This window comes from Cellulomonas sp. Leaf334, from assembly GCF_001424195.1.
Classification (GTDB): domain Bacteria; phylum Actinomycetota; class Actinomycetes; order Actinomycetales; family Cellulomonadaceae; genus Cellulomonas.
Window position 1 is genome coordinate 1 of sequence record NZ_LMOO01000005.1, and the last position, 230,686, is coordinate 230,686.

The window sequence follows — 230,686 nt, forward strand, 5'->3', positions numbered from 1 at the left end:
CCGACGTCGTCCCCCACCTCGAACCCCACGACGCCGCCGTCCGGCTCGTGGCCCTCGGCCTCGGGTGAGAAGAAGGTGTCCTCGACGATCAACGTCTCGGGCACGCTCGACGGTGGGTACGTGCGGTACTACGGGATCTCCTCGGGTGACCAGGACGAGTCGCAGCCGCCGATCTTCCAGCTCTCCGACGGGGCGACCCTGAAGAACGTCATCATCGGCACCGGTGCCGGTGACGGTGTGCACTGCACCGGGACCTGCACGCTGGAGAACGTCTGGTGGGAGGACGTGGGCGAGGACGCCGCCACGCTGAAGGGCTCGTCGAGCTCGCAGGTCATGACCATCAACGGCGGCGGCGCCAAGGGCGCGTCCGACAAGGTCTTCCAGCACAACGGCCCCGGCAAGTTCGTCATCAAGNCGTCGAGCTCGCAGGTCATGACCATCAACGGCGGCGGCGCCAAGGGCGCGTCCGACAAGGTCTTCCAGCACAACGGCCCCGGCAAGTTCGTCATCAAGGGCTTCACCGTGACGGACTTCGGCAAGCTGTACCGCTCGTGCGGGAACTGCTCCAAGCAGTACGCCCGCACCGTCGTCATCGACAACATCAAGGTGACCGCCCCGGGCAAGTCCCTGGTCGGGATCAACNTACCGCTCGTGCGGGAACTGCTCCAAGCAGTACGCCCGCACCGTCGTCATCGACAACATCAAGGTGACCGCCCCGGGCAAGTCCCTGGTCGGGATCAACTCCAACCTCGGTGACAAGGCCACGATCACGAACGTGTCGATCTACAACGACTCGTCCAAGAAGATCGTGATCTGCGAGGAGTACAAGGGCGTGACCTCGGGCGAGCCGTCGAAGATCGGCTCCGGACCGTCGTCCGCGTGCGGGTACTCGACCTCCTCGATCACCTACAAGTGACGTCCCGACGCCACTGCTGAACGACCCGGCCCGCCGCATCCCCTCACCGGGGTGCGGCGGGCCGTTCCACGTCCGCGGCACGGCGGGCCGCAAACGCCACCGCCGGTCTGGACGCCTGCCCTACAGTTCACGCGTGCGTGAGGACGAGAGCACGTTCCAGGTCGACCTGCGCGGCATCGTCGACCTCCTGAGCCACCACCTGTACTCCGGCCCCCGCGTGTACGTGCGCGAGCTGATGCAGAACGCCGTCGACGCCGTCACGGTGCGCGGGACCACGGACGACCGGCCGGCCCTGCTGCTGGTCCCCACGGACGCCGCGGCCGACGGCAGGCTGCACGCGATGGACTCGGGCGTGGGGCTCGACGAGGACGACGTGCGGACGTTCCTGGCGACCATCGGCCGCTCGAGCAAGCGTGACGAGCTGGGCCTGGCGCGCTCGGACCTGCTCGGGCAGTTCGGCATCGGGCTGCTCAGCTGCTTCATGGTCAGCGAGGACATCGAGGTGGTGACCCGACGGGCCGACGGGCCGTGGGTCCGGTGGGTCGGGCAGGCGGACGGCACGTACGCGCTGGCGACGCTGCCGGACGGTCTCGACGCCGACGACGAGCGGGCGTCCTGGCTGGCCGCCGGGCCGGGAACCTGCGTGACGCTGACCCCCCGGCGCGGGACCGAGCACCTGCTCGACGGCGTGTCCGTCGTCGACCTGGCCCGGCACTTCGGCTCGTACCTGCCGCACCGGGTCGTCGTGCGGACGGGCGAGGGGGACGTGGAGGCCAGCCTGCAGACCCCGCCCTGGCGGATCGAGGACCCTGAGCGTCGCCGGGCCGCGTGCGTGGAGCTCGCGTCGGCCGAGCTCGGCGGCGAGCCGTTCCACGTGCTGCCGATCCGGGTCCCGCAGGCCGGGCTCGACGGGGTCGCCGTGATCGGGGGGCACCGGGCGGCGAGCGCCAGCCCGGGGCGGCACCGCGTCCACCTCAAGGGCATGCTCCTGTCCGACCAGGTGGCCGACCTGGTCCCGGAGTGGGCGTTCTTCGTCCGGTGCGCGGTGGACTCGCAGCTCCTGCGGCCGACGGCCAACCGGGAAGCCCTCTTCGACGACGACCTGCTGGAGCAGACACGAGCGGAGATCGGCGCCCAGGTGCGGGCGTGGCTGGTGCGGATGGCGTCGACGCAGCCCGAGCGGATGCAGCGTTTCCTCACGATCCACCAGGTGGCCGTCAAGGCGATGGCGCTGCAGGACGACGAGCTGCTCCGGATCCTCCTGCCGCTCCTGCCGTTCGAGACCAACCAGGGTCGGTGCACGCTGCCGGAGCTGCTGCGGACCACCGACGTGGTCCGCGTGGCCGCGACGATCGACGACTTCCGTCAGGTCGGTGCCGTCCTGGCCGCACAGGGCGTCGCAGTCGTGAACGGCGGGTACACGTTCGACCTGGACCTGGTGCGTCGGCTTGTCGACGTCGAGCCGACCGCCGTCGTCGAGGTCGTCGCCCTGGGGGACATCGACGGTCACGTCCGGCTCGTGCCGGACGAGCGGCTGCGGGAGGTCGAGGTCGCACTCGCCGACGTGCGGGCCGTGCTCGACGGCGTCCAGGTGGACGTCGAGCTGCGGGCGTTCGCGCCGGCGTCGGTGCCCGCGCTCCTGCTCGACGAGGGGGACCGGCGCGACCGGCGCGAGGTGCGCGCCGCCGCCGCGGAGGCCGACGACGTGTGGAGCGCGCTGCTCGGTGCGTTCGACGACGGCGGCAGCGACCGGCCGAGACTCCTGCTGAACGACACCAGCCCCACCGTGCGCCGGGTCCTCGTCCTGCGGGACGCCGCGCTGCGGCAGGTCGCCGCCGAGTCCCTGTACGGGCGGGCCCTGCTCGCCGGCGGCCGACGGCTCCGCCCCGTCGACACCGCCCTGATCGACCGCTCGTTCAACGCCCTGCTCGACCGCGCGGTCGACGAACCCGGAGGGACCCTCGCGTGACCGTGACCCGAGCCGAGGTGCAGCAGCTGCTGGACCTGGTGACCCTCACCCCGCGGTTCGAGAGGACCGCCGCCGCGGAGGACCTCGTCCGCGCCGCCGACGCGTCCGCCGACGACGAGATGCGGTTCCGCGCCCGGCTCGAGCTCGTCGAGTCGTTCTTCTACGCGACCGCGAAGCACCGCATGTTCGCGCCGTTCGCGTACCTCGTCCGGTGCTACGACGCCGAGCCGGACTGGCTCACGGACGACGACCGCTACCGGGTGCTGTGGCTGCACAAGTGGATGGTGGTCGACCTCCTGGACCACCCGGAGATCTCGCTGGAGCAGCTGGAGTCGGTCCTCGACGGGATGCGCAACCGGTACGTCGCCGCAGGTGAAGGCCTCGCCCCGGTGCTCAGCTGTGCGTACGTGCTGCACGCGCACGTGCACGGCGCTGCCGCGTCGGAGGCGCAGTACCTGCAGTGGCGACGGGCGCCGCGGACCCGGCTGTCCGACTGCGAGGGTTGCGAGCCGGACCAGCGCATCTCCCACCTGGCCGAGCTGGGCCGTCACCAGGACGTGGTCGACGAGCTCGGTCCCGTGGTGCGCGGCGAGGTCGGGTGCTCCGAGCAGCCCCAGCGCGCCGTCGCCATGGCGCTCGCGTCGATCATCGAGCTCGGCGACGTCGAGACTGCCGCCGCGTCGCACCGCACCGCGTACCGCGCGAGCCGCCGCAACCCCGGGGAGACCGCCGCCGTCGCCCGCCATCTCGAGGTCCTGGCGCGCACCGGCAACGTCTGCCGCGGTCTGGACGTGCTCGCGGAACAGCTCGACGCCCTGGACCGACCGTCGTCGCCCATGACGGGGATGCAGCTCGCCGCCGCCGCGACGCGGCTGCTGCGCACGGTGGTGGACGCCGGGGACGGCGAGCGGCTGGTCCGGGGGCGCGGCCGGGAGCCCGAGCGCGCGGTCGACGTCCTCGCCCGCGTCGAGTCGCAGGCCTTCACGACGGCCCGCCGGTTCGACGAGCGCAACGGGACGACGACCGTCGGCGACCGGGTCCGGGGCTGGATCGAGGCGCCCGACCTGCCCGCCCTGCCGCTCGGCTCGACGCACCCGGAACGCACGACGACCCCGCCGCTCGACCTGCCGCGGGTCCCGGCGCACCCGGCCCTCCAGGAGGACGTCGACCTCGACGCCCTGGACGTCGCCGGGCTGGCCGGCCTCGCCGCCCTGGCGCAGCGGGTGGCGCACCGTCCGACGTGGGACCGGCTGGCCGCGCACTGGGCGACGCGCCGGGAGGCGGAGACGGCCGTCGGGCGTGCCCGGGCGGACCTCGACGCGTTCTGCGCGGCGAGCGCGATCGACCCCGAACCGGCGTTCACGCAGAGTGCCGTGCAGCTGTACCGGGAGCTCGGGGACGAGGCGGAGGCCGTGCTCGTCGAGCTCCTGGGTGACCTGCGCGCCGGGGTGCCGATCGACCCGGAGCCGGTGCTGAGGACGGTGGACGCCACCGGGACGAGCGGCCAGCGTGCCCTGGTCCGCTCCCGACTGGCCGCCGATGCGCCCGACGACCTCGCCGAGCGGCTGCGCACCGAGGCCCTGGACCTGCTGGCCGCCACCGGTGAGCTGACCCCGCACGACCGCGGCCTCGTCGCGCGGCTCCGCCTGGCGACCGCACCGGACGGCCCGGTCCTGGATCTGCTCGAGGACGACGAGGAGCCGGACGTGCGGGTCCAGGTGCTCGGCGGGCGGGCGGGCGCCCGGGCGAACGCCGGTGACCTGCCCGGCACCTTCGCCCTGCTCGACGACGCCGCGGCGGTCGCGCGCCGGGCCGGTGCACCGGCCCTCGCCCTCCACGTCGAGGCAGCGCGCGTCCGGGCGTTCGTCGCGGCGGGCGAGCACGAGCGCGCGGAGGCCCACGCCATGTCCGTCGCCGCGGCCGCTCTGGACGAGGACCTCGCCGACGTCGCCATCGACTGCCGCACCCTCGTCGCGCACGTCATGGCGCGACGCGGCCGTGAGGTCGAGGCGGTCGAGCTGGCCGAGTCGACCCTCGGGATCGTCCCCCGCGACGGTGCCGTGCCGCGCCGGCAGCGCCAGCACCGCACCGAGCAACGGCTCACCCTGCTGGACCTCGCGTCGCGACTCTCGTCGGCGATGGAGGAGTCGGACCGTGCCGAGGCCCTCGCCCGCGAGGCGGTCGAGCTCGCCACCGGCGCCGACGGGACCCCCGCGCTCGCGTGCCACGCGCTGCACCGCCTCGCGGGTCTGCGGGAGTCGGTGGACGCGGTCGAGGCGACCCGGGTGTACGCCGCCGCGCTCGACGCCGCGGAGGCCAGCGGGCTGGACGCCGCGGCGCTCGTGATCCGTCGCGACCGCATCTGGGCCCGGTTCGACGCCGACGGGCTGGACGCCGCGCTCGCGGACCTGCAGGGTGCTCGCACCGCCAACGACGTCGCGCAGGCCCGGGTCCTCGCCGACCCGTCGTCCGCGGGAGACCTGGCCTCGTGGGACTTCCCGTGGGAGGACGCCACGCTCCGCGCCCTGTCCGCGCAGCTGCTGGAGCACGCGGGCGAGCACCAGCGCGCCCTCGACGCGCTCGACGGCCTGCCCGAGGCGTGGGAGGCGCTCGGGGACGGGGCCCGCGCCCTCGACGGCGAGAGCCTGCGTGGCGTCGCGCTGCTCGAGGTCGGCCGCGACGCGGAGGGGCTCGCGCTGCTGGACGACGTCGCCGTGCGTGCCCGCGCCGCCGGTGCGACGCAGGTGAGCAGGAGCGCGGCCGGTTCGGCGGCGATGTGGCTCGACCAGGCGGGCCGCCCGGAGGAGGCGCAGGCGTTCTGGGAGCGGCACTTCGGCGACGACGGCTGATCGACCGGCCGCGGCGTGTGCGACGGGTGCGTGTCAGTGGTCGGTTGCACCCTGGTCCCATGATCACTCTCTCGTGCTCGTGCGGTTCCGCGGGGACCACCCGTCGTCACCCCATGCGCGGCCTGTCCGCCGACGAGCGGGCGACGCTGATCCGGGACGCGTTCTCGGTGAGCGGGGGCTTCCTCGCGCTCGAGGTCGACGCGTCCTGGCACCCGGGTTCCGTGGAGCCCACCGAGTCGTGCGTGGTGCTCGCGGACCTGGACTCCCTCGACGCGTCGGCCGGGCTCGACGCCGACGGCGCCACGGCGATCCGCGACCTGCTGGAGATCGGGCACGTGGCCGGTCAGCCGCTGCCCGCACCCGTCGAGGTCGGGTCGGTGCGCTTCCGCGTCGGACCGGCGGACGAGTTCGGACCCGCGATGTCCTACCTCGTCACCGACGGCACCGAGACCGTGCTCGAGGCGACGGTTCCCGTCCCGCACGACGACCTGCTCCCCGCGCTCGTCGCGGTCCACCGCAGCCGCGGGGTGACCGGTCTCACGAGCCTCGACGTGCTGGCCGCACGGCTGGGGCTGGCGACGGCGCTCTCGCGTCTCGGGCAGGAGCGCGCCGCGGTGGCGTGACGCGCTTCTCAGCCGGATCGTGCCCTGTGCGCGGCCTGGTTCCGACATCCTGGGCGAGGGGTCTGACGGAGGAGCGCGCATGCTGGTCACAGTTGTCGGGGCGGGAATCGGCGGCCTGGCGGTGGCCGTCGGCCTCCATCGCCGCGGGCACGACGTCACGGTGCTGGAACGGAGCCCGGACCTGTCGGCGCCGGGTGCGGGCATCTCCCTCTTCCGCAACGGGCTGACGGCGTTGCGCGTCCTCGGCCTGGAGGACGACGTCCGGGCGATCGCGGCGCCGGTCGGCGTCGGGACCAGCACCGGTCAGCGGCAGCCCTCGGGCCGGTGGCTGGTGCGGGTGCCGGCGGGCACGGTCGACGACCTGGCCGTGGTGCACCGCCACGACCTGCAGCGCGTGCTGCTCGACGCGCTGCCGGAGGGGGTCGTGCGGACGGGGGTCGAGGTGACGGAGGTCGAGCACGCGCGCGGCACCGTCGTCGACGCGTCCGGGGCGCGGACGTCGGCGGACCTGGTCGTCGGTGCCGACGGGCTGCGCAGCGCGGTCCGCGGCACGTTCGCCCGGGGAGCCGGGCTCCGGTACGCCGGGTACTCGGCGTGGCGGGGCGTCACCGACGGACCGGTCGATGTCCTGGGCACTGCCGGCGAGACGTGGGGGCGCGGCGAGCGGTTCGGGTACGTGCCGCTGCGGGACGGCCGGGTGTACTGGTTCGCGGTCGCGACCCTCCCCGCGGGGAGGGTGTTCGCCGACGAGCACGCCGAGGTCGTGCGCCGGTTCGGCCGATGGCACGCACCGATCCCCGCCCTGGTGGCGGGGACCGGGGCGGTCCTGCGGCACGACATCCACGACCTCGACCGCCGGCTGCCGACGTTCGTGCAGGGCCGGGTTGCGCTGCTCGGCGACGCGGCGCACGCCATGACCCCGGACGTCGGGCAGGGTGGCGGGCAGGCCCTCGAGGACGCCGCGACGCTGGCGGTCCTCGCCGACCGCGACGATCTTCGGTCCGCGCTGCAGGAGTACGACCGGCTGCGTCGCCGGCGCACCCAGTCGATGGCGGGCCGGGCGCGCAGCGTCGGTCGCGTGGCCCAGCTGCGCTGGGGACCGGCGGCCGCCACCCGTGACGTGCTGCTGCGCGTGCTCCCGGACGCGGCATCGGCGCGCGCTGCGACGGCGATGGTGCGCTGGGAGGCACCGCAGTAGGTCGTCAGAGGCTCGCGCGCGCCTCCGCGACGAGCTCCAGCGACGCCCGCACGACGGCGAGCCGGGTGGCGACGTCCGCGTCCGTCGGCCGGACGCCGACCTTCACGCCGACGCGGGGCACGTCACCGGCGACCTTGAGGGTCTCGGTGATCTCGGCGAGGCCCATGAGCGAGTCCGCGGAGGCCGCGAGGGCCGCGTGGTCGTCGGAACGCGGGGGGATGTGCATGTCGGACCACGGCGGGTTCCAGGGCGTCTCGGCCCCGGTGGCGCCGGAGAGCACGAGCATGCGCAGCAGGCCGGCCTCGGCGACCGCCTGCGTGTGCTCGACGGCGGTGGTGGTGCTGCGGCCCTCGATCACGGAGCGGCCCCAGTTGACGCACATGCCGAGCACGTCGGCGGACAGGCCCTTCGAGCGGACGACGGCGAGCTCGTCCTCGAGCGTCCAGAACCCCTTCGCGGGGGTGAGCCCGGGCACGTAGGCGTCGCAGTGCTCGACCAGGAGCTCGGCGCCGGCGAGGTCCCAGCCGAGGATCTCGTCGAGCGAGCGGGAGAACGCCTCGACGGAGCCGGCGCGCGGTCCGGGTGCGCTGTGCACCTCGATCGCGCTGACCCGTCGGCGGCCGTCGGCCTGCGCGAGGGTGACGGCCAGGTCGCGGGCGCGGGCGACATCGGCGAGCGCGTGCGCCCGTTGGTCCTCGTCGAGGGAGCCGAGGCCGTAGGTCGGTGCGGAGCCGAGGCGGGGCATCATCGTCGGCACCAGCGAGACGACGACGTCCCACTCGGGCCGCAGGTTCCTGGCCACCCAGGCGGGTTCGAGGCTGCGGGTGCCCTCCACGGGCAGGGCGTGCTCGAGGCCGCCGATCCCCAGGTCGACCAGGCCGGCGAAGAACTCGTCCTCCTCCGCGGGGTCCTCGGGTGCGGCGATGTAGCCCGAGAGCAGCAGGTGGCGAAGCGACGGCATGGATCCTCCGGATAGTCGGCGATGACTTGACGGGCAGACCGAGACTATCTACCTTTTCCGCTGTACGGAACCGAGTTCCATTTCCAGACAGTCACCGACGCCTGTCCCCGACGACGACGAAGTCTCGGCACGTAGCACCTCCCCGCTCTCCTCTGTATCCACCCCCCGCTGCTCGACCAGCGCGCTCACCTGCGTGAGCCGACGAAGGAGTCATCCCATGATGCGAAGCAAGGTCGTGTCGTTCACCGCACTGCTCGGGGCCGCGGCCCTCACGCTCGCCGCCTGCAGCAGCGCTGCCGAGCCCGGTGCATCGGAGACGGGCGGGGACGAGCCGGTCGAGACGACCACCTTCAAGGTGGCCTTCAACCAGCAGCCGAACCACCCGCAGTACATCGCGCTCGACGCCATGGGCGACCGGATCAAGGAGCGCACCAACGGCGCCTACGACCTCGAGGTGTTCCCCAACGAGACCCTCGGCGCCCAGAAGGAGACCATCGAGCTCGTGCAGGGCGGCACCATCGAGTTCGCGATGGTCGCGGCGCCGCTGCTGGAGAACTACAACCCCGACTTCGTCGTCTTCAACCTGCCGTTCACGTTCGACTCGCAGGACCACCAGCGCGAGACGACGAACGACCCCGAGATCGTCTCCGAGCTGTACGCCTCGCTCGACGACCAGAACCTGCGCGTCCTGGGCTCGTTCCACGGCGGCGTCCGCTCGATGTACAACTCGATCAAGCCGATCGAGACGCCCGCGGACATGGAGGGCATGAAGATCCGCGTCATCGAGTCCGAGACCAACATCGAGATGATGAAGCTCATGGGCGCGACGGGCACCCCGATGGGCATGGGCGACGTCTACACGGCCATCCAGTCGGGCGTCATCGACGGCGCCGAGAACAACGAGCTGACCTACGCGAACGTCAAGCACTCCGAGGTCGCGCCGTACTACAGCTACACCAAGCACCTCATGCTGCCCGACTACCTCATCAGCAACCCCGCCGTCATGGACGGGCTGCCCGAGGACGTGCAGGAGATCTTCGCCGAGGAGATCGCCGCCGCCGTCGAGGAGGAGGGCACCCTCTGGAAGACCGAGATCGAGGTCTCCAAGGAGAAGGCCATCGCGGACGGCGCCAAGTTCAACGAGGTCGACGCGGACGCGTTCGCGGACGCCATCGCCCCGCTGACGCAGTCGAAGCTCACGAACGACTTCGTCAAGGACATCCACGCCAAGGTCCGGGCAGCCGCGGAGTGAGTGAGCACCCGCTGAGCTCCGAGAGCGCCGCGCGGCCGTCGATCCTCGCGAGGTTCAAGAACCTCCTCGACGTCGTCCTGCGCGCGACCTGCGTGACCCTCTTCGCGCTCCTGGTCGTCCTGGTGACGTGGCAGGTCTTCACGCGCCTGGTCCTGTCGAACCCGAGCATCTGGTCGGAGGAGGCAGCCAGGTACGTGTTCATCTGGCTGAGCCTCATCGGGATCTCGATCGCGACGGGCGAGAAGGCCGACGTGGCGATCGACTACTTCGTGCAGAAGGCGCCGCTCGCGGCTCAGCGGGTGCTCGAGATCGTCGCGTACCTCACCACGCTCACGTTCGCGCTGCTCGTCATGGTCTGGGGCGGCTGGCTCAACGCCGCCCAGAACATGCACCAGCTCAATCCGGTGCTGCCGATCACGGCGGGCGTCCTGTACCTCGCGGTGCCGGTCTCCGGGGTCCTGCTCACCTTCTACCTGGTCTACCACCTGATCAGGACGCTCTCCCCGGGTTACACCGGGGTCGAGCACATCGCCGCAGAGGACGGGGTGGAGCTGTGACCGACGTCGCGCTCGTGAGCGCAGTCATGCTCGGCGGGATGGTCGTCCTGATGATCATCGGGGCACCGATCAGCATCAGCATCGGCCTCCCGTCGGCCATCTCGATGATCCTCGTGCTCGGGCTGGAGAACGGGGCCACCACCTCGGCGCAGCGGATGTTCACGGGCGTCAACTCGTTCGCCCTCCTGGCCATCCCGTTCTTCGTCCTCGCCGGCGGCATCATGAACAACGGCGGGATCGCGACCAGGCTCATCAACCTGGCGAAGGTGCTGGTCGGCAGGACGCCGGCGCCGCTCGCCCAGACCAACGTCCTGGCCAACATGCTGTTCGGCTCGGTCAGCGGGTCCGCGATCGCGGCGGCGGCGGCCGTCGGCACGACCATGGCCCCGATGCAGGCGCGGGAGGGCTACGACAAGGGCTTCACCGCCGCGACGAACGTCGCCTCCGCACCCAGCGGGATGGTGATCCCGCCCAGCAACCTGCTGATCATCTACGCACTGGCCAGCGGCGGGACCTCCGTCGGGGCGCTGTTCATGGCCGGCTACATCCCGGGCATCCTCTGGGGCGTCGCCTGCATGGTCGTCGTCTGGTTCTACGCCCGCAAGCACCCCGAGCTCCGGGCTCCGGTGCGGGCGACGGCCTCCGAGCTGGGGCGCACGTTCGTCCAGGCGCTGCCGTCGCTGACCCTCGTCGTCGTCGTGATCGGCGGCATCATCGCCGGGTTCTTCACCGCGACGGAGGCCTCCGCGATCGCGGTCGTCTACGCCCTGCTGCTGGCGTTCCTCTACCGGGCGATCACGATCAAGGACCTGCCGCACATCCTGTACGCCGCGGCCCGCACCAGCTCCGTGGTGATCTTCCTGATCGGCGTCTCGTCGATCATGTCGTTCGTCATGAGCTTCACCAAGATCCCGCAGCTCATCGCGGAGACGCTGCTCGGGTTCACCGACAGCAAGATCGTCGTCCTGCTGATCATGATGATCGTCCTGCTCATCATCGGGATCCCGCTCGACGCGACACCGGCCATCCTGATCTTCACGCCGATCTTCCTGCCGATCGCCATGCAGTACGGGATCGACCCCGTGCACTTCGGGATCATGATGACGTTCAACCTCTGCATCGCGGTGATCTCGCCACCCTCGGCCCCGGTGCTGTTCGTGGGCGCCCAGGTGGCCGGCGTCAAGGTCGAGTCCGTCATCTCACGGCTCATGCCGTTCTTCCTCGCGCTCGTCGCCGTGCTCCTCCTGGTGACCTTCGTGCCCGCCCTGTCCCTCTGGCTGCCCGGCCTCTTCGGCCTCCTGTAGTCGACCCCTTCCGAAAGGCACCCCATGCAGCAGATGGCACAGCGCTATGCAACAAGCCCCGAGCACGTGCCCGGGATGGACACCGACGAGCTGCGTCGCCGGTACCTCGTCGAGAACCTCTTCGTCGACGACGAGGTCGCGTCCGTCTACACCCACCACGACCGGGTCGTCCTGCTCGGCGCGAGCCCGGTCACCGGCCCGATCTCGTTGCCGACCTTCCCCGAGATCCGCTCCGAGTTCTTCTTCGAGCACCGCGAGGGCGGGATCGTCAACGTCGGCGGCGCCGGGACGGTCACCGTCGACGGCACCTCGTACGAGCTCGGCCACGGCGCCTGCCTGTACATCGGCCGCGGAGCGGTCGACGTGGTGCTGTCGTCGTCGGACCCCGCCGAGGCGGCCCGCTTCTACCTGGTGTCGGCACCCGCCCACACCGCCTTCCCGACGACCCTGGTCGAGGCCGGCGGCGGGGTGGTGCGGGAGCTCGGCGACGCGCTCACCTCCAACCGGCGCACCCTGAACCAGTACATCCACGAGAACGGGGTGCGCAGCTGCCAGGTCGTCATGGGCGTCACCACGCTGCACCCCGGCAGCATGTGGAACACGATGCCCGCGCACACGCACGACCGGCGCACCGAGGCCTACCTCTATTTCGACATGCCGGACGAGGCGAGGATCATTCATCTCATGGGGGAGCCGACTCAGACCCGTCACCTCGTCGTCGCGGACCGGCAGGCGATCATCTCGCCCAGCTGGTCCGTGCACTCCGGGGTGGGCTCCGCCAGCTACAGCTTCGTGTGGGCGATGGCGGGCGAGAACCAGTCCTTCGACGACATGGATGGCTTCGCCATCGCGGACATGCGCTGAGGCGGCAGGATGACGACCATGGCCACGGAACAGACGGAACGTCGGGCAGCCGCACCTGCCACCACCGCCTCGTCGGCCAGCGCGAGCGAGAAGACCCTCCTCGTCCTCGAGGCCGTCCTCGACCACCCGCGTTTCAGTGACGTGGTCGAGGCGACCGGTCTGGCCAAGGCCACGGCGCACCGCATCCTCGCCACCCTCGCCGAGTCCGGGTTCATCACCGTCTCGCCGGAGGGCACGTACCTGCCGGGGCCGAAGATCCTGTCTCTCGCCGGCCGGGCGCTGCAGCGGATCGACATCTCCGCGATCGCGCAGCCGTTCGTCGACGACCTCGTCGACGTCGTGCACTGCACGGTCCACGTCGGCGCGGTCAACGGCGACGAGATCGTCTACCTGATCCGCAGCGACTCCGACAAGCCGTACCAGATGCCCTCGCGCGTCGGCCACGCCCTCCCGCTGCACACGTCGGGGATCGGCAAGGTCGTCCTGGGCGGCTTCACGGACGAGGCGCTGGAACGGCTGGTCGCCCGCGCCGGGCTGACCCAGCGGACGGAGCACACGATCACGACGCTCGAGCGGTTGCGCGCGGAGGTCGAGGACATCCGACGCCTCGGCTACGCGCTCGACCGGGAGGAGAACGTGCCCGGCGTCGTGTGCGTCGCGGCGCCGATCCGGGACCACACGGGCACCATCCGGTACGGCCTCAGCATCTCGACGCTCACCCTCGAGCACACCTTGGAGCAGGTCGAGGCGATGTCCCCGTTGGCGATCGAGACGGCGGACAAGATCTCGGCGGCCCTCGGCTACCGCGCCTGATCCTCCCGCACGACCCGCACGGCCTTCGCCGTGCGGTGGACGAGCACGCCCGCACCCACCAGAGAGCACCGACCCATGACCCTCGCCACCCCGCCCGTCGCCTACCTCGAGAGCCTGTTCAGCCTCGAGGGGAAGCTCGCCGTCGTCACCGGCGCGAGCCGGGGCATCGGGCTGGCCATCGCGCAGTCGCTCGCGTCGGCCGGCGCGGACATCATCGCCGTGAGCCACGCGATGCCCTCCGGCGACAGTCCCGCGCGCGCTGCCGTCGAGGCGCTCGGGCGGTCCTTCACGCCGCTCGCCGCGGACCTGTCCGACAGTGCCCGCGTGACTGCGCTGGCCGCCGAGCTCGCGTCGCACCCCGTCGACATCCTGGTGAACAACGCCGGGACCATCCGCCGGACACCCGCGGCCGAGCACTCCGACGAGGACTTCGACCACGTCCTGGAAGTCAACCTGCGCGCCACCTTCACGCTGTCCCGGGAGGTCGGCCGCGGCATGCTCGAGCGCGGCAGCGGCAAGATCGTGAACACCGCGTCGATGCTGAGCTTCCAGGGCGGGATCAACGTGCCCGGGTACGCCGCGTCCAAGTCGGCCGTCGCCGGGCTGACCAAGGCGCTCGCGAACGAGTGGGCCGACCGCGGGGTCAACGTCAACGCCGTCGCTCCCGGGTACGTCTCCACCGCGAACACCCACGACCTGCGGCAGGACGTCGAGCGCAGCGACGCCATCCTCGCCCGCATCCCCGCCGCCCGCTGGGCCGAGCCGACCGACATCGCCGGTGCGGTCCTGTTCCTGTGCTCCCGCGCCGCCGACTACATCCACGGTGCCGTGCTCCCCGTCGACGGCGGGTGGCTCGCCCGCTGAACGGTCCACGCGATTCGCTGCGGAACCGCGGAAAAATGCGGGTCTCCGCGCCTGTGACGCGCCTCAGATGCAATCTTGACTCGCGCACTATCGGAGTGATAGGGGGGTCAATACAATCTGACTACGGTGACAAACTGGCAAGACAGGGCTTGTAGATGCCCTGGTCCGGACACTACAGTCGCTCTCGTTCGCCCCCCAGGCAGTAGGAACCAGTGGGACCGGGAGACAATGTTGTCACACACAATATTAGATTCTGAGTTCGCCGTGGAATCCTCGGACGACGCATTCGTAGGATACACAGAATCATTTCTTCGCGCCTATACCGATGACGAAATTCCCGGGCCGACGAACCCGGTCCGCCTCACCGTCGAGGCCGACGGGACGCCGGCGCCGGACGCGCTGGCCCCGGTGCCGGTGCACCGGAGCAAGCACTCCTACTGGTCGCTCTCCGGCGACCTCCTCGAGACATCTCCGCGGACGGTGCGCTTCGCCGGACGTGGCGTCGCCGTGACGTCGGAGGCGGCCGACCGGTGGCGCGTGGCTGCGCAGCCCTGGGCGAAGCCCTCGGTCGTCGGAGAGGCCGTCTTCCACGTCCAGCGCTCGGTCGCGCTCTACCGCCGTGACAGCGCGACCGGCCCGCTGCTCCACGCGAGCGGGGTGCTGGGACGCGACGGGCGGGCGGTCCTGTTCACCGGGTCCGTCTCCGCAGGCAAGACCACCCTGCTGACCGAGGCCGTCGTCACCTACGGCGCGGTCCCGCTCACCAACGACCGTGCGTGGCTCCGCATCGACGCCGACGTCACCGTGCAGAGCTGGCCCTCCTACGCGAGCTTCTGCGAGGGGACGCTGATCACGTACCCGGTGCTCCGGGGCGCCGCGGAGCGCTTCGAGAGCGAGCGGGACAACCCGCTGCGCACGACTGCGCACCCCGAGCCCCTGAGGTACGCGTTCGACAAGGACACCAAACGCATCTACCCGATGTCCTGGTTCACCGACGCCACGAACACCCGGTTCGTCCCGTCGGCAACGCTCGGCACGCTGGTGCTGAGCCGGCTGGAGGTCGCGCGCGGTGCCTCCGAGCTGCGGGAGCTCGACCTCACGCACGACGTGGACCGGCGGATGCTTGTCGACGTCCTGCAGGACGAGAGCTTCGACTCGCACGAGCCGTCGTTCCTGCCCTGGCACGGGCTCCCGATGCCGGTCCTGTGCTGGCCCCCCGAGAAGGTCGCCGACGCGCTGCGCGACGCCGGGGTGCGGGTGGTCGTCCTGCGGGCGGACCCGACCGAGCTGAGCGTCCTGGCGGACCTGCTGTGACGGCTGTGTCGTCGAAGGACGTCTCCGTCGCCCACCCCCCGCGGCTCGTCCGTGTGCACGCCGCGACCGAGCCGCCGATGCTGAACCCGCTGCGTCGCGCGGCCAAGAGCCTGGCCACGAGCGTCGTGTCCTCCTGCCTGCTCCAGTCGCTCAACGCCGTCGACGCGCGCGGCAGGTACACACCGCAGTTGCTCGCCGAGCCTCCCGCCCCGGACGACGCCGGCCGGCGGATCGCCTACCGACTCCGGGCGGACGCGCGCTGGCACGACGGGCGGCCGGTGTCGGTGCGCGACGTCGCCTTCACCCACAGCGTGATGATGGACCCGGACAGCGACATCCCGGAGCGCGACGGCTACGACCTGATCGAGCGGATCGAGACGGTCGACGACCGGTCGTTCGTTCTGCACCTGTCCGAGGCGTACCCGTCGTACCTCGACCTGTTCACCTCGAGCACCGGATCCATCCTGCCGGAGCACCTGCTGGGCGGGCGGCCTTTCACCTCGTCCTGGGACGTCGAGGTCAGACCGTCGTCCGGGCCGTTCCGGCTCTCCACATGGAGCCGGGGCGAGCGACTCGAGGTCACGGCGGTGGACCGGGACCGCGCTGCCGCGACGGGCATCGCCGGACTCACGTTCCGGTTCGGCGCGGACGCGGCACAGCAGATCGACGACCTGATCGAGGGCCGTGCCGACGTCGCGTCCCCCGACCTGGACACGAGCACGCTGGCCCGGGTCCAGGACTCCGGGCTGAGCTGGGGCGTGGGCCCGGGCGAGCAGTGGGAGCAGCTGTCGTTCCAGCATCGCAACCGGTGGCTCTCGCGCCGTAGCCTGCGCGAGGCGATTGCGTGGAGCATCGACAGGGACGCGCTCGCAGCGATGGTGCCCGGCACCGCTGAGGACGGCACCCGGCTGGACAGCCTCGTCCGCCGACCGCACCACCCCGACTACCGGCCGGCGTTCGCGCGGTTCCACCGCGACCCCCGACGCGCTCACGATGCCGCGTGGCGCGCCGGCCTCGACTGGTCGCGCGGCAGGCTCATCGGTGAAGGCGGCGAGCCCGTCGTGCTCCGGCTGCTGCTCGCGGACTCGAGCCGACTGCGGATCGAGCAGGCCGAGCTCATCGCCGGCTGGCTGGACGAGCTCGGCGTCGACGTCCGGCTCGACGTCACGAGCGGGCGGGACCTCCTGCACAAGCTGGCGTCCGCCGACTACGACCTCGCCCTCTTCGGCTACGCGGGGAACCCGGACCCGGTCGGCCACAACACCCTGTGGATGGCGGACCCCGCGGGCGGGCCCCCCGGGGTGGCCGTCCACGGACAGAACTACGCCGGGTACACGAGCGCCACGGTCACGGACCTGCTGCGTCAGACGACGCTCGAACCGGACCAGCGCCGACGTTCGCAGCTGTTCGCCGCGGCCGACGAGGTCATGGCACAGGACCTGCCGAGCCTGCCGCTGTTCGTCTTCCCGTCGTTCGTCGCGTGGCGCCCGCACCTCGAGGGACCGACGCCCTACCCGTACCAGGCCGGCCCCCTCTGGAACGTCGCGGAGTGGACGCTCCGCGATCTCCCCGAGCGCGCCTCGGGGGTCCACACAGCCGAGCAAAGGTGGTGAGACAGATGGCATTGATTCGAATCGCGGTTCGCCTCAACAAGGCCCAGCCCAAGAAGTCGAGCACCAAGTGAGTCGTGACCCGGGGTGTCCCGATCTCGTGACGGGCCACTCCGGGTCACCCCACCCCCAGCACCGCCCGAAGGAGGTCATGATGGCGACCGCATCGATCACGGCCGGAGTGTTCTGCGACCCGGTCGCGGGTCAGGACTACGTGTACGTCGCCGAGCTTCCCGCCATCGCATCCGCGGACCCCGGCAGCATCCGCGACTCCCTGCGCAGGGCGGTGGCGGAGCACGGTCCCGGACAGCCGCTCCTCGTCCGCGCGGACGCGGGCACCACGCTCCCCGGGGCGTGGGAGCCGTTCATGACCTTCGTGCGGTTCCGTCGCCTGCCGGCCGACCAGGTCGGCCCCGCCGACGAGCCCCCACAGCCTGCGGTGACGATCGGCCCGGTGGATGTCCAGGCCGACATCGAGGCCCGCGACGCTGTTCTCGGCTGGCTCGAGCTCGCCCTCCGTCGCGGCTACGACGAGGAGGGGATCGCGGCAGACGTGGCACGACGATGGGCGCACGAGATCGCCGCCGACACGGACGCCGAGTCCATCGTGGCGCGGGTCGACGGTCGGCCCGTGGGCCACCTGACGTACCGGACGGCCGAGGACGACGTGACCGGCGAGCGGTACATCGAGCTGGTGGACGTCCTGGTCGACGGGCCTGATCGGTCCTGGCGCACCTGGGTCGAGCGCGCACTCGTCCGGTCGGCCGACGCGACGGCCGGCGCGCTCGGCCGATCACTCGTCGGCAACGTGGTCCACGCGGCGGGAGACGAGGGCGCGGAGCGTGCGCGCACCGTGATCCGGGGCCTCACCGGCTCCGGCTGGGACGTCCTGTACACCGTCTGGCTCTCGCAGGAGGAGTGGGCATGAGGATCACCGCGGACCAGGTGGAGGCCGCCCTCGGGCTCGACCCCGAGGACGGGCCCTACCTGAACCTGCGCAAGGCCGACGCGGTACACCACAGCGTCGGCAACCTGATGCTCTCGCTGTGGGAGCAGGCCGGTGCACCGCTCAGCCCCGCCGCGACGGCGACCCTGGCACGGCAGCGGGCCCGCGTCGCCCGGTACGACGAGTGCGAGAGCCGCATCCGCGCGGCGGGGATCGACTTCCGGGTGGTCAAGGGCCGGACGATCGGTGACCTGTACCCCGCCGGCGTGCTGCGGGCGCAGACCGACCTCGATCTCGTGGTCGGCTCCGTGGACGACCTGTGGACCGCCGCGCTGCTGCTCGTCGACGACCTGGGCTTCGACTCGGTCGACCTCACGGTCGTCGAGGGAACGGAACGGGAGCTGTACGTCGCGCTGAGCGCCCCCGCCGAGGACGAGTACTACGACAAGCCGCTGTCGGTCGAGCTGTCGACCGTCCTGTACTACGGCGACTCCGACACCGTCCCGTTGCGTCGCGGCGTGCCCGCCGACCAGGTCGTCGCCAACGTCCTCGCGCTGTCCGAGGAACGGTTCCAGCGGCCGTTCCATGTCCGCGACGTGCTCGACCTCGGCGTGCTCTGCGACCAGCTGACGCCCGAGCGTCGGGCGAGCCTGCTCGCCGCGGTCGAGTCGTACCGGCTCGCGCCCGAGCTGGTGGAGCTCGTCGAGCTCGCCCGGGCCCACGGGATCGCAGCAACGCTCGACGACGAGCTCGTGGACCTGCGGGACGCGGCCGAGCGGGAAGCCGCTCGGCGCCGGACCACGGCGGCTCGCGGCGACGAGGGGCTCGGGCTCAGCTTCGGCATCCTCGTCCCCGGATCCCGCCTACGGTCCGGGTGGTCGGTCGAGCGGAGCCAGATGGCAGGCACCGACGTCCTCGTCACACCACTCGGGACCTTCGTGCTCACCAGCAACGCCGTGCTGTCGCCCGAGACGTTCGACGCCGTTCAGGCCGCCGTCGCGCAGCTCGTCGCCGACGAGCTCGACGCAGGAGGGTCGGCGACGTGACGGACGCGCTCGCGATCGAGGCCACCGACCTGACCCGGACGTTCGTCACGGGCAAGGGCCGTGCCCGTCGCACGCGTACAGCACTGGACGCGGTCGGTCTCCGGGTCGAGCAGGGCTCTGTGCACGGCCTGCTCGGCCCGAACGGGGCAGGGAAGTCCACGTTCGCCAAGATCCTCACCACGATCCTGCTCCCGACGTCCGGGACGGCCACCGTTCTCGGGCACGACGTCGTCCGGGAAGCCGCGCAGGTGCGCCGCTGCGTCGCGCTCGTGCTCGGCGGCGACCGGGGCCTCTACCCGCGGCTCAGCCCCGCGCAGAACCTGGAGTTCTGGGCGGCGGCCTACGGCATGGGCAGGACCAGGCCCACCCGCGACGCCGTCGGGGCCGTGCTGGGTCAGGTCGGGCTCGGTGACGTCGACTACGCCGTCGAACGGTTCAGCAGGGGCATGAAGCAGCGTCTGCACCTGGCCCGGGCGCTCCTGGTGAACCCTCGCATCCTCGTGCTCGACGAACCGACGATGGGCATGGACCCCGCCGCGGCCCACGCCTTCCGTGCGCTCGTGCAGGACGTGAACCGGCGGGGTGTCACCGTGCTGATGACGACCCACGACATGCGCGAGGCCGAAGCTGTGTGTGACCGGGTCACGCTGATCGACGGGGGCCACATCCGGTTCAGCGACACCCCGGCCGAGCTCCGGTCGCGGGCGCGCGGGGAAGCGCGCGTCGAGGTCTACGACTTCGCCGGCAGGGCGCCGGAGGACGTCGCGGCAGAGGTCGCACGGCGTCCGTCGGTCGACGCGGAGCTCCGCACCGACGGTGTCCTGTCGGTCGCGGTCCGCGACGGCGGGTCGATCGGTGACCTGCTCCAGTACCTCGTCGCCGCCGGGCTCCACGACTTCGCGGTGATGCGTCCGACCCTCGAGGACGTCTACCTCCAAGCGGTCGGGGATCGAGGCATGCATGTCGGCTAGAGGTGCCTTGGCGGGCCTGATCGGCAGCGCGCGGCTCGAGGCGGTGATCCTCCGGCGCTCCCCGGTCGACGTCCTGTTCCTGATCACCGTCCCGCTGCAGACGATGGGCGTGATCGCGGTGCTCCGGTACGCCGGGCGACCGGACCTGGAGTTCACGGCGGTCCTCGCGCCGGCACTCATGGCCCTGTGGCAGAACGCGCTGTTCGTCTGCGGCGAGCTCGTCACCAAGGACCGCGACAACCAGCGGCTGGAGCTGCTCGTGTCGTCGCCGATGTCCTTCTACGGCTACCTGTGCGGTCGCGTCGGCGCGGTGACCGCCTTCTCGCTCGTGGTGTTCGCCGAGGCGATCGCGTTCGGCTGGCTCGCCTTCGGCGTCGCACCGTCCTTCTCCCAGCTCGGCCCGGCGGCGGTGACCCTCGTCGTGACCGCCCTGGCGACCGTCGCGACGTCGATCCTGCTGTCGATCGTCTTCGTGAACACCAGAAACCCGCACACGTACCAGAACGCCCTCGGCTACCCGATGTTCATCCTCGGCGGTGTCCTGGTCCCCGTCTCGATCTACCCGGAGTGGCTCGAGATCGCCTCGCGGTTCGTCTACCTCTCGTGGGCGTCCGACCTGTTCCGCGACACGCTCGGTGCCGGAACGGCGGAGGACTGGGCCCCACGCTGCGCCGTGATCCTCGGGCTCGGTCTGGTCACCGCGCTGCTCGGCGGCGTCCTCGTGCGACGCACCCTGCGGCATGCCCGACAGGAGGGTCGCCTTGCGCTCACCTGACACGATCGAGCGCGCGGTCGTCCGGCCCCTGCCGGTGCTCCGCGCCGCGATGGGCACCGGACGCGCGGACCTCGCAGCGCGGTACACGTGGTGGACCTGGGGCCTCGGCTGGGTGCTGAGGGGTGCGTTGGAGGTCAGCTTCTTCGCGTTCCTCGGCATCCTGCTCGAACGGCCGGACATCACCCGTGATCTGCTGATCGGTCGAGGGATCTTCCTGGGCGCCCTCGAGATGATGCTCGTCGTCCAGACGGTCGGCTGGGAGCGGCAGGGCGGCACGCTCCCCCTGCTGATGATGGCGCCGACGCGGGTCTGGCCGGCGTTCGTCGGCCGGGCGTGCCAGTGGGTCCCGAGCGCCATCATCACGCCGCTCGTGGTCCTCCTGGTGGTCGGTCCCGTGTTCGGGCTGTCGTTCACCGGCCCGCAGGTGGCCGGCCTCGCCGGTGCGGTCGTCGTGACCAGCCTGGCGTCCCTGGGCTTCTCCCTCGTCGTCGCGGCGGTCGTGCTGCGGGCGCCCGACACGCGCAATCTCGTCTCCAGCGTGGTCCAGGTCGCCGTCGCGCTGCTCTGCGGGGTGTTCGTCCCCATCAGCTACTGGCCCGCAGCGGTCCAGGCCGTCGCCCAGGTGGTCCCGCTGACGCACACGATCGAGGCGGTCCGCAGATCCATGGTCGGCGAGGGCACCTGGGCGGAGGTCGTCGCGGCGTCGTCGGGACCCCTGCTCGTCGCCGCCGGACTGGGCGCCGTGTGGCTCGTCCTCGGCTGTCTCCTCATCGAGCGGTACGCGCACGCCGGGCGCGACGACGGCCGGATCGACCTCGACGAATGACCTGCGACCACCACCCATGTCCCCGACCCCGAAGGAGGCTTCCATGATCGTCCGGAGCGTGTCCCACGACGTCAGACGAGCGAGTCTGCGTGAACGCCTCGAGCTCGAGGGTTTCGTCCGGCTCCTCGAGGCTCACGACCCGCTCTCGGCGATGGTCGGGGAGAACGCGACGGCGGTCCTGCCCGAGGTCGGGCACGTCGAGTTCGACGGCTTCTGGTCGAGCTCGCTGACGGACTCGGCGCGGCGCGGGCTCCCGGACATCGAGCTGGTCGGCATGCGGAGCCGGCTCCAGGGCATCGCGGAGATGTTCGCTGTCACGTCGAAGCCGCTGCTGATGGACGGTGACACCGGTGGTCGCGTCGAGCACTTCGAGTACACCGTGCGCGACCTGGAACGCGCCGGGGTGTCGGGTGTCGTCATCGAGGACAAGACGGGGCTGAAGCAGAACTCGCTGCTCGGCACCAGCGTGCCGCAGCTCCTGGAGACGGTCGAGGCCTTCTCGGAGAAGATCGCGCGGGGGAAGGCGGCCCAGTCCCGGCCGGAGTTCATGATCGTGGCACGCATCGAGAGCCTCATCCTCGGCATGCCCATGGACGACGCCCTGCACCGGGCGAGCGCGTACGTCAGCGCCGGGGCCGACGCGGTCATGATCCACAGCCGGCAGAGCTCGCCCCGCGAGGTCCTCGCGTTCGCCGCACTCTTCCGTGCGGCGCACCCGACGGTGCCGCTGGTCGCGGTCCCGACCACGTACAACACGATCCGCGCCGAGGACCTGCGTGCCGCCGGGTTCAACGTCGTCATCTATGCCAACCACATGCTGAGGGCGTCGTTGCGCGCGATGGACGCCGTCGCCCGCAAGATCCTGAACCACGACAGGACCCTCGAGGTCGAGCCAGCGTGCGCGGACCTGAAGGACCTCCTGACGGTCGAGGTCGAGTCCGGCAGGGCCGTCGGGGCATGACGGACCGTCGTCGCGAGCTCGTGCTCGGCGCGTACCTCTCGTACGCGGCGGGCCACCACGCGGCAGCGTGGCGTCACCCGAACGCCGTGCCGGAGGGTGCGTCGCAGCTGGCGCACTTCGCGCGCCTCGCGAGCACCGCGGAGCGGGGGCTGTTCGACTTCCTGTTCCTGGCGGACACCCCGTCCGTCTTCAACGACGACCGGGCCGGTTACGGCGGGCGGGTCGTGGGGCTCGAGCCGCTGACCCTGCTCGCCGCGCTCGCGGCGACGACGACCGACCTCGGCCTCGTCGCCACCGCCTCGACGAGCTACACGGAGCCCTACAACCTCGCCCGGCAGATGGCGACGCTCGACCACCTCAGCAGCGGACGGGCGGGGTGGAACCTGGTCACCTCCTCGAAGGGTGCGGCGGCCTTGAACTTCGGGCTCGAGTCGCAGGCTGACCACGGTCTGCGGTACGAGCGGGCCGCCGAGTACCTGGACGTCGTGACCCGGCTGTGGGACAGCTGGGAGGACGACGCGATCGTCCGCGACAAGGCGGCCGGGATGTACTACCGGCCCGACAGGCGACACCCGGCGGCGTTCCGCGGGACGCACGTGAGCGTGGCCGGCGAGCTCAACGTCGCCCGGCCGCCGCAGGGCCATCCGGTCGTCGTCCAGTCCGGGTCGTCCGAGGCCGGGCTCCGGCTGGCGGCGAGCGGGGCCGACCTCGTGTTCACGGCTCAGGGGTCGCTGGCCGACGCGACGGCCTTCGCCGACGGGCTGCGGGCCCGTACCGCACGACTGCGCCCCGGCGCCCGGCCCCCGCTCGTCCTGCCGGGGATCTCCCCCTATGCGGCGGCGACCCGGGCGAAGGCCTCCGCCCGGCTCGCCGAGCTCGAGGCGCTCATCCACCCGGAGCTCGGGGTCAGCATGCTCGGCGACCTGCTCGGGGGGATGGACCTGCGGGGCTACGACGTCGACGGTCCGCTCCCGGACCTCCCGCCGTCCAACGGCAACCAGAGCAGGCGCAGGCTGATAGAGCGCATGGCGCACGACGAGGGCCTGACGATCCGCCAGCTGTACTTGCGGCTGACCGTCTCCCGTGGCCACCTGACCGTCGTCGGAACCTACGACGAGGTGGCCGACACGATGGCCGAGTGGTTCGACGCGGGAGCGGCCGACGGCTTCAACGTCATGCCACCGCTGCTCCCGGACTGCCTCGACGACTTCGTGGAGCACGTCGTACCCCGGCTCCAGGACAGGGGCCTGACGAAGCGTGCCTACCGCCCGGGGACGCTGCGGCAGAAGCTCGGCCTCCTCCGTCCCACCAATCGCCACACGAGCGCGAGGGCGCTCGTGGGACCACCGACCGACCGATCGCCCGGACCGGTCACGACCACGTCAGGAGACGACATGCGCAACGACCTCATCCTCGAGGACACGACCCTGCGGGACGGCGAGCAGGCGCCCGGCGTCGCCTTCTCGGCCGACACCAAGGTCGCGATCTTCGATGCCCTCGTGGACGCGGGGGTCCGCTGGATCGAGGCGGGCATCCCGGCCATGGGCGGCCAGGACGTCGCCGCGATGAAGCGCATGCTCGAGCGGCGCGACGAGGTGAACCTGGTCGGGTGGAATCGGGGTGTGCTCGACGACCTGAGGTACACGATGTCGCTCGGGTTCCGGGTGGTGCACCTGGGCCTGCCGACGTCCTCGCTGCACCTGCAGCACAGTGTCAAGAAGGACCGCGCGTGGCTGCTGTCGACGGCGCAGGACATGGTCAAGTTCGCGAAGGACCAGGGATGTTTCGTGTCCATCAGCGCGGAGGACATGGGGCGCACGGAGATCGGGTTCCTGCAGGAGTACGCAGTCGCCGTGCGCGATGCCGGCGCCGACCGGCTGCGACTCTCGGACACGGTGGGGATCCTCGACCCCGAGGGCTATGCGGCCCGCGTCCGCGCGGTGGTCGAGGCGTCGGACATCGATCTGCAGACCCACTGCCACAACGACTTCGGTCTCGCTGTGGCGAACACCCTCGCAGGGCTCCGGGCGGGTGCGCGCTACTTCCACGTGACGGTCAACGCCGTCGGCGAGCGGGCTGGGATGCCGGACCTCGCCCAGACGGTCCTCGCGCTGCGGCAGTTCCACGACGTGGACCTCGGCATCGACCTGACGGCGCTCGGTGCGGTCTCCCGGCTCGTCGCGGATGCCAGCGGCCACCAGATCGCACCCTGGCAGCCGATCGTCGGGTCGAACGTGTTCGCCCACGAGTCGGGAATCCACACCAACGGGATGCTGAGCGAGTCGAGCACCTTCGAGCCGTTCCCGCCGGAGCTCGTGGGCGGCGAGCGTCTTCTCCTGATCGGCAAGCACTCGGGACGCGCCATGATCAGGCACACGCTGGACGAGGTCGGGGTCGACGTCGACCCGTCGGTGATGGACGAGCTTCTCGTCGAGGTTCGTGAGCTGGCGATCCGGAACCGGAGCACAGTGAGCACGCCCGAGCTGGTCGACCTCTACGAGTCGGTCTGCGCGCGCGTGCGGGTCGCGGTCTGAGATGGCACCCCGTCCCACGCCGTTGGTGAACCGGATCGTCGCGGAACGTGCCGGCCGAGCCACCGTCGATGTCGGTGAGCTGCTGTTCGTCGACGTCGACCGCGTCTACGTCCAGGACGGCAACTCGCCGACGATCGCCCGGCTCTACCGCCAGCACGGCCTGTCGACCGTGTTCGACCCGGAGCGCGTCGCGTTCGTCTTCGACCACACGGTCCTCGTCCCCAACCGCGAGATGGCCGACCGCATCGGCGAGGCGGAACGGTTCGCGCGAGAGCTCGGGGTCCAGGTCTTCGGTCGCGGCGCGGGGATCAGCCACCTTGTCGCGCTCGAGGAGGGCTGGTACGTCCCGGGGAACGTGGTTCTCGGCTCCGACTCCCACACGTGCGTCGGCGGAGCGCTCCAGTCGCTGGCCCTGGGGATGGGCGCCACGGACATCGCGGCCGCCATGGTGACCGGCCGGACGTGGCTCAAGGTGCCCGACACCGTGTGGCTGCACGTGTCTGGGACGCCGCACGCGTCCGTGCGACCCAAGGACGTCCTCCTCGAGGTGCTGCGCCGCTTCGGGATGGACGCCTTCCTGTACAGGTCCGTGCAGTGGACGGGTCCGTGGGTGGAGTCGCTGAGCGAGGACTCCGCGGCGTCGGTGGCGAGCATGGGCGTCGAGATGGGAGCGAAGTGCGTCTTCCTGCCGCCGCGTCCGGGCTCCCCTGAGGGCCTGGTCCCGACCGCGGCCGGTCCCGGTGACCGCGTCCTCGAGCTGGACGTGTCGACGTTGTCGCCGATGGTCTCGTTGCCGCACTCGCCGCACGGCTCCGTCCCCGTCGACGAGCTCGGAGGGCGGCCCGTCGACTACGTGTTCGTCGGCACGTGCACGAACGGGCGGCTCGAGGACATCGCCGAGATCGCCGGCCTGGTCGAGGGGCACCGCGTGGCGCCGTCGGTGCACTTCGTGGTCACGCCCGGGTCGCGCCAGACCTACCTCGACGCGATCTCGGCGGGGTACGTCGCCACCCTCGTCGAGGCCGGCGCGATCGTGACCCCGCCAGGCTGCGGGGCGTGCGTGGGGACCCAGGGGTCCGTGCCGGCGTCGGGCAGCACCGTCCTGACGACGATGAACCGGAACTTCAAGGGCCGGATGGGCAACCCGGACGCCGGCATCCACCTGTCGTCGCCCCTCGTGGCAGCGACCGCGGCCCTCCTGGGACGGTTCCCGACGAGGGAGGACCTGCCCGGATGAGCATCTACCGCGTCGTGCCCGTCTCCGGGGTGATCTCGACCGACGACATCATCCCCGCCCGGTACAAGCACATGTACACCGACCCCGACGAGCTGGCACCGCACGTGTTCGAGCACCGGTTCCCGGGTCTGGCGGCGCAGTTCGAGACCGGCGACGCCGTGGTCGGGGACTCGACGTTCGGCATCGGCAGCTCGCGCGAGCAGGCGGTCTCCGCGTTGCTCGGTTGCGGTGTCCGGCTCGTCGTCGCCCCGTCGTTCGGCCGGATCTTCTACCGCAACTGTTGGAACCTTGGCCTGCCCGCGATCGAGCTGGAGACCGCCTCGCTCGTCACCGCCGGCCAGCTCGACGTGAGTCTGCAGACGGGGACGGTTGTCGTGGGTGACGAAGTTGTGCGCTTCGCCTCGCCCGCGCCGCTGATGATCGACATGGTGGGAGCAGGCGGGCTCCTGGCGATGGTGCTCCGGGACCGAGGTGCACCGGCAGGAACTGACGGAAGGATGCAGGCATGACGACGAAGCAGAAGTTCGACGACCTGGCGACCGACTACCACGCGAGCCGTCCCCGCTACCCTGCCGCGCTGCTGGCGCAGATCGTCGAGCACCTGCCGGCGCGGTCGCCGCTGACGGTCGTCGACGCCGGCGCCGGCACGGGGATCGCTCTCGAAGGGCTGATCCCGCTGCTCGGCGACGCGCACCGTTATCTCGCGGTCGACGTGTCCGCCGGGATGGTCGACGCCGGTCGGGCGGCGTTCCCGACGGTCGACTGGGCGGTCGGCACCGCGGAGCCGTACCTCGAGGGCCTCGACCACCGCGTCGAGCTGGTCATCGCCGCGCAGGCCTACCAGTGGATGGAGCGCGAGCGTTTCGTGCGCGCCAGCCTGGATGCCCTGACGTCCGACGGTGTGCTCGCGATCGTCCAGAACAACCGTGACCACGACGGCAGCGAGTTCCTGGGTGCCTACGAGGACCTCCTCGAGACGTTCAGCCCGGGGTACTCGCGCGCGTACCGCGACTTCGACGTCGCCGCGGAGCTGGCGGCGCAGGTGGAGCCCCGCGGTGGTCGGGTGGAGACCTCGGTGGTCGGCTGGACGCGTCCGATGGGTGTTCAGGAGTTCGTGCAGATGTCGTCGTCGTCCACCCAGGTGCAGCGTGCGGTCGCGGCGGAGGGCCCCGGGTTCCTGGATCGCGTCGCCGAGCTGTCGGCGGAGCACGCGCAGGGCGGCCAGCTCGCGCTGCTCTACCGCTCCGAGCTGTACCTGGGGTTGCGCGCCGGCTGACCGGCCCGTGGAACATCAGGGCTGCGTCGGCGCGTGCCGGTCCAGGAACCTGTAGACCTCCGTGGTGTCCACGCCGGGGAACACCCCCACCGGCAGCGCAGCCAGGAGGGACGCGTGCGGGCGGGCGCTCGGCCAGGACTTGTCGGACCAGCGCTCGGCGAGCTCGGTCGGGGGCTGGCGGCAGCACATCGGGTCGGGGCACCTCGACGCCGCACGCTCGGTGGTCTCGCGGCCGCGGAACCAGCGGACGTGCGCGAACGGCACGCCGACGGAGACGGAGAACGCGCCCTGTGACGACGGCTGCACGCGGCTCGTGCACCAGTACGTGCCCGACGACGTGTCGGTGTACTGGTAGTACGGCGTGAACCGGTCGGGCAGCGTGAAGACCACGCGCGCGGTCCACTGCCGGCAGACGGGCTGCCCCTCGATGGCGCCCAGCGGGTCGGCGGGAAACTTCACGCCGTCGTTCTCGTACGCCTTATGCAGGGTGCCGCCCTCGTGGACCTTCATGAAGTGCACGGGGATGCCCAGGTGGCGCGTCGCCAGGTTGGTGAACCGGTGGGCGGCCGTCTCGTAGGGCACGGCGAAGGCGTCGCGCAGGTCCTCCACCGACAGCCGGCGCTCGGCCTTCGCCTCCTGGAGGAACGGCACGGCGCCGTCCTCGGGCAGCATCATCGCGGCAGCCAGGTAGTTGGCCTCGACGCGCTGACGCAGGAAGTCGCCGTAGTCCTTCGGCTCGGCGTGGCCGAGCACGTGGCTGGCGATGGCCTGGAGCAGGGGTGAGCGGGCGTCGCTGGTGCCGGGGTTGCCCTGGGGGAGGTAGATGCGGCCGTGCGCGAGGTCGGTGACCGACCGGGTGGAGTGCGGCAGGTCGGGCACGTAGTGCAGGCCGAAGCCCAGGTGCGCGGCGATGTCCGCGGTCGCGCGCTGGGACAGGGGACCGCCGGGGTGGTCGATCGCGGTGAGCAGCGTGCGGGCGTGCGCCTCCAGCTCCGGGAAGTAGTTGTCCTGTGCGCGCATCCGGATCCGGAGCTCGGCATTGGCGCGACGGGCCTCCTCCGGGGTGGCGGCGTTCTCCATGAGGAGGCGCTGGATCTCGGCCTGCAGGCGGACCAGGGCCTCGAGCGCGTCGGCGGGCAGGGACCGGCCGACCTTCACGGGTGAGACGCCCAGCGACGCGAAAAGGGGTCCCCGCTGCGCTCGCTCGAGCTCGACCTCCAGCGCGGCCCGGCGCGTCGGCGGTTCGGTGCGCAGCAGCTCGGACAGCGGGACGTCGAGCGCCTCCGCCACCTGCGCGAGCAGCGACAGCTTGGGCTCGCGGTGACCGTTCTCCAGCATCGACACCTGCGAGGGCGCGCGACCGATCGCCGCACCGAGGTCGTCGAGCGTCATGTTCCGGCCCGTGCGCAGGTGCCGGATCCGTCGTCCCAGCACCAGCGTGTCCAGGCCGCCGTTGGCCGTCGTCGTCATGCCGTCCACCATCGCCCGAGCCTGCGCTTCTGTCCAGGAGAAGGATTGCCGATCTTCTGCGGACTTTGCGTGAGAAGAACTGCCGAACACCGAGGAACGTGGAGGTCAGGCCGAAGGGCCGAGAAGAACGCCCCAATGACGGAGGACACGATGAGCACGTACAGGCACGGCGACCAGACCGAGACCGCGGCCGAGCTCGCGGCGAGCTGGGACCTCGACGCGCGGTGGGCCGGCATCCGCCGCACCCACACCGCCGAGGACGTCGTCGCCCTCCGGGGGTCGGTCCGCGAGGAGAGCACCCTCGCGCAGCGCGGCGCCGAGCGGCTCTGGCAGCTCCTGCACTCCCGCACCCTGGTGCCGGCGCTGGGTGCGCTGACCGGCAACCAGGCCGTGCAGCAGGTCCGCGCCGGGCTCGAGGCGATCTACCTGTCCGGGTGGCAGGTGGCCGCCGACGCCAACCTGTCCGGCCAGACCTACCCCGACCAGTCGCTCTACCCGGTGAACTCGGTGCCCGCGGTGGTCCGTCGGATCAACAACGCCCTCCTGCGCGCCGACCAGATCGAGTTCGCGGAGACGGGCCGACGCACCCGCGAGTGGCTGGCGCCGATCGTCGCCGACGCCGAGGCCGGCTTCGGAGGCCCGCTGAACGCCTACGAGCTCATGCACTCGATGATCAGCGCCGGCGCGGCGGGCGTGCACTGGGAGGACCAGCTCGCGGCCGAGAAGAAGTGCGGCCACCTGGGCGGCAAGGTGCTCGTCCCGACGTCGCAGCACGTCCGGACGCTGTCCGCGGCACGGCTCGCGGCCGACGTCGCGGGGGTGCCTTCCGTGATCGTCGCGCGGACCGACGCCCTCGGAGCAGACCTGCTCACGAGTGACATCGACCCCCGCGACGAGCCGTTCCTCACCGGCGAGCGGACCGCCGAGGGCTACTACCGGGTGCGCCCAGGGCTCGACCCCGTCGTCGCGCGTGCCGAGGCGTACGCGCCGCACTCCGACCTCATCTGGGTGGAGACGTCGACCCCCGACGTCGCCGCCGCGATCGAGTTCGCCGAGCGTCTGCATGACCGGTTCCCCGGCAAGCTCCTGGCCTACAACTGCTCGCCGTCGTTCCACTGGCGCTCACAGCTGGACGACCTGCAGATCGCGCGCTTCCAGCGGGAGCTCGCCGGTCACGGGTACGTCTTCCAGTTCATCACCCTCGCCGGGTTCCACGCCCTCAACCACTCGATGTTCGACCTCGCCCGCGGCTACGCCGAGCGCGGCATGAGCGCGTACGTCGAGCTGCAGGAGGCCGAGATCGCCTCCGAGTCCGACGGCTACACGGCCACGCGCCACCAGCGCGAGGTCGGCACCGGCTACTTCGACCGCGTCGCCACCGCGATCAGTCCCGACAGCGCCACCCTCGCGCTCGCCGGCTCGACCGAGACCGCCCAGTTCACCCACTGACCCTGCGGCGGCGCCGCATCAGAACCAGGAGCACCTCTCATGACCATCACCAGTGCACCCCCGACCACCCGACCTCGTCTGGAGCTGACCGGACCCGACGTCCCGGGGACGGACCAGATCCTCACGTCCGAGGCCATCGACTTCCTCACCGACCTGCACGTCCGGTTCTCCGGCCGGCGCCACGACCTGCTGCTGGGCCGCCAGCACCGCCGGACCCGGTTCTCCAACGGCGCCGACCCCGACTTCCAGCCGCTGACCGCAGGCATCCGGGCGGACCCGAGCTGGCGCGTCGCCGGTCCCGGACCCGGCCTGGAGGACCGTCGCGTCGAGATCACCGGCCCCACCGACCGCAAGATGACGATTAACGCGCTCAACTCCGGCGCGAAGGTCTGGCTCGCGGACATGGAGGACGCCACCAGCCCGACCTGGACCAACGTCGTCGGCGGGCAGCACTCGCTGTTCGACGCCATCCGCGGTCAGATCGACTTCACCTCGCCCGAGGGCAAGGAGTACACGGTCGGGTCGGTCACCCCGACGATCGTGTTCCGGCCGCGCGGCTGGCACCTGACCGAGAAGCACCTGGAGTTCACCGACCGCGCCGGCCAGAACTGCGCGGCGTCCGCGAGCCTCGTCGACGCCGGGCTGTACCTCTTCCACAACGCCCGCGCCCTCATCGACTCCGGTCGCGGACCGTACCTCTACCTGCCCAAGCTGGAAGGTCACCTGGAGGCACGCCTCTGGGACGAGGTCTTCCGGTTCACCGAGACCTACCTGGGCCTGCGGTACGGGACGATCCGCGCGACCGTCCTCATCGAGACCATCACGGCCGCGTTCGAGATGGAGGAGATCCTCTACGAGCTGCGCGACCACTGCGCCGGGCTGAACGCCGGCCGCTGGGACTACATCTTCAGCGTCATCAAGAACTTCCGCGCTCGCGGACCCCGGTTCGTCCTGCCGGACCGCAGCAGCGTCACGATGACCGTGCCGTTCATGAGGGCGTACACCGAGCTGCTCGTCGCCACCTGCCACAAGCGGGGCGCGCAGGCCATCGGCGGCATGAGCGCGTTCATCCCCGACCGTCGGGACCCGGAGGTCACCTCCGCCGCGCTCGCGCAGGTCAGGGCGGACAAGCAGCGGGAGGCCGGGCAGGGGTACGACGGCACGTGGGTGGCTCACCCCGACCTGGTGCCCGTCGCCCGGGAGGTCTTCGACGAGGCGCTCGGCGACCGCGTCGACCAGCGTCACCGGCTGCGTGAGGACGTGCACGTGACCGCCGCGGACCTGCTCGACATCCCGTCGGCCGGCGGCGGCGAGCCCGGGGCCGTCACCGACGGCGGCCTGCGCGGCAACGTCTCGGTGGGCGTCCGGTACCTCGAGGCGTGGCTGCGGGGCATCGGCGCGGTGGCCATCGACCACCTCATGGAGGACGCCGCCACGGCCGAGATCTCACGGTCGCAGGTGTGGCAGTGGGTGCACCAGGGGGTCGTCACCGCCGAGGGCACCCGCATCGACGCCGCCCGGGTCGAGCAGGTGCTCAAGGAGGTGCTGGCCGACCTGCCGCGCACCGCCGACGACCGGTACGACGACGCGGCCGACCTGTTCCGGCAGGTCGCCCTGGCGGAGGACTTCCCGACGTTCCTCACCGTCCCGGCGTACACGCAGTTCCTGGTCGCGCGCGTCTGACCGCACTCGAGGACGACGTGGCCCGGGTCGCCGTCCGGCCCGGGCCACGTCGCGGGCGCAGCCGGGTGCTCGATCCGGCCGCACCTGCGACAGAAGTGACCCCTGAGGCGCGGACGCGCACCAGATGATCACTCCTGTCACAGCTGCGGCTGGGTCGGACACGGACCGACGCCGTCGGAGGATGGGCGAGAGATGTCCGACGAAGCCTCGTCGGCTGTGCGGACCGTGCGCCAGGATGTCCGGATGGTTGACGACGTACGCCCCGTCCTGGTCACCGGCGGAACCGGCACTCTCGGCCGTGCCCTCGTGCACACCCTCCTCGACGCCGGTCGACCGGTCCGTGTGCTCAGCCGGCGAGAACGCTCACCGGCCGCACCGGCCGAGGCGCAGTGGGTGGTCGGCGACCTGCTCGCCGGCGACGGGCTGCCCGAGGCGGTGACCGGGGTGAGCGCGGTCGTGCACTGCGCGTCCGACCCCCGCAAGCCCGACGACGACCTCGACGCCGCGGTGCAGCTGCTCCTCGCCGCGCGGGCAGCGGCCGCCCCGCACCTCGTCTACGTCTCGATCGTCGGCGTCGACCGCGTCCCGTACGCGTACTACAAGGCGAAGCACCGGGTCGAGGAGATCGTCGAGGACGGCGGCGTGCCGTGGACGATCCTGCGCGCCACGCAGTTCCACGACTTCGTCGCGACCATGCTCGACTACCTCTCGCGCGGGCCGGTCGCGCTGGCCCCGGCGGGGATGAGCGACCAGCCCGTCGACGTCCGCGAGGTCGCGTCCCGGCTCGTCCAGCTCGTCGACGCGGGTCCGTCGGGTCGCGTCGAGGACCTCGGCGGACCCCAGGTGCTCACCGTGACCGAGCTCATGCGCACGTACCTCGCGGCGCGAGGTCGGCGCCGGCCGGTGTGGACCGTGCCGTTCCCCGGTCCGCTGAGCGGGTTCCGGCACGGCCACCACCTGACCCCCGGGCACGCGACCGGGCGCCTGACGTTCGCGGAGTGGGCGCAGACCCGGTCGCACTGACCGGACCGGGAGGGTCAGCCGACCTGCCAGCTCCAGCTGCCTGCCGCGTCCGTGACCTGCACGATCACGGTCGTCGGTACGCCCGATGCGTCGACGGCGACGCACTGGAACGAGGTCGCCGCCCCGGTGACGACCGTGTCGGGGCACTGCACCGACACCGCCACCCCCGCCTGCTCGGCCACCCCGGCGGCGATCTCGATCTCCATCGCGGACGTGTCGAGGGTCGCGGCCGACGGGACCTGCGCCTCCTCCAACGCGCCGCGGACCGCGAAGGCGACGAGGAGGCTGCTGATCACGAGGCCGACGATCGACAGACCCAGCGCCCAGCGAGCCCGGCCCCGGCCCCTGGGCGCCCAGCCGGCGGACTCGAGCCTCGTCGCGCGCTTCAGCCCGACGATCGCCAGCACGATCCCCGCGATGCCGGCGATCGGCACGCCGAGCATGGCGAGGACCGAGACGACGAGGGCCACCCGTGCGGGGGTGTTCTTGCCGTCGCCCAGGTTCGCGGCCGTGTTGACCAGGTAGTGGTCCTCGACGGGCTGGATCCAGCCGGTGCTCGTGGCGGCCGGTGCTGCGGACCCGAACCGCGGGTCGGGCGCCGAGTATCCGTAGCCCCCCGCCGCGGTCGCCGCGGGCAGGCCGGTGAACCCGGGTTCCGGGGTGAGCTGGGTCGGGACCGCAGGTGCAGCTGGCGGTGGCGCCTGCACGTGCTCGGTCCAGCCGGCGCCGTCGAACCAGCGCTCACCGCCCGAGCCGGCCGGGTCGGTGTACCAGCCCGCTGGGGGGTTCCCTGTCGTGGGCGCGGTCACGGGTGCTCCAGTCGTCGTGCCGTTCTTCGGTCCTCACCCCATCGGCACCTCGGCGCACGACCTTGACCGCGCCCCCGGTCGGTCGGAAAACCCCTTGGCGCTCCGCGCGGACCGGACGTACGGTCGTCGGACACGGGAAGGAGGTGGTCCAGGACATGTTCTATTCCAGGACGCGTGAGGTGACTGTCCGCTAGTCGCCCGAAAGTACTCGGACGGATTGCACACACGATCCGCCCGCAGGCCCACCCGGACCGGCGAGCGAATCCATGGCAGTCACCGCAGCCCGTGGGAGCCGCGACCTCGTCCTTCGCGGCAGGGCCTCCTCGGAGGTCCGGCCCACGGGCTGTTGCCTGCCCATCTCGTGGCAGGGTGGAGCAGTGGCCCTCAAGAACCCTGCTCAGATCAACCAGATGCGCCCCGCCGGGAAGTTCGTCGCCGGCGTGCTGTCCTCCTTGCGTGACGTCGCCCGCGAGGGGATGACGCTCAAGCAGCTGGACACCCACGCGCACCAGATGATCGATGCGGCCGGTGCGCACTCCGTCTACCTGGGCTACCACCCGTCGTTCGGCGCGATGCCGTACCCGGGCGTGCTGTGCACCTCCGTGAACGACGCGGCCCTGCACGGTCTGCCGTCGGACCACGTGCTCGTCGACGGCGACGTGCTGAGCATCGACTTCGCCGCGCAGGTGCAGGGCTGGGTGGCCGACTCGGCGCTCACGTTCCAGATCGGGACGCAGGACCCCACCGTCCAGAAGCTCATCGAGACCACCGAGCGTGCCCTGGCCGCCGGCATCGCCGCCGCCCGTCCGGGCGCCCGGATGGGAGACGTCTCGTCGGCCATCGGCACCGTCGGCCGCGCGGGCGGGTACGGGATCAACGCCGACTTCGGGGGTCACGGCGTCGGCCGGACCATGCACGAGGACCCGCACGTCCCCAACCTCGGCCGTCCCGGCACCGGGCTGAAGCTGAAGACGGGCCTGGTCATCGCGATCGAGCCCTGGTTCATGGCGGGCGGCGACGGCTACACGATCGACGACGACGGCTGGACCATCCGCACCGCCGACGGCTCGCTGGCAGCGCACGCGGAGCACACCGTCGCGATCACCCCGGACGGCCCGCTCGTCCTGACAGCCCGCGACTGACCCCACCGCAACGTCCGAGGAAGTGGTCGCCGGAGCAGCCACATCCTCGGACGTCCGCACTCGATGAGGTCCCAGCGCGCACGAGTGCGGACGCTGCGTGACTCCTCGCCAGGATGTCCGCGCTCGTGCGGGTTCCAGGGCTGACGAGTGCGGACGTTGGTTGTTCTTGACGGCGGACTTAGATTGGCTCGATCCGGCAATGCCGTCGGATCACGCACGGAAAGAGGGCCTCTGATGTCCGCGCTCGTCGACACCGCTCCGCTCATCGGCCACGTCGTCGGGGGGCAGGTGACGACGCCCGAGGGGTCGCGGACGCAGGACGTGTTCGATCCGGCGACCGGGCAGGTGACTGGACGGGTCCTTCTCGCGGAGCAGGCGGACGTGGATGCCGCGGTCGCGGCGGCCGTCGTGGCCGCGGAGAGCTGGTCGCAGGAGCCCGTCGCCAAGCGGACCGCCGTGCTGTTCGCACTGCGGGAGCAGATCGTCCAGCACACCGACGAGCTCGCGGCGATCATCACGGCCGAGCACGGCAAGGTGCTGGCGGACAGCCACGGGGAGATCGCCCGCGGCCTGGAGGTCATCGAGTACGCGTGCGGGATGCCGCAGCTGCTCAAGGGCGAGTACACCGACCAGGCGGCCACGGGCGTCGACGTGTTCTCGTTCCGGGAGCCGCTGGGGGTCGTCGCCGGGATCACCCCGTTCAACTTCCCCGCGATGGTGCCGCTGTGGATGGCGCCGATGGCGATCGCGACGGGCAACGCGTTCGTCCTGAAGCCGTCGGAGCGTGACCCGTCGGCAAGCCTGTTCCTGGCCCGCATGTGGAAGGCCGCCGGGCTTCCCGACGGGGTGTTCTCCGTGGTGCAGGGAGACCGGGTGGCCGTCGACGCGCTCCTCACCCACCCCGACATCGCGGCCGTGTCGTTCGTCGGGTCGACGCCGATCGCGCAGCACGTGCACGCGACGGCGACCGCGCACGGCAAGCGGGTGCAGGCCCTCGGCGGCGCGAAGAACCACGCGGTCGTGCTCGCCGACGCGGACCTGGACCTCGCCGCGACGCACCTGACCGGTGCGGCGTTCGGGGCAGCCGGGGAGCGCTGCATGGCGATCTCCGTGGCGGTGGTCGTCGACGACGTCGCCGACGCCCTGCTGGAACGCCTCACCGCCGCGGCGCAGAAGGTCCGCGTCGCACCGGGGAACGACCCGGACTCCGACATGGGCCCGGTCATCACGCGCGCGTCGCAGCTGCGCATCGAGGAGATCGTCACGGACGCCGTCGACAGCGGCGCGTCGGCACCGGTCGACGGTCGCGGTCACACGGTGACCGGTCACGAGGACGGGTTCTTCGTCGGCCCCACCATCCTCGACGGCGTCACGACGGACATGCGCGCGTACGCCGAGGAGATCTTCGGTCCGGTGCTCGTCGTGATCCGGGCGGCGGACCTCGCGGAGGCGATCGCCCTGGTCAACGAGAACCCGTACGGCAACGGCACGGCGATCTTCACGGCCTCCGGCGACGCGGCACGCACGTTCCAGCGTGCCGTGAACGTCGGCATGATCGGCATCAACGTGCCGATCCCCGTGCCCGTCGGGTGGCACTCGTTCGGCGGCTGGAAGAACTCGCTGTTCGGCGAGAGCCACATCTACGGCCCGGAGTCGGTGCGCTTCTACACGCGCGGCAAGGTCGTCACGAGCCGCTGGCCGAGCAGCCCGGCGTCGGCAAAGTTCCACTTCGGCCGCACGACGTCCCACTGACGCAACGTCCGCACTCCTAGGGGTTGAACCCCACAGGAGTGCGGACGTTGATCGGAGGGCGGTGCTTGCGTCCGCACTCGTGGGCGCTGGAACCCGTGGGAGTGCGGACGTTGCGTGCCGCCAGGTCAGGGGACGCGGACGACGATCTTGCCGCGGGTGTGACCCGTCGCGCTCGCGTCGTGGGCGGCGGCTGCGTCGGCCAGGTCGAAGACCTCGGCGACGTCCACCGTCAGCGTGCCGGCGTCGAGCAGGGCCGTGAGGGCGTCGAGGTCCGCCGTGTCGGGGCGGACCCACACGTAGTGGCCGCCCAGCTCGTCGCGGGCGGCGGCGTCGACGATCGACGCGACGGTGCCGCCGTCGGCGAGGAGGGCCTTCGACGTCGCGACGAGGTCGTCCCCGCCGAAGTCGAGGATCACGTCGACACCCTCGGGGGCGAGGGCACGCACGCGGTCGACCAGCCCGTCGCCGTACTCGACCGGCTCCGCACCGAGCCCGCGCAGGTACTCGTGGTTCCGCGCCGATGCGGTGCCGATGACGCGGGCGCCGAGCGTGCGGGCGATCTGCACGGCGAACGCCCCGACGCCGCCGGCTGCGGCGTGCACGAGGACGGTCTGCCCGTCCGTGACACCTGCGCGCAGGATCGTCTGGTACGCGGTGAGACCGGCCAGCGGCACCGCGGCGGCCTCCTCGAACGACAGTGAGGCGGGCTTGCGCGCGAGGGTCCGCACGGGCGCGGCGACGAACTCGGCGAACGTGCCGCCCTGCACCCAGTCGCGACGGACGTACCCGTAGACCTCGTCGCCCACCTGGAGCTCGGGGGTGTCCAGGCCGACGCGCTCGACGACACCGGCCACGTCCCAGCCCGGCACGACGGGGAAGGTCACGTCCATGACGGCGTCGAGGTACCCGGCGCGGACCTTCCAGTCGACGGGGTTGACCGAGGCGGCGCGCACGCGGACCAGCACGCTGTCGGGGCCGACCTTCGGGGTGGGCTGCTCGGTGAGCTCGAGGACGTCGGAGCCGCCGTAGCGGTTGTAGGTGATTGCTCGCATACCTGGCGACAACCAGGCGACCGCGCGTGTTGTTTCCCGTCGTGGCAAACGTCACCTCGCCGCCGACCGCCGTTCATCTGGCTGCCGGAATTCGGACATCCGTCCTGGTCACCCTCGGTGCACACCGACCGAAGGGCCCCTCGATGCCGTACGCACGCCGCACCGTCGCTGCGCTGACCTGCACCGCTCTCCTCTGCGCGGGGCTCGGAGCGACCGCTGCCCAGGCGCACCGGCCGGGTCCGCCCACGAGCGAGACGTTCCACCGGCTCGCCACCTACCCCGTGTACCTGAACCGCCCGGCGGGCACCGCGGTCGCGGACCCGACCGTCGCCGAGATCTCGGCGGTGAGCGAGGACGGCCGGACGTTCATCCACACCGACGCGCTCGCGGGCCGGATCGGCTTCGTCGACATCACGAACCCGGCGAAGCCGCAGGGGCGCGGCACGCTCGACCTGGCGGACCTCGGAGTCGGCGCGCAGGCGGTGCCGACGTCGGTCGCGGTGGTCGGAAGCCACGTGCTGGTGGTCGTCGACACGTCGGAGAGCTTCACGAACCCGTCCGGGCTGCTCGCGGTCGTCGACCTGGCGACGCACGCGCTGGTCCGCACCCTCGACCTCGGGGGCCAGCCGGACTCCATCGCCCTCACACCGGACAAGTCGCACGCCGCGATCGCCATCGAGAACCAGCGCGACGAGGAGGTGAACGACGGCGACCTGCCGCAGCTCCCCGCCGGGTTCCTCCAGCTGGTCGACCTTCCCGGCACCGACCCCGCGACGTGGACCACCCGGGCGGTGCCGCTCACCGCGGAGGCCCTCGCCGGGCTCGACACCCCGCAGGACCCTGAACCCGAGTACGTCGCCGTCGACCCGACGGGCTCCACGGTCGCGGTCACGCTCCAGGAGAACAACGGCGTCGCGCTCGTCGACATCGCGTCGGGCACGGTGACCGGCGCGTTCAGCACCGGGTCCGTCGCGGTCACGGGCATCGACACCGCGAAGGACGGCGTGATCGACCAGACGGGCTCGATCCCGGCGACGCCTCGTGAGCCGGACGCGATCGCGTGGCTCGACGCCACCCACGTCGCGACCGCCAACGAGGGCGACTGGAAGGGCGGCACGCGCGGCTGGTCGGTGTTCGACGTGACCACGGGTGCGGTCGTGTGGGACGCGGGTGCGGAGCTGGAGCGGCTCGCGGTCCGCACCGGTCTGCACAACGAGGACCGTGCGGCCAAGAAGGGTGTCGAGGTCGAGGGGCTCGCGGTCGCGACGCTCGGCGGGCAGCGGTACGCGTTCGTCGGCTCGGAGCGGTCGAACTTCGTCGCGGTGTACGACGTGGACGACGCCGCGCGTCCGCGGTTCGTGCAGGTGCTCGCCACGACGAACGGCCCGGAGGGCATCCTGCCGGTGCCGTCGCGCGACCTGCTGCTGGTCTCCAGCGAGACCGACGACGCGTCGGTCCTGGTCCGCTCGTCGGTGAGCGTCTTCGGGCGCGGCAAGGCGTTCGCGAGGACGGCGGGCACCCAGCGGTTCCCGAGCGTGGTCTCGGCCGACGACGCCGCGGGCAACCCGATCGGCTGGGGTGCGCTCGGTGCGCTGAGCGCGGACCCGACCGACCGCAAGCACCTGTGGGCCGCGACCGACGCGGCGTACAGCACGGCCCGTCTGCTGCGGCTCGACGTGTCCCGCACGCCGGCCGTCATCGACCGCGACGTCGTCGTGACGCAGGGGGGCACGCCGGCGTCGCTGGACATCGAGGGCGTCTCCGCCCGCCGGAAGGGCGGCTTCTGGCTCGGTTCCGAGGGGGCGACGGGAGCGGGCAACGCGCTGGTCCGCACGGACGCGAGGGGGGCGATCCAGCAGACGGTGCAGCTGCCCGCGGACGTCGCGGCCGGCCTCGGGAAGTGGGGTATCGAGGGTGTCGCCGTGAGCGAGGACCGGAAGGGCGAGCACGTGTGGGTCGCACTGCAGCGCCCGTTGACTGGCGAGGGGACCCGCGCGCGGATCGGCCGCTACGACGTCACGACCGGTGCGTGGGCGTGGTTCGGGTACCCGCTGGGCACCACCACGACGCCGGGCGACTGGCTGGGGTTGTCGGAGATCACGGTCGTCGACCACGACACCCTGGCCGTGATCGAGCGCGACAAGCTGAACGGGCCGGACGCCAAGGTCAAGGCCGTCTACACGGTCCAGGTCCCGACCAGGGACCCGGCGCCCGGGACGGTCGGCACGCTGACGAAGACCCTGGTCCGTGACCTCGTCCCCGACCTGCGCGCGACGAACGGGTGGACGCAGGAGAAGCTCGAGGGCCTGACGATCGGGAAGGACGGTCAGGTCTACGCGGTGACCGACAACGACGGGCTCAAGGACGCCACGGGCGAGACGGTCCTGCTGCGGCTGGGCGACGCGTCGAAGGTGTTCAAGGCACCACGCCGGTGACCCGGGCAGGCGATCATGGCGGGGTGTCCACTCCCTACTCCGTCATGGTCGTCTGCACCGGCAACATCTGCCGCTCCCCGATGGCCGAGATCGTGCTCCGTGAGCGGTTCGCCGCCGCGGGTCTGGCCGACCAGGTCGTCGTCGACTCCACGGGCGTCAGCGCCGAGGAGCACGGCAACCCGGTGGACCGCCGGGCCCGTACGGTGCTGCAGCGCCACGGCTACCCGACCGGTGACGGCCACCGGGCACGCCAGGTCGCGGCCGACGACCGGCGCGACCTGGTCCTCGCGATGACGAACGCCCACGCCCGCGCCCTGCGCGGCCTCGACCCGGTGCTGTTCCGGTCCTTCGACCCGGATGCGGTCGGCAGCCTCGACGTCGCGGACCCCTGGTACGGCGGGGCGCAGGACTTCGAGGACTGCCTCGCACAGATCGAGGCGGCCGCCGACGGCATCGTCGACCACGTGCGCAACGATCTGGGGAATGCGCGGCTGCGGCAGAACAGTTGACCGAGGCATGTCCCTCGACGAGACCCCGCTGACCACCCTGCACGGCGACCCCACGACGTTCGGCGAGTACGCGGACAAGGTGAAGCTCGTCGTCAACGTCGCCTCCCGGTGCGGCCTGGCGCCGCAGTACGGGAAGCTCGAGGAGCTCCAGAGGACGTACGGCGACCGCGGCTTCACGGTCCTCGGCTTCCCGAGCAACCAGTTCCTGCAGGAGCTCGGCTCCGAGGAGGCCATCGCGGAGTACTGCTCGACGACGTGGGGCGTGACGTTCCCGATGTTCGAGAAGACCAAGGTCAACGGCCGGTCGCAGCACCCGCTCTACGCGGAGCTGACCAAGACGCCCGACGCGTCCGGCAAGGCCGGGCGGGTCACGTGGAACTTCGAGAAGTTCGTCGTCACCCCCGACGGGTCGGTGCACCGCTTCCGCCCGCAGACCGAGCCGGACGCCCCCGAGATCGTCGAGGTCATCGAGAAGGCACTGCCCGCCTAGAGCCAGCGGTTGCGCCGGAAGGCGCGGTGGAGGACGACGCAGATGCCGCCGATGCCCGCGAGCACGATCCAGAAGCCGAACGGCGAGTGCATGGCCGGCAGGAAGTCGAAGTTCATGCCGTAGAGCCCGGCGATCGCGGTCGGCACCAACGCGATGGCCGCCCACGCCGAGATCTTGCGCATGTCGGAGTTCTGCTGGACCGTCACGCGGTTCTGCTCGACCGTCACCTGCGCGAGGTCGGCCTGCATGACGTTGGTCAGCAGGGCGTCGGCGGCCTCGATGTGCTCCGAGGCGCGCAGCGCGTGGTCCTGCACGTCGCGGAAGTACGGCCGCGCGTAGGCAGGGATGCACGGCACCTCCTCCTCCGCGAGGCGCGTCAGCGGACCCACCAGGGGCACCACGGCACGACGGAACTGCTGGACCTCTCGCTTGAGCTTGTAGATGCGCTCGGCGTGGTCGTGGCCGGGGTCGTCGCCGAACACCTGGTCCTCGATCTCGTCGAGGTCCTCGTCGATCGACGCGGTCACGTCGAGGTACTGGTCGACGGACCGGTCCAGGATCCCGTGCAGCACCGCGGGCGGTCCGTGCAGGAGCATCTCCGGGTCCGCCTCGAGCGCCGCCCGGACCTGTGCGGGAATCGTCGTGTCCCCGTGCCGCACCACGATGACGAACCGGTCGCCCAGGAAGATGGCCAGCTCGCTGACCTCCACCACCTCGACGTGGTCCACGTAGTGCACAGGCTTCACGACGGCGAACGTCACGGCGCCGTACCGCTCCAGCTTGGGCCGCTGGTGCGCGCGGATCGCGTCCTCGATGGCGAGCTCCGGGAGCTCGAACCCCTCCGCGATCGCGTCGAACTCGTCGGCGGTCGGCTCGACCAGCCCGATCCAGATGAACCCGCCCTCCTTCTCGGCCTCACGCAACGCCAGGCGGGGGTCGTCGAGCCGGTGACGGCGCCGGCCGTCGGAGTAGAGCGCGCAGTCGACGATCACAGGTCGAAGGCTAGACCGGGCGGGTCACCGCGCGACACGGCAGACCGGCTCCGACGCGACACCCGTGCGTCACGATGTCCCCATGAAGGTTGCCGCGCGCGCTCACGTCCCCCCGTTCGCCGTGATGGAGATCCTCGCCGCCGCCAACGCACGCCGTGCCGCGGGCGAGGACGTCCTCAACCTGTGCGCGGGCGAGCCGTCGACGGGGGCGTCCGAGGTCGTGCGGCAGCGCGCGATCGACCTGCTCACGAGTGGCGGCGGTCTCGGCTACACCGAGGCGCTCGGCGTCCCGGCGCTGCGGTCGGCGATCGCGCAGCACTACCGCGACCGGTACGACGTCGCGCTCGACCCGCGCCGGGTCGCCGTCACCACCGGCTCCTCCGGGGCGTTCGTCCTCGCGTTCCTCGCGGCCTTCGACGTGGGCGACCGCGTGGCGCTCGCGGTTCCCGGCTACCCCGCGTACGCGAACATCCTGTCCGCGCTCGGGTGCGAGGTCGTGATCGTCCCGTGCGGCCCCGAGACCCGCTACCAGCCGACCGTCGCGCAGCTCGCCGCGCTCGACCCGCCGGTGGAAGGTCTCGTCATCGCCAGCCCGGCCAACCCGACCGGCACGATGATCGACCCTGACGAGCTCGCCGCGCTCGCGGCCTGGTGCGGGAGCACCGGCGTCCGGCTGGTCAGCGACGAGATCTACCACGGCATCACCTACGGCTCCGAGGCGACCGCGACCGCCGCGCACTACCTCGACAGCGGCGCCGTCGTCGTGAACTCGTTCTCCAAGTACTGGGCGATGACCGGGTGGCGGCTCGGCTGGCTGGTCCTCCCGGACGACCTGCTCTCCGTCGTCGACGCGCTCGCCGGCAACGTCGCCCTGTGCCCGCCCGCGCTCGCCCAGCACGCCGGGGTCGCCGCGTTCAGCCCCGACGGGTACGCGGCCGCTCGGCAGAACGTCGAGCGCTACGCCGCCGCCCGCGAGCACCTGCTCGCCCGGCTGCCCGAGCTCGGCTGGTCGCGGATCGCCCCGGCCGACGGCGCGTTCTACCTGTACGGCGACATCTCCGCCAGCGGTCTCGACTCGATCACGTGGTGCGCACGGCTCCTCGACGAGGCCGGCGTGGCCCTGACCCCGGGCACCGACTTCGACCCGGTGGACGGACATCACTGGGTCCGCCTCTCGTTCGCGTCGTCGGTCGCGGTGGTCCGCGAGGCGGTCGACCGCATCGTCGCGTGGCAGAACGGCCTCGCGACCGAGTCCAACCCGGTATGAGTGACGTCCTGACCCGCAGGGCGACACCCAGGTCGGGCTCGTCCGTCGGCTGATCGTCGGGTGTCTGTCGGGTTGGGCGATGGAGGTCATCACGGCCTCCGGCGGGACGTAGGTTGGTCGCGTGCCGCTGCCTGCCCTGGTCCCACCCGGACCGCCGCTGACCCCCGCGCAGGTCGAGCGCGGGTCGCGGCACCTGCTGCTCGCGGAGATCGGCGTCGACGGGCAGCGCCGGCTGCGCAACGCGCGCGTCCTCGTCGTCGGAGCAGGTGGCCTCGGCGCTCCGGTGATCCAGTACCTCGCGGCGGCGGGCGTCGGGACGCTCGGGATCGTCGACGACGACGTGGTCGACGTCAGCAACCTGCAGCGCCAGGTGATCCACGGGACCGCCGACGTGGGTCGCGCGAAGGTCGACAGTGCCCGCGAGACGGTCGCGGCGCTCGACCCGGACATCCGCGTCGTGGCCCACGGCACGCGGCTGACCAGCGAGAACGTCGACGAGATCCTGGGCGGCTACGACGTCGTGGTCGACGGGACCGACAACTTCCCCACCCGCTACCTGGTCAACGACGCGTGCGTGCGCCTGGGCCTGCCGGAGGTCTGGGGGTCGGTGCTGCGGTTCGACGCGCAGACCACCGTCTTCTGGGGCCGGGCCGGGGTGCAGCTGCGCGACCTGTTCCCCACGCCGCCGCGCGACGACGAGGTCCCGTCCTGCGCGGAGGCCGGCGTGCTCGGTGCACTGTGCGGTCAGGTCGGCTCCGTCATGGCCACCGAGGTGGTCAAGCTCCTCACCGGCACCGGCGAGCCGCTGCTCGGCCGTGTGCTCGTCGTCGACGCCCTGCGCGGCCGGTGGACCGAGGTCCCCCTGGTCGGCCGCCCGACAAGAAACCCGACCCTGGAGGCCCCGCCCATGTCCGACGTCCCCGTCGTCACCGCCACCGACCTGGTCCGCCGGCTCGCCGCCCGCGAGGCAGGCACCGACGAGTTCCTGCTCATCGACGTCCGCGAGCCGGCCGAGTACGCCCAGGCCTCGATCCCCGGTGCGATCCTCGTGCCGCTGGGCTCGGTGTTCGACGGCTCGGCACTGGCGGACCTGCCGCGCGACCAGGAGATCGTCGTGCACTGCCAGGTGGGCGCCCGCTCGCTGACCGCCGCGAAGATCCTGCGCGGGGCAGGGTTCGACGCGTCGAACGTCGACGGCGGGATCCTGGCCTGGCTGGACGCGCGCTGACCGTGCGCTCCCTGACGGACCACCGCGCCGCCGCCCTCGCCCTGGCCAGTCCGCTCCCCACGGTCGAGGTGCCGCTCGACGACGCCGACGGGCTCGTCCTCGCCGACGACCTGCGGACCGACGAACCGCTGCCACGCTGGGACAACTCCGCGATGGACGGGTACGCGGTCCGGCACGCCGACGTCTCCGTGCTGCCCGTGACGCTGCGGGTGGTCGCGGACCTGCCGGCCGGGTCCGCCGACGAGCCCGTCGTGGTCGCCGGGTCGGCCGCGCGGATCATGACCGGGGCGCCGGTCCCCGCGGGCGCGGACACGATCGTCCCCGTCGAGCTGACCGACGCCGGCACGGTGACCGTCCTGGTCCGGGACGCCCCGGCGCCGGGCACGCACCTCCGCCGCGCAGGCGAGGACGCCGTCCCCGGAGACGTGGTCGTCGCCGCGGGAACCCTCCTCGGACCCGCCGCCATCGCCGCGGTCGCCTCCCTCGGCCACGCAGGAGTCCGGGTGCACCGCCGGCCACGGGTCGCGGTCGTCTCCACCGGCGACGAGCTCGTACCGCCCGGGTCGCCGCTGCGCCGCGGCCAGATCCCCGACTCCAACTCCTGGCTGCTCGCCGCGGCTGTCCGCGAAGCCGGTGGCGAGGCGGTGCGGATCGGCCCGGTGCCCGACGACGTGGACGCGCTCCGCGACCTGCTGACCGGCCTCGACGTCGACGCGATCGTCACGTCCGGCGGCGTCAGCGTCGGCGCGTACGACGTGGTCAAGGCCGCCCTCGTCGACCAGCCCGACGTCGAGTTCGTCGCCGTCGCGGTCCAGCCCGGCAAGCCGCAGGGCCTGGGCCGGCTTCCCGACGGCACCCCGATCTACACGCTGCCGGGCAACCCGGTGAGCTCGTTCGCGTCGTTCGAGATGTTCGTCCGCCCTGCCCTGCTGCGCATGCGCGGCCTGGCCGACGTCGAACGCCGGACGGTCGTCGCCGTCGCCGACGACGCCTGGACGACGCCGCCCGGCCGCGCACAGCTCATGCCGGTCCGCTGGGTCGGACCCGACCGCGTCGTCCGTGCCACCGCGCGCGGCTCCGGCTCCCACCTCGTCGCCCGTCTCGCGCTCGCCGAAGGGCTCGCCGTCATCCCCGCCGAGATCACGCAGGTCGCCGCCGGCGACCACCTCACCGTCCTGAGAGTGAGCCCATGACCTTCACCCACCTCGACGCAGCCGGGCACGCCCGCATGGTCGACGTCACCGCCAAGCAGCCCACCGTCCGCGCCGCCACCGCCAGCGGACGCGTCGAGTGCGGGCCCGCGGTGGTCGCGGCCCTGCGCGACGGAGCCGTCCCGAAGGGCGACGTCCTGGCGGTCGCCCGCATCGCCGGGATCGCCGCCGCCAAGGCCACCCCGTCGCTCCTCCCGCTCGCGCACGTCATCGGCGTGCACGGCGTCGTCGTCGACCTCGACATCACCGACACCGGCGTCACCATCACCGCCACCGTCCGCACCGCCGACCGCACCGGCGTCGAGATGGAGGCGCTCACCGCCGTCTCGGTCGCCGCGCTGGCGGTCGTCGACATGGTCAAGGGCCTCGACAAGTCCGTCCGCATCGCCGGCGTGCAGCTGGAGGCGAAGTCCGGCGGCCGCTCGGGCGACTGGCGGCGGGACGCGTGACCGGACCGGGTGGCGACGCGGTGCGTCGCGAGTTCGACGCGGTCGTGCTCGCCGGTGGTCGTGCTCGTCGGCTCGGCGGCGCGAGCAAGCCCGACGTCGAGGTCGGCGGTACCGCCCTGCTCGACCACGCGCTCGCCGCCGTCGCCGGCGCATCCCACGTGGTCGTCGTCGGACCGCCCCAGGTGGCGCGGCCAGGGATCGGGACGGTGCTGGAGGACCCGCCGGACGGCGGACCCGTCGCCGGCCTGGCGGCAGGGCTCGACGCGCTCCCCGCCGACGGCCCGGACCTCGTCGTGGTCCTCGCGTGCGACGTCCCCGGCGCGGGCCGGGTCCTGCCCACCCTGCTCGCCACCGCCGATGCACCCGTCGTGGACGGCGCCCGCATGGTCGGCGCCGGCGGTCGAGCGCAGCACCTGGTCGCCGTGTACCGGCGCACGTCTCTGCGCGAGGCGCTCGACCGGCTCCCGGCCGTGCACGGCGCCGCGATGCACAGGCTCGTCGACGGCCTGCGGCTCGTCGACGTCGTCGACGACGAGGGCGCGACCGCCGACGCCGACACCTGGGAGGACGTGCAGTCCCTCGACGCCGCGCTCAGTGACAGGATCGACCCATGACCGACGACCCCCGCCGCGCCCCTGGCGCAGACCTGCCGGAGTGGATCGACCAGATCACGACCGCGCTCGGCGTCGAGCGGGAGCTCGTCGACATCGACCGGCTGCTCCAGGTGTCCGCCGACGTCGCCCACCAGGTGGCCCGCCCTGCCGTCCCGGTGACGATGTTCGTCGCCGGTCTGGCTGCCGCGAGCTCCAACCCGTCCGACGTCCTCGCCTGGATCGAGGCGCGCGCGGCCGCGTGGACCGCCGAGCAGTGATCACGGTCCGCTACTTCGCCGCCGCTGCGGAGGCTGCCGGGGTCGACACCGAGCAGCTGCCCGCGGGTTCGGCCGCGCAGGTCCGCACCGCGATGGTCGCCGCGCACGGCGCCGCGCTGGACCGGGTGCTCGGCCGGTGCTCCCTGCTCGCCGACGGAACGCGCGTCGACGGCGACGACCCGGTGCCCGCCGGGGCGACCCTGGACGTGCTGCCCCCGTTCGCGGGGGGCTGAGTCAGCCGCCGATCGCGCTCATCGGGCGGTCCGGCTGCAGGAAGCTCGGGTCGTCGATGTCGTGACCGGCCTTCTTGCCCGCCAGGCAGCGCCGGTACGCATCAGCCAGGGCGGTGTCGACGTCGGCCGGGGTCCGCTCGTGCCGTGCGGGGGCCGATGAGCCGATGCGGAGCGCCTGGGCGGGGCCGACCCCGATCTCGGCAGGCGGCTCTGCGGTTCCCCGCAGCAGGTCCCGCACGTTCGTCTCCGTCTGGGAGAACAGGCACGCGCGCAGCTGACCGTCGGCGGTGAGTCGCAGCCGGTCGCAGGCGCCGCAGAACGGCTGGGTGACCGACGCGATGACGCCGACGGTCGCAGGGCCGCCGTCGACGGTCCAGAGCTCGGCGGGCGCGGCGCCACGGCCGGGGACCTCCTCGAGCCGGAACGACGCGCGCAGCCGCGAGAGGATCTCCGCCTGCGTCACCATCTGCTTGCGGTCCCAGGTGTGGCCGGCGTCCAGAGGCATCTGCTCGATGAACCGCATCTGGTAGCCCCGGTCGACGGCGAACCGCGTCAGCGCGACGACCTCGTCGTCGTTGACGCCGCGCATGGCGACGGCGTTGATCTTCACGGGGTGCAGCCCGGCGGCGTCGGCGGCGGCGATCCCGGCGAGGGTCTCGACGAGCTTGTCGCGTCGCGTCAGCTCCAGGAACTTCGCGCGGTCGAGCGTGTCCAGGCTGATGTTCACACGGGACAGCCCGGCGTCCTTGAGGTCCGACGCGAGCCCCGGGAGGCGCAGCGCGTTCGTCGTCAGGGACACCTCGGGGCTCCCGCCGGGTCCGCTCAGGGCGGTGAGCCGACGGACGACGTCCACGATGTCGACGCGCAGGAGCGGCTCGCCGCCGGTCAGCCGGATCTCGGTGATGCCGAGCGAGACGCCGACGCGCGCGACGTGCACGATCTCCTCGGTGCTGAGCATGGTCGAGCGCGCGAGCCACGGCACGCCGTCGGCGGGCATGCAGTACGTGCAGCGCAGCGAGCACCGGTCGGTCAGCGAGATCCGCAGGTCGCGGTGCACGCGCCCGAACCGGTCGACCAGCTGCTCACTCATCACAGACCCACCCATACGTGCGAACCGTCCTCGAGGACCTCACGCTTCCACACCGGCAGCTCGGCCTTGACCGTCTCGACGAGAGCGCGGCACACGTCGAACGCCTCGGCCCGGTGCGCGGTGGACACAGCGGCGACGATCGCAGCCTCTCCGACGGCGAGGTGCCCGGTGCGGTGGCTGACGGCGATCCCGATGACGTCCTCCGACGCGGCAGCGGCCGACGCGAGGCGTTCGAGCACAGCTTGCGCGTCCGGGTGCGCGGTGTAGTCCAGCCCCACCACACGTCCCTCGACCGAGGGGTCGTGGTCCCGGACCAGCCCGACGAAGGTGGCGACCGCCCCGGCCCGCGGATCATTCACATGTTCCACGTGAAACTGCAGGTCGAGGGCTTGTTCGACGACGCGCGCAATCATCGGTGATCCCCTCCGGACACCTGGTCGAGCACGTGCCCGACGAGCGGGAGCAGCACGTCGAGACCGTCGCGGACGCCCCCGGGCGAGCCCGGCAGGTTGACGACGAGCGTGCCGGTCTCGGTCACCCCGGCGAGACCGCGCGAGAGGACGGCCGTCGGGACGGTCGCGGCACCCTCGCGCCGGAGCAGCTCCGCGATCCCGGGCAGGTGCCGGTCGATCACGGGGAGCGTGCCCTCGGGGGTCCGGTCGCGCGGGCCGACGCCGGTCCCTCCGGACGTGACCACCAGCCGGGCGCCGGCGTCGAGAGCCGCTCGGAGCGCCGACTCCACCGACCCCGACCCGTCCGGCACGACCACGACGTCCGACACCGTGAACCCCGCGGCGACCAGCTTCTCGGCCGCGGCGGGACCGGAGCGGTCCTCGCGCTCGCCGGCTGCGGACCGGTCGGACACGACGACGACCGCGGCCAGGAGAGGCGGTGACGTCTGCACCCGGCCAATGTACGCACGGCCGACGCGCGACGACCGGGCGGCCTGCACGCTGGACAGCGGGGACGCGCGGACACGGCCTGCGCCCTGGACATCGCCGGGTACGCTGGCCCCACAACTTCACACGCTGCTCGAACCGCGGCGGGAGAGCTCCCGCGCAACGTGCGGGACGCCGAAGGAGCAACCCTCCCCGGGAATCTCTCAGGCCCCTGTACCGCCACGGCGAGGCAACTCTGGAAAGCGGACCGGCTCCCTCCAGGAGCAGGTCCCACCGACGGTGCAAGCCGGCGCGCCCCGACAGGCGGACCGGCAAAACTCTCAGGTCGCGCGTACCCATCCGCGTAATGACAGAGCGGGGAGCCCACCCACCGTCCCGGCACGTCCGGACGACCCCAGCGGAGCAGCCCGTGACCACCGATCTGAGCCAGTTGCACGACGCCGTCGTGAGCGGCGTCCCTGCCATCCACCTGGACACGTCGTCCGACGCCGTGCCGTTCACCAGCGTCGAGCACACCCCTGCCGCGGAGGTCTTCGCGGACCGGCACATCGGGCCGCGGGGCGGCGAGACGGCGCACATGCTGTCGGTCGTCGGGTATCCGGACCTCGACGCGCTCGTCGACGCGGCCGTTCCCGCGAGCATCCGCACGGGCCGACCGCTGGACCTGCCCGCCGCGCGATCCGAGGAGGAGGTGCTCGCGGCGCTGCGCACCATCGCGGGCCGCAACCGCGTGATGACGCAGATGATCGGCCAGGGCTACTCCGACACGATCACGCCGGCGGTCATCCGTCGCAACGTCCTCGAGTCGCCCGCCTGGTACACCGCGTACACGCCCTACCAGCCGGAGATCGCGCAGGGCCGACTGGAGGCGCTGCTCAACTTCCAGACGATGGTCACCGACCTCACGGGCCTGGACCTGGCCAACGCGTCGCTCCTCGACGAGGCGACCGCGGTCGCCGAGGCCGTCGCGCTCATGTGGCGTGCGGCCCGCGGCAAGGCCGGCACCGTGGTGCTCGACGCGGACCTGTTCGGCCAGTCGCTGGCTGTCACGCTCGGTCGCGCGGAGGCGATCGGTCTGCCGGTCGTGGTCGCGGACCTCACCGCCGGTCTGCCCGAGATCGAGGGCGACCTCATCGGACTCGTCGTGCAGCAGGTCGGTGCGTCGGGTCGCGTCCGTGACCTGCGGGACGTCATCGCGCAGACCAAGGAGCGCGGCGGGCTCGTCACGGTCGCGGCGGACCTGCTCGCCCTCACGCTGCTGACCTCCCCCGGCGAGCTCGGTGCCGACGTCTCGGTCGGCTCCGCGCAGCGCTTCGGTGTCCCGCTGTTCGGTGGCGGGCCGCACGCGGCGTTCATGGCGGTCCGCTCCGGACTGGAGCGGATGCTGCCCGGCCGGCTGGTGGGCGTCTCGATCGACGCCGACGGGGCCCGCGCCTACCGGCTCGCGCTGCAGACCCGTGAGCAGCACATCCGTCGCGAGAAGGCGACGAGCAACATCTGCACCGCGCAGGCCCTGCTGGCGATCGTGGCGTCGATGTACGCGGTCTACCACGGTCCCGACGGCCTGCGGGCCATCGGCGAGCGGGTGCACGCGCACGCCGCCGGTCTGGCCGAGCTGCTGACCGGCATCGGGGTCACGGTCGAGCACGACACGTTCTTCGACACGGTGCGCACGGTCGTCCCCGGCACGGCCCGTGAGGTCGTCGCGCAGGCCGCCGCCGCGGGTGTGAACCTCTGGGCGCCCGACGACGACCACGTGCAGATCGCGACCGACGAGCGCACGAGCGCGGACCACCTGCTGCGGATCGTGCTGGCGTTCGCGGCGGCGGGGGTCACGACTCTCGACGCCGACGACGACGGCACGTACGCGTTCGGGTTCTCCGGCCTGGGCGACGGCAACGCGCTCCCGGACGCCCTCCGCCGGACGAGCACCTACCTCCAGCACCCTGTGTTCCACCTGCACCGGTCCGAGACCGCGATGCTGCGCTACCTGCGTCGGCTGTCGGACAAGGACCTGGCGCTGGACCGCACGATGATCCCGCTGGGCTCGTGCACCATGAAGCTCAACGCGACGGCGGAGATGGAGCCCATCTCCTGGCCGGAGTTCGCCACCATCCACCCGTACGCCCCCACCGACCAGACCCTCGGCTACGCGGAGCTGGTCACCGAGCTGCAGGACTGGCTGGCGGAGATCACCGGGTACGCCGCGGTGTCGGTCCAGCCGAACGCGGGAAGCCAGGGCGAGCTGGCGGGGCTGCTGGCCATCCACGGGTACCACGCGTCGCGCGGCGACACGCGTGACGTCTGCCTGATCCCGGCGTCCGCGCACGGCACCAACGCGGCCTCGGCGGCGCTCGCGGGGATGCGCGTCGTGGTCGTCGCGACGGCCGCCGACGGCTCGATCGACCTCGACGACCTGCGCGCGAAGCTGGACAAGCACGGCCCCGAGGTCGCCGCGATCATGATCACGTACCCGTCGACGCACGGGGTCTACGAGGAGGGTGTCCGCACCGTCTGCGACCTTGTACACGAGGCCGGTGGGCAGGTGTACATCGACGGCGCCAACCTCAACGCGCTCGTCGGCCTGGCGCGCCCGGGCGAGCTGGGCGGCGACGTGAGCCACCTGAACCTGCACAAGACCTTCTGCATCCCGCACGGCGGCGGAGGTCCGGGCGTCGGACCGGTCGCGGTCGCCGCGCACCTGGCCCCGTTCCTCCCGGGCGACCCGACACCGGCGACCACGGCGCAGAACACGGTGGCTCCGGTCAGCGCAGCGCCCTGGGGCTCGGCGGGCATCCTCCCGATCTCGTGGGCCTACGTCGCGCTCATGGGACCCGACGGCCTGAGGACCGCCACGGAGACCGCCGTCCTCGCGGCGAACTACCTGGCCACGCGCCTGTCCGGCCACTACCCCGTCCTCTACACGGGACCCAACGGGCTGGTCGCGCACGAGTGCATCCTCGACCTGCGGGACATCACCAAGGAGACCGGGGTGACCGCGGAGGACGTCGCCAAGCGCCTCATGGACTACGGCTTCCACGCACCGACCCTCTCGTTCCCGGTGGCCGGCACGCTCATGGTGGAGCCGACCGAGAGCGAGGACCTGGCGGAGCTCGACCGGTTCGTCGACGCCCTGGTGGCCATCCGCGGCGAGATCGACGCCGTCGAAGCGGGTCGCTGGGCCGTCGCGGACTCGCCGCTGCGCAACGCCCCGCACACCGCGGCGTCGGTCAGCACCGACACGTGGGAGCAGGCCTACCCGCGCGAGCTCGCCGCGTTCCCCGTGGCCGCGCTGCGCGAGGGCAAGTACTGGCCGCCGGTCCGCCGGATCGACGGGGCGTACGGCGACCGCAACCTGGTCTGCTCCTGCCCGCCCATCGAGTCCTACGCCGAGTGAAGGAAGCCAAGGAAATGACCGGCAGTGCTGACGACATCCTGTCCCCGCTCCACGACGAGCACGTCGCCCTCGGAGCAGCGCTCACGTCCTTCGCCGGCTGGCAGATGCCTCTGCGCTACACCTCCGACATCGCCGAGCACACCGCGGTCCGCACGGCCGCAGGGCTGTTCGACCTCTCCCACATGGGCGAGATCGGGGTGACCGGACCGGACGCCGGCCGGTTCCTCGACTACGCCCTCGTCGGCAACCTGTCCGGCCTGCGTGTGCTGGGTGCGCGCTACACGATGATCTGCGCCGAGGACGGCGGCGTCGTCGACGACCTGATCGTCTACCGGGACACGGACGACACGTTCCTCGTCGTCGCCAACGCGTCCAACCACGACACGGTGCTCGCCGCGTTCGCCGAGCGGGCCGTGGGGTTCGACGTGACCGTCGAGGACCGCTCGCCGCAGACCGCCCTCGTCGCCGTGCAGGGGCCGCGCGCCCTGGAGATCCTGCGGGCCACCGACGGACTCGCCGAGGCCGGGCACGACGCCGAGACGCTGAAGTACTACGCGGCGATTCCGATGACGTTCGAGGGCAACCCTGTCTTCGTCGCGCGCACCGGCTACACCGGCGAGGACGGGTTCGAGTTCTTCCTCGACGCCGCGCTCGCCCCCGCCCTGTGGCGGGCGTTCCTCGCCGCCGGTGAGCCGTTCGGTCTGGTTCCCGCGGGCCTGTCCGCGCGGGACAGCCTCCGCCTCGAGGCCGGCATGCCGCTCTACGGCAACGAGCTCGACCGCACGACCACCCCCCACGACGCCGGGCTCGGTCGCGTGGTGAAGCTGGACAAGGTCGACGACGAGGGCGACCCGCTCCCGTTCGTCGGCCGCACCGCCCTGGAAGGGCGTGCCCAGTCGGAGCCTGCCCGGGTGCTCGTCGGGCTCGAAGGTCTCGGCCGACGGGCCGCGCGGCACGGCTACCCGGTGCTCATGTCCAGCGCCCAGGACGCCCCGAGGATCGGCACGGTCACCTCCGGTGCGCCCTCGCCGACCCTCGGACACCCCGTCGCGATGGCCTACGTGACCCCCGAGGTGAGCGCTCCCGGCACCGAGCTCGCGGTTGACGTGCGCGGACGCGCCGAGCCCGTCCGGGTGGTTGCTCTTCCCTTCTACCGCCGACACCGGTAGACCAAGCCCTAGAAGAAGTCGACAGGAGCCTCACTCATGACGGAGCTGCCCACCCACCTGCACTACACGGTCGAGCACGAATGGCTGGATGACGGCGCTCCCGCGACCGTCGGCATCACCGGGATCGCGGCTGACGCGCTCGGCGACATCGTCTACCTCGAGCTCCCCGCCGTCGGTGAGGAGATCATCGCCGGCGCGGTCGTCGGCGAGATCGAGTCGACCAAGTCGGTATCGGAGCTGTACTCCCCGGTGTCCGGCACGGTCGTCGAGATCAACCAGGCTGCCGTCGAGGACCCCTCGGTGGTCAACTCCGACCCGTACGGACAGGGTTGGCTGCTGAAGGTCGACGTGGCATCGACCGGTCCGCTGCTCACCGCAGCCGAGTACTCCGCGCAGAACGCCGGCTGAACCACGGCGGCACTGCTCTCGTAGTCCTCGTGTGAGGTGCACCACGCGTTCTGGTCAGCCGTCCGGGTGAAAACCCGCAACTGATCACACGTTCGGCGTATCTGCCGGGGCGACCGGCATTCATTGTGGGTGGCAAGCGCGATCGGGCGCATGGCGGGGGGGAACCCGCGCATGAGGAGATTGCTGGAAGTGGCGTCATGGCTCACGACCAGCCCTCTCTCATCCGGTACGCAGCCCAGAGCGTGGCCCGGACCCCCCGGATCCACGCAGCACACCGGAGGACATCATGAGCATGTTGGAGACGAGCAGGACTGTCGGGCTCACGAACGACGCACTGACGCGCCGCGAGCGGGTCGTGCTGGCGGAGCTCGCCGAGGACGTCACGCTGGAGGAGATCGCGACGCGACTCTTCGTGACGAGGAACACCGTGAAGTCGCAGGTCCGCAGCGTCTACCGCAAGATCGGCGCCTCGACGCGCGCCGAGGCGGTCGCGTGGGCCATCGAGCACGGGATCCGCTGAGCGGGGTCCGACGGCTCCAGAAGGTGGGCCGTCCGCGGAGACGCAGGTCCGTGGCACGCGGGCCTGGCAGACTCACCGCATGAGCTCACCCGTACTCGTCGTGGCCGCAGCCATCGTCGACGACCTGGACGACCCGCGCGAGCTCCTTGCTGCGCGGCGGGCGGTCCCGGCGCGTCTGGCCGGCCGGTGGGAGTTCCCGGGTGGGAAGGTCGACGGCGACGAGTCCCCCGAGGATGCCCTGCACCGCGAGATCCGCGAGGAGCTCGGCGTGCGGGTCGGTCTCGGCGACGAGGTCGTCGGGCCTGACGGCGGTGTGTGGCGGCTGTCCGACGACTACGTGATGCGCATCTGGCTGGCGGAGGTCGTCGAGGGCACGCCGGAGCCGCTCGTCGAGCACGACGAGCTGCGGTGGCTTGCACCGCACCAGTGGCACGACGTGCCCTGGCTGGATGCGGACGTCCGCATCGTCGACCGGCTGGCGAGCCTGTCGGTCCGCCTCAGCTGATCCGCTCCTTCGAGCACCCCGGCCTCTCCGGTGCGGGGTGCTGCTGCGTCACCAGCGGTGGTTGCCGTTCTTCATGCACGTCTGCCCGGTCCCGCGGCAGTAGCTGCACTCCCCGGACCAGCGCTTGCGGCCGGCTCCGTCGCAGCGCTCGCAGACCTGCACCGCCGAGCTGCACTCATCGCACTTCACCACGTCGATCTCCCATGACTTCGTTGTACAGGCGTGGGCCTTTTCGTGGGCTCCGTACGGTGTGATCGGCACGCGCCCTGGGTGGACATGAGCCCTCGGGCGGCGTGTCTTGGTCACGAAAAGGTTGCGACGTGCTCCAGGGCGCAGGCGAGACGACCCACGGCGTCGGTCAGGGTCGCCGTCGACGCGGCCAGGTTGAGGCGCACGAAGCCGGTTCCCTCGGCCCCGAAGGTGGGACCGGGGTTGAGCGCGAGCCGGCCGCGCTGCAGGGCGAGGCGCGCCGGGTCCGCGCCCGTGCGGACCGACTCGAGCGCGCGCAGGTCGATCCAGGCGAAGTACGTCGCCTCCGGCGGTGACCAGGCGGCGGTCGGCACCTGCTCGGCGAGCAGGTCCGCGAACAGCTGCTGGTTCTGCCGCAGGCCGTCGAGGACCTCGTCCAGCCAGGCGCCGCACTCCTCGTAGGCAGTGCGCTGGGCGAGGGCACCGAGGTGCGTGACGCCGTTGCCGACGACGTCGGGGAGTCGGGCGAGGTCGGCCACCGCGTCGGGCCCGGGCACGGCGACCGCTGCCCGCAGACCCGCCAGGTTGAACGCCTTGGACGCCGAGTGCAGGGCGATCGCGGCGGGGATCACCGTCGTCGTCGGCACGAACCGGGCGTCGGGGACGAGCACGAGCGGCGCGTGGATCTCGTCGGCGACCACCCGGACGCCGTGGCGGGTGGCCAGCTCGCCGACCGCACGCAGCTCGTCGGCGGTGTGCAGCGTGCCCGTGGGGTTGTGCGGGTGGCAGAGCAGGTACGCGCCGCGGCGGCCCGTGGCGGTGGCCTCGCCGAACGCCCGGTCGAGGGACTCCAGGTCGAGCCGCTCGCCCGGACCCAGCGGGGCGGTGAGCAGCCGGCGGTCCGCGTGTGCGACGAACGCCGCGAACGGCGGGTACACCGGCGGGCTGATGACGACGGCGTCGCCCGGGTCGGTGACCAGCCGCAGGAGCTCGACCGCGCCCAGCATCACGTCGGGGACCAGGCGCGTCGCGGCGACGTCCACCGTCCAGTCCCACCGGTCGGCCGCGAACCCCGCCATCGCCTCGGCGTAGGCGCTGCCGGCCGGGTACCCGGTGTCGCCCAGCCGCATCGCGTCGGTGACGGCCCGGACCACCGGCTCCGGCTGCGGCACGTCCATCTCCGCGACGAACAGCGGCAGCACGTCCGGCGGGTAGTGCCGCCACTTCTCGCTGGTCCGTCGGCGCAGCTGGTCGAGGGGCACGGTGTCGAAGATCGTCACGCGACCGACCCTAGGACGGACGGGGCTGCGGGACACCTGCGTCGACGACCGTCACCCGTCCGACCCCTGGACGCACGACAGCCCCGGGCGCCTGAGGCGTCCGGGGCTGTCGGGGTGGATCAGAGGGTGGCGCGGACCGTCCGGGTCGCGGCGAGGATGTGCTCCAGCGACGGGGCGACCTCCTCGTAGCGACGGGTCTTCAGGCCGCAGTCCGGGTTGACCCAGAGCTGGTCGACCGCGATGGCCTTGACGGCCTCGGTGAGCAGCTCCTCGACCTCGGCCTCGCTGGGGACGCGCGGCGAGTGGATGTCGTAGACGCCCGGGCCGATTCCGCGCGGGTAGCCGGCCGCCGAGATGTCGCCGAGGATCTCCATCTTCGAGCGAGCAGCCTCGATCGACGTCACGTCGGCGTCGAGACCGTCGATCGCGCCGATGATCTCGCCGAACTCCGAGTAGCACAGGTGCGTGTGGATCTGCGTGTCGGGGCGGACCCCGGCGGTCGACAGGCGGAACGAGCGGACCGACCAGTCGAGGTAGGCAGCGTGGTCCTCGACCCGCAGCGGGAGGAGCTCGCGCAGGGCGGGCTCGTCCACCTGGATCACGGCGATGCCGGCGGCCTCGAGGTCGGCGATCTCGTCGCGCAGGGCGAGGCCGACCTGGTTGGCGGTGTCGCCGAGCGGCTGGTCGTCGCGGACGAACGACCACGCGAGGATCGTCACCGGGCCGGTGAGCATGCCCTTGACGGGCTTCTCGGTGAGCGACTGCGTGTACGCGGACCACTCGACCGTGATCGGCTTCGGCCGCGAGACGTCGCCCCACAGGATCGAGGGACGCGTGCAGCGCGAGCCGTAGGACTGGACCCAGCCGTTCTGCGTCACGGCGAACCCGTCGAGGTTCTCCGCGAAGTACTGGACCATGTCGTTGCGCTCGGGCTCGCCGTGCACCAGCACGTCGAAGCCGATCGACTCCTGCAGCTCGACGACGCGGCGGATCTCCGCCTTCATCTCCTCGTCGTACTGCGCCTCCGTCAGCTCACCCTTGCCGAACGCCGCGCGGGCGGTGCGGATCTCGGTGGTCTGCGGGAACGAGCCGATGGAGGTCGTCGGCAGGGGAGGCAGGTTGAGCCGGGCCGCCTGGGCGACCTTGCGCTCGTCGAACGGGCCGCGGTTGAAGGCGGCCTCGTCGAGCGCGGCCACACGGTCGCGGACCTCGGGGTTGACGACGCCGGGCGCCGTCCGGCGGGAGTTGACCGCGTCGGTGGCGGCGAGCAGCTGCTCGTGGATCGCCTCGCGACCCTCGGTCAGACCCTCGGCCAGCGTGACGACCTCGACGACCTTCTCGTCGGCGAACGCGAGCCAGGACTTCAGCGTCTCGTCCAGGTTCGGCTCGTCGGTCGTCGTGTGCGGGACGTGGAACAGCGACGTCGAGGTGCCGACGGTGACCGCGGCGGCGCCGAGACCCTCGAGCTGCTCCAGGATCGCCAGCTTGGCGTCCAGGTCGGCACGCCAGATGTTGTGGCCGTCGATGACACCGGCGACCAGCGTCTTGGTGTCCAGGCCCGGGACCGACTCGGCGGGCGCGTGACCGCGGACCAGGTCGATCGCGATGGCGTCGACGTCCGTGGCGGCGAGCACCGGGAACGCCGCGCCGAGGTCGCCGTAGGGAGCCGCGACCAGGATGGCCGGCCGGGTGGGGCGGGTCAGCTCGGTGGCCAGCGCGCGGTACGCCTCGATCACGGAGGCGAGCAGCTGCTCGGCCGGCACGGCGACCGAGTCGGACACGAGGGCCGGCTCCTCGAGCTGGACCCAGGTGGCTCCCGCGGCGGCGAGGTCCGTGAGCAGCTCGGCGTACACGGGCAGCAGGTCCGCGAGACGGTCGATGGGCGCGAAGCCCTCCGGGGCGTCCTCGGTGGCCTTCGCCAGGGCCAGGTACGTGACGGGGCCGACGATGACCGGACGCGTCACGACGCCGTCCGCGAGGGCTTCCGTGAACTCCCGCACCGGGCGGTCGCTGGCGTAGCGGAAGGTGGTCTCGGGGCCGATCTCGGGCACCAGGTAGTGGTAGTTGGTGTCGAACCACTTGGTCATCTCGAGCGGCAGGTCGTCGCCGCGGCCGCGGGCCACGGTGGAGTACCCGGCCAGGTCGAGCGCACCGTCGGCGCCGACGACGTCCGCGAACCGGGCCGGCACGGCGCCGACCACGGCCGTCGCGTCGAGCACGTGGTCGTAGAAGGAGAACGCACTCGGGATGGCCGGCACGTCGGTGGCCAGGCCGAGCTCGGCCAGACGCGTGCGGGTGCGCCTGCGCAGGTCGGCGGCGGTCGCCTCGACCTCGTCGGCCGACGTGCGACCGGCCCAGAACGCCTCGAGGGCCTTCTTCAGCTCGCGGCGCGGGCCGATGCGGGGGTAGCCGAGCACGGAGCTGGCGGGGAACTTCGGGCTGTTCTCGGTCATGTGGTTCAGTCCCTCGTGGATCGTGCGGGAGCCGAGTCCTGCGGCCAGCTGGCCAGGTCGGGAGCTGTCCGAGCTCCGCCGTCGAGGTGTGCACCCTCGAGCAGGTCAAGTGCGGCATGGTGCTGGTTGTACGTGTACAGGTGGACGCCGGGTGCGCCGCCGTCCAGGACGCCGTTGACCAGGTCGACGCTCGCCCGGATGCCCCGGCGATGACGGTCGAGCTCGTCGTCGGCGGATCCGAGCAGGTCGAGCAGGTCCTGCGGCACCGGGACACCGGTCAGCTCCTGCATGCGCAGCAGCCGGGCCGGGTCGGTGGTCGGGATGATGCCCGGGATGATCGGGATGGTGACGCCGGCCTCCCGGGCCTCCGCCACGATACCGAGGTAGTCCTCCGCGTCGTAGAACACCTGCGTGATGGCGAAGTCGGCGCCGGCCTCCTGCTTGGCCAGCAGCGAGGCGACGTCCTGCGCACGCGTGCCGCCGGTGGCGTGGTTGCCGCGCGGGAACGCCGCCACCGCGACCGACAGCGGACGCACCCGCGCCCGGACCGCCTGCGAGGGGCTGTCCGCGCACCGCTGCGCCTCGATCTCCCGCAGGAGCTCGACGAGCTCGCCCGCGGTCTGGAGACCGTCGGGGTGCGCCTCCCAGTCGCTCTGGTCGGTGGGCGGGTCGCCGCGCAGGGCGAGGAACGACCGCAGACCTTCGTCGAGGAACTCCCCGACGATGGTGGTGATCTCCTCGCGGGACGTCCCGACGCAGGTCAGGTGGGCGATCGGGTTGAGCGACGTCTCCCGCAGCAGCCGGCGGACGAGCGCGCGCGTCGTCACCCGCGTCTTGCCCGAGGCGCCGTAGGTGACGGAGACGAAGTCCGGCTTGACGGTCTCGAGCTGCTGGATGGTTGCCCAGAGACGAGGTGCCGCGTCGGGGTTGCGGGGCGGGAAGAGCTCGAAGGAGATGGTCGGCCGGTCGTTGGCCGCCACCGCGCGACGGCTGGGCGAGGCGTGCGTTCCGGGCGTGCGGGGCTGCACGGCGGCGGCGCTCACGGCGCGACCGACCGGGTCGTCTGGCACCGGTGCGGTGCGGTGACACGTGGCCTGCGGGACATTGCTCACTCCATCGCCCCTGGCGGAAGCACCCACACCCTCGCGAGGAGGGGGGTTGCTGCGGCGTCGTCGAGCCAGGTCTCTCGGCCGCTCTGGATGGTAGGCGTGATGGTAGACCGCAGATCACATGCTGGGCAACGCCGCTCGACAGATGAGACGCGAGAGTCCGTGGAGTGTCAGGGCACTCGACCGCGCGCAGCACAAAGCCTGGGGGCCCGCAACGGCGGGCGCGTCCGTGCCGTCGTCAGTGCGGACGGCGAGGGGCGAGGGTGCTCGTGTGCATGCGGCTGCGCTGTGACGGGACGTCGAACCAGGAGTTCGGGGAGCCGGCCGGGACGGACAGGAGCCCGTGCTGCACCGCCTCGAGGATCTCGGCATCGGGGACGACGTCGTCCGCCAGCGCCTCGGCCGCCGCGCGCGCGGCATCACGCCGAACGTCGGGGTCGGGCTTGTCCGTCATGCCGGGCACTGTAGTCCCGCACCACGCACGCTGCCGAGTGCTCGGCGCCGACATCACCCGGCGGGAGTAATACCGGTCCAGTGATCCCGGTCGTCACGAGACCGCTCGGTGCGCGTCCGCGGTCGGCACTCCCCCGCGGACCACAGGGCACGTGGACAGGTGGTCGTCGACGACACCGCAGGCCTGCATCGCGGCGTACGCCGTCACGGGGCCGACGAACCGGAAGCCCAGCACCTTGAGCTCCCTGGCGAGCGCCCGGCTCTCCGGCGTCTGCGCCGGCACGTCCGCCCAGGTGGCCGGACGCACGTGCGCGGACCGGTCGGGGGCGTGCGACCAGAGCACCTGGTCGAGCGTGCGACCCGACGCGTGCAGGGCCCGCAGCGCGCGTCCGTTGGCGATCGTCGCCTCGATCTTGGCGCGGTTCCGCACGATGCCGGCGTCGGCCATCAGACGGGCCACGTCCTCGTCGCCGAACGCGGCGACGACCTCCGGGTCGAAGTCCGCGAACGCGGTCCGGAACGCGGGTCTCTTGCGCAGGATGGTGATCCACGCGAGACCGGACTGGAACGCCTCGAGCGCGAACCGCTCGTACAGGGCGTTCTCCTCGTGGACGGGCCTGCCCCACTCCTCGTCGTGGTACTGCTCGTAGACGGGGTTGCCGTCACCGAAGCAGCGGCCGGTGCGAAGGACGTCGGGCGAGGTCATGGACCGAGTCTGCCGCGGGCCACCGACACGCCGGACCGCGGCTGGGGATCGCGAGGGCTGTGGGCGGCTCAGGAGGCGAGCGCGATGAGGCGCTCGATCCCGTCGAGGATCAGCACGGTCCCGAAGTCCAGCTCGCTGCCGTCCGGGGGCGCGTCGTCCGGGAACGAGAACGCTCCGGCGGCGGCTGCCCGACGCAGGGCCGGGTGCTCGTCCGGTGAGGCCAGCACCGTGATCAGGTCGCCCAGGTCAGGGGGCGGAACCCCGTCCGCGGCCGTGGTCCGTCCGGCGCCGCTGAGCTCCTCGCCGATCCGCAGCTGGTCCAGCGTGTGCGAGGCGAGCAGTCCGATCGCGCCCACCTTCTCGTGCTCGGACAGGGGCGTGCCGTCGAGCGCGGAGAGCATCGCCTCCATCCAGGCCAGCCGGCCGGGCCCCACGGCGTGCAGGACCTCGGACGCGCGGGCGAGCCACGGGTGCGCCTCGAGGATCGGCTGCTGGACCGCGAGGAGGAGCTCGAGACGCTCGCGCCAGCCCCCGACCTCGGGCCCCACCACCGGGGGGCGACCGGACGCCCGGTCGGACATGAGGCTGAGCACCTCGTCCTTCGACGAGACGTAGCGGTACAAGGACATCGTCGTGAACCCGAGCGACTCGGCCAGCCGGGCCATCGACACCGTCTCGATGCCCTCCGTGTCGGCCAGGGCGATGCCCGCGTCGGCGATCTGCTCGAGCGTGAGGCCGGGCCGGGGTCCGGGCCGGCCGGGGGCCGGGGTACGCCAGAGCACGGCGATGCCGGGCGGGAGGTCGACGGGGACAGGGTCCGTGCCGGCCACACGCACCGCGTGCCGCCGCGCCTTCTCCGCCTCGCGGGCAGCCTGCTGTTGGGCCAGGGCGGCGGCACGCTGCGCCTTCTCCGCCTCGCGCAGCTGACGGGCCGCCTCGCGCACGGCATGCTGCGCCGCGCGCTCCTGCTCCTTGCGCCGCTGCTCGGCCTGCTTGACGGCGTCCTGCTCGGCCTTGAGCCGGTCACGCTCGCGCTGCTCGGCCTGCTTGACGGCGTCCTGCTCGGCCTTGAGCCGGTCACGCTCGCGCCGCTCGATCTCCTTCTGGGCGTCGCGGTCGGCCTTCTCGAGGTCGCGGCGGCGGCGCTCGGCCTCCTTGGCCTCGGCGCGTTCCGCCTTCTCGCGGTCGCGCCGCAGCAGCTCGGCCTCGCGGCGTGCCTCGGCAGCCTCGCGGGCGGCCTCACGTGCCTCGTCGTCGTCCACGGCACCTCCTTGACCCGTGATCCTATAAGTGTGTATGAAGTACACACACAGTTTACGACGTACACAGAAGGAGAACGCGATGACCGCACCCGTCGTCGTCGCCAGGGGACTGCGCAAGTCCTACGGCGACCTGACCGTGCTCGACGGCGTCGACCTCGAGGTCGGCTCGGGCGAGGTGCTCGCCCTCCTCGGTCCCAACGGCGCCGGCAAGACCACGACCGTGCGCATCCTGTCGACGCTCCTGCTCCCCGACGGAGGCACGGCACACGTCGCCGGCAAGGACGTCGTACGGCAGCCCGCGGACGTCCGCGCGGCCATCAGCCTCACCGGGCAGTTCGCCGCCGTCGACGACCTGCTCACGGGCGTCGAGAACCTGCACCTCATGGCCCGGCTGGCTCACCTGGGCCGCGCCGAGGTCCGCACCCGCAGCGCCGAGCTGCTGGAGCTCTTCGACCTCACCGACGCCGGTCGGCGCGTGGTGAAGACCTACTCCGGCGGCATGCGGCGTCGGCTCGACCTGGCGGTGGGGCTGCTGGCCCGGCCGCAGGTGGTCTTCCTCGACGAGCCGACGACGGGGCTCGACCCCCGCAGCCGCAACGACCTGTGGGACGTCATCCGCTCGGTCGTGGCCGCGGGCACGACGGTGCTGCTCACCACGCAGTACCTCGAGGAGGCCGACCAGCTGGCCGACCGCGTCGCGGTCATCGACCACGGGCGGGTGATCGCGGACGGCACCGCGCGCGAGCTCAAGAGCGCGGTCGGGTCCGCCCACGTCGAGCTCCGGCTCAAGGACGGCACCGACGAGCGCATCAGCACGGACGGCTCGGTGCCGGACGTCCGGCGGATCCTCGCCGACATCGAGCGCCGCGGCGTCGACGTCGACACCTGGGAGGTCCGCTCCCCCACGCTCGACGACGTCTTCCTGACCCTCACGGGCCGCCCCACCGAACCCGTCCTCGCCGCCTCCCGGGAGTCCTGATGACCACGCTCACCCCTGCCCTCGGCTGGACCGCCCACGACACGGGAGCCCTCATCGAGCGGTGCTTGCGGCGTTCGCTGCGGCAGCTCGACACCGTCCTGATGGCGGTGATCCTGCCGGTGGTGCTCCTCCTGCTGTTCGTCTACGTGTTCGGCGGTGCCATCCAGACCGGCGGGGACTACGTGAACTGGGTGGTTCCCGGGATCGTCCTGCTGACGGCGGGCTACGGCTCGGCCACGACCGCGGTCGACGTCGCCAGCGACATGACCGGCGGCATCATCGACCGGTTCCGGTCCCTGCCGATCCGCCCGACCGGGGTCCTCACCGGGCACGTCGTGGCCAGCATGGCCCGCAACGCGGTGTCGACGGCCCTGGTGTTCGGCATCGCGATCCTCATCGGGTTCGACGCCGCGGCGTCGCCCGCCCAGTGGCTCGGGGCGATCGGCCTGATCGCCCTGTTCGTCCTCGCGCTCACGTGGGTGGCCGTCGCCATCGGGATCGTCGCGTCCGGGCCGGAGGCGGCGAGCGGGTTCACGTTCGCCATCCTGTTCCTGCCCTATGTGTCCAGCGCGTTCGTGCCGCCGGAGTCGATGCCGGCGGTGCTGGAGGTCCTGGCGACGTACAACCCGATCACCCCCATCACCGACACGCTCCGCGGGCTGCTGCTCGGCACCCCGATCGGGGACTCGTGGGTCGCGGCGGTGCTGTGGTGCCTCGGGATCTTCGTCGTGGCGCGGCTGGTGGCGGCGCGGCTGTTCCGGCGCCGTCGCTGAGCGGGGTCCGACGGGGCTGTGCGGTCAGGTCCGCGCAGCCCCGTCGTGCGTCACTCCCGGCCGGAGAACGAGCCCGCGAGGCCGTCGATCCGCGCCAGGGCGTCGTCGTCGTCACCCGGGGCCACGGCCCACAGCAGCAGGTCACCGTTGACCGCCGTCTCGGTGGTCAGGTCCGTCTGCGCGCCGTAGCCGCGGAGCCGCTCCTGGGCCGCGACGGCGTCGTCGTAGTCGGCGAACAGGTACACCGAGACGTGCGCCTGCTCGTCCGGCCAGTCGAGGCCCAGGGCGTCCGCGGCGCCGACGTCCTCGGCCGACGGCACGGGGTCCGTCTCCCGGACGGCCGGGTCGTCGGTCAGGCGCAGGAGCGCCAGGATGCGGTCGCGCTCCTCGGCGATGCCGGTCATGCGGTCTCCTCGGTCGTCGGGGTCACTTGGCGGGCAGCCCTGCCGTGGCCTTGGTCCAGTCGCCCTTCTTGACGTTGCCCTTGAACGTCGTCCAGGCCGTCCCCAGCTCCGCCTCGCTCAAGGTGCTGGCCTTCGCGAGGTGCGCTTCCTTGAACTTGGTCTCCAGCAGGTTGAGCTTGCCCTCGAAGTAGATCTGCGCGAGCACGGTCTCCTGGTCGGTCTTCGACGCGCCGAGGATCCGGACCATCTCCCGCACGAACGCCACCTGGCTGGGGTAGTTGGTCCGCTCGGGTCCGCCGTTCTTCGCCGGCTCGGCCTTCTGGTTGGTCAGGATGCGCGTGAAGTACTCGGTGATCCCCTCGTTGAGGTCGAAGCCGAACGTGTTCAGGACGTCGTCCGGCGCGTACCGGTGCATGCTCTCGTGGATCGCGGTGCTCGGGGTGCCACGGTCGGCGTGCAGGATCGCGGGCCCGTCCTCGTTCTTCGTCGACGCGTATGCGTTCGTCGACTTCTGCTCCGCCTCCGAGTCCGTCGGGAACTCGACGCCGTAGACGATGGCCCAGTCCTCCGGCGAGATGCTCGCGATGTAGCCCTCGCCCTTCTTGCCCGCGCCCACCGCTGCCTCGATGAACGGTTTGAGGTGCGGGTAGTCCTCGATGTTCGTCTTGATGAACTCGTCGGCCTCGGCGCCGGTCAGGTGGTGCTTCGTCTTCTTCGTCGAGTCGAGCTTGTCGGTCTTCTTGACGTTGGTGTCGACTGCGGCCAGCAGCGACATGTAGTACAGGTCGCCGAGGTGCGTCCGGCCCTTCGCCATCGCGTCCGGGTCGGTCGAGATCGCCTGCTTCTCCGCGCCGCTGAACGCGTTGATGATCACGCGCAGGGCGTCCATCCGCTTCTTGGCCTCACCCTTGTTCGGGGGGGCCGTCTGCGGGTCGCAGGCCGCCACGAACCGCTCCTTGGCGGGCGCCTGCACCGGGGGCGTGACGACCTCGGGGGTGGCTTCCACGGGTGCTGTCGTCGTCGGGGCGACCACGTCCGTCGTCGGGGTCGTCTCCGTCGGCGCGACGACGTCGGTCGAGGGTGCGGTGTCCTCGACCGTCGGGGTGTCGACGACCGGGGTGGTCACCTCCGGCGTCGTCGTCGGCTCCTCGACCGTCGTCACGACGGGGTCCGTGACGACCGGCGTCGTGACCGGCGTCGTGACCGGCGTCGTGACCGGCGTCGTCACCGCCGTCGTGACCGGCTTCGGGATCTTCGTGATCGACGGGACGGGCACCTTCGGCTCGACGGGCGTCGTCACCTTGGCCGTCGGTGTCGTGACCGGGGACGGCACGGGCGTCTTCGTCGCGAGCTTCTTGGTCTTCTTCTTCTTCTTGCCGCCGAGCAGCGCCTTGAACGGGTTCCACCGCCGCACCGTCCCGGCGCGCTCGGCCTGCCGGCGCAGCGGGGCCAGCGCCTCGGCCGGTCCCGACGGCTCGGCCTGCTCGACGGACGACGTCGCCCCGGCGACCCGTGCGGTCTGGCGCTGCAGGCGGCGCACGGCGCTGTCGGCCATCGAGTCGGCGGCGGCCTCGGCGGGGTCGTTCGCGCTGCCGATGACCGGCCCCTGAGCGGAGCCGCCGCCGCCGCCCTGGGCGACGTGGGCGAGCTCGTGAGCGAGCAGGTGGTCGCCGCCGGACGTCCCCGGCGCGTACGTGCCCCGCGTGAAGTACACGTCCGACCCGGCGGTGAACGCGGTCGCCTGCACGGAGCGCGCGATCGTGTCCGCCTCGCCGTCGTCGTGGATCCGCACCCCGCCGAAGTCGACCCCCATCGCCGCGCCCATGCGCTCGGCGTGCTCCGGCTCCAGCGGGCGGCCCCCACCCTGTCGACGCTTCAGGGCGGTGCCGATCTCGGGTGCGACGGTCGTGCCGCCGAGCGGGTCGTCACCGGTGGACCGGCGCCGGACGCCCGTCGCGAGGCCCTCCACGGCCACCGGGGTGACGGCGTCGGGCACTGCGCGCGTGACCTGCGGATCCACGCGCTCCCGTACCCTCTCGAGCGTCGTCCGGTCATGTTCAGCAGGCATGGCTGGCCTCCTTCCGTGTCACTGTGCGACTTCAGGCAAGAACGCGTGCTCGGGGACGCGACGACCGAGCTTGTGGTGCTCCGCGACGGTCGCCGCGAGGACGTGCCGCATCCCGACCAGCTCTCCGGCGGCCACGGCGTCGTACGCGGCGGCGAGCACGATGTTGCGGATGTCCCCGCCGGCGAGCTCGACCTCCTGCGCCAGGTGCGCGACCTGCACCGGGTCCGCCGGGTCCGTGGTGACCCGCGCGAGGTGCCGCTCCCAGAGGCGCTGCCGGGTGGGCACGTCCGGGTCGGGGAAGTGCACGATGAAGCTCATCCGCCGGCTGAACGCCGGGTCCAGGTTGCCGCGCAGGTTCGTGGCCAGGACGGTGACCCCGTCGAAGCTCTCCATGCGCTGCAGGAGGTACGCGACCTCCTGGTTGGCGTACCGGTCGTGCGCGTCCTTCACGTCCGAGCGCTTCCCGAACAGGGCGTCCGCCTCGTCGAAGAAGAGCAGCACGTTGAGGCTCTCCGCCTCGTGGAAGACCCGTTCGAGGTTCTTCTCCGTCTCGCCGATGTACTTGTCGACGATCGAGGCGAGGTCGACCCGGAACAGGTCGAGCCCGAGCTCGGCGGCGACGACGTGCGCGGCGAGCGTCTTGCCGGTGCCCGGACTGCCGCTGAACAGCGCCGCGATGCCCGTCCCCTTGCCGCCCACGTCGACGAGGCGACCGTCCGCGAGGACCTCGTCGCGGTGCGCCGCCCAGGACACGAACCGGTGCAGGGGCCGCGAGACGTGGTCGGGCAGCACCAGGTCGGCGAAGGTCGGAGGGTGGGTGGGCACGAGCGCCGGACCCGACGTGATCGAGCCGCCGACGCGCCGGGCGGCCGCACGGGCGGAGTCGGCGGAGATCTCGGTCCCGGTGACGTCCGCGAGCGTCGTCGCGTACCGGGCGGCATCGGCGATGACCTCGGGGGCGAGCCGGAACGTCGCCAGCCGGTGGTCGGCGATCCCGGCGCCGAGCTCCCGGTCCCAGACCAGCGCCCGGTCCTCGGTCGTCACCGCGGGGGCCTCGAGCACGAGGGGGTGGTACGCCAGCCAGAGCGGCTGCCACGGCCGGTCGCCGACGGCGAGCACCGGCACGACGGACTCGGCCAAGGCCGTGAACAGGGTGGCCGGGTCCTCCTCCGCGAGTCGCTCCGCGTGCACGAGCACCAGCCCGGCGCCCTGCAGCGCGGCCTCGCGTGCCGTCACCGCCAGCACGTGCCGGAGGTCGGCGGAGGGTGCCACCCGCGCGAGGTCGAGGGCGAGGCACCCGATACCGGCTGCGGACAGGGCGGCTGCGGCGAGCGACAGCCCTCCGGACCCGAGGGGCGAGCGGATCCAGACCAGGGGCTCGCCCGCCGTGACGGCCGCGGCGAGGAGGCCGTCCACGTCCAGGCGGTCCACGGGCACGGGCAGGACGAGCGCGGGCGTCAGGAGCGGGTCGGGCTCGTCGACGCCGAGCAGGTGGGCCAGGACGCGGTCCGGCACCCACAGCTCGCGGCTCAGCCACAGCGCGGGCGCTGGTGCCACCTCCAGCAGCCCGTGGCGACGCGTGGTCCCTGTGGGTCCCAGGTACGTGGGCCCGGCGCCGGACAGCGTCGGCAGTGACGCGAGCTCCAGGGCGAGGCCGATGGTGGCGCGTGCCGGCGACGGCCCGCCGCGCAGCAGACCGAACGCCAGCGCGAGGTTGGCGTCGAGGTCCGGCGCGGCGGCGATCGTCAGGAGCTCGGCGTCCTGCTCGTCGAGGCCGAACACGTCCGCGAGACCGGTGAGGGGGTCGTCGTGCGACGAGCCCGGGTCGGCGTGCTCGTCACGCAGGACCGCGAGGACGTCGTCGAGACGAGCCCGGAGGTCGGCGTCGAGACCCTGCCGGCGATCGCCCGCGACGCACACCTGCTTCACCAGCGCGGCCAGACGCTCGCGCATGCCCTGCCCCCTGTCGATGCGCCGACGCGACGCCGTGCCCCGTCGGCGGTCGTCATGTCGACTGTCACATATCGGGCACCCGTTGTGCTAGGCCCGAGCGGGTGAGGTCAGAGCCTTCTTGATGCGGGTGGGCGACACCGGGACCGGCGTGCCCAGCTGCTGGGCGAACAGGCTGACGCGCAGCTCCTCGAGCATCCAGCGCACGGCCCTGACCTCGGGGTCCGCCGGGCGCTGGGCGACGGCCTCGTCGTAGAGCGCCTCGACGTCCTGCACCTGCCACGCCAGGTCCGCGTCGCGCTGCGGGTTGTCGGCCGCCTTGACGAGTCGGTGCCGCGCGGCCTTCAGGTAGCGGGTCAGGTGCGGGAGGCGGTCGGCGCCGGTCTCGCCGACGAAACCGTCGTGCACGAGTCGGGCGGCCTGGGAGCGGACGTCCTGGGCGGTGGCCAGCAGCGCGAGGCTGGACCGGGCGCGGATCTCCGCGTCGAGCTCACGCCACGCGGTCAGCACCGCGACGAGGTCCGTGACGACCGCGAACACGGTGTCCTCGAGGCGCTCCCGGACCTCCGCCCGCAGCGCCGTGTAGGCGTCGAGCGTCCGGATGCTCGTCGCCGGTGACGTGATGAGGGAGTCGATCGCAGCCAGCTGCACGTCGCGGACCAGCGCGTCCGTGCTCGGATACGGGCTGGCGGCGAGCGTGAGGGCCTGGGTCCCCGTCCATCGGGTCGTGATGCGCCCCGTCGCCAGACCAGCGTCGAGCAGCAGCAGCCGACGCAGCCCGCGTCGCGACGCCCCCGGGACGGCGGACTCGTCGGCCAGCGCGCGGACGGCGACGGTGTCCTTCTCCTCGACCAGCGACGGGTACGCGCGGACCTTGCCGACCTCGACGACCTCCGGCAGCTCCGGCAGGTCACGGGGCCAGGTGGTGAGGCCGGCACGTTCGACGTCGACCGCCCGCGCCGGCGCGGGCGAGCCGGACGGGAGCGCAGGCGTCTTCGGTCCGGGGACCGCCGGCGCGCTCGGCGAGGCCGGTGCCGTCTTCCGGGCCTCCTCCATCGCCGCGCGCACCGCGGTGCGGACGGCGTCGTCGACGGCCTGCTGGGTCTGGGCGGCGAGGCGGCGCTGGAGGACGAGCAGGTCCTTGCCCTCGTCCACCACTCCCCCGCGGTCGCCGACCACCCGGAACGTCATCCGCAGGTGCGGCGGCAGGCGGTCGTCGTCGAACGCGTCGTCGGGCACGTCCACGTCGCGCAGGTCGCGGACGGCCCGTCGGAAGACCTCGCGGAACGACGGCGCGGCGTCGCCGGCGCGGACCGTGTCCTCCCAGTCGGCGGTGTGCTCGGTCATCCAGGCCTCGACACCGCGGGCGACGTCGGGCGCGGGGACCAGCTGCACGCGCACAGGCTTGGGCAGCGAGCGGATCGTGGCGGTCACCAGCTCCTCGCGCAGGCCGGGCACCATCCAGCCGAACCCGTCGGGCGTGAGCCGCGCGAGCGTCGAGATCGGGATGTGTACAGTCACGCCGTCTGCTTCTGTACCAGGTTCGAACTGGTAGGTGAGCGGCAGGCGCAGGTCACCCTGCGGCCAGCGCGACGGGAACGCCGACTCGTCGATCGCGCCTGCCTCGCCCACGAGCAGCTCGCGCGTGAACGTGAGGAGGTCGGGGTGCTCGCGGCGGGCGGACTTCCACCACTGGTCGAAGTGCCGGCTGGAGACGACGTCGTCCGGGACGCGTTCGTCGTAGAACGCGAAGAGCGTGTCGTCGTCGACGACCAGGTCACGACGCCGGGCCCGCGCCTCCAGGCCCTCCGCCTCGGCGAGCAGCCGCCGGTTCTCGTGGAAGAACGCGTGGTGGGTGGTCCACTCGCCCTGCACGAGGGCGTGGCGGACGAACAGCTCGCGTGCGTGCTCGGGGTCGACCTTGGCGTACAGGACGCGGCGCTGGTTGACGATCGGGACGCCGTACAGCAGGACCTTCTCGAAGGCCGTCGCGGCACCCTGCTTGGTTGACCACGCCGGTTCGGAGTAGGTGCGTCTCACCAGGTGAGCGCCTACTTCCTCGGCCCACTCGGGCTGGATACGTGCCACGTCGCGACCCCAGAGCCGGGACGTCTCGACGAGCTCGGCGGCCATGACCCAGGCGGGCGGCTTCCGGGCCAGCCCCGAGCCCGGGAAGATCGCGAAGCGCGCACCACGGGCGCCGAGGTACTCGTTGCGGCCCCGCCGATCCGGTCGGCCCGGCGTCTTCCCCCGCGTGGAGACCTCGGTCGCCTCCTGCATCCCGATCTGGGACAGCAGCCCGGCGAGGATCGCGACGTGGATGCGGTCACCGTCCCACTCGAGCTGGAGGCCGTCGGACTCCGGGGTGCTGCGCGGGGCGTTGACCACGATCCCGAGCGGCTTCGCGAGCTCGCGCAGCTGCGTGACGACGTCCTGCCACTCGCGGATGCGCAGGTAGTTGAGGTGCTCGGACCGGCACATCCGCCGGAACGCCGACCCCGACAGGTCGCGCTGCTGGTCGCGCAGGTAGTGCCAGAGGTTCAGGTAGGCGAGCAGGTCAGACGTGGGATCGGCGAACCGCGAGTGGGAGAGGTCGGCCTTCTCGCGCTCGTCGACCGGGCGCTCGCGCGGGTCCTGGATGGACAGGGCGGCGGCGATGATCATGACCTCGCGCGCCACCGACCGGCGGCCGCCCTCGACGATCATCCGCGCCAGCCGCGGGTCCATCGGCAGCTGCGCGAGGGCCCGTCCCGTGTCGGTCAGCCGGCCGTCCCCCAGTGCTCCGAGCTCGGTGAGGAGCTGGACGCCGTCGCGGACCGCACGCGTGTCCGGCGGGTCGACGAACGGGAAGTCGCCGATGTCCTCGGGTGTCGTCGCGACCCCCACCGCGATCATCTGCAGGATCACGGATGCGAGCGATGTACGAAGGATCTCCGGCTCGGTGTACAACGGCCGCGCATCGAAGTCGTCCTCCGAGTACAGCCGGATCGCGATGCCGTCCGCGACCCGACCGCAGCGACCAGACCGCTGGTTCGCGGACGCCTGCGAGATGGGCTCGATCGGCAGCCGCTGGACCTTCGTCGCCTTCGAGTAGCGCGAGATGCGCGCGGTGCCCGGGTCGATCACGTACCGGATGCCGGGCACGGTCAGCGACGTCTCCGCGACGTTGGTGGACAGGACCACGCGCCGGTTCTGGTGCCGCTCGAACACCCGGTGCTGCTCCGCAGCGGACAGCCGGCTGTACAGGGGGAGCAGCTCGACCGCGCCCGGCGTGCGGGGGTCGGAGACTCGCGGCCCGAGCGAGCCGCGCAAGGCGTCCTCGGCGTCGCGGATCTCCCGCTCGCCCGACAGGAACACGAGGATGTCCCCGGGGCCCTCGGCGCAGAGCTCGTCGACGGCCTCGCAGATCGCCGTCATCGGGTCACGGTCCTCGGCGCCGCGCTTCCTGACCGGCGCACCCTCCTCGACGTCCGGCGACAGCGGCCGGTAGCGGATCTCGACCGGGTACGTGCGCCCGGTGACCTCGACCACCGGGGCGGGCTCGCCGTCCGCCGACGCGAAGTGCCGGGCGAACCGGTCGGAGTCGATGGTCGCCGACGTGATGACGACCTTGAGGTCCGGGCGCTGGGGGAGCAGCCGCGTGAGGTACCCGAGGATGAAGTCGATGTTGAGCGACCGCTCGTGCGCCTCGTCGATGATGAGCGTGTCGTAGGCCTGCAGCATCGGGTCCCGCTGGATCTGCGCCAGCAGGATGCCGTCCGTCATGACCTTGACCAACGTCGACTCGCTCGACTCGTCGGTGAACCGGACCTGGTACCCGACGATCCCGCCGAGCGGCGCGTCGCCGACGAGCTCCTCGTTGATGCGCTCCGCGACGCTGCGGGCGGCGATCCGACGGGGTTGCGTGTGTCCGATCTGGCCCGCACGCCCACGGCCCAGCTCCAGGGCGATCTTCGGGATCTGCGTGGTCTTGCCGGAGCCGGTCTCACCCGCGACGACGACGACCTGGTGGTCGCGCAGCGCGTCGCTGATCTCCGAGCGCCGCGCGCTGACGGGCAGCTGCTCCGGGTAGACGATCGGCGGGAGGTCGACGGCCTGGCGGAGCTCGGCGGCACGCGCGCGGCGCGCGGCGGCGCGGGCGGGGTCGTCGCGGCCCGACGAGCGCCGGCCCGACGAACGCGTGTCGGACGACTGCCGATCCGTTGCCGGTCGCTTCGCGGTCGTCGGCTGCTCCGCACCCGCTGTCGGCTTGCGACGACCTCGCCCCCGGCGTCTCGGGGGTCGCCCCGCACCGGACCCGGGCGGGTCGACGGGGGAGGGGGGCGGCGTGCTCACGACGTCCCAGTCTCCCAGGTGCGGGCCAGTCATTAGTGGAGCCCGCTCCTTCATTCGTCGTCGGCGAACGCGCGGTACGGCCCGACCGGTGCGGCGGACGCGCCCCACTCGTCGTCGGCCCAGGCCGCGGCGCTGCCGAGGAGCCCCGCGACGGCGGGCAGCGTGGACCGGAGGCGGACCGATCCCCAGCGCCAGCGCGTGGTCAGCAGCTGCCGGTAGCTCGGCGACGGGACGCCCTCGGGGCCGACGCGCGGGCGGTTCTCGTCGGCGCCGAACAGGAGCCAGCCGGTCATCGCGAGGATCCACGCCGCGGACGCCAGGTCGACCGACCGGGTCCAGGCCGGCTCGCGGACGACGTCGGGCAGGTGGGTGCCCAACGTCGTGGTGAAGCGGTCGAGCAGCTGGTCGGTGAAGCCCGGCGGCGGGTCGAAGACGCACCAGCACGTCGAGAACGGCATCGCCGCATAGGCCGCGTCGTAGGCGGGATGGTGCACGGTCGCACCCTCGAGGTCGACGAAGCGCCAGCCGTCAGGAGTGCGGATCGCGTTGTCGGGGCAGGTGTCGGTGGGGGACACGACGTCCGACGCAGGGTCGCGGTGGTCGAGGGTCGAGAGGAGGTCGAGCTCCGCGTCGAGCACCGGGTCGGCGGGCAGGCCGAGGACGTCGTCGAGAAGCATGCGGGCACCGGTCCGCGCCGCGGCGGAGGGCTCGTCGGCCGGGAGATCGACCTCGAACGCCCTGCCGCGCGACCGCCCCAGGGTGTCCGCGAGCGCGTCGACCCACTCGACAGCACCTGCCCAGGCGGCCGCGGGGTCGGCACCGAGCAGCAGGTCCGCGAGCGTGGGGCCGGTGCCCAGGTCGCTCAGGACGAGAAGTCCGTGCTCGCGGTCCGCGGCGAGCAGGTCGGGGGTGTGGTCGAGCGCCTCCAGCCCGGCGACCTCGCGGACGAACGCGGCGACGGTCCCGTCCGGGTACTTCTTGACGACGACCGAGCCCGTCGGCGTCGTGCAGCGCAGCACCAGGGAGCGGGTCGAGCCGCCGAGCGGTCGCGGGTCGGTCACCGGCACGCCGAGCGCGGCGGTGGCGAGGAGGCAGATCTCGTCGGCGGGCGTCACGGGAGGTCCACCGTGAGGGTGCCGGTCGCGAGGCGCACGGTCATCGCGACTGCTCCAGGGCGATGAGCCCCGCGACGACCGGCCCGACGACCACGAGGTAGATGATCCCGAGGAACAGCGCGTGCAGGAACGTGAAGCCCACCGCGTTGCCCACCGCGCCGGGCGACCGCAGGTGGTCCACCACCTTGCCGACGAGCGACCGGGGGTGCCGGACGTCCCAGCTGTTCAGGCGGACCGACCGACCGAGGTACATGCCGAACGAGACCAGCACCAGGATGGCGACGACGATCAGCCGGGCGTCGAGGCTCTGCAGCGGTGCCGCCTCGTCGCCGTGCACCTGGACCACCCAGACCAGCTGTGCCGCGAAGACGTTCAGGACCGTGTTCAGCACCCCCGACATCGCGAGCGAGATCACGAGCACGACGTCGAACCACATGGGCACGCCGTCCTCGTCGCGCCGGTGGCTGAGGTTGAGCTCGGTAATGAGGTACCCGGCGTTCGGCAGCAGCAGCAGCCACACGAGCCCGACGACGACGAGCAGGCCCACGACGACCGGCGTCGGGACGACGTAGCGGGACAGGACCACGACAGCGAGCCCGCCGACCAGGACCACCAGCGGCGCGACCGAGAGCGCGAGGTTCAGCAGCATCGGGCGGTACAGCGTCGTGTGGAAGACGCGGCTGCGGGCGACGACGAGCGAGAGCGCCAGGGCGTTCATCAGGGCGACGCCCAGGATCGGGCTGGCCAGCATGCACGTCCTCTCGTCGGGTCGTCGCCCAGCATGTCGCAGGGACGCCCGTGCGGCAGCGCGGCGGGTGAAGACGTGCGAGCCGTGGAGCGGTGCCGCCTGCGAGGCCTCGACCCCGTCCTACAGTGACCGGATGAGCGACACAGCCGCTGCACCGACCGAGGGGGAGCGTCGTGCGCTCTCCGGGCTCGAGACGTCAGGCATTGCGTTCCAGGTGACGCGGCACGGGCGGGTCGGGTCGTTGGCGGAGGCCGCCGAGGCGCGGGGGATCGACCCCGCCGGCATCGTGAAGACGATCGTGGTGCGCCGCGGCGACGACGACTTCCTGTTCGTGCTGGTGCCGGGCGACCGGACCATCTCGTGGCCCAAGCTGCGTGCCCTGCTCGGGGTGTCGCGCCTGTCGATGCCCGACGCGGCCACCGCGAAGGACGTCACCGGGTACGAGCGCGGCACGATCACGCCGTTCGGCTCGCTCGTGGCGTGGCCCGTCGTCGCCGACTCGCGCATCCGGACGCGACCGGTGTCGATCGGCGGCGGCGCGCACGGGGTCGCTGCGACCGTCGACGGTGCCGAGCTGGTGAAGGCGCTCGACGCGACGGTGTCGGACGTGACGGAGCCGGAGGGCACATCGTCCGGCTGAGCGTGCGGTCGGACGACGCGCCCTTGGGCTACTTCGTCACGAACGTCGTCGGGCGGACCGTCAGGATGACGCGCTTCGGGGCGTCGGTGATCTCGTAGTCCTGGCCGTAGCGCGTCTGGAGCGACTTGTAGAAGCTGGCGACCTCGTCGTCGGGGGTCGTCTCGACGACGGCGCCGCGGACCTCGAGCGAGCGGTACGGGTTCTCGGGGTCGTGGATCGAGATGGCGACGCGCGGCTCGTTCTGGAGGTTCTTGAACTTCTGGCGCGTGGACGTGTGCGTGAACCGCAGGACCTCGCCGTCCCACACGAACCACATGACGCTGCTGTGCGGCGAGCCGTCCGGCGCGACCGTGGCGAGGTGGGCGAAGAGGGGACGGTCCAGCAGGTCGGCGTGGCTGGCGGGGAGCTCGGTGTGGGCCATCGGACGAGGCTAGCCCGGCACTCCCACGGGAACCTCCGGAGGTCCAGATCCGTTCCCTGATGTCGTAGGTGCCCCACCGCCAGGAGCGGTAGCGTCGACCCGCCGGAAGGCAGATCCGGTCACGGGGGCGAGAGCTGAGGAGAGTTCGAGTGATCGATCGCGCGCCCGCTGCCGGAACCATCCGAGTCGACGCCCAGGACACGAAGACGGTCATCAGCCTCGTCGGGGAGATCGACGCCGCACTGCGCGACGAGGCCGGTGCGTGCATGGGGGTCGCGCTGGTCAGCGGGCTCCCGGTGGTCATCGACTCGACGCTGGCGACGTTCATCGACTCGTCAGGTATCGCGTTCGTGCTCCAGCTGCACCTCGCGGCGTCGGCGGAGCAGATCCCTGTGTCGCTCCTGGACCCGCACCGCGTGCTCCGGGACATGCTGGAGATGGTCGGCCTGTCCGGCGAGGTGCCCGCGGCGACGGTCTGACGCCACCCCGGGGGAGGTCGCCGGGTGTGTCGGTGGGCTGGTCTACGTTCGCCGCATGCGGTTGTTGCACACGTCGGACTGGCACCTGGGCCGGTCGCTGCACGGGGTCGACCTGATCGACCACCAGGCGGCGTACCTGGATCACCTGGTCGACGTCGTGCGCGCCGAGCAGGTCGACGCGGTGGTCGTCGCGGGGGACGTGTACGACCGCGCGATCCCGCCCGTCGAGGCCGTGACGCTGCTGTCGGAGACGCTCGCGCGGCTGGCCGAGCACACGACGGTCGTGGTCACGTCGGGCAACCACGACTCCGCGACGCGGCTGGGCTTCGGGTCGGCGCTGATGCGGGACCGGGTCCGGCTCCGGACGCGGGTCGCGGGCCTCGCGGAGCCGGTGGTGCTTCCCGACGACGAGGGCGACGTGCTGGTGTACGGCATCCCGTACCTCGACCCCGACTTCGCGCGCGTCGAGCTGGCGGACGGTCCGGAGCTGCTGGCCCGGTCGCACCAGGCGGTGGCCGCCGCGGCGATGCGACGGGTCCGCGACGACCTCGCCGCGCGCCAGGGGTCGACCCGGCCGCGTTCGGTGGTGGCCGCGCACGCGTTCGTCATCGGTGGCGCCCCGACGGACTCCGAGCGGGACATCCGCGTCGGCGGCGTCGACCAGGTGCCGGCCGGGGTGTTCGCAGGGGCGGACTACGTGGCGCTCGGCCACCTGCACGGCCCGCAGACGGTCTCGGGGGTCGACGGCACGGTCCTGCGCTACAGCGGGTCACCGCTGGCGTACTCGTTCTCCGAGCAGCACCACGCCAAGTCGACGGTCCTGGTGGACCTGTCCGGCGGTCGGGTGCGCACGTCGCTGGTCGCCGCGCCCGTGCCGCGTCGGCTCGCCGACGTGACGGGCACGCTGGACGACCTGCTCGGTGCGGCGGGCGCCCCGCACACCGACGCGTGGACCCGGGTCACCGTCACGGACACGCACCGCCCGGACGACCTGTACCGCCGCGTCAAGCAGCGGTTCCCGCACGCGCTCGTCGTGCACCACCGCGCGGCCCAGTCGGCGCAGTCCTCGCGCGCGACGGCCGTCACCTCCGCGCACGACCCCCTGGATGTCACCGCAGACTTCCTCGCGCACGTCACCGGGCACGGCCCGACGCCCGCCGAGGCGGACGTGCTGCGGCGCGCGTACGAGGACGTCACCGCGATGGAGCGGAGCGCCTGATGCACCTGCGCACCCTCACGCTCCAGGCCATCGGGCCGTTCGCGGGCCGGCACACCGTCGACTTCGACGCGCTCGGCCAGGCCGGGCTGTTCCTGCTCGAAGGACCGACGGGCTCCGGCAAGTCGACGCTCATCGACGCGATCGTGTTCGCCCTCTACGGGAAGGTCGCGTCGAGCGAGGCGTCGGAGGACCGGCTGCGCTCGGCGTACGCGGCCGACGACACGGAGAGCATGGTCGACCTGGTCTTCGAGGTGCCCGCCGGCATCTACCGCGTGCGGCGCACCCCTGCGTACCAGCGGGCCAAGCGGCGGGGCAGCGGCACCACGACCGCGAACGCGTCGGTGAAGGCGTGGCGGCTGCCCGCGGGGGCGGACCTCGACCCGGCGACCCTCGACGCCGTCGGCGTGCCGCTCGGCAACCGGCTGGACGAGGTCGGTGCCGAGATCGAGAAGGCCGTGGGCCTGAGCCGCACGCAGTTCGTCCAGACGATCGTGCTGCCGCAGGGCGAGTTCGCACACTTCCTGCGCGCCAAGCCCGAGGAGCGGGGCAGGCTGCTGCAGAAGATCTTCGGCACCGAGGTGTACGAGCGGCTCGCGCAGCGCCTGGCGGAGCTGCGGCGCGAGAGCGACCGGGCGAGCGCGGCGGCACGGACGGCGCTGTCGTCCGGCACGTCGCAGCTCGTGGGAGCCGCACGGCTCTCCGACGAGGAGGCCGAGGACGTCCGGGTGGCTGTCGACGCCGCGGTGACGCGCAGCGACGGGCTCGTGGCCGCGGTGCGGTCGGTGGTCGGCGAGCGGACCGACGCGCTCGACGGGTGGGCGGCCGGTGCGCGCGCGGCGGCGGTCGCGGCGGACGCGGTGCGCCGGGCTGCGCGCACGCATCTCGACGAGGCGACGGCCACGCACGCCCTGCTGCGGCGCCGTGACGGGCTGCGGGCCGAGCGCGCCGCCCTGGAGGCCGCGGCGGACGTGAACGCCGAGGCGCTGCTCCAGCTCACGGCGGCGCGCGCGGCGCAGTCCGTCCGACCGCTGCTGCTCGGGGCGGATCGTGCGGGCACGATGCTCGACGCGTCCCGCAAGACGTTGACCGCCGCGCTGGACGGCGCCCCCGACGACATCGCGACCCCACCGGACGGCACCGAGCTGCGGACCCACGTGCAGGCCACCGGGCGCTCCGCCGCGGAGGCCGCGGGTGCTCTGGCCCGGCTCGTGGATGTCGAGGCCGGGCTCGAGTCGCGTCGTCGTGCGGTGCGCCAGACGCGCCACGCGGTCGACGACCTCATCGCCGCGATCGCGACGGACGACCAGTGGCTCGCCACGCGGCCGACCGCTCGGGCCGCCCTGACCACCGAGCTGGAGGCTGCCCGGACGCTCGCCGGGGCGACCGGCGAGCGCGAGTCGGCGCTGGCGACGTCGACGGAGATCGTTGCTGCGCACACGGCGCTGGCCGTGGCGGAGCAGACCCTCGCGGAGGCCTCCGCCGTCCGGAACGCCGCCGGGTCCGCCGCGATGGTCGCGCTCGAGACCGAGCGGGACCTGCGCGCCGCGCGGGTCGCGGACCTGGCCGGCGAGCTCGCGTCCCGGCTCGACGACGGCGACGCGTGCCCGGTGTGCGGCTCCTCGGAGCACCCCGCCAAGGCTGTGCTCGGCGCCGACCACGTGTCCGCCGAGCAGGTCGAGCTGGCCGAGGCCGAGCGGGTGACCGCCGAGCGGGCGCTGCACGCGGCCGCCGAGAGGTGCAGCGTCCTGGAGGAGCGCGCCGGCGCACTGCGTGCTCGCGTCGGCGACGGGACCGCGCGGGACGCGTCCGAGCGGTGCGACGAGGCGCGCGCGGCGCTCGCCCAGTCGCGGGCCGCGCAGGCTGACGTCGCCCGACTGGTGCCGACGCTCGACGCCTTCGACGTGCAGACCCGCAGCCGGGAGAGCGAGCGCGCGACCGCCGTCGCGCGGCTCGCGGGGGAGCGGGCGACGTTGGAGGTCACGCTGCTGGACCTCGACGCCGCCGAGGCCGAGGTCGTCACCGGCCGCGGTGACCACCCGACGGTCGCCGCCCGGCACTCGGAGCAGCTCGAACGGGTCGCGGCGTCGGCGACGGTGCTCGACGCGCTCGCGGAGCAGGACGCCGCACAGGACGAGCTCGACCGTCGGCAGGCCGAGCTGGCAGCCGGGCTGGACGAGCACGGCTTCGCCTCCGCCGCGGAAGCGCGCGCGGCGGCGGTCGACGCGGCGGTGCTCGCGGAGCTCGACCACACCGTGACGGCGTACGCCACCCGGCTCGACCGGGCGACCGCGGGGCTGGCCGAGCCGGCCGTCGCGGCGCTCGCCGACGACCTGGTGGTCGACCTCGACGCGGCGACGACCGCGGAGGCCACCGCGCGCGAGGAGGCCGAGCGGACGGCCGGCGAGGCGCGTGTCGCCGAGGAACGTTCCGCCGCAGCCGCCGTCGCGGGCGACGCGGTGGTCACGTCCGCGACCGCGCTCGCCGACGCGCTCGGGACCGCGGGTCCGGTCAGCCGGCTCGCGGACCTGACCGGGGGCGGGGGCGACAACGCACGGAACCTGTCCCTGGCCACGTTCGTGCTGATGCGCCGGTTCGAGGACGTGGTCGCCGCCGCCAACGAGCGCCTGCTCGTGATGTCGGACGGTCGGTTCGAGCTGGTCCGCAGCGACGAGAAGGAGGACGTGCGCGCGCGGAACACCGGCCTGGCCATGCGCGTCATCGACCACCGCACCGAGCATGCGCGCGACCCCCGGACCCTGTCCGGCGGAGAGACGTTCTACGTGTCCCTGTGCCTGGCGCTCGGCATGGCCGACGTCGTGACCGCCGAAGCGGGCGGGATCGACCTCGGCACCCTGTTCGTCGACGAGGGTTTCGGGTCGCTGGACCCGCACACGCTCGACGCGGTGCTCGCCGAGCTCGGGCGCCTGCGCGCCGGCGGCCGGGTCGTCGGGGTGGTGTCGCACGTCGAGGCGCTGAAGCAGTCGATCGCGGACCGGATCGAGATCCGCCCGACGGCCGAGGGTCCGAGCACGCTCACGGTGCGGGCGGGCTGACCGCCCGCACGCTCACCAGGCCCAGCCGCGGGAGGCGAGCTCGACCTCCTCGCGGAAGCGCTCGGCGGGGTCGCCCTTCGCAGCGGGCTGGACCTCGACGCCGGCGAGGTGGCACGCCTCGACCAGCAGCTGGTCGTAGGCCAGCTGGGACGCGATGATCCGCTCGGCGCGCGCGAAGGTGCGCGGGTCCAGCTCGAGGGAGCGGACGTGGTCGGCGACGACGCTGAGGCGCTCCTGCACGCGCAGGGTGGTGAACGGGTCGCACTCGGGGGCCCGGGGCGGGCGGATCCGCTCCGCCAGGCGCTCCAGCCGGGCGGCCAGGAACGTGCGCCATCGCGGCGGCTCGTCGGGCGACGGGAACAGCTGCCAGATAGCACCGAAGACGAGCGCCGGGACGAACATCACAGCGGCCAGCATGATCCAGCTCATCGTGCGTCCTTCATCGAGCGCGTACGGCCCAGATTAAGTCGCAAGTGTGACGTGCGCCACAATATTCCTGCCGGATCGCGCGAGCGTCAGGACCGGGTCCCTCCGGCGACCGTCTGACCGCGATGGCACGCCCTGCACGGCGGCCCGCTCGAGAGAGCGACCTACCTCGTCGCGACCTCGGGCGTCACCAGGGCGCCCGGATGTGTCGGAACCTCCGCTGCGGCAACCCGGTCCCGGGAGGCGTGCGCAGCCGCGACGACGCTCTCGGCCTCCTCGAGCGCGGTGCGGGCCCACGAGCGGCGCACGAGGACGAGCAGGACGGCGGCGACGACGATGACCCCGGCCATCACGGCCCCCATGGTCACGGCGGTCGGGGTGCCGTTGATGCTGGTCAGCGGCGCGATGATCGCGCCCAGCCCGAACTGCAGGGCCCCGAGCAGGGCCGCGGCGGACCCGGCGCGGTGCGGGTTGGAGGCCAGCGCGATGGCGGGGGCGGAGGGCAGCACGAAGCCGGCGGTGCCCAGCGTGAGGACGAGGAGGACGGTCACCGGCCAGAACGGCGCGCCGAGGAGGGTCGTCGCGAAGAGGGAGAGCCCGAGGACGACGCCGACGGCGACGGCGCCGGAGAGGATCTGCTCGGGGCGGAAGCGGCCGACGAGGGCGCCGTTGACCTGCGACCCGGCGGTGATCGCGACCGCCCCGGCGGCGAACACCCAGCCGAACTGCTGCGGGGTGAGGCCGTAGCCCTCCTGGAACACGAACGTCGAGGACGCGACGTAGGTGAACATGGCCGACAGGTAGAACGCGGACATGAGCGCGAGGCCGAGGAACGGCAGGTCGGTCAGCAGGTCGCGGTAGGTGCGCAGCGCAGCGCCGGTGCCGCCCGTGCGCCGCAGCCCGACCGGAAGCGACTCGCGCAGCGCGAACGACGCCACGACGAACAGCACGACGCCGGTGGCGGCGAGGAACACGAAGATCAGCCGCCAGGAGCCGACGAGGAGCAGCTGCGCGCCGATGGTGGGCGCGATGATCGGGGCCACGCCGACCACGAGCATCAGCCGTGCCATCACCTTGGAGACGGCGAGCCCCTCGAACGTGTCGCGGACGACGGCCAGCGACAGGACCATCCCCGCGGCTGCGGTGAAGCCCTGCACGAAGCGGAGCGCGGTGAACGCGGTGATGTCCTGCGCGAGCACCAGCCCGACGGACGCCAGCACGTAGACGACGAGCGAGCCGAGGAGCGGGCGGCGGCGGCCGTACGCGTCGGACACGGACCCGATGAGGAGCTGACCGAGGGCGAGGCCCGCGAGCGACGCCGCGATGGTCAGCTGGACCGCGGCCGCGGTGGTGTTCAGGTCGACGGCGATCTCGGGGAACGCGGCGAGGTAGGTGTCGAACGTGAACGGGCCCAGGGCGGTGAGCGCCGAGAGCAGGAGGACGAATCCGACGCTCACGCGCGTCGCGGGGGTGCGGGCCATGACAGTGCCAAGCCGGCGAGGCGCGCACAACTTCCCAGAAGGTCCAACCCGTGGGACGGAGGTGGTCAGGTCTGTCGGTGGTGGCGTCGATACTTCGGCCGTGAGAACCCGCGTGCACGTGTGCGTGCCCCTGCCTGTGGCCCTCGTCCTCGGACTGTCCGTGCTGCTCACGGGGTGCGACGAGGAGGCGCTCCTCGGGAGCGCCCCCGCCGTCACGGCAGAGGCTCTCCCCGTCGACGCCCCGCCGCAGAGTGCGCTCGCGACCGCCACGCTGCTCCCCGTGAAGGGCCGCGCACCGAAGACCGGCTACGACCGTGACCTGTACGGCCACGCGTGGAAGGACGTGGACCGCAACGGCTGCGACACCCGCAACGACATCCTGCGCCGGGACCTCACGGAGCAGGTGCTCAAGGACGGCACGAACGGCTGCGTGGTGCTGGCGGGCACGCTGGCCGACCCGTACTCGGGGCTGCCCATCGCGTTCGTCCGCGGGCAGGCCACGTCGTCGGACGTGCAGATCGACCACGTCGTCGCCCTGTCGGACAGCTGGCAGAAGGGTGCCCAGCAGTGGGACACCCCGACGCGGGAGGCGTTCGCCAACGACCCGCTGAACCTGCTCGCCGCGGACGGCCCGCTGAACCAGCAGAAGGGCGACGGCGACACCGCGACGTGGCTGCCGCCGAACGACGCCTTCCGGTGCGCGTACGTCGCCCGCCAGGTCGGCGTGAAGTACACGTACGGGCTGTGGGTGACCCAGGCGGAGCGGGACGCCATGGTCCGCGTCCTGTCGACGTGCCCGACGCAGCCGCTGCCGGCCGGCGCGCTGCAGCCGGCGCAGCCCGTCGCCGCTCCGTAGGTCGCCTCAGGCGTGCCGGCCGCTACGCCATCCGGGTTTGTCCGTTGCGTCCGAACGGGTGGGTTGGTCGCGTCACCCGCCCGAAGTGCCTCGGTGGTGTGCCGCGGCTCGCTATGGTCCGCCGACCCGCCTCGCCACTCGACAGAACGGCCGTCATGCGCCTGCTGCATCCTCGTTCCCGCCACCTCGCCCTGCTGGTCGTCGCCACGGTGGGGCTCCTGTCCGCCGTCCCGCCCGCGTCGGGGGCCGAACCGGTCGTCCGGTGCGACGGCCGCGTCGCGACGATCGTGGGGACCGACGGTCCCGACAGGCTCGTCGGGACGAACAAGGCCGACGTCATCGTCGCGGGTGCCGGTGACGACGTCGTGACCGGCGGGAACGGCGAGGACGTCGTGTGCGGTGGTCCGGGCGCCGACACGCTGAGCGGCGGCAACGGCGGCGACCGGCTGTTCGGCGAGGACGGCGACGACAGGCTCACCGGCGACAACGGTGACGACACGCTCCACGCCGGCGCAGGGACCGACCGGGCCGACGGCAGCAACGGGCGCGACCGGTGCGAGGCGTCCGAGACCACGACGTCGTGCGAGGTCGTCGTCGCTCCGGTCGCGGCGCTGAGCCCGTCGCTCGCGGTCCTCGACGGCTGCGCGCCGGGGCTCAGCGTCGACGGGGTGTCGACCCCGGACGTCGTGACGAACGGCCGCACGGTCGGATACGACGTCACGGTGCGCAACGACCCGACCGGGACGTGCCGGGCGTCGGGCGCGGCCGTGACGACGGTGAGCGGCACCTTCCACGTCGACTCCTCGCTGGCGTCTCTCGTGTCGCTCGACGACACGGCGATGTGGCTCGAGGTGCCGGGCGAGACGTCCGCCACCCGGACGGTCCTCCCTGCGGCTGCCGGTCTCGCGACCGACGGCTCGACCACGGTGGCCGGCTGCCCCGGCGGTGTCGCCGAAGGCTGTGCCGCGACGGTCGGCGCCACCGTCGGCTACGTCTCCTATCCCGGCGGCAGCGAGCTCACCGTCCCCGCAGGTGGAGCACTGGACGTGCCCTTCCGCTTCTTCCCGCGGCTCGACGCCGCCGACCTCGTGACGATCGACGCCGCTGCAGGTCACGTCACCGTCGCGTTCGCAGCCCGGGCGAGCACCGGGGAGCTGCTCGTCGTCCGGAGCCCCGGGACCTTCGCGGAGCCGGTCGCCACGGGCGACATCACGGTGACCGCGACGCTGCCGACGGGCACCGTCTCCGCGACCGTGCCCGAGGTGGTCGCAGGGGACCAGGTGACCACGGAGGGCCTGTTCTCGTTCGTCGTCGAGCCGACGCACCCGGACCGGGTCGCGGTCGACCTCACCGCCTCCGCGGCCGGGGTCACGTCCCCGTCCGTGACGGTCGAGACGCTCGTCGTCGCGGACACCACGGACAGGTCCCCGCTGCAGCCCGCGGTGTGGCCGTCGAGCGCGGCCGTCGGGGCCGGCACGACGTTCACGGTCAGCGTCTCGCCCGTGGGCGAGCTCGCTGGTCCCGTCACGGTCGGGTGGCCGGACGGCAACGCCGTCGCTGTCGACGACGGAACAGGTGGCGACTCCGTCGCCGACGACGGTGTCTGGAGTGCGAGGTTCGCATGGACGCCGGGCTCGGAGGGCACGGCCACCATCTCGGCGACCGGCACCGTCGACGGAGCGCTCGTCTCGGGGAGCGTGGCTCTGCCCGTGCGACCCGCAGGTTTCCCGACCGGACCCGAGCACCTGGCCGCCCTGAACGTCGTGTCGTCGGGCGCGTCCTCGTTCCTCGCGGACCGGCTCGTGCTGATCACCGCGGACGACGCGGACCCGAGCGCGGTGCGGGCGGTCGCCGAGGCCGTCGGGGGTGAGCTCGTCGGTGTCGTCGGCCCCGGGGCATGGCAGCTCGCGATCCCCGCGGTCGCGGACCGGGCCGGGCTCGACGCGGTGTTCGCGGCGGTGTCCGCCTTCCCGGTCGTCCTCGGCGCCGAGCCGTCGTTCGTCGGCGAGCTGGACGACGTGGTCCAGCCGGACGACCCGTGGTTCGCCCTTCAGGACGGGGTCCAGATCCACCGGCTCGACGACGCCTGGGCCCTGCAGCGCGGGACGCAGCGCACGACCTTGGTGGCCGTCATCGACAGCGGGGTGAACCTGGACCATCCCGACCTGGCCGGGAAGATCTCCTCGAACGGCATCGACATCCGTGACGGTGATGACAACCCCAACGACGACACGTGCCTGCACGGCACGCACGTCGCCGGGATCGTGGGCGCGAAGGCGGACAACGCCGAGGGCGTGGCCGGGGTCAACTGGGGTGCACGCATCCTGCCGGTGAAGGTCTTCCACCCCGGCGCGGACTGCGGCCAGTTCCGCTACGACGACATCGCCGCGGGCATCGACTACGCCGTGTCCCAGGGTGCCGCGGTGCTCAACATGAGCCTGTCCGGCCCGGACCGCAGCGAGGTCGTGGCGCAGGCGCTCGACCGCGCGCTCGAGGCCAACAGGGTCGCGGTCGCCACCGCCGGCAACACTGGGAAAGAGGAGCGTCGTTACCCGTCCGGGTTCGGGCGCAGCGAGCGGTACACCTCGTTCCTGGGGTTCAACGAGCGCACCTACGACATCGACATCCTGTCCGTGGCGAACGTCGACGACCACCGGAACCGGGCCGCGTCGTCGACGTTCGGCCCGTGGGTCGACGTCGCCGGCCCGGGCCAGAACGTCATGTCCACGACGGGGGACCTGACCCAGTACGAGACGAAGTCGGGCACCTCGATGGCTGCCCCGTTCATCGCGGGCCTGGCGTCGCTCATCCGGTCGGAGGACCCGACGGCGACCCCCGCGGACGTCCGGTCGAGGCTCGTGCTCACCGGGTTCGACCGTGACCCGAGCATCGGTCGCGTGGTGGATGCCTATGGCGCGGTCGTCAACGGCGGGTTCGAGTCGGGCCTGCGCCCGTGGCGGACCACCGGCACCGTGTCGTCGGTCTCCCGGCTGGGGTCGATCAAGCCGATCGTCGGCAAGAAGATGCTGTCGCTGTCGACCGGTCCGGCCGGTCCGGCCGTGCGGGCCAGCGTGACGCGCCGCGTGTCCGTCCCCGCCGACGCGCTGCGCCGGAACCAGCTGCGCGTCGCGATGTACTACAACTTCGTCTCGGAGGAGTATCCGGAGTACGTGCAGCAGGGGTTCAACGACACGTTCACGGTGGAGCTGGTGCTCCCCGACGGCTCGCGCGAACGCCTGGTGGACGAGTCCGTGGACACGACCGCGTGGACACCCGTCTCCGGGGTCGACTTCCCCTACGGGGACACGACGTCCGGGCAGTCGGGCTGGCGCTACGTGAGCGTGCTGCTGGACCCGGCCAGGCTGCGGGGTGCGACGACGTTCGAGATCGTGGTGCAGGACCAGGGTGACGACGTCTACGACTCCGTGGCGCTCATCGACGGGGTGGAGGTGTCGTGACAGGGCGGAGGGCCGTGACGGCGGTGCTCGCCGCGGTGGCGACGGCCGCGCTCGCGGCGTGCGGCCCCTCGGGCACGTCGCTGCCGTTCGCGGTGGCGGCGTCGACCGTCGACTACTCGGGAGACGAGGCGAGGGTCGTCGCCCAGCAGGCGGACGTCGAGGAGGAGTGGCTGGAGCTCGACGGGCAGTCGTGGCCCGAGCTCGGCGACGGACGGGTGCGGCTGATGGTCGTGCCGGGGACGCAGTACCGGGACCCCGACGTGACCGACGTGCGCGTGGTCGACGGCGCGTGGGTGGTGGACCTGACCGCGTACGACGCTGCGGAGTGCACTGGCGTGGACGTGGTGATGAGCAGTGCGTTCCTGGTCGACGTGGAGGCCGCCGCCCCTCCGTCGTCGGTGAGCCAGCAGGTCGACGTGCAGGGTGGCTGCGGCTGACGGTGCAGGCAGCGGAGCCGGTCGTCGCCCCCTAGGTTGAGTCCCGTGAGCGGACGCGGAGTGGTCGTCGGGGTGCTGGTCACGGGTGTCGTCCTCGTGGCGGGCGTGTTCGTCGCGGACCGGGTGGCGGAGTCGTCGGCCGAGCGGCAGGTGGTGACGGCGATCGAGGAGAACCTCGACGTCGTCGGCACCCCGACCGTCGAGCTCGGGGGCTTCCCGTTCCTCACCCAGCTGCTGGCGGGCTCGATCGAGAACGTCACCGGCACGGTCGACGGGGTCACGCTCGAGGGCATCGACGCCACCGACGTGATCTTCGACGGGCACGACGTCAGCACGTCGGAGCCGTACACGGTCGGTACCGCGACGATCTCCGCGACGCTGCCGACGGCGTCGATCGAGCAGGTCGTCGCCGACCGCTCGGACCTCGAGATCGCGGTCGCGGTCGACGGGGGCGCGCTGACGGCGTCGGGCGAGGTGCTGGGGCTGCGCCTCGCCGCGAACCTGGTGCCGCGGGTCGAGGACGGGAAGCTGCTCGTCTCGGTCGAGAACGTGCAGATCGCGGGGCTGACGGTGTCCGTCGACGACCTGCCGAACGCGATCGGCGACCGGTTGACCGATGTCGAGATCCCCGTCGAGGGCCTCCCGGACGGGTTGGTCCTGTCCGACGCGACGGTCGTCGCGGACGGGGTGCGCATCACCGCCGACGGGACCGACGTCGTCCTGCCCACCGAGGCGGCCCCGGCTGGGTAGGGTCCGTCCTGCCCACCCGCTCGGGTGGACGACGACGGACGAAGGACCCCGCCCGTGGACTGGATCGGCGACGCCTGGCAGGACATCACCACGCCCCAACCGGTGCCGTCGAGCACCGCGGTGCTGCTCACCGCGGCGGGGGTGCTGCTGGTCCTGCTGGTCCCGGCCGCGTGGCACGTCGCGAGGCACGGCCTGACGATCGTGCACGAGGCCGCGCACGCCGCGGTCGCGGTGCTCGTCGGGCGCCGGCTGTCCGGCATCCGGGTGCACTCCGACACGTCGGGCCTGACCGTCTCGGTGGGCAAGCCGCGTGGTCCGGGCATGGTCGCGACCGTCGCCGCGGGGTACACCGGCCCGGCGTTGCTCGGCCTCGGCGCGGCCTGGCTGCTGTCCCGCGGGTACGCCGTCGCGCTGCTGTGGATCCTGCTCGTCGTCCTGGTGCTCGTGCTGGTGCAGATCCGCAACTGGTACGGCCTGTGGGCGGTCCTCGTGACGGGCGCGCTGCTGGTCGCGGTGACGGTGTGGGGATCGGCGACCGTGCAGAGCGTCGCCGCCTACGCGATGACCTGGTTCTTGCTGCTGGGTGCGCCGCGCGCGGTGCTGGAGATGCAGTCGGAGCGCCGTCGGGGCCGACGCCGCGGCGTGCAGGACACGTCCGACGCGGGCCTGCTCGGCCGGCTGACGCACACGCCGGGTGCCCTCTGGGTCGGCATCCTGCTGCTCGTCTGCCTGGGCGCGCTCGCGCTGGGCGCGGTGTGGCTGATCGGCCTGCAGGTCTGACGTGCTGCTCCGGGGCGGTGTGTTGGCGGACGGCACCCGGGCCGACGTCCGGGTGGACGGCGACCGCATCGGGCACGTCGGACCCGACCTGCCCGTCGACGGCTCCGACGTGGTCGACGCCGACGGACTCCTCGTTCTGCCGGGGTTCGTCGACGCCCACTCGCACGCCGACGCGGGCGTCCTCGACCCTGACGTGCAAGCGGCACTGACCCACCAGGGCGTGACCACCGTGGTGCTCGGCCAGGACGGCGTCTCGTTCGCACCGTCGCCGCCGGGATCGGGTGCGACCGCGTACGCGGAGCGGTACTTCGCGGCGATCAACGGCTCGCACCCGGCGTTCCGCGGCGGGTCCGTCGCAGACCTGCTGTCCACCTACGACCGTGCGGCCACGGTCCACACCGCGTACCTGGTCCCGCACGGCACCCTCCGGTACGCGGTGATGGGGGCCGACGACCGCCCGGCCCGGCCCGACGAGGTCGCGGGGATGGTGCGGCTGCTCGAGCAGGGGCTCGACGACGGCGCGCGCGGGATGTCGACCGGGCTCGAGTACGCACCGGCGTCGTCCGCGGACCGCGCGGAGTTCGTCGCGCTGTGCGAGGTCCTGGCCCGCCGCGACCGGCCGCACGTGTCCCACATGCGCGGCTACGAGGACCGCGCCCCGGCCGCGCTCGCGGAGCTGCTCGACCTGGCCCGCGCGACCGGCGTCGGCACCCACGTCTCGCACTTCCACGGCCCGGCCGAGCGGCTCGGGCCGCTGGTCGACGACGCGCTCGCCGAGGGCCTGGACCTCACGTTCGACTCGTACCCGTACCTGCGTGGCGCGACGATCCTGGCGCTCGCCGCCCTCCCCGACTGGCTCCCGCTGGCCGACGCCGACCGCACGCTCGCCCTCCTGGCCGACCCCGCGGTCCGGTCCCGGCTGCCCGCGCGCGACGAGGTCTGGCCCCGCGTGACGCTCTCCTGGGTCCCGGGTGCGTCGTGGGCCGAGGGGCTGCCGCTGCTGGAGTACGCCGCCCGGGTCGAGATGACACCCGCCGACGCGGCCCTCCACCTGCTCGTGACGACGAACCTGCAGGTCGGTTGCGTGTTCGAGCAGCCACCCACCAACTCCGACGACTCCCTGCGGACCCTCCTGCGCCACCCGGCGCACTGCGCCGGCTCCGACGGCATCTTCCGCGGCGGACACCCGCACCCCCGCGGCTGGGGGACGTTCGCGCGGCTCCTCGGCCGGCACGTGCGCGAGCTCGGTGACTGGGACTGGCCGACGGCCGTGCAGCACCTGTCGACCACCGCAGCACGGCGGTTCGGGCTGCACGACCGGGGCACGGTCGCGCCCGGCCACCGCGCGGACCTGGTGCTGGTGGACCCGGCGACCGTCACCGACCACGCCACCTACGACGACCCGCGGCGGACGGCCACGGGTGTGCACGCCGTGCTCGTCGACGGCGTCCCCGCCCTGCGGGACGGGCGGCTCACCGGCGCCCTCCCCGGTCGCGCGGTGCGCTGAGGAAGACTGGTCCCGGCACCGCTCACCACCGGAGAGGCAGTCCCATGACCCGCGAGAAGATCAGCACGCCCGACGCGCCGCAGCCCGCCGGCAACTACTCCCAGGGGATCCGGCTGGGGAACCTGGTGTGGACGGCGGGCTTCGGACCTCAGGACCCCGTCACGGGGGAGATCCCGGAGTCCGTGGCGGACCAGACCCGGCGGGTGCTGAGGAACGTCGAGGCGACGCTGGCGGAGGCGGGGCTCGATCTCGGCGACGTGGTCAAGACGACGGTCCACCTGTCCGACCTGGCGGACTTCGCCGAGTTCGACGCGGCGTACGGGGAGTTCTTCCCGTACCCGAAGCCGGCGCGGACGACGGTCGGGTCACAGCTCGCGGGGATCAAGGTGGAGATCGACGTGGTGGCGGGCCGTCTGACGGTCGACGACTAGCGCAGCGAGTACCGCATGATCGGCCGCTCGGGCGAGCGTCGGGCCACCTCGACGAATCCTGCGGCCGCGAACGTCGTCGCGTAGCCGGTGCTCGTCGCGCTGGGGGAGACGCTGTCGTCGAGCGGGTACACCTCCACCGGGCGCGTGCGCGGTGCTCGGCCGGGACGACCGTCGCCGTGTCGGTCGGAGCTCGGCCCGAGGCGTCTCGCAAGCCCCCGCCGGTACGTGGTCAGAACCAGGTGGTGACGACGTCCACGACGCGCTGACCGGCGTCGATCACGGGGATCGCCCGCCACTTGTCGAACGCCGTGCACGGGTGGGAGATACCGAGCTCCAGCAGGTCGCCGACGACCAGCGCCGTGCCGAGAGGGTCGTTTCCCTCGAGATACGCGTGCTGGTCGTTGGTGCGGGTCACGTCCCAGCCCACGACGGCCACGGGCTCCTGGCCGGCCCGGTGCCGCCGCAGCACGACCGGCAGGCCGGAGTCGTACGGCACGTCCCGCTTGCCGGCGCCGACGATCGCGAGGCCGTCCTCCGGGGTCGACACGACCTGCGCCCAGACCCGCAGCGCCGGGTAGAGGTGACCGGCGACCCGGGTGAACGGCGTCGACGCCGCGTAGGTGCCGTGGTCGTGCGTGAGGTACGCGCCCGACCGCAGGATCGTCGTGCTGGGCACCCCGTTGACGTCGGGCCCGCCCAGGACGTCAGCGACCACGTCGAAGTACGCGGACCCGCCGGCGGAGAGCACGACCTCGTCTCTCAGCAGTCCCGCGTCGACGAGCATCTCCGCGACGGCACGGACCTCTTCGAGGTACTTCCGGGCGGCTTCGACGTCGGCGAGCGCACCCTCGTAGGCGCTGACCCCGACCAGGTCCACGCCCGGAGCCTGCGCCGCATGCTGTGCCACCTCGAGCGCCTGGTCGCCGGAGCGGACTCCGGACCGGCCGGCGTCGTACCCGACCTCGAGCAGCACCCGCACGCGCCCTCCGTCGACGGCCGCCGCCGCGACGTCGACCGCGGCGACGGAGTCGACGTGGAACAGGATGTCGGTCGACGGCTCGGCCGCCAGCGTCTGCGCGATCCAGCGGAGCACCGTCGGGTCCAGCACCTCGTTGGCGACGAGCACCCGGCGCACCCCGAAGGAGTGCGCCGCGAGCAGCTGGTTGCCGGTGGCCACGGTGATGCCCCACGCCCCGGCGTCGAGCTGGGCGGCGAACAGCTCCGGCGACATCGTCGTCTTGCCGTGCGGCGCGAACGCCAGCCCGCGCTCGGCGGTGAACGCCGCGAGCTGCGCGATGTTGTGCACGACCGCGTCGGCGTCCAGGGTCAGCACCGGGAAGGTCAGCGACCCGTCCGTGAGCGTGTGACCTGCAGCGACGAACTCCGACCGCGTCACCGGGGTGGGAGACCAGAAGCCCTTGGTGGTCGGGCCGAGGAGCAGGGGCGGGAAGCGCAGCGTCATGGTGGCCTCACCGTAGCGACGACGCACCCGTTCAGCTCCCGGTTCAGGGCATCACGTTCCGCGGTGGTGACCCACAGGCCGTACGCCGCCTTCACGCGGACCTGCCGCAGGGCGTAGACGCAGCGGTACCCGCGCTGCGGCGGCAACCACGTGGCGGCGTCGCCCGCGCCCTTCTCCTGGTTGGCGGGACCGTCGACGGCGAGCAGGTTGGCGGGGTCGTTGGCGAACGCCGCGCGCTGGTTCGCGGTCCACGCCTGGGCACCTTTCTGCCAGGCGTCGGACAGTGCGACGACGTGGTCGACCTGCACCTCGGCCGACCCGGGTCCGCGCGCGAACGGGATCGGGACCCCCGTGTACGGGTCGTCGAGCGTGCCGCTCAGCACCACGCAGTCCTCGACGACGGTCGCCACCAGGTCCCGGCGCAGGATGTCGTTGCGGGTGTCGCAGCCGTTGCGGTCCACGTCCGCCCACGCCTGTCCGAACCGCCCCCGTGCTCGGTGCCCGGCCGCGGACCGTCAGCGAGCCGAGCGCCGCCCGCCCGGCGGCGAGGTCCTCGGCGGTCACCGCGTACCGGGCGGCGTCGCGCGACTGCGACCACGCGGGCGCTCCGGCGCCGACGGCGACGCAGACGACGAGCGCGACGAGCCACGGTCCGGCGTTCCTGCCCATGCCGTCAGCGTCGTGCGTCGCCCCTCGTGTCCGAGGGGCGTATGTGCACAGCCGGGGCTGTGGGCGCCTCGACCTGCCCTACAGCACCGCCCGGAGCAGCAGTGCCGCGGCCGCGACACCGGCGATCGTGCGCACGTGGTTGCCCGCGTTCCACTCGCTCACCCACGCCGGCCAGCGGGCTGCGGCGTCCGGGCTCGCGGGGTCGAGCGCCGCCAGCTCGATGTTGCGGGGGACGTTGTAGGCGGCGGTCACGACGATCGCGCCGACCAGGTAGACGGCCGCGCCGGCCAGCAGCCAGGGCGACCGGTCGACGACGCCCGCGACGACCAGCGCGACGCTGGCGAGCATCGCGCCGAACATCAGGAGCATCAGCGGCGGCCGCAGGGCGGTGACGTTGATCGACTGCATCGCGGCCATGCCCTGCGCGGGCGGGAGGCGGCGCAGGGCGGGCATCACGAACGTCGAGAAGGCGAAGAACACACCGCCGACCGTCGCGGACGCGATCGCGGTCGCGACGGTGAGCACGACGAGCGGCGTGCTCATCGGGTCGAGGTCCGCACCGGGAGGTGATCGTGGCATGTCATGTGTCCACGATCCCGACAGCGCCCTTGGACTGTCTATGTCCAGAAGTCGTCACCACATGACTGTTCGTCCACGCGCTGAGCTTGACTTCGAGTGCACTCCAAGGCGCACCATCGACGCATGAGCGTCATCGACACCGTCGCCGGGTCGGCCGTCACCAGCCTCAGCATCGCCGAGGCGGCCGAGGCCACCGGCCTCACCACGCACACCCTGCGCTACTACGAGCGCGACGGCCTGCTGCTCGACGCGGTCGACCGGGCGTCGTCGGGCCACCGCCGCTACTCCGAGGACGACGTCGGCTGGATCCGGATGATCACGCGGCTGCGCTCCACGGGCATGCCGATCCGGGAGGTCCGCCAGTACGCCGACCTGGTCCGGGCGGGTGACGGCAACGAGGCCGAGCGGCTCCAGCTCCTCGTCGCCCACCGCGACCGCGTACGGAAGCAGCTCGCCGAGGTCGCCACCCACCTGGAGGCCATCGAGTACAAGATCGGCCTGTACGAGCGCAGCACCTGCACGCTGACCTGACAGGACCTCCGCAGACCTGCCCGTACGGTCGTCCCGTGCTCTCCGACGACCTCGGGACGTCCTCGTCCGACCAGGTGCTCCCCACCGCCGGCGAGCCGGAGAAGGCGTCGCGACGGCGGACGTCGCGGGTCGTCGCCGGGCTCGTGGCGGTCGGCCTCGTCGTGCTGGGCGTCGCGGTGTCGCGCGTGGAGCACCCCGCCGCGGACCCCGTCGGCGATGCGCTCTACGCCGCGTTCGTCTTCACGCTCCTGGTCGTCGTCGCCCCCCGCGCGAGGTCGGCGACGCTCGCGCTCCTCACCGTCGCCTTCTGCGCCGTGATCGAGCTCGCGCAGCTCACCGGCGTGCCCGCGGCGATCGTCGACGCGGTCCCCGTCGCCCGGTACGCGCTCGGCACCACGTTCGTCGCCGTGGACCTGCTCGCGTACGCGGTGGGTGCCGGGGTCGCGCTCGTCGTGCGACGCTGACACCCGGACCGACGCACCGGGGGACAGATGGATCCGTCGTACAGCCTGGCCGTGCGGTTGACCTGCGAGTTCATCGGCACCGCGATCCTCATCATCCTGGGCAACGGCACGGTCGCGAACGTGCACCTCAAGGGGTCCAAGGGGTACCGCGGCGGGTGGTCGCTGATCGCGATGGGGTACGGGTTCGGGGTGATGATCCCGGCGATCATGTTCGGCGGGATCAGCGGCAACCTCATCAACCCGGCGTTCACGCTCGGGCTGGCGACGTGGGGGCTGTTCCCGTGGTCGGAGGTCGCGCCGTACATCGTGGCGCAGCTGCTGGGGGCGATCGCCGGGCAGGTCGCGATCGTCGTGACGCACAAGCCGTACTACGACCAGACGACGGATCCGGAAGACATCCTGGCGACGTTCGCGACGATCAACTCCGCGCGCTCGCGGCTCAACGGCTTCCTCATCGAGCTGCTCGGGTCCGTCGTGCTGTTCTCCTGCGCGCTGGCGATCATCAACTCGCCGCTGACCGAGGACGAGCCGGCCGTCGCGCACCTGGCTCTCGGCTTCCTGGTCTGGGGGCTCGTCGCCGGTCTGGGTGGTCCGACGGGTCCGGCGCTCAACCCGGCGCGTGACCTGGGCCCGCGGATGGTGCACGCGGTGCTGCCGCTGCGGCACAAGGGGTCGTCGCAGTGGGACTACGCGTGGGTGCCCGTGGCGGCGCCCGTGCTGGGCGGGATCATCGGCGTCGGCGGCTGGTACCTGCTGCTCGGCTGACGGCTCGGCAGGACACGACGGGCCATGACCGGCATGCTCGTTGCCGGGGGTGGCGACCAATGGCGGGTAGCACCAGCATCTTCCGACGGAAGTCGGTCGAGGACTCACTCGAGGAGTCCCTGGATCCGGAGCGGGCGCTCAAACGGACACTGACCACGTGGGACCTCATCGTCCTGGGCGTGGCGGTGGCCGTCGGCGCGGGCATCTTCTCGGTGGGCGCGACGGCGGCGGCGAACTACGCGGGACCGGCGGTGATCGTCTCGTTCCTCATCGCCTCGGTCGTCTGCGGGCTGGCCATCATGTGCTACGCCGAGTTCGCCTCGACGCTGCCGGTCGCCGGGTCCGCGTACACGTTCTCGTACGCGTCGATGGGGGAGTTCGTCGCGTGGATCATCGGGTGGGACCTGATCCTGGAGATGCTGCTGGGGTCGGCGGTGATCGCGAAGTTCTGGGGCGTGTACCTGTCCGACGCGTTCGGCCTGTTCGGCATCGACATCCCGACGACGTTGGTCCTCGGCGGTGTGGACGTCGAGTGGGGTCCGGTCGTCATCGTCGGCATCTTCACCGCGCTGCTGGCCCTGGGCACCAAGCTGAGCACGCGCGTGAACAGCGTGTTCACCATCATCAAGGTCGCGATCACGATCTTCGTCATCGTGGTCGGCTTCTTCTACGTGAACACCGCGAACTTCTCGCCGTTCGTGCCGCCGTCGCAGCCGGCCCCGGAGCGCACGTCGCTGGAGCAGCCGGTGTTCGCGTTCCTGTTCGGCCTGGAACCCACGGCGTACGGCGTCATCGGCGTGCTGTCCGGCGCCGCGCTCGTGTTCTTCGCGTTCATCGGGTTCGACGTCGTCGCGACCACCGCCGAGGAGACCAAGAACCCGCAGCGGACGGTGCCGCGCGGCATCCTGGGCGGGCTCGCGATCGTGACCGTGCTGTACGTCCTGGTGACGATCGTGGTCACGGGGATGGTGTCCTACACCGAGCTCGCGGAGGCGGACACCCCGTCGCTGACGACGGCGTTCGTGCTCGTCGGGGCTGACTGGGCGGGCAAGGTGATCTCCGTCGGGATCCTGGTCGGCCTGACGTCGGTGCTCATGGTGCTGCTGCTGGGCCTGACGCGCATCGTGTTCGCCATGAGCCGTGACGGGCTGCTTCCGCGGGGCGCGTCGCGGACCTCCCCGAGGTACGGCACGCCGGTCCGGCTGCAGATCGGCGTCGGCATCGTCGTCGCGCTGATCGCCGGGCTGTCCGAGGTCGAGCTGCTCGAGGAGATGATCAACATCGGGACGCTCTCGGCGTTCGTGCTGGTCAGCTTCGGCATCCCGATCCTGCGCCGCACCCGGCCCGATCTGAAGCGCGGGTTCAAGGTGCCGTGGTCACCGGCGCTGCCGATCATCGCGGGCGTCGCGTGCCTGTGGCTCATGGCGAACCTCACGACGCTCACCTGGCTGCGGTTCCTGGCGTGGCTGGCCGCCGGCGTCGTCATCTACTTCGTCTACTCGTACCGGCACTCGGTCGCGGCGAACCCGCACCACGACGCGAGGACGGGCGCGAAGCTCTAGACGGGTTCGAGGACGAGCACCGGGATCAGCCGGTCCGTCTTCGTCTGGTACCCCGCGTACGCGGGCCACACCTCGTTCGCGCGTGCCCACCACTCGTCCCGCTCGGCACCGGAGACCTCGCGCGCCAGGTAGTCCTTCTTCACGGCACCGTCCTGCAGCTCGACGTGCGGGTGCTCGACGAGGTTGCGGTACCAGGCGGGGTTCTCGGGCGTCCCACCCTTCGACGCGACGACCGCGTACCGGCCGTCGTGCTCGACGCGCATGAGGGCCGTCTTGCGGAGCTTGCCGGTCGTCGCGCCCACGGAGGTCAGGACGATGACCGGCTTGCCCTGGAGCGTGTTGGCCTTCTGGCCGTCGGTGCGCTCGAACGTCTCGGCCTGCTTGCGGGCCCACGCCGACGTGCTGGGCTCGTACTCACCGGTCAGGGGCACCGCTACTGCTTCTTCTGCTCGTCCAGGTACGTCTTGGCCTTCTCGACGACGCTGTCGATCTGGGCGTCCTGGCTGTCGCTCGTCTTCGACTTGACCGCCTCGGCCGCCTTCTCGATCGCGTCCTTGGCCTGCTCCTCGTGGCCGCTGACCGCTGCCTTCGCCTGGTTGACCAGATCCTCGATGCCCATGGTGGCGTCCTCCCTCGTGATGACGTCTCAGTCTGCGTCGTGGTCGCCGGGCGTGCCCGGCGAACGGGGCATCGCGGCCGCGGCGACCACCGTCGCCACCGCGACGACCGCCACCGCGACGAACGCCACCGTCACCGCGTCCCCGAACCGTTCCGGGTCCTGCGCCGGGGTGTCCCCGTGCATCAGGCCGTTCACCAGCGCCCCGAGCGCCGCGACCCCGACCGCGCTGCCCATGGACCGGGAGAACAGGTTGGCGCCCGTGACCACCCCGCGCTCGCTCCAGCCGACGCTCGACTGTGCGGCGATGAGGCTCGGCGACGCGACCAGCCCGAGCCCCGCACCGATGACGAAGCACGCGAGCCCCACCGCGAGCACCGACGGGTGCGCCGACGCGACGACCAGGCCGACCGCGCCGGCCACCACGACGGCGGACCCGATGATCGCCGTCGTGCGGAACCCGAACCGCAGGTACAGCCGCCCCGACTGCGACGCGGAGATGGGCCAGCCGATGGTCAGGGTGGCCAGCGTGAGACCGGAGACCAGGGGCGAGACCCCGAGGAGCGCCTCGAGGAACGTCGGCACGTACGACGTCAGGCCGATGAGGATGACGCCGACGCCGACCGACACGAGCGACGCCGCGAGCAGCAGTCGCCGCGAGAACACCCACAGCGGCAGCACGGGCTCGTCGGCCCGCTGCTCGACGCGGACGAACGCCACCAGCAGCAGGGCGCCGACGGTGAACGCGCCGACGCTCGGCACCGACAGCCACGCCCACGCGTTGCCGCCCTCCAGCAGCGCGAGGATCAGCAGGGTCATGCCGGTGGTGAGCAGCACGCCGCCCGCCCAGTCGATGCGGTGGCGTTGCCGGTCGACGGTCTCGTGCAGGTGCCGGACCAGGAGCCATGCCGCCGCCAGGCACAGCGGGATGTTGACGAAGAAGATCCAGTTCCAGGACAGGAACTCCGCGAACACGCCGCCGAGGGTCGGACCGACGACCGCCGAGATGCCCCACACGCTCGCGATGTACCCCTGCGCCTTGGCCCGCTCCGCGACCGTGTAGATGTCACCCGCGATGGTGATCGCCATCGGCTGCACGGCCCCCGCACCCAGCCCTTGCACCGCCCGGAACGCGATCAGCGCGGGCATGCTCCACGCGAACCCGCACAGGATCGAGCCCAGCAGGAACAGCCCGATGCCGAGCAGGATCACGGGCTTGCGGCCGACGGTGTCCGCGAGCTTGGAGTAGATCGGCACGCTCACCGCCTGCGTCAGCAGGTAGATCGAGAACAGCCAGGGGAAGCTGGTGAAGCCCCCGAGGTCCGCGACGATCGTCGGGATCGCCGTCGCCAGGATCGTCGCGTCGATGGCGACCAGGCCGGTGGTGACCATGATCGCGACGAGGATCGGGCCGCGCTCGGAGCGGAAGCCGACATCGGTGCTCAGGGGTCCTCCTCGCTGGTGCTTCGGGGTCGACCCTAGGCTGGCGGACGTGACGCGCGAGTATGCGATGACCGGGTTCACCGTCCGTGAGCACCGGGTCGAGGTGCCCGTCGACTGGTCGGCGCCCGACCGGTTCGGCTCGATCGAGGTGTTCGCCCGCGAGCTGGTGGACCCGGAGAAGGCGTCCGACGACCTGCCGCTGCTGCTGTTCCTGCAGGGTGGCCCCGGCGGTCAGGGACCGCGTCCGCTGGGCGGCGGCTGGGTCGCGGCCGCGCTGGAGAAGTACCGCGTGATCCTCCTCGACCAGCGCGGGACCGGCCGGTCGTCGCCGGTCGACGGGCGCGTGATCAGCCGCGTCGACGACCCCGCCGGCTACCTCGCGTGCTTCCGCGGCGACGCGATCGTCGCCGACGCCGAGCACCTCCGCGCCACCGTCTTCGGGGGCCGGCAGTGGGCGACCCTGGGCCAGTCGTACGGCGGCTTCCTCACGCTGACCTACCTGTCGCGGCACCCGGAGGCACTGACCCGGTGCTTCGTCACGGGCGGGCTGCCACCCGCCACGGTCGACGCCGAGGCCGTCTACGCGGCGACGTTCCCGCGGCAGGCCGCCCGCAACCGCGAGCTCGCGCGCCTGCACCCGGCGGACGTGCCGCTGCTGGGTGCCGTCGCGGACCTCCTGTCCGACCGTCCCGTCACCCTGCCCACCGGCGAGCCGTTCACCGTCGAGCGGCTCCAGCAGCTCGGGCAGGGGCTGGGGATGAGCACGGGGATCGACGAGGTCCACTGGCTGCTCGACACGGCACTGACCCCCGCCGGTGCGCTGTCCGACGCGTTCCTCGGGTCCGTGGTCAGCGCGACCGGGTTCGACAGCAACCCCTTGTATGCGGTCCTCCAGGAGGTCATCTACCACCAGGGCCACCGCGAGCCGGGCTGGGCCGCCCAGCGCGAGCGCGACCAGTGGCCGACGTTCGACCCCGACGCCCGCCCGCTGCAGCTCACCGGCGAGACGATCTTCCCCTGGATGTACGAGCAGCACGCCGCGCTGCGACCGTTCCGAGCCGCCGCCGAGGCGCTGGCGGCTCGAACGGAGTGGCCTGCGCTCTACGACCTCGACCGGCTGGCCGCCAACGAGGTGCCCGTCGCGGCCGTGCAGTACTACGACGACCCGTACGTCGACCTGGACCTCGCCCTGGCGACGCCGGTCGGCAACCTGGACGTCTGGATCACCAACGAGCACCTGCACGACGGCCTCCGCGCAGCGGGCGACACGATCCTCCCGCGCCTGTTCGACCTGGCGGCCGGGAAGGCCCGCGTCACAGGGCGGTGATCACGGCGTCGGCTCGTGGCCGGGGCGGCCGTGGGTGCGGTTCTCCTCCTTGAGCCGGGCCTCGTAGACGTGGCGGCGGCCCGCCATGAGCTCGTCGCGGACCCGCTTCTCCGCTGCCTCGAACACCCGGTAGTACTCGGCGTCGTACTCCTCGACCACCTGGAACGTCCACCGGCCGGGCAGCACGTTGCGACCGACGAGCTCGGCGCGGAGCTCGTCGGCGAGGTCCGGGTGGCCGGCCTCCGCGAGCTGGTCCAGGGCCTCTGCCAGCTCGTTGTCCGCGCGGCCGGTGAGCCGGTGGAACGCGTAGAGCATCCCGCGCGCGTGCTCGACCACCTCGAACGCGGCGGTCAACGCACCGACGGCGTCGACGACCGCCTCGGAGGTACCGGGTGGCGGTCGGTGGTCGTCATCACGCTCGTCGTCCATGACTCGATGCTCGCCGCGCCCTCGACCTCGCGCACGTCGACACCACCGACTCCCGCGGCGGCGAACCTGCCATGGGTGTCGTCACCGATGACCGGGACAGCGCTCATGGCTGGTTCGCCGGCGATCCTGGCGACGAACAGGGAGGTCAGGGGCGGCGGCCCGGGCCGCCGCCTCCGGTGGGGCCGCCGCCCATCCCGGCGATCGCCTCGCCGGCTGTCGCCGTCGTCGCGACCGTCGTGCCGGTGGTGTCGCCGGCCGTTGCCAGGCCGCCGACCGTGTCTCCGGTGACCGTGCCGCCCGTCGCGGCCGAGTACGTCTGACCCGTGACGACGTCCGCCGACGCGTAGACCAGCGACGAGAAGTCCTTGCTCGACTCGAACGCGGCGAGCTCCGTCCCGTCGGCGTCGAGGACGTGGACGACGGTCCCGACGGTCTGTGTCGAGCTGAACGTGAACGCGACGAACGACTGCGCGGAGTCGGCGCCGGGGGTCATCGCCATGCCGGACGAGCCCGCCGCCAGGAGCGTGCCGCCGGAGACGTCGAACGTGCCGTCCACGTCGAGCGCACCGTTGCCGTCGTTCGTCGGGCCGCTGACGACGGCCGTGCCGCCGGTCATGGTGAGGAACCCGTTGGCGTCGAGACCGTCCCCGCCGGAGTCGACGACCAGCGTGCCGCCGGTGATGGTGAGCCCCACGTCGGTCGACGCCGCGCTGCCGCCGGGCGCCTGCTGCGCGGCACCGGGTGCCGCCTCCGTCGTCGCGTCCGGGTCGGAGGCGTTCACGCCGTCATCGCTGGCGACGACGCTGACGTCACCTCCGGCGACCGTGATGAGCCCGGCCTCCAGACCTTCGACGGAGGTCGTGATGTCGACGGTGCCGGCGCTGATCTGGAGCGCCTGGTCGCCGTGCACGCCGTCGTCGCCCGCGGCGATCGTCACCGACCCGGCCGCGATGCTGACGACGCCGTCGGAGCCGATGCCGTCGTCGGCCGCGTCGACGAGGAGCGCCCCGCCGCCGACCACCACGGACACCGTGCCGGAGACGCCCTTGGGGGAGGCGTCGGCGGCGACCGTGGCCCGGTGCCCACCGCCCGCGACGATGCCCACGGTGCCGTCGGCGAGGATCGCGTCGGTCTGCGCGGCGATGCCGTCGTCCCCGGCGGTGATGTCGACGGAACCGTCGATGATCTCGACGTAGCCGAGGGTCGCGTCCTCGTCGTTGTCGGACTTCAGACCGTCGCCGCCGGCCGTGACGTCGAGGGTGCCGCCGGTGACGACGAGGTAGTCCTTGCCTCGGATCCCGTCGTCGACGGCGTCGACCGTGATCGTGCCGCCCGCGATGACCAGGCCGTCCTTTGCGGCGATCCCGTCGTTCGCGTTGCCTTCGACGGTCAGCGACCCGTCGCCGGTGATCGTCAGGTCCGCGCTGCTGAACAGGGCCGCGCCCGCCTCGTCGGTGTCGGCGTACGCGGTGGTGTCCGACAGGACGTTCTCGCCCTCCAGGTGGACGACCACCTGGTCGGCGTCGAGGACCTGGAGCGGGCTCGTGGTCGAGCTCGCCAGGGACGCGCCGTCGAGGATCAGGTGGACGACGCCATCGTCGGACGTGCTCACGACGACCGAGCCGTCGGTGAGCGTGCCGCTGAGCCGGTAGGTGCCGGCCGCGGTGATCGTGACGGTGCTGCCGTCGACGGTCAGGCCGTCGGCGCCGGTGGGTGCGTCGAGGTCGATGGCGACCTCGTCGTCCGAGGCGGTCAGGTCGACGTCGTCGGGCGCCGTGTTGGCGGCCATCGCCTGGTCGACCGTGACGTCGGCGTCGGACGTCGTCGTGACCGTGGTGGCGGTGTCGGGAGAAGCCGCGTCGGCCGTCGCCGAGCAGCCGGCCAGCAGGGCCGCGACGAGGGCGGCGGGGACGAGGATCGTCGCGTTGAGACGTCGCATGAGGGTGCTCCTTCAAAGGGTGACGTGCCGGTCGAGGACGCGGCGCCACGGGTGGTGGGGGAGGTCGGTGTGCAGGGCGGCCATGCCGGTGCCGTACTTGGAGATACGCACCGGGCGGTGGCCGTGCCGCCACAGGAGGCGGTCGGTGGAGGAGGGGGTCGAGCCCGTCTTCGTCTCGATGACCACGCGGTCCGGCAGCGCCCGGGACGCTCCGGTGAGAGCCGACGTCCACACCAGGCCGGTGTCGATCGTCGTGCGGCTCGAGGTGGCCGGCAGGAACAGGGTCGTGCGGCGGTAGGTGCTGACCAGGGTCTTGTCGACGGCTACCCCGCTGTCCAGGACGTCGTCGGCGAACCGGCGGCCCGTGTCGGTCAGCGTGTCGCGGTCGTCCGGGTCGTACGGCAGGCGTGTCTTGACGGTGCTGCCGCGCGGGCCGCGGGTCTTGACCTCGACCCAGCACAGCGCCGAGTCGACGTAGGTGCGGGTGCGGATCTTGAACCGCCGACGCCGCCGGTGCGCCGCGCCGAGGTAGCTGAGCAGGTCGGGGGTGTCGAAGTAGACGGACTCGTACGCGAAGTCGCGCGCACCGTCGATCTCGAGGACCCGCGCGCCGGGCTCGATGCCGCGGAGCAGGACCGCGAGCTTCTCCGCCGGGATCACGTACTTGCGGTCGATGCGGGTCTGCAGCGAGGCGCGCTCGGTCAGCTCGACCAGGTCGATGGGCATCATGCCGCGACCAGCGTCCGGGTGTGGGTGAGCTCGTACCGGACGTCGACGCAGGTGGTGTCGTTCACGAGGTCGACGCGCTGCACGATCGCCGTGTGCACCGTCGCGCCCAGGAGGCGTTCCAGGTGCGCGACGAGCGCGGTCTCGTCGGTGATCGCCGAGTCCAGCACCATCGTCTGCTGCCGGTACCGCCGCAGCATCCGCGGGTGGTCCACGACGGCCATGACCGCGACGATCAGCACCATCAACGCGGCGTTCACGGCGGACGGCGTGGTGGACAGCCCGCCGAGCAGCCCGAGCGCCAACGCCGAGAAGTAGTACGCCACCTCGTGCTGCGTCAGCTCCGTGGACCGCAGCCGGATGATCGACAGCACCCCGAACAGCCCCAGCCCGAGGCCCGCACCGACCGTGCTGCCGGCGAGCGCCGTCGCGACGGCCAGGACGCCGACGTTCACACCGAGGTACGCGACGACGAGATCGCGCCTGCGGTGCCGGGGGAAGTAGACGCCGAACGCGAGGACGCTGATGGCGACGAGGTCGAGCGCGAGGAGCGCGTACTGAGACATGAGAACCCTCCTAGTGGGACGGGTTCCATTCAGCAGTGCGTCGCTGGACGGTCGCTGTGCGCCGGCTGAGGCCGCGGAGTGGATCCGCGCGTCGGACGGGTGTGGGAGGGTGCTCCCGGTCGAGTGCGAGCCGCCACCGACCTGACCCGACCTGACCCTGAGCGGCCACCCCTGAGGAGAGTCATCTTGCGCGTGTCTCGTCGTCTGCTCGCGGTGCCCGCTGCCGTCGTCCTCGCCTGGTCGCTGACCGCGTGCGGCGGGGCAGCTCCCGAGGAGCCCGCCGGGCTCACGGCCAGCCCGTCCGCCACCGAGGAAGCGGTCGTCGAGCCCGCCGGCTTCGTGCTGACCACCGACACCGTCGACGAGCTCACCGGCTTCATGGTGGCCGCGCAGACGTACGACATCTCGATGCTCAGCGAGGCCGGCGGTTCCTCGGTGACCGCCGCGGGGCAGGCACGTGTCACCGATGCGGGCACCGAGATGACCATGACGACCGGCAGCCCCGACCTTCCCGCCGAGGTCGAGATCCGGCTCGTCGGCGGCCAGCTGTACGTCAACCTGGGGGAGCTCACCGGCGGCCTGTTCTGGCAGATCGACGCCTCGGACACCAGCAACCCGATGGCCGCCGCCATGGCGCAGTCGACGTCGAAGTCGAGCGTCGCCGACAGCCTCGCCGCACTCGTGCCCGCCATCGTCTCCGTGGAGCCCTCCGGCTCCGAGGAGCAGATTGACGGCGTCAGCACGCAGCCGTACGACATGGTCGTCGACACCAGCAAGCTGTCCGGTCCGGCAGCCGACGACTTCGTCGCCGAGGCCGCCGCCGCGGGCGTCGAGATCCCCGCGCAGATCACCTACCGGTACTGGGTCGGCTCCGACAAGCTGCCCCGCAAGGTCTCCGTCGACCTCCTCGGCTCGCACACCGAGATCATGATGAGCAACTGGGGTGGCCCCGTGACCATCGAGGCTCCGCCGGCCGACCAGATCACCGCCGCGCCGACCATGTGACGGTCAGCGGGCCGCCAGCCGCGCGGCCGTGCGAGCCGCCTTCGACGTGCCCGCGAACTCGCGCAGCCACGGCTGGAGGTCCGGCGGTGTCGGGCGCCCGGCGCGCAGGAGCTCGTCCTCCAGCACCGCGAGGACCGCGTGCATGCCGGTGGTCGTCCGGTCCGTGTGCGGCAGCGAGGCAGTCAGCGTGTCGACGACGAACGTCGACGCCTGCGGCGAGATCGAGGCGAGGTCGGCCCACGACGAGGCCAGACGCGTGAGGGTCGCGACGACACCCAGGGTCGTCACCCCCTCCGCCAGCTGGACCCAGGTCAGTCGACCCGACCCGACGAGACGCGCCACGGCGTCGACGGCGTGCACCCGGTCGACCGGTCGCTCTGCGGACAGCCCTGCGGCGAGAGTCACCCCGGCCAGGTGCCCGAGCCGTCCGGGATGGTCGCCGAGGGCCGCCAGCACGCGACCGGCGTCGTGCTCGATCTCGCCACCGACCGCGGCATCGAGCACCGGGCCTGCCAGGGACGCGAGGAGGTGCTCGGCGTCCGCCGGCCAGATGGTCGCGATCCACCCGACCAGCTCGCCCAGCGCGTCGGTCCGCCACTCGCGCTTCTCGCGCCTGACGCCTGTGGGTTCGTCGACCACGAGCCGCGCGACCGGTTCGACCACCTCGATGGACCACGACCGTTCCACGTAGGTCTGGGAGGTGTTCCCGAACGACTGGTAGGTCCTGCTCCGGGCCGCCGTCGTGACGCGGAGGTCGAGCGGGTGGGCGCGGCCCGCGCCGGTGATACCCGCCTCCAGCAGGACCGGGTCGATCTCGGTGGTCGACCGGGACCGCGCGGCCGCCACCCACCACGCACGGGTGCTGGTCCGGGGTCTGCCCGCGGACTCTGCCCCGAGCGCGTGGCGGACGACGTGATCCAGGTCCGGCGGGACGCCGGCACCCGCGGCCCACCGGACGACCGCTTCACCGCGACCCTCGGGATGCACGCGCAGCAGGGCACCGACGAGGTCGAACGTCGTCACCTGGTCGGGTGCGGCGAGCAGCCGGTCGACCAGGGCACCGGGGTCGATCCAGCCTGTCGCGTGCTCGGGTGCGGCGAGCAGAGCGCGGGCCGGACGGCGACCGGCGGCGATGTCCGCGACCTCGTCGAGTCGGCCGACGAGGAAGCGGACCGGGAGAGTGTGGGTGGTGGTCTCGTCGTCCCACGACACCGGCAGGGCGGCGACGTCGTCGCCGAGCGACCGCAGGATCAGGCGGGCCACCTGACCGCGCAGCCAGGCCGTCGTCGTCCCCTCGCGAGGCGCGGACCGGGCGATCTTCGTGGCCCGTGCGCGCAGCGGCTCGAGCGGGCGCGGGTCGCCGGTGCTGGCCAGCCCGGCCAGGACCATCTCGATCCCGGGGATGTCGTCGGCGTCCTCGAGCAGGCCGGCGAGCCTCTCGGTGAGGTCGCTCCCCTCGAGCGCGACGAGAGGCGGAATCTCCGCGGCATCGACCGGCAGTGACGCCTGCGCTCCCGCCGCCGACCGTGGGACCGGAGTCGTCACCTGCACGGCGACACTCGGCGCGAGCAGGTCCCGCGCCTCGTCGACGACGTCGCCCGCACCGGCCTGCTGCAGCAGGATCGCCGCCGCACGCTGCACGTCCGCGTGCGGGTGGGTCAGGGCCGCGGACGCCGCGGGTACGACATCGGCGCCCCGGGCGTGCAGCCTCGTCAGCAGGGCGACCGCCGCGACGGCCGTGCCCTTGACCGGCGACACGACGGCGGCCGACAGCGCCCTAGCGGTCGGGTCGGCGTCGAGGGTCCCGGCTGTCGCCAGCCTGGTGAGCTCCTTGACGGCGAGCGTGACGGTGGGCTTCACGTCGCTGCGCAGGAGGGACCGCAGCGCGCCCTGGCGGACGGCGGCCTCGTCGTCGCTCGGTGTCAGGGCGACCCAGAGGCGGCTGAACCAGCCCGCGCGGAACGCGCCGAAGTCACGGTCCAGGGCGGCGAGGCAACCGTCGAGGACCCGGTCGCGGTCCAGGTCGCCGGAGTCGATGAGCACCCGCACGGTCGTCGCCCACGAGACGTCCTCGGACGTGTACTTGTCGATCGCGGCGAGGCTGACCTCGCCGCCGCCCTCGACCTCGAAGATGCGCCAGATGGTCGTCGACAACAGCTCCGGGTCGGCGCGCAGCGGCGTCGTCGGCGGATCGCCGCCGAGGCCGCCGACCAGTGCGAGCGCGTAGGTGTCGTCGTGCGGCGGACTGACCAGCCCGCGGCGTTCGAGGATGCGGACCGTGGTGAAGTCGCCTCCGCGGTGGCTGAACCGGCCCGCCTCGTCGAGCCGGGCAGCCACCAGACCCCCGAGCCATCTCGGCGCTTCGACGGCAGGGTCGTCCGGTCGCTCACCGGCCGCCGCGGCCGCGAGGGCGTCGAGGACACCACGCCACAGGAACAGGTCCCGGTAGGACGGACGCTCCTCCTGCCGACGCATCTCGGCCAGCTGTCGCTCGCCGTGCTCGTGGAGCAGCCCGACGATCACCTCGGTCGGCACGTCCACCAGCTCGTCGTAGGTCGTCGTCGTCCGCACGCTCCGATCCTGGTGCACGGACGTGCCCTAGGGTCGGCCTTTGTGGCGTCGGTCGAGCAGGTCTACCGGTATGCGCGGCCGTCGTCGGTCGGCGTCCTCGACGGGCTGCCCGACGTGCACCTGGCGACCAGCGGCGGCTCCGCCGAACCGAACCCGTACTTCTTCGACGGCACCCTGGGCCACGCCGAGCAGATGGCGGTCGCCCTGCTCGTGGTCGCCCGGGTCGCGCGGACCCGGTTCTACGTCCCGCCCGGCATGCTCGCCGCGGTCCTGCGCGCCGCCGACCCGGTGGTCACCAGCAACGGCGACCGCCTGCGGTTCGAGAGCTTCTCGGCATGCTGCGGGGTGCACGTCCGGCTCGATGCGCTGCCCGGTTCCCTCGGTGGTCCGGCCCTGGCGACGGGGACGACGAACGTCGACGTCAACCCGCCGATGCGCCAGGCGCTCGCGGGCGTGTCCGGTGACGACGCCCTGCACCTGTCCGTCGGCGAGGACCTCACGGTGACGACCGCCGCCGGCTCCGTGACCGAGGAGAGGGTGCCGCTGCCCGAGCGCTGGTTGAAGGGCTTCGCGGAGGTGCAGGTGGCGGGCTCGACGATGGTGCCCGTGCTGGAGGTCGGCGCGGTGGAGGCCCGTCGGTTCGTGCAGGGCCTGCCGCGCAACGGGTCCGGCGCGCTGTGGGCGGAGCCGACCGGACGCGGGCTCCGGCTGGCCAGCCGCCCGTCGGCGGCAGGGGTGCCGGTCGCCGGCGCGCACCGGCTGCGGGTCCTCGAACCCCTCCTCCGGTTCGCGACGAGCCTGCGCGCCTACGCCCCCGCGGTGATCGGCCCGGCACCGAGCATCTGGGAGCTCTCCCTGCACGACGCTCGCGTCTCGGTGACGCTCAGCCCCGAGGTCAGTCGCGGGTTCTCCGGGGAAGGGGGAGTGCTCCGCGACCTGGCCGACCCGTCCTCCGGCGCCGACGCGGACCTCGTCGCCGCGCTGCTCGCGTTCGAGCCGCGCATCGACGTCCTCTCCCTGGCGTCGTCGTCGGCGCTCCCCGCTGAACGAGTCCTGCGCGCTCTCGGTCGCCTCGGAGCCGCCGGCCGCGTCGGCTACGACGCGCACGATGCCTCCTACTTCCACCGCGAGCTGCCCTACGACCCGGCGGTGCTCCAGGGCATGCACCCGCGGCTCGCCGACGCCCGCGCACTGGTCGAGGCCGGCGCGGTCGTCGTCGACGGTGACGTCGCACGGGTGCGCAGCGGGGACACCGAGTACGTCGTGCGGACCACCGCGACGGGCACGCGGTGCACCTGCCCCTGGTACGGCAAGCACCAGGAGTCGCGGGGGCCGTGCAAGCACGTGCTCGCGGTGGAGCTCGTCGCTGAATGAGGAGCGCTGCGAAATGCATGCAGCACAGATAGAATGCAGTCATGACGGTCATCACGGTGCGGGACGTGCCCGACGAGGTACGTGACGAGCTCGCCGCCCGGGCTGCACGCGGCGGCATGTCCATGCAGGAGTTCCTGCGCGCCCACCTGATCGATCTCACCGGGCGGCCCAGCGCCTCCGACGCACTCGCACACGTCCGATCCCGGGCCCGTGCCTACCCGCGCCTCTCGTACGCCGACCTCGTCGACGAGCTCCGGGCCGACCGTCGGTGACGGTGACCGTCGTCCTGGACGCCTCGGCCGCGCTCGCACTCCTGATCGACCCCGGGCCCGCCGGTGAGCAGGTCGCGGCGCGACTGGACGGTGCCTCCGTCGTCGCGCCCGACCTGCTCCCGTACGAGGTGACGAACGTCCTGCGCAGGCACCGGAACACCGGCCGGCTCTCGGAGGCCGAGGCGCAGCTCGCTCTCGACGGGCTTCGTTCCTTGTCCGTCGAGCTGTGGCCGCACGCGGTGCTCGCGGACCGGGTGTGGTCCCTCGGCGGGAACCTCTCGGCCTACGACGCGGCGTACGTCGCCCTCGCGGAGCGGTTGGACGCTGTCCTCCTGACGGCCGACGCGCGGATCGCCGGGGCACCGGGCGTCACGTGCGCCATCGAGGACGTCGCCCTCGACCGCTGACCCTCAGTCGCCCAGCGCCCAGCCGTGCGGCTCCGCCAACCGGTGTGCCGAGTCCGGTCCCCAGGTCCCGACGGCGTACGGCTCGGGCGACGGGCGGGCGTTGCCGAGCAGCGGGGCGAACGCGGTCCACGCGGCCTCGAGGCCGGTGGCCGTCGTGAACAGGGTGCGGTCGCCGACCAGCACGTCCTCCAGCAGCCCGGCGTAGGGCGGCAGCGACTCGCCGGGCTCGACGTCCGACAGGGCGAGGTCGGCCGTCCCGGTGGCCAGCTCGAGGAAGGCACCGGGTCGCTTGACGGTGGTCGTGACCTTCAGCTCGCCGGAGCCCGCCAGCGAGATGGCCACGCGGTTGGGGCCGACGGGGGAGCCGAACAGCTCCTCAGGCGTCCGCAGCACCAACGTCACCTGCTGCGCCGACGCCGCCATCCGCTTGCCGGTGCGCAGCAGGAACGGCACGCCCTCCCACCGCGGCGTGTCCACCCACAGCCGCGCCGCGACGAACGTGTCGGTCGTCGAGCCGTCGGGCACGTCCGCGATGTCGCGGTACCCCGCGAACTGCCCGAGCACCACGTCGTGCGTCGGGTCGAGCGGGCGGAAGTGCGCGATGACGTCCTCGCGGGCCGTGCCGAGGTTCGCGGCGTCGAGCCGGTGCGGGGGTTCCATCGCCACCTCGGCGGCCACCTGGAACAGGTGGGTGACCAGCATGTCGAGCGCCGCACCGGTCGCGTCGTAGAACTCCGCGCGCTGCGCCACGTCGAGGGTCTCCGGTACGTCGATCTGCACCTGGGCCACGTGCTCCCGGTTCCAGATGCCGCCGAACAGCTCGTTGGCGAAGCGCAGGACGTGCAGGTTCTGCGTCGCCTCCTTGCCCAGGAAGTGGTCGATCCGGAACACCTGCTCCTCGTCGAACGCGTCGTGCACGATCGCGTCGAGCTCCCGGAACGTCTCCAGCGAGGTGCCGTACGGCTTCTCGTAGACGATGCGGATGCCGTCGGTCAGGCCGGCCTTCTTCAGTGCACGCGTGATCGGCGCGAAGGATGACGGCGGCACCGCGAGGTAGTGGATGACGGTGACGTCCCCACCCAGCTTCTCGCGCAGCCGTTCCAGCTCGCCGGGCAGCTCGTCGGCGCTGTCGTCCTCGCTGACGTCCCCGCAGTAGGCGGTGTGCTCCGTCAGCTCCGGGACGCCCGCCGCGGCCTCGTCGTCGCCGAACTCCTCGACGGCCGCGCGCAGCAGCTCGTCGAAGTCGTGCGAGCTGATCGGCGTGCGACCCGTGCCGAGGAGCGCCCAGCGTTCCGGCAGCAGCCCTCGCCTCTGCAGCGTGGCCAGCGCCGGGAGCACCATGCGCTTCGCGAGATCACCGCGGGCGCCGTGCAGGACGAAGATCAACGGTTCGGTGGGCGCCATCGGGCGGGGTCCTCACGACGGTGACAGGCGGAACCTCGACCGTACGTTCGCCTGCCGCCGAGCGCGCGGCGGGGCTAGGCGCCCTGCTGCTCCGGAGGCTCCATGATGTCCAGCAACGCGGCGTCGTCGTTGAGGTCGACGCCCGCCAGCAGCCCGCCTCGACCGCGGCTCGGTCGTCGCGGCGATCGACGCACCGTTGATCGTCCCGAACGCCACCGGTTCCCGGGTTCCCGAGCAGCTCATCACGCGGGAGTTCGGCCGGTACAACGCCGGGGCCTATCCCTCCAACCGCTCGCGCCCGCTCTTCGACCCTCCGCGTGGTGAGACGCTCTGCCGGCGGTTCGGCTGGGACCCCGACCCCGCAACCCCGCCCGGCCGCAAGCGGTCGGTGGCGATCGAGGTGTATCCGCACCCTGCGATGGTCGTGCTGTTCGCGCTGGCCACCGTCCTGCCGTACAAGGCGAAGCGTGGACGCACCCTCGACAGCCTTCGGGTCGCGTTCGTCTCTCTGCTCGACCACATGGAGCACGTGTGCGACGACCCTCTGCAGCTCACCTCGTCCGCTCGGTGGGCGACGATCCGCAGCGCGGTCGCCACGGCAGGACGCGCGCGCCGAGTGACCTAGCTGCGGAGTTCCAGGCAGCGGTCCCGAACCTGACGAGGCGCGACGCTGAACGCCTCGTCGAGATCGCCCGACGCCGCGCCCGCGTGACGTTCTAGCCCACCGGCGTCGGCACCCACATCACGCGTGCCACCCGGTCGAGGATCGCGTCCAGCACCGCCCCGCGGTCGAACTGCAGGGCGTGCAGGCGGGCACGGGTCTCCCAGTCGGCACGCTCGTCAGGGGACAGGGCGAGGACGCGATCGAGGGCCGACGCGATCGCGGCCGGGTCCTCGACGGGGACGATGAGCGCGGTGTCGCCCACGGCCTCGCCGATGCCCCCGGTGTCCGTGGTGATGACGGGTCCGCCGCCGGCCAGCATCTTCTCGACGAGCGCGATCCCGAACGTCTCGACGAACTCCGGCCGCGGCTTGCTCGGCAGCACGTACGCCGCAGAGCCGGCCATGAGGTGGGCCTTCTCGTCGTCGTCGACGTCGTCGAAGAACACGATGCGGTCGGCGGCACTCGACGACGCGGCGAGCTCCTGCAGGCGCGACGCGTCGGGACCGTTGCCGGCGATGACGAGCCGGAGGTCGTCGCTGCCGCGGCTCGTCGCGAAGCCGGCGATGAGGTCGTCGACACCCTTGGCGTGCGCGAGGCGGGAGAGGAACAGGACGTAGCCGTCAGCGGTCAGACCGCGGGCGTCGAGCACCCGCGACGTCTCGGCGGCGTCGAGGTCCAGGTACGAGCCGACGTCGATCGCCGGGTAGGAGACCGAGACGCGCTCGCGGCACTGGGCGGCGAACGTGGTGCCGTGCTTGGCGTCGATGGCGGCGGCCTCGGCGATGATCAGCTCGCGTGTGTAGTCGCTGACCGCGAGGCACACGTCGTGCTCCAGGTAGCTGGACAGCACGTGCGCCGCGGCACCGAACTCGTCCTTCTCGACGCAGGCGCGCACCACGTTGGTGACGTCGGAGCCGACGGCCTCCGCGACGGTCGTGACGTTCACCGGCAGACCGGTCCGCCGGGCGACGTGCACCGCGTCGGCCACGGCCAGCGAGTGCGGGCTCAGGTACAGCGACATCGCGACCGTCGGGACACCGTCGGTGAACAGCTCCACGAGGCGGCCGACGATGCCCGCGAGCCAGCGTCCGTCGGGAACCTTGTAGTCGCCGACCGGTTCGGGGCGCTCCACGGTGATGCCCGGCGAGTAGGGCATGACCCCGTCGAGCGGCTTCAGCGGCAGGCCCGTCGCCTGCAGCCGGTCGATGGGCCACGTGACGATGCGGACGTCGTCGAAACCCCGCAGCAGGGCGGCCTCCGCGAGGTTGCGGGCCTCGCCCGAGTGGCCGCAGATGACCGGGTCGGCGCGGACGACGATGACGAGACGGCGGTTCGGGAACACGGCGACTCCTGGGGTCAGCGCCGCAGCGCGGCGGTCGGGGGGTGGGTGCTGACGGACGGGGGCCGGACGGTCGTGCCCCAGTCGCTCGGCGTGGGGCCGAGCTCCAGGTGCAGGCGTCCGCCGCGATGGAGCTCCGTGCCCGTCAGCCACGTGCGGTCGAGCCGTTCACCGTCGAGGTGGACGGACTGTACATACTGCGTGGCTCCGTCGGGGGTCGGTTCGACGAACCCGGTGGTCTCGATCGTGAGGTTGCGGTCGCCGACGTCGATGCTCGACTCCCGCCACGCGGGTGCACTGATGAGGAACAGGTTCTGCCCCGCCACCGGGAACAGCCCCAGCGACGCCCACACGAACCACGACGACAGCCCGCCGGAGTCGTCGTTGCCCGGCAGCCCGCCGCGCCCGGTGCCGAACTGGTTCTGCACGATCGCCTGCACCACCTCCGCGGTCCGGTCGGGTCGGCCTGCGTAGTGGTACGACCAGGGTGCCTCCATGTCGGGCTCGTTGTTGAGCCCTTCGAAGCGGTTCAGCGCGTACCCCGCGGCCATCTCCTCGATGGCCGGCCGCAGCCCCGGCTGGGTGACGGGCGGGGCGTCGAACCCGAAGAACTGGTCGAGCTGTGCGACGAACGCGTCGTCACCGCCCGAGAGCTTGATGCGCGCCGCCATGTCGTGCAGCAGCCGGAACGAGTAGTTCCAGCGCCCGCCCTCGTAGTAGGTGGAGTCCTGCAGCAGGCCTGTCTCCTCGTCGAACGCGTTGATCCACCGCGCCGCCAGGGGCGTGAACTGCTCGACCAGCGCCGGGTCTCCCACGTGCGCGGCGATCTGCGAGGTGCACCAGTACCCGAACGCCAGGTCCAGCGTGTGGCTGATCGGATGCACCTTGCCGCGCAGCAGGAAGTCCTCGCCGTACGTCCGGCGCAGGTCGTTGTGCATGTGCACCAGCGCCCAGTCCCAGTCCATCCCCGGCAGCCCGAGCTGGCACAGGTCCGCGAGGAACGTGTGCGCCAGCGCCGACGCCTGCCGGCTGAACTGGTCCGCACCGCGAGCCATCCGGTACCCGATCGGGAGGTTCCCCTCCTCCTCCGAGATGTACAGCAACGCGTTCGCCAGCTCGACGGCCTTGTCCGGCAGGAGCGTCGTCAGCAGCGGCAGCTGCGTCCGGTAGATGTCCCACATCGTCGCGAGGTCGAACGCGAACGGCCCGTCCGCCGGCCAGAACGGCGACTCGTCCGGCGCCAGGCACGGCTTGATCAGCGAGTGGTACAGCGCCGTCGAGAAGACCGTCTGCTCGTCCTTCGACGGGGTGTCCACCCGAATCTTGCCGAGGGCCTCCTGCCAGGTTGCTGCGGTCGCCGCCCGGCGTTCAGCGAAGCTCGACGGACCCGGCCCGCACTCCCGCTCCAGGTTCTCCCGCGCCTGGTCCACCCCCCGCAACGAGAACCCGAACCGCAGCTCCACGACCTGGCCCGGCTCCGACGGTCCCGCCCACATCAACCCGAACGGGCGCAGCGTCGTCGGCCGGATCCGGTCGAAGTCTAGCCGCGTCCCACCCGGCATGAGCCGACGGTCGTACCAGAGCAGCTGCCGCCAGCGCGGGTCGTCACACTCCACGTGGATCGCCAACGGAGCACCCTCGACGACGATCTCGCCCTGCGCGATCCCCGGGCTGATCGAGTGCAGGTGCGCCCGCAGCGGCACCGTCCGCCCGTGCGGGATCGACAGCCCACCGAGCGAGAAGTCGACGACCAGGCGTGCGTCCCGATGAGCGGGGAACGTGTACCGGTGCACGGCGCTCTTCGGTCCGACCGTGATCTCCGCCCGGATCCCGCTGTCGAGGGTCGCCGAGTAGTAGCCCGGCTCCGCGGTCTCGTCGACGACGTCCCACAGCTGACCCAGATCGTCCAGCGGCTGCAGCATCGGCGTCACGCGGAAGTAGTTGTAGTACTTGCGGATCGCACCCGTCCCCGACTGCTGGAAGTGCGTGAAGCCGCTCGCCACCTGCCGGTCGTGCAGCTCCGTCGGCAGACCCTCCGTGCCCAGGTCGTAGCGGCCGTAACCCGTCGGGTACGCACCGCTGTACGCGCACGCGCTGACCATGCCCAGCGGGTACGTCGCCCCCGGGTGTGTGTTGCCGACCTGCGGCTTCGGCCACCACCACGTCTGCGCGATGCCGTGCTGCGGCGGCAGGCTGGTCGCCTCCGTGCCGATGAACGGGTCGACGCGTTCGAACATCCGCCGCTCCTCGCGCTCGTCGTCGGGGACGCCAGGGTCGCGTGCGGGCGACGCCTGCGTCTCTGCCTCGTTGAGGGGACGGTACGGGGGGAGTGTTGCGGGGGCGTTTCGGGGTGCTGGGGAGCATCAAGGTCGGCGACGTCGGGCCCGATGACTGAGGTCGGAGGTGTCATGGCTCTCAGCCGGTGGCGATGGTGGCGTCGCGCAGACGTGGAGGTGCGTCGCGGTTCCCTGATCTCAGCACCCGCGCACCAGGTCTGGGAGCTGGTCGGTGACGCCACGCTGTTCGCGCGAACCGCGGGCCCCGAGCACCTGTGGACCTTCGTGGTCCCGGGCACCCCGGCCGGGTTCGTCGGCGAACGACGAGTCACCCTCACCCGAGTCCGCGACGACCAGGTCGCTGCGACCCTGGTGGAGCGCATCGACATGGTGCACGGCCGGCAGGTGGCCACCCGCAACCTGATCAACGGCATGGAGCTGACCACGGTCGTCGAGGAGCGCGGCCCGTCCAGCTGCCAGCTGACCTACGTGCTCCGCACCGCGCCGGCGGACGAGTCGCTCGCCGCCGCGAGCCTCGACGCGCGGCTGGCACGAGTGTCCGCCTACGTCGCGGGTGAGCCGCCGCCGTCCGGGCGACCCGAGGTGCCCCTGCCTGACCCCGTCGATGTCCAGATGGGCCAGGTGGTCGTCGTCGGGACCGTCTCCGCGCCTCCCGCCGAGGTCTGGGCCACCGTCCGCACCGCTGGAGGGGCGCTCGCCGAGCTCGCCCGACCCGAGGCAGCGACCGTGGTGACGGTGCCCGGGACGCCCGCGGGTGAGGTCGGCGAGCGGATCTGCATCGTCGCCTTCGACCCACCGTTCGTGCAGGTCCTCGAAGTCGTCGCGCAGGACGTCGGCCGATCCGTGACCGTCCGGTACCTGACCGCGCCGACAACAGCTGCGCGGACCGTCGCCCTGATGCCGAGCGCCCTGGGCACGCAGGTCGCCATCACCATCGACTTCGTCGCGCCGGGCGCCGAGCTCGCAGACCATGAGCGACGAATGAGGCGCGTGGCCGAGACGTTCCTGCGGTGCTATCAGAGCTGAACCGTGCCGAACGCTGCCAGCGCCATGCCAGCAGGTCCCGATCCGGTCGGATGCCGCGAGAGACGTCGATGACCGGTATGTCGCGACCGTCGATGCGAAAGCTCAGGAACTCGTGGCGGTGGAGGGATCCGACCTCGAGCGCAAGGTCCTGTCGGGCGGACAGACGTCGACGCTGCGATGATCGGAAGAAAGGTCGCTGCCCGTTCTGCCTGGCGCATTCGGCGACGTCGCGAACGTTCGGGGGACGCACGTGGCCGAGACGAAGCCTGCTCCCCAGCCCGTAGCCGTCCCCCGCAGCGCCTGGCACGCGCTCGTCGTCCTCATGGCCGGCATGTTCATGGCCCTGCTGGACACGACGATCGTCAACGTCGCGCTGCCGACGATCCAGGTCAGCCTCGACGCGTCCGAGGCGACGCTGAGCTGGATCATCAGCGGCTACGCCCTCGCGTTCGGGATCGCGCTGATCCCCGCCGGTCGGATCGGCGACCGGATCGGGCACAAGTGGGTGTTCTTCACGGGCCTGCTGCTGTTCACGGTCGCGAGCCTGTTCTGCGGGCTGGCGCAGAACAGCATGCAGCTGATCGTCGCGCGGGTGGTGCAGGGGTTGGCGGGTGGCATGTTCGTGCCGGCCGTCACCGCGTTCATCCAGCTGCTGTTCCCGGGGCAGGTGCGGGGCAAGGCGTTCGCGATCATGGGATCGGTCATCGGGGTGTCGACCGCGCTGGGGCCGATCCTCGGGGGGTTGATCATCGAGGCGTTCGGCGACGAGAACGGCTGGCGGCTCGTCTTCTGGGTCAACCTCCCGATCGGGGTGATCGCATTGATCGCAGCCGCGAAGATCCTGCCTGCCGGTTCGGAGGGAACTGCCAAGGCCGGGTACGACCTCGTCGGGCTGGTGCTGCTCACGGCCGGGCTGATCGCGTTGCTGGTGCCGCTGATCGAGGGGCAGGACAAGGGCTGGCCGGCGTGGACGTTCGTGACGCTCGCGGCGGGGGTGCTGCTCATCGTGGCGTTCGCGTGGTGGGAGAAACGCATCGAGGACGACAACCCGATGGTCCCGCCGCACCTGTTCTCCCATCCCGCATTCACGGGTGGCACGATCCTTGCACTCGTCTACTTCGCCGCGTTCACCAGCATCTTCTTCACCATCTCGTTGCTGTGGCAGGCGGGGCTCGGCCACACGGCGCTCGAGTCCGGCATCGTGGCGGTGCCGTTCGCGCTCGGAAGCATCATCGGCGCCTCGCAGAGCAACCGGCTGTCGAAGCGGCTCGGGCGGACGGTGCTGGTCGTCGGGACGGCGATGGTCGCGGTCGGCCTCGTCTCGACGTGGCTCGTCCTGCGGTTCGTCGATGCGTCGGACCTCGTGCACTGGGACCTGCTCGTGCCGCTGCTCGTCGCCGGCATCGGCAGCGGGCTGTTCATCGCGCCGAACGCGCAGTTCATCGTCGCGACCGTCAGCCGTGCGGAGGCGGGTGCTGCCAGCGGCGTGATCAGCGTGATGCAGCGCGTCGGGTCGGCCATCGGGATCGCGGTCATCGGCAGCGTCCTGTTCGGCACCCTGCACATCACCAGCAGGGACCCGGCGCTGGTCGCGCAGGCGTTCGTCGACGCCGCCGCGCACGCCATGGCGGTGAGCGCGGTGCTCGCCGTCGTCAGCTTCGCGCTGGTGTTCGTGCTGCCGAAGCAGGTGGACGCGCGCAGCGGCCCGCCGCCGGAGTGATCGCTACTCGGGCGCGCTCCAGGCTTGGAGCAGTTGTTCGGGGCCGAATGTCTCCAGGTCGGGCACGGTGGATCCGTTGCGGGCGATGGCGAACAGCGGAGTCTCCGACGTGGCCCCGGGCATCTGCGCGCGGTGCGCGATGAGCTCGTCGCGGTCGCGACGGTCGAACGCTGCTTCCTCGTGCCACGTGATCGACCCGACGGCGCGGATCTGCTTCGCGACCGGCGCTCGGTCGGCTATGACTACGTCGATCTCCGGCACGTTGGTCCGAGTCCAGTACGCACCCACTGCTCCGCCACCGCCGGGCTGCTCGGCGAGAGGCAGACGGTCCAGCGCCTCGCGCAGCACTGGCTCGATGGCGCGGCCGCGCCAGGTCGACCATCCCTCCTGGATGCGCGCGAGGACCCGGTCACCTCGACCGCGCTCGATCTCCGGGAGCGACTGGACCAGGAACGCCAACCAGAACCGCAGGTACGGGTCCGCGACCCGGTAGCGAGTGGCGGTCGAGGTCGTCGTCGACAGCGGCCGTTCCGCAGCGACCACACGTTTGCTCGTCAGCGTCGTCAAGGATCGGGAGAGCGACGTTCGCTGGAGGCCACCAGCCTCACGCCCGATGGTGGTGAACGTGCGCTCGCCCGCGCCGATCGTTCCGAGGACCGAGCGCGCCTGTGCTTCCGTGGGGAACTCCGCCGCGAGGGCGCGCTCCGCGCTGACCAGCAGGGCTGACGTCGGGGAGCTGACGGCTGATCCGAGGAACTCCGTCAGCGACCAGCCCCGCTCCCACTCGTCGAGGATCAGAGGCAGGCCACCGGTGACGAGGTAGGCGTCGAACGCGTCCGCGGGCTCCAGCTCGAGCATCTCGGCGACCTCGCCGGGGCTCAGCGCGGGGACCACCATCTCGGTCGCGCGCTGGTGGAACGGTTTGATGCATAGCCGTATGCACGCAACGCATAGCCAGAGGTGCGGCGACTCCTCGCGGCGGGAAGTGTCGCTCAGACGTCGGCCGTGAGCCACGTGCCGGCCACCTCGCTGCGCTGCACTGGAGCCATGGCCACCACACTGGACGCCACCCGCCTCTACTCCGCCGCCGACCACCACGAGCCGGTCCTCGGTTCGACCGTCTGGGCTGTCGCCCACCCGATCGGGGAGCCGCCGAGCGTCGGCCCCGACCTGCGCTGGGTCGCCGTGATGGGGGAGGTGATGGGCGTCCTGCTCGACACCCCGGGGTGGCCGCACGGGCAGGTGTGGTCGACGGAGGCGCTGTGCCGCGAGCACGCGTGGGCGCGGCACGTCGCGGGGCGGCGCACGGGGTTCGAGATCCGTCGGATCTCGGTGGTGACACCGGCGCTCTTCCGGCTGGCTCCGGGCTGAACCGCAGGTAGCGTGAACCTCGCCCGCAACGACGAGGGAGCACCCATGAAGGACTTCGACCAGGCGCTGCGCACGGCGGCGCCCGGCACGATCGACGGCGCCAAGCTGTTGACGCGGTTCGCGTACGAGCAGCTCGCGGTGCCCAGCGGTGGGCCGGTCGGGGAGCACTTCGAGGGGTTCATCCCCGCCCTCGTGCAGCGCGACGGGGCCCACCACCTGATCGCGTTCTCGTCGGTGCAGAGGTTCAAGGACGAGGGGCGGCTCGGTGGTGAGGCGGTCGCGATGCCGGTGCGCGAGGTGCTGCTGCGGATGCCGGTGGACGTGGGGATCGTGATCAACCCGGGCAGCTCGCAGGGGTTCGAGCTGGGCCCGGACGCGGTCGCGCGGCTGCGCGACGAGATGACGCGGCCGCACGACGAGTCGCCGTGAGCCGCGTCAGCGCGTCACCTGACGGGACGTGAGCCGCATCAGGAGGGTCAGGCAGGGACCTTCACCGTCGTGAGGAACGCGGCCGCCTGGGTGAGGTCGTCGAACTCGTCCTCGACCAGGTCGACGAGCAGGTCGTTGCTCCACAGGATGAGCCGGCCGATCGTGAACTGCTCCTTGGCGACCTCCGGCAGGGTCAGCCCGTAGACGCGCTGCGCGATCTCCTTCTTGCCGCCGCGTGCTCCGCCGTAGGTGAAGATGGGCAGGTAGGACTCGGGCGCCGTGGCGACGAGGACCCGGGTCAGGGTCGGTTCCTTGAAGCCGGTCATGCCGAGCCCGCCCTGGCCGAGGATCAACCGGGTGAGCCGGTCGGGCAGCGGCACGGTGGTGGGCCCGTACAGGAGGTAGCGGATGGTGTTGCGGGTGCGGGCGGATGCCTCACGCTCGCCCATCGTCTTCCACGCCCGGTTGAACGAGGCGGTGGTCGCGTTCGTCGCGCCGGGGGTCTCGTTCACGAACGACAGCAGGTCGCGGGGGTCGCAGTCGGCCACCTCGTCGCGCGCGAACACCTGCTGGTAGTGGGTCCAGTCGAAGCCGGGCTCGGTGGGCGGTGACGCTGTGGCCAGCGCGGCGACCTTCTCCCAGCGGGCGGGGTCGACGGCGGCGCGGTCGGGGAACCGGGCCTGGAGGTCGGCCGACGAGGACGGCAGGGGGGCCGACGTCTTCGACTCTCCACGGGTCCACTGGTGGTTGCAGGCGGTGCATCGGATGGTGCGGCGATCGTCCGCCAACCGTTCGACGAGTTCGAGCTCTCCGGACGTACAGGCCGGGCATGTCAGCATGGTGCTCCTTCGTCTCTACGGAGAGTGTGACGCACCGAGCGCTGCTCCGGGGACGATGGGCCTCTCAGGCGAGCAGCGGACCTCGTCGGATCCGGTCCAGGAGCCCGTCGGGGGTGACGGTGTCGAAGTTCCAGTTGGAGTCGATCCACCAGGTGACGCCTGCGTCCTCGAGCGCGGCGATCCTGTCCGCGGCCTCGGCGGGGTCGGTCGGGAGCACGCCCTCGGCGACCAGCTCGACGTGCCGGCCGTCGCTGTGCTCGTCGACCCAGGACCGTACGGACCGCCACTCGTCGGGCTTCAACGGGTCGAACCCGTCTTCCCGTCGGACCGCGATGACTCCGTCGCGTCCGGTGGCCCGGCGCATGGACCGGGGCGCGTACCAGGCGCCGATGACCCAGACGGGGATGGTCCCGCGCACGGGTCGGGGCTGGAACTCCAGGTCGGTGACCTGGTGGTGGGTGCCGGCGTAGCTGAACTTCTCCCCGGTCCAGGCGAGGTCGAGGATGGCGAGCGAGTCGTCGAGCAGGGCGGCGCGTTGCCTGACGTCGGTGGTCTCGCCGGAGACGCGGCTGTAGGCACCGTCGTCGACGGCGCCCAGGCCGACCGGCAGCACCAGCCGGCCGCCGGAGAGGTGGTCCACGGTGAGGGCCTGGCGCGCGACCTCCCACGGCTTGCGTCGAGGCAGCGAGAACACCATGGCGCCGAGCGTGATCCGGCTGGTCCGCACCGCCGCGGCGCCGAGCACCGTCCACGGGTCGAACGTGTCCATGGGTCCGACGCTGATGCCGTCCCAGGCCATGAACGCGTCCCAGCCGGCCTCCTCGGCGGCGACGGCCATCTCGATGTTCTGGGCTGCGGATCCGCACGACGCGGTGACACCGAACTTCATGCCCGCGACGTTACGCCCGACCTCCGACACGTCTCGGCGACGGCGACGTCCCACGGGGTGGCGACGAGACCGAGCACCCGGGACGACTCGGCGGTGTCCATGACGTAGGGCTGCGAGAAGTGGTCGGAGACCGACGCGACCTCCCGCAGCAGCGGCGACACGAGGCCGAGCGCGCGCACGGCGACCGCCGGCATGGGGCGGATCCGTGGCGCGGGCCCGTCGCCCGCGAACCGAGAACCCAGCTCACGCAGAGTCAGCGGCTCGGCGGTCGGGACGTGCCACGCGCGTCCCCAGGCGGCGGGCGTCCGGCCGGCGGCGACGAGCGCGCGGGCGAGGTCGGGCAGGTAGGTCCAGCTGTGCGGCTGGTCGGCTGCGACGACCGTCCGCACCACCTTGCCCGCGAGCAGCGGGTCGACGAACCGCGGCCCGACCATCGCCTGGGAGTCGGCGAGCGGTCCGAAGTAGTCGGCGGCGCGCACCTCGGTGACCCGCAGGTCGCCGGCGCGGTGCCGGGCCTCGGCGTCGCGCCACATCTGGGCGCGGACCATGCCCTTGCGCTCGGTGCTGTCGAGGGGGGAGTCCTCGGTCATCACGGCGCCGTGCGTCGCGTAGCCGTAGAGGTTGCCGACGGACACGAGGACGGCGCCGGTCTGCGCCGCCGCGTCGAGCAGGGCGGCCCACAGCGGGGGCCAGTCGGTGGGCCAGCGGTGGTAGGGCGGGGCGGCGCAGTTGTACAGGACGTCGGCATCTCGGGCGGCCGCCACCAGAGCGACGACGTCGGTGGCGTCGACCGCGGCGTGCGTGATGCGGCCGACGGAGGTGCCGCCGGTGCGGCTGACCACCAGGACGTCGGCGCCCTCGTCGGCGAGCAGGTGGGCCAGCGTGGTGCCGACGGCACCCTTGCCGACGATGACGTGGCGGGTCATGGGATCTCCTCGGGAAAGAGAGAGAGCAGTGCTCTCTGATGTGAGCAATGCTCGCACAATCGGTGCGCGTGAGACAAGAGCAGTGCTCGCAGCTTCTCGACGGAGCAGGCACACTGGCGACCATGACCGAGCAGACGACCCCGCCGCAGCGCGCAGACGACCGCGCCACGGCCGGGCCGACGAGATCGCTCCTGGGCGCTCGGGACCGTGCGCGCGCCGAGGTCATGTCCGAGCTGCTCGCCGCGGCGCGCGCGCGCCTCGAGAGCGAGGGGTCGGCGGCGCTGAGCCTGCGCGCCGTCGCCCGCGACCTCGGCATGGCGTCGTCGGCCGTCTACCGCCATGTCCCGTCCCGCGACGCGCTGCTCACACTGCTGATCATCGAGGCGTACGACGCCGTCGGTGAGGTCGCGGAGAAGGCAGCGGCCGGGTCGGACGCCGACCCTGCGCAGACCTGGCTGGAGGTCGCGCGCGCCGTGCGGCGCTGGGCCCTCGACCAGCCGCACTCGTTCGAGCTCATCTACGGCACCCCGGTCCGCGGCTACCGCGCCCCCGACGACACCGTGCGCCCGGCCGTGCGGGTGTGGGAGGTCATCATCGGCCTGCTCCTGGCCGCGGCGCGTGACGGCATCCTCGACCCGGCCGGACCCGACTTCGACCCGACGGGGCGGATGGCACCCGAGGCCCTCGCCACCGCGGGCTTCACCGACCCGACGACCGTGCCCGACGACGTCGCCAGGATCGCGGTCCGGTCGGGGACGCTGTTCACGTCGCTCGTCGGCGCGATCTCCGTCGAGCTCTTCGGCCACCTGCACCGGGTCGCGGGCGACTACGAGCGGTTCTTCGACGTCACGGTCGCCACGGCCGCGGCGGGCGTCGGCCTGCGCATCACGCTGGACTGACCAGGAAATCACTGGCCGGATCGCCCGCCCGGACCGCACCCTGGTCCCCGCGGGCGCAGGTCGCCGGCGGGTCCGTGACGGGCCCGCCCCGGGAGGTTCGACTCCTCCGCTCGCGACCACACACCCATCCGCCCCGCTAGCTCAACAGGACAGAGTGCCGGCCTACGACGCCGGAGGCTGCTGGTTCGACTCCAGCGTGGGGCACCGACGAAAGGTTCGACGATGGCGGGAGTACTCGTCCTCAACGCGGGCTACGAGCCCCTCCAGCGCGTCTCGCTCGCGCACGCCGTCCGCATGCTGCACCGTCGCGTCGCCGTCGTCGAGGAGGCCGTCGACGGCCGCACGTTCGGCCCGTACCCGCTGCCCGCGGTGCTGCGTCTCGTCCGCTACGTGCAGATGCGCTGGCGCCACCGCACCGGCGTCCCGGCGTGGTCGCGCGCCGGGATGCTCGCGCGCGACGGCCACCGCTGCGCGTACTGCGGCACGGGCGGCGCGCTCACCGTCGACCACGTGGTGCCCCGCAGCCGCGGGGGCGCCAGCTCCTGGCTGAACACGGTCGCCGCGTGCGGCGCGTGCAACCACCGCAAGCGGGACCGGACCCCGGCGGAGGCCGGGATGCGGCTGCGCGTCGAGCCGAGGGTGCCGACGCACCTGGAGCTGCTCGGGGGATGACGCGAGCTCGAGGTCGGCGGCCAGGCTCGGCCACGAGGTCGGGCCTGACCGCCGACCAGGTGACGCTGACCATGGTCTCGGTCGGTTGCTCAATCGATGCGCGGCGCCTGCCGATGGAGGTGCGGGCTCACCCGTCGGCCCCCGAGCACAGGAGAACCGTGAGCAACCAGGATCCGTTCCAGCCCCCGACGACTCGCTGGGACCAGCCGCCGGTTGCCGATCCGTTCGGGTCCCCCGCACCGTACGGTTCGCAGGTGCCGACCTACGGTGCCGGCCCCGCCTACGGTGCGGCCCCTGCCTACGGTGCACCTCAGTCCTACGGTGCACCTCCGTCCTATGGTGCGGCCCCCGCCTTCGGGGCCCCGGTGTACGGCGCTCCCGCCTACGGGTACCCCGGCGCCGCCTTCGGGTTCGGTGTCCCCGTCACGTACGCCCCGTGGATCCAGCGCGTCGGCGCCTACCTGCTCGACTCGCTGGCGATCCTGCCGTACTTCGCGGGCCTGCTGTACATGACCGCCACGTCGGAGACGGGCGTCAACCGGTACGGCAGCCCGACCGATCAGCCCACGTCCGCCGGCGCGCTCGCGTTCGGGGTTTGCGCCGTGTTGAGCCTCGTCCTGTGGGGGTGGAACCGCTGGGTCCGCGGAGGTCGCACCGGGCAGTCGTGGGGCAAGCAGGCGGTCGGTCTGACCATGCAGCGCGACGCGACGGGTGAGCCGATCGGCGTGTGGATGGCGTTCGTCCGCGACGTCGCGCACTACGTCGACGGGATCCTCTACCTGGGGTACCTGTGGCCCCTGTGGGACACCAAGCGGCAGACGTTCTCCGACAAGCTCACCAAGACGGTCGTCGTCAGCTGACGCGGGTGCGCCGCGCCTCCGCGTAGGCGCGCCGCACCACGCCCTCGGCGGCCTTGCCGAACATGCAGTAGTCGTCGTCGGTGGCCGCGGCGGCCTCGTCGTAGAGCGTCGCGGGCCAGTCCCAGAGCATGAAGCCGGAGACCCAGTCGCGGCGTGCGCAGGCCGTGAACGCCGCCTCGTACCAGTCGACCTGCGCCTGCTCGGAGGGGGCACCGCGCAGGTTCCAGTCGTTGGGCAGGGCGGGGGAGCCGACGCGGCTCGGGCAGCCGGCCTCCATGAAGAAGAACGGCTTGCCGGAGGCGGTCACGACGGGCTCGATGCGGTCGAGCTGGTTCTCCCAGTCGTCCATCGGGTAGTAGCCGGACGACGAGATGACGTCGACGGCGTCCCACCAGCCGACGTGGTCCTCCTGGTACTTGTCGCAGTTGTAGGTGACCAGGCCGTCGTAGACCGCGCGGACCTCGGCGATCAGGGCACGCCACTCCGCCTCGCGCCGGTCGCTCTGCACCATCTCGCAGCCGACGCAGAGCATCTCGGCGCCCTCCTCGGCGGCGATCCGGGCGTGGTGGACGATGAACTCGGTGTAGCTGGCGAACCACTCGGACCATGTCGGCTCCGGGGGCACGTCGATGTCGAAGAAGTTGATGTGGGCTCGCCACGTCCCGTTGCGGACGTTCACGACGGGCTTCAGGCAGACCTTCAGACCGCGTGCCTTGGCCTGCCGGACGGCCCACCGGACCTCGTCGTCGGTGACCGTCGGGCGGTCGCGGAACTGGATCTGGGTCGACTGCGGGGTGTCCTGCAGGGCGCTGAGCGTGATCGCGGTCCAGCTCACGCCGAGGCGCTCGACCATGAGGTCCATCGACCGGAGTGCGTCGGGACCGCCCCACGTGCCCCGCACCCCGGTCCATCCCCACGTCATGCCCGCCACGTAGCCGAGGTCGCCCACACCATCTCCTTCGATCGTCGAGGAGACCACCCTACGACTTTCTTAGAGCGACGAACAAAGTGCGCGCGCGCGGCGCAGGACCGTGTCGAGCATCTCCGGCGTCAACCGACCGGTGAAGGTGTTCTGCTGGCTGACGTGGAAGCAGCCGAGGAGCACGAGCCCGGCACCGTCGGGTCCGGACAGGACCAGCTCCACGCCGTGGCCGAACGCCGGCCGTGGACGGGGTACCGCCCAGCCCTGCTCGGCCAGGGTGGTGAGCAGCGCCTGCCACCCGAACCCGCCGAGCACGACGACGACGCGCGGACGGACCAGGGACAGCTCCCGGCCGAGGAACGGCCCGCACGTCCGGCGCTCCTGCGGGGTCGGCGCGTTCGCGGGCGGGGCGCACCGGACCGGGGCCGTGACACGGATGCCGGTGAGGGTCAGGCCGTCGTCGCGGGCCGTCGACGTGGCCTGCGACGCGAACCCCGTCCGGTGCATCGCCGCGAAGAGGAAGTCGCCCGACCGGTCGCCGGTGAACATCCGGCCGGTGCGGTTGGCGCCGTGCGCCGCGGGAGCCAGGCCGACGACGAGCACCTGCGCCTCCGGGTCACCGAACCCCGGGACCGGCCGCGCCCAGTACGTCTCGTCGCGGAACGCCGCGCGCTTCTCGACACCGACGAGCTCCCGCCACGCGACGAGCCGCGGACAGGCACGGCACTGCGGGACGACGGCGTCGAGCGCTGCGAGGTCCTCGGCGCCGGCGGCGGCGCGGACGACGTCGTCGGGTGTCGTCGGTACGTCAGGGTCCGACGGGCGCGGCTGCGTCACACCCAGCACCGTACGTCCGACGGCCCTGACCGCGAGGTGCGGGCAGGGCCGTCGCGACGCGGCAGCCGATCAGGTCAGCTCGCCGAGCAGGGCACCGAGCCGTTCGCGGGCGGGGTGCCCGTGCCGATGAACCCGAAGGCCGTCGACCGGCCGCCGGCCAACGCTCCGTTCCACTCCTTGTTCGTGACGGTCAGCACCTGGCCGGACGTCGTGACGTCGCCCGACCAGAGCTGGGTGAGGGCACCGCCCGAGGGGAGCGTGATCATCGTCCTCCACCGGCTGATCGCGGCCGCGGCGGTCACGTCGACCGAGGCCTGGTAGCCGCCGGGCCACGTACCGCCGACGGTGACGTTGGCGGTGCACGCCTGCGGCTGCGAGGTCGGCGTCGGCGTGGGCGTCGGCGTAGGTGTGACGGTCGGGGTCGGCGTCGGGTTGGCCGTCGGCGTGGGTGTCGGCGTCGGCCCGCCGCCCAGGGGGAGCGCCTGGAGATAGCTGGTGAGCTGTGCGGCGATCACCTTGTCGTCGGCGACCGACGGGTGCCAGTGGCAGCCGCCGTAGTCGAGACCCTCGTTGCCGTAGTACCAGTACCGGACGCGGCTGTCGCCGGATGCCTTCTCCTCCTGGACGACTCGTTGGGCCAGGTCCGCGAGGTCGGTACCGGTGTGCACGTAGGTCGCGCTGACGACGATGTACGTCTCCGGTCCGTACTGCGCCCGGAGCGTGTCGATGAACCCGTGGTACGCGGTGACCCACGCCTCGCGCAGTGCGGCGGGGGTCGCCCATGCCTCGTTGCCGTTCAGGGCCGTCGAGAAGTCGTTGACCCCGAGGCCGACGACGACGGCGTCCGGCTGCCAGTCCGCCGGCGGGTCCCACGCGTCCGTGCTGAACGGCAGGGCGCGGTCGTAGTACGTGCGGTAGGTGGTGCCCTGCTCGCCGCCCGCGTAGTTGCGCACCATCCCGCGTCCGGAGAACGCGTTGATCTGGTAGTCGGCGCCGAGGGCCTTGGCGGTCACCGCACCGAACGACAGGTCCGCGTTCGTGGTCCGCGTGACCTGGTCGCCGGTGCAGTCACGGCTCGTCGACGTGTTCCCGTAGCCGGCCGTGTACGAGTCGCCGATGAACTCCAATTGCAGGTCGCGCGCCGCGGGCGCGGACAGGATCACGCTGCCGTCGACCGGCACGAACCCACCGAAGGTGCTGGTGGCCCAGGGCACCTCGCTGCGCTTCACGACGCGGACGGTGTGCTCGCCGTTCGGCAGGCCCTGGACGCGGTGCGTGATGCGGCCCGGTGTGACGAGCGTCGTGGGGGCGCCGCCGTCGATCGAGATGTCGTAGTCGCCGGTCGCGTCGTCGAGCACGATGCCGACGCCCGTGCCGCGGAAGCGACCCTCGAAGTAGACGCCGGGCCACGCGTGCTGCCAGGTGTCGCCGCTGGCCACGACCCGACCCGCGGTGTGGGCCGTGCTCGAGGGGTCGGCGGCGTTGGCCGCCACGGGGAGCAGAGCCGCACACGTCGCGATCGCGGTGAACGTCAAGGCAGCACGCAGTCGTCGCACGCCAGTTCCCTTCGTCGGGGTTCGGCCGGCCGGGACGGCTGCCGCGCGATCCTTCGTAGCGTCCGGTGGGGTGCGGCGCACCCGTGTGAAGCGCTTCGACGGCGGCAGCCGACAGCCCCGGCGGAGGAGGGTCCACCGGGGCTGTCGGGGGTCAGCGCACTACTTGCGGAACACGAACGAGTCGACGTTCACGAAGTCGTTCGGTTGGCCGCTGGTGAACTTGAGGTAGACCGTGTGCTTCCCGGTCACCTGCCCGCCGACGTTCATCGCGAGGTTCTGCCACGTGCTCCAGCCGCCGGTGTTGCCGACCGCGACCTGCGCGACCGACCCGTTGCTGAGGCTGTCGATCTTGACCTCGACGAGACCGCTGACGCCGCCGCCCGCACCGGAGCCGGCCCGGATGACGACGTCCTTGGGCGACGTGCTGCCGAAGTCGACGTCGTTGTACTGCACCCAGTCACCGTTGGCGATGTAGCCGATCTCGTTCGCGCCGGCGACGACGCCGGACTGCGCGTTGAACGACTCCGCCTGGATGGTGCTGAACGCGTTCCGGTTGGTCCCGCCGCCGGTCGACGTCGGCGACGGCGTCGACGTGGTGGTCGGGTTGCTGGTGGAGCCGCTCCCGCCCTTCGTGTAGACGGCCACGTAGTCGACGAGCATCGGCTTGCCCGACACCGTGTTCGCGGTCGGGGTCGTGTAGCCGGCGACGCCGTTCGGGAACGCGCCACCCATGGCGACGTTGAGGAGGATGAAGTAGCCCTCGTGGCTCGTCATGTCGCTCCAGTACTGGGAGCCGACCTGGTTCTGGTTGATGTTCAGGAAGTTCTGACCATCGACGTACCAGCGCAGGATCTGCGGGCTGACGCTCGTGTCCCACTCGATCGCATAGGTGTGGAAGTTGCCCTGGCAGCTCGTGCTCGGGCAGCTGCGCGTGGCGCCGAGGCCGTTGGTCTCGTTGCAGGGTCCGCCGGGGTTGACGCCGCAGTGCAGCGTGCCCCAGACCTGGTTCAGGCCGTTGACGTTCTCCATGATGTCGAGCTCGCCGATGCCCGGCCAGTTCCAGTAGTTGCCCCGGTACGGGGAGCCCAGGGCCCAGAACGCCGGCCAGTAGCCCGCGGCCGACGCCCCGGTGACGTTCGGCATCGCGATGCGGCCCTCGATGCGCAGGACACCGCCCGACGGGGGCTTGAAGTTGGTGCGCTTGGTCTCGATGCGCGCCGACGTCCAGGACCCGTTGCTCGCCTTGACGGGCGTGATCTTCAGGTTGCCGGAGCCGTCGAGCCCGATGTTCTGCGAGCTCGTGGTGTACGTCTGGATCTCACCGGTGCCGAAGTTGGCGGGGCCGCCCTGGTACTGCGTGCCGGTGGTGTAGATCCAGTTGCTCGACGACGGCAGCTGACCTGCCGAGCCGGTGAAGTCGTCGCTCCACTGCAGCGACCAGCCCGACGGGGTGGTCGGGACGGATGCGTTCGCGTTGGCGGTGACGAGGGTGGTCGCGGCCAGGACGGTCGCGGCAGCACCGGCGATGATCGTGCGGCGGCGACGGTGCCGCGTCGTGGAGGGTGCGGGGGTGCGCACCTGTGCTTCGGGTGGGGTCACGGGGAACCAACCTCCGGTAGCAGGACAGGGGTCATGGCAACCGGGCCCGACTGCCATGTCGGGGCACCTCTCCTCTCCGAAAGGCGCGCCGGGAGTTGTTTCTAGTGCGTTAACTAAGTGGCTGTCAATCGCTCGATCGAGCCAGTTGTAAAGGTCATTGCCGCCGTGGGCGGGGCGCGCATCAGGGCTGTATCGGTAATGTTTACGCCCGCTTTTCGTACCCCGACTCGCTTGGTCTCCGAAGCGTGGGGCTTCGATCCAGTGGACTCGTGTCACTAGACCGTGCGTCGGCTTGTTGTGCTCGTTTTCGGCTGTTTGACCGCACTGACCACGACCGAGCCGCCTGTCGCGTCGTGGTGCGCCGGCCGCTCTCCGGCCTCGGCGTCACTCTCGCGGGCGAGGTATTTGTGCAGGTCGGCGACGCATTCTGGTGACTCGTGTCACTCAAAGGGACGAGAACGTCGCAAGAATGCGACGGGACGACGGTCCTACCGTGCAGGTGGACGGTGCCCGTCGGCGAGCAGCGCATCGAGCGCGACGAGCGTGTCAACCACCGACACCACCCGGTGCGGCCCGTCATCCGGCCCTGCGCCACCCGGCGTCCCCCCGATCTGCCACCCGCGCAGGGCGATCACCGGCACGCCCGTCCGCATCGCCAGCGCCACCTCGCTCAAGGTCCCCCACGACCCCCCGACGCTGACGACCACGTCGCTCGACCGGACGAGCAGGGCGTTGCGCAGCTCGCCGAGGCCGGTCGGCAGCGCGACCGTGACGTGCGGGTTCGCCGCGGAACGGTCGGTACCGGGCAGGAGGCCGACGACGACCCCACCCGAGCGCGCCGCCCCGCGTGCGACGGCCTCCATCACCCCGCCGAGCCCTCCGCAGACCACGACGTGCCCACGCTCGGCCAGCCCGCGCCCGAGCGCCTCGGCGTCGACGAGGTCGTCCTCGTCGGCGACAGACGGCCCGACGACCCCCACGTAGCCCATCGGCCCAGCCTCCCGCCGCGCGGACCGCCTCGCCAGCCCGTCATCCGGGGCCGAACTCGTCACTCCGGGGCGAACTCGTCCGTTGCAACCGACGAGTTCGGCGCGGACCGACGAGTTCGGCGGGCCCGGGTCGGCTCAGCTGAAGAGGTCTGGGTCTCCCGCGCCCACCCGGACGACCTCCGGGGCGCCTTCCGTCCAGTCGACGACCGTCGTGGGCTCGGTGCCGCAGTCGCCCGCGTCGACCACCGCGTCGAGCACCAGGTCCAGCTCCTCCTTGATCTGCCACCCCTCGACCATCGGCCACTCGGCGCCGGGCATCAGGAGGGTGCTCGACAGGAGGGGCTCGCCCAGCTCGCGCAGGATCGCCTGCGCCACCGGGTGGTCGGGGATGCGGACGCCGACGGACCGCTTCTTCGCGTGCGCCAGCCGGCGGGGCACCTCGGGGGTGGCCGGGAGGATGAACGTGTACGGGCCGGGGGTCACGGCCTTGATGGCGCGGAACGCGCTGTTGTCCAGGTGCACCAGCTGCCCGAGCTGTGCGAAGTCGGCGCAGACCAGCGTGAAGTGGTGCCGGTCGTCGAGGTGCCGGATGGTGCGGATGCGGTCCACCCCGGCGTGGTTGTCGATGCGGGCGCCCAGCGCGTAGCAGGAGTCGGTCGGGTACGCGATGAGCGCGTCCTTGCGGAGCAGCTCGACCACCTGCGCGATCGACCGCGGCTGAGGGTTCTCGGGGTGGACGTCGAAGTACCGGGCCATGGGGACGAGATTACGGCTTGTGGGGTGCGACGCCACGGACGGTGTCGGCCGCGAACCGGCGGTGGGAATCGGCGAGCTTGGACCGCGCCGCCTCGCCCAGGTCGACGCCGAGCACGTCCGCCAGGCACACCAGGTAGACGAGGACGTCGGCCAGCTCCTCGGCGACGCGCGCGTGCCGGTCCGGCGACGAGAACCGCGCGACCGCCTCGTCCGCGGGCACCCACTGGAAGAGCTCCGCCAGCTCGCCGACCTCCCCGACGAGCGCGAGGATCACCGACTTCGGGTCGTGGAACTGCTGCCAGTCGCGCTCGGTGCTGAACTCGCGGACCAGACGGGTCAGCTCCGCGATCTCGCGCTCGGTCGTCACGAGGCGATCACGCGGGGACCAGGTGGTCGGGGCAGACCTCGAACCGGTCGGGCTCGATGGTCAGCTCCGCGCGGCCGCCGGTGATCGAGCGCAGGTCCAGCACGTACCGGGCGAGCTCGGCCTCCGGCACCGACGCCTCGATCAGCACCAGGCCGTCGTCGAGGGACGTCGTCGCGTTGATGTGCCCGCGACGCGCGGACAGGTCGCTCATCACGTCGCCCTGCGCGGCCATCGGCACCGTGACGGAGACGTGGCTGATCGGTTCGAGGACGGTCGTGCCCGCGGCGTGCAGCGCCTCGCGGACGCCGGTCGCGGCGGCGGTCCGGAACGCCATGTCGGAGGAGTCCACCGAGTGCGACTTGCCGTCGTAGACCTCGACGCGCAGGTCCACCACGGGGTACCCGTGCGGCCCGCCGGACGCCATCGCCTCGACGACGCCCTTGTGCACCGCCTGCACGTAGGTGCGCGGGATCGCCCCGCCGACGATCGCGTCGACGAACTCGAACCCGGACCCGCTGGGCAGCGGCGAGACCCGCAGGTGCACCACGGCGAACTGCCCGTGCCCGCCCGACTGCTTCTTGACCTTGCCCTCGGCCTCGACCGGCTTCCGGATGGTCTCCCGGTACCCGACGGGCACCGGCGACGTGCTCACGTGCACCCCGAACACCCGGGCCAGCCGCTCCAGGGCCACGGTCAGGTGGGTGTCGCCGAGGCCGCGCAGGACGGTGCTGTCGCCCGAGCGGTCGACGCGCAGGGTGGGGTCCTCGGCGGTGAGGCGGGTCAGCGCCGCGGAGAGGCGGTCGTCGTCGGACTGCGTGAGCGGCGCCAGGGCGAGCGCGAACACCGTGGCCCGCTCGCGCGGGGGCCGGGCGGTCATCGACGCGCCCGGCCCGGTCCGTTCCGCCAGCAGGGTTCCCGACGGGGTGCCCGTGAGCTTGGCGACGGCACCGATCTGCCCCGCCGGCACCGCGTCGACCGGCAGGTGCTCCTTGCCGCGCAGCCGGAACAGGCCGGGGATGCGCTCCTCCGTGCGGGTCGCGGTGTTGAGCATCCGGTCGCCGTTGCGGACCGTGCCGGACAGGACGCGGAACATGGTGACCTGGCCGACGAACGGGTCGGCGAGCGTCCGGAACGCGTACAGCAGCGTCGGCCCGGCGGGATCGGCGGCGACCTCGACCTCGGTCCTCCCCGCCTGCACGCGCGCGGTCCGGTCCGCGGGCGACGGTCCCAGCTCGCACAGCAGGTCCGCGAGCCGGTCGACGCCCACCCCGGTGACCCCCGACGCCATCACGACCGGGAACGCCTCGCCCGCGAGGACCTCGTGCGCGAGCGTGGTCTCCAGCTCCTGCGGGGTCGGTACCTCGCCCGACAGGTAGCGCTCGAGCTGGTCGTCGTCGTGGGCGACGATCTCCTCGGTGACCTCGTCGTGCAGCCGGTGCTCCTCGTCGGCGAGGCCCGCCGGCAGCGCCTCCGTGTGGTGGTGGCCGTCGAGGTCGTAGGTGAGACCCTCCTCGCTGAGCACGTCGGCGACACCGGTGAACGCCGTCTCCTCGCCCAGCGGCAGCTCCAGGGGGACCAGCCCGTCGCCGAACGCCGCCCGCAGGTCCGCCAGCACGTGCCGGAAGTCCGCCCGCGCCTTGTCCTCCTTGGTGACGACGACCATCCGCGGCAGGCCGGCGTCGGCCGCGAGCCGCCACGCCGCGTGCGTGCCCGCCTGCACCCCGTCGACCGCGCTGACCACGACCAGGGCCAGGTCCGCTGCCGCGAGCGCCGCGTCCACGGATCCCGCGAAGTCCGCCGACCCCGGGGTGTCCAGCAGCGTCACGTCGTACGCGTTGCCGTCCGTCGCGGTCCACGGAAAGGGGGCGACCCCGAGGCCCAGGGAGATGCCGCGTGCGATCTCCTCCGGCTCGTGGTCGCTGACCGTCGAGCCGTCCTCGACGCGACCGGTCCGGGTCAGGACCCCCGCGCGGTGGAGCAACGCCTCCGTGAGGGTCGTCTTGCCGGAGCCGACGGCGCCCAGCAGCGCCACGGTGCGGATCCTCGGCGACGCTGCCTGGTCCATGGTCTTCTCCCGGTCCGGGGTCCAGAACGCCACCCTAGGACGCCACGAGCCCGGGACGCGAGGCGTCCCGGGCTCGAGGGTGGAGCGGTGTGCTGGTGTCAGGAGGCCGCGAGGATGTCCACGACGAAGACCAGCGTCGAGTTCGCGGGGATGGACTCGCTGGCCTGGTCGCCGTAGCCCAGCTCCGGCGGGATGACCAGGAGGACCTGGCTGCCGACCGTCTGACCGGCGAGGCCCTGCGTCCACCCGGGGATGACCCCGGTGAGCGCGAACTGCACGGGCTCGCCCGCGTCCCAGGACGAGTCGAACTGCGTGCCGTCCCAGAGCCAGCCGGTGTAGTTGACCGTGAGCGTCTGGTCCGCGGTCACCTCCGCGCCGGTGCCCTTGATGAGCGGCTGCACGACGAGCTCGGTGGGTGCCGGGTCGGCGACCGGCGTGATCGACGGCTTGCCGTCGGCGTCCAGCGTGACGACCGGCAGGCCGGCGGCCGGCGTCACCGGCTCACCCTCGGGGCCGTCCAGCGGCTTGGGGGTGTCCTTCGCCTCGACGACCTCGCCGACGACGACGTTCGTGACGGGGGCCGCGGTGGCGTCTGCGCCGGCGGCACCCGGGATCGCGAAGAGGATCCGGACGCCGACGTTCTGGCCGACGAGCGCGTCGTGCAGCTCGGGGAGCAGGTTCTCGTCGGCGACGATCTTCTCGGGCGCGGTCTCGTACGTGTCGCCCAGCTCGCTGCCGTCCGCGCCGCTGACCGCGGTCGTCTGGATGGAGAGGGTCTGGCCCTCCTCGATCACGTCGCCGTCACCCTCGTCGATGATGCGCACCGTGAGGGCGCTGACCTCGAACGGCGTCTCCGGGAGCGTGATGGTGGGCTTGCTGCCCCGCTCGCCCTCGACCTCGACCTTGGCGAGCGCGGCGGCGTCGGCGGGGTTCGCGCTCGACGTCGACGAGGCGGAGGGCGACGGGTCGTCGCCGGAACCTCCGGCGCAGGCGGTCAGCGCGAGGCCGAGGGACAGGGTGAGGGCTGCTGCGGCGAGGCCGCGGCGGGCGGTGGTCGTGCGGCGCACGAGGGTCCTCCGTCGGGTTCGGGTCCCGCCCGGGGAGGCGGCGGACCTCGGCACGGTACGCGAGATTGCTGGGAGTCTGCTGAGTGAGCCGGTGGGTGGGTGGTCCGAAACGGTTCAGACGCCCGGGCCGCCGATGCTCGGCGCCGGGCGTCTCCGAGGGCTTCCCAGGCAGTTTTTGCGACGTTAAAACACTCTCTCCATTTCTCTCGCAATCGTTATCGATAACGATATGGAAATCGTTTAGCACATTGACGCCCCATGCCCCGCGGCCCAGGCTCCCCAGGTGTTTCCACCACGTTCTCCCGGTGTTCGCCGGGGGACGTCCACGGGTCGCAGGGGGTCGCTCTCGCCATGCCACAGCTCATGCTCATCGGCGCCGATCTGGTCGCGGTCGTCGTGCTCACGGGCGTCTACTTCCGACGGCACCGCAGACGTGACCTCGTCGTCGCGTTCGTCGGCGTCAACGTCGGCGTGCTCGTCGTCGCGTCGTCGCTGGGGTCCGGGAACATCGGCGCCGGACTGGGCCTCGGGCTGTTCGGGGTGCTGTCGATCATCCGGCTGCGGTCCACGGAGATCGACCAGCGCGAGGTCGCGTACTACTTCGCGGCCCTCGCGCTCGGAGTCCTGGGTGCGCTGCCCGGCACGGTGCTCTGGCACGCGCCCGCCCTCATGGCGCTGCTGCTCGTCGCGGTCGTCGTCGGCGACCACCCGCGCCTGTTGCGCCGTCACCAGCGCCAGGAGCTCGTGCTCGACGGCGCCCTCACCGACCACGTCGCGCTCGTCGCGCGGCTCGAGCAGCTGCTCGGCGCCCGCGTGCACACCGTGTCCGTGCAGCGCGTCGACCTGGTCAACGACACCACCTGGGTGGACGTCCGCTACGAGACGACCGCCCTGCAGAGCGGTCGACGCCGGGTGGGGGTCGCCTCGTGACCGAGACCGTCCTCGACACCCCCCTGCGCCGGCTGGCTCCGATGAGCCTCGACGAGCTCATCGAGCGGGCCGGTCTGCAGACGCGCGTCGACCGCAAGTACCTGGTGCCCGTCGCCGAGGTCGACGCACTGCTCGACCGGCTCGCGTCCCAGGCGCAGGTCCTCGACATCGGCGGACGGCGGCTGTTCGACTACGAGTCCGTCTACTTCGACACCGCGGACCTCATGGCGTACCACCTGGCCGCGCACCGCCGCCGACGCCGGTTCAAGGTCCGTACGCGCAGCTACCTCGACTCCGCGCAGTGCTGGCTCGAGGTCAAGACGCGCGGACCCCGTGGCACCACCGTCAAGGAACGGCTCCCGTACGACCTGCGGGACCGGGACGCCATCGCGCACGGCCGCTGGTTCGTCGCCGGCGTGCTCGGCGCTCACGGGATCCGCGGCACGGACGACCTGACCTTCGCGCCGACCCTGGTCACGCGCTACCTGCGCACGACGCTCTTCCTGCCGCAGACGGCGAGCCGCGTCACCGTGGACGTCGGCCTGTCGTGGCACGACGGGCGCGCCCCGCTGCACCTGCGCGACGTCGCCGTCGTCGAGACGAAGACCGGCTCCACCGCGTCCGGCGCCGACCGCCTGCTGTGGGCGCACGGGTACCGGCCGCAGCGCATCTCGAAGTACGCGACCGGCCTCGCGGCGCTCCGGCCGGACCTGCCGGCGACACGGTGGCGCCGCACCCTGCACCGACACCTGCTGCCGTCCTCGACGACGACCCCTGCCTGACCGGCCCGCCGTCCCCGACCCACCCGATCACACCCGACCGAGGAGTGCCGCTGATGTCACGCCCGATCCGAGCCACGGTCGCCGCCGTCCTGGCCGCCGCGCTCGCCCTCCCGCTGCTCGGGTCGATGCCCGCGATCACCCCGGTGGCCGCGGCCGTCGAGACCGGGGACATCACGTTCTCCCGGCCCAGCGGCACGTTCACCGGCTCGGTCTCCGTGAGCCTGAGCACGGCCGTCGCCGGTGCGCAGGTCCGCTACACGACGAACGGCAGCGCGCCCACGGCGTCGTCGACCGTCGCGTCCGGACCGGTGCAGCTGACCCGGAGCACGGAGGTCCGGGCGCAGGCGTTCGTCGGCGGGACCGCGACGGGGGAGCCGGCGTCGGCGCAGTACGTCGCGACGAATGTCTCCACCGCCCACGACCTGCCCGTCCTGCTGCTCGACGCGTACGGCAGCGGACCCGTCGGTGACGACTACCGCTCGGTCGCGGTCATGGAGTTCCAGCCCTCCGGTGGCACGACGTCGCTGCAGGCGACCCCGACCCTGACCGCGCGTGGCGGCTACCACCTGCGCGGTCAGTCGAGCCGGATGTTCGACAAGCAGCCGTACCGCCTCGAGCTCTGGGACGACACCGGCGACGACCTCGACCTGCCGTTCTTCGGCATGCCCGACGAGTCCGACTGGGTGCTGCGCGGCCCGTTCGCGGACAAGTCGCTGATCCGGGAGGCGCTGGTCTACGACCTCGGCCGCGCGATGGGCCTGGCGACGCCCCGGTACCGGCTGGTCGAGGTCTACGTGAACGACGACGCGCAGCCGGTCGCCGCCACCGACTACCGCGGCGTGTACATGCTCGAGGAGACCATCAAGAACCAGAAGAACCGGCTCGACCTCAAGGGCCTCGACCCGGAGGACGTCACCCCGCCGAAGGTCGAGGGCGGCTACATCCTCGCGTTCGAGTGGCTCGCGGCGGAGGAGCCCCGCCTCATCTGCACCGGTTCGCCGTGCTGGACCGACCTGGAGGTGAAGGACCCCGACGACCTGGTCCCGCAGCAGAAGGCGTACATCACCGGCTACATGCAGAAGATCAACGACGTCCTGCACGGCGCGGACCGGTTCCACCCGACCACCGGCTACCCGGCGTACGTCGACGTGGCGTCCTTCGTCGACTTCGCGATCATCAACGAGCTCAGCCGCGACCTCGACGCCTACTACCGCAGCCAGTACTTCTACAAGGACCGCGGGGGCAAGCTCACCGCCGGGCCGCTCTGGGACTTCGACCTGACGTTCGGGGTCGGCGGCTACTTCGGCAACGAGCAGGTGCAGGGCTGGCAGTACCAGCAGACGCGGCAGCCGATCGCCTTCGACTGGTTCACCGTGCTCATGCAGGACCCGGCGTTCGTGAACCAGGTGAAGGTGCGCTGGCAGGAGCTGCGCCGGGGGATCCTCTCCGACGCGCAGCTGCGCACCCGGGTGTCCGGCCTGACCGCCCCGCTCAGCGCCGCCGCCGCCCGCAACTTCACGCGCTACCCGAACCTGTCGACCCGGATGGTCGGGCCGTTCATCACCTCCACCACCGGGACGTGGCAGGGGCAGGTGTCGGAGCTGCAGTCCTGGATGCTCCGCCGGGCCGCGTGGCTGGACACGACGGCGGCGTGGGGCGGGCCGACGACGCCTCCGCCGACCCCGACGCCGACGCCGACCCCGACGCCGACGCCTTCGCCGACGCTGACGCCGACGCCGACGCCGACGCCCACGTCGGTCCCCGGTGGCGCCTGCTCGGCCACGTTCACCGCGATCTCGCGCTGGAACGGCGGGTTCCAGGGTGAGGTCACCGTGACCGCGGGGTCGGCGCCGCTGACCGGCTGGGCGGTCACCCTCGCCCTCCCGGCGGGCGTCACGATGAGTCAGTCGTGGAACGCGACCGTCACCGGCAGCGGTTCCGCGCTCACGGCCCGCAACGTCGCCTGGAACGGCTCGCTCGCGGCAGGCGGCCGCACGGCGTTCGGTTTCATCGCGACCTCAGCGACGGGCACGGGCACTCCGACGCTCACGTGCGCGGCCGGCTGACCTGCCGACCAAGCCATGGGTGCCGCCAGTGGCGGTCGATGCGGCAGCCATGACTTGGTCGACGTGCCGAGACCTCGACTCAGCGACCGTCACAACAGGCGGCGGTCGTTCTCGCGGACGACGCGGAGCCAGCGGTAGCCGTAGCCGTCGAGCTCGACCTCCGTGCGGCCCTTCGCGTCGATGGTGCACGAGCCGTCCTGGAGCAGGTCGACCAGTCGGACGGTGTCGTCGCAGTCGGCCAGGTGCAGCGGGACCATGACGGGCTCCGTGCCGAGGTTGTGCAGCGCGACGAGCGACCCGTCGTCCCAGGTGCTGCGGTGCGCGAGGACGGCACTGTGGGGCTGGTCGAGGATCTCCGCGCGGGTGGTCCAGCCGAGCTCGGGGCACTCGCGGTACCGCCGGACGAGGAGCTGCACGAAGGTCAGGAGCGAGTCCGGGTCGCGACGCTGGTCGGCGACGTTGACGTGCTCGGGGGCGAACCCGCCGTCGGTGACCGGCCCGGACAACGACCGCTTCGACGCCCGCGAGAACCCGCCGTTGAGCCCGGACGTCCACTGCATCGGGGTACGGACGGCGAGCCGCCCCTCGGCCGCGAGGTTCTCGCCCATGCCGATCTCCTCGCCGTAGAACAGCACGGGGGTACCGGGCAGGGAGAAGAGCAACGAGTAGACCATCCGGATGCGGCGGGGGTCGCCGCCGAGCATCGTCGGGAGGCGTCGGCGCAGGCCGCGGTCGTAGAGCTGCATGTCGGGGTCGGGGCCGAAGGCGGCGAACACCTCCTGCTTCTCGTCCTCGGACAGCTTGTCGAGGGTGAGCTCGTCGTGGTTGCGCACGAACGTGGCCCACTGGGCGTCGTGCGGGATCTCCGGCCTCTGCTCCAGGGCCTTCGCGACGGGCCGCGCGTCCTGCCGGGCGAGCGCCAGGTACAGGTTCTGCATCCCGATGAAGTCGAACTGGAGGGTCAGCTGGTCGCTGTCGGCGCCGTCGCCACCGAAGTAGAGCTTCTGCTCCTCGTACGGCAGGTTGACCTCGCCCATGAGGATCGCGTCGCCCACCCGGCGGGTCAGGAACGCCCGCAGCTCCTTGAGGAAGTCGTGCTTGTCCTCGACCTTGTCGCCGGGGGTCTTGGCGGCGTCGGCCAGGAAGAACGGCACGGCGTCGACGCGGAACCCGCTCAGGCCGAGCTCCGCCCAGTACCCGATGACCTTCGCGATCGCGTCCCTGACCTGCGGGTTCGCGGTGTTCAGGTCGGGCTGCTGGTGGTAGAAGGTGTGCCGGTACCACTCGCCGGTCGCGTCGTTCTTGGTCCAGATGCCCGTCTCCTTGTCGGGAAAGACGACCTTGTCCTTCGTCGACGGGGGCTTGTCGGTGCGCCACACGTAGAAGTCGTGGAACGGGCTGTCCGTGGACTTGCGGGCGCTCTGGAACCACGGGTGCTTCTCGGACGTGTGGTTCACGACGAGGTCGACGATCACGCGGATCCCACGGTCCTTCGCCGTGCGGATCACCTCGACCAGGTCCCCGGCGTCGCCGAGCCGGGGGTCGACCCCGTAGAAGTCGGAGATGTCGTAGCCGTCGTCGTAGTCGGCCGTCGGGTAGAACGGCATGAGCCACAGGCAGGTGACGCCCAGGTCGGCCAGGTGGTCGATGCGCTGGACCAGGCCGGGCAGGTCGCCGACGCCGTCGTCGTTCCAGTCCATGTACGTCTCGACGTCGAGGCAGTAGATGACGGCGTTCTTCCACCACAGGTCGCCGGTGTCGTGGATCCTCATGCGGTCACCTGCTTCAGCTGGGGGAGGAGGTGCTCGGCGGCCATGTCGACGAACGCGTCGAGGGTCGCGCTGCGCGGGGTCGCGGTCCGTGCGGCGTCGTCGTGCTTCTCGTCGCTCGGGGCGGGGTCCGTCGCCACCTGGTGCAGGTAGACCGCGTCGAAGCCGATGGCCACGAGGTCGCTCACGCGGTCCGCCAGCCGTGCCGGGTCGTGGTCGACCAGCACGCTGCGGCGCAGGGCGTCGTCGCCGACGTGGGTCCCGAGGGAGTCGAACGCCTCGGGGGTGTCCAGGTCCCACGCGACCGGCGGGCCGAACACCTGGCCGGCCATCTGGTCGCGGGCCACCGCCAGGGCGGTCTCGGCGTCGGGTGCCCAGGACACGTGCACCTGCAGGTTCAGGGCGCCGCGCCCACCGGCGTCGCGGTACTCCTGCACGACCTGCTTCAGGATCTCCGGCGACTGGTTCACCGTGACCAGACCGTCGGCCCAGGCGGCGTGCGCGCGGGCCGTCGCGGGCGTCACCGCGGGTCCGATGAGCAGCGGCTTCTCGTCGGGAAGCGTCCACAGCTTGGCCCGGTCCACCGTGACCAGCCCGTCGTGGGTGACCTCCTCGCCGTCCAGCAGGGCGCGGATCACGTCGACGCACTCGCGCAGGCGCGCGTCCCGCTCCGCCTTGGCGGGCCAGCGCCCGCCGGTGATGTGCTCGTTGACGTTCTCCCCGGAGCCCAGCGCCACCCAGAAGCGTCCGGGGAACATCGCGGCGAGCGTCGCGGCGGCCTGCGCGATGATCGCGGGGTGGTACCGCTGGCCCGGCGCGTTCACGACGCCGAGGGGCAGCCCGGTGGTCGCGAGGGCGGCACCGAGCCACGTCCACGCGAACCCGGAGTGGCCCTGCTGGACCGACCAGGGCGCCCAGTGGTCCGAGCACATGGCGGCGTCGAACCCTGCCTGCTCCGCGCGCTGGGTGGCCGCGAGGAGGGCAGCGGGGTGGACCTGCTCGTGCGAGTTGTGGAATCCGACGATGGTCATGGGGATCGGTTCTACCCGCTGTCGGGCTCCTCCGCGCGGCGAGCGGGCGTGCACAGGCCGATGAACGCGCCCAGCTCCGCGAGGGTCTCCGGGCGGGTGGGGAGGTAGTCGGTCAGGCGGTGCGAGCGGATGACGACCGCGCACCACTGCGCCCGGGAGACGGCCACGTTGAGCCGGTTGCGGTTCAGCAGGAACTCCATCCCGCGCGGGACCTCGTCGGCCGACGACGCGCACAGGGTCACCAGGACGACCGCCGCCTGCTGGCCCTGGAACTTGTCGACGGTCCCGACGCGGACGTCCGCGATGCCCGCGGCCTCCAGGGCTCGGCGGATCGTCCACACCTGCGCGTTGTACGGGGCGACGACGAGGATGTCGTGCCCGGTCAGGGATCGGGTGGTGCCGTCCGTCCAGTCGCGACCGAGCAGGTCGCGAACCTGCTCGACGACGACCGCGGCCTCCTCGGGCGACGACACGGCGTTGCCGACGTGCTCGACGACGATCGTCCGCAGCCCGGGCGCGACGCCGTCGAGCGAGCGCTCGGCGGTGTGCGGGACGGCGGCCAGCCGGTCCTCGTAGGACAGGTGCGACACGGCTTCGCAGAGCGTCGGGTGCATCCGCCACGTGCGGGCCAGGAAGTAGCCGAGCTCGTCGGGCAGCGTGTCGTGCCCGTCGACCAGCCAGCCGAGCGCCGACCGGTCCACCGGCTCCGGGTGCCGGCCCTGGGTCACCTGCGGCAGCTGCTGCGGGTCCCCGAGGAGCAGCAGGTTCCGGGCCGCCGTCGACACGGCGATCGTGTCCGCGAGCGAGAACTGGCCCGCCTCGTCGATGACCAGCAGGTCGAACAAGCCGTCGGGGATCCGGTCCCGGCTCGTGAAGTCCCACTTCGTGCCGCCGATGACGAAGCCGCCAGTCTGTCGAGCGTGGAACGCGACCGCGTTCCTGCCCTGGGGCAACGACTCCCACACGGCGTCGTCGGGGTGCGTGTCCTGCGCCTTCTTGCCGATGTGCTCCGCCGACAACCCGGCGTCGTTGACAGCGCGCAGCATGTTCTCGACCACCGCGTGCGACTGCGCGACGACCCCCACCTTCCAGCCCTGCGCCGCGAGCGCCGCGACCACGTGACCGCCGGTGTAGGTCTTGCCGGTGCCCGGCGGTCCCTGCACGGCCAGGTAGGAGCCGTCGAGGTCGAGCACCGCGTCGATGATCGCCTCCGTGGTGCCGGTGACGTCGTCGGGGCGGGGGAGCGGGAGCGCCCGGGTGCGTGGCGGGACCCGGCGCAGCAGGTCGATCGCGGGACGCGCGGGCAGGTCGGCGCCGAGGCCTTCCACCAGCGCGCGGATGGCGGCGACGATGCTCGTCGTCTGCGGGGGCGCCGACGGCGCGAGAGCCATCGGCAGGCGGGGCTCCGGGACCGCGCCCTTGGGGAGCCGCTCGACGATCCGCAGGACGTCCCGGGTACCCGACGACGAGTCCGGTGCGCGCTGCGAGTTCACCCCGAGGATCTCGACGCTCTGCGTCCACCCGCGGTGCCCGGTGGTCGAGGTCTTCGCGTAGGCGGGCGGTGCGTCGTACAGCGCGTACGCCTTGCCGCCCGCGCGCAGGTCGCTGCCCGGTTCGAGGTGGCCCGCGACCCGCAGCACCCGGCTGAAGGTCTGCCTGCCGGGGCCGATGCTCCAGTCCTCCAGCACCTCCGGCGTCCCGTCGACGAGCAGCGTGCCGCGCGGGTCCATCCACTCCGCCGGGTCGGACTGCAGCCGGTCGAAGTGCGCCCACCAGAACGGCTTCTCCTCCCGCCGGTGGTAGCCGACGGCGGCCGCGAGCATCCGGAGGGCCTGCGCGTCGCGCGGGTCCTCGAGCCGCTCGGCCCGCGCCAGGACGTCGAGCACCAGCGGGTCGTCCTCCGCGGGCTCGGCGAGCTCGGGCACCGCCGCCCCCGTCGGCGCCGGACCGTGCGCGAGCAACCAGTCGCGCAGCCGCAGCGTCGACTCGCAGTCGTACCGGTTGTACTCGCCGATCTCGTCGAGCCTCGCCTGCCAGGCGGTCTCGTTCCCCGCGTCCCGCAGGTCGCACGCCTCCGCGTACTCCGTGATCGAGTCGGTGGCCGTGGTGACCGCGCCGCCGCGCGTCTGCGCACCCATGTAGAGCGGTTCGAGCTTCTTCAGCGAGTACGAGCTGGCGCCCACGCGCAGCCCGCGGCGCACCGTCGCGTACAGGTCGACCAGCACCCCGTCGCGCAGCAGCTGGTCGACCGCGTCCTCGCCGACCCCGTGCCGGCCCGCGAGCCGCAGCAGCGCCGACCGCTCGTACGGGGCGTAGTGGTAGACGTGCATGCCCGGGTGCGCCGCGCGGCGCTTCTCGACGTACGCCAGGAAGTCGACGAACGCCTGCTTCTCCTGGGCGCGGTCGTGCGCCCAGAACGGCCGGAACGCGCCGTCCGCCTCCACCACCCCGAACAGGTACTCCAGCCCCCAGCCCGCGGGTGCGTCGGCGGGCACCGTGTCGTCGGTCCACAGCGGGTCGCCCTCGAAGTCGAAGAAGATGTCGCCCGCGTCCGGCACCGGCAGGTCGCTGATCGCCGCGGGCTCGACGACCTCGAACACCAGCGGCTCCGACGCGCTCTCCTGCCGGACCTGGAGCGCAGCCTGCCGACGCAGGTTCGCCAGCGCCGCGACGCCGATGCCGGGCACCGCCGCCGTGCCCGCCGCGAGCTGGTCGATGGTGCCGATCCCCGCCGCCGCCAGCCGCGCACGCTGCGTCGACCGCATCCCGGCGACCAGCAGGACGTCCCGGTGCGCGACGACCTGCGCGGCACAGGCGTCGCACCGCCCGCACGCCCGGTAGCGGGCATCACCCCAGGTCACCGGCGTCTGCGCGGCGCGGTGCGCGTCGAGGAGGTCCTCCAGGCGGGCTCGGCGCTCGCGGTACAGCGGCAGGAGGTCCGCGAGGCGGTGGCTGGACCGGGACCGGTCGCCGAGGACCAGGTGCACGTCGTCCGTCACGGGGACGCCCGCCGTGACCAGCTGGTCCGCGTACGCCGTCAGCTGGAGCAGGGCCGTGACCTTCACGCTGCGCGCCAGCTTGGTGTCGAGCACCGCCCAGCGGTCGCCCTCGCGCACCACGAAGTCGGCCCACCCGGTGAACCGCCCGTCGAAGAACCCGGCCTGGTAGACGACGTCCGCGTCCGACGACAGGGCTGCGAGCGTCGACGCCTGCACGCGTTCGAGCGCGGCCCGGTCGTCGGCCTCGTCGAACCGCGGTCGCGCGATCGTGACGACGTCTCCCGACGCTCGGTACGCGTCGAGGACCGCACGCTCGTGGGCGGTGCCCAGCGCCGACACCCGTGCCAGCATCGCGTCCGCGGCGATCGGCGCCGGCGCCGACCAGCCGAGCCGGCCGTCCAGGTCGCTCAGCACGGCGAGCTCGCACGCAGCGGCGTTGGCGAGGTCGCTCGGGCTGAGCACGAGGCCGCCGTCGGCGAGGAGGAACATGCGCCGAGGGTAGACGGGGCCGGCGACACGGCTCGCGGAGGTCGACGAAAGCGGTGTATCACCCGTTGGCCGGATATCCACCGCAACCGGACAGTCGCTACCTTCCGAGCGCAGCCCATCGGCACCGGCCGCCGGGCACAGCCAAGGGAGTCTCTGTGCGCACAGCCAGTGTCCGGATCAGCGCCGTCGCCGTGCTCGCCGCGGCGGCGCTCGTCGTGCCGGCGGTGTCCGCTTCCGCCTGGGGGCCGCCGCGGGGCAGCGCGCCCGTCGTGACGCAGACCGGCGTCTCCGACCCGGTGGCCGGCTGCGCCGTCGGCGCGGACCGCCCCTGGGTCCGGACCGCCACCCCGACGCTGCGGGCGACGCTCAGCGACGCCGACGGGCAGCACGTCAGCGCGAGGTTCGTGGTGCTCGACTCGCGTGCCCGCGTGGTCTGGGCGGCGCCCGCGACAGGTCAGCAGGCGTCGGGTGCACGGCACGCCGTGACGGTGCCCGAGGGTCGTCTCGCCGACGGCGGCACCTACACCTGGCTGGTCACCGGCCAGGACGAGGGCGGTCGCTGGGGGCTGCCGGCGCTCTGCCGGCTCACCGTCGACACCACCGCCCCCGCCGTCCCGACCGTCACGCCCGTCGCGGGCGAGCCGGCGGTGTACGTGGAGGATGCGACGGCGGGCGGCGTCGGCCAGCGAGGGTCGTTCACGCTGACCGACGAGTCCGCCGACGTCGTCTCCTACCAGTACGGGATCGACGACAGCGCGTTCGTCGAGTCCGTCCCGGCCACGGCACCGACGATCACCTGGACGCCGACGACGTCCGGACCGCACGTCCTGCAGGTCCGGGCCGTCGACCGCGCGGGCAACGTGAGCTCGGCGCGGGTCTACCGCATCACCGTCGCCGCGCCCGTCCCCACCGGCGGCGGCGGGAAGTGGCTGCTCGACGAGGGAGCCGGCGACGTGGCCGGTGGCACCACCGTCCCGCTGACGCTGACCGCGACCACGACGTGGACCGCCGGCCCGCTGGTCGAGCTCGCCGGCGACGACTCCGACCGGGCGCTCCTCTTCGACGAGCCCGCCGACGGCGCAGCCTCCGAGGCTGCGGTCCTTGACACGACGAAGCCGTTCACCGTCTCGGCGTTCGTGCGGCTCGACGCGCTCGGCACCCACGGCACCGCGGTGAGCCAGGACGGGTCGGCGTCCAGCGGGTTCGCCCTCGGCTACGACACCATCGGGTGCGCGGAGGGGGTGGCCGCGTGCTGGACCTTCGCGATGAACGGCGTCGAGACCTCGGTGGCCACGTCGACCGGGGCGGCGGAGGCCGGCCCCTGGGTCCAGCTCACCGGGGTGCACGACGCGGTCGGCGGCACGGTCGCGCTCTATGTCTGCCCGATCGGCACCGCCGACGAGCCCGGGACCATGAACCCCGTGATCAGTGGGCCCGTCGGCTTCGCCGGCGGTGCCTCGACGACCGGGCCGTTCCGGCTCGGCCAGGGGTTCAGCGGCGCGTCCCCCTTCGCCGGGGTCGTCAGCTCGGTCACCGTCGCCGAGGGTGTCGTCGCCTCGATCGCGTCCGTCCGTCGGTCCTGCTCCTTGGGCGCCTGACCGCAGCCCGGTCCCTGGGTTCCGGCTAGGAACCCAGGGACCAGGCTGCGATCGCCGCGACGGAGGTGCCGACGTCGAACGTGCGCACCTCCGTCGCGACGGTCGCGAGGTCCGCGACGAAGCCGTCGTCGGCGTCCACGGTCCCGCGCGCGTGCACGACGAGCACCACGGGGAGCCGGTCGGCGTCCGTCGGCGCCAGCACGGCGCTCACCCGCTGGACCAGCTGCCGGTAGGACCGGCTGGCGGCGAGCACGACGACCGCGTCGACGGTCGGCAGGTCGAGACCTTCGTCGAGCACCTTCGGCGCGGTCAGCACCTGGAGCCGGCCGGTGCGCAGGTCACGCAGGGTGTTGCGGCGGACCTCCGGCTCCAGACCGTTGTGCAGCCACGCCGCCGGCACCCCCGCCGCGCGCAGCCCGGCCGCCGCGGCGTCGGCGTCGTCCTTCGTGTGCGTGAAGACGAGCGCGTGGGAGGACCGCGCGAGCGTCGGGCCGAGCGTCGCGACGGCGGCGAGCTTCGCCGACGACGTCGCCAGCAGGTCCCGGCGGGTGCTGACCGCGCGCAGGTACGCGCTGGCGTCCGCGGCCGCGCGGGCGTTCTCCCGCCAGCCGTTCTGGAGGCGGATGACGTCCTCGACGAACCGGTGCGGCGCGCACCCGTGCTCGGTGAGACGTCCGGCGAGCTCCGTGATCTGCGCGGACAGGGCGTCGTGCTCGGACTGCTCGTCCGCGTCGAGGTCCACCGCGACGTACGCGAGCCGGAACGGGGCGAGCACCTCGTCCTTCCGACCGCGGCGCAGGTCGCACCCGTCGAGCACCGCACCGAAGTAGGGCCGCAGGATCTCGTCGAACCCCGGGTCCTGCCGTTCCATCGCCGACGTCAGACCCAACCGGGCCTCGAACCCTGCGCGGAGCGTCTCCGCCGGTCGGGCCGACCCGTACTTGTGCACCTCGTCCGCGATGACCAGACCGGCTTGCCCGTCCGCCAGCAGCCGGTGGCCGAACGCGGCGCTGACCAGCGACACCAGCACGTCGCACTCGTCGAACGTGTGGGCGGTCGTGATGTCCCGTCGACCGATCGACAACCCGGGCAGGTGGAGCTCCAGCACCGAGAACCACTGCTCCAGCAGCTCCGACGTCGGCACCAGGACCAGCACCTTCTCGCCGCGCGTCAGGGCGTCCCAGGCCGCGAGCACCCCCACCACGCCGCGGTCCGGTGCGCTGACCGCCTCGACGATCCCGCGCCGCTCCTCCGCCAGCCACGCGTCGAGCACGTCCTTCTGCCACCGACGCAGCTGCGGCCCCACGTACCGGACCTCGCCGCCCGGCGGGAGCGGGCCACGCTCGACCACCGCGCTCGTGCCGAGCGCGTGGAACAGGCCACCGGCGGGTGTGGCCGGTGCGATCGCGAACGGCTCGGCGGTCGGACGGTCCTCCGGGGCGACGCGCACCGGGAGGGGTTCGGCGACGCGAGCGGTCGGGTGGGTCGTGGTCCCGCTCGTCTCCGCCGCCGCCGTCCCGGCCGGCTGCACGAACGTCGGCGCGAACGGCTGCTGCTCGACCGCCGGCTGCTCGACCGGCGACCCCGCGGCTGCCGGCTTCGCTGCCGCCGCGAGACGGGCGCTCACCGGCACCCGGACCGGCATGGTCGAGGCGCTCTCCTGGAGCCGCACCGACGGCCGGCCCGCGAACGCCGCCGCCGGCAGGATCCCCCGACGGGTGTCCGCCCGCTCCGCGACCGTGGACCCGGGACGCTCACCGAACGACGCCGCCGGCGCGGGCACCTGGCGCCGCGGCGTCGGGAGGTTGAGCAGCGTCGCCGGGTGACCTGCACCCAGTGCACGCCACCGCGGCGGCACGCTGTTGTCCGCGCGGAGCCTCGGGTCACCGATCAGGAGCTCCTCGACCTCGGCCGTCGTGAGCGCTTCCTCACCGGCGTTCGCGACGCTCAGGGTCAGCTCCGACGCCGTCTGGAGGGGGCGCGCGCAGAGGGCAGCGTGCAGCACGTCGTTCGGTGTCGACACAGTGCGCTCCTCGCTCCCGCTCCGCGGAGGGGTCCCCGCATCCGATGCCCCCATGTCTTGTCGGCATCCGGACGGCTCGAATTCAGTCGCGCACCAGAACTCGTCCGGCGCGTCGCCGTCCGGCTTGCCGGGTCAGGCGTCTGTGGACTCCTGCGGCAGCGGGCGGGCGACGATGTCGTCGGCGTTGTCCACGATCCACTCCATCAGGGGCAGCAGCCGGGTGACGAGCTCGGACCCGCGGGTGGTGAGCGAGTAGTCGACGCGCGGCGGGACGCTGCCGGTCACCTCCCGGTGCACGATCCCGTCGGCCTCGAGGGTGCGCAGGGTCTGCGCGAGCATCTTCTCGCTGATGCCCTCGACGATCCTGCGCAGCTCACCCCAGCGCCTGGTGCGTTCGGAGAGGGCGACCAGCAGGAGGACGCCCCACTTGCTGGTGACGTGGTCGAGCACCGTCCGCGACGGGCACGCGGCGGCGAGAACCCCGTCGGTCAGGAGCCGGTCCAGGACGCTGACCTCATTGCTTACCGTCACGTGCGTACCTTACGTGAAGGTGGGTACCAGCGATCGGGAAGGTTGCTGACGGGCGACGGGTTGGGGCGGACGACACGATCCGCCTGCGAGAGGAACACCCCATGTCCGTCGTCGTCACCGGTGCCACCGGCCAGCTCGGTCGTCTCGTCGTCCAGCACCTCCTCACTGGCCCTGCCGGCATGCCCGCCGACCAGGTCGTCGCCGCCGCCCGAAACCCCGACCGCGTCGCGGGGGTCCGCACGGCGACGATCGACTACGACGACCCGACCTCGCTGGAGACCGCCTTCGCCGGCGCGGAGACGGTGCTGCTCATCTCGGGCACCGAGGTCGGCAAGCGGGTCGCCCAGCACGGCCGGGTCATCGACGCGGCCAAGGCCGCCGGGGTCCGCCGCGTCGTCTACACGAGCGCTCCGCACGCCGACACGACCTCGCTCGTGCTCGCGCCGGACCACAAGGCCACCGAGGAGCTGCTCCGGGCGTCGGGTCTGGCGTGGACCATCCTGCGGAACAACTGGTACACGGAGAACTACGTCGGCGCGGTCGAGCAGGCACGTTCCACCGGCGTGCTCCTGACGAGCACCGGTGACGGCCGCGTCGCCAGTGCCTCACGCGACGACTTCGCCGCCGGGGCCGCCGCCGTGCTGCGGGGCGGCGACCACGACGGGCGCGTCTACGAGCTGTCCGGCGACGTGGCGTGGACCTTCGGCCAGCTCGCCGAGGCGGCGTCGGTCGTCCTGGGCGTCCCCGTCGTCGCCCAGCAGGTCACGTCCGACGAGCACCGCGCGATCCTCGTCGACGCGGGTCTCGACGAGGGCACCGCGGGCTTCGTCGCGACGCTCGACGCCGACATCCGCCGCGGCGACCTGGCCGACGCCACCTCCGACCTGCGCACCCTCATCGGCCGCCCGACCACGCCGCTCGTCGACGGGCTCCGCGCCGCCGTCGCTCAGTAGCCGTACCGCGGCTTCAGGTGGCGCCACCAGTCGCGCAGCATCCAGGCGTCGAACTCGGTGATCCGGGAGGCGGAGCCGGCCTTCATGATGAAGGAGCTCTGGCCGGTGGGGGTCCAGTCGTAGAAGTCGTCGAGCCCGAACGTGTGCCCCATCTCGTGCAGCAGGATGTGCACGTTTGCGCTGTCGAGGGCGCCGACGAAGTACTCGGACCCGATGCGCTGCCCCCAGTCGCCGCCGGCTCCGCCGCCGAACCCCTTGGTCAGCCAGAGAGACTGGTCGTAGTGGCGCGCGGAGCCGCCGGGGTAGTTGCCGTCCTGGTGGAAGAACCGGCCACGGTTCTCGGCGCACTGCGGGGCGTTCTCGCGGATGTCGTTGACGTAGACGTCGACGCTGGTGTCGGTCCACTGCAGGAGGCTGCGGTCGCGCACGGCCCAGCCGACGACCTTCACGGGCACGGTGTCGTAGGGCCACGCGTTCCAGCCCTTCAGCTGCGCGAACCAGAGGGCGTACTGCTCGGCGTACTTGGCGTGGATGCGGTCGCGGAGCGCGGCGCTGACGGGCTGGTCGGAGTCCCAGCGGACGCAGATGTTCAGGTAGCCGCCGTTGGCCATCACCTGGTCCCAGCCGTAGTTGCGGAAGCCGTAGAGGTTGCCGTTGTTGTACGTCTGCTCCTGGTGGCGCCAGACCTCGTCGAGGGGGGCGACGAGTGCGCTGGGCGGGTTCCAGGTGACCGGCGGGGAGGTCGGTGTCGGGGTGGGCGTCGGCGTCGGAGTCGGAGTGGGCGTCCGCGTGGGCGTGGGCGTGGGCGTGGGCGTCGTGCCGCCCGTCGTGCAGAGCACCCCGTTGAGCCGGACGTCCGCGACCGGCCCGACCACCCCCGTGTGCGACGCGTTGTAGCCGACGGTGACAGCGCCGCCCTGCTCGATCACGCGGGACCAGCCCGGGTGGGTGACGGTGACCGCTGCGCCGGTGGACGTGAAGTTGCCCATCCACCCCTGCGTCAGCCGCTCGCCGCCGGTGAACGTCCAGGTCAGCGTCCACCCGTCGACGCGGTCGCCGGTGTTGCGGACGCTGACCTCCCCCGTGAACCCGGATCCCCACTGCGCGGCGACCTTCTGCGTGACGGAGCAGCTGGTGGCGGCGATGGCGGGGGAGGCTGCGAGGGTGGCGAAGACGCCGGCGCCGACGACGGCAGCCATGGCGGCGGCGACGAACCGCGCGAGTCGGGTGGGGCGTCTCATCGGAACTCCTTCATCGGGGTTCCTCGGGACGCTAACGAGGTCGGTCGGCGTGCCACCAGGGCATCGAAGCGTTTAGTCGAAGCGCTTCCCCGATGAGAAAGAGCGCGCTTTCCGACGAGGTCCCGCGTACCGTCGCGTGTCGCCGAGCAAGGAGAATGACCGCATGACCGCAACCGTCCAGGCCAAGAACGTGGGGGCCGGGTTCGGCGATCGCGAGCTGTTCTCCGGTGTCGACCTCGTCGTCGCGCCCGGCGACGTCATCGGCCTCGTCGGCCCCAACGGCGCCGGCAAGTCCACGCTGCTGCAGATCCTCGGCGCCCGTCGCCAGCCCGACGCGGGAAGCGTCTCCGTCTCGCCCGCGCACGCGCAGCTCGGCTACCTCGCCCAGGAGGTCGAGCGTCTCGACGGGGAGTCCGTCCGCGACCACCTCGGCCGGCGCACCGGCGTGACCGACGCGCAGTCCGCGCTCGACCGGGCCGCCGACGCGTTCGGCGCGGGCGACGAAGGGGCCGACGACGCCTACTCGGAGGCACTCGAACGCTGGCTCGCGCTCGGCGGCGCCGACCTGGAGTCGCGCCTCGGCACGGTCGCCGACGACCTCGGGCTCACCGTCGACCTCGACCACCCCATGACCGCGCTGTCCGGGGGCCAGGCCGCCCGCGTCGGTCTGGCGGCACTGCTGCTCTCGCGCTACGACCTCTACCTCCTCGACGAGCCGACCAACGACCTCGACGCCGCCGGCCTGGACCTCCTGGAGGAGTTCGTCGACCGGTCGGAGGCCGCGATCGTCGTCGTCAGCCACGACCGCGAGTTCCTCAGCCGCACCGTCACGGCCGTCGTGGAGATCGACCGCAGCCTGCAGCGCGTCACCACCTACGGCGGCAGCTACGACTCCTACCTCGACGAGCGCTCGATCGCCCGTCGCCAGGCCCGCGAGGCGTACGAGGGGTACGCGGCCCGTCGCGACGCCCTCAACGCGCGCGCCCGGATGCAGCGGGCGTGGATGGAGAAGGGCGTCCGGAACGCGCGGCGGAAGGCGACCGACGGCGACAAGCACGTCAAGCACCACCGCGGCGAGACGTCCGAGAAGCAGGCCGCGAAGGCGCGTCAGACGGACAAGATGATCGATCGCCTCGACGTGGTCGACGAGCCGCGCAAGGAGTGGCAGCTGCAGATGACCATCGCGACCGCCGGCCGGTCGGGCGCGGTCGTCGCGGTCGCCCGGCACGCGGTCCTGACCCGCGGCGAGTTCACGCTCGGACCCGTCGACCTCCAGCTCGACTGGCGCGACCGCGTGGCTGTCACGGGCCCGAACGGCTCGGGCAAGTCGACCCTGCTCGGCCTGCTGCTCGGTCGGCTGACGCCGACGTCCGGTGCGGTCGACCTCGGCTCGGGGGTGCTCGTCGGCGAGGTCGACCAGGCGCGTCGCGCGTTCGAGGGCGACGAGCCCCTGGTCGACGCGTTCTCCCGCGAGGTCCCCGACTGGCCCACGGCCGACGTCCGCACCCTGCTGGCCAAGTTCGGGCTCGGCGGCCACCACATCCACCGGCCCGCGTCGTCCCAGTCGCCCGGCGAGCGGACCCGCGCCGCCCTCGCGCTCCTGCAGGCCCGCGGCGTGAACCTGCTCGTCCTCGACGAGCCGACCAACCACTTGGACCTGCCCGCGATCGAGCAGCTCGAGTCCGCGCTCGACAGCTTCGACGGGACGATCCTGCTGGTCACGCACGACCGCCGGATGCTCGAGACCGTCCGCCTGACCCGCCGCTGGCACGTCGAGGACGGTCAGGTCACCGAGGTCACGGCGGACTGAGGCCCGGTCAGCCCAGCAGGGCGGTCAGCTCGGCGCGGTTCCGTTCCAGGTAGTGGTGGATCGGCTTCGACGACGTCTCGTCGCGGATCCCGACGAGCACACGCGGCACGTCGACGACGACAGCCGCTTCGGTGCGGCCGTCACGGTCGATCACCACGCTCAGCACGATCGTCTGCGTCGGCGAGGCTGCGGCGAGCTCGCGCAGGAGGTCGCCGGACTCCCAGTACAGCTCGTCGGACGGGCGGAAGGTCTGCTGCTCCAGGCCGGCCGCCGTCTCGACGACGACGACCCGGACGCTCCCGGTGCCGTCGCTCTCCGGACTGACCGAGCACTCCTCGCGGCAGACGACGCGCAGCCAGCCCGCGGGCGCCGCGGCCGCGTAGCTGCGGGCGATGCGCTCGACGAGGCTCTGCTGGTCGGGGGTCAGGTCGACCGTCGAGGTCGGGGCGGGGTGGTTGCTGTCCGGCACCGGAGGTCCGTTCGTCGATCGGGGGAGGGCAGTTGAGCCGTGCGGGGCGCGCTCAACCGAGCAGCGCGGTCAGCTCGGCACGGTTCCGTTCCAGGTACTCGTGCACGGGCTTCGACGACGTCTCGTCGTGGATCCCGACGAGCACGCGCGGTACGTCGACCGTGACCGTCGCGTGGTGGGTCCCGTCTCGGTCGATGCGGAGGTTCATCACCACGGTCTGCGTCGGCGACTCCGCCGCAAGCTCGCGGAGCATGTCGCCCGTCTCGAAGTGCAGGTCGCGCGGCGGGCGGTAGTGCTCCTGCACGAGCCCGTCCGGCGTCGCGACGACGACCACCCGGACGTTCGCGATCCCGTCGGCCTCCGCACCGACCGAGCACTCCTGGCGTGCCACGATGCGCACCCACCCGGGAGGCGCCGCCGCGCCGTAGCTCCGCGCGATGCGTGAGACCAGGGCGCGTCCCTCCGGGCTCAGGTCGACGGTCGCCGTCGCGCCAGGATCGCCGGTGCCGGGCATGGGCGTCCTTTCGTCAGGGGTCGCGCGGTTCACCCGAGCAGCGCGGTCAGCTCGGCACGGTTCCGTTCCAGGTACTCGTGCACGGGCTTCGAGGACGTCTCGTCGCGAACCCCGACGAGCACCCGCGGCACGTCGACGGTGAACCTGGCCTCGTGGGTGCCGTCGCGGTCGATGACGAGGTGCAGCACGACCGTCTGCGTCGGGGACTCCGCCGCGAGCTCGCGCAGCAGGTCGTCGTTCTCGAAGAACAGGGTGCGGGACGGGCGGAACGTCTGCTGCTCGAGGCCGGCGGGCGTCTGGACGACGACGACCTGCACGGTTCCCGTCCCGTCAGCCTCGGCAGACACCGAGCACTCCTCACGCGAGACGATCCGCAACCAGCCCGGGGGTGCGGCGGCGGCGTGGTCGCGCACGATGCGGTCGACGAGGGCCGTCTGCTCCGGGCTCAGTGCGACCTCGGTGGGCGTGTCAGCGTGGTGGTCGTGGCTGGGCATCGTTTCTCCAGGTGTACGAGAAGTCCTCGCCGTCGATCTTGAGGTTGACCACGAACGTGTCGGGCCGGGTCGAGACGTTCCCCTCGCGGTACAGCGGCTCGATGTGGATCTCCACCTTGCCCGGGGCCTCGCCCCGTAGGGCCGCGCGGATCTTGCGCTCCATGCTCGCCCACTGGCCCTGGTTGAGGTTCACCAGCCCGTCATACGGCTTGCCGTTGCCCGGCAGCACGTTGAGTCGGTTGGTCGGTCCCCCGAGGGAGTCCGCGACGAGGTGGAAGCCGATGTCGTTCGGGAGGCCCTCGTTGCCGATCAGCGCCGTCAGGGTGCTGTTGCGCCCGCCGTCGCCCAGGTTCATCTGCCCGCTGACGCTGCGGGTCCGCCCGAGGTGGTCGGTCTCCCAGGCCATGCCCTTGAACTCGTAGACCGTGTTCGGGTGCGGGACGTTCCCGGCCCGGTTGAACGCATTGATGTCGGTGAACGTCAGGTGCGGCATGGGCAGCCCGTCGGCGCGCGCCACGAGGTCCATGGACGCGTCGAACGAGCGGAGCGTGTCGATGTCGACACCCCGGGAGACCAGGATCGCGATCTCGTCGGCGCTGAGCGCCCGTCGTGTCCACTTGCCGCCCGTGGCGCCCCACCCGAGGAAGGGGATGAGCGCCGCGCCGGACAGGGCCGCGTCGATGTGGTTGCCCTCGGCGGCGTACCAGACGGCGTTGATCGCGTCGACGGGCTCACCGATCAGCGGGATGAGGCCGAGCCCGTCGAGCACCAGGTGGCCGATCTCGGAGAACGGGTTCTGGTTCTCCCGCGCCTTCTCGACCTCCGCGGCCTTGATCTCGAAGATCTCGCGCGCGTCCGTGGCGATCGCGGCGCTGATGGTGTCGCCGCCCTCGAACGGGGTGATCGCCGCCGCGATGGCCGCGTTCGAGCCCGCGCCGTCGTCGACGGGCCAGCGCCGCTTCACCAGGACGTACTCGAGGAACGCGTTCGTCGTCGCGGACTTGCCGCCGCCCTCGATGGTGACCGTGGGGCCGGTGCCGAACAGGTTGTGCGCCGCCTCCGGGTTCCGGCCGACCGCGGCCATGATGCCGGCGAGCGGGTCGTAGTACTCGGTGTACCCGGTGGGGGCGCCCTCGTCGTCGCCGTGCACGGGGTCGATCGCCCCGTACCCCTCGCTCATCGAGTGCGCGCGGTTGTACCACATGTCCCGGGTGTCGACGCTGCGCTCGTAGTCGTAGACGTCGGTCGCGAGCGTGGTCAGGAACGGTGTGGAGAACGACCCGCGGGAGACCACCAGGCCGAGCGCGCTGGCCTGGCCGAGCGTCTCGGGGCTCTCGTCAGTGATCGCGTCGGACCAGGACTGCGCGTAGCCGTCGGGCAGCGCGTGGTCGCCGGTGCCCTGCGTCGCGGTGCCGAACGTCGTGCCGAGACCGTCGAGGAGCGCCTCGTACTGCCCGTCGAACTCCTCGACGTCCTCGATGTCCCCGCCGAGGGAGCCGTTCCGGACCAGGCTCCGCCGCGTGTTCGACGCGTCGATCACCAGGTCCGCGACCTCCTCGGGCGAGACCTGCAGAGCGAGCTCGTAGGCGAAGTACGGGTCCGTGCCGTTCTCCGCGAGGAGGTCGACGAGCTCCTGGGGGAGGTCCTCGTCGGACCCGTACTCCTCGATCAGGTGGGCCGCGCGGTCCGCGCGCTCCTTCGCCTCGGCCGGCGTCGTCGTCGGGACCGTCGACTCGTCCAGCTGCACGTACCCCTGGAAGCCGGGGACCTGCGCCTCGATGTGCCGGGCGAGCGCGAGCCGGCGCCGCAGCCCCGGGAGCTGGGCGTCGATCCACGTGCTCACCGCGTCGACCCGCTGGAGCTCCTCGGCGGAGAGCATGACGCCCTCCAGGCCGGACCGCAGCGACGACCGGTGCGACGACACGTCGGACGCGGCGCTCTCGAGCGCGCGCACCAGCGCCGCCATCTGGGCCAGGTCGATCGACGCGATGCTCACCGCAGGTTCCTCCACCGGGTCTGCCACGCGCCGGGCTCGACCTCCTCGGGCTGCGACCGGACCGCCGAGTCGAACGTCGACATCGCGCCGTCCGCCGCCGTGCCCAGGGCCTGCTTGTGCCCGGTGAGGTCCACGTAGAAGTCGTCGGCGACCGGACTCAGCCAGGCCCCGGCGTCCATGGCCCGCACCACCGCGTCGAGGTCGTCACGCAGGTCCGCCGCGACCGGGACCGCCAGCGCGCGGCGCTGCTTGATCGCCGCGAGGTACGGGTTGGGAATCTGGGCGAGCTCCTCCGTCACGACGCCTCAGCCCCCGGGGCTCGCGGGCACCGCTCCGTGCTCCGCGACCCACGTGTCCAGGTACCGCTCGAACCGGCCGTGCGACTGCTCGTCGAGGATGCCCTGGCTGCGCTTCGGGGTGTCGTAGCCGACGTCCGCCTTGATCGTGCCGTCCGGGTCGACGAGCAGCTCGAAGGTGGTCCACCGCTGCTCCGGACCGCCCTCGGCGGAGAGTCGGTTGAGCTCGGCGACCGCGTCGTACAGCGGCTCGTCGTACCCGACCTGCCCGTAGAGCCAGCGGTCACCCCCGTGCACGACGGCCGTGGTGATCCAGTTCAGCGTCACGCCACCGGACCCGTCCGGGGTCGCCTCCCAGCTGCCGACGAGACGGGCCCAGCCCTGGGGAGCGATCTCGGCGAACCGGCGCACGACCACACCGAGCTGTTCCTGCTGCTCTGCCAGACCCACCGAGGACCCCCTTCGACGTTGCCGAACCCACATGATGCCAGCCGGACCTGCTCAGGGCCTCGTCAGGGCACCGGGACCTGGACCAGCTGCCACGCTCCGCCCGTGACGAGCAGCCCTCGTCCGGGGTTCGCGCCGCCGAGCGCCGAGCGCGGGAGCCGCACCCCGAGCAGGTCGCCGTCGTTCGGCGTCGCCGGGGACAGCAGCAGGCCGCTGCGGGACTTCTTGATCGTCGCGGCCGGCCCGCGGTAGGCGCTCGTCAGCTCGTCGGTCGTCCCGGCGCCGACGATGAGCCCCGGGCGGTCCCGCAGGTTGCCCAGGTGCGCGACGATCGCGTCCGCGAGCGGACCGTCGGTGCCGACGAGCTCGAGGTCGTCGACCAGGAGCAGCGTCGGCACGTCGTCCGTCGGCACGAGGCCCTCCATGAACGCGGTGATCTCCTCGCGGGTCGACTCCATCGTGAGCGTCCCGACGACGCCGGGTCGTTCCGCGAGATCCCGCAGCGGGCTGCGTCGCGGTGTCACGAGCCCGACGGCCCAGCCGCGCTCGAGCGCGGAGACCCCCATGGTCAGCAGCACCGTGCTGCGCCCCGAGCGTCGCGGACCCACCGCGAGCACGCCTGGGCCGTGCTCCTCGGCGTCCAGCCCGAACAGCGCGAGGGTGTCACCGCCGACGCCCGCAGGGACGGCCGTCCGACCCAGCGGTGCGCCACCGAGGGCGTGCGCCTCGGCGAGCGTGACCCGCGTCGGCAGCGGGTCGACGCGGAACGGCACCTGAGCAGGTTCGGGGCGGTCAGCCGCGGCGTCGTGGCGCTCGATCGCGGAGCGCGCGATCTTCTGCAGCGCCGCGACCTGGGCGGGACCCGACGGGTCCGGGTCGAGCAGGGCGACCTGGAGCTCCTGGCGGCCCTGCGACCGGAATGCGCGCCCTTCGGGCAGCTTCTCGGGGACCTCGCGCGGTGACATCCCGACCGCGGCGTAGTCGCCGGGGTCCGACATCGGGAGCATCACGCGGTCCTCGGTCAGGGTCGAGACGCGCCCGACGAGCAGGCTGCGGTCGCCGGTGACCACGACCTTGATGCCCGCACCGGGTCCCTCCTGGAGGATCTGCGTCCACGTGTCGATGAGCACGCCGGCGTCGTAGTCCTCGAACGCCTGGATGAACCCCTCCCACCGGTCCAGCAGGACCAGGATGTACGGCAGGCGTCGTGACGGGCCGGTGCCGGCGCGCTGCTCGGTGACGTCGGCGAACGCCTGCTCGGCGAGGAGCTGCTGCCGGCGCGAGATCTCGGTGCGCAGCCGCCGGGTCAGGCGGGCGACGCGGTCCGGCTGGTCGCGCGTCACGACCGCCCCCGTGTGCGGGAGCGCGACGAGGGGCAGCAGTGCGTTGTTGCCGAAGTCGAGCCCGTAGACGTGCACGTCGCGCGGCGACAGGCGGGTCGCGACGCCGGCCGCGAACGTCCGCAGCACCGTGGACCGGCCCGAGCGGGGGGCGCCGACGATCGCGAGGTTCCCGGCGCTCTCCAGGTCGTGCACGGCGACGTCCCGACGCTGCTGCGCCGGGAGGTCGACGATCCCGTACGGCAGCGCGAACGGATTCCGGTCGAGCGACGTGCCGCCCTGGGCGAGGACGTCGTCGAGCGTGATCTCGGTGGACAGCGCGGGCAGCCACGGCGGCGGCGGTGCCGCGACCCCGGCCAGCTCGGCGGCGGAGCGCACGGCGGTCACCAGTGCGGCGAGGTCCGTCGGGGTGTCGATGTCGTCCTCGGCCTGCGCGCGCGGCGCGGACAGCGGACGTCCGACCGCCGACCACGTGAGTCGCTCCAGGTGCACCGCGCCACCGCCCGCCGCCGTCGGCGGACGGCCCCCGACGCGCGACGACTGGAACGCCACGAGGCTCGAGTGCCCGAGCCGGGCGTACGCGCGCCCGGGCAGGCTCGGGGGGATCTCCGCGGCGTCGCCGGACTCGATGACGTCCTGGCTGTCGTTGCGGTCGGTGACGCGCAGCGCGATGCGCAGGTTGGTGTTCGACTTGATCTCGGCGCTGACCACACCCGCCGGCCGCTGGGTGGCGAGCAGCAGGTGCACGCCGAGCGAGCGGCCGCGCCGGGCGATGTCGACGAGGCCGGTGACGAAGTCGGGCAGCTCGGCGACGAGCGCCGCGAACTCGTCGATGACGATCGTCAGGCGCGGCATCGGCGGGTCACCGGGCTCACGGCCGGCGAGGTAGTCCTCGATGTCCTTGGCACCGGCATCCGCGAGCTGGTGCTCGCGACGCCGCAGCTCCGCGGCGAGGCTCTCCAGCGCACGCGTCGTCAGGTGCGCGTCGAGGTCCGTGACCATGCCGACCGTGTGGGGCAGCTTGCTGCAGTCCTTGAACGCCGCACCGCCCTTGTAGTCGATGAGCACGAACGTCATCTCGTCGGGCCGGTTGGCGACGGCGAGCGACGCGATCAGCGTCTGCAGCAGCTCCGACTTGCCCGACCCGGTGGTCCCCGCGACGAGGCCGTGCGGCCCGTCGGCGCGCAGGTCCACCGTGAAGGGCCCGTCCGTCGACTCGCCGATGACGGCCTTCGTCGTGCGCCCGCCCTGCGCCCAGCCGTGCGCGATCGTGCGGGCGTCCGGCGGGTCGAGCGCCAGCACGTCGAGCAGCCGCGACGTGGCCGTCAGGGTGCCGGCGAGGTCCTCGGAGCTGATGTCACGCACCGGCGCGAGCGAGCGGCCGAGCTGCTCGAACCAGCCCCGGGGAACCTGGTCCGCGCGCACGCCGTCGACCGGCTGCTCCCCGGTCACCGACACGGTCGAGCTCGCACCGTCGACCACGACCACGGCCTGGCACTCCTCGGGCAGCTGCCGCTCCTGCTCGTCGATGCACAGGAAGTACACGCCGACGCCCGGCCCCTCGCGCAGCAGGGTCACCAGACCGGGCAGGAGCCGGATCCGACGGGCGCCGTCGAGCACCACGAGCACCGGTGGCGGGAGCAGCCCGCCGCCGCCGAACGCCCCGCCGCCCATCCGCGGCCCGTTGCTCGCCGCCTCGCGACGGCGCTCGACCAGGTCGAGGAGCTCGGAGATCCGGCGCGAGGTCGTCTCCTCGTCGTTGCCGACCGCGACCACGGGCCCGGAGTCGCGGCGCGCGTGCGGCAGCCACCGGACCCAGGACCACGCGTCGTCGCCCTCCTGGTCGGCCAGCAGCACCACCGACACGTCGGCCGGGGAGTGCGCCGTGACGACCTGCGCGAGCATCCACGCCGCGACCTGACGGCGCTCGTCGCCCGTCCCGACGACACCGGTGACACCCGCCCGGGCCAGGGGGACCGCCACGGGGACGTCGGACGCGGTCCAGTGCAGGACCTTCTCGTGGTCCTCGCGTGCCGGGTCGTTCAGCGACACCTCGCTCGGGACGTCCGCCGTGCCGACGCGCGCCAGCATCCAGTCGGGATCGGTGCGCCGCCGCTCCCAGAGCCGGGCGCGCGGACCCGTCGCGAACAGCAGCACCGAACCGGGGTCGGGGAGCTCGCCCCGCCGCGCGGCGCTCTCGGCCGTCAGCGCGTCGTACGCCTGCTGCTCGATCCGCGCGGTGCGCTGCACGAACGTCTGCACGGCCTCGAGGTGCTGGGTGCGCCGCTGCCCGCGCGAGGAGAAGTAGTTCGACGCCGCCATCGCCGGCGACAACGCCATGATCAGCAGCGCGTACGGCGACCGCGTGAACCAGTACATCCCCGCGCCCATGATGAGCGGCATGATCATCATCGCGAGCGGGAAGCGCTGCTTGTCCGGGGTGCGCGGCTCGCTCGGGAGGCGGAAGTCGGTGGTCCGCGGCGGCGGCAGGAGGCGCGGCGGGCGGTTGTAGTCGAGCGTCGCGCCGACGGGGCTGAGCGAGAGCGACGCGTCGGGGGAGCTCACGCCGGCGACCTCGAGGACGACGTCCCCGACGACGAGCGACTGCCCCGGGGCCCACGCACGTCGCTCGGTCAGCGCCTCGCGGTCGACGTGCACCAGCGGGCGGTCGGACTCGGGGTCGATCTCGGCGATGCCGTCGAGCGCCTTGCGGGCGTCGACGAGCATGCGGGCGTACTTCTTGCGGGAGCGTCCGCGCGTCGGCGCCGCCGAGGCGGGCGGGTCGCGGCGCAGCACGATCGGGCCCTCGAGCGCACGCCGCCGCACGGGGGCGGGTCGGACCACGCCCACCACGGCGGCCGACGGCTCGACCGTGACCGAACCGTCGAGCGCGACCTCGAGCACGACCGCGCAGGCGGGCACGTCGGCGCCGTCGACGCGCACGGACGCGCTCGGTGCGCTGCCGATCTCGTGGCGCCCCAGCGCGAGCCGGTGCACGCGGCCCGCGTCGACCCCCGAGACGAGCCGGACCTCGCAGGACCCGCCCGGCTCGTGCCAGCTGTCGCCCGGATCGACCCCGAGGCCCACCACGGCGCCGTGCCGCAGCGGTGAGCTCTCGACCGGCTCGGCCGGGTCCAGCTCACGGCCGTGCCACCACAGCGTCGGTGCGGCCTGGGCGGCGGGGACGACCTCGACGACGCCGAGGTGTCCGGACCCGCGCGGCACGACGCGCTGCTGGGTGGTCTCGAGCCGCTCCGCGAGAGCGTGCGCCACGTCGCGCACGAGCGACCCGGGCGCGCACTCGAGCACGACGTCGACCAGCTCACCGCCGTGCTCGGCGGTGGCGCTCACGATCAGTCGCACGGCACGCTCTCTCGTCGTCGGTCCCCGGACAGACGGACGGCCCGCCCTCGCAGAGGACGGGCCGGGCTCCGACCGGACTCAGATGCGGTCGGCCTCGCCCGTCGCCTGTGCGATGTTGTTGTGGTTCGTACGGACGTCGGCAGCTGCGCCGTCCAGCGCCTCCTGGAGCCGGTCCAGGTTGGCCCGGTAGTCCTGCCAGGCGGTCCGGAAGTCGTCGGAGTACTTACCCGTCCAGACCGCGCTCTGAAGTCCGCTGTCGACCGCGGTCTTGATGTCGGCGGCCTGGAGGGCCTTGTCCTGGAACGTCTTGTAGAGGCTCTGGAGTGTACTGAGCTCTGCACCAACGGCCACGAAGATCTCCTCGTCTCAGGCCACACCTGAGCGGCGTGGCGACCCGATGACCCTACCCGTTCAGTCCTGAACCCGGGCGACAGAACCACAGGGACGGCCATGAGGTGGACAGGCTCGGCCGGCAGCGGGCTCACGCCGAGCCGAGCACCGCGTCGTCCGACCCGGGGGCGAGCTCCTCCAGCAGAGCCCGTGTCGCGGGTGACACCGTCGGTGCCCCCGCCGCGCGCAGCGTCGCCTCGAGGTCGCGGGCGACCGGGAGCACCGCGTCCGCGCCGCCGAGCGCAGCGGCCGCGCGGATCAGGTCCCGCCAGAGCAGCTCCTCGGTCGGCGCGAGGCGCAGACCCGTCCAGGCGACCGACTGCGCACCCGCCGGGTCGTCGCCGTCCCGGCACAGCACGACCAGCCGGTGCACGGTGTCGACGAGGAGCGCCTGCGAGGCACGCTCCAACCGGACGCGGGCCAGCCACGAGTACCGCCCGGCGGGCCGTGCGGACAGCACCGCACCGCGCGCGAGCCGCAGCGCCGCCGCGAGGTCGCTGCGCTCGGCACCGGGGTTCGCCGCGCCACGGGCCCGCACGAGCAGCGAGCGCACCACGTCCCAGTCCACGACGACGTCGCTGCCCAGGCTCACGTGCCCGTCGCTGCCGCGGACCAGGTTCGGCCGGCCGTCGGCGTCCGTGCCGAGCCACTCCGCGGTGCGCGCCAACAGGCTCTCCCTGACCTCGGTGGTGACGCCCTTCGGCCACAGTGCCGCCGCGAGAACGTTGGCATGGGCACCCTCCGGGTGGAGCGCCAGGTAGACGACGAGCTCGGTCGCGAGCGCACGGCGGCTGTCGTCGATCGTCCGGGACGTCTCGACGCGCGGCTCACCGAGCACGAGCACGCGCACGGCGGCGGCATCCAGGTCGGCGGGCTCCAGGGCGCGCGCGGGGGCGGTCACGGGAGGACGCTCGACAGCACCCTCGTGCTCGATCGCGGCACGCCGCTCGTCGACCGCGCGGGCCGGCTCCGGCGCCTCGGTGAGCAGCTCCCCGAGCGCCGCGACCTGCCGCGACGTGAGCCGGTTGGCGCGCACGTCCAGGCCGAGCACGCGAGCGCTGAGGCGGCCGTCCGCCTCGGCGACGAGCTGCCAGCGAGCACCCGGCAGCGCACCGACGCACACGACGCCGAGCGGCGAGCGCTGGTTCGTCGCGGCCAGCTCGACGAGCTGGTGCGCGGCGTTCCCGACGGGGGTGGAGCCGAGCACGAGGTACTCCGGCACCCACGCCCCGGTGCCGCCGCTGCGCAGGCGGCCGGTGAGCACGCTCGATCCGAGGACGTCCGCACGACGCTCGCGCAGCCGCGGCAGGACCTCCGCCGCGGACGCCGCCGAGGCGTACCGGTCGCCGGGCAGCGCGTCCAGGCCCGGGGGCAGGTCCACCCCGGTGACGTGCAGCCCGTCCGACCACCGGTTGGTCGCGAGCTCGGCGGCCCAGGCGCTGGCGACCTCGCGGGCGACGTCCAGGTCGCCGACGATCGCGACCGGCCCCTGCGCCGCCTCGAGGTCGATGAGCACGTCGCGCCCGGCGTCGTCGCGACCCAGCGAGACCAGACCGGGGAAGGGAGCGGTGCCCCCGCGTGCGTCGAGGTCGACGTCCGCGGTGTCGAGGCGCCACGCGGCGCCTGCGCCGAGCACCTGCCAGGGCGCGGGCGCGGTCGTCGACGGGGGGCTGAGCCGGAGCTCGACGCCCGTCTCGTCGACCACGGCACCGAAGACCCCCGGGAGCTCGCGGCCGGCGGCGCGCAGGTTCTCGGCCAGCTGGCGCAGACCACGGTCCAGCAGGATGGCGCGCTGCGGGTCGGCACCGATCCGCAGCGCCACCTCGACCTCGACCGCGTCCGGGGACGGCTCGTTCGTCCGACGTCGGCGGCGGAGCTGGTCGACCGCGACGAGCAGGCCGGCGGCCAGGAGACCGGCACCGATCAGGCCGGCGTTCCCCACACCCTGCTGCTCGGAGGCCACGGCAGTGGCGGCCCCCGCGGCCGTCTCGGCGACGCCCGCGTCGGTCGCGGGGACGGCGGGGACCTCGCTCACGGGGGGTGCGACGGGCGGGGCCACCTCGGCGACGACCGCGGTGACCCGCTCGACCCCGACGGCGTCCTCCGGCATGACGAGCAGCCAGTTCGGGTAGATGAGGCGCTCGAGGGTCAGCGCGGCCCCGTCGGGCTGGTCGCGGTGCTTGTTCAGCTCGAAGACCTCGTGGTACCGCCGTCCGTCACCGAGCGACCGCTCCGCGATGTCCCAGAGGTTGTCGTGGTACCGACCGTCGGGCGGCTGGACGACGTAGACGCGCTGGCCCGCGAGCTCCATGCCCTCCTCGGGGCTGAGCTGCACGTCGCCCAGCCAGTAGGTCGTCTCACCCTGCACGGCGGCCTGCTCCGTGGCGGCCGCCGGGACCGCCTCGACCGGGGACGCCGTCGCGGCGCCGCCGTCGACCGAGACGGAGATGCTGGTCGCGGACCCGCCGGTGTGCTCGGGCAGGAGGGTCCCGACGGCGGCGGTCGCCTGGGTCGCGGCCGTCGAGATGAGCAGCACGGTCACGACGAGCGTGCGCGCGAGCCGCTGGCTGGGCCCCGCGAGCGGCACCCGTCGGGGCAGCCCGACACCCGAGAGCGCCGAGCGCAGCTCGACGGCGACACAGACGGTGAACTGCAGCCAGGCGAGCCACACGACCCACACCAGCACCGCGAGCAGCTGCTCGGTGCTGATCGTGGCGGTCAGCTCGTCGCGACCCGGCAGCGACGTGGGGATCTGCGGGACGCCGCCGAGCGAGACGAGTGCCAGGGGGACGCCCACGACGAGCAGCAGGAGCAGGAGGCCGGCGCCCACGGAGGCGGCCCTGTTGCGCGACTCGTCGGTGCCTTCCGGACGCTGGAAGCGGCCGGGACCGATCTCGTGGTCGCTCGGACGGTGGGCGGGTTCGCGTGTCATGGCGCTCCTGTGATCTCGCCGGTGATGCCGAGTGCGGCGCGTGCGGTGGCCGAGCCCTCGATCTCGAAGCTGTCGATGAGGACGAGCTGGAGCAGGGACGTCGGGACGGTGTCGCTCACGACGACGCTCACCGTGTTGGCGTCGGCCGTGACGTCGATCCGCGACGGGCTGTAGCCGCGCGAGGACAGGAACGCGATGGCCTCGGCCCGGGCAGCCCCGGGGTCGATGCGTGCGGTGCCGCCCCCGCGCAGCGACGCGGCGTCGATCTGGTTGGCCCCGGACCGGGCAGCCTGCTCGGCGTCGTCCATGATGGCGACGCGGGCGTTGAGCGACCGCCCGCCGTCGGCCACGAGACCCGCGAGCGCGAACAGCACGACGACCATGCCGACGACGAAGACGGAGGCGGAGCCGCGGTCCCGGTCGGCGAGCCGTGCGCGGAGGGCATCGATGCGGGTGTTCACGGTCAGCCTCCCGTCCTGCGGTACTCGTCGAGCGGTGCGGAGCTCGACGCCTCGATGCGCGCCGTCCCGGGGAGCCCGATGAAGCCGAGCTCCGACCACGACACCGTGCAGTCCACGTCGACCGTCAGCATGGCACCCTGCTCGAACACTCCCCGCAGCGTGGCCGGCCGGCACGTCAGGGACGGCGGCACCGCCGACGCCGCGACGGTGCGCGCGGCGACGACCGCACTGTCCCGGTCCCGCTCCAGGGTCGCCGCCCGCACCGCGTCACGGGCCATCGCCTGCGCGTCGCCCTCGGCGGAGACGTAGCGGCCGAACGCCACGATGAGGAAGAGCATCGCGAGGAGCACCGGGACCAGCACGACGATCTCGACCGCCATCGACCCGCGGTCGCGGTCGAGCTCCGCCGGACGGAGTGCCGCTCTCATACGTCGGGCCGGAACGACTCGATCGGGCCCTGCACGGTCGCGGACACGCGCGGTGCGAACCCGTCGACGATCTCGAGCGCCCGGCCCGACACGGTCACGCGCACGGTGTCGGCGTCGGGCTGCGTGATCTGGACCTGCAGGTCACGGAACGACGCTCCCCCGATCGCGTCCGTGTACTCCTGGGCGTGCGTGCGCGCCTCGGCCACCGACGCAGGCGTGCCCCCGCCGACCCGCACGACGCGTGCGGTCTCCCGCGCGATCGCCCCGGCGACCTCGTTGCCGTACCAGGTCAGCGCGAACTGCACGGTGAGGAAGATGACCAGCATGAGGATCGGCGTGTAGAGCACGAGCTCGATCGAGCTCGCACCGTCGTCCCGCCGCGCACGATCCCTCATCGCGTCGCGACGACGGGTGGGGGTCACGGCCCGCCGGGTGCGTCGGGGATGTCGATGGCCCGGGCCTCGCGCTCGATCAGCTGATAGATGATGACGCCGATCGCCGCGGCGATGGCCACCAGGACCCCGGTGATGATGACCCACTCGATGGCGGAGGCGCCCAGGTCCTCGGACGCGCGCGCCCGTGCGTAGCGTCGGCGCAGCTCATTGGCGAGGAAGAGCAGTGGGCTGGTGGGGGAGAGGTACATGGGTCTTCCGGTCCTTCCGACGTCTGTTCGAGGGGGATGAGTCCGGCTGAGCCGGGCAGATACTACCGGGGCTGCATGACGGTCACGAGTGCGGGGTACACGAGGAAGATCAGGAACCCGACCGCGAGCAGCAGCTGCGCGACGAGCATCGACTCCGAGCTCTCGCCGGCCTTGCCCTCGGCCTCGGCGAGCTCGCGGCGTCGCATCGACCCCGCGCGGGCCGAGAGCGAGTCCCGGACCTTGGCGCCGTCCTCCGCGACGAGGGCGAGCGCCGCGGCGAGGTCGCGCAGCTCGTCGATCTGGAGCTCCTCACCGAGCGCGCCCAACTCCGACCAGGGGGTCACGCCGCGTAGGCGGGCCTCGCTGAGCGCGTTGCGGATCCGGACCATGGCCCAGCCGTCGCTGAGCTCCGACGCGCCCTGCAGCGCCTCGGGAACGCCGCGGCCGCCCGCGAGGCTCATGGCGACGAGGTCGAGGAACGAGCCGACGACGTGCCGGAAGTCGCGGCGGCGCTCCGCGGCCGTCGAGCGCAGCGCCATCCACGGCACCAGCGCGGCGATCAGCGCGATGACGAGCGAGAACACCAGCGGGATGGTCGGGCTCACGCCGAGCTGGAGGGCCGTGGCGACGGCGCCGAGCGCGAGCGGCACCAGCAGGCCCGCGACCCCGGCGATCACGCACCGCGCGAGGAACGCGTCGAGCGTGAGCCCGACGATCGCGAGGTCCGAGCGCAACGGGCGCAGCTCGAACCCCGCGGCGGTGACCCCGCTCGTCGCGCGGCGTCCGAGCGACTGCTGCCACGCCGGGGTCCGGGCTCCTCGCTCGCCGAGGCCGAGGACGGTCGCCCGCGCGCGGCCCTGGAGCCGCTCCTGGTCGAGCCGGGCGAGCGCGCTGCCCGCGTGCGTCGCGGGCGGCACCAGGACCAGCACGAGGATCAGCAGGCCGAGCCCGACGACGGCGCCCGCGACGAGGACGCCGGTCACAGCGACTTCTCCGTCGTCGCGACGGGGGTGCGTGCCGGCGGCGCCGTCGCCATGCGCTCGGGCGTCGCGACGAGGAAGCGATCGGGCACGTCGATGCCCGACAGGCGCTTCATCCACCAGAAGCCCGCGCCGAACAGGGCGATCACGACGAGGAGCACGAGCTGCCCGGTGACCGACGAGTACGGGGCGACGTACGTCGGGTTGATCACCGAGATGCCGAGGATCACCGCGAGCGAGAAGCCCATGACGATCTGCGCGGAGCGGCGCGTCGAGCTGCGCCCGGCCGCGACGCGCTGCCGCATGTCCAGCTCCTCACGCGCGGACTCGGACAGCGACGTGAGGACCTGGCGTAGACCCGGGCCGCGCAGGCGCGCGTTGAGGATGAGCGACGCGACGACCAGGTCGGCGCTCGGGTCGTCGAGGTCGTCCGCGAGGCGCTGCAGCGCCGTTGGGAGCGGCACGCGGACGCGCAGCCGGTCGACGAGCAGGCGCAGCTGCGGCTGGATCGCGGGGGACGCGGCAAAGACAGTCGCGGGGATCGCCTGCTCGAGGCCGACCGCACCTGCGATCGTGTCGCGCAGCGACTCCGTCCAGGACGCGAGGCCCTCGATGCGGGCCATCGACTGCTTCTCCGCGCGGGCACCGCCGAACAGCGCCGTCCACGACAGCACGACGACAGCCGCACCGGCGGCGGCGACCGGCCACCGCGTCAGCAGCAGGACGGCCAGCGCGACCGCCGCGGCCAGGAGCCCGCGCCGACCGATCCGCTCGCCCAGCGACGGACCGCTGCGCTGCACGACGCCGTGCTCGGCGGGACGGGGACGCATCGCCGCGATGAGCAGCACGATGCCGACCCCGACGATCCCGCCGGCCAGGATGATGAAGATCGTCGACGGCGCCATCACAGCCCCTGCAGGTACGCGAAGCCGGGCGAGTACCCGACGGCCGCGAGCTCGTCGATGCACGCGATCGGCGCGGCCGGCACGGCGACGCCGTCCACCCCGGCCGCGAAGATCTCGCTCGACAGGACACGCCCGTCGATGCCGTTGACCTCACGGATGCTCGCGACGAACCGGCGCAGGCGACCGCCGGTGTGGAAGTCGTTCTGCTTCTGCACGAACACGACGAAGTCGATGGCTCCCGCGATGAGCATCATCGTGGCCTCGACGGGCAGGCGCTCCGTGGACTGGATCGCGTACGTCGAGATGCGGTTGAACACCTCGATCGAGCTGTTGGCGTGGATCGTCGAGAGCGAGCCGTCGTTGCCCTGGCTCATCGCGTTGAGCATGGTCACGATCTCGTCGCCGAGCACCTCGCCGACGATCACGCGGCTGGGGTTCATGCGCAGGCTGCGGCGCACGAGCGCGGCCATCGAGATCGCGCCGTTGCCCTCCGAGTTGGGCAGCCGCTCCTCGAACGAGACGACGTTCGGGTGCAGGTCCGTGAACTCCCCGAGCCCGAGCTCGAGCGCGCGCTCGACCGTGATGAGCCGCTCGTGCGCCGGGATCTCGTTCGCGAGCGCCCGCAGCAGGGTCGTCTTCCCGGCGTTCGTCGCGCCCGCGATCATGATGTTCTTGCGCGCGGCCACGGCGGCGGACAGGAACGCCGCGACCTCGTTGGTCATCGACCCGAACCGCACCATGTCGTCGAGGTGCACCCGCGAGAGCCGGGCGCGACGGATCGAGATCGACGGCCGGGCGCAGACGTCCATGACCGCGGACATGCGGCTGCCGTCGGGCAGGCGGATGTCGAGCTGCGGGTTGGCCGCGTCGAACGGTCGGCTCGACAACCCCGAGTACGCGCCGAGGATCTGCACCAGCTCGACGAGCTCGTCGTCGGACTCCGCGACCGGAGGCATGCGCGCCTCGCGCCCGTCGGAGTACTGCACGAACACGTTGTCGTGCCCGTTGATGTCGATGTTCTCGACGTCGCGGTCGTCGAGCAGCGGCTGCAGCCGGCCGACACCGAACAGCGCCGCGTGGATACCGGCGGCGACGTCCTCCTCGTCGACGTGCGACGGCGGCGTGCGTCCCGCGCTGACCTCGTCGCGCGCGTACGAGTCGAGGACTCGGTTGATGACGGCCCGGGCGAACTGCCGCTCGTCCTCGCCCGACATCGCGGGAAGTCCGCTCGCGGCGTCGTCGCGACGCTGCCGCGCGAGGATGTCGGCGACCTCCTCGCGGAGGCGCCGGACGAGTGCCTGGTCAACAGCCATGATCCGCTCCTTCGTTCTAGGCGGGTCGGCGGACGGCGCCGCGGCTCGCGGCGAGGGCGGCGACGGGCTCGACGAGCTGGCGGGCGGAACGGACCAGCAGCGAGCGCGCGATCGGGCGCTCGAGCCGGCCCGCGACGACGTCGGCGGCCCGCTCGTCGAGCGCGACCTGCCCGAGCACCGTCGCCGGGAGGCGTTCGTGCGCGAGGAGCTGCTGCAGGTCCGCGAGCGAGCGCTTGTCGCGGCTGTCCGCCACGAGGACCACACCGACCGCGGGCACGCGGGCCGTGGTGTCCTGCAGGTGCGCGAGCCAGCGCACGCGCTCGCGCACGTGGGCGAACGACTCCAGGCGCGGGCGGGCGACGAGCACGAGCACGTCCGCGGACATGACCACCGGGTTCACGGGGCTCGACGCGACGATGCGGCCGCAGTCGACGAGGACGTCCGTCCCGCTCACCTGCGAGAGCTCCGCGGCGAGCGCGGGCCACACGTTCGCGATCCCGGTCATCTGCTCGGGGGTGGAGACCCCGCACAGCACGTCCAGACCGCCCTCGATCGTCTGGAGGTGCTCGCGGACACCGCCCTGGACGAGGCCGCGACGGGCGTCGGCCGCGAGCGAGAGCAGGCCACGCTCGGGGTCGAGCGCACCGCGGTCCGGGGTCCGGGCCAGCAGCGACGTGTCGCCGCCCGCCGGGTCGGCGTCGACGAGGACCACCTCACCGGGCCAGACGCTCGCGAGCACCCGGGCGGTCGTCGAGACGCCGGGTGATCCCTTCGCGGAGCCGAACGCGACCAGCACGTCAGTCCTCCCCGTCGAGAGGAGCCCCGCGCGTCACGAGCACCGCGGCGAGCTGCCCCTCCGAGGCGACACCGGCGATGCGTGCACCGTCCCCCGCGTCGACGATGAACGTCACGGTCGTCGCGCTGGAACCCGAGGTCTCGGCGTCGGCTCCGGCGGCGGAGCTCACGAGCGCGTCCGGCACGAGGACCGTGCCCTCGCCCTCCGACACCTGGACGAGCTGCACGACGTCGCCCGCCGTGAGCCCGGAGGCCGGCATCCGGCCCGGGGCGAGCGAGGCGCCGACGGCGACCTTCCCGTCCTGCAGCGTGCGCGAGCCGGTGAGCATCGTCGTGTCGAGCAGCTGCCCCGCGGTCACGGTGATGTCCGCGTACTGCCCGATCACCAGGTCCTCCTGCGACGCCGGGATCAGCAGCAGACCCTCGGACGCGACGGGGGTGGTCGTCACGTCGTCCGCGGTGATCTCCTGGCCGACGGCGATGTCGCGCGCGGCGACGAGCACGGGCACGCGGGTGTCGGAGCGCACCGCGAGGAGGCCCGCCGCGGCAGCGCCGCCGACGATGAGGAGCACCGCGAAGGCGGCCAGCAGCGGTCGACGCTCGCGCGGCGCCGGGGGCAGGCGGTCGGCGCGTGCTGCCGCGCTCGCCGGCTTCAGACCGCGGTCCTCGCGGGCGCGTCGGCGGTCCTGTGCCCCGTCGGGCGTGCTCGTGCTCGTGTTCACCGTCATGCTCGGGAGTCCGTACCTCACGCTCGTCCAGCCTCAGACCAAGGTCCGCACGACTATAGGCGAATCCCTGCGACGGACCCGGCGAACGTGGACAGCCCGGACACCGGCCGTCAGGGAGCCCGGCTACCATCGTGCCTCGACGACCGGCCGCGCCCCCGCGCCATCGTCCAGGGTCCGGTTCGGACACCTCACGGGAACCGACAGGAGAGCAGGCATGTCCGCAGCCACCCGGCACGATCCGCGCACGCGCCTCTGTCCCGAGAGGGGCGCACGGCCGTGACAGCACCCGGCGAGGTCCTCGCACGCTGGCCGCGCGTGCGCGCCGACCTGCGGACCGACGGCACCGGCACACTGAGCGTCAACGACGTCGAGCACGCGTGCGCCGCGCCCTCCGCCGCCCGCCTCCGCACCGGCGTGATCGCGCGCTGCGCCGCCATCGCGACCACCGTGCACCGTCCCGTCCGTCTCGAGGTCACCGACCCTCTCGGCACCCAGGAGCTCGCGGTCGGCCCCGACGGTGCGGTCCGCCGGGTGCGCGACGACGGCACCCTCGACGCTGCGGTCGCGCCGCCCGCCGACGCCTCCCCGTGCCGCCGGTGCGAGGTCCCGCAGCAGGTCACGACGATGACGTGCGACGCGTGCGGCGTGCTCGAACCCCACCGGGTCGAGCTCGTCCCCGTCGCTGTGCTCGACGCCGACGCGCTCGTCCACCCCGACGAGGAGGTCATCGAGCGCCTGCGCGCGACCCTCGTGGACGCCGCCCCTCCGCGGGCCGAGCCGGCGGTCCGCGGGGTGCCCGTCGTGACCCCGTCGACCTCCTCCGCGCCGGCGGCCCGCCAGGTGCGTGCGGTGCCCGCTGCGCCCGTCGTGACCCCGTCGACCTCCTCCGGGCCGGCCTCGCTCGGCGCCCTCCTGGACGTGCCGAGCGAGCCCGTCGCCACACCACCCGCTCGCGCCCGGCGTGCGGCCCCCGTCGTCGCCCGGCCCCGCTCCCTGCACCTCACGTTCAGCGCCCAGCCCAGCGTCACCGCCCCGGACGGCGTCTCCCTCGGCCGCGACCCCGCGGCCGCAGACGGACGGCACCCCATCCGCGTGGCCAGCCCGGGCATGCAGGTGTCGAAGACGCACGCGTTCGTCGACGTCGACGACCGCGGTCGCGTCTACGTGACCGACTGCCGCTCCACGAACGGCACCCGCGTCCTGTCGCAGCCTCCCGTGAGGCTCGAACCGGGGGAGCGGCACGAGATCGCGCCCGGCACGACCCTCGAGCTCGGCGACGTCCGCTGCACCGTCACCCTGGTCGACTGAAGTTCACCCGTCCGGCGCATCGCTCGCGTCGCTCGTCCGAACGAACGCCGGTCGACCTGGTCGTTCCAGCTGCTTGCGCGGACGTGCACCCGGCCAGGAGCACGGCGCACGCCGCCGACACCACGACCAGGTTGATCCGGCCCATCGACGATCCTCCACACGTTGGCTGCACTGTGGGCCTGCACACGACGTGGCCGGGTCATGGTGCTTCAGAGTCAGGCAGGTCAGCCACGGACAAGAGGTACTCGTAGTGCTCGAGGGACGAGCCGTGCAGCCGAGAATGCGGTACAGCGCGGACCTCCGCAGCGACGGCTGCCGGCAGGAGGTCGTGCGAGGCCAGCTCCGCCAGGGCATTCAGCTGCGACTCCAGCGCGGCCGCATCCTCCTCGTCGACAGCGAGCCACACGAGCAGCTGCGCCACGGCGTGCGCCTGTCCGGCGTCGAGCGCGCCGACCAGATCGGTGACGCCATCAGCCGCCAGCCCGCGGTCCTCGGGGCCCGACGCTGTCAACTCGCGGACGAGCTGGATCATGGTCGCGCTTGGAACAGTCATGGGGCACCTTTCCACGGGAGGGGTATCTCGGGGGGCCAAGGGATGTGGGTGGCATTCGCCGCCGCTGGGTCGTAGTTCGGGCTGGCCGGGTTGTGCACGTTTCGCGGATACAAGTTGCCGTCCGCGTCCATGTAGCGCCCTCCGACCTGTATCCGATACGTCGGGCCGGAGGCGGAGTTCGAACCCGGAGGAGCGGTGCCGTCGGCGCTGTGCACGCGGAGTCGTACCGTCTGACCGTCGTCGTTGATCCACTTGTACTCGACCCCCTCCTGAGCGCCCCCGTTCGGGTCAGGCTTGAGGGTGCGCCTGGACGCGGTCGGTGGCACGACGTCCAGCGGGTTTGCCGGGCGCCCGAAGCGCAGGAGCTCGTCGAGCTTCTTGCGCCACGATGCGGGCAGGTGCGTGAAGGTCTTCTGCAGGATCTTGCCGACGACGCCCACACCGATCAGGGACGTGATGGCCAGGGCGAGTTCGAGGGTGCCTTGCTTGACGAGGTCCTGGCCGTCGATCTTGCCCTCGCCCCAGTCGGCGACGACGTCGAGGAAGTCTCCGACGGAGACCAGGGTGAACCCGACGCCGAGGATCTTGAGCCCGAACGTGGCGCCGGCCAGGGCGCCGGCCGCGCCGGCGGGGACGGCTCCGACGCCGAACCCGAACACCGCCCCGATCGCGGCCCCGCCCATCGCGCCGATGATCGTCAGGGCGACGGTCAGGATCAGGCCGACGACGACCAGGAYCCAGCCGACGACCCGGCACGCGGTGGCCAGGAACCGGAACAGCCCGACGTGCTCGCCGATCCAGTCACGCAGGCCGGCGAGGTTCTCGTCGATCCAGCCGCCCAGGTCGGCAGTGGTSGACTCCCACCAGTCGSWGATCGCGGCGCCGGCGTCGGTGACCGAGTCCCAGGCGTCGGACGCGGTGGACGCGACCCAGTCGGTGCCCTCGTCGACGGCGTCGGTGACGTCGTCCCASCGGTCGGAGAACCAGCCGCCGATGCCCTGGGACTTGTCGGTGTCGGCCTSGTCGACCTCGTGGTCCTCGGCCGGTTCCGGCCCCCAGGTCAGCACCGTGCCGCCGGTGGCCAACGCCGTCTGGGCGTAGACGGGGGTGAACGGGTCGGGCTCGTCGTCGACGACCGGGATCACCGGGCCCAGGGCGCCGCCGTAGCGGAGGTCGGCCAGGGTGCGGGCRCGGKTCAGGTGGGTGTCGACCACGGGCAGGACCGTGGTGCCGAGCCGGTCGGCGATGCCSARCGCSTCGTCGAACCCCGACGTGGACACCCCCAGCGCCGACGCCCGGTGCCGCAGCGGACCCAGCCGGTCCAACGCGTCGCGCGTCGCGACGAGATCCGCGCGAACCCCCGCCACACCCTCCGCGCTGATCTCCNGCCGACGCCCGGTGCCGCAGCGGACCCAGCCGGTCCAACGCGTCGCGCGTCGCGACGAGATCCGCGCGAACCCCCGCCACACCCTCCGCGCTGATCTCGACCAGCTGTGTCACGGGGTCGTGGCCCGCCGCTGCTCCTCGGCGTCGGCCTCTGCGCGGTCGTGGGCCCGGCGGGCGTGGTCGAGCTCGTCCTGGATCGCCTGCTCGGCGCGCTGCAGGGCGGGGTCCAGTCCACCGCTCAGCGGGACGAGCTGGTCGCGGTGCAGGCGGTCGGCGGCCTTCCCGGTCCAGGTTCCGGGAGCGCCGACGGAACCGGTCGGACGGGACAGCGACGGGACGTCAGCGCGCGCGGCCCGCAGGTCGCGCAGAAGGGCGCGCAGCTCGTCGACCCGCTGCTGCGAGCGCTCGACCGGGTCCACGCTCAGCCCTCCAGATCACGCCCCGACGTCGTTGGTCGGGTGCACGCTACCGGCCGCGACCGGGCGTGCGGGCGCGTATCCACAACCTCAGAGGTCAGCCTCGCGTGACGATGGACTGGATCTCCGCGACGGGGACCTCCGCGGTCGTCGCCAGGGACTGCGCGGGCAGGGCGGTCGGGTTCGGGTCGACCGACGACACCCAGGACGCGGTCCAGGTCGCCGTCGCGGTCAGCGTCGCCGTCGGCAGCGACTGACCCGCCTTCACCGACTGGTTGGCCGTCGACCGGTAGAACGTCAGTGCGCAGGACGTCGAGGTCGCTCCGGCGCTCCATGGTGTGCCGGTGTCGGCGCAGGTCGTCCCGTCCGAACCCGGTGCGCTCAGCTCCATCCCGGACAGCACCGCGTTGACCGTCGCCGACAGGCCCGACGGGATCGATGCCGTGACCGACACCGAGGTGGCCGCACCCTCGACCCAGACCCACGTGTCGGTGTTCACGACCGTCGCACCGGAGCCCTGGAGCGACGGGTTCCAGCGGATGGTGCCCTCGGGGAGGTCCATGGAGTCCGAAGCGATCTGCGCGAGCACCTCGGGGTCCACCGTGGCGTCCTGCGCGGGCGTGGGCTCGCCGGCCGGGACGAACACGGGCGGGTGGGTGCCCCGGTACGCCAGGTAGGTATCGGTCGACGCGTCGTACTGGCACCTCGGCTCGTACCAGTAGCCCGTGGTGTCGGTCGCGTAGGCCTCGTAGTTCGGGTGCAGCAGGCCCTGTGCCGCATAGGCGTCCAGGGTGCCGGCATTGCGCGCCGGACCGCCGGGCTTCCAGTACTCGTAGTACTCGTAGCCGGTCTGCCCGCGTGAGTACCAGCAGATCGGTGCGACCGTCCTCACGGTCGTCGGCGGCGTGAACGTGGTGCCGCCCGCCGTCGTCCCCGTCTGGCTCACCGTCACCTGGACCGAGCCGGCACCGGCACCCGGCGTGACCTCCGGGGTCGACGGCGACGGCAGACCCGGGACGTTGCCCTCGAACCCCGGTGGGTCGTCAGCCAGGGCCGGGGCGACGGCGACGAGTGACAATGCGGTGGCCGTGACCACGGCGAGAGCCAGACGCCTCAACATGTTCCCTCCACCGTGGTCGTCGCCACCGTCCACCGGTCCTCCGTGGGCACCCGCGCGAGAGTGATCTTGACGGACGCACGATCGCCGAAACCGGCTTCCTCCGGCGTGTAGGACTTGGTCGGATCGGCGAACGTGGCTTCCCGGAAGTCGTCACACACCATGCCTGTCGCCGAGTCCCCGTCGACCACGACGTTGCTGATGCTCGAGTGCAGGACGCCGCCGATCGTGCCCTGGATGCTGGCGTTCTTGTCCGCGATCTGCTGCATCCGCGCCTGCACCTCGGCGGAAGCGAGAACCGCGAACGCTGGGCTGACCGTGTTCGTGGTCATGGTGCGCCAGTACTCCTTGTTGTACGTGGCGATCCAGTTGTAGACGTCGGCCGCGTCGCCCTCGAGCTCCGGGATGTCCTCGAACACGATGCCGAGCTCGGGGTCCGACAGGTCGTCCACGCCGCCGTCCTCGGTGGGGCTGGGCGTTGCCGTGGGGGAGGCCGTCGGGGAGGCCGTCAGGCCCGGCGGGTCGGCGGGCGCGGACGTGCACCCTGCCAGCAGCAGGGCGCAGGCCGCCGACACCACGACCACGTTGATCCGGCCCATCGACGATCCTCCACACCCTTGGCTGTACCGCGTACCACCCGGCCGGACGCGCCGACCGACGCCCAGGCTACCGATTCCCTCCGCATTGTCCTGTCCGGGGAGGGGATGAATGGTGTGATCAGCGACGCCGGACTGGCCACACCCCCGGGCCGCTAGGGTCCCTCGCGTGACCAGCAACGCACCCGCCGCCGGGTCGTACCGACGCCGGCCGGGGGTTCCCGCCCGCCCGCCGTTCGCCTTCACCATGACGGCGCCGTCGGGCTGGGAGGTGTTCCGCGGCGACGCGAAGGGACTGCGCGACGACCTCGTGGCGCTCGTGGCGCGGTCGGCGCTGTGGCCGACGCTGACCGAGCGGCAGCGGCTCGGCCTGGCGAACGTGCTGCGGTCCGTCGCGGGGGTGAGTGCGGCGACCGGTGCCGTCGCGACGATGCTGCGCGTCGGCACCGTCCAGAACACGCCGGACGCGTTGCCCGACGTCGCGTCCCTGTCGCTCACGTGGCTCCGGACCGCACCCGTCCTGGCGGACCTGGATCTCGCGCGCCTGGTCGTCCGGGACGGTGAGCCGGTCGAGACGGGTCTCGGGCCGGGTGTGCTCGCGCGGCGGGTCGAGTCGACGCCGACGGGTGCCGAGCAGATCACCTCGCAGGTCGCCGCGCCGCTGCCGGACAGCATCTGGCTCGCGGTGCTCACGGGCACGTCGAGCGCGCTGGAGCACGCACCCGCGATGGACGAGGCCCTGCGCGCGGTCGCGCTGAGCCTGCGCGTGGACCGCCCCGAGCGCTGACGCTGCGGGGTTACGCTCGCCCGGTTCGTGGCACTCGATGGTGAGGACGGTTCATGGCACCCATCCGGTTCGGCGTGGTCGGCAGCGGGTGGCGGGCGGAGTTCTTCGTCCGCATGGCGCGGCTGATGCCTGAGCGGTTCCAGGTGACCGCGGTCGTGACGCGGTCGGCGGAGCGTGGCGCGGAGGTCGAGGCGGCGTGGGGTGTGCCGACGGTCCGCACGATCGAGGAGCTCGTCACCGCCGTCGGACCGACGACCGATCGGCCTGAGTTCGTCGTCGTCTCCGTGCCCTGGCCGGTGACCCCGGACGCGACGCGTGAGCTGGTCGAGCTCGGCATCCCGGTGCTGGCCGAGACGCCGCCCGCACCCGACGCGGACGGGCTCCGCGAGCTGTGGGCGGACGTGGGCTCGTCGGGACTGGTCCAGGTGGCCGAGCACAGCCCGTCGATGCCGTCGCACGCCGCCCGGATCGCCGTGGTCGACGCGGGGCTCATCGGCGCGGCGACGAGCGTACAGATCAGCTCGACGCATCTGTACCACGCGGTCGGCCTGATCCGTCGGCTGCTGGGAGCGGGCAGGGGCGAGGTCACCGTCCGGGCCTCGGTCTTCACGGCGCCCCTGCTGGGGCCGCTCGGACGCGACGGCTGGACCGGCGCGACCGAGCCCGCCGACGCGTGGAACATCCTCGCCACCCTCGACTTCGGCGACGGGCGCAGCGCCCTGTACGACTTCACCGACAACCAGTGGCACAACCCGCTGCGCACCAACCGGATCGTCGTCCGCGGCTCGCACGGGGAGATCGTCGACGACACCGTGACGCGCTGGGTCGACGACCGCACGGTCGTCAGCTCCCCGATCGTCCGGCGGGTGACCGGGATCGAGCAGAACCTCGACGGGTTCGACCTGGAGCACCTCAGCCTGGACGGCCAGGTCCTCTACCGGAACACGTTCCAGGGCGCCCGGCTGGCCGACGACGACATCGCCGTCGCCACCCTGCTCGACGCGACGGGTGCGTGGGTACGCGGCGACGCGCCTCCGCCGTACCCGCTGGCCGACGGGTGCCAGGACCACCTGCTGGGCCTCGCGATCGAGGGGGCCGGCCGCACGGGCGAGCCGGTCCGGACGGCCCGGGAGGCGTGGGCGGACGCGTAGCGGATGCGGCATCGCGGGTGCGGTGCGACGGTCGGTCGGTGACGCGTTTCGGCTACACCCTCATGACCGAGCAGTCCGGGCCGAAGGACCTGGTCCGGTATGCCATCGCCGCCGAGCGCCTCGGGTTCGACTTCGAGGTGTCCAGCGACCACTACTTCCCCTGGCTCGACGCGCAGGGTCATGCACCGCACGCCTGGACGCTGCTGGGCGCTGTCGCCCAGGCGACCGAGCGGGTGGAGCTCATGACCTACGTGACCTGCCCGACCCTCCGGTACCACCCAGCCGTCGTCGCGCAGAAGGCCGCGACGCTCGGGGTGCTCTCCGACGGTCGGTTCCAGCTCAACGTCGGCGCGGGGGAGAACCTCAACGAGCACGTGGTCGGTGAGCGCTGGCCCGCGGTGGGCGAGCGCCACGACATGCTCGAGGAGGCCGTCGAGATCATCCGCGAGCTGTTCACCGGCGACCGCGTGAACTACACGGGCGACTTCTTCCAGGTGGACTCCGCCAAGCTCTGGGACCTCCCCGACGAGCCGATCCAGATCGGCGCGGCCGTCTCCGGGCCGGACTCGATCGCGAGGTTCGCCAACCTCGTCGACCACCTGGTGGCCGTGGAGCCCGACGCCGAGGCGATCCACGCCTGGGACGACGCACGCGGCCACGCCCTGCCGGAGTCGCGCAAGATCGGCCAGGTCCCGATCAGCTGGGACCCGGACCGGGAGCGGGCCGTCGAGCGGGCGCACGAGCAGTTCCGGTGGTTCGCCGGGGGCTGGAAGGTGAACGCCGACCTGCCGACGACGGAGGCGTTCGACGCGGCCAGCCAGTTCGTCCGACCGTCCGACGTCGCCGAGCAGATCGCCTGCGGCCCGGACCTGGACGCCGTCGTCGAGGCGGTCTCCGCGTACTGGGAGGCGGGGTTCACCGACATCGCGATCGTGCAGGTCGGCGACGAGCGCCAGGACGAGTTCCTGTCGACCGCCGCCGGGCCCCTGCTGGAGAAGCTCCGCAGCGCAGCACCCGACTGAGAGGAGTCCGCACATGGCTGTCACCGCATTCGGCGACCTCCCCGTGGCCGACCGGGACCGGGCCTGGGACGGCGACGCCGCCGAGAAGCGCGTCCGGGCCTGGGCCAAGGCCGAGGACGAGCCGAACGAGAGGTACCGGGACGCGCACGTCTGGTACGACGCCGAGAACAAGGAGAACTTCACGGCGTACAAGCTGCTGATCGCCGACGTCATCGACGGCCGGCTCCGCGCCGTCCCACGCGGAGTCTTCGCGGCCGCGGCCGTGATGCAGGGCTCCCGCGGCGGCGTGGACGTCCCCGACAAGGACCGCGACCGGATCAGGAGCCACCTGGCGAAGTACTACGCGAAGCTCGAGGAGACGCCTCCCTGGGAGGAGTGATCCCCGCCTCCACCGCGACCAGTGCCGCCTGCAGGCGGGACGTGCAGCCGAGCTTGGCGAGCACCCGGGTGACGTGGGTCTTCGTCGTGGCCTCGGTGATGTCGAGCGCCCGCCCGATCTCGGCGTTCGACATCCCCGCGCCGAGGCACGCGAGGACGTCGCGCTCGCGGGCGGTGAGGTCGTCGACACCTGGCGCGGGAGGGGGCGCTGGGGTCTGCGCGGCGACGAGGTCGGCGAGCAGCCGTCGGGTCACCTCGGGCGCGAGCACCCCGTCTCCGGCGGCCACACGGCGGACGGCGTCGACGAGCTCGGCCGCGCCGACGGTCTTGAGCAGGAACCCGACCGCGCCGGCGGCGAGGACCCCGCGGACGTAGTCGTCGAGGTCGAACGTGGTCAGGGCGAGGACGTCGGCGAGACCTTCGGCGACGATCGCGCGGGTGGCCTCGATGCCGTCCATCCCGGGCATCCGGATGTCCATGAGCACGACGTCGGGCCGCAGCGCGCGGGCGTTCGTGACGGCCGCGACGCCGTCGGCAGCCTCCCCGACGACGGTGATCCCGTCGGCACCGTCGAGCATGAGGCGCAGGCCCGCACGGATGGCGCCGTGGTCGTCGGCGATGAGGACGCGCACGTCGCTCATGAGGCGACCCGGGGAAGCGAGGCGTGCACGACCCAGGAGCCGTCGGCCGGTCCGGCGACGAGGGTCCCGCCGAGCGCTTCCGCGCGTTCCCGCATGGTGAGGAGGCCGGTGGCTGTGCTGACCGGCGGGCGCGCGGCGCTCCCCAGCGCATTCGTCACGACGACCTCGACGCTCTCGTCGCCGCTGACGACGACCTCGACCGCCGCCCCGGGGGCGTGCCGGGCCGCGTTGGTCAGGGACTCCTGCACGATGCGGAACGCGGCCTGGTCGGTGGCGGCGGGCAGGGGGGAGGGGGTGTCGCCGACGACGACGACCTCCTGCCCGGCGGACCGCGCAGCCGCGATGAGCGCGTCGAGCCTGGCCAGCCCGGCGGGAGCGGTGACGGGGTCGGGCCGGCCGCGCAGCACGAGGATCATCGACCGCATCTCCGCCAACGCCTCCAGCGCGCCCGCGCGCACGGTTCGCAGGGTGTCCCGGTCGCGGGACGTGTCGGGCGACGCGAGCGTGGCCTCCGTGTGGATCGCGACGGCGGAGAGGTGGCCGGCGACGACGTCGTGCAGGTCCCGGGCCATGCGTGCGCGTTCCTCGCGGACGGCGGACTCGCGGTCCAGGTCGGCGATGCGCAGGGCGTCGGCGGCGACCTCGCGGGCCAGGTCGGCGCGCTCGCGCTCCAGGTCCGCGCGGCGGCTCTCGAGCTCGGCGAGCTCGGTGCGCTGCCGGACGTCGGACGCCCACCACAGCGGGGTCCCGTACAGCGCCACGGCCTGCAGGAAGAGGACGACGGCATCGCGGAGCTCGGCACCGGCGACCACCGACGCGACGGGCCCTGCGACGGCGACGACAGCGACCGTCCAGATGATCCGACGGCGCACGACCGGGCGGGTGACGAGCGCCGCGGTGTACAGGGCGTCGAACAGGACGACGAAGATCGCGATGCCCCCGCCGAGGTAGCCGTCGACGGCGGAGAGGGCGGCGATCACGACGAGCGTGAGCACCGGGTGCCGACGCTTGGCCAGGAGCATCGCGGCCGCGCACACGAGGATCAGCAGGTGCCACCAGACGGCGTACTGGCCGACCACGGTGCCGGCCAGCGCCCGCGGCGGGCGGCCCGCGAGGCCGAGCATCGCGAGGAGCACACCCAGCAGCACGAGGCTGCCGGCGACCACGCGGTCGTCCTGCATCCACGCACGCAGGAGGCGTCCCATCGGGCCATCCCAGCACACGGGGTGCTGCCGGGCCGTCGTCCGAAGGATGTACGGAGGTATGAGCCCGATGCCCGACGCGACGCCGCGCCGACCGCGGTGAGGGTGGTCGCATGATCGACGCCATCCGGGAGAACCCCGTCGCCGCCCTCGTCGTCGCGTGCGAGATCGCCTTCTGGGTGTTCCTCGCCGCCGCCGTCGTCGCCCGCTACGCCCTGCACCTGCGCCGGACGTCCACGGTCCTGCTGCTGTGCGAGCCGCTGCTGGAGGTGGTCCTCCTCGTCGCGACGGTCGGGGACCTGCTGCGCGGCGCAGAGCCAACGTGGACGCACGGTCTGGCTGCGCTGTACCTGGGTTTCACCGTCGGGTTCGGCAAGCTCACCGTGCACAAGGTCGACGCGTGGGTGGCCTTCCGGTTCGCCGGCGGACCCGCGCCGGTGCCGCGGCCGCGGGAGGGTGCACCGGCACGGCGCTACGAGTGGCGGCTGTGGGGGCGGGTCGTCGTCGCGTGGCTGGTGTCGTGCGGGGTGCTCGGCGTCCTGATGCTGGTCGCGACCGAGCCCGCGCAGCGGGAGGTGCTGCTGGGCTGGGCGGGGCGCGCGACGCTCGTGCTCGTCGGGTGGCTGGTGTTCGGGCCGGCCTGGTCGGAGCTGTCGACGCGGGCCCGGCAGCCCAGCGTCAGTGCTCGGTCGTGAAGTGACCGAGCTCGCTGACGTCGTCGTGACGGAGCTCGAACCAGACGGCCTTCGCCGCGTCGCCCTCCTCCTCGGAGGTGCCCCAGCTGCTGGCGAGGCGGTCGACGAACATCACGCCGCGCCCGCCGAGCGCGGTCGGCGGGGGGTCGCGCACCACGGGCACGTCGCGGACGCCGTCGGTGACCTCGACGCGGGTGCGCTCCTCGTCGACGTGCACGCGCAGGACGACGGGCGGGTCGGCGTGCGCGACGGCGTTGGTGACGAGCTCGCTGACGAGCAGGACGAGCAGGTCGAGGCGTCCGTCGTCGATGCCGACCTCGGAGAGTCGCTGCCGAGCCCAGTGCCGTGCGGGCGCGATCGCGGAGAGCGCGGGCGTCACGGCCGTCTCGGCATACATCGGGAGCCTTCCGGTGAGGGGGACGGGAACGAAGGCGGGCCCTCGTTGTCCCTTGCCACGGTCATGCACATCTGATGATTCGGCAACCTGAACACCAGCCTGAAGGGCGTTTCTCGCCCTGTCGGCTGCGACGATGAGGCGTGCAGACCACCCCGACCGCGCGTCCGACCCCGTCGCGGAGCCAGGTCCGCCGGTGGCGGCAGTACCTCGCCGACGAGCGCGCGGAGGCGGCGGTCTACCGCGACATCGCGTCCCGGCGCACCGGCGAGGAGCGCGAGATCCTGCTGGCTCTGGCCGAGGCGGAGCGGCGGCACGAGCAGCACTGGCTGGACCTGCTGGGGGACGACGTCGGCAGGCCGCGCCGGGGGGACCTGCGCACGCGGACGCTCGGCGTGCTGGCACGCCGGTTCGGCTCGGTGTTCGTCCTGGCGCTCGCGCAGCGCGCCGAGGCGCGGTCGGGGTACGACGACGACGCGGACGCGACGCCCACGATGGCTGCCGACGAGGCCATCCACGAGGAGGTCGTGCGGGGTCTGGCCACCCGCGGCCGCAACCGGATCTCGGGCACGTTCCGCGCGGCGGTGTTCGGCGCGAACGACGGTCTGGTCAGCAACCTGGCGCTGGTGCTCGGCATCGGGGCCAGCGATGCGTCCACGTCGACGGTGCTGCTCACGGGCCTGGCCGGCCTGCTGGCCGGTGCGCTGTCGATGGGTGCGGGGGAGTACGTGTCGGTGCGGTCCCAGCGGGAGCTGCTGGAGGCGTCCCGGCCGGGGCAGGCGGCGCGCGCGGCCCTGCCGCACCTGGACGTCGACGCGAACGAGCTCGCGCTGGTCTACCGGGCACGGGGGATGGAGCCCGACGAGGCGCAGGCACGGGCCGACGAGGTCCTCGGGTCGCTGGACACGGTCGACGCGCTGCCTCCGGAGGCTGACGACGTCGACGAGCACGAGTCCGTCGGGACGGCCGTGGGCGCCGCGGCGGCGAGCTTCTGCTTCTTCGCGTCGGGTGCGGCGATCCCCGTGCTGCCGTACCTCCTGGGCGCCGAGGGGCTCACCGCGGTGGTGTGGGCGTCGGTGCTCGTGGGCCTGGCGCTGCTGGCCACCGGGGCGACGGTCGGTGTCCTCTCGGGGGCGTCGCCGGCCAAGCGCGCGCTGCGTCAGCTCGCCATCGGCTACGGCGCGGCGGCGGCGACGTACGTGCTCGGGCTGGCGTTCGGCGCGACGGTGTGATGCTCGTCATCTCAGCGCAGGATTGCCAAGCCTTACTTAGTACAGGCTAACCTCACCCTTGTGATCCCTTCCGATGCCTTGCGCGGTGACGACCTCACCCTGGCGTACCACGGCACGGTCGTCGTGACGTCGGCCGACCTGCGCCTCCAGCCCGGTCAGGTCACCGCCCTCATCGGCCCCAACGGGTCCGGCAAGTCGACCCTGCTGCGCGCGCTCGCGCGGCTGCACAGCCCCGAGTCCGGGACGGTCAGCCTTCCCGACGTCCCCGACGCCCACGCCCTGTCCGCGAAGGACTTCGCCCGGCGCGTGACCCTGCTGTCCCAGTCGCGGCCCACGCCGTCGGGGGTCAGCGTGCGGGACGTCGTCGGCTACGGCCGCCACCCCTACCGCGGCCGCTGGCGGCAGAACGACGCCGACGGACCGCGCGCGATCGCGTGGGCCATGGAGGTCACCGGCGTGCAGGCGATGGCCGAGCGCGGCGTCGACGAGCTCTCCGGCGGCGAGCTCCAGCGCGTCTGGCTCGCCACCTGCCTCGCGCAGGACACCCGCGTCCTGCTGCTCGACGAGCCCACCACGTACCTCGACCTGCGCTACCAGGTGGAGATCCTCGACCTGGTCCGGGACCTGGCCGACGACCACGGGGTCGCCGTCGGCGTCGTCCTGCACGACCTCGACCAGGCCGCCGCCGTCGCCGACCACGTGGTGCTGCTGCGCCGCGGCGAGGTCGTCGGCTCCGGCCGCCCGCACGAGGTGCTCACCGCCGACGCGCTCACCGACACGTACGGCATCCGTATCGACGTCCAGCGCGACGAGACCACCGGTCGCGTGCACACCCGCCCCGTCGGGAAGCACACGCACCGCTCCCACCTGACCGCCGTCTAGAGCCCCTCCCGCTCACCAACCCCTGAGGACACCCCTGTGCGCAAGACAGCCCTCCCCGCCCTCCTCGCCGGAGCAGCGCTCCTGCTGACCGCCTGCGGCACCACCGAGGACGCAGCGGACGCGTCCGCCGCCCCGTCGGACGCCGGTGGCGACACGATCACGATCGAGGACGACCGCGGCACCGTCGAGCTCGACGGCCCGGCCACGAACGTCGTCTCGCTCGAGTGGGGCCTGACGGAGAACCTGCTCACGCTCGGCGTCACGCCCGTGGGCGCCGCCGACGTCGTCGGCTACAACACGTGGGACACCATCGTCCCGCTCGACGAGTCGACGCCCGATGTCGGCATGCGCGGCGAGCCGTCCCTCGACGCGATCGCGGCTCTCGACCCCGACCTGGTGGTCACCACGACCGACCTGCCCGCCGAGGTCATCGAGCAGATCGAGGCCGAGTACCCGGTCATCGCCCTGCGCGGCTCGGACGCGTCCGACCCGATCGGCAAGATGCGCCGCACGCTGGAGATCCTCGGCGAGGCGACCGGCACGTCCGACGCCGCCGAGGCCGCGCTCGCGGACTTCGACGCCAAGGTCGAGGACGCCACGGCGCAGCTCGACGAGGCCGGCATGGCCGGTGCCGCCTTCACGATGGCCGACGGCTGGCTCGCCGACGGCGCCGTCTCCATCCGCATGTACACGCCCGGCTCCTACCTCGGCGCGCTCGCCGGGGAGATCGGCCTGGAGAATGCCTGGACCGGTGAGGGTGACCCCGACTACGGCCTCGCGATCACGGACGTCGAGGGCCTGACCGAGCTCGGCGACATCCACTTCCTCTACGTGGGCAACGACACCGACGGTGGCGACGCGTTCCAGGACGGCCTGGCCGGCAACGCGATCTGGGAGCAGCTGCCCTTCGTCGTCGCTGGCAACACGACCCGCCTGCCCGACGGCATCTGGCTGTTCGGTGGCCCGGAGTCCGGTGCGGCGTTCATCGACGCGACGGTCGAAGCCCTCACCGCAGCCTGACACGGTGACCATGAGCGTCGACGCACCGACGGCAGGACCCGCAGCGCCCAGCGCCGCGGGTCCTGCCGCCGTCCGCCGGGCGCGGCCCGGCCTGATCGTCGGCGTGTTCGTCGCCGCGATCGCCCTCGTGGTCGTGCTCGCGCTCGTCGACCTCACGCTCGGCACGTCCTACGTCGGCGTCGGTGACCTGCTCGGCCTGCTGACCGGGTCGGGGGACGACGAGACGCTCGCGGTGCTCGTCGCGTCGCGCGCCCCGCGGGTGCTCGCGGCGCTGCTCGTCGGCACCGCGCTGGGCCTGTCGGGCAGCGCGCTGCAGTCGGTCGCGCGCAACCCGCTGGCCTCGCCCGACACCCTCGCGGTCAACGCCGGTGCCTACTTCACGGTCGTGCTCGCGGCGGTCACCGGGCTCACGCTCCCGTTCGCGATCAACGGCGCGCTCGCGTTCGTCGGCGGTCTCGCGGCCGCCGCCCTGGTGCTGGCCATCGCGCGCGGCGGAGCCGAGGGGCCCACCCGGCTCGTGCTCGCCGGATCCGCGACGATGCTCGCGCTCTCGTCGCTGACCATCCTGCTCATGCTCCTGTTCGAGCAGGAGACGATGGGGATGTTCGCGTGGGGCGAGGGCTCCATCGTGCAGTCCGGCACCTCCAAGGTCGCCCAGGCGGCGCCCGTCGTGCTGCTCGCCGGGATCGTCCTCGTGCTCTGGTCGCGTCGCCTCGACGTGCTGGCGCTCGGCGACGACACCGCCTCCGTCCTCGGCCTCGACGTCCGCCGCACCCGCATCGTCTCGGTGCTGCTCGCCGTGCTCCTGGCGGCGCTCGCCGTCACCGTCGCCGGGCCCATCGGCTTCGTCGGGCTCACCGCGCCGGTCATCGCGCGGCTGGTCGCCGGGCGCGTTCCCGGGATGGCACGGCACCGGCTGCTCCTGCCGCTGGCGGCGCTGGCCGGCTGCGTCGTCGTGCTCGGTGCGGACGTGCTGCTGCGGGTGGCCGTCCCGGGGGTCGCGTCCGTCGCGATCCCGACCGGCATCGTCACCACCCTGTTCGGCGCCTCGGTGATGGTCTGGCTGGCCCGCCGCCTGCGCGACTCCGGCCCGACCCGCAGCACCGCGTCCGTCAGCGCCCACCCTGCCTCCCGGCGCCGCGTCGCGGTCGTCGTCGCGGTGCTCGTCGCAGCCGTCGCGTCCGCGCTGGTCGCCGGGTTCCTGCTCGGCGACCGCCTGCTGCTGATGGGCGACGTCACCAACTGGTTCGCGGGCGTCAGCGGGCGGCAGGTCTCGTTCGTGCTCGACCAGCGCACCCCGCGCGTCGTCGCCGCGCTCCTGGCCGGCGCGGCGCTGGGCCTCGCAGGCACGACCGTGCAGGCCGTCGCACGCAACCCGCTCGCCGAGCCGAGCCTCCTCGGCATCACAGGCGGTGCGGGCGTGGGTGCGGTGCTCGCGATCGTGCTCTTCCCCGGCGCGCCCTTCTGGGTGGTGTCCGGGTCTGCCGCCGTCGGCGCGCTGGCGACCTTCGCGCTCGTCTACTCCCTGGCCAACCGGCGCGGGCTCAGCTCCGACCGGCTCGTGCTCGTCGGCATCGGTGTCTCGGCCGCTGCGACGTCGCTCATCACCCTGATCGTCGTGCTGACCAGCCCGTGGAACACGACGATGGCGCTCACCTGGCTCTCGGGCTCGACCTACGGGCGGACCGCCGAGCAGGTGTGGCCCGTGGCGGTCGCCCTGCTGGTGATGGTCCCGCTGATCGTCCGGTGGCGTCGGGACCTGGACGTCCTCGCGGTCGACGACGACGTGGCTCGCGTGCTCGGCGTCCAGCTGGAGCGGACCCGGCTCGGCCTGCTGGTCGTCACCGCGCTGCTCACCGCCGCGGCGGTCACCGCGATCGGCGTCGTCGGGTTCGTCGGCCTGCTCGCACCGCACCTGGCGCGCTCGCTCGTCGGGTCGTCCCACGCCCGCGTCATCCCCGTCGCGGCGCTGCTCGGCGCGCTGCTGGTCAGCGTCGCGGACACGCTCGGCCGGACCGTCATCGCGCCCGCGCAGATCCCGGCCGGTCTGCTCACGGCCATGATCGGCACCCCGTACTTCATCTACCTGCTGTGGCGGACCCGGAGGAGCGCACTGTGACGAACTCGGTAGTGAGGGAAGCCTCACCTTCCTCTACCCTGGGCGACGTGACTGTTTCGGTGGAGGCCCCGGCACTGCCCTTCCGCATGTTCGCCGTCCAGGTGGCCGCGGTGCAGCCGATGTGCCCGAGCGTGGTCCGCGTGACGTTCACCGGCGACGACCTGGACCGCTTCGCGGACAACGGGTTCGACCAGCGCATCAAGTTCTTCCTGCCGCTGGACACCGCGTCCTACGACGAGCTGCTGAGCCTCCAGGACAGCGCCGACTGGTACGGCCGCTGGCGCTCGATGCCCGAGGACAAGCGGCACCCGATCCGCACCTACACCGCGCGCGGCGTCCGCCAGGACCGCCGCGAGGTCGACGTCGACATCGTCCTGCACGGCGACCTCGGACCTGCCTCCCGCTGGGCCCTGGGCGCCGCGCCCGGCGACGACCTGGTGATCCTCGGCCCCAACGCCGACGCGACCGGCCCGCACGGCGGCGTCGACTTCGTGCCCCCGGCCCACACCGACCGCCTGCTCATCGCCGGCGACGAGACCGCCCTGCCGGCCATCGCGGGCATCCTCGAGCGACTGCCCGCGGACGCGCGCGGCGAGGCCTTGATCGAGATGCCGCTGTCCGGCGACCGGCTCGACCTGGCTGCCCCTTCCGGGGTCACCGTCCGCTGGTACGGCCGCGACGGCCGCGCCCACGGCGAGCTGCTCGTCCCCGCCGTCCAGGCCGCGTGCGCACGGCTCCTGCCCGGCCAGGCACCCGCACCTGACATCGAGCTCGAGGACGTCGACATCGACGAAGGCCTGCTCTGGGAGGTGCCCGTCGACGCCTCCGGGGCACCCCTGCGCGCCGACGCCGCCCTGTACGCCTGGCTCGCCGGCGAGGCCGCGGTCATCAAGACCCTGCGCCGGCACCTGGTCACCGAGTGCGGCGTGGACCGCAAGGCCGTCGCGTTCATGGGGTACTGGCGCGCGGGGCGGTCGGAAGGAAACTGACTCGCCGAAGCGGCGCGAAGCCGGCTCATCTCTGCGACGGGGACGATCACGGCCGCACTTCAAGCAAGCGGCATGTTCCATCAGACGGTTGAGGCTGGTTGTCGTCCTCTCGTTGCTCCTGTTCCGTGCGACGGTGGTCTGCGGCGTCAGTCGCCATACCGCCAGGCCGCGTCGAGTGCAGTCGGCAGCAGCAGCGACCGCCCTGCGCGCTCGGCCTCGCGGGCGTCGTCGAACGCGTTGGTGGCGGTCAGCATCCGCACTGCGCCTGGGAAGGTCGAGTAGTTCATCTGCGCCGTGTGGCGCCGGGCGAAGCCGAGGACAGTGACGAGCCCGATCGGTGTCGCGTGCACGGTCGTCTTGACCAACGCAGACATGTAGTCCGAGCGCAGGATCGTCGGCAGCACGATGCGGGTCTCGGTCGCGGCAGTCAGCTCGGCATTCATCGTGAGGCGCGCGACGCGCCCGTTCCCGTCGATGAATGGGTGCACTTCGGACACCAGGAACATCGCGAAGACCGCCCGCGCGAACGGGTCGAGGAGCTCCTGCCCGATCCGCCAGCCCTCCCGAAGCGTCCCGTCGACCAGGTGCGGGGCGACGAACTCGGTACTGCCCGCCCGGTTCATCCGGTCCTTGAACTGGCCCGGCAGCTTGGTCGGGCGACCTTCCATGACGAGGCGGTGGCGCGCACGGACGAGCTCGACGAACTCGGTCGGGCTGCTCGCGACAGCGCCGGCCAGGGTCGGATCGATGATCGCTGCGTGCGTCCCGAGGACGTCGTGCGCGTCTTCGGGGCGCTCCTCGGGGATGTGTCCACCCTCGACGATCTCTCGTGCTTCCTCGACGGTGAACTCGGTGCCCTCGATGAAGTTCGAGAAGTACGCCTCGAAGAACGGGGCGACACCCACCGGGCCGGCGGGCAGGACCTGGGGTGCGATGCCGGCCAGGTAGGAGGCAACCGTCGTGAAGGTCTCCAGTCGGGCGGCGTCGACGTTGTGCCCGGTCTGCGCGGCAAGCATCGCGGGCGAGTCGGTGCCCACCGTGGGTCGCTCACCTCGAGCGGACTCGATGAACACGGCTACGGACTTGCCCTGGTCGTGCAGCTCGGCGCTCGTCGAGTACTCGTCGGCTGCATCCATGATGCGGTCGACCTGCTGACGTGTGCGGGTGCCGACGATGCGGGCGATGTGCTCGTGCAGCTCGGCACGGTTCAGGGTCGCCGCTGGCCGACCGTCGATCGAACGGCTGTCGCGTGCGTTGTCGACGAGCCAGCGCGGCTCGGATGCCCACCAGAGGTCGCCGGTGACAGGGATGTCGGAGGGCTGAGGGCCTGGGCCGGGAACGGTCACGATGGTCAGCCCGGGCAGGGCCAAGGGGCGGGTTCGTCCAGCCGCGACGAACAGGACGCCGTCGGCGGGACGTCCCGTCGGCCCACAGCGGGCAGTGATGACTGCGCCCGGTACGACGATGGACGCAACCTGTACCCAGCCGCGTTCGACCTGCTCGTCCAGGGGCGTCGTCAGGTCGTCGGTGTAGAGCCCACGAGTGACGCGTGCGACTCGCCCCGCCCGGGCGTCGGCGCGGACGCCGGGGGCGTCAGCGCGGAGGAACGTCATGTGGGCCCTCCCAGAAGTGTCGAATAGTCACGCCAGGTTACTCGAAAGTGCCGAATAAGGTTACTTAGTGCCGAATAGAGGATCTGCGCGTCATCGTGAGCGGGATATGACGTCCGACCCGACTCCTCCCCATGTCGTGTGCGAGCCCGGCGCCGTCGGTGGGCACCGCCGTCCGTCGCACGCCTAGCATCGGCGGGTGCCCCCCAGATCGCCGCTGCCCGCCCGGCACGGTCTCGATGCCGCCCGGCTCCGCACCCCCGACCGCGACCGTTCCCGTGCGGACGAGTGGTCGACGATGGGCGCATGGCTGCGGGACCGGCTGCCGGAGCACGTCGACGTGGCCGCGATGCTGGCGGGGGAGCGGTTCGTCGACGAGGACGGCCGCGAAGTGCGCGAGGACGACCCGTACGCGCCGCACCGGTTCGTGTGGTTCCACCGCGACCTGCGGCACGAGCCGGAGGTCACGGCGCCGATCCACCTGGTGCACCGCGACGAGCGGCTCGTGGTCGTCGACAAGCCTCCGTTCCTGTCGTCGATCCCGCGCGGCCGGCACGTCATGCAGAGCGTGGTGGTCCGGTTGCGCGCCGAGCTGGGGCTGCCGGAGCTGTCGCCGCTGCACCGCCTGGACCGGGTCACGTCCGGTCTACTCATGATGGCGACGGAGCCCCGGTGGCGCGGGCCGTACCAGAGCCTGTTCGAGCACCGTGCGGTGGACAAGACGTACTGGGCGCTGGCGCCGCTGCGCGAGGACTTGACGTTCCCGGTCGTGGTGCGCAACCACCTGCGCAAGGAGCGCGGCTCGTGGCAGGCCGAGGTGGTGCCGGGCGCCCCGGTCAACGCGGAGACGCTCGTGGAGCTCGAGTCCACGGTGGAGGGTCGCGGCATCTACCGGCTGACGCCGCGCACGGGTCGCACCCACCAGCTGCGCGTGCACCTGGACGGCCTCGGCATCCCGATCGTCGACGACCCGCTGTACCCGGTGGTGCGGGAGGTCGACGTCGACGACTTCAGCCGCCCGCTGCAGCTGCTCGCCGGGGAGGTCGCGTTCACCGACCCCGTCGACGGCAGCGCGCGCCGGTTCCGCAGCGTCCGACGCCTCCCCCTGTCCGCCGTCGACTGACCGCGGCTACGCTCGTCGCGAGCGAGGAGGTGCGCCGTGGGCCTGAGTGCCCTGTCCCGGCGGTACGCCGTGCTGGTGCTCGCGGTCCTCGTGGTCGTCCTCGTCGCGCTCGTCGCGTCGCCGCCCCAGCGCGCCGACGCGGCCATCGTGACCGGTCCGGGCGGGGTCACGGTGCACGGCTCGGGCGTGGGGGAGCTCGTCGTCGTGGTCGGCAGCGACCGGACGGTGTTCCAGGTCGACGGGACGTTCGCGAGCCTCGTCCCGGCGGCTCCCGGCGCCCCGGTGCACGTCGTCCTCGACGGGGAGACCCTCGCGCGGCAGCCGTAGGAGTCCTACTGGTCCCAGGTCACCGACGCGAGCATGGCCTCGACGTCGCGGTAGCGGCCCGTGTCGTCGTCCGGGTGGAGGTACCCCACGGCGTAGGTGTATCCGCCGTGGTCGACCAGCCAGTCGGTGAGCCGGGGTGGGCTCGTCGCCGCGTACGCGCGGTCGACGCGGACCAGCTCGCCGTACGGGGCGTCGACGAGCGTCGCGTTCCGGTTCCACACGACGGCGTCCTCGAGAACGTCATCAGCCCCGATGTGCTCGGCGACCGAGCGACGTGCCCCACCGGTCTCCTCGACGGTTCCGAGGCAGACCGCCAACGCGTAGTGCGACCCGCCGAGGTCGACCGTGAAGGAGCCTGAGCCGGGGACGTTTCGGCTGTCCTCCGGGACCGGGGAGGAGAGCGAGAGGCCCGGACAGTCCGCCGGGGTCACGTGGAGCACGTAGGGCAGCGCGACGGCCGGGTCCGCGGTGAGCGTCTCGACCGGCCACAGGGCGGGGTCGCCACCGGGCCGCGTCGTCGGCCAGAGCGCGATGGCGGCGGTCGCGGCGACGGCGGTCGCAGCCACGGCGGTGACGGTGACCAGGATCGTCCTGGTCCTGCGGCGCACGGGTCCCTCCCAGATCTCGAGCGCTCGAAGAGTAGGTGAGGTGCGGGTCGCCGACGGTACGGCTCACCCGTTCGGAGCAGGCGCAGGGACCAGCAGGCCGTCGCGCGTCAGTGGTCGTGACGGTGGTGGGCGTCGGGGTAGTGCTCGTGGGTGTGGGTGACCGCGTCGTGGGTGTGCACGTGCCGATGGCGGACGCCCGCGCCGACGGGCTCCGGGTGCTCGTGGTCGTGGTGGCCGTCGTCGTGGGTGTGCCAGTGGTCGTGCGTGACGGCGTGGTGGGTGTGCTCGTGGCCGTGCTCCTCGCTCAGGTGCAGCCACGTCCCGACGGCCATCAGCGCACCCGCGACCACCAGCTGCCGGGTCACCGCGTCACCGAGGGCGACCGCGAGGACGGCACCGAAGAACGGTGCGACGGAGAAGTACGCGCCGGCGCGTGCGGTGCCGACGTGGCGCAGCCCCACGATGAACAGGACGAGGCTCAACCCGTACGCGACGAAGCCGAGGACCAGGGCGGCCCCGGTCGCGCGCAGGGTGGGGAGCTGGGCGCCGAGCACGAGCGCCAGGACGAGGTTCGTCGGGCCGGCGACCGAGCCCTTGACGGCGACGAGCCAGGTCGCGTCGGTCAGCGAGACCTTGCGGGTCAGGTTGTTGTCGAGCGCCCAGCACGCGCACGCACCGACGACCGCGAGCGCGGGCCACACGCTGGTGACCTGCGCCTGCCCCGTCGGTACGGCGATCACGACGGCCCCGGCGACGATGGCGAGCATCCCGAGCACGACGCGTCGGCCGGCGGGCTCGCGGAACACGACCCACGCGATCACGGCCGTCAGGACGCCCTCCGCGTTCAGCAGCAGCGACGCCCCGGACGCCGGCATCGACGCCAGGCCGAACATCAGCAGCACCGGTCCGGCGATCCCGCCGGCGACGACGGCCCCGGCGAGCCACGGCACCTCGTGGCGGGCGAGGCGGACCCGGGGTGCTCGTCGGACGAGCCGCCAGGTCCACATCCCCACGCCGGCGCCGACGTAGAGCAGGCCGGCCAGCAGCCAGGGGCTGACCTCGCCGAGCAGGAGCTTGGCCAGGGGCGCGCTGGCGCCGAACAGCACGGCCGCCAGCAGGGCGGCGCGCACCCCTGCGTTCCGCAGGCCGCGCGACGAGTCGGTCACGGCCCCATCATCGCGCGTCAGCCCTTCAGCCTCGCCGGGTCCGCGTCGACCTTGCCGACGACCAGCCGGTTGATCACGTACAGCACGACGCCGACGCCGAGCAGCAGCCCGGCGCGCAGGTAGACGTCGGCGTCGCGGCCCGTGACCGGGGACGCCAGCACGAGCGACACCAGCGCACCGACCACCGGCACCCATGTGGGGGCGCGGAACGAGGGGCCGTCGTCGCCCTCGGCGGGCTCGTCGTCGGGCGCCTTGCGCAGCACCAGCACGGAGATGTTCACGACGACGAACACCAGCAGCAGGAGCAGGACCGTCGTGTCGGCCAGCCCGGCCAGGTCGCCGGTGCTCACCAGGGTCAGGGCGATGAGCACGGTGAACGCGATGGCCACGTACGGCGTCTGGCGGGTCTTGTGCACCCGGCCGAGCACCTTCGGCACGATGCCCTCGCTGGACATCCCGTAGACGAGCCGCGACGCCATGATCATGTTGATGAGCGCGGTGTTGGTGACCGCGAGCAGCGCGATCACGGCGAACAGCCCGGGCGGGAACGTCAGGCCGGCCACCTTGACCACTTCGAGGAGGGGACCGGTGGACTCGGCGAGCGTCTCGGTGTCCACGAGCATCGACGTGGTGAACGCGACGCCCAGGTAGATGACGCCCGCGACGGCGAGGCCCCCGAAGAGCGCGCGCGGGAAGTCCCGACGCGGTCTCTGCGTCTCCTCGGCCAGGTTGACGGAGTCCTCGAAGCCGAGGAGCGCGTAGAACGCGAGGGCGGTCGCGCCGAGGACGGCGACGAGCGGAGCGCCCTCGGTCTCGAGCTCGAGCGTGCGGGCCGGCTCGCCGTCGCCGCTGACCAGGGCCCACGCCCCGATCGCGAGGATCACCAGCAGCCCTGTCGCCTCCACGATGGTGAGCACCACGTTGACGCGGACCGACTCCGAGATGCCGAGGAGGTTCACGGCGGAGATCGCCAGCAGGAAGACCCACGCGGCGGCCAGCGTCGGGACCGTGTAGAACTCCGCGAGGTAGTCGCCGCCGAACGCGCGGGCCGCCGCGGACGCGCTGGTGACGCCGGACATCATCACGGCGAACGCGACCATGAACGTGAGGAACGGGCGTTTGAACGCACGGTTCGCGTACAGCGCGGCGCCGGCGGCCTGCGGGAACCTGCCGACGAGCTCCGCGTACGACGCGGCGGTCAGCCCGGCGAGGACGAACGCGCACAGGAACGGCAGCCAGATCGCGCCCCCGACCTCCGCGGCGATCTTCCCGGTCAGCGCGTAGATCCCGGCGCCGAGGATGTCGCCGACCACGAACAGGATCAGCACCTTGCGGCCGATGGTGCGCTTCAACGGGGTGTACATGACCTTCTGCTCGCTCATCGTCGCCCCCTGGCTCGTGGACCCGCCTTCCGCACAGTGTTCTGCCGGAACCCGCCCGCCGCGCGTCGACGCGGAACCCTGCCTACGCTCGGACACTCAGCCGAGATCGGGAGGACTGCGCATGATCAAGCGAGTCGTGTTCGTGGCGGGCGTCACCGCGGGGTACCTGTTCGGCACTCCCTCCGGGCGTCGGCAGCTGGACAAGATGAAGGTCTGGGCCGTGGACGTCTGGCATGACCCGCGCGTGCAGGAGCACGTGCAGGAGTACGAGGCGCAGGCGGCCGCGTTCGCGAAGAAGCAGGGCGCCGCGGTTTGGGAGAAGGCCGTGGACTCGGCCAAGAGCGCGGTGTCGTCGTCGACCACGAAGTACCCGACGAACGACGCGTCGCCGACCGTCGTGGAGCCCATCCTCGACGCGGACGACGCCAACCCCGGGCAACGGTGAGACCTGCCCCGCTGCCCGTCGCCCCGGGGCAGGAGTCGGTCTGGGACTACCCGCGGCCGCCCCGGGTGGAGACGACGCCCGAGCTCGTGGCCGTGACGTTGGGCGGTCTGCCCGTCGCGACGACCACCGACGCCGTCCGCGTGCTCGAGACCAGCCACCCGCCGGTGTACTACCTGCCGTTCGACGCGTTCGAGCCGGGCGTGCTGGAGGGTGCGGTCGGTGCGTCGGTGTGCGAGTTCAAGGGTGTCGCGTCGTACGTGTCGGTCCGGGTGGGTGACCGGCTGCTGTCGCGCGTCGGCTGGACGTACCCCCGGCCCCTCCCGGGGTACGAGGTCCTCACCGACCGGGTCGCCCTGTACGCCCGTGACCTGCGCTGCACGGTGGACGGTGAGGTCGTCCAGCCGCAGGCCGGGGAGTTCTACGGAGGTTGGATCACGTCGCGCGTCGTCGGACCGTTCAAGGGATCTCCGGGCTCCCGCGGCTGGTGACCGTTGACATGTGACCAATTGGTCACCTAACGTGGTCGGCATGGACGAGGACCTGGTGTTCAAGGCACTTGCGGACGCCACCCGTCGCCACCTGCTCGACCAGCTCTACACGCGTGACGGCCGCACGCTGACGGAGCTCGAGGAGGGCCTCGACATGACCCGGTTCGGGGTCATGAAGCACCTCAAGGTGCTGGAGGAGGCGGGCCTCGTCGTCCCCCGACGATCAGGGCGGGAGAAGCTCCACTTCCTCAACGCCGTCCCGATCCAGCTGATCCACGAGCGGTGGATCGACAAGTACGACGTGCTCGGCGCCGAGCGCCTGCACGCGCTGACCGACCTCAAATCAGCCCTGGAGAGCACCATGACCACGCAGACCGACACGGCCACCACGACCGTCCTCGTCAACCGCATCTGGATCAAGGCCGACACCGCCACCGTGTGGAAGGCCATCACCTCGCCCGAGTGGAACGCCCGGTACGGCTACAAGAGCGCGTCGACGTTCGACCTCACCCCCGGCGGCGCGGCCGCCACGTTCCCGTCCGCGGACATGGTCGCCTACGGCGTCGCCGCCGACCAGCCGATCCTCGACGGCGAGGTGCAGGAGGTCGTCGAGGGCTCACGCCTCGTGCTCACCTGGCGCACGCTCTGGGACGACGAGGCGCGCGCCGAGGGGTTCACGCGGCTGACCTACGAGCTCGAGGAGCGCGGCGCGGGGATCACCCAGCTGACCGTCCTCCACGACGTGACCGGTGCCCCGCGCACCGCGTCGCTCGTCTCCGGCGACCTGCCCGAGTTCGGCGGCGGCTGGCCGCAGATCCTGTCGGACCTCAAGACGCTCCTGGAGACGGGTTCGTCCCTCGAGGCCTGAGCGGGTCGTCACGGGCCGGTCGCTGCGGCGACCGGCCCGTCGACGTCCGCAGCAGACGCAGGGCCTCGTCGACGATGGCGTCCGGCGGGCCGGCGACCGGGACGTCCACCCCGTCCTCGTCGGGACCCAGCGGTTCGAGCGTCGCCAGCTGGCTGGCCAGGAGCGTCGCCGGCATGAAGTGACCGGTCCGCACCGCGAGCCGCCGCTGCAGCTCCTCGGGCGGCACGACCAGGTGCACGAACCGCACACGACCGTGGGCGGTGCGCAGGAGGTCGCGGTACGAGCGACGCAGCGACGAGCACGTCACGACGGTCGGTCCGCCCGCTGCTGACATCGCGTCCCGGATCGCCCGCAGCCACGGACCGCGGTCGGCGTCGGTGAGCGCCCGGCCCGCCCGCATGGCCTCAACGTTCGCCGCCGGGTGCAGGTCGTCGCCCTCGACCATCGGCCGCCCCAGCCGCTCGGCCAGGAGCAGCGCGGCCGTCGACTTCCCGGTCCCGGACACCCCCATCACGACGAGGTGCTCGGGCAGGCTGCTCACGCCGCCCACCCTCGCACGCCTCCACGACATCCCGCGGCGAACTCGTCCCTCCGCGCCGACCGCGTCCCTCGCCGCCGAACTCGTCCCTCGCCGCCGAACTCGTCCCTCGCCGCCGAACTCGTCTGTTGCAACCGACGAGTTCGGCCGCAACTGACGAGTTCGCGCAACTGAAGGGCTCGGCCGCGACGTCGAGTTCGGCCGCAACCGACGAGGTCGGCGCCGAGCGACAAGAGGCAAGCCCGGACCGGACGCGTTGCTCGGGCAACTAAACTCGTCCGATGCCCTCGTTCGTCGTCGACACCACGCCGCTGCGCGTCAGTCCGGCGTTCCGACGGCTCTGGTGGGGGCTGGCGGTCTCGAACCTCGGGGCGCAGCTGACGGTCGTCGCGGTCGGGCTGCAGGTGTACTCGATCACGGGGTCGACGGCATCGGTCGGTCTGCTCGGGCTGTGCGCGCTGGTGCCGCTGGTGGTCTTCGGCCTGTACGGCGGGGCGATCGTCGACCACTACGACCGGCGTCGGGTCGCGCTCGTGGCGTCGCTGGTGTCGTGGGTGGCGACGATCGGGCTGGCCGTGCAGGGGTGGCTCGGAAACACCCAGGAGTGGGTGCTGTTCGCGCTGGTCGCGGTGCAGTCGGGGGCGTTCGCGGTGAGCTCGCCCGCACGGTCGGCGATCATCCCGCGGCTGCTCGACCCGAAGCTGCTGCCCGCCGCGAACGCCCTGCAGACCCTCGGGTTCAGCGTCGCGTTCACGGTCGGACCGCTGCTGGGTGCCGCGCTCGTGGCGGCGTTCGACTACGGCGTCGCCTACACGGTCGACGCCCTCCTGTTCACGGCCGCCCTGTTCGCGGTCGTCCGGCTCCCCGCACAACCGCCGCTGCCGTCGGAGACGCGTCGCGAGCGCGTGGGCCTGGGCTCGGTGGTCGACGGGTTCCGCTACCTGGGCACGCAGCGCAACGTGCGGATGACGTTCGCCGTGGACCTCGTCGCGATGATCACGTCGTCGCCGCGCGTGCTGTTCCCGGCGGTCGGACTGGTCTACCTGGGCGGCGGCGCGACGACCACCGGCGTGATGGCCGCGTCCGCGGCGGTCGGCGTCGGCCTGGCGGGGCTGTTCTCCGGCGGGCTCGCGCGGATCCGCTGGCAGGGGCGGATCATCGCGGTCGCCATCACGGTCTGGGGGCTCGCCATCGCGGGGTTCGGGCTGACGCTGGTGCTGGCCGGCCGGTCGCACCCCGACCAGGTGCTCTGGCTCGCGCTCGCGATCGCCGTCCTCATGCTGGTGGTCGCCGGGGCCAGCGACGCGATCAGCTCGGTGTTCCGGCAGACCATCCTGCAGACGGCGACGCCCGACGACATGCGCGGCCGGCTGCAGGGCGTGTTCATCGTCGTCGTCGCCGGCGGACCCCGCCTGGGCGAGGCGCTGCTGGGCGGGGCGGCGTCGAAGGTCGGCGAGGGCTGGGCCGCGGTGGTCGGCGGCTGTCTGTGCGTGATCCTGCTGTGGGTGCTGGTCCGCTCCCAGCGCTCGTTCTGGAACTACGACGCCCGCCACCCGGTGCCCTGACCCACTCTCGAACTCGTCCCTCCGCGCCGGACTCGTTCGTTGCAACCGACGAGTTCGGCCGGGAGCGACGAGTTCGGCGGAGGGACGAGCGACCCCTACGGCCGCGGCACGTTGCGCAGGTTCGAGCGGGCCATCGCCATGACCTCGCCCAGCCCTCCGCCCAGGACCTCCTTGCTCATCGCCGCCGTGAAGCCCGAGACCTGCGCGCGCGTGATCTTCGGGGGCAACGACAGGGCGCGCGGGTCGGTGACCAGGTCGACGAGCGCGGGACCGTCGTGGGAGAACGCCTCGCGCAGCGCGGCCCGGATCTCGGTGGGCTTCTCGACGCGCACCGACGGGATCCCGACGGCCGACGCGATCGCCGCGTAGTCGATCGGCGGGGAGTCGGTGCCGTAGGACGGGAGGCCGTCCACGAGCATCTCGAGCCGGACCATGCCGAGCGTCGCGTTGTCGAACACGACGACCTTCACGGGCAGGTCCAGCGCCTTCACGGTGATGAGCTCGCCCAGCAGCATCGACAGCCCGCCGTCGCCGGCCATCGCGACGACGTGCCGACCTTCGCCGGACAGCGCCGCCCCGATGGCGTGCGGGACGGCGTTCGCCATCGACCCGTGCAGGAACGACCCGATGACCCGCCGACGGCCGTTCGGCGTGATGTAGCGGGCGGCCCAGACGTTGCACATGCCGGTGTCGACGGTGAACACGGCGTCGTCGGGTGCCTCCTCGTCGAGCAGGACCGCGGCGTACTCGGGGTGGATGGGCTCGGTGTGCTCGACGTCCTTCGTGTACGCGCCGACGACGCCGCTCATCGCGCGCTCGTGCTTCTTGAGCATCTGGTCGAGGAACCGGTGGCTCTTCTTCGGCTTCACCAGCGCGAGCAGGGCCGCGACCGTCTCGCCGACGTCGCCCAGCACCACGAGGTCGTTGCGCGTCCGCCGGCCGAGCCGGGTCGGCTCGATGTCGACCTGCGCGGTGCGGACCCCGGACGGCAGGAACTGGTCGTACGGGAAGTCCGTGCCGAGCAGGAGCAGCAGGTCGGCGCCCTCCATCGCGGACTGGCACGCGCCGTAGCCGAGCAGCCCGGACATGCCGACGTCGAACGGGTTGTCGACCTGGATGTGCTCCTTGCCGCGCAGGCTGTGCCCGACGGGCGCGTGGAGCACCCGAGCGAGCGCGAGCACCTCGGTCCGTGATCCGCGCACCCCCGCCCCGGCGAAGATCGTCACCTTGCCCGCGGCGTCGATGGCCTCGGCGAGCGCCCGCACGGCGCCCTGGTCGGGGACGACCCGCGGCGAGGGCGGCGGAGTGAGCACGTCGATGCCGGCGTCGGGCGCCTCCAGGTCCGCGACGTCGCCCGGCAGCGTCAGCACCGCGACCCCCGGAGCGCCGTACGCGTGGTGGATGGCTGACCGGATGACGCGCGGCGCCTGCGCGGCGGTGGAGATCATCTCGGAGAACACCGAGCACTCGAGGAACAACCGGTCGGGGTGGGTCTCCTGGAAGAACTGCGTGCCGATCTGGGCGCTGGGGATGTGCGACGCGATCGCGAGGACCGGGACCCGGGACCGGTTCGCGTCGTAGAGGCCGTTGATGAGGTGCAGGTTGCCCGGTCCGCACGACCCGGCGCAGACGGCGAGCCGTCCGGTCAGCTCGGCTTCCGCCGCCGCCGCGAACGCCCCGGCCTCCTCGTGCCGCACGTGCACCCACGCGATGTCGACGCCGTCCTCACGCGCCCGTCGGACCGCGTCGACGACGGGGTTGAGGCTGTCCCCGACGATCCCGTAGATGTGCCGCGCACCGGCGGCGACGAGCTGGGCGACGAGCAGGTCCGCGATCGATCGACGACGTGCCACGGGTGACCTCCGGGGGTGGTGGGCGGTCCACCCATCGTCAGCCCGGGTCGGTGAGGTCGCACCTCAGCCGCTGAGGGCCTGCAGGTACTGCGTGGCCGTGGCGAGGGCTGTCGCGACGGCCTGGCCCGGGGTGTCACCGACGACCTGCACGCGGACGACGAGGCCGTCGCGCTCGGCCCAGAGGTGCGCCGCGGAGTAGGGGTCAGCGGCGGCGCTGCCGTCGTCCTGGAACGACGCCTCGTCGCGCGTGAGCACGTACGCCGTCCAGCCGGGCAGGTCCACCTCGTCCACGCCGGCCGCGGAGGTGACGGTGCGCGGCAGGTACGTGCCGTCCGGGTTGTCCACCCGGGGCGTCTCCTGGTCGACGGCCCAGCCGTCGATGTCGGCGGCCTCCGTCGCGACGGCGGTCTGCGCCGCGTCCGCGTCGGGCATCTCGTAGACCTCGATCGCCCTGCTCGCCCCGCCCGCGACGGGGACCTCGATCGGGTCACCCAGGGCGAAGGCGTGGCCTGCCACGGACGCGGCCCGCAGGTCGCCGAGCAGCGGGTTGCCGCACTGGGGCAGGGTCGGGCTCGGCAGGGGCGCGGCCGTACCGCCGCTCGCAGCGACCTCCTGGGCGACCTGGTCGAGGTACTCCTGCGCCTCGGGGGAGCCCGGCTCGTACTCGTCGCAGCGTGTGACGGTCGCGGTGGGGACGAGTGCTGGGGTCAGCGCGGCCGCCGCCTGCTCGAACGTCAGCGGTGCGTGCGTCGGGGTCGGCGAGGCGGACGGGGGTGGCGCCGGGTCGCCGACGACGCTCGCGGAGCACGCGGTGAGGGCGACGAGCGCGACGGTCGCGACGGCGGCGCGGAGGGGGCGGGGCGGGGGCACCGGCCCATCCTGACGCACCCGGGACGCTCCCCGGACGACGTCCGCGGGTGGTATCCGTGCCTAGGTCCGTGGCGCGTCCGGCTCGTGCGGTCCGCGCCGCAGCGCCCGGATCATGCGCAGCACACCCTGCTCCGCGAGCGCGGCGTCCCCGCCGGCGGCGATCCACAGGGCCGCCTCGTTCATCGCGCCGTTGAGCAGTGCGTCGGCCGCGGCGGGGTCGACCGCGAGGTCGTCGAGGGCGCCCAGCCCCTCGGTGAGCAGCCGCCCGGAGTGCGCCGCGTCGAGGGCGCGCCAGGTGGTCCAGCCGAGGACCGCGGGTCCGTCGACGAGCAGGATCCGGCGGACGGCGGGGTCGACGACGGCCCGCATGAACGCCAGGCTCCCGGCCTCGATCGCGGGCCACCCGTCGTCGGGGGCGGCCTCGGCGACGGCTGTGGCGACGACCGCCTGCGCGTCGTCGACGACCGCGGTGAAGAGCCCGAGCTTGCTGCCGAAGTGGTGGTAGACGGCTCCGCGGGTGACGCCGGCGAGCTCGGCGACGCGTTCGAGGCTGACGTCCGCGTAGCCGTGGTCGGCGAAGAGTGCACGCGCCGTCCTGCGGATCTCCGCCGCGGTGACCTCGCTCTGCTCTTTCGTCGCACGCGCCACCCGTGCCACCCTTCCCTATACATACATTGTGTATGTAAATCTACACCGGGAGGCCCTCATGATCACGAGCATCTATCCCGTCCTGATGAGCACGGACGTGGCGGCGACGACGGCGTTCTTCCGCGACGCGTTCGCGCTGGAGACCGTCTTCGAGTCGGACTGGTACGTGTCCCTGCGCTCCGGTGCGTTCGAGCTCGCGGTCCTGGACGCCTCCCACGACAGCATCCCGGCGGGCTACCGGACCCCCGCGACCGGGATCCTGGTGAACATCGAGGTGGAGGACGTCGACGCGGAGCACGAGCGGCTCGTGACCCGCGGTGGGGCGCCGGTCGCGCAGGAGCTCCGGTCCGAGACGTTCGGGCAGCGGCACGTGATCCTCGTCGCCCCGGGTGGCGTGCTGGTCGACGTGATCCAGCCGATCCCGATCACCGACCCCGCGCTCCTGGCCGACTGACGCACCTACGGAGCCAGCGCCTCCAGCGCCCGGTGCAGGTTCGCCGTGACGGCCGCCCGGTGCGGCTCCACCCAGTCGCCCTCGAACTTCCGTGGCGTGATCTCGATCATCATGACCAGGCACAGCCGCATCCGGTACAGGTCGAGCCGGGTCCGTGCCGACGGGCTGTCGACGTCGATCGGCCCGTAGCCCGCCAGCACGGCGGGCGTCCCGGGCTCGCGGCCCATGGGGTCGATGCCGACGAGGTCCGCCAGCGGGTCGCCCCAGAACGCGCGCTCGGGGTCGATGACGCCGACGACCTCGCCGGTGGACGGGTCGACGAACAGGTTCCCGGCCCAGAGGTCGGTGTGGACGAGGGCGGGCGTCGTGACGTCGGACAGGGTGGCTGCGTGCCTCTCGAGGGCGCTGCGCACGGCCGCGGACGGCACCGGGACCGACCACGTCGCGGCGTCGTCGAGAAGCTCGTCGACCATGCCCGTGAACGACTCCCGCCACGTCGGTGCCTGCCGTCCGCACGGGTACCCGAAGGCGGGTCCCGTGATCCCGTGCAGGGCCGCCAGCACGGCACCCGTCTCGCGTTCGGCCCGCGCGGTCCGCGGGTCCGACGGCCCGAACCCCGCGTCGACCAGCGGCACGCCCGGCAGGTGGCTGACGACGAGCGCGTCGCCCGGCAGCACCGTCCGCGAGAAGTCGGTGAGCAGCACCGTCGGCATCCGCAGCGCGGGCCGTGACGCCGCGAGCCCGTAGACGAGCGCCTCGGCGCGCAGGAGGTCGTGCTCGTACGCGAGCAGCTGGTCGGTGCGCGCCGGCGCCGTCTTCACGACGACACGCGCACCGTCGCCCAGGGTCACCCGGTACGTCGTCGCGAACTGCCCGCCGGTGAGCAGCTCCGCCTCCTCGAGCGTGCCGAGCGGTGCGACGAGCAAGGTCAGGGCGTCGATCACGCGTCGAGGGTACCGACCGACCGCTGCGGTTCCACGCACTCCGCGACCTCGCACGCCGCCACCGCGGCACCCCCGGTCGCGGACGGCGAGCCGGCCTCCACGGAGTCGTGCACGTGCTCACCCTGGTCGCCGCGCAGGGTCCGCAGGGCGGCGAGCGTCGCGGCGACGGCGGCCCCGGCGGAGATGACGACGACGAGGAACCCCGCGTGCGACCCGTTGATGTCGATCTGCGCCCCGGCCACGGACGACCCGATGGACACGCCCACGCCCAGCGACGTGCCCACCCACGTCAGTCCCTCGGTCAGCCGCTCGCGCGGGACCAGGTCCTGCACCAGCCCGTTGCCGTTGATGAGCGTGGGTGCGATCGCGAACCCGGTGACGAACATGACGGCGGCGAGCGCGACGAGGGACTGCACGAGGAAGAAGAAGCAGACCCCGACGGCCAGCGCGACCATCCCGGTGGCGAACCGCAGGTACAGGGGCCGCTTCCACACCCGCGTGCCGTAGAGGAGGCCCGAGATCAGCGAGCCGAGCGCGAAGACGGCCAGGATGACCCCGGCCATGCCCTTGGCGCCGGACTCCTCGGCGAACGCGACGGTGGCCACGTCGGTGGCGCCGAAGATCGAGCCCATCGCGACGAAGACGACGGCCAGCACGACCATGCCGGGCTTGCGGAGCACCGACCCCTTGGGGCGGGGGCTGTCGGCCGGCGCGGGCGGGGGCTCGGTGGCGCGCTGGGCCAGGAACCAGTACCCGCCGACCAGCATGGCGACGAGGGGGACGACGAGCCCTGCGGTCGCCGCGACGCTCGTGGCGAGGACGGTGGCCAGCACGGGTCCGACGATGAACACGAGCTCGTCGAGCGCCGACTCCAGGGAGTACGCGGTGTGCATCCGGTGCGGGTCCGCTCCGAGCACGCGAGCCCAGCGCGCCCGGACCAGGGACCCGAACGACCCGATGCCCGCCCCGGTGACGACCGCCGTGAGGTAGAGCCAGGCCTCGTGCGCCTCCGTGGTGGCGGCGACGACGAGGCCGACGAGACCGACGGCGGCGAGCGCGACGGCGGGCCGCATGACCCGGGCCTGACCGTGCCGGTCCACCAGCCGCGCCAGCTGCGGGGAGCAGATCGCCTGCGCGATGACGTAGACCGCGGACACCCGGCCGGCCAGCCCGTAGGACCCGTACAGCGTGGAGATCATCAGGACGATCCCGATGCCGACCATGGACATCGGCAGCCGCGCGAGCACGCCGGCGCCCGAGAACGCGAGGGCCCCGGGACGCGTCAGCACGTCGCGGTACGGCTGGAGCATGCAGCCAGTGTGTCATCCGCTCTTCCGCACGGCCGCGCGGTGCTCCACCATTCAGGCATGACGGACGTGCAGGTCAGCGACGCTCCCGCCGAGCACCGGTTCGAGGCGCGGGCCCCCGACGGCGAGCTGCTGGGTTTCTCGGTGTACGACACGATCGGCACCACGGTCGTGTTCACGCACACCGAGGTGGACCCGAGGTTCGAGGGTCAGGGCATCGCGTCGACGCTGGTGCACGGTGCCCTGGACGCGGTCCGGGCGAGCGGCCGGGACGTCGTCGCGTTCTGCCCGTACGTCAAGGCGTGGCTCGGTCGGCACCCCGAGTACCAGGACCTGGTGCGCGGCGCGCCGAAGTGAGAGAAGACCCCAGGGGAGCGGTCACCCCGGGGCCTCCTGCTGGTGGGTGGGCGCGCTAGGCGCCCAGTGCTGCCGAGACCACGTCCTTCGCCTCCGCCTGCACCTGCGCGAGGTGCTCGGCGGACACGAACGACTCGGCGTAGATCTTGTAGACGTCCTCGGTGCCGGACGGCCGGGCGGCGAACCACGCGTTCTGCGTCGTGACCTTGAGGCCGCCGATGGACGCGTTGTTCCCCGGCGCGTTGGTCAGCTTCGCGGTGATGGTCTCGCCGGCGAGCGACGTCGCGGTCACCTGGTCGGGGGTCAGCCGCGACAGCGTCGCCTTCTCCTCGCGGGACGCCGCGGCGTCGACGCGCGCGTACCAGGACTGCCCGAACTCCGCGACGAGGTCCTGGTGGTGGGCCGACGGCGACTTGCCGGTGGTCGCCAGGATCTCGGAGGCCAGCAGCGCGGGCAGGATGCCGTCCTTGTCGGTGGTCCACACTGTCCCGTCCTTGCGCAGGAACGACGCCCCCGCGGACTCCTCGCCACCGAACCCGACCGACCCGTCGACCAGCCCGGGCACGAACCACTTGAACCCGACCGGGACCTCCAGCAGCCGCCGGCCCAGCTTGTCGGCCACCCGGTCGATGAGGCTCGACGAGACGAGCGTCTTGCCGATCGCCGTCCCCGCCGGCCAGCCGGGACGCGCCCCGCCGTACAGGTACGCGATGGCGACCGCGAGGTAGTGGTTCGGGTTCATCAGCCCGTCGGCGGTGACGATCCCGTGCCGGTCCGAGTCGGCGTCGTTCCCGGTCGCGATGTCGAACGGTGCGGGGTCACCCGCCATACGGCTGACCAGCGACGCCATCGCGTACGGCGACGAGCAGTCCATCCGGATCTTGCCGTCCCAGTCGAGCGTCATGAACGCCCAGCGCGGGTCGACGGTCGGGTTCACGACCGTGAGGTCGAGCCCGTAGAACTCGCCGATCTCCCCCCAGTACTCGACCGACGCGCCGCCGAGCGGGTCCGCGCCGATCCGCACGCCCGCGGACCGGATGGCGTCGACGTCGATGACGTTGGCGAGGTCCGCGACGTACGACGAGAGGTAGTCGTGCTTGAGGGTGGTGTCGGCCGCCAGCGCCGTCTCGACGCTCACGCGCGGGACCGACCTCCAGCCCGACGCGAGGATCTCGTTGGCGCGGTCGGCGATCCACCCGGTCGCCTCCGACCCCGCGGGGCCGCCGTGCGGCGGGTTGTACTTGAAGCCACCGTCGCGCGGCGGGTTGTGCGACGGGGTCACGACGATCCCGTCGGCCAGGCCTGGCCCCTGCGTCCGGACCCCCTCGGAGGACCCCGCGCCGTTGTGCCGCAGGATCGCGTGCGAGACGCCGGGCGTCGGCGTCCACGAGTCGCGTGCGTCGACGTGCACCTCGACGCCCGCCGCCGCCAGGACCTCGAGCGCGGACCGCCACGCCGGGTCGGACAGCGCGTGCGTGTCCCGGCCGATGAACAGGGGACCGTCGGTGCCCTGGTCGCGTCGGTACTCGACGATCGCGGAGGTGATCGCGACGATGTGCGCCTCGTTGAACGCGGTGTCCAGCGCCGACCCGCGGTGGCCGCTGGTGCCGAACGCGACCCGCTGCGACGGGTCGTCCAGGTCCGGTTCCCGGTCGTAGTACGCGCCGGTGAGGGCATCCAGGTCGACGAGGTCGGACGGCTGGGCAGGTGTTCCGGCGCGCGGGTCCATGTCGCGATCCTCCCCTACGCCCGGTGCGGGCGCACCCCCCGATGTCGCTCGTCGCCACGACGTCGTCACGCTCTCGGACACGCGGCCGCGGACGGCTCGTCCGGGCGGGACCGGTAGCCTTTCCCGCATGGCCAAGAACTCGTCCGACTTCGTGCTGCGCCCGTTCGAAGGGCTCCCCGGTGAGCCCGACTGGGTCGCGCTCAAGGAGCTCGTCCCCGCCGCGACCGCGACTGCCCGGACCACCAAGAAGTACGGCGCCCGCGACGTGCTGGTGACCACGGTCCTCCCGACCAGCTGGCCCGCGCTGCACCGTTCCGACGGTCTGGTCCTGCTCGCGTTGCAGACCACGAGCAGCTCCAACGACGTCAGCCGCGACCTCGCGCACGCGCTGCTCGAGGCGATCGAGGTCGAGGCGGGCACCGCCGTCGAGACCATCGGGCTGCCCGAGCCCGGCCCGCGCCTCCAGGACGTGCTGGACCTGAGCGTGCCGTTCGAGGTCACCGTCCAGGACTCGTTCGCGTACTGGCTGGCTCCGGACACCGAGCGCACCCCCGACCTGCAGGCGGCGATCGAGGAGGCCGACGGCGGCATCATCGACACCGTCAAGCTCGCCTCCGCCGACGCCGCGTACTGGTGCCGGATGGGCGCCCGCGAGTTCCTGCGCTGGGCCCAGCCGCACGAGGAGCAGGTCGTCCTCGACGGCCTGGCGCGCCTGCACGCGAAGCGCGAGTCCGGCTTCGAGGGCGCCAAGTTCGTCGGCTACTTCCGCTCGGCCGGCCTGGTCGTGCCGGTCTGGGAGCTGGCCAAGGGGTCGGAGGCCGAGGACATCGAGAAGCCCGTCGCCGACTTCCTGCCCCGGTTCGAGGCCGCGCTCGCGGACACGACGCCGCTGGACGCGAACGAGCGGCGCGCGCGGGCCGGTCTGGTGGCCCGGCAGGTCACCCTGCGCTGACCTGCAGGACCCGCTCGGAAAGATAGGGTGGCCGACGTGACGCGCAAGGGCGGCAAGCCCGCCGACGACCAGGTGGAGACCGCTGTCCCGACCCCTCCTGTCGAGTCGGTGGACACGGTCCCCACCCCGTCGGTCGCGGCGCGCAAGGCAGCCGTCGACGCGCGCAAGGCGGCCGCGCACAAGGCTCGCCAGCGCGTCGCGGTGATCATCCCGGCCAAGGACGAGTCCCGACGCATCGCGGCGACCGTCCGCTCCGCCCGCGCCATCCCGCACGTGGACCTGGTGCTCGTGGTCGACGACGGCTCCGAGGACAACACGCAGCACGTCGCGCGCGAGGCGGGTGCGGTCGTCGTGCGGCACTCGCACAACCGCGGCAAGGCGGCCGCGATGGAGACGGGTGCCGCCGTCGTGGCCATGCGGGACGCCCCCGACCGCCAGCCGCGGATCCTGCTGTTCATCGACGGCGACCTGGGCGAGACCGCGGTCAACACGGCGCCGCTGGTCCCGCCCGTGTTCGAGGGGCATGCCGACCTGTCCATCGCGCTGATCCCGCCGCAGCCGGGCGCCGGTGGTCGCGGGATCGTCGTCGGTGCCGCCCGCCGGGCCATCACGTCGATGACGGGGTGGACGCCGACGCAGCCGCTGTCGGGGATGCGCTGCCTGACCCGTGAGGCGTTCGAGGCGGCGACCCCCCTGGCCCACGGCTGGGGGGTCGAGACGGGGATGACGATCGACCTGCTGCGCCGCGGCTTCCGCGTCGTCGAGGTCCCGTGCGACCTGAAGCACCGCCCGTCGGGCTCGGACCTGAAAGGTCAGCTCCACCGCGCCGCGCAGTACCGGGACGTGCAGCTGGCGGTCAACGCCCGTCGGGTGCGTCGTGCCGCGGGTGCCGTGAAGCGGACGGTCACCCCCGTGCAGAAGCCGCCGCAGACGCACCGCTGACGTCAGTCCGCGGGCGCCGGCTCCTTCGCCGGCTCCAGCGCGGGCTCGTCCAGCCCGCCGTCCGGAGCCCCGAGCCGCCACTGCGCCGCCGCGGCGACGAGGCACGGGACCGCGAGCGCGATGCCCGTCGCCGGGACGACGATGCCCGAGTCGTTCATGAGGAACCCGACGGTCAGCGCGGCCGTGATCGCGGCGACGGCGGGTCGCAGGAGCGGGACCGCGCGGGTCAGCCCGGCGAGCGGGCCCTGGCCCATCATCTCGCCGCGCCGCGGGCGTCCCCCGACGACGACCAGCCACGTCAGGGCGATGCCGCCGATGGCGGTGACCAGGTAGCGCCACGACGTCAGCACGCGCAGGTTCACGGCGATCTTGCGACCCACGACGTCCCAGAGGCCGCCGTCGAGGACCGTCGCGAAGAACCGGCCCAGGTGGGTGCGGTCGGCCGGCGGGCGCATCCAGTCGAGCACCGCGAACCCGCCGACGACCACGACGCCGACCAGCCCGATCAGGGCGACCGACTTCCAGCTGACCTTCCGGCCGCTCACGACGATGGTCAGCATCGCGAACGCGAGGATCAGCGCGGGCGGGCCACCGAAGTCGCTGCCGAGCCCGGGGGCCCCGTCGACGACGACGATCAGCAGGCCCAGCCCGGCGACCACGGCGGTCGCGATCCCTCGGCGACCGCGCCGCAGCAGGGGGTCGGCGATGGCGACGGCGAGCAGCAGACCGGCGGCCGTCAGGAGCGCGAACGCCTGGTTGCTCATCCCGTAGAAGCGCGCGGCGAGGAGCCGGTGGGCGCCCATGGGGGAGTCGATGACGAGCGTGGAGCCCGTGCAGGCGTCGACGACGAGCACGGCCACGGTCACCCCGGCGACCACGCCCGCCGGCCCGAGCAGGTTGCGTCTCCAGGGACCGACCACGGCGACGGTGGTGATGAGCGCGACCCACCCGAGCAGCACCCACCAGAACGCGGCGACGGGCATGTCGGAACGCCACCAGGGGATCGTGTTGGTGAGGAAGGACGCGACCGGGGCGGCGGCGAGCGCGAGCGCCGAGATCCGCAGCACGCGCAGGGCGGGCCGCAGCGGCGGGCGGTCGGACCGGCCGGTGCGGGTCAGGATGATCGCCGCCGCGATGAACAGCACCGCCTGGATGAGGACGAGCCGTGCCGAGTAGGCGCCGCTGACCCGCGTGACCATCGTGGCGTGCCGCTGGACGTCGAGGATCCGGTCGACGCGTGCGGTGGCGGTGCCGGTGGCCGGGCCGGGGAGGATCACGGCGCCGCTCAGGGACGCCGCGCTGTTGTCGAGCCCGATGCCGTCCAGCAGCGTCGGGGTGACGTCGACGGTCTGGATCAGCCCGGCCTGCCGGGTGGACCCGGACGTCAGCAGGCTGTCGACGTACTGCTCCCCGTTCGGGGCGAGCCCGGTCGCGGCCGCCAGCTGGAGCGAGGTGCGGCCGGAGTCGGCGAGGGAGACGACGAGGACGGTCGCGCCGGACCGCTGGGCGCCGGCGATCGCGGCGCCGATGCGGGTGTCGATGACCTGGGCCTGGATCGCGCGCGACGGCTCGATGATCGCGTCCGGCGTCGACACCTCGGGCGGCGACGGCTCCTCCAGCGCGTCGTCCGGCGCGGTCGGGGTGGGCTGGGGGGTGCTCGGGCGGGGGGTCGTCGCGTACCCCGGGTCGCGCAGGGTGCCCGCGTCGACGACCACGAGCCGGGACCCGTCGAGGGCGTCGCGGACGGCGCGGGTGAGGGCGCTGCTCGTCGCCGGGAGGGTCTCGTGGGTGCCGACGGGGATGCCGGCGGCGTCGGCCAGGGCGATCGCGGCACCCGGACCGATGCCCGTCGCGGGCATGCCCGCCTCGGCGACCATGTCCCCGAGGAACCCTGGCTGGGCCCCGTAGGACTCGGCCTCGGCGGCGGTCACGTAGTCGTCCCAGCCGGGGACCTCGCCGCTCTCGCCCGGGTCGCGCAGGGTGCGGCACGTGCCGTCGTCGGCCCGCACGTCCGCCGCGCGGGTGCCGGACGACACGGCCAGCCACCCGTCCGCGGGGCAGGACCGGGACGCGACGCTCCGGGCGGCGACCAGACCGACCGAGCCCTCGCGGGACAGGCTCCAGAGGGCGGGCGTGGTCAGCGTGGTGACGTCGTCCCAGCGGACCCCGGTCATGCCGACCAGGAGCACGGGCGGTTCGTCGGCAGCCTGCGCGGGGGTCGCGAACAGGATCCCCGCGAGGCTCAGCACCAGGGTGAGCACCGCACCGCGGAGCACGGACGCGCGCGGGCGGGCAGGGGTCAGCACCGTTCCAGCCTACGGGCGCACTACCCTCGACCCCGGCGGCGCTGCGGGGTATCCGTGCAGCGTGCACATCATCTGCACGGGAGGGACGCCATGTCCGAGGGGCTACCGCGGTACGCGTACCTGGGTCCGGCCGGCACGTTCACCGAGGCGGCCCTGCGTCAGGTCGCGGCCGTCGGCGACTGCGTCGACCTGCCGGTGTCCGACGTGTCGTCGGCCATCGAGGCCGTCCGGACGGGCGACGCCGACTTCGCGGTGGTGGCCATCGAGAGCACCGTCGAGGGTGGCGTCACCGCGACGCTCGACAGCCTCGCGGGCGGCGACCCGCTGGTGATCGTGCGCGAGATGCTCGTGCCGGTGCAGTTCACGCTCGCGGCCGCGCCCGGCGTCCGGCTCGAGGACGTCCGACGCATCTCCGCCCACCCGCACGCGTGGGTGCAGTGCCGGCGCTGGCTGGCGCGTCACCTGCCGGCCGTCGTGCACGTCCCCGCCACGTCGAACACCGCCCCCGCGGCGCTCATCGCGGCCGGCGGGGCCGAGCTGGGGTTCGACGCCGCGCTGGTGCCGCCCGCGGCCGTCGAGTCGTACGGTCTGGTCCCGCTCGCCGCGGACGTCGCCGACAACGTCTCGGCGCAGACGCGGTTCGTCGTCGTCGGCCACCCCGGCTCGGTGCCGCCGCCCACGGGCGCGGACAAGACGACCCTCGTCGTCCACCTGCCCGACAACGAGGCCGGTGCGCTGCTGGCGATGCTGGAGCAGTTCGCGGTGCGGGGCGTGAACCTGTCCCGGATCGAGTCCCGGCCGATCGGCGACGCCCTCGGTCGCTACTCGTTCTCGCTCGACGCCGAGGGGCACATCACCGAGGAGCGCGTCGGGGAGGCCGTCATGGGCCTGCACCGCCGCTGCCCGTACGTCCGGTTCCTCGGCTCCTACCCGCGCGCCGACGCCGTCGAGCCGACCGTGCACGTGGGCACCACCGACACCGACTTCGTCGGTGCACGGACCTGGCTGCAGTCGGTCCGCGGCGGCACGGCGACCTGACAGTGACCTGACGTCGTTCCGCGTCAGAGCACTGGCACCCGCACGACGAGGGCCGCGTGGTCCACCCGCGCGGACAGCTCGGTGACCCGGCCGACGATGTCGCCGTCCACCTGCACGTGCTCGCCGCCCTGCACCACCACGCGGACCTCCTGCGCCCGGGTGTGGTCGATCCGGCCGATCTTGGCGGGCAGGTCGTTGCGCACGCCCGCCCCCTGGAGCATCACCTCGCCGAACAGCTGCGCCCAGCCCGCGATCCCGCCGCGGGTGTCGATCGCCGCGATGTCCAGCCAGCCGTCGTCGAGCAGGGCGTCCGGCAGGAGCGTGATCCCGCCGGGGAGCTTGCCGCAGTTGCCGATCAGCAGGCTGCGCAGCCGGGTCGAGGTCATCGGCTGGTCGTCGAGCCGGACGTGCACGCGGGTGCGGCGGCCGTGCAGGTGCCGCATGCCGGACACGAAGTAGGCGATCCAGCCGACCCGCGCCTTGAGCTGTTCGTCGGTGTCGGCGACCATCGCGGCGTCGAACCCGAGGCCGGCGATGACGAGGAAGATGTGGTCTCGTGGCAGCTCGTCGGGCAGCGCCTCAGCGGCGTCCACGACCGGGTCGTCGATCTCCGACTGCCACCGGTGCACCCGCAACCAGCCCACGTCGATCGTCCGGTCCCGGCCCTCCAGCGCGGTGCGCAGCGCGGCCATCGGGTCGCTCAGCGGCAGGTCGAGGTTGCGGGCCAGCAGGTTCCCCGTGCCCAGCGGGATGAGCCCCATGGGCACCCCGGTGCCGACGAGCCCCTCGGCCACCGCGCGCACCGTCCCGTCCCCACCGATCGCGACGACGACGTCCGCCCCCCGCTCGACCGCGGCGCGCGTCTGGCCGACGCCGGGGTCGGCGATGGTGGTCTCGAACCAGAGCGGCTCGGGCAGGCCCTGCTCCGCGCACGCCGCGAGCACCGACGTCCGCAGCGCGGGGACGTCCTGCTTGGAGGGGTTGGCGACGAACGCGACGAGCTGCCCGGTGGCCTCGACGTCGCGCGCGAGCCGGAGCTCCCGCGCACCGCGACCGCTCCGCGGCGACTCGATCCGTCGCCGCAGCTCACGCTGCCGCAGCCACAGGATCCCCACGAGAAGAAGGGACGAGAGAGCCACGACGGCCGCGCACACGGCCACCCACGCCTCCCAGGTCATGGGCAGAATCTACGGCCCACCCGCCCGACCCGTCCCGACTCGTCCGCCGGCGCCGCCATGCCCGCGAGCGCGGCACCTCGTGTCGAGCGCGATAGCTGCAGCTGGCGCGCTCGACGGGAGCTGCCGCGCTCGGCGCCAGCCGGCGAACGCGCGGGCTCGCGGCCGTCGGTGGGCGCAGGGGGGCGTCCGGGCCGGGCCGGACGGGTCGGTAGGGTTCTCGGGTGATCGATCTGCGGCTCCTGCGGGAGGATCCCGACCTTGTCCGTGCCAGCCAGACGGCTCGCGGGGACGACCCCCACCTGGTCGACCAGGTGCTCGACGCCGACGCGCGCCGACGCTCTGCGGTCACCGAGTTCGAGACGCTCCGGGCCGAGCAGAAGTCCCTGGGCAAGCTGGTGGCCAAGGCGCAGGGCGACGAGAAGCACGCGCTGCTGACCCGGGGCAAGCACCTGGCCGAGCAGGTCAAGGCGCTGCAGTCGGACGCGGAGGCCGCCGAGGCCGCCGCGACGGAGCTGAGCCGGAAGATCTCCAACATCGTCGAGGAGGGCGTGCCCGTCGGCGGCGAGGACGACTACGTCGTGCTCAAGCACGTAGGGGAGCGTCCCGCGTTCGACTTCCCGGTGCGCGACCACCTGGAGCTGGGTGAGGGCCTCGCAGCCATCGACACCGAGCGCGGCGCCAAGGTGTCCGGTGCGCGGTTCTACTACCTGACCGGGATCGGCGCCCGCCTGGAGCTCGCGCTGCTGAACGCGGCCGTCGACAAGGCGATGAGCGCCGGGTTCACGCCGGTCATCACACCGACCCTGGTCAAGCCCGAGGTCATGGCCGGCACGGGTTTCCTCGGTGCGCACGCCGACGAGGTCTACCACCTGCCCGCCGACGACCTGTACCTGGTCGGCACCAGCGAGGTCGCGCTCGCGGGGTTCCACCAGGGCGAGATCCTCGACCTGTCGGCCGGCCCCAAGCGGTACGCCGGCTGGTCGGCGTGCTACCGGCGCGAAGCCGGCTCCTACGGCAAGGACACCCGCGGGATCATCCGGGTGCACCAGTTCCACAAGGTCGAGGCGTTCAGCTGGACGACCGTCGAGGACGCCGCCGACGAGCACCGCCGCATCCTCGGCTGGGAGGAGGAGATGCTCGCGCTCGCCGAGCTGCCGTACCGCGTCATCGACACCGCCGCCGGGGACCTGGGCTCCAGCGCCGCCCGCAAGTTCGACTGCGAGGCGTGGCTGCCGAGCCAGGAGCGGTACCTCGAGCTGACGTCGACGTCGAACTGCACGACGTTCCAGGCCCGCCGCCTCGGCGTCCGCGAGCGCACCGCGGACGGGTCGACGCGCGCGGTCGCCACCCTGAACGGCACCCTGGCCACGACACGGTGGCTCGTCGCGCTCCTGGAGAACCACCAGCAGGCCGACGGGTCGGTCCGGGTCCCGGAGGGGCTGCGCCCGTACCTGGGCGGCCTCGAGGTGCTGGAGCCCGTGCGATGACCCGCTGCCGCCTCGTCGCCCTCGACGTCGACGGGACGCTCATGTCCTACGACGGCGTGATCTCCGACGAGGTCAGGTCCGCGGTGCGCGCCGTCCGGGACGCGGGCCTGCACGTCGTGCTGGCCACCGGCCGCGGCGTGCACTCGGCCGCGCCCGTCGCGCAGGAGCTCGGGCTGACCGAGGGGTGGGTCGTCTGCTCGAACGGCGCCGTGACCGCGCGCCTGGACCCGGCGGCGGACAACGGCTACGAGATCGTCCGGGTGGTCACGTTCGACCCGGGCCCCGCGCTGCGCACCATCGCGCTGGAGCTGCCTGACGCCCTGTACGCCGTCGAGGACCTCGGTCTCGGCTTCCGGGTGTCCGCCGACTTCCCCGACGGCGAGCTGTCCGGGGACCTCGAGGTCGTGTCCTGGGAGGAGCTGACGGCGACGCCGGCCACCCGTGTCGTCATCCGCAGCCCCGGCAGCACCCCGGAGCTCTTCCACGAGCTGGTGGAGCGCGTCGGGCTGCACGAGGTGGAGTACGCCGTCGGCTGGTCCGCGTGGCTGGACCTGACACCCGGCGGGGTGTCGAAGGCGAGCGCGCTGGAGGAGGTCCGCCAGCACCTGGGTGTGCAGCCGCACGCGACCGTGGCGGTCGGCGACGGCGGCAACGACGTGCAGATGCTCCGCTGGGCGGCCCGCGGTGTCGCGATGGGCCACGCGTCCGAGTCGGTCCGCGCGGCGGCCGACGAGGTCACGGGCACGATCTCCGACGACGGCGCCGTCGCGGTCCTGCGCAGTCTGCTGACCTGAACCTCGGGACGGTCGATCTTGACCGTTCATGAAGCGCTTCCGCACGAAATCCGTCGTGCGGAGCCGCCGTGGCTCGCCTGTAACTCAATCGTGACCGGATTGCCCGGTCTCTACGGTTGCGCCCGTGTTGCGTAACGGCTTGCATCGCTTGCAAGGGTGCTGGGAAAGCCGCCAGCACCATCCGGAGCATGACGACGTGGAGGTCTCATGAACGGCACACGCAGGCGCCGCAGCCACCTGGCAGCGGCCGGCGCGGTAGCAAGCCTGGCCCTGGTGCTCACCGCCTGTTCGGGCGGGGACGACGAGGGGGGCGGCGACGACGCAGCCTCGGACGTCGACTGCACCGCGTTCGACCAGTACGGGGATCTCGAGGGCAAGACGATCAGCGTCTACACGTCGATCGTGGAGCCCGAGTCGGTCCAGCAGACCGACTCCTACATCCCGTTCGAGGAGTGCACCGGCGCGGAGATCGAGTACGAGGGCTCGCGGGAGTTCGAGGCGCAGCTGCCCGTCCGCCTGCAGGCCGGCAACCCGCCCGACATCGCGTACATCCCGCAGCCCGGCTTCCTCGCCTCGATCGTCGCCGACTACCCCGACACGGTCGTCGCGGCGCCGCAGGCCGTCATCGACAACGCGAACGAGTACTACACCGAGGGCTGGGTCAACTACGGCACGGTCGACGGCACGCTCTACGCGACGCCGCTCGGCGCCAACGTGAAGTCGTTCGTCTGGTACTCCCCGGCCGCGTTCGAGGAGAACGGCTACGAGATCCCCACCACGTGGGACGACCTCATCGCCCTCACGGACCAGATCAAGGACGACTACCCCGACGCCAAGCCGTGGTGCGCAGGCATCGAGTCCGGTGACGCCACCGGCTGGCCGGCCACCGACTGGCTGGAGGACGTGATGCTCCGGACCGCCGGCGCGGACGTCTACGACCAGTGGGTCAACCACGAGATCCCGTTCAACGACCCGCAGGTCCTCGCGGCCCTCGAGGCCGTCGGCGGCATCCTGAAGAACCCCGACTACGTGAACGGCGGCCTGGGCGACGTCCAGTCCATCGCGACCGTCGCCTGGAACGAGGCGGCCAACCCGATCCCCGACCAGATGTGCTTCCTGCACCGTGCGGCCAACTTCTACCAGGCCAACTGGGACCCGAGCCTGACGGTCGCGGAGGACGGTGACGTCTACGCGTTCTACCTGCCCGGCCAGAGCGCCGACGACAAGCCGCTGCTCGGCGGTGGCGAGTTCGTGACGGCCTTCGCGGACCGTCCCGAGGTCCAGGCCTTCCAGGCCTACCTGTCCAGCCCGGAGTGGGCCAACGCCAAGGCGGAGGCCACCGGTCAGGGCTGGCTGAGCGCCAACAGCGGTCTCGACCCCGACCTGCTGCAGTCGCCCATCGACCAGCTCTCGTTCGACCTGCTCACCGACGACAGCTACACCTTCCGGTTCGACGGCTCGGACCAGATGCCCGGTGCCGTCGGCGCCGACGCGTTCTGGAAGCAGATGACCGCGTGGATCGGTGAGGACCAGTCCGACCAGGAGACCCTCGACAACATCGAGGCAGCCTGGCCGTCGTCCTGACCGTCTGAGGTACGCCCGGGGTGGGGGTCGTCGTCCTGACGGCTCCCACCCCGGCCGTGCCGGTCGCATCCACCTCGATGGAGAGGGAAGGTCACGTATGGACTGGTTCATCCACGCCGAGTCCACGGGACACAAGTTCGCGCTGATGCTGGTCGCGATCCTGCTGTTCGTGGGCGTGATGGGGGCGATCCTCTTCGGGATCGACAAGCTCAAGAAGGTGCCCATCTGGGTGGTGGTGGCTGGGTTCCTCGGCCCCACGCTGATCTTCGTCGTCTTCGGCCTGGTCTATCCGGGCCTGAACACGATCAAGATGTCGCTCTACGACTCCCGGGGCAACAACTTCGTGGGGCTCGACAACTACGTCACCGCGTTCACGCAGGACCAGTTCCAGACGGTGCTGCGCAACACGATGCTCTGGGTCGTGCTCGTCCCGCTGCTCGCGACGGCGATCGGTCTGGTCTACGCGGTGCTCGTGGACCGCACCCGCTACGAGTCCCTGGCCAAGACCCTGATCTTCCTGCCGATGTCCATCTCGCTCGTCGGCGCCAGCATCATCTGGAAGTTCGTGTACGAGTACAAGCCCGACCAGGGCAACATCCAGCAGATCGGCCTCGCCAACCAGATCCTGGTCTGGCTGGGGCTCGACCCGTACCAGTTCCTGCTGAACCAACCCTGGAACACGTTCTTCCTCATCGCGGTCATGATCTGGATCCAGGCCGGATTCGCGATGACGGTCCTGTCCGCCGCCATCAAGGCGATCCCCGACGACATCACCGAGGCGGCCCGGCTGGACGGTCTGCACGGCGTCGGCATGTTCCGGTTCATCACCGTGCCGAGCATCCGGCCGGCCCTCGTCGTCGTCATCACGACGATCGCGATGGGCACGCTCAAGGTCTTCGACATCGTCCGCACCATGACCGGGGGCAACTTCAACACGTCGGTCGTGGCCTACGAGTTCTACACGCAGAGCTTCCGGGCCCAGCAAGCGGGGCTGGGTGCCGCCCTCGCGGTGATCCTGTTCGTCCTCGTGATCCCGATCATCGTGTACAACGTCCGACAGCTGCGCCTCTCGGAGGAGATCCGATGACGAACGCCTCGGCCCCCCTGCCTCCGACCTCCCTCCTCGACGCCGACGAGGGGGACACCACCCGCAAGCCTTCTCGGCTGGCCCGTGCGGACCGGCGTGCCGCTGCGGCGACGAAGAAGCTCAGCTCCCCGTGGACGTCACTGATCGCCATCCTCATCGCGGTCGTCTGGACGGTCCCGACGTTCGGCCTCCTGATCACGTCGTTCCGGCCGCGGTCCGAGATCCGGACCTCCGGGTGGTGGACGCTGCCGTGGAACCCGACGCTCACGCTCGAGAACTACCAGGAGGCGCTGTTCGGCTCGTCGACGAGTCTCGCCACCTACTTCGTGAACTCCGTGGTCATCACGCTGCCCGCGGTGATCATCCCGATCTCGCTGGCGCTCCTCGCGGCGTACGCGCTGGCGTGGATCGACTTCAAGGGCAGGGCCATCCTGTTCGTCGCGATCTTCGCGCTCCAGGTGGTGCCCATCCAGGTCACCCTCATCCCGCTGCTGTCGCAGTACGTGAGCTGGGGCATCGCGGGGTCGTTCTGGGTGATCTGGCTGTCGCACTCGATCTTCGCGCTGCCGCTGGCCATCTACATCCTGCACAACTTTATGAAGGACATCCCGCCGTCGCTGGTCGAGGCCGCGCGGATGGACGGCGCCGGGCACGTGAAGATCTTCTTCCAGGTGCTCATGCCGCTCCTCACCCCGGCGATCGCGTCGTTCGCGATCTTCCAGTTCCTGTGGGTGTGGAACGACCTGCTCGTCGCACTGACGTTCGCCGGTGGATCCACCGACGTGGCGCCGCTGACCGTGCGGCTCGGGGAGCTGAGCGGCACGCGCGGGTCGCAGTGGCAGCTGCTGTCCGCTGGGGCGTTCATCGCCCTCGTCGTGCCGCTCATCGTGTTCCTGTCGCTGCAGCGGTACTTCGTGCGCGGCCTGCTGGCGGGGTCCGTCAAGGGATAGGAGCCGCATAGCCTGAGGCCGTGCCCGCGCCGCTGCTGTTCATCCTCTCGGGGCTGACGCAGTACGTGGGCGCGGCGCTCGCGGTCGGCATCTTCGGCACGATCGCGGCGGCGTCGGTCGCGTGGCTGCGCATCGCGGTCTCCGCGGTCGTGCTCGTCGCGTGGCAGCGCCCGTGGCGGGTGCGGTGGCACCTGCCGGACCTGCGCGTCGCGGTCGTCTTCGGCGTGGTGCTGGCGCTCATGAACGTGGCGTTCTACATCGCCATCGACCACCTGCCGCTCGGCACGGCCGTCGCGATCGAGTTCCTCGGCCCGGTGGCCGTCGCCGCCGTGACCGGGCGCGGCTGGCGGGACCGGGTCGGCATCGGGATCGCCGCCGGCGGGGTCGTGCTCCTGGCGGGCGTGAGCCTGGAGACCGGGCCGGACGCGGTGGTCGGGCTCGTGGCGATCCTCGTGTCGGCGGCGTGCTGGGCGGCCTACATCGTGCTCGGCCGACGCGTGGCGCGGGCGGCGAACGGCGGGATCACCGGGCTGTCCGTCGCCATGGCCGCCGGCGCGGTCGTCTTCGCACCGTTCCTGGCCGGCGGCGCGGAACCCGTGCTGCACGACGCGCGGCTCGCGGCGCTGGTGGTCGCGATCGCCCTGTGCTCGTCGGTCGTGCCGTACGCGCTCGAGCAGGTCGTGCTCCGGCGCGTGCGGGCGGCGACGTTCGCCATCCTGCTGGCGCTGCTGCCCGCGACCGCCGCGGTGGTCGGTGCCGTCGTGCTCCAGCAGGTGCCGCACGGGCTCGAGGTCGTCGGGCTGCTGCTCGTGTCCGGCGCCATCGTGCTCACCGGCCTCGACCGCGAGGACCCCCCGACGACCGAGGCTCCGCCCCCGGCGTAGCGCCTACAGGTACTGCCCGGTCGACGGGTCGGGGGTGCCGTCGGCGCGCGGGACCTGGACGGGCGCGCCGGGGTGCGACGGCCCGGCGGGCAGCTGCCGGCGCATCCCGGCGAGCTGGCCCTGCGCCGCCACCTGCTGCGCCACCAGGGCGGTCTGGATGCCGTGGAACAACCCCTCGAGCCAGCCGACCAGCTGCGCCTGTGCGATCCGCAGCTCGGCGTCGGACGGCGCCTGGTCCTCGACGAACGGCAGCGTGATCCGGTGCAGCTCCGCGACGAGCTCCGGCGACAGGCCCTCCTCCAGCTCGCTCAAGGACCGCTCGTGGATCTCCGCCAGCCGGGCGCGCGCGGCGTCGTCGAGAGGAGCGCTGCGGACCTCGTCGAGGAGCTGCTTGATCATCGTCCCGATCCGCATGACCTTCGCGGGCTGGCCGACCAGCGAGGTGATGTCCTCGGGCTCGTCGTCGTCCGGCGCGGGGTCCAGCACCTCCACGCGGGGCTCGTCGTCGGTCAGGGCGTCCTGCGCGTCGTTGTCGGTCACCCGGGCATTCTCACCGACTGAGGTGCCCGGCGCAGCCCCTCGCGTCGGCTGGCTAGGGTGTGCGCCATGGCCTGGCTCACCACACCTGCCCATACCCGGTGGCTCGAGGACGAGACGGATCGGCTCCTCGACTTCGGACGCGCCTCGGTCGTCCCCCGGGGCTTCGCGCGTCAGGACGAGGCGGGTGCCGCGGTCGACGGCCCGCTGGAGCTCTGGATCGCGTGCCGGATGACGCACGTCTACGCGATCGGGCACCTGCTCGGCCGCCCCGGGTCGGCCGCCCTCGTCGACCACGGTCTCGACGCGCTGACGGGAGCCTTCCACGACGACGAGCACGGCGGCTGGTTCGCCGAGGTCGAGCGCGACGGCACGCCGCGGGACACCGACAAGGCCGCGTACCCGCACGCGTTCGTCATCCTCGCGGCCTCCAGCGCGACCGCCGCCGGCCGGCCCGGCGCCCGCGCGCTGCTGGACGAGGCACTCACCGTCTCGGAGCAGCGGTTCTGGGACGACGAGGCGGGCATGGCCGTCGAGCAGTGGGACCGGACCTTCACGACGCTCGACGGCTACCGCGGCGTCAACGCGAACATGCACACCGTCGAGGCGTACCTGGCCGCGGCGGACGTCACCGGTGACCGCATCTGGCTCGACCGTGCGCTGCGGATCGTCGAGCGCGTCGTGCACGGCTGGGCTGCCGGGAACTCGTGGCGCATCCCCGAGCACTTCGACTCCGCCTGGGTGCCCGACCTGGAGTACAACGTCGACACCCCGGCACACCCGTTCCGTCCTTACGGCGCGACCATCGGCCACTGGCTCGAGTGGGCCCGCCTGACCCTGCACGCGCGCGCCGCGATCACCGCGCGCGGCGACGTCGCGCCCGCCTGGATGCTCGAGGACGCGGTCTCGCTCTTCGACGCGTCCGTGCGCGAGGGCTGGGACGTCGACGGCGCCCCCGGCTTCGTCTACACGGTCGACTGGTCCGGCGCCCCCGTCGTGCGCGAGCGCATGCACTGGGTGGCCGCCGAGGGTGTCGCCGCCGCGGCCGCGCTGCACGCCGCGACGGGCGAGGCCCGGTTCGACGACGCCTACACGCAGTGGTGGGAGTACATCGGCGCGCACCACCTGGACCGCGTCGGGGGGTCGTGGTGGCACGAGCTCGGCACCGACAACCAGGTGTCGCGCACGGTCTGGGCCGGCAAGGCCGACCTCTACCACGCGGTCCAGGCGACCCTGATCCCGCGCCTCCCGCTCACCCCGGTGATCGCCCCGGCCCTGGCGGCAGGCCTCCTGGACTGAGCCCCCACCCCACCCCCACCCCCGCAGCGTCCGCACGTTCGGTCGTCGGGACGCTCGAATCTGCGGACGTTGGAGCAGGGTCAGGGGATCAGGAGGACCTTGCCGAAGGCTTCGCCCGACTCCAGGAGGCGGTGCGCCTCGGCGGCCTGGTCGAAGCCGAGGCGGGCGTGCACCACCGGCCGCACCCACCGGTCCTCCACGAACGGCCAGGCGTGCCGACGCACGCCGTCCATGATCGCGACCTTCTGCTCGTGCGGGCGGGACCGCAGGAGGGTGCCCAGGATGCTCGCGCGCTTGGCCAGCAGCACGGACAGGTCGAGCTCGCCGCGCCGCCCCTGCTGCATCCCGATGACCACCAGGCGGCCGTCGTCGGCGAGCATCGCGAGGTTCTCCGCCAGCCCGCCGCCGCCCAAGACGTCGAGCACGACGTCGGCGCCGCGCCCGTCGGTCGCGTCCCGGAGCCGCTCCACGAGGCCGGGCGCCCGGTGGTCGAGCGCGACGTCGGCACCGAGCGCCAGGACACGGGCGGTGCGCTCCGGACCGCCCGCGGTCGCCAGGACGCGGGTGCCCAGGGCGCGGGCGAGCTGGACCGCGACCGAGCCGACCCCGCCCGAGCCGCCCCGCACGAGGAGGCTCTCCCCGGGGGCGAGCCGTGCGGCGCGCAGGTTCGACCACACGGTCGCCAGACCCTCGGGCAGTGCCGCGGCGTCGACCGTCGAGAGGTCGTCGGGCAGGCGCAGCGCGAGCTCGGCCGGGACGGCGACGAGCTCCGCGTAGCCCCCGCCCGCGAGCAGCGCGGCGACGCGGTCTCCGATGCCGGGGTCGTCGGGACCGAGGGCGACACCGCGCGCCACGACCGTCCCGGAGACCTCGAGCCCCGGCCAGGCGGGCGCACCGGCCGGAGGCGGATAGTGGCCCGCGCGCTGCAGCAGGTCCGCACGGTTGACGCCGGCGGCCGCGACCCTCACGATCAGGTCGCGTGGTCCCGCCACAGGGTCCGGGACGTCCTGCACGGCGAGGACGCCCGGATCGCCCGGTTCTGTGATGACGACCGCTCGCACGTCCGCACAGTAACCCTGAGGGCCGTCCGACCCCGGCTGCTAGCACACGACACCCGAACGGGGTGTGATGTCGCCGTATCCCAGGGGGTGAGGTCCATGGCAAACTCTGCCGTTGGCTAATGGTCTGGTGTCCAACAGCCGATGAACGCCAACGGGACACCTCATCGGCATCTGACCAGAGCGCACGACCGGTACGACATGGTGGCAACACCCGTTGCCGGAACACGGAAGGGAACGACATGCTGCGACGGCTCGGCATCCGCGCCAAAGTGATGGCTGTCCTTGCCGTCCCCATGATCGTGCTGCTCGCAGCCGGTGGGTTCATCTCGTGGAACGCGATCCAGGAGCTGCGGTACGCCAAGGCGGCCGACAGCGTGATCACGACGCTCCAGGCGTACACCCCGGTGTCGAGCTCGCTGCAGGCCGAGCGGCTCCTGTCGCTGAACGGCGGTTCGCCCGAGCAGATCGCCGAGGCTCGTGCGGCGACGGACGCCGCGCTCAACGCGGTCCGGCCCATCACGGCCGCCCTGGACCTGAGCCAGTTCCCCAAGCCGGTCGTCGACCGCTTCGTCGAGGTACAGCTGGCGCACAACACGATGCTGCCCGCCGTCCGTACGAGCGTCGACATCAAGGCCCAGCGCGCCCAGCTGGAGAACAACTACGCGGCGATCATCGAGGGCCAGCTCGACCTGATGGAACAGGTCGCCAACAGCCTCGAGAACCGCGCCCTGGCGCAGTACGTCACCTCGTACCGCGAGATCGGCACCACCGCCGACAACCTGGTCGTCGAGCTGATCGACGGCATCCAGCTCCTCGGCACCCGTGCGCCGGCTCCCGCCTCGGTCCGTCAGTACGACACGCAGACTGCCGCCACCGAGCTGGCCCGAGCCCGCGCCCACGCCGCCATCGACGCGCTCGGCGTCGAGTCGCTCGTGATGCCGACCAAGGACCCGACGTCCAACTTCACCCGCATGCGGGCGCCGCTCCAGCAGGGCAACCCGGCCGGTTTCTCGCAGATCGACCCGAACGCGTACGTGGGGGAGATCCAGCAGCAGCTGGCCAGCCTCGGCGCGCTCAACACCGCCGTGCTGGACGAGGCCCACGACGTCGCCGCCGCCGCCGCGGACGAGGCGCAGGCCCAGGCGCTCGTCACCATCGCGATCGTCATCGCGGCCGTCGTCGCCTCCCTCTTCTTCGCCCTCCTCGTCGCCCGAGGCATCGTCGTCCCGCTGCGTCGCCTGACGAAGGCTGCCGCCGACGTCCGCGAGCAGCTGCCGCGACTGGTCGAGCAGGTGGCCATCCCCGGTGAAGGCCCGGAGATCACCCTCGCGCCCATCCCGGTGACGTCCCGTGACGAGGTCGGCCAGCTGGCCGCAGCCTTCAACTCGGTGAACTCGACCACGGTCCAGGTCGCCCAGGAGCAGGCCGCCCTGCGTGGCTCCATCGCGGAGATGTTCGTCAACGTCGCCCGCCGTGACCAGGTCCTCCTCAACCGCCAGCTGTCGTTCATCGACTCCCTGGAGCGTGCCGAGGAAGACCCGAGCACCCTGGCGAACCTGTTCCGCCTCGACCACCTCGCCACCCGCATGCGTCGTAACGCGGAGTCCCTCCTCGTCCTCGCCGGCATCGACTCCGGTCGTCGTCTGCGCGACGCGATGCCGCTGTCCGACGTCGTCCGCACGGCCTCCTCGGAGATCGAGCAGTACGACCGGGTCGAGCTCGACCTGCAGGTCGACCCGCACATGCACGGCTTCAACGCCCTCGGTGCCGCGCACATGCTCGCCGAGCTCCTCGAGAACGCGACGATCTTCTCCGAGCCGGAGACGCCCGTCACGGTCACCACCGGTGTCTCGGGCCAGTTCGTGGTCGTCCGCATCCTCGACCAGGGCCTGGGCATGAGCGACGTCGAGCTCGAGGCCGCGAACTCGAAGATCATTTCGACCTCCGCCAGCGACTCCCTGGGCAACCAGCGCCTCGGCCTCTTCGTCGTCGGCCGCATCGCCCAGCGCCTCGGTGCCGACGTGCGGCTGCTCAAGGCCGCGCACGGCACGGGCACCGAGACGATCGTCCGGTTCCCCGCGACGCTGTTCGTGATGACGGAGACCAACCTGTACGGCAACGGGGCGCCCGCCGCCCTGGCCGCACCGCGCAACGACCCGGGCCTGCCGCAGATCGAGGCGCCCGTCGTCGAGGAGGTCAACCTCGCCGCCCTGACGGACGGCCAGACCTCGCTGGGTCTGCCCCACCGCCGCCGCCGCGACGACGGTTCCGACGAGTCCGTCGGTCCCATCCCGGTCACGGAGCTGGCGCAGTCCACGGGTCTGCCGAGCCGGTCGAAGAAGACGTTCGACGAGGACAACCTGGTCCTGCCCGAGGCGCCCGACGGCCAGATCTCCGCCGAGATCTCCGCTGCCGGCTCCGACTGGAAGCCCGCGACGGTCGCCCCCCTCAAGGGCGGTCTGCCGAGCCGCAGCCGTGCCTCGACGTCCGCCTGGGCGAAGCCCGAGGAGCCGGCGTCCGCAGCAGCTGCTGCGGCAGCCCCGGCGCCCGCCCCGGCCGCCCGTGCCGGTCTCTTCTCCGGCTTCCGCGGCCGCACCGAGTCCGCCTCGACGGACACCGGCGAGAACCTCGTCGTCCCCGGCCTGATGTCCGAGGACCAGGAGCGCGCGCAGCTGCCCGCCCAGTCCAACGCCGTCCGCGCCCCGTGGATGTCGAGCGGTGCGCACGCCGCGCCCGTCGAGCCGATGGTCGTCCCGCAGCTCGCCGACGACGACGACTCGTGGGAGGCCCAGGAGGCCGAGAACCGCGAGGCGCAGAACGTCGCGACCGCCGCGGCGGCCGTCGCCGCCGACGAGGCCGCGCAGGCCGAGGCTGCTCAGGCTCCGGAGGAGGCGCCCGCGTGGGAGCCGACCCCCGCCTGGGACACCGCACAGCTCGAGTCGCCCGCTGCCGAGGCTCCGGCCTGGGAGGCCCCCGCCGTCGCTGAGGCGCCCGCCTGGGACGCCCCTGCTGCCGAGGCTGAGGCGCCCACCTGGGACGCACCCGCCCCCGAGGCCGTCGTCGCCGAGGTCCCGGTCTGGGAGGCGCCCGTCGCCGAGGTCCCGGCGTGGGAAGCACCTGCTGCCGAGACCGCCGCGTGGGACGCACCCGACGCGGAGACCCCCGGCTGGGGAGCTCCTGTCGCCGACGCCCCCGCCGCCGAGACGCCCGTCTGGGACGACTCGGTCGCCGGGGAGACCCCCGCCTGGGAGGCCCCGGCCGCCGAGGCTGCCGCCTGGGACGCGCTCGACGCCTCCGAGGCTCCCGCCTGGGACGCCCCGGTCGTCGCCGAGACGCCCACCTGGGAGGCGCCCGCCGCCGCCGCGTCCGCCTGGGACCAGACGGCCGTCGACGACGAGCCCACCTGGCAGGCGCCTGTCGTCGCCGAGCAGGCACCCGCCGCCCTGGCCTCGCGGTCCGCCGCGCCGGTCCAGGAGGAGGAGGTCGCCGCTCCCGCTGCCGCCGCTCCGGCCGCGCCCGCTCGGACGTTCACGTCCTACAGCGGCTACGCCGGCTGGGGTGCACCCGCTGCCGACGTGTCGTACCAGCCGTCGGAGCGCACGCTCGACGAGGCTCGTGCCTGGCACACGGGCGCCATGCCGATCGTCCCCGAGGCAGCTGTCGCACCCGTCGAGCCGACCACGGCCAGCGACGAGTCCGCGTGGCCCGCGCCCGCCTGGGAGCCGCCGACATGGCAGTCGCCCGAGTGGTCGGGGCAGCCGGTCGAGGCTGCCGCCGAGGTCGCACCCGAGCCGGAGCCGGAGCCTGAGCTCGCCGTCGTCGACGGTGTCGCGTTCCGTCGCGTCTACCTCGAGCCCGACACCGAGGACGTCGCCGAGACCGAGGTCGCCGCCTACGTCGAGCCCGAGCCTGCGCCCGTCGCGGAGGAGGCGCCCGTCTGGGCCGCTCCCGTGCAGGAGGAGGCGCCCGTGTGGGCCGCTCCCGTGCAGGAGGCGGCGCCGGCGTGGCCGACGTTCCAGGCCCCGCAGGTCGAGGCACCGACGCAGCTGTTCACGCCCATCGAGGCCGCAGCAGCCGCCGAGCCGGAGCCCGCACCGCAGGCACCCGTGCACCAGGAGGCCCCGGTCGCCTACGCAGCACCCGAGGCCGCCGCCCCGGCGTGGGCCCCGACCGCTGCCGCACCGGCCGCCCAGGTCCCGTTCTCCGAGGTCACCCAGACACCGTCGCCTGCCCAGGCCGACGACGCCAAGGGCCGCCGCAAGTGGGGCCTGTTCGGGCGGAAGAAGGGTGACGACGGCGCTCCGGAGATCTCCGCGCCGGTGCCGGTGCAGGAAGCCCCCGTCAGCCAGAGCCAGGTCGCCCCCGTGCGGACCTCGGCGTGGACGGCGGACGCATCCGCACCGCAGTCGCCCACCGGTGCCGACTCGTCGCAGTCGTGGATGGCGTCGACCACCTGGTCGGCTCCGGCCGCTCCGGCTCCCCAGCCGAACGCCCCGGCTCCGCTGGAGCCCGTGTCGGCAGGTTCGTGGGCGCCGCCCGAGTGGGCCGCACGGCCCGGTGGCAACCCCGCGCCGTCCTCCACGGTCCCGCAGCCCGCGCTGCCGCCGTCGGTGGCGCCCCGGGTCGGCACGCTCGACGACGAGGTGGCGGCGATGCTCGCCCTCCGTTCGGACATCCAGGAGCAGGCACTCTCCGAGCTCTCCCAGCTGTCGGCCTACCGGCCGGCTGCGACGGGTGGCAACGCGGAGCGCCTCACCCGGCGAGTCCCCACAGCTGTCCCGGCGACGACCGTCACCGAGGACGAAGGGAAGCCCGTGCAGCGTGATGCGGACCAGCTCCGGTCGCGTCTGTCGAGCTTCCAGTCAGGGACCTCTCGTGGCCGTCGTGTCACAGAGGACCCGTCCGGCCAGAACGGCGTGAGCTGATGACTGCCCCAGACCCCACAACCGTCGTCACCACCATGGTGGCGTCTGACCCCGCAGTCATCGACTGCACCAGCAAGGAGGAAGTGTGACCGCGCTCAGCACCGAGGCAGCCAACTTCGGCTGGCTCCTGGACAACTTCGTCCGGACCGTGCCCGGCACTCGCCACACACTCGTGGTGTCTGCGGACGGTCTTCTCATGGCGATGTCCGAGCAGCTCGACCGCACCAGCGGCGACCAGCTCGCGGCCATCGTCTCCGGGATGTCTAGCTTGACCCGTGGCGCCGCGCGCCAGCTCCGTGCGGGGGAGGTGCGTCAGGCGATCATCGAGATGGACAACTTGTTCCTCTTCCTCATGAGCGTCTCGAACGGCTCCGTCCTCGCCGTGGTCGCGGAATCCAGCTGCGACGTGGGCCTCATCGGCTACGAGATGGCGATGCTCGTCTCTCGTACCGAAGCGACCCTCACCCCGCAGCTCATCTCCGAGATGCGCGGTCAGCTCCCTGTCGACGGCGCGACCCGCGCCCCGGTGGCCTGAGGCCACGGGGAGACTGACCGATGAGCGAGCACATCGAGTACGAGGCCAGAACGGTCCGGCCCTATGCCGTGACCGGTGGCCGCGTGCGCTCGGCGCGCTCCGACCTGCCGCTCGAAGCGCTGGTCGAGGCAATGCCGGGAGCCGTGACGAGCCAGGGTCTGCCGCCTGAGAAGCGGGCGATCCTTCAGCACGCCGCATCGAACTACATCTCGGTCGCCGAGCTTTCCGCTCTGCTCCACCTGCCGCTCGGTGTGATCCGGATCCTCGTGTCCGACCTCGCCGACCAGCAGTTCGTGCGCGTGCACACCTCACAGCCGGTCGAGGTCAACACCGGTGAATCGCCTGCCCTGTCCCTCAGCGTGCTGGAGAGTGTTCTCAATGGCATTTCCGCCCTCTGACGCCGCTGTGGCCGCTCCGGCGGGCACGGCAGGAAGCGTCGCACCCACAGTCGTCAAGATCGTCGTCGCCGGCGGTTTCGCCGTCGGCAAGACGACCTTCATCGGCTCCATCTCGGACATCGAGCCCCTCAACACCGAGGCCGCGATGACCGAGCACTCGGT

The 230,686-nt window shown here is 72.5% G+C and carries 211 protein-coding genes, 1 tRNA gene, 1 pseudogene and 2 riboswitches (1 of these 215 cut by a window edge); of the genes and pseudogenes, 115 read left to right on the forward strand and 98 right to left on the reverse strand.

The annotated features are described in order from the left end of the window. Positions 1-75: 75 nt before the first annotated feature. From ASF78_RS23025 to ASF78_RS10485, 7 genes and pseudogenes are all read left to right on the forward strand, one after another. Positions 76-414: pectate lyase (locus tag ASF78_RS23025; protein WP_235518526.1), on the forward strand; the 339-nt coding region annotated here is incomplete at its 3' end. 1 nt (position 415) lies between these two features. Then, positions 416-642: pseudogene (locus ASF78_RS23030) on the forward strand (pectate lyase); the annotation flags it as partial. A 49-nt stretch (positions 643-691) separates the two neighbouring features. After that, positions 692-916, forward strand: coding sequence for a pectate lyase (locus tag ASF78_RS23035; RefSeq protein ID WP_255354817.1), 225 nt, complete (start codon positions 692-694; stop codon positions 914-916). A gap of 133 nt (positions 917-1,049) precedes the next feature. Next, positions 1,050-2,885, forward strand: coding sequence for an HSP90 family protein (locus ASF78_RS10470; protein ID WP_056588510.1), 1,836 nt, complete (start codon positions 1,050-1,052; stop codon positions 2,883-2,885). Then, the gene (locus tag ASF78_RS10475) at positions 2,882-5,734 is read left to right on the forward strand and encodes a hypothetical protein (RefSeq protein WP_056588511.1); all 2,853 of its coding nucleotides are present in this window, start codon (positions 2,882-2,884) and stop codon (positions 5,732-5,734) included. Before ASF78_RS10470 ends, ASF78_RS10475 begins: the two co-directional genes overlap by 4 nt. 59 nt (positions 5,735-5,793) lie before the next feature. Next, positions 5,794-6,357 carry a hypothetical protein gene (locus ASF78_RS22370; protein ID WP_156374130.1) on the forward strand — a complete coding sequence of 188 codons (564 nt, stop codon included), beginning with the start codon at positions 5,794-5,796 and terminating at the stop codon, positions 6,355-6,357. 79 nt (positions 6,358-6,436) lie between these two features. Next, positions 6,437-7,555 carry an FAD-dependent oxidoreductase gene (locus tag ASF78_RS10485; protein ID WP_056588515.1) on the forward strand — a complete coding sequence of 373 codons (1,119 nt, stop codon included), beginning with the start codon at positions 6,437-6,439 and terminating at the stop codon, positions 7,553-7,555. 4 nt (positions 7,556-7,559) lie between these two features. On the opposite strand, the gene ASF78_RS10490 is transcribed toward ASF78_RS10485, so the two are convergent. After that, positions 7,560-8,516, reverse strand: a complete 957-nt coding sequence (locus ASF78_RS10490; RefSeq protein WP_056588518.1) for a DUF4862 family protein — start codon at positions 8,514-8,516, stop codon at positions 7,560-7,562. A 217-nt stretch (positions 8,517-8,733) separates the two neighbouring features. Between ASF78_RS10490 and ASF78_RS10495 the strand changes: the two genes are divergently transcribed. From ASF78_RS10495 to ASF78_RS10585, 18 genes are all read left to right on the forward strand, one after another. Further along, on the forward strand, positions 8,734-9,768 hold the full coding sequence (locus ASF78_RS10495; protein WP_056588521.1) for a TRAP transporter substrate-binding protein: 1,035 nt from the start codon (positions 8,734-8,736) through the stop codon (positions 9,766-9,768). Next, positions 9,765-10,325, forward strand: coding sequence for a TRAP transporter small permease (locus ASF78_RS10500; RefSeq protein WP_056588524.1), 561 nt, complete (start codon positions 9,765-9,767; stop codon positions 10,323-10,325). Before ASF78_RS10495 ends, ASF78_RS10500 begins: the two co-directional genes overlap by 4 nt. After that, a complete protein-coding gene (locus ASF78_RS10505; RefSeq protein WP_200940581.1) occupies positions 10,322-11,629 on the forward strand; it encodes a TRAP transporter large permease in 1,308 nt (435 codons plus the stop codon). The genes ASF78_RS10500 and ASF78_RS10505 overlap by 4 nt, the downstream gene beginning before the upstream one ends. A 24-nt stretch (positions 11,630-11,653) precedes the next feature. Next, positions 11,654-12,493: a 5-dehydro-4-deoxy-D-glucuronate isomerase gene (gene kduI / locus ASF78_RS10510; RefSeq protein ID WP_235518527.1), complete on the forward strand. Its 840-nt coding sequence runs from the start codon at positions 11,654-11,656 to the stop codon at positions 12,491-12,493. 18 nt (positions 12,494-12,511) lie between these two features. After that, on the forward strand, positions 12,512-13,306 hold the full coding sequence (locus ASF78_RS10515) for an IclR family transcriptional regulator (protein WP_056588527.1): 795 nt from the start codon (positions 12,512-12,514) through the stop codon (positions 13,304-13,306). 75 nt (positions 13,307-13,381) lie between these two features. Beyond that, complete coding sequence (locus tag ASF78_RS10520) at positions 13,382-14,170, forward strand: SDR family oxidoreductase (RefSeq protein ID WP_056588528.1); 789 nt, start codon at positions 13,382-13,384, stop codon at positions 14,168-14,170. A 408-nt stretch (positions 14,171-14,578) separates the two neighbouring features. Further along, positions 14,579-15,484, forward strand: a complete 906-nt coding sequence (locus ASF78_RS10525; protein WP_056588529.1) for a hypothetical protein — start codon at positions 14,579-14,581, stop codon at positions 15,482-15,484. Further along, complete coding sequence (locus ASF78_RS10530) at positions 15,481-17,097, forward strand: ABC transporter substrate-binding protein (RefSeq protein ID WP_056588536.1); 1,617 nt, start codon at positions 15,481-15,483, stop codon at positions 17,095-17,097. Before ASF78_RS10525 ends, ASF78_RS10530 begins: the two co-directional genes overlap by 4 nt. A 151-nt stretch (positions 17,098-17,248) precedes the next feature. Continuing rightward, positions 17,249-18,022: a hypothetical protein gene (locus tag ASF78_RS10535; protein WP_156374131.1), complete on the forward strand. Its 774-nt coding sequence runs from the start codon at positions 17,249-17,251 to the stop codon at positions 18,020-18,022. After that, a complete protein-coding gene (locus tag ASF78_RS10540) occupies positions 18,019-19,086 on the forward strand; it encodes a nucleotidyltransferase family protein (RefSeq protein WP_156374132.1) in 1,068 nt (355 codons plus the stop codon). The genes ASF78_RS10535 and ASF78_RS10540 overlap by 4 nt, the downstream gene beginning before the upstream one ends. Continuing rightward, complete coding sequence (locus tag ASF78_RS10545; protein WP_056588543.1) at positions 19,083-20,057, forward strand: ABC transporter ATP-binding protein; 975 nt, start codon at positions 19,083-19,085, stop codon at positions 20,055-20,057. Before ASF78_RS10540 ends, ASF78_RS10545 begins: the two co-directional genes overlap by 4 nt. Beyond that, positions 20,047-20,832: an ABC transporter permease gene (locus ASF78_RS10550; RefSeq protein WP_082494978.1), complete on the forward strand. Its 786-nt coding sequence runs from the start codon at positions 20,047-20,049 to the stop codon at positions 20,830-20,832. Before ASF78_RS10545 ends, ASF78_RS10550 begins: the two co-directional genes overlap by 11 nt. Further along, a complete protein-coding gene (locus ASF78_RS10555; RefSeq protein WP_056588551.1) occupies positions 20,819-21,658 on the forward strand; it encodes an ABC transporter permease in 840 nt (279 codons plus the stop codon). The genes ASF78_RS10550 and ASF78_RS10555 overlap by 14 nt, the downstream gene beginning before the upstream one ends. A 43-nt stretch (positions 21,659-21,701) precedes the next feature. After that, entirely contained in the window at positions 21,702-22,619 is a 918-nt protein-coding gene (gene aepX, locus ASF78_RS10560) for a phosphoenolpyruvate mutase (RefSeq protein ID WP_056588554.1), read from the forward strand. Next, positions 22,616-25,153 carry an NtaA/DmoA family FMN-dependent monooxygenase gene (locus ASF78_RS22775; RefSeq protein WP_200940583.1) on the forward strand — a complete coding sequence of 846 codons (2,538 nt, stop codon included), beginning with the start codon at positions 22,616-22,618 and terminating at the stop codon, positions 25,151-25,153. The genes aepX and ASF78_RS22775 overlap by 4 nt, the downstream gene beginning before the upstream one ends. A 1-nt stretch (position 25,154) precedes the next feature. Further along, entirely contained in the window at positions 25,155-26,390 is a 1,236-nt protein-coding gene (locus ASF78_RS10575; RefSeq protein WP_056588695.1) for an aconitase/3-isopropylmalate dehydratase large subunit family protein, read from the forward strand. After that, entirely contained in the window at positions 26,387-26,899 is a 513-nt protein-coding gene (locus tag ASF78_RS10580) for a hypothetical protein (RefSeq protein ID WP_056588698.1), read from the forward strand. The genes ASF78_RS10575 and ASF78_RS10580 overlap by 4 nt, the downstream gene beginning before the upstream one ends. Beyond that, entirely contained in the window at positions 26,896-27,666 is a 771-nt protein-coding gene (locus ASF78_RS10585) for a trans-aconitate 2-methyltransferase (RefSeq protein ID WP_056588701.1), read from the forward strand. The genes ASF78_RS10580 and ASF78_RS10585 overlap by 4 nt, the downstream gene beginning before the upstream one ends. 15 nt (positions 27,667-27,681) lie before the next feature. Here ASF78_RS10585 and ASF78_RS10590 read toward each other — a convergent pair whose 3' ends face one another. Then, positions 27,682-29,136: a helix-turn-helix transcriptional regulator gene (locus ASF78_RS10590; protein ID WP_082495072.1), complete on the reverse strand. Its 1,455-nt coding sequence runs from the start codon at positions 29,134-29,136 to the stop codon at positions 27,682-27,684. A 150-nt stretch (positions 29,137-29,286) separates the two neighbouring features. Here ASF78_RS10590 and aceA point away from each other — a divergent pair, with 150 nt between their 5' ends. The 3 genes from aceA (at position 29,287) to ASF78_RS10605 (ending at position 33,291) form a co-directional block, all read left to right on the forward strand. Next, entirely contained in the window at positions 29,287-30,585 is a 1,299-nt protein-coding gene (aceA, locus tag ASF78_RS10595) for an isocitrate lyase (protein ID WP_082495073.1), read from the forward strand. Between the two features lie 39 nt (positions 30,586-30,624). Then, positions 30,625-32,268: a malate synthase A gene (gene aceB / locus ASF78_RS10600; RefSeq protein WP_056588711.1), complete on the forward strand. Its 1,644-nt coding sequence runs from the start codon at positions 30,625-30,627 to the stop codon at positions 32,266-32,268. 243 nt (positions 32,269-32,511) lie between these two features. Beyond that, positions 32,512-33,291 carry an SDR family oxidoreductase gene (locus ASF78_RS10605; RefSeq protein ID WP_056590700.1) on the forward strand — a complete coding sequence of 260 codons (780 nt, stop codon included), beginning with the start codon at positions 32,512-32,514 and terminating at the stop codon, positions 33,289-33,291. 14 nt (positions 33,292-33,305) lie between these two features. On the opposite strand, the gene ASF78_RS10610 is transcribed toward ASF78_RS10605, so the two are convergent. Next, positions 33,306-34,100 (reverse strand): DUF2510 domain-containing protein, encoded by a 795-nt coding sequence (locus tag ASF78_RS10610; protein WP_056588714.1) that lies wholly within the window; start codon positions 34,098-34,100, stop codon positions 33,306-33,308. A 377-nt stretch (positions 34,101-34,477) separates the two neighbouring features. Between ASF78_RS10610 and map the strand changes: the two genes are divergently transcribed. Both map and ASF78_RS10620 read left to right on the forward strand, forming a co-directional pair. Then, positions 34,478-35,242: a type I methionyl aminopeptidase gene (gene map, locus ASF78_RS10615; RefSeq protein WP_082494981.1), complete on the forward strand. Its 765-nt coding sequence runs from the start codon at positions 34,478-34,480 to the stop codon at positions 35,240-35,242. Positions 35,243-35,476: 234 nt separating this feature from the next. Next, positions 35,477-36,994, forward strand: coding sequence for a CoA-acylating methylmalonate-semialdehyde dehydrogenase (locus ASF78_RS10620; RefSeq protein WP_056588715.1), 1,518 nt, complete (start codon positions 35,477-35,479; stop codon positions 36,992-36,994). A 125-nt stretch (positions 36,995-37,119) separates the two neighbouring features. Here the strand turns inward: ASF78_RS10620 and ASF78_RS10625 are convergent, their stop codons facing one another. Further along, complete coding sequence (locus ASF78_RS10625) at positions 37,120-38,046, reverse strand: NADP-dependent oxidoreductase (protein ID WP_056588718.1); 927 nt, start codon at positions 38,044-38,046, stop codon at positions 37,120-37,122. A 143-nt stretch (positions 38,047-38,189) separates the two neighbouring features. Here ASF78_RS10625 and ASF78_RS10630 point away from each other — a divergent pair, with 143 nt between their 5' ends. Genes ASF78_RS10630 through ASF78_RS10640 form a run of 3 tightly spaced genes read left to right on the forward strand, consistent with a single transcriptional unit; the run spans position 38,190 to position 41,480 of the window. Beyond that, the gene (locus ASF78_RS10630; RefSeq protein ID WP_056588721.1) at positions 38,190-40,481 is read left to right on the forward strand and encodes an esterase-like activity of phytase family protein; all 2,292 of its coding nucleotides are present in this window, start codon (positions 38,190-38,192) and stop codon (positions 40,479-40,481) included. A gap of 44 nt (positions 40,482-40,525) precedes the next feature. Next, complete coding sequence (locus tag ASF78_RS10635; protein WP_056588724.1) at positions 40,526-40,990, forward strand: low molecular weight protein-tyrosine-phosphatase; 465 nt, start codon at positions 40,526-40,528, stop codon at positions 40,988-40,990. 7 nt (positions 40,991-40,997) lie between these two features. Next, positions 40,998-41,480, forward strand: a complete 483-nt coding sequence (locus tag ASF78_RS10640; RefSeq protein ID WP_056588727.1) for a glutathione peroxidase — start codon at positions 40,998-41,000, stop codon at positions 41,478-41,480. Here ASF78_RS10640 and ASF78_RS10645 read toward each other — a convergent pair. Beyond that, complete coding sequence (locus tag ASF78_RS10645; RefSeq protein ID WP_056588729.1) at positions 41,477-42,472, reverse strand: magnesium and cobalt transport protein CorA; 996 nt, start codon at positions 42,470-42,472, stop codon at positions 41,477-41,479. The genes ASF78_RS10640 and ASF78_RS10645 overlap by 4 nt on opposite strands. An 82-nt stretch (positions 42,473-42,554) precedes the next feature. Here ASF78_RS10645 and ASF78_RS10650 point away from each other — a divergent pair, with 82 nt between their 5' ends. The 7 genes from ASF78_RS10650 (at position 42,555) to ASF78_RS10680 (ending at position 47,731) form a co-directional block, all read left to right on the forward strand. Next, positions 42,555-43,739, forward strand: coding sequence for an aminotransferase class I/II-fold pyridoxal phosphate-dependent enzyme (locus ASF78_RS10650; RefSeq protein ID WP_056588732.1), 1,185 nt, complete (start codon positions 42,555-42,557; stop codon positions 43,737-43,739). 121 nt (positions 43,740-43,860) lie between these two features. After that, a complete protein-coding gene (gene moeB, locus ASF78_RS10655) occupies positions 43,861-44,967 on the forward strand; it encodes a molybdopterin-synthase adenylyltransferase MoeB (RefSeq protein WP_056588735.1) in 1,107 nt (368 codons plus the stop codon). A 2-nt stretch (positions 44,968-44,969) separates the two neighbouring features. Continuing rightward, positions 44,970-46,160, forward strand: a complete 1,191-nt coding sequence (gene glp, locus ASF78_RS10660) for a gephyrin-like molybdotransferase Glp (protein WP_056588738.1) — start codon at positions 44,970-44,972, stop codon at positions 46,158-46,160. Then, the gene (gene moaC, locus ASF78_RS10665; RefSeq protein ID WP_056588741.1) at positions 46,157-46,627 is read left to right on the forward strand and encodes a cyclic pyranopterin monophosphate synthase MoaC; all 471 of its coding nucleotides are present in this window, start codon (positions 46,157-46,159) and stop codon (positions 46,625-46,627) included. Before glp ends, moaC begins: the two co-directional genes overlap by 4 nt. Beyond that, positions 46,624-47,241 carry a molybdenum cofactor guanylyltransferase gene (locus ASF78_RS10670; RefSeq protein ID WP_235518529.1) on the forward strand — a complete coding sequence of 206 codons (618 nt, stop codon included), beginning with the start codon at positions 46,624-46,626 and terminating at the stop codon, positions 47,239-47,241. Before moaC ends, ASF78_RS10670 begins: the two co-directional genes overlap by 4 nt. Then, positions 47,238-47,498, forward strand: coding sequence for a DUF6457 domain-containing protein (locus ASF78_RS10675; RefSeq protein WP_056588744.1), 261 nt, complete (start codon positions 47,238-47,240; stop codon positions 47,496-47,498). Before ASF78_RS10670 ends, ASF78_RS10675 begins: the two co-directional genes overlap by 4 nt. After that, positions 47,480-47,731, forward strand: a complete 252-nt coding sequence (locus ASF78_RS10680; protein WP_056588746.1) for a MoaD/ThiS family protein — start codon at positions 47,480-47,482, stop codon at positions 47,729-47,731. The genes ASF78_RS10675 and ASF78_RS10680 overlap by 19 nt, the downstream gene beginning before the upstream one ends. Position 47,732: 1 nt before the next feature. Here the strand turns inward: ASF78_RS10680 and moaA are convergent, their stop codons facing one another. The 3 genes from moaA to ASF78_RS10695 are packed head-to-tail and all read right to left on the reverse strand — an operon-like array spanning position 47,733 to position 49,725. Beyond that, the gene (moaA, locus tag ASF78_RS10685; RefSeq protein ID WP_200940585.1) at positions 47,733-48,821 is read right to left on the reverse strand and encodes a GTP 3',8-cyclase MoaA; all 1,089 of its coding nucleotides are present in this window, start codon (positions 48,819-48,821) and stop codon (positions 47,733-47,735) included. Beyond that, a complete protein-coding gene (locus ASF78_RS10690) occupies positions 48,821-49,234 on the reverse strand; it encodes a molybdenum cofactor biosynthesis protein MoaE (protein ID WP_056588752.1) in 414 nt (137 codons plus the stop codon). The genes moaA and ASF78_RS10690 overlap by 1 nt, the downstream gene beginning before the upstream one ends. Then, entirely contained in the window at positions 49,231-49,725 is a 495-nt protein-coding gene (locus tag ASF78_RS10695; RefSeq protein WP_056588755.1) for a molybdenum cofactor biosynthesis protein B, read from the reverse strand. Before ASF78_RS10695 ends, ASF78_RS10690 begins: the two co-directional genes overlap by 4 nt. Positions 49,726-49,854: 129 nt before the next feature. After that, positions 49,855-49,949: riboswitch (glycine riboswitch) on the forward strand. 240 nt (positions 49,950-50,189) lie between these two features. Here ASF78_RS10695 and gcvP point away from each other — a divergent pair. The 5 genes from gcvP (at position 50,190) to ASF78_RS10720 (ending at position 55,719) form a co-directional block, all read left to right on the forward strand. Further along, the gene (gene gcvP, locus ASF78_RS10700) at positions 50,190-53,117 is read left to right on the forward strand and encodes an aminomethyl-transferring glycine dehydrogenase (RefSeq protein WP_369816336.1); all 2,928 of its coding nucleotides are present in this window, start codon (positions 50,190-50,192) and stop codon (positions 53,115-53,117) included. A 14-nt stretch (positions 53,118-53,131) separates the two neighbouring features. Continuing rightward, positions 53,132-54,286 (forward strand): glycine cleavage system aminomethyltransferase GcvT, encoded by a 1,155-nt coding sequence (gcvT, locus tag ASF78_RS10705; protein WP_056588758.1) that lies wholly within the window; start codon positions 53,132-53,134, stop codon positions 54,284-54,286. A 36-nt stretch (positions 54,287-54,322) separates the two neighbouring features. After that, positions 54,323-54,694: a glycine cleavage system protein GcvH gene (gene gcvH / locus ASF78_RS10710; protein WP_056588761.1), complete on the forward strand. Its 372-nt coding sequence runs from the start codon at positions 54,323-54,325 to the stop codon at positions 54,692-54,694. A gap of 286 nt (positions 54,695-54,980) precedes the next feature. Continuing rightward, entirely contained in the window at positions 54,981-55,214 is a 234-nt protein-coding gene (locus ASF78_RS10715; RefSeq protein WP_056588764.1) for a LuxR C-terminal-related transcriptional regulator, read from the forward strand. Between the two features lie 79 nt (positions 55,215-55,293). Continuing rightward, positions 55,294-55,719, forward strand: coding sequence for a (deoxy)nucleoside triphosphate pyrophosphohydrolase (locus ASF78_RS10720; RefSeq protein WP_056588768.1), 426 nt, complete (start codon positions 55,294-55,296; stop codon positions 55,717-55,719). Between the two features lie 302 nt (positions 55,720-56,021). Here ASF78_RS10720 and ASF78_RS10725 read toward each other — a convergent pair whose 3' ends face one another. The 6 genes from ASF78_RS10725 to ASF78_RS10750 form a co-directional block, all read right to left on the reverse strand. Then, complete coding sequence (locus tag ASF78_RS10725) at positions 56,022-57,188, reverse strand: MalY/PatB family protein (RefSeq protein WP_056588771.1); 1,167 nt, start codon at positions 57,186-57,188, stop codon at positions 56,022-56,024. Between the two features lie 119 nt (positions 57,189-57,307). Beyond that, complete coding sequence (gene metE, locus ASF78_RS10730; RefSeq protein WP_056588773.1) at positions 57,308-59,641, reverse strand: 5-methyltetrahydropteroyltriglutamate--homocysteine S-methyltransferase; 2,334 nt, start codon at positions 59,639-59,641, stop codon at positions 57,308-57,310. Positions 59,642-59,646: 5 nt separating this feature from the next. Next, the gene (locus ASF78_RS10735) at positions 59,647-60,684 is read right to left on the reverse strand and encodes a methylenetetrahydrofolate reductase (protein WP_056588776.1); all 1,038 of its coding nucleotides are present in this window, start codon (positions 60,682-60,684) and stop codon (positions 59,647-59,649) included. A gap of 67 nt (positions 60,685-60,751) precedes the next feature. Beyond that, positions 60,752-60,847: riboswitch (SAM riboswitch) on the reverse strand. A gap of 141 nt (positions 60,848-60,988) precedes the next feature. After that, positions 60,989-61,204, reverse strand: coding sequence for a hypothetical protein (locus ASF78_RS10740; RefSeq protein ID WP_056588779.1), 216 nt, complete (start codon positions 61,202-61,204; stop codon positions 60,989-60,991). Positions 61,205-61,297: 93 nt separating this feature from the next. Next, positions 61,298-61,909, reverse strand: coding sequence for a DNA-3-methyladenine glycosylase I (locus ASF78_RS10745; protein WP_056588783.1), 612 nt, complete (start codon positions 61,907-61,909; stop codon positions 61,298-61,300). 68 nt (positions 61,910-61,977) lie between these two features. Further along, entirely contained in the window at positions 61,978-63,171 is a 1,194-nt protein-coding gene (locus tag ASF78_RS10750) for a TetR/AcrR family transcriptional regulator (RefSeq protein WP_056588786.1), read from the reverse strand. A 79-nt stretch (positions 63,172-63,250) separates the two neighbouring features. Between ASF78_RS10750 and ASF78_RS10755 the strand changes: the two genes are divergently transcribed. Together ASF78_RS10755 and ASF78_RS10760 are read left to right on the forward strand one after the other, a co-directional pair. Then, positions 63,251-64,150, forward strand: a complete 900-nt coding sequence (locus ASF78_RS10755) for an ATP-binding cassette domain-containing protein (protein ID WP_056588789.1) — start codon at positions 63,251-63,253, stop codon at positions 64,148-64,150. After that, positions 64,150-64,923: an ABC transporter permease gene (locus ASF78_RS10760; RefSeq protein ID WP_056588792.1), complete on the forward strand. Its 774-nt coding sequence runs from the start codon at positions 64,150-64,152 to the stop codon at positions 64,921-64,923. The genes ASF78_RS10755 and ASF78_RS10760 overlap by 1 nt, the downstream gene beginning before the upstream one ends. Positions 64,924-64,973: 50 nt before the next feature. Here ASF78_RS10760 and ASF78_RS10765 read toward each other — a convergent pair whose 3' ends face one another. The 6 genes from ASF78_RS10765 to ASF78_RS10790 form a co-directional block, all read right to left on the reverse strand. Further along, positions 64,974-65,327, reverse strand: a complete 354-nt coding sequence (locus ASF78_RS10765) for a hypothetical protein (RefSeq protein ID WP_056588795.1) — start codon at positions 65,325-65,327, stop codon at positions 64,974-64,976. Positions 65,328-65,349: 22 nt separating this feature from the next. Continuing rightward, entirely contained in the window at positions 65,350-67,395 is a 2,046-nt protein-coding gene (locus ASF78_RS10770; protein ID WP_082494983.1) for a DUF4157 domain-containing protein, read from the reverse strand. Between the two features lie 18 nt (positions 67,396-67,413). Next, a complete protein-coding gene (locus ASF78_RS10775; protein ID WP_056588801.1) occupies positions 67,414-69,348 on the reverse strand; it encodes an ATP-binding protein in 1,935 nt (644 codons plus the stop codon). A gap of 87 nt (positions 69,349-69,435) precedes the next feature. Beyond that, positions 69,436-73,680 (reverse strand): ATP-dependent RNA helicase HrpA, encoded by a 4,245-nt coding sequence (gene hrpA / locus ASF78_RS10780; protein WP_056590710.1) that lies wholly within the window; start codon positions 73,678-73,680, stop codon positions 69,436-69,438. Between the two features lie 50 nt (positions 73,681-73,730). Beyond that, a complete protein-coding gene (locus ASF78_RS10785) occupies positions 73,731-74,795 on the reverse strand; it encodes a phosphotransferase (RefSeq protein ID WP_056588803.1) in 1,065 nt (354 codons plus the stop codon). 40 nt (positions 74,796-74,835) lie between these two features. Further along, positions 74,836-75,546, reverse strand: a complete 711-nt coding sequence (locus tag ASF78_RS10790; protein ID WP_056588806.1) for a DUF1361 domain-containing protein — start codon at positions 75,544-75,546, stop codon at positions 74,836-74,838. Positions 75,547-75,676: 130 nt separating this feature from the next. Between ASF78_RS10790 and ASF78_RS10795 the strand changes: the two genes are divergently transcribed. Further along, positions 75,677-76,183 (forward strand): aminoacyl-tRNA deacylase, encoded by a 507-nt coding sequence (locus ASF78_RS10795; RefSeq protein ID WP_056588809.1) that lies wholly within the window; start codon positions 75,677-75,679, stop codon positions 76,181-76,183. A gap of 28 nt (positions 76,184-76,211) precedes the next feature. Here the strand turns inward: ASF78_RS10795 and ASF78_RS10800 are convergent, their stop codons facing one another. Next, positions 76,212-76,604, reverse strand: a complete 393-nt coding sequence (locus ASF78_RS10800) for a PPOX class F420-dependent oxidoreductase (protein ID WP_056588812.1) — start codon at positions 76,602-76,604, stop codon at positions 76,212-76,214. A gap of 149 nt (positions 76,605-76,753) precedes the next feature. On the opposite strand from ASF78_RS10800, the gene ASF78_RS10805 reads away from it, so the two are divergent. From ASF78_RS10805 to ASF78_RS10815, 3 genes are read left to right on the forward strand one after another with little or no spacing between them, the layout of a single operon-like run. Continuing rightward, positions 76,754-77,083, forward strand: a complete 330-nt coding sequence (locus tag ASF78_RS10805; RefSeq protein WP_235518531.1) for an STAS domain-containing protein — start codon at positions 76,754-76,756, stop codon at positions 77,081-77,083. Positions 77,084-77,138: 55 nt separating this feature from the next. Beyond that, positions 77,139-78,302 carry an exonuclease SbcCD subunit D gene (locus ASF78_RS10810; protein ID WP_056588819.1) on the forward strand — a complete coding sequence of 388 codons (1,164 nt, stop codon included), beginning with the start codon at positions 77,139-77,141 and terminating at the stop codon, positions 78,300-78,302. Next, the gene (locus ASF78_RS10815; protein ID WP_056588821.1) at positions 78,302-81,355 is read left to right on the forward strand and encodes an AAA family ATPase; all 3,054 of its coding nucleotides are present in this window, start codon (positions 78,302-78,304) and stop codon (positions 81,353-81,355) included. The genes ASF78_RS10810 and ASF78_RS10815 overlap by 1 nt, the downstream gene beginning before the upstream one ends. A gap of 12 nt (positions 81,356-81,367) precedes the next feature. Here ASF78_RS10815 and ASF78_RS10820 read toward each other — a convergent pair whose 3' ends face one another. Then, the gene (locus ASF78_RS10820; RefSeq protein ID WP_056588823.1) at positions 81,368-81,784 is read right to left on the reverse strand and encodes a hypothetical protein; all 417 of its coding nucleotides are present in this window, start codon (positions 81,782-81,784) and stop codon (positions 81,368-81,370) included. A 161-nt stretch (positions 81,785-81,945) separates the two neighbouring features. Next, entirely contained in the window at positions 81,946-83,262 is a 1,317-nt protein-coding gene (locus tag ASF78_RS10825) for a multidrug effflux MFS transporter (RefSeq protein ID WP_056588826.1), read from the reverse strand. Positions 83,263-83,362: 100 nt separating this feature from the next. On the opposite strand from ASF78_RS10825, the gene ASF78_RS10830 reads away from it, so the two are divergent. The 7 genes from ASF78_RS10830 (at position 83,363) to ASF78_RS10860 (ending at position 91,481) form a co-directional block, all read left to right on the forward strand. After that, complete coding sequence (locus ASF78_RS10830) at positions 83,363-84,118, forward strand: HNH endonuclease family protein (protein ID WP_369816321.1); 756 nt, start codon at positions 83,363-83,365, stop codon at positions 84,116-84,118. A gap of 155 nt (positions 84,119-84,273) precedes the next feature. Next, positions 84,274-87,576, forward strand: a complete 3,303-nt coding sequence (locus ASF78_RS10835) for a S8 family serine peptidase (protein WP_056588827.1) — start codon at positions 84,274-84,276, stop codon at positions 87,574-87,576. Then, the gene (locus ASF78_RS10840; protein WP_156374135.1) at positions 87,573-88,013 is read left to right on the forward strand and encodes a hypothetical protein; all 441 of its coding nucleotides are present in this window, start codon (positions 87,573-87,575) and stop codon (positions 88,011-88,013) included. The genes ASF78_RS10835 and ASF78_RS10840 overlap by 4 nt, the downstream gene beginning before the upstream one ends. Before the next feature lie 45 nt (positions 88,014-88,058). Beyond that, entirely contained in the window at positions 88,059-88,763 is a 705-nt protein-coding gene (locus ASF78_RS10845; RefSeq protein WP_056588833.1) for a DUF2993 domain-containing protein, read from the forward strand. 54 nt (positions 88,764-88,817) lie between these two features. After that, complete coding sequence (locus ASF78_RS10850) at positions 88,818-89,543, forward strand: M50 family metallopeptidase (RefSeq protein WP_056588836.1); 726 nt, start codon at positions 88,818-88,820, stop codon at positions 89,541-89,543. 1 nt (position 89,544) lies between these two features. Continuing rightward, positions 89,545-91,050, forward strand: coding sequence for an amidohydrolase family protein (locus ASF78_RS10855; protein WP_200940587.1), 1,506 nt, complete (start codon positions 89,545-89,547; stop codon positions 91,048-91,050). Positions 91,051-91,094: 44 nt separating this feature from the next. Beyond that, a complete protein-coding gene (locus ASF78_RS10860; RefSeq protein WP_056588839.1) occupies positions 91,095-91,481 on the forward strand; it encodes a RidA family protein in 387 nt (128 codons plus the stop codon). Here ASF78_RS10860 and ASF78_RS22375 read toward each other — a convergent pair. The 4 genes from ASF78_RS22375 to ASF78_RS10875 all read right to left on the reverse strand — a co-directional run bounded on the left by ASF78_RS22375 (position 91,478) and on the right by ASF78_RS10875 (position 94,191). Further along, positions 91,478-91,618, reverse strand: coding sequence for a hypothetical protein (locus ASF78_RS22375; protein WP_156374136.1), 141 nt, complete (start codon positions 91,616-91,618; stop codon positions 91,478-91,480). The two genes, ASF78_RS10860 and ASF78_RS22375, sit on opposite strands and share 4 nt — an antisense overlap. Positions 91,619-91,710: 92 nt before the next feature. Next, positions 91,711-92,943 carry an alanine racemase gene (locus tag ASF78_RS10865; RefSeq protein WP_056588842.1) on the reverse strand — a complete coding sequence of 411 codons (1,233 nt, stop codon included), beginning with the start codon at positions 92,941-92,943 and terminating at the stop codon, positions 91,711-91,713. After that, positions 92,940-93,404 carry an HNH endonuclease family protein gene (locus ASF78_RS10870; protein WP_056588844.1) on the reverse strand — a complete coding sequence of 155 codons (465 nt, stop codon included), beginning with the start codon at positions 93,402-93,404 and terminating at the stop codon, positions 92,940-92,942. The genes ASF78_RS10865 and ASF78_RS10870 overlap by 4 nt, the downstream gene beginning before the upstream one ends. Before the next feature lie 286 nt (positions 93,405-93,690). Beyond that, positions 93,691-94,191 (reverse strand): DUF1772 domain-containing protein, encoded by a 501-nt coding sequence (locus tag ASF78_RS10875; RefSeq protein ID WP_200940588.1) that lies wholly within the window; start codon positions 94,189-94,191, stop codon positions 93,691-93,693. Positions 94,192-94,314: 123 nt separating this feature from the next. Between ASF78_RS10875 and ASF78_RS10880 the strand changes: the two genes are divergently transcribed. Genes ASF78_RS10880 through ASF78_RS10895 form a run of 4 tightly spaced genes read left to right on the forward strand, consistent with a single transcriptional unit; the run spans position 94,315 to position 97,513 of the window. Then, complete coding sequence (locus ASF78_RS10880; RefSeq protein WP_056588850.1) at positions 94,315-94,722, forward strand: MerR family transcriptional regulator; 408 nt, start codon at positions 94,315-94,317, stop codon at positions 94,720-94,722. Between the two features lie 35 nt (positions 94,723-94,757). After that, positions 94,758-95,186: a DUF2809 domain-containing protein gene (locus tag ASF78_RS10885; RefSeq protein ID WP_056588852.1), complete on the forward strand. Its 429-nt coding sequence runs from the start codon at positions 94,758-94,760 to the stop codon at positions 95,184-95,186. Positions 95,187-95,213: 27 nt separating this feature from the next. Then, the gene (locus ASF78_RS10890; RefSeq protein WP_056588855.1) at positions 95,214-95,951 is read left to right on the forward strand and encodes an MIP/aquaporin family protein; all 738 of its coding nucleotides are present in this window, start codon (positions 95,214-95,216) and stop codon (positions 95,949-95,951) included. A 59-nt stretch (positions 95,952-96,010) separates the two neighbouring features. Continuing rightward, on the forward strand, positions 96,011-97,513 hold the full coding sequence (locus ASF78_RS10895; protein WP_056588858.1) for an APC family permease: 1,503 nt from the start codon (positions 96,011-96,013) through the stop codon (positions 97,511-97,513). Here ASF78_RS10895 and ASF78_RS10900 read toward each other — a convergent pair. Genes ASF78_RS10900 through ASF78_RS10910 form a run of 3 tightly spaced genes read right to left on the reverse strand, consistent with a single transcriptional unit; the run spans position 97,510 to position 99,521 of the window. Next, positions 97,510-97,944, reverse strand: a complete 435-nt coding sequence (locus tag ASF78_RS10900) for a nitroreductase family deazaflavin-dependent oxidoreductase (protein WP_056588860.1) — start codon at positions 97,942-97,944, stop codon at positions 97,510-97,512. The two genes, ASF78_RS10895 and ASF78_RS10900, sit on opposite strands and share 4 nt — an antisense overlap. Before the next feature lie 2 nt (positions 97,945-97,946). Next, a complete protein-coding gene (locus ASF78_RS10905) occupies positions 97,947-98,132 on the reverse strand; it encodes an antitoxin (protein ID WP_056588862.1) in 186 nt (61 codons plus the stop codon). 27 nt (positions 98,133-98,159) lie between these two features. After that, the gene (locus ASF78_RS10910; protein ID WP_082495077.1) at positions 98,160-99,521 is read right to left on the reverse strand and encodes an MFS transporter; all 1,362 of its coding nucleotides are present in this window, start codon (positions 99,519-99,521) and stop codon (positions 98,160-98,162) included. A gap of 100 nt (positions 99,522-99,621) precedes the next feature. Here ASF78_RS10910 and ASF78_RS10915 point away from each other — a divergent pair, with 100 nt between their 5' ends. After that, the gene (locus ASF78_RS10915; protein ID WP_369816322.1) at positions 99,622-100,899 is read left to right on the forward strand and encodes an alpha/beta fold hydrolase; all 1,278 of its coding nucleotides are present in this window, start codon (positions 99,622-99,624) and stop codon (positions 100,897-100,899) included. Here the strand turns inward: ASF78_RS10915 and ASF78_RS10920 are convergent, their stop codons facing one another. From ASF78_RS10920 to ASF78_RS10935, 4 genes are all read right to left on the reverse strand, one after another. Then, positions 100,900-101,328: a hypothetical protein gene (locus ASF78_RS10920; protein ID WP_056588868.1), complete on the reverse strand. Its 429-nt coding sequence runs from the start codon at positions 101,326-101,328 to the stop codon at positions 100,900-100,902. It lies immediately after the preceding gene. 145 nt (positions 101,329-101,473) lie between these two features. After that, a complete protein-coding gene (locus ASF78_RS10925) occupies positions 101,474-103,267 on the reverse strand; it encodes a carbohydrate-binding domain-containing protein (protein ID WP_056588871.1) in 1,794 nt (597 codons plus the stop codon). A 12-nt stretch (positions 103,268-103,279) separates the two neighbouring features. After that, positions 103,280-103,996: a polyphosphate polymerase domain-containing protein gene (locus tag ASF78_RS10930; protein WP_056588873.1), complete on the reverse strand. Its 717-nt coding sequence runs from the start codon at positions 103,994-103,996 to the stop codon at positions 103,280-103,282. Beyond that, on the reverse strand, positions 103,993-104,559 hold the full coding sequence (locus ASF78_RS10935) for a DUF4956 domain-containing protein (protein ID WP_056588876.1): 567 nt from the start codon (positions 104,557-104,559) through the stop codon (positions 103,993-103,995). Before ASF78_RS10935 ends, ASF78_RS10930 begins: the two co-directional genes overlap by 4 nt. Positions 104,560-104,751: 192 nt before the next feature. Here ASF78_RS10935 and ASF78_RS10940 point away from each other — a divergent pair, with 192 nt between their 5' ends. Beyond that, positions 104,752-105,564 (forward strand): hypothetical protein, encoded by an 813-nt coding sequence (locus ASF78_RS10940; RefSeq protein WP_156374137.1) that lies wholly within the window; start codon positions 104,752-104,754, stop codon positions 105,562-105,564. Between the two features lie 3 nt (positions 105,565-105,567). Here ASF78_RS10940 and ASF78_RS10945 read toward each other — a convergent pair whose 3' ends face one another. Then, entirely contained in the window at positions 105,568-108,135 is a 2,568-nt protein-coding gene (locus ASF78_RS10945) for a DUF6493 family protein (RefSeq protein ID WP_056588881.1), read from the reverse strand. A 42-nt stretch (positions 108,136-108,177) separates the two neighbouring features. Between ASF78_RS10945 and ASF78_RS10950 the strand changes: the two genes are divergently transcribed. Genes ASF78_RS10950 through ASF78_RS10960 form a run of 3 tightly spaced genes read left to right on the forward strand, consistent with a single transcriptional unit; the run spans position 108,178 to position 110,188 of the window. Further along, complete coding sequence (locus ASF78_RS10950; RefSeq protein WP_056588883.1) at positions 108,178-109,509, forward strand: SWIM zinc finger family protein; 1,332 nt, start codon at positions 108,178-108,180, stop codon at positions 109,507-109,509. Between the two features lie 41 nt (positions 109,510-109,550). Then, positions 109,551-109,781, forward strand: a complete 231-nt coding sequence (locus ASF78_RS10955; protein WP_056588886.1) for a hypothetical protein — start codon at positions 109,551-109,553, stop codon at positions 109,779-109,781. A 2-nt stretch (positions 109,782-109,783) separates the two neighbouring features. After that, the gene (locus ASF78_RS10960; protein ID WP_200940589.1) at positions 109,784-110,188 is read left to right on the forward strand and encodes a type II toxin-antitoxin system VapC family toxin; all 405 of its coding nucleotides are present in this window, start codon (positions 109,784-109,786) and stop codon (positions 110,186-110,188) included. A 3-nt stretch (positions 110,189-110,191) separates the two neighbouring features. Here ASF78_RS10960 and ASF78_RS10965 read toward each other — a convergent pair whose 3' ends face one another. Next, positions 110,192-111,592, reverse strand: a complete 1,401-nt coding sequence (locus ASF78_RS10965; RefSeq protein WP_056588891.1) for a glucose-6-phosphate dehydrogenase — start codon at positions 111,590-111,592, stop codon at positions 110,192-110,194. Between the two features lie 196 nt (positions 111,593-111,788). Between ASF78_RS10965 and ASF78_RS10970 the strand changes: the two genes are divergently transcribed. Continuing rightward, positions 111,789-112,217: a DUF429 domain-containing protein gene (locus ASF78_RS10970; RefSeq protein WP_056588894.1), complete on the forward strand. Its 429-nt coding sequence runs from the start codon at positions 111,789-111,791 to the stop codon at positions 112,215-112,217. A 91-nt stretch (positions 112,218-112,308) separates the two neighbouring features. Here the strand turns inward: ASF78_RS10970 and ASF78_RS10975 are convergent, their stop codons facing one another. Together ASF78_RS10975 and ASF78_RS10980 are read right to left on the reverse strand one after the other, a co-directional pair. Next, positions 112,309-113,598, reverse strand: coding sequence for a glycosyltransferase (locus ASF78_RS10975; protein ID WP_056588897.1), 1,290 nt, complete (start codon positions 113,596-113,598; stop codon positions 112,309-112,311). 14 nt (positions 113,599-113,612) lie between these two features. Then, positions 113,613-115,832, reverse strand: coding sequence for a glycoside hydrolase domain-containing protein (locus ASF78_RS10980; RefSeq protein ID WP_056588899.1), 2,220 nt, complete (start codon positions 115,830-115,832; stop codon positions 113,613-113,615). Between the two features lie 171 nt (positions 115,833-116,003). On the opposite strand from ASF78_RS10980, the gene ASF78_RS10985 reads away from it, so the two are divergent. Both ASF78_RS10985 and ASF78_RS10990 read left to right on the forward strand, forming a co-directional pair. After that, positions 116,004-116,918: a hypothetical protein gene (locus ASF78_RS10985; protein ID WP_156374138.1), complete on the forward strand. Its 915-nt coding sequence runs from the start codon at positions 116,004-116,006 to the stop codon at positions 116,916-116,918. Between the two features lie 250 nt (positions 116,919-117,168). Continuing rightward, a complete protein-coding gene (locus ASF78_RS10990) occupies positions 117,169-118,638 on the forward strand; it encodes a DHA2 family efflux MFS transporter permease subunit (protein ID WP_056588905.1) in 1,470 nt (489 codons plus the stop codon). A 3-nt stretch (positions 118,639-118,641) separates the two neighbouring features. Here the strand turns inward: ASF78_RS10990 and ASF78_RS10995 are convergent, their stop codons facing one another. Continuing rightward, positions 118,642-119,535 carry an ATP-binding protein gene (locus ASF78_RS10995; RefSeq protein WP_056588906.1) on the reverse strand — a complete coding sequence of 298 codons (894 nt, stop codon included), beginning with the start codon at positions 119,533-119,535 and terminating at the stop codon, positions 118,642-118,644. A gap of 150 nt (positions 119,536-119,685) precedes the next feature. Between ASF78_RS10995 and ASF78_RS11000 the strand changes: the two genes are divergently transcribed. After that, positions 119,686-120,009 carry a hypothetical protein gene (locus ASF78_RS11000; protein WP_056588909.1) on the forward strand — a complete coding sequence of 108 codons (324 nt, stop codon included), beginning with the start codon at positions 119,686-119,688 and terminating at the stop codon, positions 120,007-120,009. Between the two features lie 45 nt (positions 120,010-120,054). After that, positions 120,055-120,438 (forward strand): SseB family protein, encoded by a 384-nt coding sequence (locus ASF78_RS11005; protein ID WP_056588912.1) that lies wholly within the window; start codon positions 120,055-120,057, stop codon positions 120,436-120,438. A 47-nt stretch (positions 120,439-120,485) separates the two neighbouring features. Here the strand turns inward: ASF78_RS11005 and ASF78_RS11010 are convergent, their stop codons facing one another. The 3 genes from ASF78_RS11010 to ASF78_RS11020 form a co-directional block, all read right to left on the reverse strand. Further along, the gene (locus ASF78_RS11010) at positions 120,486-121,277 is read right to left on the reverse strand and encodes a hypothetical protein (protein ID WP_156374139.1); all 792 of its coding nucleotides are present in this window, start codon (positions 121,275-121,277) and stop codon (positions 120,486-120,488) included. 64 nt (positions 121,278-121,341) lie between these two features. Continuing rightward, a complete protein-coding gene (locus tag ASF78_RS11015; RefSeq protein ID WP_056590720.1) occupies positions 121,342-122,166 on the reverse strand; it encodes an LLM class flavin-dependent oxidoreductase in 825 nt (274 codons plus the stop codon). Beyond that, entirely contained in the window at positions 122,163-123,092 is a 930-nt protein-coding gene (locus ASF78_RS11020; RefSeq protein WP_056588917.1) for an NAD-dependent epimerase/dehydratase family protein, read from the reverse strand. The genes ASF78_RS11015 and ASF78_RS11020 overlap by 4 nt, the downstream gene beginning before the upstream one ends. Before the next feature lie 122 nt (positions 123,093-123,214). Here ASF78_RS11020 and ASF78_RS22615 point away from each other — a divergent pair, with 122 nt between their 5' ends. The 4 genes from ASF78_RS22615 (at position 123,215) to ASF78_RS23045 (ending at position 125,523) form a co-directional block, all read left to right on the forward strand. Next, on the forward strand, positions 123,215-123,991 hold the full coding sequence (locus tag ASF78_RS22615) for a TetR/AcrR family transcriptional regulator (protein ID WP_162243353.1): 777 nt from the start codon (positions 123,215-123,217) through the stop codon (positions 123,989-123,991). A 130-nt stretch (positions 123,992-124,121) separates the two neighbouring features. Continuing rightward, positions 124,122-124,195, forward strand: a tRNA-Arg gene (locus ASF78_RS11030). Positions 124,196-124,213: 18 nt separating this feature from the next. Further along, the gene (locus ASF78_RS11035; protein ID WP_056588920.1) at positions 124,214-124,663 is read left to right on the forward strand and encodes an HNH endonuclease; all 450 of its coding nucleotides are present in this window, start codon (positions 124,214-124,216) and stop codon (positions 124,661-124,663) included. Positions 124,664-124,917: 254 nt separating this feature from the next. Then, positions 124,918-125,523: an RDD family protein gene (locus ASF78_RS23045; RefSeq protein WP_056590728.1), complete on the forward strand. Its 606-nt coding sequence runs from the start codon at positions 124,918-124,920 to the stop codon at positions 125,521-125,523. Here ASF78_RS23045 and ASF78_RS11045 read toward each other — a convergent pair. From ASF78_RS11045 to ASF78_RS11085, 9 genes are all read right to left on the reverse strand, one after another. Beyond that, entirely contained in the window at positions 125,516-126,445 is a 930-nt protein-coding gene (locus ASF78_RS11045; RefSeq protein ID WP_056590730.1) for a hypothetical protein, read from the reverse strand. The genes ASF78_RS23045 and ASF78_RS11045 overlap by 8 nt on opposite strands. Before the next feature lie 69 nt (positions 126,446-126,514). After that, positions 126,515-127,282, reverse strand: a complete 768-nt coding sequence (locus tag ASF78_RS11050) for a uracil-DNA glycosylase (RefSeq protein ID WP_056590732.1) — start codon at positions 127,280-127,282, stop codon at positions 126,515-126,517. Between the two features lie 74 nt (positions 127,283-127,356). After that, the gene (locus ASF78_RS11055; protein WP_056588922.1) at positions 127,357-128,838 is read right to left on the reverse strand and encodes a cellulose binding domain-containing protein; all 1,482 of its coding nucleotides are present in this window, start codon (positions 128,836-128,838) and stop codon (positions 127,357-127,359) included. Between the two features lie 159 nt (positions 128,839-128,997). Further along, positions 128,998-130,437, reverse strand: coding sequence for a glycoside hydrolase family 16 protein (locus ASF78_RS11060; protein ID WP_200940590.1), 1,440 nt, complete (start codon positions 130,435-130,437; stop codon positions 128,998-129,000). Between the two features lie 488 nt (positions 130,438-130,925). Next, on the reverse strand, positions 130,926-131,426 hold the full coding sequence (locus tag ASF78_RS11065; protein WP_082494990.1) for a TIGR00725 family protein: 501 nt from the start codon (positions 131,424-131,426) through the stop codon (positions 130,926-130,928). Between the two features lie 135 nt (positions 131,427-131,561). Beyond that, entirely contained in the window at positions 131,562-132,182 is a 621-nt protein-coding gene (locus ASF78_RS11070; protein ID WP_056588927.1) for an L-threonylcarbamoyladenylate synthase, read from the reverse strand. Between the two features lie 10 nt (positions 132,183-132,192). Next, positions 132,193-132,549, reverse strand: a complete 357-nt coding sequence (locus tag ASF78_RS11075) for a nucleotide pyrophosphohydrolase (protein WP_082494991.1) — start codon at positions 132,547-132,549, stop codon at positions 132,193-132,195. 7 nt (positions 132,550-132,556) lie between these two features. Further along, positions 132,557-134,614, reverse strand: coding sequence for an elongation factor G (locus ASF78_RS11080; RefSeq protein ID WP_056590736.1), 2,058 nt, complete (start codon positions 134,612-134,614; stop codon positions 132,557-132,559). 98 nt (positions 134,615-134,712) lie between these two features. Next, complete coding sequence (locus ASF78_RS11085; protein ID WP_056588930.1) at positions 134,713-135,681, reverse strand: FKBP-type peptidyl-prolyl cis-trans isomerase; 969 nt, start codon at positions 135,679-135,681, stop codon at positions 134,713-134,715. Positions 135,682-136,032: 351 nt separating this feature from the next. On the opposite strand from ASF78_RS11085, the gene ASF78_RS11090 reads away from it, so the two are divergent. Genes ASF78_RS11090 through ASF78_RS11100 form a run of 3 tightly spaced genes read left to right on the forward strand, consistent with a single transcriptional unit; the run spans position 136,033 to position 139,459 of the window. Continuing rightward, entirely contained in the window at positions 136,033-136,611 is a 579-nt protein-coding gene (locus ASF78_RS11090; RefSeq protein WP_056588933.1) for a DUF4956 domain-containing protein, read from the forward strand. Beyond that, positions 136,608-137,393, forward strand: a complete 786-nt coding sequence (locus ASF78_RS11095) for a polyphosphate polymerase domain-containing protein (protein ID WP_235518532.1) — start codon at positions 136,608-136,610, stop codon at positions 137,391-137,393. Before ASF78_RS11090 ends, ASF78_RS11095 begins: the two co-directional genes overlap by 4 nt. A gap of 53 nt (positions 137,394-137,446) precedes the next feature. Beyond that, a complete protein-coding gene (locus tag ASF78_RS11100; protein WP_056590743.1) occupies positions 137,447-139,459 on the forward strand; it encodes a CotH kinase family protein in 2,013 nt (670 codons plus the stop codon). Between the two features lie 89 nt (positions 139,460-139,548). Here ASF78_RS11100 and ASF78_RS11105 read toward each other — a convergent pair whose 3' ends face one another. Genes ASF78_RS11105 through ASF78_RS11115 form a run of 3 tightly spaced genes read right to left on the reverse strand, consistent with a single transcriptional unit; the run spans position 139,549 to position 145,747 of the window. Continuing rightward, on the reverse strand, positions 139,549-141,231 hold the full coding sequence (locus ASF78_RS11105; RefSeq protein ID WP_056588936.1) for an alpha-amylase family protein: 1,683 nt from the start codon (positions 141,229-141,231) through the stop codon (positions 139,549-139,551). Next, entirely contained in the window at positions 141,228-142,259 is a 1,032-nt protein-coding gene (locus ASF78_RS11110; protein ID WP_056588939.1) for a TIGR03885 family FMN-dependent LLM class oxidoreductase, read from the reverse strand. The genes ASF78_RS11105 and ASF78_RS11110 overlap by 4 nt, the downstream gene beginning before the upstream one ends. 11 nt (positions 142,260-142,270) lie before the next feature. Beyond that, on the reverse strand, positions 142,271-145,747 hold the full coding sequence (locus tag ASF78_RS11115) for a bifunctional RecB family nuclease/DEAD/DEAH box helicase (RefSeq protein WP_056588944.1): 3,477 nt from the start codon (positions 145,745-145,747) through the stop codon (positions 142,271-142,273). 155 nt (positions 145,748-145,902) lie between these two features. Between ASF78_RS11115 and ASF78_RS11120 the strand changes: the two genes are divergently transcribed. Further along, a complete protein-coding gene (locus ASF78_RS11120; protein ID WP_156374140.1) occupies positions 145,903-147,345 on the forward strand; it encodes a LamG-like jellyroll fold domain-containing protein in 1,443 nt (480 codons plus the stop codon). A gap of 25 nt (positions 147,346-147,370) precedes the next feature. Here ASF78_RS11120 and ASF78_RS11125 read toward each other — a convergent pair whose 3' ends face one another. Continuing rightward, positions 147,371-149,368, reverse strand: a complete 1,998-nt coding sequence (locus ASF78_RS11125) for a DEAD/DEAH box helicase (RefSeq protein WP_056588950.1) — start codon at positions 149,366-149,368, stop codon at positions 147,371-147,373. A gap of 132 nt (positions 149,369-149,500) precedes the next feature. Further along, a complete protein-coding gene (locus ASF78_RS11130; RefSeq protein ID WP_056588955.1) occupies positions 149,501-149,899 on the reverse strand; it encodes a helix-turn-helix domain-containing protein in 399 nt (132 codons plus the stop codon). A 101-nt stretch (positions 149,900-150,000) separates the two neighbouring features. Here ASF78_RS11130 and ASF78_RS11135 point away from each other — a divergent pair, with 101 nt between their 5' ends. Further along, positions 150,001-150,852: an SDR family oxidoreductase gene (locus tag ASF78_RS11135; protein WP_056588958.1), complete on the forward strand. Its 852-nt coding sequence runs from the start codon at positions 150,001-150,003 to the stop codon at positions 150,850-150,852. Here ASF78_RS11135 and ASF78_RS11140 read toward each other — a convergent pair. Continuing rightward, positions 150,846-152,093: a cellulose-binding domain-containing protein gene (locus tag ASF78_RS11140; RefSeq protein ID WP_056588961.1), complete on the reverse strand. Its 1,248-nt coding sequence runs from the start codon at positions 152,091-152,093 to the stop codon at positions 150,846-150,848. The two genes, ASF78_RS11135 and ASF78_RS11140, sit on opposite strands and share 7 nt — an antisense overlap. Before the next feature lie 163 nt (positions 152,094-152,256). Between ASF78_RS11140 and ASF78_RS11145 the strand changes: the two genes are divergently transcribed. Next, a complete protein-coding gene (locus ASF78_RS11145) occupies positions 152,257-153,903 on the forward strand; it encodes an ABC-F family ATP-binding cassette domain-containing protein (RefSeq protein WP_056588965.1) in 1,647 nt (548 codons plus the stop codon). Positions 153,904-153,910: 7 nt separating this feature from the next. Here ASF78_RS11145 and ASF78_RS11150 read toward each other — a convergent pair whose 3' ends face one another. The 18 genes from ASF78_RS11150 to ASF78_RS11235 all read right to left on the reverse strand — a co-directional run bounded on the left by ASF78_RS11150 (position 153,911) and on the right by ASF78_RS11235 (position 172,418). Next, positions 153,911-154,372 (reverse strand): hypothetical protein, encoded by a 462-nt coding sequence (locus ASF78_RS11150; protein ID WP_056588968.1) that lies wholly within the window; start codon positions 154,370-154,372, stop codon positions 153,911-153,913. A 52-nt stretch (positions 154,373-154,424) separates the two neighbouring features. Next, a complete protein-coding gene (locus ASF78_RS11155; RefSeq protein ID WP_056588971.1) occupies positions 154,425-154,886 on the reverse strand; it encodes a hypothetical protein in 462 nt (153 codons plus the stop codon). A 29-nt stretch (positions 154,887-154,915) separates the two neighbouring features. Continuing rightward, the gene (locus tag ASF78_RS11160) at positions 154,916-155,380 is read right to left on the reverse strand and encodes a hypothetical protein (protein WP_056588974.1); all 465 of its coding nucleotides are present in this window, start codon (positions 155,378-155,380) and stop codon (positions 154,916-154,918) included. Further along, the gene (locus tag ASF78_RS11165) at positions 155,355-157,376 is read right to left on the reverse strand and encodes a DUF6571 family protein (RefSeq protein WP_056588976.1); all 2,022 of its coding nucleotides are present in this window, start codon (positions 157,374-157,376) and stop codon (positions 155,355-155,357) included. The genes ASF78_RS11160 and ASF78_RS11165 overlap by 26 nt, the downstream gene beginning before the upstream one ends. Then, positions 157,373-157,675 carry a hypothetical protein gene (locus ASF78_RS11170; RefSeq protein ID WP_056588979.1) on the reverse strand — a complete coding sequence of 101 codons (303 nt, stop codon included), beginning with the start codon at positions 157,673-157,675 and terminating at the stop codon, positions 157,373-157,375. Before ASF78_RS11170 ends, ASF78_RS11165 begins: the two co-directional genes overlap by 4 nt. Positions 157,676-157,681: 6 nt before the next feature. Next, positions 157,682-158,122: a hypothetical protein gene (locus tag ASF78_RS11175; protein ID WP_056588980.1), complete on the reverse strand. Its 441-nt coding sequence runs from the start codon at positions 158,120-158,122 to the stop codon at positions 157,682-157,684. A 62-nt stretch (positions 158,123-158,184) separates the two neighbouring features. Beyond that, complete coding sequence (locus tag ASF78_RS11180) at positions 158,185-162,822, reverse strand: FtsK/SpoIIIE domain-containing protein (RefSeq protein WP_056588981.1); 4,638 nt, start codon at positions 162,820-162,822, stop codon at positions 158,185-158,187. Between the two features lie 78 nt (positions 162,823-162,900). After that, complete coding sequence (locus tag ASF78_RS11185) at positions 162,901-163,173, reverse strand: WXG100 family type VII secretion target (RefSeq protein WP_056588984.1); 273 nt, start codon at positions 163,171-163,173, stop codon at positions 162,901-162,903. A gap of 130 nt (positions 163,174-163,303) precedes the next feature. After that, complete coding sequence (locus ASF78_RS22385; protein WP_056588987.1) at positions 163,304-166,144, reverse strand: hypothetical protein; 2,841 nt, start codon at positions 166,142-166,144, stop codon at positions 163,304-163,306. Further along, positions 166,141-166,605 carry a pilus assembly protein TadG-related protein gene (locus ASF78_RS11195; RefSeq protein ID WP_056588990.1) on the reverse strand — a complete coding sequence of 155 codons (465 nt, stop codon included), beginning with the start codon at positions 166,603-166,605 and terminating at the stop codon, positions 166,141-166,143. Before ASF78_RS11195 ends, ASF78_RS22385 begins: the two co-directional genes overlap by 4 nt. A 2-nt stretch (positions 166,606-166,607) precedes the next feature. After that, positions 166,608-167,033, reverse strand: coding sequence for a TadE/TadG family type IV pilus assembly protein (locus ASF78_RS11200; RefSeq protein ID WP_056588994.1), 426 nt, complete (start codon positions 167,031-167,033; stop codon positions 166,608-166,610). Beyond that, positions 167,030-167,428, reverse strand: coding sequence for a TadE family protein (locus ASF78_RS11205; RefSeq protein ID WP_056590746.1), 399 nt, complete (start codon positions 167,426-167,428; stop codon positions 167,030-167,032). Before ASF78_RS11205 ends, ASF78_RS11200 begins: the two co-directional genes overlap by 4 nt. 23 nt (positions 167,429-167,451) lie before the next feature. After that, complete coding sequence (locus tag ASF78_RS11210) at positions 167,452-167,676, reverse strand: hypothetical protein (RefSeq protein WP_056588997.1); 225 nt, start codon at positions 167,674-167,676, stop codon at positions 167,452-167,454. Positions 167,677-167,738: 62 nt separating this feature from the next. Then, the gene (locus ASF78_RS11215) at positions 167,739-168,659 is read right to left on the reverse strand and encodes a type II secretion system F family protein (protein WP_056589002.1); all 921 of its coding nucleotides are present in this window, start codon (positions 168,657-168,659) and stop codon (positions 167,739-167,741) included. Next, the gene (locus tag ASF78_RS11220; protein ID WP_056589005.1) at positions 168,656-169,561 is read right to left on the reverse strand and encodes a type II secretion system F family protein; all 906 of its coding nucleotides are present in this window, start codon (positions 169,559-169,561) and stop codon (positions 168,656-168,658) included. Before ASF78_RS11220 ends, ASF78_RS11215 begins: the two co-directional genes overlap by 4 nt. Next, a complete protein-coding gene (locus ASF78_RS11225) occupies positions 169,561-170,874 on the reverse strand; it encodes a CpaF family protein (protein WP_056589007.1) in 1,314 nt (437 codons plus the stop codon). The genes ASF78_RS11220 and ASF78_RS11225 overlap by 1 nt, the downstream gene beginning before the upstream one ends. Before the next feature lie 16 nt (positions 170,875-170,890). Beyond that, positions 170,891-171,670 carry a ParA family protein gene (locus ASF78_RS11230; protein ID WP_056589010.1) on the reverse strand — a complete coding sequence of 260 codons (780 nt, stop codon included), beginning with the start codon at positions 171,668-171,670 and terminating at the stop codon, positions 170,891-170,893. A gap of 1 nt (position 171,671) precedes the next feature. Continuing rightward, entirely contained in the window at positions 171,672-172,418 is a 747-nt protein-coding gene (locus ASF78_RS11235; RefSeq protein WP_156374141.1) for an SAF domain-containing protein, read from the reverse strand. Positions 172,419-172,673: 255 nt separating this feature from the next. Between ASF78_RS11235 and ASF78_RS11240 the strand changes: the two genes are divergently transcribed. Then, complete coding sequence (locus tag ASF78_RS11240; protein ID WP_056589015.1) at positions 172,674-173,705, forward strand: FHA domain-containing protein; 1,032 nt, start codon at positions 172,674-172,676, stop codon at positions 173,703-173,705. Between the two features lie 199 nt (positions 173,706-173,904). Here the strand turns inward: ASF78_RS11240 and ASF78_RS11245 are convergent, their stop codons facing one another. From ASF78_RS11245 to ASF78_RS11265, 5 genes are all read right to left on the reverse strand, one after another. After that, positions 173,905-174,237, reverse strand: coding sequence for a hypothetical protein (locus ASF78_RS11245; RefSeq protein WP_056589018.1), 333 nt, complete (start codon positions 174,235-174,237; stop codon positions 173,905-173,907). 17 nt (positions 174,238-174,254) lie between these two features. Beyond that, a complete protein-coding gene (locus ASF78_RS23400) occupies positions 174,255-174,941 on the reverse strand; it encodes a polymorphic toxin type 30 domain-containing protein (protein WP_082495081.1) in 687 nt (228 codons plus the stop codon). 813 nt (positions 174,942-175,754) lie between these two features. Next, positions 175,755-176,063 (reverse strand): hypothetical protein, encoded by a 309-nt coding sequence (locus tag ASF78_RS11255; RefSeq protein WP_056589023.1) that lies wholly within the window; start codon positions 176,061-176,063, stop codon positions 175,755-175,757. A 94-nt stretch (positions 176,064-176,157) separates the two neighbouring features. Beyond that, the gene (locus ASF78_RS11260) at positions 176,158-177,180 is read right to left on the reverse strand and encodes a hypothetical protein (protein ID WP_156374142.1); all 1,023 of its coding nucleotides are present in this window, start codon (positions 177,178-177,180) and stop codon (positions 176,158-176,160) included. Then, positions 177,174-177,776, reverse strand: coding sequence for a hypothetical protein (locus ASF78_RS11265; RefSeq protein WP_056589030.1), 603 nt, complete (start codon positions 177,774-177,776; stop codon positions 177,174-177,176). The genes ASF78_RS11260 and ASF78_RS11265 overlap by 7 nt, the downstream gene beginning before the upstream one ends. A 166-nt stretch (positions 177,777-177,942) precedes the next feature. On the opposite strand from ASF78_RS11265, the gene ASF78_RS11270 reads away from it, so the two are divergent. Genes ASF78_RS11270 through ASF78_RS11285 form a run of 4 tightly spaced genes read left to right on the forward strand, consistent with a single transcriptional unit; the run spans position 177,943 to position 181,112 of the window. Beyond that, positions 177,943-178,560 carry a hypothetical protein gene (locus ASF78_RS11270; RefSeq protein WP_056589032.1) on the forward strand — a complete coding sequence of 206 codons (618 nt, stop codon included), beginning with the start codon at positions 177,943-177,945 and terminating at the stop codon, positions 178,558-178,560. Between the two features lie 53 nt (positions 178,561-178,613). Next, positions 178,614-179,711 (forward strand): Gfo/Idh/MocA family protein, encoded by a 1,098-nt coding sequence (locus ASF78_RS11275; RefSeq protein ID WP_056589036.1) that lies wholly within the window; start codon positions 178,614-178,616, stop codon positions 179,709-179,711. Positions 179,712-179,749: 38 nt separating this feature from the next. Further along, positions 179,750-180,733, forward strand: coding sequence for a TIGR03557 family F420-dependent LLM class oxidoreductase (locus tag ASF78_RS11280; RefSeq protein WP_056590749.1), 984 nt, complete (start codon positions 179,750-179,752; stop codon positions 180,731-180,733). A 13-nt stretch (positions 180,734-180,746) separates the two neighbouring features. After that, positions 180,747-181,112, forward strand: coding sequence for a hypothetical protein (locus tag ASF78_RS11285; protein WP_056589039.1), 366 nt, complete (start codon positions 180,747-180,749; stop codon positions 181,110-181,112). On the opposite strand, the gene ASF78_RS11290 is transcribed toward ASF78_RS11285, so the two are convergent. Both ASF78_RS11290 and ASF78_RS11295 read right to left on the reverse strand, forming a co-directional pair. Continuing rightward, positions 181,051-181,752, reverse strand: coding sequence for a response regulator transcription factor (locus tag ASF78_RS11290; RefSeq protein WP_056589042.1), 702 nt, complete (start codon positions 181,750-181,752; stop codon positions 181,051-181,053). The genes ASF78_RS11285 and ASF78_RS11290 overlap by 62 nt on opposite strands. Next, the gene (locus ASF78_RS11295; protein WP_056589046.1) at positions 181,749-182,957 is read right to left on the reverse strand and encodes a histidine kinase; all 1,209 of its coding nucleotides are present in this window, start codon (positions 182,955-182,957) and stop codon (positions 181,749-181,751) included. The genes ASF78_RS11290 and ASF78_RS11295 overlap by 4 nt, the downstream gene beginning before the upstream one ends. A gap of 110 nt (positions 182,958-183,067) precedes the next feature. Between ASF78_RS11295 and ASF78_RS11300 the strand changes: the two genes are divergently transcribed. Further along, a complete protein-coding gene (locus tag ASF78_RS11300) occupies positions 183,068-183,649 on the forward strand; it encodes a hypothetical protein (protein ID WP_056589049.1) in 582 nt (193 codons plus the stop codon). Here the strand turns inward: ASF78_RS11300 and ASF78_RS11305 are convergent. Continuing rightward, positions 183,633-184,046, reverse strand: a complete 414-nt coding sequence (locus ASF78_RS11305; RefSeq protein ID WP_056589053.1) for an ATP-binding protein — start codon at positions 184,044-184,046, stop codon at positions 183,633-183,635. The genes ASF78_RS11300 and ASF78_RS11305 overlap by 17 nt on opposite strands. Before the next feature lie 140 nt (positions 184,047-184,186). Here ASF78_RS11305 and ASF78_RS11310 point away from each other — a divergent pair, with 140 nt between their 5' ends. From ASF78_RS11310 to ASF78_RS11330, 5 genes are all read left to right on the forward strand, one after another. Further along, positions 184,187-185,275, forward strand: a complete 1,089-nt coding sequence (locus tag ASF78_RS11310) for a VIT1/CCC1 family protein (RefSeq protein ID WP_056589054.1) — start codon at positions 184,187-184,189, stop codon at positions 185,273-185,275. A 60-nt stretch (positions 185,276-185,335) separates the two neighbouring features. Continuing rightward, on the forward strand, positions 185,336-186,157 hold the full coding sequence (locus ASF78_RS11315) for an ABC transporter ATP-binding protein (RefSeq protein ID WP_200940593.1): 822 nt from the start codon (positions 185,336-185,338) through the stop codon (positions 186,155-186,157). 36 nt (positions 186,158-186,193) lie between these two features. Next, entirely contained in the window at positions 186,194-187,177 is a 984-nt protein-coding gene (locus tag ASF78_RS11320; protein ID WP_056589057.1) for an iron-siderophore ABC transporter substrate-binding protein, read from the forward strand. A gap of 10 nt (positions 187,178-187,187) precedes the next feature. Continuing rightward, a complete protein-coding gene (locus ASF78_RS11325; RefSeq protein ID WP_056590755.1) occupies positions 187,188-189,296 on the forward strand; it encodes an iron ABC transporter permease in 2,109 nt (702 codons plus the stop codon). Between the two features lie 86 nt (positions 189,297-189,382). Beyond that, the gene (locus tag ASF78_RS11330; RefSeq protein WP_056589059.1) at positions 189,383-190,285 is read left to right on the forward strand and encodes a siderophore-interacting protein; all 903 of its coding nucleotides are present in this window, start codon (positions 189,383-189,385) and stop codon (positions 190,283-190,285) included. 146 nt (positions 190,286-190,431) lie between these two features. On the opposite strand, the gene ASF78_RS11335 is transcribed toward ASF78_RS11330, so the two are convergent. Next, on the reverse strand, positions 190,432-191,898 hold the full coding sequence (locus ASF78_RS11335) for a Fic family protein (RefSeq protein ID WP_056589061.1): 1,467 nt from the start codon (positions 191,896-191,898) through the stop codon (positions 190,432-190,434). 196 nt (positions 191,899-192,094) lie between these two features. Here ASF78_RS11335 and ASF78_RS11340 point away from each other — a divergent pair, with 196 nt between their 5' ends. After that, positions 192,095-193,018, forward strand: coding sequence for a pseudouridine synthase (locus tag ASF78_RS11340; protein ID WP_056589066.1), 924 nt, complete (start codon positions 192,095-192,097; stop codon positions 193,016-193,018). A gap of 36 nt (positions 193,019-193,054) precedes the next feature. Continuing rightward, a complete protein-coding gene (locus ASF78_RS11345; RefSeq protein ID WP_056589069.1) occupies positions 193,055-193,345 on the forward strand; it encodes a hypothetical protein in 291 nt (96 codons plus the stop codon). A gap of 5 nt (positions 193,346-193,350) precedes the next feature. Here the strand turns inward: ASF78_RS11345 and ASF78_RS11350 are convergent, their stop codons facing one another. From ASF78_RS11350 to ASF78_RS11360, 3 genes are all read right to left on the reverse strand, one after another. Continuing rightward, a complete protein-coding gene (locus ASF78_RS11350) occupies positions 193,351-193,911 on the reverse strand; it encodes a hypothetical protein (protein WP_156374143.1) in 561 nt (186 codons plus the stop codon). Positions 193,912-194,060: 149 nt separating this feature from the next. Beyond that, positions 194,061-195,119, reverse strand: coding sequence for a DMT family transporter (locus tag ASF78_RS11355; protein ID WP_056589075.1), 1,059 nt, complete (start codon positions 195,117-195,119; stop codon positions 194,061-194,063). 17 nt (positions 195,120-195,136) lie between these two features. Further along, positions 195,137-196,501, reverse strand: a complete 1,365-nt coding sequence (locus ASF78_RS11360; RefSeq protein WP_056589083.1) for an APC family permease — start codon at positions 196,499-196,501, stop codon at positions 195,137-195,139. Positions 196,502-196,622: 121 nt separating this feature from the next. On the opposite strand from ASF78_RS11360, the gene ASF78_RS11365 reads away from it, so the two are divergent. Genes ASF78_RS11365 through ASF78_RS11375 form a run of 3 tightly spaced genes read left to right on the forward strand, consistent with a single transcriptional unit; the run spans position 196,623 to position 198,302 of the window. Further along, positions 196,623-196,946, forward strand: coding sequence for a hypothetical protein (locus ASF78_RS11365; RefSeq protein ID WP_056589086.1), 324 nt, complete (start codon positions 196,623-196,625; stop codon positions 196,944-196,946). Continuing rightward, a complete protein-coding gene (locus ASF78_RS11370) occupies positions 196,943-197,434 on the forward strand; it encodes a DUF427 domain-containing protein (protein WP_056589089.1) in 492 nt (163 codons plus the stop codon). Before ASF78_RS11365 ends, ASF78_RS11370 begins: the two co-directional genes overlap by 4 nt. 40 nt (positions 197,435-197,474) lie before the next feature. Then, the gene (locus tag ASF78_RS11375; protein ID WP_056589091.1) at positions 197,475-198,302 is read left to right on the forward strand and encodes an SRPBCC domain-containing protein; all 828 of its coding nucleotides are present in this window, start codon (positions 197,475-197,477) and stop codon (positions 198,300-198,302) included. Here ASF78_RS11375 and ASF78_RS11380 read toward each other — a convergent pair. Continuing rightward, entirely contained in the window at positions 198,262-198,843 is a 582-nt protein-coding gene (locus ASF78_RS11380; protein WP_369816323.1) for a gluconokinase, read from the reverse strand. The two genes, ASF78_RS11375 and ASF78_RS11380, sit on opposite strands and share 41 nt — an antisense overlap. Positions 198,844-199,121: 278 nt before the next feature. Between ASF78_RS11380 and ASF78_RS11385 the strand changes: the two genes are divergently transcribed. After that, on the forward strand, positions 199,122-200,405 hold the full coding sequence (locus tag ASF78_RS11385; protein ID WP_056589094.1) for an MFS transporter: 1,284 nt from the start codon (positions 199,122-199,124) through the stop codon (positions 200,403-200,405). Positions 200,406-200,500: 95 nt separating this feature from the next. Here the strand turns inward: ASF78_RS11385 and ASF78_RS11390 are convergent, their stop codons facing one another. The 3 genes from ASF78_RS11390 to ASF78_RS11400 form a co-directional block, all read right to left on the reverse strand. Then, positions 200,501-202,258, reverse strand: a complete 1,758-nt coding sequence (locus ASF78_RS11390) for a pyruvate dehydrogenase (protein WP_056589097.1) — start codon at positions 202,256-202,258, stop codon at positions 200,501-200,503. Positions 202,259-202,321: 63 nt separating this feature from the next. Continuing rightward, the gene (locus ASF78_RS22785; RefSeq protein WP_056589098.1) at positions 202,322-203,128 is read right to left on the reverse strand and encodes a hypothetical protein; all 807 of its coding nucleotides are present in this window, start codon (positions 203,126-203,128) and stop codon (positions 202,322-202,324) included. Between the two features lie 60 nt (positions 203,129-203,188). Beyond that, complete coding sequence (locus ASF78_RS11400; protein WP_056590758.1) at positions 203,189-203,776, reverse strand: TetR/AcrR family transcriptional regulator; 588 nt, start codon at positions 203,774-203,776, stop codon at positions 203,189-203,191. 58 nt (positions 203,777-203,834) lie between these two features. On the opposite strand from ASF78_RS11400, the gene ASF78_RS11405 reads away from it, so the two are divergent. Beyond that, positions 203,835-204,230, forward strand: coding sequence for a VOC family protein (locus ASF78_RS11405; RefSeq protein WP_056589103.1), 396 nt, complete (start codon positions 203,835-203,837; stop codon positions 204,228-204,230). 5 nt (positions 204,231-204,235) lie between these two features. Here ASF78_RS11405 and ASF78_RS11410 read toward each other — a convergent pair whose 3' ends face one another. Further along, positions 204,236-205,174, reverse strand: coding sequence for a phosphotransferase family protein (locus ASF78_RS11410; protein ID WP_056589106.1), 939 nt, complete (start codon positions 205,172-205,174; stop codon positions 204,236-204,238). Continuing rightward, the gene (locus tag ASF78_RS11415) at positions 205,171-206,484 is read right to left on the reverse strand and encodes an MFS transporter (RefSeq protein ID WP_082494996.1); all 1,314 of its coding nucleotides are present in this window, start codon (positions 206,482-206,484) and stop codon (positions 205,171-205,173) included. Before ASF78_RS11415 ends, ASF78_RS11410 begins: the two co-directional genes overlap by 4 nt. 57 nt (positions 206,485-206,541) lie before the next feature. Here ASF78_RS11415 and ASF78_RS11420 point away from each other — a divergent pair, with 57 nt between their 5' ends. Then, positions 206,542-206,838 carry a GNAT family N-acetyltransferase gene (locus ASF78_RS11420; RefSeq protein ID WP_056589108.1) on the forward strand — a complete coding sequence of 99 codons (297 nt, stop codon included), beginning with the start codon at positions 206,542-206,544 and terminating at the stop codon, positions 206,836-206,838. 55 nt (positions 206,839-206,893) lie between these two features. Here ASF78_RS11420 and pgm read toward each other — a convergent pair whose 3' ends face one another. After that, positions 206,894-208,567 (reverse strand): phosphoglucomutase (alpha-D-glucose-1,6-bisphosphate-dependent), encoded by a 1,674-nt coding sequence (pgm, locus tag ASF78_RS11425; RefSeq protein WP_056589110.1) that lies wholly within the window; start codon positions 208,565-208,567, stop codon positions 206,894-206,896. Between the two features lie 127 nt (positions 208,568-208,694). Here pgm and ASF78_RS11430 point away from each other — a divergent pair, with 127 nt between their 5' ends. Both ASF78_RS11430 and ASF78_RS11435 read left to right on the forward strand, forming a co-directional pair. After that, a complete protein-coding gene (locus ASF78_RS11430) occupies positions 208,695-209,519 on the forward strand; it encodes a DUF5926 family protein (protein ID WP_056589113.1) in 825 nt (274 codons plus the stop codon). 201 nt (positions 209,520-209,720) lie between these two features. Further along, positions 209,721-210,461, forward strand: coding sequence for a glycosyltransferase family 2 protein (locus tag ASF78_RS11435; RefSeq protein WP_056590760.1), 741 nt, complete (start codon positions 209,721-209,723; stop codon positions 210,459-210,461). A gap of 2 nt (positions 210,462-210,463) precedes the next feature. Here the strand turns inward: ASF78_RS11435 and ASF78_RS11440 are convergent, their stop codons facing one another. Continuing rightward, the gene (locus ASF78_RS11440) at positions 210,464-212,767 is read right to left on the reverse strand and encodes a hypothetical protein (RefSeq protein ID WP_200940595.1); all 2,304 of its coding nucleotides are present in this window, start codon (positions 212,765-212,767) and stop codon (positions 210,464-210,466) included. A gap of 90 nt (positions 212,768-212,857) precedes the next feature. On the opposite strand from ASF78_RS11440, the gene pheA reads away from it, so the two are divergent. Further along, positions 212,858-213,805 (forward strand): prephenate dehydratase, encoded by a 948-nt coding sequence (gene pheA / locus ASF78_RS11445; protein WP_056589116.1) that lies wholly within the window; start codon positions 212,858-212,860, stop codon positions 213,803-213,805. Positions 213,806-213,828: 23 nt separating this feature from the next. On the opposite strand, the gene ASF78_RS11450 is transcribed toward pheA, so the two are convergent. Then, positions 213,829-214,983 carry a diacylglycerol kinase family protein gene (locus tag ASF78_RS11450; RefSeq protein WP_056589118.1) on the reverse strand — a complete coding sequence of 385 codons (1,155 nt, stop codon included), beginning with the start codon at positions 214,981-214,983 and terminating at the stop codon, positions 213,829-213,831. 221 nt (positions 214,984-215,204) lie between these two features. Here ASF78_RS11450 and serS point away from each other — a divergent pair, with 221 nt between their 5' ends. From serS to ASF78_RS11480, 6 genes are all read left to right on the forward strand, one after another. Next, positions 215,205-216,470, forward strand: coding sequence for a serine--tRNA ligase (gene serS / locus ASF78_RS11455; RefSeq protein WP_056589121.1), 1,266 nt, complete (start codon positions 215,205-215,207; stop codon positions 216,468-216,470). Continuing rightward, a complete protein-coding gene (locus ASF78_RS11460) occupies positions 216,467-217,264 on the forward strand; it encodes an HAD family hydrolase (RefSeq protein ID WP_056589123.1) in 798 nt (265 codons plus the stop codon). Before serS ends, ASF78_RS11460 begins: the two co-directional genes overlap by 4 nt. 207 nt (positions 217,265-217,471) lie before the next feature. Then, on the forward strand, positions 217,472-218,848 hold the full coding sequence (locus ASF78_RS11465) for an ABC transporter substrate-binding protein (protein ID WP_056589127.1): 1,377 nt from the start codon (positions 217,472-217,474) through the stop codon (positions 218,846-218,848). Positions 218,849-218,945: 97 nt separating this feature from the next. Next, positions 218,946-219,935 carry a carbohydrate ABC transporter permease gene (locus ASF78_RS11470; protein WP_056589129.1) on the forward strand — a complete coding sequence of 330 codons (990 nt, stop codon included), beginning with the start codon at positions 218,946-218,948 and terminating at the stop codon, positions 219,933-219,935. After that, positions 219,932-220,885: a carbohydrate ABC transporter permease gene (locus tag ASF78_RS11475; RefSeq protein ID WP_082494997.1), complete on the forward strand. Its 954-nt coding sequence runs from the start codon at positions 219,932-219,934 to the stop codon at positions 220,883-220,885. Before ASF78_RS11470 ends, ASF78_RS11475 begins: the two co-directional genes overlap by 4 nt. A gap of 20 nt (positions 220,886-220,905) precedes the next feature. Beyond that, positions 220,906-221,769, forward strand: coding sequence for a DMT family transporter (locus ASF78_RS11480; protein ID WP_056589132.1), 864 nt, complete (start codon positions 220,906-220,908; stop codon positions 221,767-221,769). A 3-nt stretch (positions 221,770-221,772) separates the two neighbouring features. On the opposite strand, the gene ASF78_RS11485 is transcribed toward ASF78_RS11480, so the two are convergent. Then, positions 221,773-222,309 carry a bacterial proteasome activator family protein gene (locus tag ASF78_RS11485; protein WP_056589135.1) on the reverse strand — a complete coding sequence of 179 codons (537 nt, stop codon included), beginning with the start codon at positions 222,307-222,309 and terminating at the stop codon, positions 221,773-221,775. Positions 222,310-222,375: 66 nt separating this feature from the next. Between ASF78_RS11485 and ASF78_RS11490 the strand changes: the two genes are divergently transcribed. Further along, complete coding sequence (locus ASF78_RS11490) at positions 222,376-223,605, forward strand: AGE family epimerase/isomerase (protein ID WP_056589138.1); 1,230 nt, start codon at positions 222,376-222,378, stop codon at positions 223,603-223,605. Positions 223,606-223,685: 80 nt separating this feature from the next. Here the strand turns inward: ASF78_RS11490 and ASF78_RS11495 are convergent, their stop codons facing one another. Continuing rightward, positions 223,686-224,666 carry an NAD(P)H-quinone oxidoreductase gene (locus tag ASF78_RS11495; protein WP_056589141.1) on the reverse strand — a complete coding sequence of 327 codons (981 nt, stop codon included), beginning with the start codon at positions 224,664-224,666 and terminating at the stop codon, positions 223,686-223,688. A 239-nt stretch (positions 224,667-224,905) separates the two neighbouring features. Between ASF78_RS11495 and ASF78_RS11500 the strand changes: the two genes are divergently transcribed. The 4 genes from ASF78_RS11500 to ASF78_RS11515 form a co-directional block, all read left to right on the forward strand. Continuing rightward, on the forward strand, positions 224,906-229,591 hold the full coding sequence (locus tag ASF78_RS11500; RefSeq protein WP_162243354.1) for an ATP-binding protein: 4,686 nt from the start codon (positions 224,906-224,908) through the stop codon (positions 229,589-229,591). An 85-nt stretch (positions 229,592-229,676) separates the two neighbouring features. Next, complete coding sequence (locus ASF78_RS11505; RefSeq protein WP_028051268.1) at positions 229,677-230,126, forward strand: roadblock/LC7 domain-containing protein; 450 nt, start codon at positions 229,677-229,679, stop codon at positions 230,124-230,126. Positions 230,127-230,146: 20 nt separating this feature from the next. Further along, positions 230,147-230,524 carry a DUF742 domain-containing protein gene (locus tag ASF78_RS11510; RefSeq protein WP_056589149.1) on the forward strand — a complete coding sequence of 126 codons (378 nt, stop codon included), beginning with the start codon at positions 230,147-230,149 and terminating at the stop codon, positions 230,522-230,524. Beyond that, positions 230,505-230,686, forward strand: partial view of an ATP/GTP-binding protein gene (locus ASF78_RS11515; RefSeq protein WP_055916480.1) — the 5' portion only. Its footprint extends 430 nt past the window's final position; only the first 182 of its 612 coding nucleotides appear in the window; it begins with the start codon at positions 230,505-230,507; its stop codon lies beyond the right edge, outside the window. Before ASF78_RS11510 ends, ASF78_RS11515 begins: the two co-directional genes overlap by 20 nt.

Coding starts and splice junctions, on each gene's coding strand:
- gcvT (WP_056588758.1), top strand. CDS start 53,132: ATGACCGGCAGTGCTGACGACATCCTGTCCCCGCTCCACGACGAGCAC.
- ASF78_RS10650 (WP_056588732.1), top strand. CDS start 42,555: ATGAAGGTTGCCGCGCGCGCTCACGTCCCCCCGTTCGCCGTGATGGAG.
- ASF78_RS11360 (WP_056589083.1), bottom strand. CDS start 196,501: ATGAGCGAGCAGAAGGTCATGTACACCCCGTTGAAGCGCACCATCGGC.
- aepX (WP_056588554.1), top strand. CDS start 21,702: ATGATCGTCCGGAGCGTGTCCCACGACGTCAGACGAGCGAGTCTGCGT.
- ASF78_RS10815 (WP_056588821.1), top strand. CDS start 78,302: ATGCACCTGCGCACCCTCACGCTCCAGGCCATCGGGCCGTTCGCGGGC.
- ASF78_RS11140 (WP_056588961.1), bottom strand. CDS start 152,093: ATGAGACGCCCCACCCGACTCGCGCGGTTCGTCGCCGCCGCCATGGCT.
- ASF78_RS10675 (WP_056588744.1), top strand. CDS start 47,238: ATGACCGACGACCCCCGCCGCGCCCCTGGCGCAGACCTGCCGGAGTGG.
- ASF78_RS11205 (WP_056590746.1), bottom strand. CDS start 167,428: ATGAGGGATCGTGCGCGGCGGGACGACGGTGCGAGCTCGATCGAGCTC.
- ASF78_RS11325 (WP_056590755.1), top strand. CDS start 187,188: ATGAGCGTCGACGCACCGACGGCAGGACCCGCAGCGCCCAGCGCCGCG.
- ASF78_RS10720 (WP_056588768.1), top strand. CDS start 55,294: ATGAGCTCACCCGTACTCGTCGTGGCCGCAGCCATCGTCGACGACCTG.
- ASF78_RS10575 (WP_056588695.1), top strand. CDS start 25,155: ATGGCACCCCGTCCCACGCCGTTGGTGAACCGGATCGTCGCGGAACGT.
- ASF78_RS10605 (WP_056590700.1), top strand. CDS start 32,512: ATGGTTGACGACGTACGCCCCGTCCTGGTCACCGGCGGAACCGGCACT.
- ASF78_RS10980 (WP_056588899.1), bottom strand. CDS start 115,832: ATGTTCGAACGCGTCGACCCGTTCATCGGCACGGAGGCGACCAGCCTG.
- ASF78_RS11200 (WP_056588994.1), bottom strand. CDS start 167,033: ATGAGAGCGGCACTCCGTCCGGCGGAGCTCGACCGCGACCGCGGGTCG.
- ASF78_RS22615 (WP_162243353.1), top strand. CDS start 123,215: ATGACCGAGCAGACGACCCCGCCGCAGCGCGCAGACGACCGCGCCACG.
- ASF78_RS11450 (WP_056589118.1), bottom strand. CDS start 214,983: ATGACCTGGGAGGCGTGGGTGGCCGTGTGCGCGGCCGTCGTGGCTCTC.
- ASF78_RS10890 (WP_056588855.1), top strand. CDS start 95,214: ATGGATCCGTCGTACAGCCTGGCCGTGCGGTTGACCTGCGAGTTCATC.
- ASF78_RS22775 (WP_200940583.1), top strand. CDS start 22,616: ATGACGGACCGTCGTCGCGAGCTCGTGCTCGGCGCGTACCTCTCGTAC.
- ASF78_RS10820 (WP_056588823.1), bottom strand. CDS start 81,784: ATGAGCTGGATCATGCTGGCCGCTGTGATGTTCGTCCCGGCGCTCGTC.
- ASF78_RS10520 (WP_056588528.1), top strand. CDS start 13,382: ATGACCCTCGCCACCCCGCCCGTCGCCTACCTCGAGAGCCTGTTCAGC.
- ASF78_RS10935 (WP_056588876.1), bottom strand. CDS start 104,559: ATGTCTCAGTACGCGCTCCTCGCGCTCGACCTCGTCGCCATCAGCGTC.
- ASF78_RS10880 (WP_056588850.1), top strand. CDS start 94,315: ATGAGCGTCATCGACACCGTCGCCGGGTCGGCCGTCACCAGCCTCAGC.
- ASF78_RS11375 (WP_056589091.1), top strand. CDS start 197,475: ATGGACGAGGACCTGGTGTTCAAGGCACTTGCGGACGCCACCCGTCGC.
- ASF78_RS10580 (WP_056588698.1), top strand. CDS start 26,387: ATGAGCATCTACCGCGTCGTGCCCGTCTCCGGGGTGATCTCGACCGAC.
- ASF78_RS11365 (WP_056589086.1), top strand. CDS start 196,623: ATGATCAAGCGAGTCGTGTTCGTGGCGGGCGTCACCGCGGGGTACCTG.
- ASF78_RS11005 (WP_056588912.1), top strand. CDS start 120,055: ATGAAGGACTTCGACCAGGCGCTGCGCACGGCGGCGCCCGGCACGATC.
- ASF78_RS10930 (WP_056588873.1), bottom strand. CDS start 103,996: ATGATGCCCATCGACCTGGTCGAGCTGACCGAGCGCGCCTCGCTGCAG.
- ASF78_RS11510 (WP_056589149.1), top strand. CDS start 230,147: ATGAGCGAGCACATCGAGTACGAGGCCAGAACGGTCCGGCCCTATGCC.
- ASF78_RS11155 (WP_056588971.1), bottom strand. CDS start 154,886: ATGCCCGGCACCGGCGATCCTGGCGCGACGGCGACCGTCGACCTGAGC.
- aceA (WP_082495073.1), top strand. CDS start 29,287: ATGAGCACGTACAGGCACGGCGACCAGACCGAGACCGCGGCCGAGCTC.
- ASF78_RS10715 (WP_056588764.1), top strand. CDS start 54,981: ATGAGCATGTTGGAGACGAGCAGGACTGTCGGGCTCACGAACGACGCA.
- ASF78_RS10910 (WP_082495077.1), bottom strand. CDS start 99,521: ATGGTCACCACCGGCCTGGTCGCCATCGACGCGACGATCCTGGCGACG.
- moaA (WP_200940585.1), bottom strand. CDS start 48,821: ATGAGTGAGCAGCTGGTCGACCGGTTCGGGCGCGTGCACCGCGACCTG.
- ASF78_RS11080 (WP_056590736.1), bottom strand. CDS start 134,614: ATGGACCAGGCAGCGTCGCCGAGGATCCGCACCGTGGCGCTGCTGGGC.
- ASF78_RS10640 (WP_056588727.1), top strand. CDS start 40,998: ATGTCCCTCGACGAGACCCCGCTGACCACCCTGCACGGCGACCCCACG.
- ASF78_RS10925 (WP_056588871.1), bottom strand. CDS start 103,267: ATGCGACGTCTCAACGCGACGATCCTCGTCCCCGCCGCCCTCGTCGCG.
- ASF78_RS10620 (WP_056588715.1), top strand. CDS start 35,477: ATGTCCGCGCTCGTCGACACCGCTCCGCTCATCGGCCACGTCGTCGGG.
- ASF78_RS10865 (WP_056588842.1), bottom strand. CDS start 92,943: ATGACGCTGCGCTTCCCGCCCCTGCTCCTCGGCCCGACCACCAAGGGC.
- ASF78_RS10985 (WP_156374138.1), top strand. CDS start 116,004: ATGGCTCTCAGCCGGTGGCGATGGTGGCGTCGCGCAGACGTGGAGGTG.
- ASF78_RS10740 (WP_056588779.1), bottom strand. CDS start 61,204: ATGACGGACAAGCCCGACCCCGACGTTCGGCGTGATGCCGCGCGCGCG.
- aceB (WP_056588711.1), top strand. CDS start 30,625: ATGACCATCACCAGTGCACCCCCGACCACCCGACCTCGTCTGGAGCTG.
- ASF78_RS11225 (WP_056589007.1), bottom strand. CDS start 170,874: ATGGCTGTTGACCAGGCACTCGTCCGGCGCCTCCGCGAGGAGGTCGCC.
- ASF78_RS10875 (WP_200940588.1), bottom strand. CDS start 94,191: ATGCCACGATCACCTCCCGGTGCGGACCTCGACCCGATGAGCACGCCG.
- ASF78_RS10630 (WP_056588721.1), top strand. CDS start 38,190: ATGCCGTACGCACGCCGCACCGTCGCTGCGCTGACCTGCACCGCTCTC.
- ASF78_RS11475 (WP_082494997.1), top strand. CDS start 219,932: ATGACGAACGCCTCGGCCCCCCTGCCTCCGACCTCCCTCCTCGACGCC.
- ASF78_RS11330 (WP_056589059.1), top strand. CDS start 189,383: ATGTTCGCCGTCCAGGTGGCCGCGGTGCAGCCGATGTGCCCGAGCGTG.
- ASF78_RS11000 (WP_056588909.1), top strand. CDS start 119,686: ATGGCCACCACACTGGACGCCACCCGCCTCTACTCCGCCGCCGACCAC.
- ASF78_RS11500 (WP_162243354.1), top strand. CDS start 224,906: ATGCTGCGACGGCTCGGCATCCGCGCCAAAGTGATGGCTGTCCTTGCC.
- ASF78_RS11275 (WP_056589036.1), top strand. CDS start 178,614: ATGGCACCCATCCGGTTCGGCGTGGTCGGCAGCGGGTGGCGGGCGGAG.
- ASF78_RS11335 (WP_056589061.1), bottom strand. CDS start 191,898: ATGACGTTCCTCCGCGCTGACGCCCCCGGCGTCCGCGCCGACGCCCGG.
- ASF78_RS10920 (WP_056588868.1), bottom strand. CDS start 101,328: ATGGACGACGAGCGTGATGACGACCACCGACCGCCACCCGGTACCTCC.
- ASF78_RS11285 (WP_056589039.1), top strand. CDS start 180,747: ATGGCTGTCACCGCATTCGGCGACCTCCCCGTGGCCGACCGGGACCGG.
- ASF78_RS11210 (WP_056588997.1), bottom strand. CDS start 167,676: ATGTACCTCTCCCCCACCAGCCCACTGCTCTTCCTCGCCAATGAGCTG.
- ASF78_RS22385 (WP_056588987.1), bottom strand. CDS start 166,144: ATGACACGCGAACCCGCCCACCGTCCGAGCGACCACGAGATCGGTCCC.
- ASF78_RS10765 (WP_056588795.1), bottom strand. CDS start 65,327: ATGACCGGCATCGCCGAGGAGCGCGACCGCATCCTGGCGCTCCTGCGC.
- ASF78_RS11015 (WP_056590720.1), bottom strand. CDS start 122,166: ATGAAGTTCGGTGTCACCGCGTCGTGCGGATCCGCAGCCCAGAACATC.
- ASF78_RS10540 (WP_156374132.1), top strand. CDS start 18,019: ATGAGGATCACCGCGGACCAGGTGGAGGCCGCCCTCGGGCTCGACCCC.
- ASF78_RS23400 (WP_082495081.1), bottom strand. CDS start 174,941: ATGGGCGGGGCCGCGATCGGGGCGGTGTTCGGGTTCGGCGTCGGAGCC.
- ASF78_RS10795 (WP_056588809.1), top strand. CDS start 75,677: ATGAGCGACACAGCCGCTGCACCGACCGAGGGGGAGCGTCGTGCGCTC.
- ASF78_RS10790 (WP_056588806.1), bottom strand. CDS start 75,546: ATGCTGGCCAGCCCGATCCTGGGCGTCGCCCTGATGAACGCCCTGGCG.
- ASF78_RS10550 (WP_082494978.1), top strand. CDS start 20,047: ATGTCGGCTAGAGGTGCCTTGGCGGGCCTGATCGGCAGCGCGCGGCTC.
- ASF78_RS11290 (WP_056589042.1), bottom strand. CDS start 181,752: ATGAGCGACGTGCGCGTCCTCATCGCCGACGACCACGGCGCCATCCGT.
- ASF78_RS11420 (WP_056589108.1), top strand. CDS start 206,542: ATGACGGACGTGCAGGTCAGCGACGCTCCCGCCGAGCACCGGTTCGAG.
- metE (WP_056588773.1), bottom strand. CDS start 59,641: ATGACCGAGAACAGCCCGAAGTTCCCCGCCAGCTCCGTGCTCGGCTAC.
- moaC (WP_056588741.1), top strand. CDS start 46,157: ATGACCTTCACCCACCTCGACGCAGCCGGGCACGCCCGCATGGTCGAC.
- ASF78_RS10775 (WP_056588801.1), bottom strand. CDS start 69,348: ATGCGCGAGCGTCTGGCCGCGCTGGTGAAGCAGGTGTGCGTCGCGGGC.
- ASF78_RS10965 (WP_056588891.1), bottom strand. CDS start 111,592: ATGGCGCCCACCGAACCGTTGATCTTCGTCCTGCACGGCGCCCGCGGT.
- ASF78_RS10585 (WP_056588701.1), top strand. CDS start 26,896: ATGACGACGAAGCAGAAGTTCGACGACCTGGCGACCGACTACCACGCG.
- ASF78_RS11430 (WP_056589113.1), top strand. CDS start 208,695: ATGGCCAAGAACTCGTCCGACTTCGTGCTGCGCCCGTTCGAAGGGCTC.
- ASF78_RS10635 (WP_056588724.1), top strand. CDS start 40,526: ATGGTCGTCTGCACCGGCAACATCTGCCGCTCCCCGATGGCCGAGATC.
- ASF78_RS10590 (WP_082495072.1), bottom strand. CDS start 29,136: ATGACGACGACGGCCAACGGCGGCCTGGACACGCTGGTGCTGGGACGA.
- ASF78_RS11470 (WP_056589129.1), top strand. CDS start 218,946: ATGGACTGGTTCATCCACGCCGAGTCCACGGGACACAAGTTCGCGCTG.
- pheA (WP_056589116.1), top strand. CDS start 212,858: ATGTCCGAGGGGCTACCGCGGTACGCGTACCTGGGTCCGGCCGGCACG.
- ASF78_RS10800 (WP_056588812.1), bottom strand. CDS start 76,604: ATGGCCCACACCGAGCTCCCCGCCAGCCACGCCGACCTGCTGGACCGT.
- ASF78_RS11405 (WP_056589103.1), top strand. CDS start 203,835: ATGATCACGAGCATCTATCCCGTCCTGATGAGCACGGACGTGGCGGCG.
- ASF78_RS10995 (WP_056588906.1), bottom strand. CDS start 119,535: ATGGTGGTCCCCGCGCTGAGCCCCGGCGAGGTCGCCGAGATGCTCGAG.
- ASF78_RS11385 (WP_056589094.1), top strand. CDS start 199,122: ATGCCCTCGTTCGTCGTCGACACCACGCCGCTGCGCGTCAGTCCGGCG.
- ASF78_RS11265 (WP_056589030.1), bottom strand. CDS start 177,776: ATGGGCCGGATCAACGTGGTCGTGGTGTCGGCGGCCTGCGCCCTGCTG.
- ASF78_RS10490 (WP_056588518.1), bottom strand. CDS start 8,516: ATGCCGTCGCTTCGCCACCTGCTGCTCTCGGGCTACATCGCCGCACCC.
- ASF78_RS10745 (WP_056588783.1), bottom strand. CDS start 61,909: ATGACCTCGCCCGACGTCCTTCGCACCGGCCGCTGCTTCGGTGACGGC.
- kduI (WP_235518527.1), top strand. CDS start 11,654: ATGCAGCAGATGGCACAGCGCTATGCAACAAGCCCCGAGCACGTGCCC.
- ASF78_RS10895 (WP_056588858.1), top strand. CDS start 96,011: ATGGCGGGTAGCACCAGCATCTTCCGACGGAAGTCGGTCGAGGACTCA.
- ASF78_RS10495 (WP_056588521.1), top strand. CDS start 8,734: ATGATGCGAAGCAAGGTCGTGTCGTTCACCGCACTGCTCGGGGCCGCG.
- ASF78_RS10810 (WP_056588819.1), top strand. CDS start 77,139: ATGCGGTTGTTGCACACGTCGGACTGGCACCTGGGCCGGTCGCTGCAC.
- ASF78_RS10755 (WP_056588789.1), top strand. CDS start 63,251: ATGACCGCACCCGTCGTCGTCGCCAGGGGACTGCGCAAGTCCTACGGC.
- ASF78_RS11115 (WP_056588944.1), bottom strand. CDS start 145,747: ATGTTCCTCCTCGCCGACGGCGGCCTCGTGCTCAGCCCGAGCGACCTC.
- ASF78_RS11105 (WP_056588936.1), bottom strand. CDS start 141,231: ATGAGGATCCACGACACCGGCGACCTGTGGTGGAAGAACGCCGTCATC.
- ASF78_RS11045 (WP_056590730.1), bottom strand. CDS start 126,445: ATGACGTGGGGATGGACCGGGGTGCGGGGCACGTGGGGCGGTCCCGAC.
- ASF78_RS10760 (WP_056588792.1), top strand. CDS start 64,150: ATGACCACGCTCACCCCTGCCCTCGGCTGGACCGCCCACGACACGGGA.
- ASF78_RS11100 (WP_056590743.1), top strand. CDS start 137,447: ATGTCACGCCCGATCCGAGCCACGGTCGCCGCCGTCCTGGCCGCCGCG.
- ASF78_RS11295 (WP_056589046.1), bottom strand. CDS start 182,957: ATGGGACGCCTCCTGCGTGCGTGGATGCAGGACGACCGCGTGGTCGCC.
- ASF78_RS11110 (WP_056588939.1), bottom strand. CDS start 142,259: ATGACCATCGTCGGATTCCACAACTCGCACGAGCAGGTCCACCCCGCT.
- ASF78_RS11160 (WP_056588974.1), bottom strand. CDS start 155,380: ATGCCCAGCCACGACCACCACGCTGACACGCCCACCGAGGTCGCACTG.
- ASF78_RS11135 (WP_056588958.1), top strand. CDS start 150,001: ATGTCCGTCGTCGTCACCGGTGCCACCGGCCAGCTCGGTCGTCTCGTC.
- ASF78_RS11035 (WP_056588920.1), top strand. CDS start 124,214: ATGGCGGGAGTACTCGTCCTCAACGCGGGCTACGAGCCCCTCCAGCGC.
- ASF78_RS11220 (WP_056589005.1), bottom strand. CDS start 169,561: ATGGCGCCGTCGACGATCTTCATCATCCTGGCCGGCGGGATCGTCGGG.
- ASF78_RS10770 (WP_082494983.1), bottom strand. CDS start 67,395: ATGCCTGCTGAACATGACCGGACGACGCTCGAGAGGGTACGGGAGCGC.
- ASF78_RS11465 (WP_056589127.1), top strand. CDS start 217,472: ATGAACGGCACACGCAGGCGCCGCAGCCACCTGGCAGCGGCCGGCGCG.
- ASF78_RS11260 (WP_156374142.1), bottom strand. CDS start 177,180: ATGTTGAGGCGTCTGGCTCTCGCCGTGGTCACGGCCACCGCATTGTCA.
- ASF78_RS11245 (WP_056589018.1), bottom strand. CDS start 174,237: ATGATCCAGCTCGTCCGCGAGTTGACAGCGTCGGGCCCCGAGGACCGC.
- ASF78_RS11010 (WP_156374139.1), bottom strand. CDS start 121,277: ATGCTGACATGCCCGGCCTGTACGTCCGGAGAGCTCGAACTCGTCGAA.
- ASF78_RS10825 (WP_056588826.1), bottom strand. CDS start 83,262: ATGGCCCGCACCCCCGCGACGCGCGTGAGCGTCGGATTCGTCCTCCTG.
- ASF78_RS11145 (WP_056588965.1), top strand. CDS start 152,257: ATGACCGCAACCGTCCAGGCCAAGAACGTGGGGGCCGGGTTCGGCGAT.
- ASF78_RS10905 (WP_056588862.1), bottom strand. CDS start 98,132: ATGGGCATCGAGGATCTGGTCAACCAGGCGAAGGCAGCGGTCAGCGGC.
- ASF78_RS10835 (WP_056588827.1), top strand. CDS start 84,274: ATGCGCCTGCTGCATCCTCGTTCCCGCCACCTCGCCCTGCTGGTCGTC.
- ASF78_RS11415 (WP_082494996.1), bottom strand. CDS start 206,484: ATGCTCCAGCCGTACCGCGACGTGCTGACGCGTCCCGGGGCCCTCGCG.
- ASF78_RS11070 (WP_056588927.1), bottom strand. CDS start 132,182: ATGGCCCGGTACTTCGACGTCCACCCCGAGAACCCTCAGCCGCGGTCG.
- ASF78_RS11490 (WP_056589138.1), top strand. CDS start 222,376: ATGGCCTGGCTCACCACACCTGCCCATACCCGGTGGCTCGAGGACGAG.
- ASF78_RS10515 (WP_056588527.1), top strand. CDS start 12,512: ATGGCCACGGAACAGACGGAACGTCGGGCAGCCGCACCTGCCACCACC.
- ASF78_RS22370 (WP_156374130.1), top strand. CDS start 5,794: ATGATCACTCTCTCGTGCTCGTGCGGTTCCGCGGGGACCACCCGTCGT.
- ASF78_RS11300 (WP_056589049.1), top strand. CDS start 183,068: ATGATCGACGCCATCCGGGAGAACCCCGTCGCCGCCCTCGTCGTCGCG.
- gcvH (WP_056588761.1), top strand. CDS start 54,323: ATGACGGAGCTGCCCACCCACCTGCACTACACGGTCGAGCACGAATGG.
- ASF78_RS11305 (WP_056589053.1), bottom strand. CDS start 184,046: ATGTATGCCGAGACGGCCGTGACGCCCGCGCTCTCCGCGATCGCGCCC.
- ASF78_RS10860 (WP_056588839.1), top strand. CDS start 91,095: ATGACCCGCGAGAAGATCAGCACGCCCGACGCGCCGCAGCCCGCCGGC.
- ASF78_RS10625 (WP_056588718.1), bottom strand. CDS start 38,046: ATGCGAGCAATCACCTACAACCGCTACGGCGGCTCCGACGTCCTCGAG.
- ASF78_RS10485 (WP_056588515.1), top strand. CDS start 6,437: ATGCTGGTCACAGTTGTCGGGGCGGGAATCGGCGGCCTGGCGGTGGCC.
- ASF78_RS11065 (WP_082494990.1), bottom strand. CDS start 131,426: ATGGGCTACGTGGGGGTCGTCGGGCCGTCTGTCGCCGACGAGGACGAC.
- ASF78_RS11460 (WP_056589123.1), top strand. CDS start 216,467: ATGACCCGCTGCCGCCTCGTCGCCCTCGACGTCGACGGGACGCTCATG.
- ASF78_RS10535 (WP_156374131.1), top strand. CDS start 17,249: ATGGCGACCGCATCGATCACGGCCGGAGTGTTCTGCGACCCGGTCGCG.
- ASF78_RS11090 (WP_056588933.1), top strand. CDS start 136,033: ATGCCACAGCTCATGCTCATCGGCGCCGATCTGGTCGCGGTCGTCGTG.
- ASF78_RS10690 (WP_056588752.1), bottom strand. CDS start 49,234: ATGATTGCGCGCGTCGTCGAACAAGCCCTCGACCTGCAGTTTCACGTG.
- ASF78_RS11020 (WP_056588917.1), bottom strand. CDS start 123,092: ATGACCCGCCACGTCATCGTCGGCAAGGGTGCCGTCGGCACCACGCTG.
- ASF78_RS10955 (WP_056588886.1), top strand. CDS start 109,551: ATGACGGTCATCACGGTGCGGGACGTGCCCGACGAGGTACGTGACGAG.
- pgm (WP_056589110.1), bottom strand. CDS start 208,567: ATGGACCCGCGCGCCGGAACACCTGCCCAGCCGTCCGACCTCGTCGAC.